Source organism: Streptomyces sp. NPDC086023 (assembly GCF_044540325.1).
Lineage (GTDB): Bacteria > Actinomycetota > Actinomycetes > Streptomycetales > Streptomycetaceae > Streptomyces.
Map to the genome: position 1 here is coordinate 56,988 of NZ_JBITRX010000013.1, position 205,101 is coordinate 262,088.

At 73.7% G+C, this 205,101-nt stretch carries 144 protein-coding genes, 3 tRNA genes and 2 pseudogenes (1 of these 149 cut by a window edge); 99 read left to right on the forward strand and 50 right to left on the reverse strand.

Annotated features, from left to right (window positions below; all coding sequences use genetic code 11):
• The 3 genes from iolD to ACIF6F_RS24685 all read left to right on the forward strand — a co-directional run.
• Positions 1 to 1,888: the 3' portion of a 3D-(3,5/4)-trihydroxycyclohexane-1,2-dione acylhydrolase (decyclizing) gene (iolD, locus tag ACIF6F_RS24675; protein ID WP_399950351.1), read on the forward strand. 8 nt of this gene lie to the left of the window's left edge; the window shows 1,888 of its 1,896 coding nt (coding positions 9–1,896); its start codon lies beyond the left edge, outside the window; the stop codon is at positions 1,886 to 1,888.
• Positions 1,889 to 1,898: 10 nt separating this feature from the next.
• On the forward strand, positions 1,899 to 3,398 hold the full coding sequence (locus ACIF6F_RS24680) for a CoA-acylating methylmalonate-semialdehyde dehydrogenase (RefSeq protein ID WP_399950353.1): 1,500 nt from the start codon (positions 1,899 to 1,901) through the stop codon (positions 3,396 to 3,398).
• A gap of 378 nt (positions 3,399 to 3,776) precedes the next feature.
• Positions 3,777 to 4,196: a nitroreductase family deazaflavin-dependent oxidoreductase gene (locus ACIF6F_RS24685; RefSeq protein WP_399950356.1), complete on the forward strand. Its 420-nt coding sequence runs from the start codon at positions 3,777 to 3,779 to the stop codon at positions 4,194 to 4,196.
• 80 nt (positions 4,197 to 4,276) lie between these two features.
• On the opposite strand, the gene ACIF6F_RS24690 is transcribed toward ACIF6F_RS24685, so the two are convergent.
• Both ACIF6F_RS24690 and ACIF6F_RS24695 read right to left on the reverse strand, forming a co-directional pair.
• The gene (locus ACIF6F_RS24690; RefSeq protein WP_399950359.1) at positions 4,277 to 4,942 is read right to left on the reverse strand and encodes a response regulator; all 666 of its coding nucleotides are present in this window, start codon (positions 4,940 to 4,942) and stop codon (positions 4,277 to 4,279) included.
• Entirely contained in the window at positions 4,939 to 6,651 is a 1,713-nt protein-coding gene (locus tag ACIF6F_RS24695) for a histidine kinase (RefSeq protein ID WP_399950362.1), read from the reverse strand. Before ACIF6F_RS24695 ends, ACIF6F_RS24690 begins: the two co-directional genes overlap by 4 nt.
• An 84-nt stretch (positions 6,652 to 6,735) precedes the next feature.
• Here ACIF6F_RS24695 and ACIF6F_RS24700 point away from each other — a divergent pair, with 84 nt between their 5' ends.
• The 6 genes from ACIF6F_RS24700 (at position 6,736) to ACIF6F_RS24725 (ending at position 13,138) form a co-directional block, all read left to right on the forward strand.
• Positions 6,736 to 7,470 carry a 4'-phosphopantetheinyl transferase family protein gene (locus ACIF6F_RS24700; protein ID WP_399950365.1) on the forward strand — a complete coding sequence of 245 codons (735 nt, stop codon included), beginning with the start codon at positions 6,736 to 6,738 and terminating at the stop codon, positions 7,468 to 7,470.
• 166 nt (positions 7,471 to 7,636) lie between these two features.
• On the forward strand, positions 7,637 to 8,122 hold the full coding sequence (locus tag ACIF6F_RS24705) for a GNAT family N-acetyltransferase (RefSeq protein WP_399950801.1): 486 nt from the start codon (positions 7,637 to 7,639) through the stop codon (positions 8,120 to 8,122).
• A 98-nt stretch (positions 8,123 to 8,220) separates the two neighbouring features.
• On the forward strand, positions 8,221 to 8,838 hold the full coding sequence (locus ACIF6F_RS24710) for a DUF6368 family protein (RefSeq protein ID WP_399950368.1): 618 nt from the start codon (positions 8,221 to 8,223) through the stop codon (positions 8,836 to 8,838).
• A gap of 266 nt (positions 8,839 to 9,104) precedes the next feature.
• Positions 9,105 to 10,535: a S8 family peptidase gene (locus ACIF6F_RS24715; RefSeq protein WP_399950372.1), complete on the forward strand. Its 1,431-nt coding sequence runs from the start codon at positions 9,105 to 9,107 to the stop codon at positions 10,533 to 10,535.
• 190 nt (positions 10,536 to 10,725) lie between these two features.
• Positions 10,726 to 12,009, forward strand: coding sequence for a hypothetical protein (locus ACIF6F_RS24720; RefSeq protein WP_399950375.1), 1,284 nt, complete (start codon positions 10,726 to 10,728; stop codon positions 12,007 to 12,009).
• A 100-nt stretch (positions 12,010 to 12,109) separates the two neighbouring features.
• A complete protein-coding gene (locus tag ACIF6F_RS24725) occupies positions 12,110 to 13,138 on the forward strand; it encodes a WxL protein peptidoglycan domain-containing protein (RefSeq protein ID WP_399950378.1) in 1,029 nt (342 codons plus the stop codon).
• Here the strand turns inward: ACIF6F_RS24725 and ACIF6F_RS24730 are convergent, their stop codons facing one another.
• The 4 genes from ACIF6F_RS24730 to ACIF6F_RS24745 form a co-directional block, all read right to left on the reverse strand.
• Entirely contained in the window at positions 13,139 to 13,636 is a 498-nt protein-coding gene (locus ACIF6F_RS24730; RefSeq protein WP_399950381.1) for a cupin domain-containing protein, read from the reverse strand. It lies immediately after the preceding gene.
• Entirely contained in the window at positions 13,633 to 15,267 is a 1,635-nt protein-coding gene (locus ACIF6F_RS24735) for an FAD-binding oxidoreductase (RefSeq protein ID WP_399950384.1), read from the reverse strand. The genes ACIF6F_RS24730 and ACIF6F_RS24735 overlap by 4 nt, the downstream gene beginning before the upstream one ends.
• Before the next feature lie 102 nt (positions 15,268 to 15,369).
• On the reverse strand, positions 15,370 to 16,116 hold the full coding sequence (locus tag ACIF6F_RS24740) for a glucose 1-dehydrogenase (protein WP_399950387.1): 747 nt from the start codon (positions 16,114 to 16,116) through the stop codon (positions 15,370 to 15,372).
• A gap of 68 nt (positions 16,117 to 16,184) precedes the next feature.
• Positions 16,185 to 19,007: an ATP-binding protein gene (locus ACIF6F_RS24745; RefSeq protein WP_399950389.1), complete on the reverse strand. Its 2,823-nt coding sequence runs from the start codon at positions 19,005 to 19,007 to the stop codon at positions 16,185 to 16,187.
• Between the two features lie 318 nt (positions 19,008 to 19,325).
• Between ACIF6F_RS24745 and ACIF6F_RS24750 the strand changes: the two genes are divergently transcribed.
• Both ACIF6F_RS24750 and ACIF6F_RS24755 read left to right on the forward strand, forming a co-directional pair.
• A complete protein-coding gene (locus ACIF6F_RS24750; RefSeq protein WP_399950392.1) occupies positions 19,326 to 20,582 on the forward strand; it encodes a helix-turn-helix domain-containing protein in 1,257 nt (418 codons plus the stop codon).
• An 88-nt stretch (positions 20,583 to 20,670) separates the two neighbouring features.
• A complete protein-coding gene (locus tag ACIF6F_RS24755; protein ID WP_399950395.1) occupies positions 20,671 to 21,231 on the forward strand; it encodes a hypothetical protein in 561 nt (186 codons plus the stop codon).
• 58 nt (positions 21,232 to 21,289) lie between these two features.
• On the opposite strand, the gene ACIF6F_RS24760 is transcribed toward ACIF6F_RS24755, so the two are convergent.
• The gene (locus tag ACIF6F_RS24760) at positions 21,290 to 21,802 is read right to left on the reverse strand and encodes a cupin domain-containing protein (RefSeq protein ID WP_399950398.1); all 513 of its coding nucleotides are present in this window, start codon (positions 21,800 to 21,802) and stop codon (positions 21,290 to 21,292) included.
• A gap of 306 nt (positions 21,803 to 22,108) precedes the next feature.
• Between ACIF6F_RS24760 and ACIF6F_RS24765 the strand changes: the two genes are divergently transcribed.
• From ACIF6F_RS24765 to ACIF6F_RS24795, 7 genes are all read left to right on the forward strand, one after another.
• On the forward strand, positions 22,109 to 23,623 hold the full coding sequence (locus ACIF6F_RS24765; protein WP_399950401.1) for an MFS transporter: 1,515 nt from the start codon (positions 22,109 to 22,111) through the stop codon (positions 23,621 to 23,623).
• Positions 23,620 to 25,215, forward strand: coding sequence for an FAD-dependent monooxygenase (locus ACIF6F_RS24770; protein WP_399950404.1), 1,596 nt, complete (start codon positions 23,620 to 23,622; stop codon positions 25,213 to 25,215). The genes ACIF6F_RS24765 and ACIF6F_RS24770 overlap by 4 nt, the downstream gene beginning before the upstream one ends.
• A 154-nt stretch (positions 25,216 to 25,369) precedes the next feature.
• Positions 25,370 to 26,167: a 2-amino-3,7-dideoxy-D-threo-hept-6-ulosonate synthase gene (locus ACIF6F_RS24775; RefSeq protein ID WP_399950407.1), complete on the forward strand. Its 798-nt coding sequence runs from the start codon at positions 25,370 to 25,372 to the stop codon at positions 26,165 to 26,167.
• A 147-nt stretch (positions 26,168 to 26,314) separates the two neighbouring features.
• The gene (locus ACIF6F_RS24780) at positions 26,315 to 27,421 is read left to right on the forward strand and encodes a 3-dehydroquinate synthase II family protein (RefSeq protein WP_399950409.1); all 1,107 of its coding nucleotides are present in this window, start codon (positions 26,315 to 26,317) and stop codon (positions 27,419 to 27,421) included.
• A complete protein-coding gene (locus ACIF6F_RS24785; RefSeq protein WP_399950412.1) occupies positions 27,418 to 28,224 on the forward strand; it encodes an amidohydrolase family protein in 807 nt (268 codons plus the stop codon). The genes ACIF6F_RS24780 and ACIF6F_RS24785 overlap by 4 nt, the downstream gene beginning before the upstream one ends.
• Complete coding sequence (locus ACIF6F_RS24790; protein ID WP_399950415.1) at positions 28,221 to 29,690, forward strand: phenylacetate--CoA ligase family protein; 1,470 nt, start codon at positions 28,221 to 28,223, stop codon at positions 29,688 to 29,690. Before ACIF6F_RS24785 ends, ACIF6F_RS24790 begins: the two co-directional genes overlap by 4 nt.
• Before the next feature lie 72 nt (positions 29,691 to 29,762).
• The gene (locus tag ACIF6F_RS24795) at positions 29,763 to 30,980 is read left to right on the forward strand and encodes an FAD-dependent monooxygenase (RefSeq protein ID WP_399950418.1); all 1,218 of its coding nucleotides are present in this window, start codon (positions 29,763 to 29,765) and stop codon (positions 30,978 to 30,980) included.
• A 121-nt stretch (positions 30,981 to 31,101) separates the two neighbouring features.
• On the opposite strand, the gene ACIF6F_RS24800 is transcribed toward ACIF6F_RS24795, so the two are convergent.
• From ACIF6F_RS24800 to ACIF6F_RS24810, 3 genes are all read right to left on the reverse strand, one after another.
• Positions 31,102 to 32,454: a cation:proton antiporter gene (locus tag ACIF6F_RS24800; RefSeq protein WP_399950420.1), complete on the reverse strand. Its 1,353-nt coding sequence runs from the start codon at positions 32,452 to 32,454 to the stop codon at positions 31,102 to 31,104.
• Positions 32,441 to 33,025 carry a flavin reductase family protein gene (locus tag ACIF6F_RS24805; protein ID WP_399950423.1) on the reverse strand — a complete coding sequence of 195 codons (585 nt, stop codon included), beginning with the start codon at positions 33,023 to 33,025 and terminating at the stop codon, positions 32,441 to 32,443. The genes ACIF6F_RS24800 and ACIF6F_RS24805 overlap by 14 nt, the downstream gene beginning before the upstream one ends.
• Before the next feature lie 85 nt (positions 33,026 to 33,110).
• Entirely contained in the window at positions 33,111 to 34,718 is a 1,608-nt protein-coding gene (locus ACIF6F_RS24810; protein WP_399950428.1) for a tryptophan halogenase family protein, read from the reverse strand.
• A gap of 181 nt (positions 34,719 to 34,899) precedes the next feature.
• Between ACIF6F_RS24810 and ACIF6F_RS24815 the strand changes: the two genes are divergently transcribed.
• From ACIF6F_RS24815 to sbnB, 3 genes are all read left to right on the forward strand, one after another.
• Positions 34,900 to 35,025: a hypothetical protein gene (locus ACIF6F_RS24815; protein WP_399950431.1), complete on the forward strand. Its 126-nt coding sequence runs from the start codon at positions 34,900 to 34,902 to the stop codon at positions 35,023 to 35,025.
• A 91-nt stretch (positions 35,026 to 35,116) separates the two neighbouring features.
• Complete coding sequence (gene sbnA / locus ACIF6F_RS24820; RefSeq protein ID WP_399950434.1) at positions 35,117 to 36,196, forward strand: 2,3-diaminopropionate biosynthesis protein SbnA; 1,080 nt, start codon at positions 35,117 to 35,119, stop codon at positions 36,194 to 36,196.
• Positions 36,190 to 37,245 carry a 2,3-diaminopropionate biosynthesis protein SbnB gene (gene sbnB, locus ACIF6F_RS24825; RefSeq protein WP_399950437.1) on the forward strand — a complete coding sequence of 352 codons (1,056 nt, stop codon included), beginning with the start codon at positions 36,190 to 36,192 and terminating at the stop codon, positions 37,243 to 37,245. Before sbnA ends, sbnB begins: the two co-directional genes overlap by 7 nt.
• A 421-nt stretch (positions 37,246 to 37,666) precedes the next feature.
• Here sbnB and ACIF6F_RS24830 read toward each other — a convergent pair.
• Positions 37,667 to 39,022 (reverse strand): annotated as a pseudogene (locus ACIF6F_RS24830) (zinc ribbon domain-containing protein); the annotation flags it as partial.
• A 389-nt stretch (positions 39,023 to 39,411) separates the two neighbouring features.
• On the opposite strand from ACIF6F_RS24830, the gene ACIF6F_RS24835 reads away from it, so the two are divergent.
• The 12 genes from ACIF6F_RS24835 to ACIF6F_RS24890 all read left to right on the forward strand — a co-directional run bounded on the left by ACIF6F_RS24835 (position 39,412) and on the right by ACIF6F_RS24890 (position 53,522).
• Positions 39,412 to 41,907, forward strand: a complete 2,496-nt coding sequence (locus tag ACIF6F_RS24835) for an FtsX-like permease family protein (RefSeq protein WP_399950441.1) — start codon at positions 39,412 to 39,414, stop codon at positions 41,905 to 41,907.
• Between the two features lie 180 nt (positions 41,908 to 42,087).
• Positions 42,088 to 42,351, forward strand: coding sequence for an acyl carrier protein (locus ACIF6F_RS24840; protein ID WP_399950444.1), 264 nt, complete (start codon positions 42,088 to 42,090; stop codon positions 42,349 to 42,351).
• Positions 42,348 to 43,721 carry a beta-ketoacyl-[acyl-carrier-protein] synthase family protein gene (locus ACIF6F_RS24845; protein WP_399950447.1) on the forward strand — a complete coding sequence of 458 codons (1,374 nt, stop codon included), beginning with the start codon at positions 42,348 to 42,350 and terminating at the stop codon, positions 43,719 to 43,721. Before ACIF6F_RS24840 ends, ACIF6F_RS24845 begins: the two co-directional genes overlap by 4 nt.
• Positions 43,722 to 43,734: 13 nt before the next feature.
• Positions 43,735 to 44,919, forward strand: coding sequence for a beta-ketoacyl synthase N-terminal-like domain-containing protein (locus tag ACIF6F_RS24850; protein WP_399950450.1), 1,185 nt, complete (start codon positions 43,735 to 43,737; stop codon positions 44,917 to 44,919).
• A 100-nt stretch (positions 44,920 to 45,019) separates the two neighbouring features.
• The gene (fabG, locus tag ACIF6F_RS24855; protein WP_399950453.1) at positions 45,020 to 45,781 is read left to right on the forward strand and encodes a 3-oxoacyl-[acyl-carrier-protein] reductase; all 762 of its coding nucleotides are present in this window, start codon (positions 45,020 to 45,022) and stop codon (positions 45,779 to 45,781) included.
• 101 nt (positions 45,782 to 45,882) lie between these two features.
• Complete coding sequence (locus ACIF6F_RS24860; protein WP_399950456.1) at positions 45,883 to 46,611, forward strand: 2-hydroxychromene-2-carboxylate isomerase; 729 nt, start codon at positions 45,883 to 45,885, stop codon at positions 46,609 to 46,611.
• Complete coding sequence (locus tag ACIF6F_RS24865) at positions 46,608 to 48,035, forward strand: condensation domain-containing protein (RefSeq protein WP_399950459.1); 1,428 nt, start codon at positions 46,608 to 46,610, stop codon at positions 48,033 to 48,035. Before ACIF6F_RS24860 ends, ACIF6F_RS24865 begins: the two co-directional genes overlap by 4 nt.
• Complete coding sequence (locus tag ACIF6F_RS24870) at positions 48,032 to 48,331, forward strand: Dabb family protein (RefSeq protein WP_399950462.1); 300 nt, start codon at positions 48,032 to 48,034, stop codon at positions 48,329 to 48,331. Before ACIF6F_RS24865 ends, ACIF6F_RS24870 begins: the two co-directional genes overlap by 4 nt.
• A 974-nt stretch (positions 48,332 to 49,305) precedes the next feature.
• On the forward strand, positions 49,306 to 50,745 hold the full coding sequence (locus ACIF6F_RS24875; RefSeq protein WP_399950465.1) for a phenylacetate--CoA ligase family protein: 1,440 nt from the start codon (positions 49,306 to 49,308) through the stop codon (positions 50,743 to 50,745).
• Positions 50,745 to 51,911 carry a branched-chain-amino-acid transaminase gene (ilvE, locus tag ACIF6F_RS24880; protein WP_399950468.1) on the forward strand — a complete coding sequence of 389 codons (1,167 nt, stop codon included), beginning with the start codon at positions 50,745 to 50,747 and terminating at the stop codon, positions 51,909 to 51,911. Before ACIF6F_RS24875 ends, ilvE begins: the two co-directional genes overlap by 1 nt.
• A 1-nt stretch (position 51,912) precedes the next feature.
• Complete coding sequence (locus ACIF6F_RS24885; protein ID WP_399950471.1) at positions 51,913 to 52,536, forward strand: hypothetical protein; 624 nt, start codon at positions 51,913 to 51,915, stop codon at positions 52,534 to 52,536.
• Entirely contained in the window at positions 52,509 to 53,522 is a 1,014-nt protein-coding gene (locus tag ACIF6F_RS24890) for an ornithine cyclodeaminase family protein (protein ID WP_399950475.1), read from the forward strand. The genes ACIF6F_RS24885 and ACIF6F_RS24890 overlap by 28 nt, the downstream gene beginning before the upstream one ends.
• A 177-nt stretch (positions 53,523 to 53,699) precedes the next feature.
• On the opposite strand, the gene ACIF6F_RS24895 is transcribed toward ACIF6F_RS24890, so the two are convergent.
• Together ACIF6F_RS24895 and ACIF6F_RS24900 are read right to left on the reverse strand one after the other, a co-directional pair.
• Positions 53,700 to 53,840, reverse strand: coding sequence for a hypothetical protein (locus tag ACIF6F_RS24895; RefSeq protein ID WP_399950816.1), 141 nt, complete (start codon positions 53,838 to 53,840; stop codon positions 53,700 to 53,702).
• Positions 53,841 to 54,020: 180 nt separating this feature from the next.
• A complete protein-coding gene (locus ACIF6F_RS24900; protein WP_399950477.1) occupies positions 54,021 to 54,377 on the reverse strand; it encodes a hypothetical protein in 357 nt (118 codons plus the stop codon).
• Positions 54,378 to 54,498: 121 nt separating this feature from the next.
• Here ACIF6F_RS24900 and ACIF6F_RS24905 point away from each other — a divergent pair, with 121 nt between their 5' ends.
• The 11 genes from ACIF6F_RS24905 (at position 54,499) to ACIF6F_RS24955 (ending at position 90,996) form a co-directional block, all read left to right on the forward strand.
• Positions 54,499 to 54,771 carry a hypothetical protein gene (locus ACIF6F_RS24905; protein ID WP_399950480.1) on the forward strand — a complete coding sequence of 91 codons (273 nt, stop codon included), beginning with the start codon at positions 54,499 to 54,501 and terminating at the stop codon, positions 54,769 to 54,771.
• A 240-nt stretch (positions 54,772 to 55,011) separates the two neighbouring features.
• Entirely contained in the window at positions 55,012 to 56,079 is a 1,068-nt protein-coding gene (locus tag ACIF6F_RS24910; RefSeq protein WP_399950483.1) for a MupA/Atu3671 family FMN-dependent luciferase-like monooxygenase, read from the forward strand.
• Positions 56,080 to 56,134: 55 nt separating this feature from the next.
• The gene (locus ACIF6F_RS24915; protein WP_399950486.1) at positions 56,135 to 56,377 is read left to right on the forward strand and encodes an MbtH family protein; all 243 of its coding nucleotides are present in this window, start codon (positions 56,135 to 56,137) and stop codon (positions 56,375 to 56,377) included.
• Between the two features lie 207 nt (positions 56,378 to 56,584).
• Positions 56,585 to 61,615 (forward strand): amino acid adenylation domain-containing protein, encoded by a 5,031-nt coding sequence (locus ACIF6F_RS24920; RefSeq protein WP_399950489.1) that lies wholly within the window; start codon positions 56,585 to 56,587, stop codon positions 61,613 to 61,615.
• Positions 61,612 to 85,209: a non-ribosomal peptide synthase/polyketide synthase gene (locus ACIF6F_RS24925; protein WP_399950492.1), complete on the forward strand. Its 23,598-nt coding sequence runs from the start codon at positions 61,612 to 61,614 to the stop codon at positions 85,207 to 85,209. Before ACIF6F_RS24920 ends, ACIF6F_RS24925 begins: the two co-directional genes overlap by 4 nt.
• A 77-nt stretch (positions 85,210 to 85,286) precedes the next feature.
• Positions 85,287 to 86,261, forward strand: coding sequence for an ornithine carbamoyltransferase (locus tag ACIF6F_RS24930; protein ID WP_399950494.1), 975 nt, complete (start codon positions 85,287 to 85,289; stop codon positions 86,259 to 86,261).
• Complete coding sequence (locus ACIF6F_RS24935) at positions 86,258 to 87,655, forward strand: MFS transporter (protein ID WP_399950497.1); 1,398 nt, start codon at positions 86,258 to 86,260, stop codon at positions 87,653 to 87,655. The genes ACIF6F_RS24930 and ACIF6F_RS24935 overlap by 4 nt, the downstream gene beginning before the upstream one ends.
• Positions 87,652 to 88,596 (forward strand): TauD/TfdA family dioxygenase, encoded by a 945-nt coding sequence (locus ACIF6F_RS24940; RefSeq protein ID WP_399950500.1) that lies wholly within the window; start codon positions 87,652 to 87,654, stop codon positions 88,594 to 88,596. Before ACIF6F_RS24935 ends, ACIF6F_RS24940 begins: the two co-directional genes overlap by 4 nt.
• 87 nt (positions 88,597 to 88,683) lie before the next feature.
• Positions 88,684 to 89,481, forward strand: a complete 798-nt coding sequence (locus ACIF6F_RS24945; RefSeq protein ID WP_399950503.1) for a thioesterase II family protein — start codon at positions 88,684 to 88,686, stop codon at positions 89,479 to 89,481.
• 78 nt (positions 89,482 to 89,559) lie between these two features.
• Positions 89,560 to 90,357: a 4'-phosphopantetheinyl transferase family protein gene (locus ACIF6F_RS24950; RefSeq protein WP_399950506.1), complete on the forward strand. Its 798-nt coding sequence runs from the start codon at positions 89,560 to 89,562 to the stop codon at positions 90,355 to 90,357.
• A gap of 144 nt (positions 90,358 to 90,501) precedes the next feature.
• Complete coding sequence (locus ACIF6F_RS24955; RefSeq protein ID WP_399950509.1) at positions 90,502 to 90,996, forward strand: hypothetical protein; 495 nt, start codon at positions 90,502 to 90,504, stop codon at positions 90,994 to 90,996.
• 68 nt (positions 90,997 to 91,064) lie between these two features.
• Here the strand turns inward: ACIF6F_RS24955 and ACIF6F_RS24960 are convergent, their stop codons facing one another.
• Both ACIF6F_RS24960 and ACIF6F_RS24965 read right to left on the reverse strand, forming a co-directional pair.
• Complete coding sequence (locus tag ACIF6F_RS24960; RefSeq protein ID WP_399950512.1) at positions 91,065 to 91,775, reverse strand: DUF4097 family beta strand repeat-containing protein; 711 nt, start codon at positions 91,773 to 91,775, stop codon at positions 91,065 to 91,067.
• A 77-nt stretch (positions 91,776 to 91,852) separates the two neighbouring features.
• Entirely contained in the window at positions 91,853 to 93,676 is a 1,824-nt protein-coding gene (locus ACIF6F_RS24965) for a BTAD domain-containing putative transcriptional regulator (RefSeq protein WP_399950515.1), read from the reverse strand.
• 240 nt (positions 93,677 to 93,916) lie between these two features.
• Between ACIF6F_RS24965 and ACIF6F_RS24970 the strand changes: the two genes are divergently transcribed.
• Both ACIF6F_RS24970 and ACIF6F_RS24975 read left to right on the forward strand, forming a co-directional pair.
• Positions 93,917 to 94,699, forward strand: coding sequence for an ABC transporter ATP-binding protein (locus ACIF6F_RS24970; RefSeq protein ID WP_399950518.1), 783 nt, complete (start codon positions 93,917 to 93,919; stop codon positions 94,697 to 94,699).
• Between the two features lie 168 nt (positions 94,700 to 94,867).
• Positions 94,868 to 95,095, forward strand: a complete 228-nt coding sequence (locus ACIF6F_RS24975; RefSeq protein ID WP_399950520.1) for a hypothetical protein — start codon at positions 94,868 to 94,870, stop codon at positions 95,093 to 95,095.
• Between the two features lie 98 nt (positions 95,096 to 95,193).
• Here the strand turns inward: ACIF6F_RS24975 and ACIF6F_RS24980 are convergent, their stop codons facing one another.
• The gene (locus ACIF6F_RS24980; RefSeq protein ID WP_399950523.1) at positions 95,194 to 98,193 is read right to left on the reverse strand and encodes a BTAD domain-containing putative transcriptional regulator; all 3,000 of its coding nucleotides are present in this window, start codon (positions 98,191 to 98,193) and stop codon (positions 95,194 to 95,196) included.
• A 256-nt stretch (positions 98,194 to 98,449) separates the two neighbouring features.
• Here ACIF6F_RS24980 and ACIF6F_RS24985 point away from each other — a divergent pair, with 256 nt between their 5' ends.
• Positions 98,450 to 98,929 carry a phospholipase gene (locus tag ACIF6F_RS24985; protein ID WP_399950526.1) on the forward strand — a complete coding sequence of 160 codons (480 nt, stop codon included), beginning with the start codon at positions 98,450 to 98,452 and terminating at the stop codon, positions 98,927 to 98,929.
• A gap of 62 nt (positions 98,930 to 98,991) precedes the next feature.
• The gene (locus tag ACIF6F_RS24990) at positions 98,992 to 99,312 is read left to right on the forward strand and encodes a hypothetical protein (RefSeq protein WP_399950529.1); all 321 of its coding nucleotides are present in this window, start codon (positions 98,992 to 98,994) and stop codon (positions 99,310 to 99,312) included.
• Positions 99,313 to 99,571: 259 nt separating this feature from the next.
• Here ACIF6F_RS24990 and ACIF6F_RS24995 read toward each other — a convergent pair whose 3' ends face one another.
• The 3 genes from ACIF6F_RS24995 to ACIF6F_RS25005 form a co-directional block, all read right to left on the reverse strand.
• Entirely contained in the window at positions 99,572 to 99,796 is a 225-nt protein-coding gene (locus ACIF6F_RS24995; RefSeq protein ID WP_399950532.1) for a hypothetical protein, read from the reverse strand.
• A 214-nt stretch (positions 99,797 to 100,010) separates the two neighbouring features.
• Positions 100,011 to 100,181, reverse strand: coding sequence for a hypothetical protein (locus tag ACIF6F_RS25000; protein WP_399950536.1), 171 nt, complete (start codon positions 100,179 to 100,181; stop codon positions 100,011 to 100,013).
• Positions 100,182 to 100,436: 255 nt separating this feature from the next.
• Positions 100,437 to 100,509 (reverse strand) — tRNA-Arg (locus tag ACIF6F_RS25005).
• 333 nt (positions 100,510 to 100,842) lie between these two features.
• Here ACIF6F_RS25005 and ACIF6F_RS25010 point away from each other — a divergent pair.
• From ACIF6F_RS25010 to ACIF6F_RS25040, 7 genes are all read left to right on the forward strand, one after another.
• Positions 100,843 to 102,462 carry a dynamin family protein gene (locus ACIF6F_RS25010; RefSeq protein ID WP_399950539.1) on the forward strand — a complete coding sequence of 540 codons (1,620 nt, stop codon included), beginning with the start codon at positions 100,843 to 100,845 and terminating at the stop codon, positions 102,460 to 102,462.
• A gap of 13 nt (positions 102,463 to 102,475) precedes the next feature.
• Positions 102,476 to 104,263, forward strand: coding sequence for a GTPase (locus ACIF6F_RS25015; RefSeq protein WP_399950804.1), 1,788 nt, complete (start codon positions 102,476 to 102,478; stop codon positions 104,261 to 104,263).
• Positions 104,264 to 104,381: 118 nt separating this feature from the next.
• Positions 104,382 to 104,786, forward strand: coding sequence for a single-stranded DNA-binding protein (locus ACIF6F_RS25020; protein ID WP_399950541.1), 405 nt, complete (start codon positions 104,382 to 104,384; stop codon positions 104,784 to 104,786).
• Positions 104,787 to 104,947: 161 nt separating this feature from the next.
• Positions 104,948 to 106,168, forward strand: a complete 1,221-nt coding sequence (locus ACIF6F_RS25025; protein ID WP_399950544.1) for a TQXA domain-containing protein — start codon at positions 104,948 to 104,950, stop codon at positions 106,166 to 106,168.
• A 121-nt stretch (positions 106,169 to 106,289) separates the two neighbouring features.
• Complete coding sequence (gene ettA / locus ACIF6F_RS25030; RefSeq protein WP_399950547.1) at positions 106,290 to 107,954, forward strand: energy-dependent translational throttle protein EttA; 1,665 nt, start codon at positions 106,290 to 106,292, stop codon at positions 107,952 to 107,954.
• 2 nt (positions 107,955 to 107,956) lie between these two features.
• Complete coding sequence (locus tag ACIF6F_RS25035; RefSeq protein ID WP_399950550.1) at positions 107,957 to 108,388, forward strand: acyl-CoA thioesterase; 432 nt, start codon at positions 107,957 to 107,959, stop codon at positions 108,386 to 108,388.
• Entirely contained in the window at positions 108,385 to 109,083 is a 699-nt protein-coding gene (locus ACIF6F_RS25040) for a hypothetical protein (RefSeq protein ID WP_399950553.1), read from the forward strand. The genes ACIF6F_RS25035 and ACIF6F_RS25040 overlap by 4 nt, the downstream gene beginning before the upstream one ends.
• 42 nt (positions 109,084 to 109,125) lie before the next feature.
• Here ACIF6F_RS25040 and ACIF6F_RS25045 read toward each other — a convergent pair whose 3' ends face one another.
• Positions 109,126 to 109,527: a globin gene (locus tag ACIF6F_RS25045; RefSeq protein ID WP_399950555.1), complete on the reverse strand. Its 402-nt coding sequence runs from the start codon at positions 109,525 to 109,527 to the stop codon at positions 109,126 to 109,128.
• A gap of 90 nt (positions 109,528 to 109,617) precedes the next feature.
• Here ACIF6F_RS25045 and ACIF6F_RS25050 point away from each other — a divergent pair, with 90 nt between their 5' ends.
• On the forward strand, positions 109,618 to 110,628 hold the full coding sequence (locus ACIF6F_RS25050) for a methyltransferase domain-containing protein (RefSeq protein ID WP_399950558.1): 1,011 nt from the start codon (positions 109,618 to 109,620) through the stop codon (positions 110,626 to 110,628).
• A 153-nt stretch (positions 110,629 to 110,781) separates the two neighbouring features.
• On the forward strand, positions 110,782 to 111,531 hold the full coding sequence (locus ACIF6F_RS25055; RefSeq protein ID WP_399950807.1) for a cytochrome c biogenesis protein CcdA: 750 nt from the start codon (positions 110,782 to 110,784) through the stop codon (positions 111,529 to 111,531).
• Between the two features lie 86 nt (positions 111,532 to 111,617).
• On the opposite strand, the gene ACIF6F_RS25060 is transcribed toward ACIF6F_RS25055, so the two are convergent.
• From ACIF6F_RS25060 to ACIF6F_RS25125, 14 genes are all read right to left on the reverse strand, one after another.
• Positions 111,618 to 112,868, reverse strand: a complete 1,251-nt coding sequence (locus ACIF6F_RS25060; RefSeq protein ID WP_399950561.1) for an FHA domain-containing protein — start codon at positions 112,866 to 112,868, stop codon at positions 111,618 to 111,620.
• A 47-nt stretch (positions 112,869 to 112,915) separates the two neighbouring features.
• Positions 112,916 to 114,280, reverse strand: coding sequence for a VWA domain-containing protein (locus tag ACIF6F_RS25065; RefSeq protein ID WP_399950564.1), 1,365 nt, complete (start codon positions 114,278 to 114,280; stop codon positions 112,916 to 112,918).
• Between the two features lie 12 nt (positions 114,281 to 114,292).
• Positions 114,293 to 116,032 (reverse strand): protein phosphatase 2C domain-containing protein, encoded by a 1,740-nt coding sequence (locus ACIF6F_RS25070; protein WP_399950567.1) that lies wholly within the window; start codon positions 116,030 to 116,032, stop codon positions 114,293 to 114,295.
• 3 nt (positions 116,033 to 116,035) lie between these two features.
• On the reverse strand, positions 116,036 to 119,002 hold the full coding sequence (locus ACIF6F_RS25075) for a tetratricopeptide repeat protein (RefSeq protein ID WP_399950570.1): 2,967 nt from the start codon (positions 119,000 to 119,002) through the stop codon (positions 116,036 to 116,038).
• Positions 118,999 to 120,303, reverse strand: coding sequence for a hypothetical protein (locus tag ACIF6F_RS25080; protein ID WP_399950573.1), 1,305 nt, complete (start codon positions 120,301 to 120,303; stop codon positions 118,999 to 119,001). The genes ACIF6F_RS25075 and ACIF6F_RS25080 overlap by 4 nt, the downstream gene beginning before the upstream one ends.
• Positions 120,304 to 120,354: 51 nt before the next feature.
• The gene (locus ACIF6F_RS25085) at positions 120,355 to 121,380 is read right to left on the reverse strand and encodes a glutamate ABC transporter substrate-binding protein (RefSeq protein WP_399950576.1); all 1,026 of its coding nucleotides are present in this window, start codon (positions 121,378 to 121,380) and stop codon (positions 120,355 to 120,357) included.
• Between the two features lie 7 nt (positions 121,381 to 121,387).
• Positions 121,388 to 122,758, reverse strand: a complete 1,371-nt coding sequence (locus ACIF6F_RS25090; RefSeq protein WP_399950579.1) for a hypothetical protein — start codon at positions 122,756 to 122,758, stop codon at positions 121,388 to 121,390.
• Between the two features lie 199 nt (positions 122,759 to 122,957).
• Entirely contained in the window at positions 122,958 to 123,944 is a 987-nt protein-coding gene (locus tag ACIF6F_RS25095; protein WP_399950582.1) for an N-acetylglucosamine kinase, read from the reverse strand.
• Positions 123,935 to 125,200: a 6-phospho-beta-glucosidase gene (locus ACIF6F_RS25100; protein WP_399950585.1), complete on the reverse strand. Its 1,266-nt coding sequence runs from the start codon at positions 125,198 to 125,200 to the stop codon at positions 123,935 to 123,937. Before ACIF6F_RS25100 ends, ACIF6F_RS25095 begins: the two co-directional genes overlap by 10 nt.
• Before the next feature lie 7 nt (positions 125,201 to 125,207).
• Positions 125,208 to 126,110, reverse strand: a complete 903-nt coding sequence (locus ACIF6F_RS25105) for a carbohydrate ABC transporter permease (protein ID WP_399950588.1) — start codon at positions 126,108 to 126,110, stop codon at positions 125,208 to 125,210.
• 2 nt (positions 126,111 to 126,112) lie between these two features.
• Positions 126,113 to 127,054 (reverse strand): carbohydrate ABC transporter permease, encoded by a 942-nt coding sequence (locus tag ACIF6F_RS25110; RefSeq protein ID WP_399950591.1) that lies wholly within the window; start codon positions 127,052 to 127,054, stop codon positions 126,113 to 126,115.
• A gap of 4 nt (positions 127,055 to 127,058) precedes the next feature.
• On the reverse strand, positions 127,059 to 128,393 hold the full coding sequence (locus ACIF6F_RS25115; protein WP_399950595.1) for an ABC transporter substrate-binding protein: 1,335 nt from the start codon (positions 128,391 to 128,393) through the stop codon (positions 127,059 to 127,061).
• Between the two features lie 131 nt (positions 128,394 to 128,524).
• Positions 128,525 to 129,757: an ROK family protein gene (locus tag ACIF6F_RS25120; protein WP_399950598.1), complete on the reverse strand. Its 1,233-nt coding sequence runs from the start codon at positions 129,755 to 129,757 to the stop codon at positions 128,525 to 128,527.
• Between the two features lie 170 nt (positions 129,758 to 129,927).
• A complete protein-coding gene (locus ACIF6F_RS25125) occupies positions 129,928 to 130,998 on the reverse strand; it encodes a mechanosensitive ion channel family protein (protein WP_399950601.1) in 1,071 nt (356 codons plus the stop codon).
• A gap of 258 nt (positions 130,999 to 131,256) precedes the next feature.
• Between ACIF6F_RS25125 and ACIF6F_RS25130 the strand changes: the two genes are divergently transcribed.
• Positions 131,257 to 131,787, forward strand: a complete 531-nt coding sequence (locus tag ACIF6F_RS25130; RefSeq protein WP_399950604.1) for an HNH endonuclease — start codon at positions 131,257 to 131,259, stop codon at positions 131,785 to 131,787.
• A gap of 437 nt (positions 131,788 to 132,224) precedes the next feature.
• Here the strand turns inward: ACIF6F_RS25130 and ACIF6F_RS25135 are convergent, their stop codons facing one another.
• A complete protein-coding gene (locus ACIF6F_RS25135) occupies positions 132,225 to 135,194 on the reverse strand; it encodes a beta-N-acetylglucosaminidase domain-containing protein (RefSeq protein ID WP_399950607.1) in 2,970 nt (989 codons plus the stop codon).
• Positions 135,195 to 135,622: 428 nt separating this feature from the next.
• Between ACIF6F_RS25135 and ACIF6F_RS25140 the strand changes: the two genes are divergently transcribed.
• Together ACIF6F_RS25140 and ACIF6F_RS25145 are read left to right on the forward strand one after the other, a co-directional pair.
• Positions 135,623 to 137,878 (forward strand): 4-alpha-glucanotransferase, encoded by a 2,256-nt coding sequence (locus ACIF6F_RS25140; protein ID WP_399950610.1) that lies wholly within the window; start codon positions 135,623 to 135,625, stop codon positions 137,876 to 137,878.
• A 56-nt stretch (positions 137,879 to 137,934) separates the two neighbouring features.
• Positions 137,935 to 138,174, forward strand: coding sequence for a hypothetical protein (locus ACIF6F_RS25145; RefSeq protein WP_399950613.1), 240 nt, complete (start codon positions 137,935 to 137,937; stop codon positions 138,172 to 138,174).
• Positions 138,175 to 138,327: 153 nt separating this feature from the next.
• Here ACIF6F_RS25145 and ACIF6F_RS25150 read toward each other — a convergent pair whose 3' ends face one another.
• A complete protein-coding gene (locus ACIF6F_RS25150; RefSeq protein WP_399950616.1) occupies positions 138,328 to 138,849 on the reverse strand; it encodes a MarR family winged helix-turn-helix transcriptional regulator in 522 nt (173 codons plus the stop codon).
• A 140-nt stretch (positions 138,850 to 138,989) separates the two neighbouring features.
• On the opposite strand from ACIF6F_RS25150, the gene ACIF6F_RS25155 reads away from it, so the two are divergent.
• Genes ACIF6F_RS25155 through ACIF6F_RS25170 form a run of 4 tightly spaced genes read left to right on the forward strand, consistent with a single transcriptional unit; the run spans position 138,990 to position 142,980 of the window.
• Positions 138,990 to 139,955, forward strand: coding sequence for an EamA family transporter (locus ACIF6F_RS25155; protein ID WP_399950619.1), 966 nt, complete (start codon positions 138,990 to 138,992; stop codon positions 139,953 to 139,955).
• A 54-nt stretch (positions 139,956 to 140,009) separates the two neighbouring features.
• Positions 140,010 to 140,936 carry a DMT family transporter gene (locus ACIF6F_RS25160; protein WP_399950810.1) on the forward strand — a complete coding sequence of 309 codons (927 nt, stop codon included), beginning with the start codon at positions 140,010 to 140,012 and terminating at the stop codon, positions 140,934 to 140,936.
• A 9-nt stretch (positions 140,937 to 140,945) separates the two neighbouring features.
• The gene (locus ACIF6F_RS25165; RefSeq protein ID WP_399950622.1) at positions 140,946 to 141,866 is read left to right on the forward strand and encodes a LysR family transcriptional regulator; all 921 of its coding nucleotides are present in this window, start codon (positions 140,946 to 140,948) and stop codon (positions 141,864 to 141,866) included.
• A gap of 46 nt (positions 141,867 to 141,912) precedes the next feature.
• Positions 141,913 to 142,980 carry a MerR family transcriptional regulator gene (locus tag ACIF6F_RS25170; RefSeq protein ID WP_399950625.1) on the forward strand — a complete coding sequence of 356 codons (1,068 nt, stop codon included), beginning with the start codon at positions 141,913 to 141,915 and terminating at the stop codon, positions 142,978 to 142,980.
• 660 nt (positions 142,981 to 143,640) lie between these two features.
• Here ACIF6F_RS25170 and pepN (ACIF6F_RS25175) read toward each other — a convergent pair.
• On the reverse strand, positions 143,641 to 146,220 hold the full coding sequence (gene pepN, locus ACIF6F_RS25175; protein WP_399950628.1) for an aminopeptidase N: 2,580 nt from the start codon (positions 146,218 to 146,220) through the stop codon (positions 143,641 to 143,643).
• Between the two features lie 198 nt (positions 146,221 to 146,418).
• Here pepN (ACIF6F_RS25175) and ACIF6F_RS25180 point away from each other — a divergent pair, with 198 nt between their 5' ends.
• Entirely contained in the window at positions 146,419 to 146,916 is a 498-nt protein-coding gene (locus ACIF6F_RS25180) for a DUF1203 domain-containing protein (RefSeq protein WP_399950631.1), read from the forward strand.
• Between the two features lie 59 nt (positions 146,917 to 146,975).
• On the opposite strand, the gene ACIF6F_RS25185 is transcribed toward ACIF6F_RS25180, so the two are convergent.
• Positions 146,976 to 148,004 (reverse strand): aspartate-semialdehyde dehydrogenase, encoded by a 1,029-nt coding sequence (locus ACIF6F_RS25185; protein ID WP_399950634.1) that lies wholly within the window; start codon positions 148,002 to 148,004, stop codon positions 146,976 to 146,978.
• Positions 148,005 to 148,326: 322 nt separating this feature from the next.
• Here ACIF6F_RS25185 and ACIF6F_RS25190 point away from each other — a divergent pair, with 322 nt between their 5' ends.
• Positions 148,327 to 149,805: a M28 family metallopeptidase gene (locus ACIF6F_RS25190; protein ID WP_399950637.1), complete on the forward strand. Its 1,479-nt coding sequence runs from the start codon at positions 148,327 to 148,329 to the stop codon at positions 149,803 to 149,805.
• A gap of 117 nt (positions 149,806 to 149,922) precedes the next feature.
• Here ACIF6F_RS25190 and ACIF6F_RS25195 read toward each other — a convergent pair whose 3' ends face one another.
• Together ACIF6F_RS25195 and ACIF6F_RS25200 are read right to left on the reverse strand one after the other, a co-directional pair.
• A complete protein-coding gene (locus ACIF6F_RS25195) occupies positions 149,923 to 153,237 on the reverse strand; it encodes a S8 family serine peptidase (RefSeq protein ID WP_399950640.1) in 3,315 nt (1,104 codons plus the stop codon).
• Between the two features lie 220 nt (positions 153,238 to 153,457).
• Positions 153,458 to 154,036 (reverse strand): CGNR zinc finger domain-containing protein, encoded by a 579-nt coding sequence (locus ACIF6F_RS25200; RefSeq protein WP_399950643.1) that lies wholly within the window; start codon positions 154,034 to 154,036, stop codon positions 153,458 to 153,460.
• 130 nt (positions 154,037 to 154,166) lie between these two features.
• Between ACIF6F_RS25200 and ACIF6F_RS25205 the strand changes: the two genes are divergently transcribed.
• A complete protein-coding gene (locus tag ACIF6F_RS25205; RefSeq protein WP_399950646.1) occupies positions 154,167 to 154,622 on the forward strand; it encodes a VOC family protein in 456 nt (151 codons plus the stop codon).
• A gap of 69 nt (positions 154,623 to 154,691) precedes the next feature.
• On the forward strand, positions 154,692 to 155,603 hold the full coding sequence (locus ACIF6F_RS25210; RefSeq protein WP_399950649.1) for a pyridoxamine 5'-phosphate oxidase family protein: 912 nt from the start codon (positions 154,692 to 154,694) through the stop codon (positions 155,601 to 155,603).
• On the opposite strand, the gene ACIF6F_RS25215 is transcribed toward ACIF6F_RS25210, so the two are convergent.
• A complete protein-coding gene (locus ACIF6F_RS25215) occupies positions 155,579 to 156,625 on the reverse strand; it encodes a hypothetical protein (protein WP_399950652.1) in 1,047 nt (348 codons plus the stop codon). The genes ACIF6F_RS25210 and ACIF6F_RS25215 overlap by 25 nt on opposite strands.
• A 142-nt stretch (positions 156,626 to 156,767) precedes the next feature.
• Entirely contained in the window at positions 156,768 to 159,359 is a 2,592-nt protein-coding gene (pepN, locus tag ACIF6F_RS25220) for an aminopeptidase N (RefSeq protein ID WP_399950655.1), read from the reverse strand.
• 132 nt (positions 159,360 to 159,491) lie between these two features.
• On the opposite strand from pepN (ACIF6F_RS25220), the gene ACIF6F_RS25225 reads away from it, so the two are divergent.
• Positions 159,492 to 160,139, forward strand: a complete 648-nt coding sequence (locus ACIF6F_RS25225; RefSeq protein ID WP_399950658.1) for a DsbA family protein — start codon at positions 159,492 to 159,494, stop codon at positions 160,137 to 160,139.
• Between the two features lie 129 nt (positions 160,140 to 160,268).
• Here ACIF6F_RS25225 and ACIF6F_RS25230 read toward each other — a convergent pair whose 3' ends face one another.
• The 3 genes from ACIF6F_RS25230 to ACIF6F_RS25240 form a co-directional block, all read right to left on the reverse strand.
• Entirely contained in the window at positions 160,269 to 160,925 is a 657-nt protein-coding gene (locus tag ACIF6F_RS25230) for a superoxide dismutase (protein ID WP_399950661.1), read from the reverse strand.
• 173 nt (positions 160,926 to 161,098) lie between these two features.
• Positions 161,099 to 162,505 (reverse strand): amino acid permease, encoded by a 1,407-nt coding sequence (locus ACIF6F_RS25235; RefSeq protein ID WP_399950664.1) that lies wholly within the window; start codon positions 162,503 to 162,505, stop codon positions 161,099 to 161,101.
• A 175-nt stretch (positions 162,506 to 162,680) separates the two neighbouring features.
• Positions 162,681 to 164,075: an amino acid permease gene (locus tag ACIF6F_RS25240; RefSeq protein ID WP_399950667.1), complete on the reverse strand. Its 1,395-nt coding sequence runs from the start codon at positions 164,073 to 164,075 to the stop codon at positions 162,681 to 162,683.
• 233 nt (positions 164,076 to 164,308) lie between these two features.
• Here ACIF6F_RS25240 and ACIF6F_RS25245 point away from each other — a divergent pair, with 233 nt between their 5' ends.
• A complete protein-coding gene (locus tag ACIF6F_RS25245) occupies positions 164,309 to 164,893 on the forward strand; it encodes a biotin transporter BioY (RefSeq protein ID WP_399950670.1) in 585 nt (194 codons plus the stop codon).
• A 109-nt stretch (positions 164,894 to 165,002) separates the two neighbouring features.
• On the opposite strand, the gene ACIF6F_RS25250 is transcribed toward ACIF6F_RS25245, so the two are convergent.
• Positions 165,003 to 166,436: an amino acid permease gene (locus tag ACIF6F_RS25250; RefSeq protein ID WP_399950673.1), complete on the reverse strand. Its 1,434-nt coding sequence runs from the start codon at positions 166,434 to 166,436 to the stop codon at positions 165,003 to 165,005.
• 230 nt (positions 166,437 to 166,666) lie between these two features.
• Between ACIF6F_RS25250 and ACIF6F_RS25255 the strand changes: the two genes are divergently transcribed.
• From ACIF6F_RS25255 to ACIF6F_RS25290, 8 genes are all read left to right on the forward strand, one after another.
• Positions 166,667 to 167,155 (forward strand): ribose-5-phosphate isomerase, encoded by a 489-nt coding sequence (locus ACIF6F_RS25255; RefSeq protein WP_399950676.1) that lies wholly within the window; start codon positions 166,667 to 166,669, stop codon positions 167,153 to 167,155.
• A gap of 144 nt (positions 167,156 to 167,299) precedes the next feature.
• On the forward strand, positions 167,300 to 168,109 hold the full coding sequence (locus tag ACIF6F_RS25260; protein ID WP_399950679.1) for an Fpg/Nei family DNA glycosylase: 810 nt from the start codon (positions 167,300 to 167,302) through the stop codon (positions 168,107 to 168,109).
• A gap of 80 nt (positions 168,110 to 168,189) precedes the next feature.
• Positions 168,190 to 169,332 carry a PP2C family protein-serine/threonine phosphatase gene (locus tag ACIF6F_RS25265; protein WP_399950682.1) on the forward strand — a complete coding sequence of 381 codons (1,143 nt, stop codon included), beginning with the start codon at positions 168,190 to 168,192 and terminating at the stop codon, positions 169,330 to 169,332.
• Positions 169,333 to 169,445: 113 nt separating this feature from the next.
• Positions 169,446 to 170,315: an ABC transporter ATP-binding protein gene (locus ACIF6F_RS25270; RefSeq protein WP_399950685.1), complete on the forward strand. Its 870-nt coding sequence runs from the start codon at positions 169,446 to 169,448 to the stop codon at positions 170,313 to 170,315.
• Entirely contained in the window at positions 170,315 to 172,963 is a 2,649-nt protein-coding gene (locus tag ACIF6F_RS25275; RefSeq protein WP_399950688.1) for an FtsX-like permease family protein, read from the forward strand. Before ACIF6F_RS25270 ends, ACIF6F_RS25275 begins: the two co-directional genes overlap by 1 nt.
• Before the next feature lie 86 nt (positions 172,964 to 173,049).
• Entirely contained in the window at positions 173,050 to 174,450 is a 1,401-nt protein-coding gene (locus ACIF6F_RS25280) for a pyridoxal phosphate-dependent decarboxylase family protein (protein ID WP_399950691.1), read from the forward strand.
• A 22-nt stretch (positions 174,451 to 174,472) separates the two neighbouring features.
• A complete protein-coding gene (locus ACIF6F_RS25285) occupies positions 174,473 to 174,931 on the forward strand; it encodes an HD domain-containing protein (protein WP_399950695.1) in 459 nt (152 codons plus the stop codon).
• 155 nt (positions 174,932 to 175,086) lie between these two features.
• A complete protein-coding gene (locus tag ACIF6F_RS25290; protein WP_399950698.1) occupies positions 175,087 to 175,281 on the forward strand; it encodes a hypothetical protein in 195 nt (64 codons plus the stop codon).
• 102 nt (positions 175,282 to 175,383) lie between these two features.
• Here ACIF6F_RS25290 and ACIF6F_RS25295 read toward each other — a convergent pair.
• Positions 175,384 to 175,454, reverse strand: a tRNA-Gly gene (locus ACIF6F_RS25295).
• Between the two features lie 141 nt (positions 175,455 to 175,595).
• Between ACIF6F_RS25295 and ACIF6F_RS25300 the strand changes: the two genes are divergently transcribed.
• From ACIF6F_RS25300 to clpX, 5 genes are all read left to right on the forward strand, one after another.
• Positions 175,596 to 175,672 (forward strand) — tRNA-Pro (locus ACIF6F_RS25300).
• 157 nt (positions 175,673 to 175,829) lie between these two features.
• Positions 175,830 to 177,212 (forward strand): trigger factor, encoded by a 1,383-nt coding sequence (gene tig, locus ACIF6F_RS25305; RefSeq protein WP_399950701.1) that lies wholly within the window; start codon positions 175,830 to 175,832, stop codon positions 177,210 to 177,212.
• Between the two features lie 295 nt (positions 177,213 to 177,507).
• Entirely contained in the window at positions 177,508 to 178,125 is a 618-nt protein-coding gene (locus ACIF6F_RS25310; protein ID WP_399950704.1) for an ATP-dependent Clp protease proteolytic subunit, read from the forward strand.
• Between the two features lie 47 nt (positions 178,126 to 178,172).
• Complete coding sequence (locus ACIF6F_RS25315) at positions 178,173 to 178,841, forward strand: ATP-dependent Clp protease proteolytic subunit (RefSeq protein WP_399950707.1); 669 nt, start codon at positions 178,173 to 178,175, stop codon at positions 178,839 to 178,841.
• Positions 178,842 to 178,994: 153 nt separating this feature from the next.
• A complete protein-coding gene (clpX, locus tag ACIF6F_RS25320; RefSeq protein ID WP_007264060.1) occupies positions 178,995 to 180,281 on the forward strand; it encodes an ATP-dependent Clp protease ATP-binding subunit ClpX in 1,287 nt (428 codons plus the stop codon).
• Positions 180,282 to 180,351: 70 nt separating this feature from the next.
• On the opposite strand, the gene ACIF6F_RS25325 is transcribed toward clpX, so the two are convergent.
• The gene (locus tag ACIF6F_RS25325) at positions 180,352 to 181,311 is read right to left on the reverse strand and encodes a hypothetical protein (RefSeq protein ID WP_399950712.1); all 960 of its coding nucleotides are present in this window, start codon (positions 181,309 to 181,311) and stop codon (positions 180,352 to 180,354) included.
• A 278-nt stretch (positions 181,312 to 181,589) separates the two neighbouring features.
• Here ACIF6F_RS25325 and ACIF6F_RS25330 point away from each other — a divergent pair, with 278 nt between their 5' ends.
• Positions 181,590 to 184,211 (forward strand): valine--tRNA ligase, encoded by a 2,622-nt coding sequence (locus ACIF6F_RS25330; protein WP_399950715.1) that lies wholly within the window; start codon positions 181,590 to 181,592, stop codon positions 184,209 to 184,211.
• Positions 184,212 to 184,301: 90 nt separating this feature from the next.
• Here ACIF6F_RS25330 and ACIF6F_RS25335 read toward each other — a convergent pair whose 3' ends face one another.
• Entirely contained in the window at positions 184,302 to 186,899 is a 2,598-nt protein-coding gene (locus ACIF6F_RS25335) for a YfhO family protein (RefSeq protein ID WP_399950718.1), read from the reverse strand.
• A gap of 423 nt (positions 186,900 to 187,322) precedes the next feature.
• On the opposite strand from ACIF6F_RS25335, the gene ACIF6F_RS25340 reads away from it, so the two are divergent.
• Positions 187,323 to 188,474 carry a sensor histidine kinase gene (locus tag ACIF6F_RS25340; protein ID WP_399950721.1) on the forward strand — a complete coding sequence of 384 codons (1,152 nt, stop codon included), beginning with the start codon at positions 187,323 to 187,325 and terminating at the stop codon, positions 188,472 to 188,474.
• 129 nt (positions 188,475 to 188,603) lie between these two features.
• On the opposite strand, the gene ACIF6F_RS25345 is transcribed toward ACIF6F_RS25340, so the two are convergent.
• Positions 188,604 to 189,659 (reverse strand): rod shape-determining protein, encoded by a 1,056-nt coding sequence (locus tag ACIF6F_RS25345; RefSeq protein ID WP_399950724.1) that lies wholly within the window; start codon positions 189,657 to 189,659, stop codon positions 188,604 to 188,606.
• A gap of 162 nt (positions 189,660 to 189,821) precedes the next feature.
• Between ACIF6F_RS25345 and ACIF6F_RS25350 the strand changes: the two genes are divergently transcribed.
• The 14 genes and pseudogenes from ACIF6F_RS25350 to ACIF6F_RS25415 form a co-directional block, all read left to right on the forward strand.
• A complete protein-coding gene (locus tag ACIF6F_RS25350; RefSeq protein ID WP_399950813.1) occupies positions 189,822 to 191,294 on the forward strand; it encodes a bifunctional folylpolyglutamate synthase/dihydrofolate synthase in 1,473 nt (490 codons plus the stop codon).
• A gap of 8 nt (positions 191,295 to 191,302) precedes the next feature.
• Positions 191,303 to 191,659, forward strand: a complete 357-nt coding sequence (locus ACIF6F_RS25355) for a DUF4233 domain-containing protein (protein ID WP_399950727.1) — start codon at positions 191,303 to 191,305, stop codon at positions 191,657 to 191,659.
• 64 nt (positions 191,660 to 191,723) lie between these two features.
• Complete coding sequence (gene ndk, locus ACIF6F_RS25360; protein WP_399950730.1) at positions 191,724 to 192,137, forward strand: nucleoside-diphosphate kinase; 414 nt, start codon at positions 191,724 to 191,726, stop codon at positions 192,135 to 192,137.
• Between the two features lie 284 nt (positions 192,138 to 192,421).
• Entirely contained in the window at positions 192,422 to 193,441 is a 1,020-nt protein-coding gene (locus tag ACIF6F_RS25365; protein ID WP_125647420.1) for a rod shape-determining protein, read from the forward strand.
• A gap of 199 nt (positions 193,442 to 193,640) precedes the next feature.
• Positions 193,641 to 194,597 (forward strand): rod shape-determining protein MreC, encoded by a 957-nt coding sequence (mreC, locus tag ACIF6F_RS25370; RefSeq protein WP_399950734.1) that lies wholly within the window; start codon positions 193,641 to 193,643, stop codon positions 194,595 to 194,597.
• A gap of 9 nt (positions 194,598 to 194,606) precedes the next feature.
• Positions 194,607 to 195,293, forward strand: a complete 687-nt coding sequence (gene mreD / locus ACIF6F_RS25375; protein ID WP_399950737.1) for a rod shape-determining protein MreD — start codon at positions 194,607 to 194,609, stop codon at positions 195,291 to 195,293.
• A 10-nt stretch (positions 195,294 to 195,303) separates the two neighbouring features.
• Complete coding sequence (mrdA, locus tag ACIF6F_RS25380; protein WP_399950740.1) at positions 195,304 to 197,493, forward strand: penicillin-binding protein 2; 2,190 nt, start codon at positions 195,304 to 195,306, stop codon at positions 197,491 to 197,493.
• Between the two features lie 4 nt (positions 197,494 to 197,497).
• Complete coding sequence (gene rodA, locus ACIF6F_RS25385; RefSeq protein ID WP_399950743.1) at positions 197,498 to 198,697, forward strand: rod shape-determining protein RodA; 1,200 nt, start codon at positions 197,498 to 197,500, stop codon at positions 198,695 to 198,697.
• Between the two features lie 70 nt (positions 198,698 to 198,767).
• Positions 198,768 to 200,312, forward strand: a complete 1,545-nt coding sequence (locus tag ACIF6F_RS25390) for a CHAD domain-containing protein (RefSeq protein ID WP_399950746.1) — start codon at positions 198,768 to 198,770, stop codon at positions 200,310 to 200,312.
• Positions 200,313 to 200,384: 72 nt separating this feature from the next.
• Complete coding sequence (locus ACIF6F_RS25395) at positions 200,385 to 202,307, forward strand: TIGR03960 family B12-binding radical SAM protein (RefSeq protein WP_399950749.1); 1,923 nt, start codon at positions 200,385 to 200,387, stop codon at positions 202,305 to 202,307.
• A gap of 127 nt (positions 202,308 to 202,434) precedes the next feature.
• The gene (locus ACIF6F_RS25400; RefSeq protein WP_399950752.1) at positions 202,435 to 202,653 is read left to right on the forward strand and encodes a type II toxin-antitoxin system VapB family antitoxin; all 219 of its coding nucleotides are present in this window, start codon (positions 202,435 to 202,437) and stop codon (positions 202,651 to 202,653) included.
• Positions 202,654 to 203,076: a PIN domain nuclease gene (locus ACIF6F_RS25405; RefSeq protein WP_399950756.1), complete on the forward strand. Its 423-nt coding sequence runs from the start codon at positions 202,654 to 202,656 to the stop codon at positions 203,074 to 203,076.
• 442 nt (positions 203,077 to 203,518) lie between these two features.
• Complete coding sequence (locus ACIF6F_RS25410) at positions 203,519 to 204,274, forward strand: TIGR03936 family radical SAM-associated protein (protein WP_399950759.1); 756 nt, start codon at positions 203,519 to 203,521, stop codon at positions 204,272 to 204,274.
• A gap of 258 nt (positions 204,275 to 204,532) precedes the next feature.
• Positions 204,533 to 205,101, forward strand: a pseudogene (locus ACIF6F_RS25415) (ribonuclease E/G); the annotation flags it as partial.

The window sequence follows — 205,101 nt, forward strand, 5'->3', positions numbered from 1 at the left end:
CCCGCGCACCGTCCGGCTCACCACCGCCCAGGCCCTCGTCAGGTTCCTCTCCCGGCAGTATGCGGAGCGCGACGGGCGGCGGCACCGGCTGATCGCCGCCACCTGGGGCATCTTCGGACACGGCAACGTCGCCGGGATCGGGCAGGCACTGCTGGAGACCGGCCCGGAGCCCGAGCACGGCATGCCGTTCCTCCAGGGCCGCAACGAACAGGCCATGGTGCACGCGGCGGTCGGGTACGCCCGGCACAGCGGGCGGCTCAGCGCCCACGCCGTGACCACGTCCATCGGGCCCGGCGCGACGAACCTGGTGACCGGCGCGGCCCTCGCCACCATCAACCGCATCCCCGTCCTGCTGCTGCCCGGCGACGTCTTCGCCGGCCGGCCCGCCGACCCCGTGCTCCAGCAGCTGGAGGTGCCCCACGCCGGGGACGTGTCCGTCAACGACTGCCTGCGGCCCGTGTCGCGGTACTTCGACCGGATCGGCCGCCCCGAGGCCCTGGTCCCGGCGGCCCTCCAGGCCATGCGGGTGCTCACCGACCCGGTGGCCACCGGCGCCGTCACCCTCGCCCTCCCGCAGGACGTGCAGGCCGAGGCCCACGACTGGCCGGAGGAGTTCTTCGCCGAGCGGGTGTGGCCGGTACGCCGCCCCCGCCCCGGGACGGCGGAGGTCGAGGCCGCCGCAGCGGCGGTCCGGGCGGCCCGCCGCCCCCTGGTCGTCGCCGGCGGCGGCATCCACCACAGCGCGGCCGAGGACGCCCTGCGCGCCTTCGCCGAGGCCACCGGCATCCCCGTCGCCTCCACCCAGGCCGGGAAGGGCTCGCTGCGCCACGACCACCCCGCCGACGTGGGCGCCGTCGGCCACACCGGCACCGCCACCGCCGACGAGCTGGCCCGCGCCGCCGACCTCGTGATCGCGGCCGGGACCAGGCTGAGCGACTTCACCACCGCCTCCTCGACCCTGTTCCAGGACCCCGGCGTCCGGTTCCTGGGCCTCAACCTCGACCCCTACGACGCCCACAAGCAGGCCGCGCTGCCGCTGGTCGGCGACGCCCGGGAAAGCCTGGACGCGCTGCGGGAGGCGGTGGCCGGGTACCGCGTGCCGGCCGCGTACGAGGAGGCGTACGGCAAGGCCAAGGCCCACTGGGAGACCCTGGTCGACCGGGCCTTCCACGCCCCCGACGAGGACGCCCGCCCCACCCAGGCCCAGGTGCTCGGCGCGCTCGACGCCCTGGTCACCGACGAGGACGTGCTGGTCAACGCGGCCGGCTCGCTGCCCGGCGACCTCCACCGGCTGTGGCGGGCCCGCTCGCCGCGGCAGTACCACGTCGAGTACGGCTACTCCTGCATGGGCTACGAGATCCCGGCCGCCATCGGCGTGGCCCTGGCGGAACCCGGCCGGCCCGTCTGGGCCCTGGTCGGCGACGGCTCGTACCTCATGAACCCGACCGAACTGGTCACCGCGGTGCAGGAGGGAATCCCGCTGACGGTGGTGATCCTGGACAACCACGGGTACGCCTCCATCGGGGGCCTTTCCGAGGCCGTGGGAGGTGAGCGCTTCGGCACCGACTACCGTCACCGCGCACTGGACACCTCGTACACCGGGGACCCCCTTCCGGTGGACCTGGCGGCCAACGCGGCCTCGCTCGGAATGGCCGTGATCCGCGCCCGCACCGTCCGTGACCTGCGGGAAGCCCTCGCGGTCGCCCGTTCGGCGGGTCGCCCCACATGTGTCTACACGGAGACCGAAACGCCCGACACTGTGTCGGGCCCGCCCCCCGCACAGGCGTGGTGGGATGTGCCTGTGGCCGAGACCGCGACCCGCACGTCGGCCGTCAGAGCACGCGAAGAGTACGACCGGCAAGCCGCAGCGCGACGTCGCCATCTGTGAAGGAGTAGCAATGAAGACCGTCAACCACTGGATCGGTGGCAAGACCGTCGAGGGCGCGTCGGGCAACTTCGGCCCGGTCACCGACCCGGCGACGGGCGAGGTCACCACCCAGGTCGCGCTCGCCTCCGTCGAGGAGGTCGACGCGGCGGTACAGGTGGCCCGCGAGGCCTTCCAGACCTGGGGCCAGTCCTCCCTGGCCGCCCGCACCAAGGTGCTCTTCGCGTACCGCGCCCTGCTGGACGCCAACCGCGACGCGATCGCCGAGCTGATCACCGCCGAGCACGGCAAGGTCCACTCGGACGCGCTGGGTGAGGTCGCCCGCGGCCTGGAGATCGTCGAGCTGGCCTGCGGCATCACCACCCAGCTCAAGGGCGAGCTGTCCACCTCGGTCTCCAACCGCGTGGACGTCTCCGCCATCCGTCAGCCGCTCGGCGTGGTCGCCGGCATCACGCCGTTCAACTTCCCGGCGATGGTCCCGATGTGGATGTTCCCGCTGGCCATCGCCTGCGGCAACACCTTCGTCCTCAAGCCGAGCGAGAAGGACCCGTCGGCCGCCAACAAGCTGGCCGAGCTGGCCAAGGAGGCCGGCCTGCCCGACGGCGTGCTGAACGTGCTGCACGGCGACAAGGTCGCCGTCGACGCGCTGCTGGCGCACCCGGACGTGGCCGCCGTCTCCTTCGTCGGCTCCACCCCGATCGCCCGCCACATCCACACCACCGCCTCCGCCAACGGCAAGCGCGTGCAGGCCCTGGGCGGCGCGAAGAACCACATGCTGGTGCTGCCCGACGCGGACCTGGACGCCGCCGCCGACGCCGCGGTCTCCGCCGCGTACGGCTCGGCCGGCGAGCGCTGCATGGCCATCTCGGCCGTCGTCGCGGTCGGCTCCATCGGCGACGAGCTGGTCCAGAAGATCCGCGAGCGCGCCGAGAAGATCAAGATCGGTCCCGGCAACGACCCGACCTCCGAGATGGGCCCGCTGATCACCAAGGCCCACCGCGACAAGGTCGCCTCGTACGTGTACGGCGCCGCCGAGCAGGGCGCGGACGTGGTCCTGGACGGCACCGGCTACACCGTGGACGGCTTCGAGGACGGCCACTGGATCGGCCTGTCGCTGCTGGACAACGTCAAGACCGACTCCGACGCCTACCGCGACGAGATCTTCGGCCCGGTGCTGTGTGTGCTGCGCGCCGAGACCTACGAGGAGGGCGTGGCCCTCATCAACGCCTCGCCGTTCGGCAACGGCACCGCGATCTTCACCCGCGACGGCGGCGCCGCCCGCCGGTTCCAGCTGGAGATCCAGGCCGGCATGGTCGGCGTCAACGTGCCGATCCCGGTGCCGGTGGGCTACCACTCCTTCGGTGGCTGGAAGGACTCGCTCTTCGGCGACCACCACATCTACGGCAACGACGGCATCCACTTCTACACCCGCGGCAAGGTCGTCACGACCCGCTGGCCGGACCCGTCGGAGGCCCCGGCGGGCGTCGACCTCGGCTTCCCGCGCAACCACTGACGGCGGGCGCGGGTCCGGGTCCCCCCATGGGCCCGGCCCCGTCGTCCCGCAACCGCAGACCCCCGGCCACCCTCACCGCCGGGGGTTCCTGCGCGTGCGGAGCCCGTACGGGTCGTTGCGGATCCCGTACGGGGCCGGGCGCCTGCGGCGGGCTCCGGTCTTGGGGCCACTCCCGGTCGTCGGCCGGTCTCGGCCGCGGGCCGGCTGCGCCGCGGCGGGTTCCGGTCTCGGGCCGCTCCCGGCCGTCGGTCCCCGCCATCCCCGGCGCCGCCGCCGGACCTCACCAGGTATGGCCGGTCTGCTGGCGGACCGCCGGAATCCGCCCCGAGAATCGGGCCGGAGCCAGGTCGGGGCTGACGAGCGGGACGAGGGGGAGCCGTGTCGGAGCGTCTGGAGCACAACCAGCGGGTGATCGACGAGTTCAGGGCCACGGGCGGGGTCGTCGGCGGCGACTTCGAGGGCATGCCGCTGCTGCTGCTCACCACCACCGGGGCGCGCAGCGGGAAACCGCGCACCTCGCCGATGGCCTACCTGAGGGACGGTGACCGGCTGGTGGTCTTCGCGGCCAACGGCGGCCGGGAGAACCGCCCCGGCTGGTACCACAACCTGCTGGCCGACCCCTCGGCCGGGGTCGAGGTCGGCAAGGAGTCCTTCACCGTGACGGCCGCCGTGGCCGAGGGCGCCGAGCGGGAACGGCTCTGGGCGGCCCAGCTCGCGGTCGCGCCGTTCCTCGCGGACTTCCAGGCCCGTTCGGGGCGCCGCGTCCCGGTGGTCACGCTGACACCGGCCGGCGCCTGAGAGGGGGCCGCTGCCGGGACTCCCCGGGCCGGGGACGACCGCGGGCCGGAGCGAGGGGCCAACCCACCGGCGGAGGCCGGTCAGGCCAGCAGGCCCGAGCGGTGGGCGAGGACGGCCGCCTGGACCCGGCTGGTCGTGCCGGTCTTCTCCAGGATCGAGCCGACGTGCGTCTTGACGGTGCCGACGCCGATGCCGAGCCGCCCGGCGATCTCCGAGTTGGCCAGCCCGCCGCCCAGCATCACCAGGACCTCGCGCTCCCGGTCGGTCAGGGCCGCGAGCCGGGGGTCGGGGCCGGGGTGCCGGCCGGTGCCGGCGGCCAGCATCCGGCGGATGACGGTGCCCGTGACGCCGGGGGAGAGGACCGCGTCGCCCGCGGCGGCCGCCCGTACCGCGCTGATCAGCTCCTCCGGGCCCTCGTCCTTGAGCAGGAAGCCCGTCGCACCCGACTCCAGGGCCCGCAGCACGTTCTCCTCGTCGCCGAAGGTGGTCAGCATGACGACCTGCGGGGCCGGGACGAGCGCGGTCAGCGGGGCGACGGCGGCGAGGCCGTCCAGCACGGGCATCCGGATGTCGAGCAGGACCACGTCGGGGCGGTGCTCGGCGGCGAGTTCGACCGCGCGGGCGCCGTCGGGAGCCTCCGCGACCACCTCGATGCCCTCGGCGTGGCGCAGGATCAGCCGCACTCCGGTGCGGATCATCTGCTCGTCGTCGGCGAGCAGGACGCGGACGGGCCGCTGCGGGGTCATGGGGTGCTCCTGGTCTCTCGCCCGGGCGCCAGCGGCACGTCGAACCGGTCGATACCGGTCAGGACGTCGCCGCTGAAACAGTACCGGGTGAGCTCGATCGAGTTCGGGCCCGAGGTGTCGTACGAGTACGGGTAGACGCAGTCGGTGGTGCCCGCCGGGCGGGGCGGTTCACGGCCCGCGGCGGCGGCCCGGCTCAGCTCGTGGTCCACGGCGCCGGCGCGTTCGGCCGCGGAGCGGGACATGCCCAGGCGGGGCGGCTCCGGCGGCGCGTAGTCGTGGCTGAGCCGCAGGTCGTCGGCGAGCCGCAGCCCCAGGATCAGCATCGCGCCCACGCCGGCCATGCCGAGCAGCGCGGTGGCGCCCTGGCCGAGCCGCCGCAGCAGGGCGGCCCCGGTGCGGGGGAGGCCGGGGGCGGCGGGGTCGGACGGTGCCGAGGCGGGTACGGGGGACGGGGCACCGGGGCCCGCCGGGTCGGCGGCGCCCCGGGCGCCTCCAGGACGCCCCGGGTCGGCGGCGCCCCCGGCGCCCGCAGGACGGCCCGGGTCGGTGGAGGGGCGGGCCGGGTCCGTCGGCGTGGCCGGGATGCGGGCGGTGAGCGTGTACCCGCCGTCGGGCCGGGGCGCCGCGTCCAGGGTGCCGCCGAGCAGCGCGACGCGTTCCCGCAGCGCCGTCAGGCCCCGGCCGGTGCCGTGCGGGGCGGCCGGGTGGCCCTCGGCGCGGGGGCCGTTGGTGATCCGTACGACGGCCAGCTCGCCGGTGTGGGTGACGACGACGGACACCGGCGCGCCGGCGGCGTACCGGTGGACGTTCGTCAGGCCCTCGCGCACCACCCGGTGCACGGCCCGCCGCACCCGGGCCTCCCGCACGTCCGTGTCGGGCCCCGACCAGTGCAGGGTGACGGCCACCCCGCCGGCCCGCGACTCCGCCACCAGGGCCCCGATGTCCGCGCGGGTGCCGGTGGCGTCGGTGAGCGCGTCCGTACCGGTGTCGCGGGACAGCGGCCCGAGCACGCCCAGCACCTCGCGCAGTTCGCGCATCGCGTCCCGGGTGGTCTGGCGCACCTGGGCGGCGCTCTCGCGCAGGTCCCGCGGCTGGCCGCGCAGGGCCATCTCCAGCCCACCGGTGTGCAGGGAGATCAGGCTCAGCCGGTGGCCCACGAGGTCGTGCATCTCGGCGGCGATACGGGTGCGCTCCTGGATCCGCGAGGCCTCCTCCGCGGTCTCGCTGCGCTCCCGCAGTGCGGCGACCAGGCGGTCCTGCTGGCCCGCCGACGCCCCGGCCAGCCCCGGCACGAGCACGGTCAGCCCGGCCACCACCGCGCCGATGGTCAGCCCGTACCGCAGGGAGCCCAGTCCCTCGTACGGCGCGGACAGGGCCGCGGAACAGACGGTCACCGCGCTCGCCGAGAGCAGCAGCACCGCCCGCCGCCGGGCACCGGGCAGCTGCCGGGCCGCGGTGTACGCGATGACGGCCATCAGCATCCCGAGGGAGGACAGCGCGCCCAGCAGCGCGCCGGTGCCCAGCAGGCTGAGCGCCGGCCGGCGGCGGCGTACGACGAGCAGCGCGAGGGCGGCGAGCACCATCAGCGCCTTGACCTCGCGCGGGAGGGAGACGCCGGTGCCGGCGCCGGCGAGCACGGTGTGGGTGACGGCGAAGACGGCTGCCCCGGCGGCGGCCTCGGCGAGGGGGCGGACGAAGGGGCGGGCCATGCGGAAATTATCCGGAGGAAACGGATCCGGCTCATCCCACTCCCGGCTGAGATCCGCCTCTGCCCAACGGCATACCCTCGCGGGATGGGCGAGTACGAGCTGGGCGGGGACGCCCCGGGGACCGGTCCCGGCGACCGGCCCGCGGGCGGGGCGGTGGAGCTGTGGCGGCTGGACACCACGCGGGAGGTGGTCGGCGGGGTGCGGGTGGACGACGGGCTGCTCGCCGGGGACGGGCCGGGGCTGCTCGACGCCGCTGAGCGGAGCCGTGCGCGCCGACTGGTCCGCGACCTCGACCGGCGGCGCTACCTCGCGGCGCACGTGGGCCTGCGGGTGCTGCTCGGCGGCTACCTCGGGGTGCCGGCGGGCGAGGTGGCCTTCGTACGGGAGGACTGCCCCGGCTGCGGCGCGCCGCACGGGCGGCCCGCGCCGGCCGGGCCGCTCGCCGGCACGTTCCACTTCTCGCTCTCGCACAGCGGTGACGCGGCGCTGATGGCCTTCTCCGGGCGGCCGGTCGGCGTGGACGTGGAGGCGGTCCCGGACGCCGAGGCCACCGCCGACCTCGTCGAGACCCTCCACCCGAGGGAGGCCGCCGAGCTGCTGGCCCTGCCGGAGGCGGCCCGGCCGCCGCTGCTGGGCCGGGTCTGGGCGCGCAAGGAGGCGTACCTCAAGGGGACGGGGATGGGCCTGGCGAAGGGGCTGCGGGACCCGTACATGGGCACCGCCGAGCTGCCCGCGCCGACGCCGGGCTGGGCCGTCCGTGACGTGACCGCGCCGGCCGGTTTCGCGGCGGCCGTGGCGGTGGCGGCCGGAGGGGTCTAGGTTCGGCGGCATGAGCAGCCGCGAGGACCGTCGCCCGGGCGGCCGTGGAGAGGGCGGCGCGCAGGGCCCGGAGCCGGGCCGCCGTGCGGACGACGGGGTGGAAAGCGCCGGGGAGGGCGGGACGGACGACCGCGTCACCGGCCCGGCGGCCGAACCGGCGGCCAGTCTGGCGCAGGCGCGTCCGGACGGCCCCGCCGACGTACGTCCGGCCGACATCCGCCCCGCCCGCACCGTCGCGGAACTGGTCGCGGCCGAGGCCCTGTTCGACGGGCCGGTGAGGCGGGAGTGGGCGGAGCGGTTCCTGGCCGCGCCCGGGCACCTGATGCTGATCGCGTACGTCGACGGCCACCCGGCGGGCATGGTCTCCGGCGTCGAGATGACCCACCCGGACAAGGGCACCGAGATGTGCCTGTACGAGCTGTCGGTGGACGAGGAGCACCGCCGCCGCGGCATCGGGCGCGCCCTCACGGAGTCCCTGGCCGCCGCTGCCCGCGCTCGCGGCTGCTACGGCATGTGGGTGGGCGTCGACACCGACAACGCCCCGGCCCTGGCCACCTACCGCGCGGCGGGCAGCCGCGACGAGGGCGTCTTCGCGATGCACGACTGGCAGTTCCCGGACCCCGACGGTCCGGCGCCCGTGCCGGGTGCCTGACCCCGGCGGGGCTCCGAGGACCGTGTCCGGGCTGAGTACCCCGCACCCCGGCCGGCGGTCCGCGGTTCCGCGGGAGCACCGTCCTTTAGGCTTGCGGTGTGTCCGGGCCGACGTTGGTGATCGAGTTGGCGGAGGCTCTTTCCGCCGCCGCGCTGCGGGAGTTCCGTTCGCTGATGGCGGGGATCTCCTCCCGTTGCGAGGAGGAGCGTCCCGGGTTCTTCGACGTGCAGGTGCCTGCGGGGCGGCTGGGGATCCGGGTGGGCCGGGAACCGTTTCCTACGCCCGGCTTCGGCGGGGCCACCCTGGACGAGGAGCTGATGGACCTGTTCGGGTCCGATCCGCGGCTCGCGGCGGAGCACCGGCCGTTCCTCGTCTACCTGATGGGGCCCGGTGCCGGTGACGAGGACGTCTTCGAGGCCGAGCACGAGGGAGAGGCCGAGGCGGAGGCCGTCCTCGGCTTCCGGCCCACCCATGCCGTGAACGTCAGCGCGTGCTGCAACGGGGCGGTCGACCACCAGGCGACCGCATTGCTGACCGCTGCCGTGATGGACGTGATCGGGGGCGTGGCCAACGCCGAGCTTGCGGAGGGCCAGGCGGCCGTCGTCGCCGGCCTTCCGGGCGTGCTCGGCATCACCGACGACGGGTATCAGGTGCTGGGCACCGCGGAGTTCCTGCGTGCCTGGTCCGGTCAGCACGGCTTCCGACTGGTCAAGTAGGCCGGCTCCTGGGGCGCCCCGGCGGGGCGCGGCGGGGCTTGGCCGGGCGCTGTTCGGCTCGGCTTGGTCCGGCTCGGCTGGCTGGGCTGGGTCAGGTCCGGTTCGGCTTGGTCCGGGTGGGCCCCGGTCGGGGCCACGTCGGCCCTGCCGGGCCGGCGCGGGCCGGTGCGGTGGGTGGCAGCCGGCGCGACTGATCGGGTGGCCCCCCTGCCGTGTGGCGGGGCGCCTTGGGGGTCGGTGGGGGTGGGTCGCGGAGCATCGGCGGCATGATCAGAACACCCCTGGCGGCACTGGCCGCCGCCGCACTGTTCGCCGCCGCGGCCCCCGCGACGGCCGCGGATCCCGACGCTGCCGCGTCCTCGTCGACCGCCGCGTCCGTGCCCCCGTCGACCGCCGCTTCCGGGAGTGTGGTCCCCCGGTCTCCGTCGGGTCCCGTGGCCGTGAGCCCCTGGCTTCCGGCGGGCCGCGCCGCCGTGAGTCCCGGGTCTCCCCGGGGCCCCGTGGCCGTGACTCCCGGGGCCGCGGCTGCCGGGATTCCGGCCGGCTCCGCCGCCGTGGCCGCCGGGAGCCCGGCAGGCTCCCCGGCCGCGGGTGCCGGAAGTGCCGGAGCCGTCGGGACCCGCGCCGATGCCGAGGAGACCGGGCGGTGGATCGTCGTGCTGCGGGACGGGGCCGCCGGGAGTCCGCGGGCGCTGGCCGCCGCTTCCGGCGGGGCCGTCGAGCACGTCTACGAGAGCGCCGTACGCGGCTACTCGGCCCGGCTGACGCCCGAGCGCGCCCGCGCCCTGGCCGCCGACCCCCGCGTCGACTACCTCGAACCCGACCGCGAGTTCCGCATCACCGACGAGCAGCCCCTCACCCAGACCGGGGCGCCCTGGGGCCTGGACCGCATCGACCAGCGCGCGCTGCCGCTGTCCGGCACGTACACGTACGCCGCCCCCGCGGCCGCCGCCGAGGTCACCGCGTACGTCGTCGACACCGGCATCGAGGCCGGGAACCCGGAGTTCGGCGGCCGCGCGTCCACCGGCTTCACGGCCTCGGACGACCTGGAGCCCGGCGACTGCAACGGCCACGGCACGCACGTGGCCGGCACCATCGGGGGCACCACCTACGGGGTGGCCAAGCAGGTGCGGCTCGTCGCCGTGCACGTGGCGGACTGCCGCGGCACGGCCAGCACGGCCGACGTGCTGGCCGGCATCGACTGGGTGAGCGCCCGGGCGGGCGACGGTCCCGCGGTGGCCAACATGAGCATGGGCGGCCCCCTGAGCCAGGCACTCAACGACGCCATCCGCCGCTCCGTCGAGCGCGGCATCGCGTACACCGTGGCGGCCGGCAACGAGGGCGGCGACGCCTGCACCACCTCCCCGGCCGCGGAGCCCACGGCGGTCACCGTCGGCGCGAGCGACACGGACGACTCGGCGGCCGGCTTCTCCAACCACGGTCCCTGCCTGGACCTGTACGCACCGGGCGTGGACGTCACCTCCGCCGGCCGCACGCCGGGCGAACCCGTCACCGCCTCCGGCACGTCCATGGCCGCGCCGCACGTCGCGGGCGTGATCGCCCGGTACCTGGCCGCCCACCCGGCCGCGTCCCCCGCGGAGATCGACACGGCGCTGCGGGCGGACGCCACGCCGGGCGCGCTGACCGGCGTACCGGAGGAGACGCCGAACCTGCTGCTGCACGCACCGGCCGCCTGACCTGCACCGGCCCGGAAGCATTCCGGGTCAGGTCCTGATGGGACATCAATTTCTGTGCGTTTCCCGGGAATGCAAGTCATTGACTTCTCATCACCGCGACGCGTCAATGTCGGCCACCGCACCGGCTCGGACTCCCCCGCACAAGCGGGTGTGGGGGAGGGCTCGTCATGACGAAGGAGTCGCGACCGAAGTGAGTACGAGTTACCGACGAAGAATCCTTGCCGGGGCGGGCGCCCTCACCCTGGCCCTGGGCGGCGTGGCGGGCCTGACCGGGACGGCGCAGGCGGCCACCAAGACGACCACCATCTTCATGAACTGTGACGCGCCCGCGCCGCAGACCGACGGGTCCGGCAACCAGGACTTCACCATCACCCTGCCGGACACGGCCAAGGCCGGGGACACCGTGCCGATCACCATCGACCCGGGTCCCAGCCCGCTGGTGCCGGCGTTCGCGGTGACCACCCTGAACACCACGAAGATCACGTTCGTGGGTGTCCCGGGCCAGCCGATCACGGTCACGAGCCCCCAGGAATCGGTCACCGTCACCCCCGGGGTGCCGCTGGACGCCAAGCCGTTCACCGCGAACCTCACCATCCCGGACGGCACCGAGGGCACCACGCTCGACTTCAAGATGGACCTCGCGGTGACCGTCGCCAACCTGGGCGGCATGGACTACGTCACCACCTGTACGCCGCAGCCGCGGCCCAGCGCCACGGTGGCCTCCATCGCGGTCGAGGCCCTGCCCAAGGACCCGGTCACCACCAAGCTGACGCCCAACAGCGGCGGGCCGAACACCGCGGTCGTCGCGACGGGCGCCAACTTCCCGCCCGGCGCCGTGACCTGCGCCGCCTCCCTCGCGGGCGTGGACACCGGTGACACCGGTACGGGCACGGCCGACGCCTCCGGCGCCGCGTCCTGCTCCCTGACCGTGACCAAGAAGGCCGACAACATCCGCATCGGCTCGACCGCGGGCAAGGCCTTCAGCTACATCGCGCCCGTCGAGGGCGTCCCGCACCCGGTCGACATCGAGGTCCTGCCCGGGCCGCTGGCGCTCGGCCCCACGGCCGGCCTGCCGACGCTCGACTTCGGCGCGATCACGATCAACGGCAAGAAGCAGTCCGTGGTGGGCGCCTTCAACGCGGCGACCGTCCAGGACTTCCGCGGCGGCACCCTCGGCTGGGACCTGACGGTGACCCGCACGCCGTTCCTGAACAGCTCCACCGGTCACTCGCTCGCGGCGGGCCTCGGCATCCAGCCGTCCTGCACCGTGACCAACCCGGACAGCCCGAGCCCCTGCACCGCGGGTGCCGCGGGTGCCATCACCGACGTCCCGCTCAAGGTGGCCTCGCAGGCCGCCGGGGGCGACGAGCTCACCGGTGGTGAGTTCGCGGTCGGCGGCGGCGCGATGATCCAGCTGCCCGCGTTCATGTTCGCGGACACCTACCAGTCGGTCGTGACCTTCTCGATCGCCTGATCCACCCGGGTGGTGCGGGGCCCCGGCCCCGCACCGCCTTCCGCGTTCCCGCACGAGGTCCGCGTACCCCTCGTCGTCCCGCACCTGGAGAGCCGAGCCCATGCGCATACCCCGCCCGCTGCTCTGCCTGCTGGGGGCCCTGCTCGCCGTCGCCGGCGTGCTGCCCGCCGCCACGACCGCCGCGGCCGCCGAGAACGGCACCTGGGCCGTGTTCCCGACCCCCGCCGCGGGCGAGAAGACCACCAGCCGCGCCTACTTCTTCCACCAGGGCGCGGCCGGCACCACCATCGCCGACAGCGTCACCCTCACCAACTCCTCCGACGCGCCCCTCACCTTCCGGGTCTTCGCGACCGACGCCGTGAACACCCCCGTCGGCGGCGCCTTCGCGCTGCTCCCGGTCGAGACGAAGCCCAAGGACGTGGGGACCTGGGTCCGGCTGCCGGCGGACGTCGCGGGCCGCACCGTGACCGTCCCCGCCAAGGGCCGCCAGGACATCCCCTTCACCGTCCGGGTGCCCGAGGACGCGAGCCCCGGCGACCACGTCGGCGGCATCGTCGCCCTCAACACCAAGGTCGAGGGGATCAAGAAGGAGGGCAAGGTCCAGGTCGGCGTGCGGCGCTCCGTGGGCGCCCGCCTGTACCTGCGCGTGCCGGGCCCCGTCACCCCCGCCGTCAGCGTCGAGGACGTACGGGTCGAACGCGGCGCGCCGCTGCTGCCCTGGACCAAGGACGCGCACGCGACCGTCAGGTACGCCCTGGTCAACCGCGGCAACGTGGTCATCGGCCCGAAGGTGGCCGTCCGCGCAGAGGGCCTCTTCGGCCGGAATGTGCTGGACCGCGCCCCCCGCGACCTGGGGCTGGTGCTGCTGCCGGGCCAGCGGATCGAGCTGACCGAGCGGTGGGCCGACTCCCCGCAGCTGGACTGGGTGACGGTCCGGGTGACGGCCACCGCCGTCGACCACCCCGACACCGAGGAGAGCGGCGAGGCGGAGTTCCTGGCCGTCCCGTGGCCCGCCGCGGGCGTCCTGCTCGTCCTCGCCGGTGCGGCGGTCGCGGCCCGGGTCCTGCGCGGCAGGCGCCGCACGGAACCCGGGCCGACGGAGAGCGCGGAACAGCTCACTCCGGCGTGATCAGAGGGTGACCCCGTGGCGCTCGGCGAGTTCCGCGAGGCTCTCGGGGCGCAGCGCCATCCCGTACTCGGCGGCGTGCTCGGCCACCCGGTGGGGCGGCGGCGGGCCCCCGGCGCCCAGGGCGGGGATGCCCTTGAAGTACTCGTCCAGGTTGCCGGGCGTGACGACGAGGATCATCCGGGCGGTGGTGCTGCCCGCGTTGAAGAAGGTGTGCGGGGTGCCGCGGGGGGCGAACAGCGCGCTGTCCGCGCCCGCGGTGAGCAGCTCCCGGCCCAGTTTGAGGGTGAGTTCGCCCTCGACGACGTACGCGGACTCGTCCTCCCGCGTGTGGGTGTGCTCGGGGGCCACCAGGCCCCCCGGCTCGACGGTGATCTCCATGATGGTGAGGCCGCCGCCGGTGGCGGACGCGGGCAGCGCCAGCCGCTCCGTCACCTTGGGGCGCGGCAGGACGAAGCCCTCCCCGGGCCCGAAGAGGGCCCCCTGGCTGCGCAGGGTCATGAGGCGGCCTGCACCGACTGGGCGTGCCGGAAGACGTTCCGGGGGTCCCAGGTGGCCTTGGCCCGCTGGAGGCGCGGGTAGTTGTCCTTGTAGTACAGGGTGGTCCACGGGACCCCGGAGGTGTTCTGGGCCGGGTCGCCGAGGTCGATGTCGCAGTAGTTCACGAAGCAGCCGTCCATGACGTCCCCGGGTACGGGCACGCCGCCGGTCTCCGCGTAGGCCTCGCGGTACACGTCACGTATCCACGCGATGTGCGCGGCGTCCTGGGCGGGCTCCTGCCAGCCGACGAGGTACATCAGCTTCATGATGGAGTCGCGCTGGGGCACGGCGGTGTCGGCGGCGGCCACGGTGTTGGTGCGGCCGCCGTAGCCGGAGATCTGGACGAGGGCGAAGGGGTTGCCGTAGTCCTCCCGCGTCAGGTGCTTCCACAGGGCCGCGGTGTGCGCCGGGGTGAAGTTCTTCCGCATGTACGCGGACTTGAAGTCGGCGCGGCCGGTGCCGTCGCCGCCGAACATGCCGGACCAGTGGGTGGCCTTGAGCCAGGGCATGCGCAGCTTCGTGGTCAGGCGCGGGGTGATGCCGGTGCCCTCCGCGACGGCGGCCGCGAAGTCGGCGATCATCTGCTCGGCGCCGGGCACGGAGGCGTCGATCTGGATGGGCAGGGTGTGCCGGCCGCCGGCCCTGTGCATCACCATGAAGCGGCTGAAGAGCGCGGCCGCGGGGGTGCCGGCGGCGCTGTTGCGCTCGTGCCAGGCACCGAAGTTGAGCAGCATCCGGCTGAAGCCGGCCTGGGTCAGGCCGTCCCAGGGGAGGTCGTACGAGGCGATCCACACCTCGGACGGGGGCCTCGGCAGCAGCTTCGCGGGATCGGTGCTGGTGATGCCGTGGCTGCGCATGAAGTAGCGGGTCACGACGCCGAAGTTGCCGCCGCCCCCGCCGGTGTGCGCCCACCACAGGTCGCGCAGCCGGGCGTCCGTGGAGTCGCGGGTGGCGACGACCACCGAGGCGCGGCCGCCCGCGTCGACCACGACGACCTCCACCCCGTAGAGGTGGTCGACGGTCAGTCCGAGGGTGCGGTTGAGCACGCCGTACCCGCCGCCGGCGATGTGGCCGCCGGCGGCGACGGTCGGGCAGGAGCCGCCGGGGATGGTCACGCCCCACTTGCGGTACAGCTGCTCGTAGACGTCGCCGAGGGAGGCGCCGGCCTCGATGGCGAAGGCGCGGCGGGCGGAGTCGTAGTACACCGCCCGCATCTCGGACAGGTTGAGGACGACCTTGACGTCCGCGCTGGTGGTGAAGTCCTCGTAGCAGTGGCCGCCGCTGCGCACGGCGATCCGGCGGCCGGCGGTCACGGCCTGCTGGACGGCGTCCAGCGCCTGCTGGGTGGTGGAGACGACCACGACCTGCTCGGGGGTGCCGATCCAGCGGTTGTTGTCGCCGCGGGCGAGGTCGGGGTAGCGGGGGTCCGCGGGGGTGACGGAGACGGCGGGCGTGGTGGGGGTGAGCCCGGCCTCCGCGGCGGGGGCCTCGTCGGCGGCGAGGGCGGAGCCGGGGAGGGCCGCGGCGAGGGTGGCTCCGCCGGCGACCGCGGTCGCCCCTGCCAAGAGGTTTCTGCGCGTCAGGCGACGCATGGGGAACTCCTGTTCGTAGGGGTGCGCCGGGCCCGCGAGCGGACCCGGCGCACAGCGTCGTCACGGGAAGGGGCGCCTGGCTGGCTCCAGGGCCCGGCTCGGCTACTCGAAGCCGCCGTTGACGCCGATGACCTGACCGGTGATCCAGCGCGAGTCGTCGCCGGCGAGGAAGGCCACCACGTCGGCGAGGTCCTGCGGCTGCCCGAGCCGGCCGAGGGGGGTGCTGCCGGTGATCTGGTCCACCATCTGGCGGGCCTCGTCGGCCAGCATCTCGGTGTCGGTCGGGCCGGGGGCCACGGCGTTCACCGTGATGCCGCGGCCGCCGAGGGCGTGCGCCAGGGACCGGGTGAGCACCTCGACGCCGGCCTTGGTGGCACCGTAGGCGCCCATGAAGGCGATGCCGCCGTTGGGCAGGCCCGCGGCGACGTTGACGACGCGGCCGCCGTCGCGCAGGCGCGAGGTGGCCTGCTGGCCGGCGAAGAAGACGCTCTTGAGGTTGGTGCCGATCAGCCGGTCGAAGTCCTCCTCGGAGAGGTACTCGATGGGGGCTGCGGCGAACACGGCGGCGTTGTTGACCAGGATGTCCACGCCGCCGAACTCGCGCTCGGCCGCGTCGAAGAGACCCTGGACGTCGCCCGCCTTGCTGACGTCGCCCGCCACGGCCACGGCCTTGCCGCCGTCGGCCTTGATCTTGCCGACGAGGTCCTCCGCCTGCTGCTGGGCGCCCTCGCGTCCGGCCCGGAAGTTGACGACCACGGCGGCGCCCTCACGGCCCAGGCGCTCCGCCACGGCGCGGCCGATGCCGCGGGTGGCGCCGGTGACGATGGCGACCTTGTTCTGCAGAGACATGCTCCCTCTTCCCTTGATTTCGGAACGTTGTGCGGTCCGAGCCTTTCCGGGATAGGGGGCGCCCGGCATCACGCCTTTACGCGATCGTTCGCGTCGTCGTGCGCGATGGCCTGCCGGGCGAGTTCGACGCGGGTCGACACGCCGAGCTTCGCGAAGGCCCGCCGCAGGTGCGTGTCGACCGTGTGCGGGGAGAGGAACAGCCGCTCCGCGGTGGCCCGGTTGGTCAGGCCCTCCGCCACCAGCCGCACCACCCGCAGCTCCGCGCCGGTCAGGCTGTCCCAGCCGGTCTGCGCCCTGGCGGTCTGCTGCCAGCGCTTGCGCCGGACGCCCATGCCGCGCAGCGCCCGCTGGGTGCGCGCGGCGTCGCGGACCGCCCCGCAGGAGGCGTACAGCTCCAGGGCCTCCTCCAGCAGCGCCACCCCGCGCGACCGGGCGCCCGCCGCCGCCTCCGCGAGGGCCAGGTCCTCCAGCGCCGCGGCCCGGGCCAGCCGGCGCGGGCTGTCCCGGTACGCCTCCACGGCCGCCCGCAGCGCGTCCGTGTCGGCGCGCAGCAGCCCCTCGGCGTGGGCCGCGGCGCCCTGGAGGGAGGGCACGGCGGTGGCGGAGGCGGCCAGGGAGCGTACCGTCGCCGCGACCGCGCCGGCCTCGGTACGGGCCCCCGCGTCCAGCGCGATGCGGACCATCGCGGGCGCCGCCCAGGGCGTGAGGGTCAGCAGCAGCGGGCGCTCGCCGACCGTCCCGTACACCGCGGCCAGGGTCGCGAAGGCGGCGGCGCCGTCGCCCTGCGCGGCCTGGAGCTGCGCCTGCGGCCAGGCCAGGTCCTCGGTGGTGGTGCCGTTGCCGGTGTCGCCCAGCTTCACGGCCCGGCGCAGCAGGTCACGGGCCCGGCCCAGCTCGTCCTTGTGCACGGCCACGTCCGCCAGCAGCCCCAGCAGCGAGGGCAGCAGGGCGAGGGCGGTGAGCTGCTGGGCCACCCGTTCCCCCGCCAGCGCCTCGGCCTCGGCGTCGTCCAGACGGCCGGCGGCCAGCCGCAGTTCGGCCTGGTAGAAGTGCCACAGCGGCTGCGACCAGGCGGTGCCCAGTTCACGGGCCTCCCGCTCGCCCAGCTCGTACACGGCCTCGGCCTCGCTGAACCGGTCCGCGGCCACCAGCGCCCGGCCCAGCCAGAGCCGGGGGTGGCGGTGGCGGGCGTCGCCGCCGTCCTGGTCGGCGACCTCCACGGCCTCCGAGGCGATGGCGATGGCGTCGGACACGTCACCGCGGGCGTGTGCGGCGGCGCTGCGCGCGGACTCGGCGTACACCAAGGCGGAGGGCTCGCCGTCGGCCGCCGCGGCCAGTGCGGACCGCTCCGCGCCGGCGCTGTCGCCCACCACGAGCATCGCGTGCGACTGGATGGCCAGCAGCTGGGCCCGGACCGGCTCGGGTATCCCGGGGCGGGCCAGCACGCGGGCGGTGTACTCGATGACGGTGGCGTCCTGCCCGGCGTGCTTGAGCGCGTCGCACAGGCCCACGTACATGGTGGCCTCGTACGCCGGGTCCACCCGCCCGCGCAGTGCCTGCTCGCCCAGCCCCTGGGCCTCGCCGAGCCGTCCGGAGACGGCCAGCAGCCGGACGGTCTCGGCGATGGCGTGCGGCCGCGAGGCCGAGTCGGCGGGCAGCAGGTCCAGCAGCTGGAGCATCAGGTCGGCGGCGGTGGAGGGGGCGATGGGCGCCACCTCGTCCACGGCCCGGGACAGCGCCTCCAGGGTGCGCGGGTCGTCGGGCCGGGCCCCGCGGATGCGGTGCAGCACGGCCTCGGCCCCGGGCCGCCCCTCGTCCTCCAGGAGCACGGCGGCCTCCTGGTGCAGGGTCTGGCGGACGGCACCGGAGAGGTTGCCGTAGACGGCGTCCCTGATCAGGTCGTGGCGGAAGGCGAGGGCGGTCCCGTCGTCCACCAGCACGTGCGCGGCGACGGCCTCCTCGACGGCGGGCACCACGGCCACGGCGGACCGGCCCAGCAGCCGCGCCGCCTCGTGGACGGTGCAGGGGCGGCCGAAGACCGAGGCGGCCTCCAGCAGCCGGTGGGCGGACTCGGAGAGGTGCCGCAGCTGGTACTCGACGGCCGAGAGGAAGCCGGCGGGCAGCCCGTCCTCGGCCACCGAGGTGACCGTGCCGCCCGCGGTCTGCAGCCAGCCGTGGTCGTTGAGCATGGTGAGCAGCTGTTCCAGCAGGAAGGGGTTGCCGTCGCTGCGCGCGGCGAGCGCCCTCAGCCGGGGCGCGGGCGGGCTGCCCAGCACGTGCGTGCAGACCTCGGCGATGGCCTCCGGGTCCAGCGGCGGCAGCGTGAGCTGTACCGCGCCCTCCTCGACCAGCCGGACGGTGACCTCGTGCATGGGGGCCTTGGCCGGGCCCGGCCGCTGGGCCAGCAGCCAGGTCACCGCGCAGGACTGGAGGCGGGGCACCAGGATCTGCAGGGCCACGGCGGTCAGTTCGTCGGCGGCGTGGGCGTCGTCCAGCACGATGAGGAGGGGGCGCAGGCGCACGTACTCCTCGATCAGCTCGCCGAGCTGCTCCACCAGCCAGAAGCGGTTGGTGACCTGGCTGCCGGCGGCGCCGAGGGCGGCCATGCCGGCGCCGTCGACGACGGGCGGGGTGCTGCCGCGCAGGGCGGTGAGGAGGGTGGCGAGGGGGGCGACGCGGTCGAGTTCGGTGGCCCGGCCGGCGGCGACGGCCATGCCCAGCCGCCCGGCCTCGGCCCTGGCTTCGGCCAGCAGGCGGCTCTTGCCGATGCCGGCGGGGCCGTTGAGTACGAGGCACCGGCCCGCGCCGGCCGCGGTGGCGGCCAGGGCGTCGCGCAGGGCGGCCAGCTCGGCGTCGCGCCCGATGGTGGGTGAGGTGAGCCGGGGAGTCACGCGGCGGTTCCTGCCTCTCACTCGGCCCTCGCCGTCGGCAGCGGGGGGAAACCTCCTGGTCCACAAGACCGCCGAGGAACCTAACAACCCGTGAAATGGCAGGTCAAACACGTCCGGTGGGGGTCTGTCAGATCGGTCTCGGCCACCGAGATCCGGACCGGCCGGCCACATCCGCGCCGCGGGGTGTGGTCTGCCGGGCGATGTCCTCCTGCTCCGGCCCGCCGGCTACGGGAGGGGGCTTTCGCGCGCTCCCGATCACAGCGGAAGGCCCTGCCGCCTAGGCTGTTCGCGACGAGCTGTGCAGAGAGGGGCAAGGCCGTGTCACCTGACGCTACCCCCGACCCGTACGACGACCCGGTGCGCTTCGGGCAGCGGGTCCAGATCTACCGCAACCGCAGAGGCATGACCCGCGAGCAGCTGGCCGGACTCCTCGGACACCACGAGTCCTGGGTCAAGAAGGTGGAGGGCGGCAAGCTCAAGGTCCCCCGGTTGCCCGACCTGTTCCGCATTGCCGAGGCCCTGCGCGTCCGCAGCCTGAACGACCTCGTCGGCGAGATCGGCGGCGGGCCGCGGGTCGACCTGTTCACGGGCCCCGGACACGCAAAGCTGCCGGCCGTGCGGGCGGCCCTGGACGCGTTCCCCTTCCCCGGGGACGGCCCTGCGCCGTCGACGGCCTACCTGCGCGCCGCGCTCGCCGCGGCGTGGAGCGCCCGGCACAGCGCGCCCAACCATCGCGAGGTCCTGGGCGACCTGCTTCCCGGGTTGATCCGGGATGCCCAACTGGCCGTGCGTGAGGCGGAGACCGGCCCCGAGCGGCGGGCCGCCCAGGCGGTCCTGTCCGAGACGTACTCGCTCACGCAGTTCTTCGTGGCGTATCAGCCGGACTCGGCGCTCCTGTGGCGTGTCGCCGAGCGCGGCATGGTCGCCGCGCAGGAGTCCGAGGACCCGCACGCCATCGGCGTGGCGGCGTGGCTCACCGCGCAGGCACACAGGGACTCCGGCCCGGGTCACTACGACGCGGCGGACGCGGTCACCATGAAGGCCCTGGAGCTGCTGGAGCCCCGGCTCGCAGACGGCCCCGTCGAGGTGCAGGCCATCACGGGGGCACTGAAGTTCGAGGCGGGGTACACGGCGGCACGCCGGATCGACAGCGGTACCGCGTGGGGCTGGTGGGACCGGGCGGACCGAATCGCCCAGCGGCTGCCGGCGGACTACTTCCACCCCGTCACGTCCTTCGGGCGGGCCGTGATGGGCGCGCACGGCGTGACGGTCGCCGTGGAGCTGCGGAACGGCGGAGAGTCCGCGCGGCAGGCCAACCGGGCCGAGGCGCAAGCGATCCCGTCCCGCCCGCGACGGGCCCGGCACCGGATCGAGCAGGCGCGCGCGTACCACCTGGACGGCCAGTACGAGACCGCGCTCACCACACTGGAGCAGGCCTACGAAGCTGCCCCCGAGACGGTCCGCTACAACGGCTATGCCCGCAGGATCGTGCTGGAGGAGAGCGAGGCACGCCCGCGGGAGCGACGGCAGCGAGCGAGCCGACTGGCCGTCGACATCGGCATGTCGGCGGCGTGAACGAGGGGGCCCGAACCGGGCCCCTTCTTCACGCCGGTGTCCCTCACGCTTGTCCCACCACCCGCTGAACGACGGTAGGAGCACCGGCATGAGCAGGCGTACGGCCGTGTCCGACTGGCTTGCCCAGAGCCATGACCAGCCCCGGCAGGCCCATGCCGAGTGGGCGGAGCGCGGGATCGCCGTGCTGCCCACCGGGGGCGTGTTCGGGGCCGTACGGATCCCCGAGAGCCTGGTGCGGGCGGCGGTCGAGTCCGCCGACAACGACCACGTCGGCTACGTCCTGGCCGACCGGCTGAACGGGCCCGTCATCCACGACGGCCGGGGCCGCAACTACTACGCCCTGCTGCGGCCCGAGGACCGGCTCGCGTGGGACACCACCGCACCGGGCGTCGAGTACCTCCCGCCGCGCACGCACCTCGGCGTCCCGGCCGCCGGGCTGTGCGAGTACACGACCGTGACGCCGGTCTACTGGGCCGTCCCGGTGATCCGGCCCTCGTACTGCGACCTCGCCTCGCTCGCCCTCCTCGTGCGGATCGGCGCCGCCCGGCTGGCCGAGGCCCGCCCGGGGGCTGCGGCCGCGGCCGCGCTCGTCGGCAGGACCGGGATGCCTCCGCTGACGGCCGATCAGGCGGACGGCCACCCACGGTGAGCGACCGCCGCCGGCAGCGGCCGTACGCGGCCGGACCGGCGGCCGCCGGGAGCGCGGCTCAGGGGAAGTACCGCGGGCCCGCCTCGCCGGCGCGCTCGACGTCCTTCTCCGTCACCCGGGGCCACGGCTGCCCCGGCACCGCCCGCTCGCCGATCTCGTAGAACAGGCCCTCGAAACCGGCGGGGGTGAACAGGAACAGCATCCGCGCCGCGTCCGCGCCCACGTTCTTGAAGCGGTGCGTCGTCCCGCGCGGGATGAAGACGAAGTCCCCCGGGCGCGCGGTGATCAGCCGGTCGCCGTCGAGCACCTCGAAGGTGCCCTCCAGGATGTAGTACGCCTCGTCCGCGTGGTCGTGGGCGTGCGGCGGCGGGCCGCTGCCCGGCGGAACCGAGGCCTCCACGGCCGACAGCGTGCCGCCCGTGGTCGCGCTGTCCACCTTCACGGTGTACGTGGCCTTCACCGACCCCAGCGCGTCCTCGGACTGCGTGTCCTCCGGTATCCAGAGGGACGGTCCCGTACCGGCCGGGACGTGGATCACCCCGTCACGGCGGGTTCCCGTGATCTGCGTCATCAGGCTTCCTCAGAGCTCGCGCCGCCGTCCGGTGACGGCGGGCCGACACGCCCCATCGTGGCCGCGGACGCCCTCCCGGCACTGCCGCACGATCGCGGGATCTTCCCCGTCCCGAACCCCGCCCAGCATCACGCGAAGACGCGATGTCCGGCGCCCCGCCGCGGGTCCAGCATGAGGCGGTCGTCCCGACCGGACCCCCGACCGGACCCCCGAAAGACCCCCACAGAACCCCCGAGAACCCCCGAGAACCCCTATGACCCGCAGTCCCCTTACGAGACTTCCTTACGAGAGCCGAGGGCATCGCCGATGACCAGTGACATCAGCAGTGAGATCCAGGGAGCAGGCCCCCAGGACCCGCCGGACGCGGGGCGGGGCGGGGTGCGCGGCGGCGTGCGCTCCCCGTGGGCCACCTTCTGGGTGCTGGCCCTCATCGAGTTCATCACCGTCCTCGACACCTCGATCGTCAACGTCGCCCTGCCGAGCATCCAGCACGACCTCGGCTTCTCCGCCACGGGCCTGGCCTGGGTGGTCGACGCCTTCCTGCTCGCCTACGCCGGCTCGCTGCTGCTGGCCGGCCGGGCCACCGACTTCGTCGGCCGGCGGCGGCTGTTCGTCACCGGCGTCGCCGTCTTCACCCTCGCGTCGCTGCTCTGCGCCGCGGCCACCGAGGACTGGCACCTGGTCACCGGCCGCGTCGTGCAGGGCCTCGGCGCCGCGATGGTGGTCCCCGCCGCCCTGGCGCTGATCACCGACATCTTCCCGGAGGGCGCCGAGCGCAACAAGGCGATCGGCATCTTCAGCGGCATGGGCGGCTTCGCCGCCGCCGCGGGCGTGCTGTTCGGCGGCCTGCTGACCGCCGCCGCCTGGCAGTGGGCCTTCCTGATCAACGTGCCCATCGGCCTCGGCGTCTTCATCGCCAGCTTCCGGATGCTGCCCCGCACCCACCAGCAGGCCTCCGGCGGCATCGACGTCACCGGCGCCCTGTCCCTCTCCCTCGGCCTCGTCGTCCTGATCTACGCCGTCATCCGCGGCCAGGTCCAGGGCTGGGGCTCCGCCGCCACCCTCGCCCAGTTCGCCGCCGCCGTCGTGCTGCTGGGCGTGTTCGTCATCCGCCAGCGCACCGCCGAGGACCCGCTGGTCCCGCGGATGCTGCTGGCCCGGCGCAACATCGTCGTCGGCAACGCGGCCATCGCGATCGTGGGCGCCCTGATGTTCGCCACCTTCTTCGTGATCACCCTCTACATGCAGAAGGTCCGCGGCTACGGGCCCCTGCTGACCGGCCTCACCTACCTGCCCATCCCGATCGCCACCTTCACCGGCACCCAGCTCGCCCCCCGCCTGCTGCGCTTCGGCCCGCACAACTCCATGGCCATCGGCCTCCTCCTGCAGGCCGCCGGCCTCGCCTGGTGGGCGGCCCTCATCGGCGGCGACGCACAGCTCGTCACCGGATTCCTCGCGCCCACCGTCGTCTGGGGCCTGGGCGTCGGCATCGCCATCGTCAGCGCCTTCGTCACCTGCACCATGGGCCTCGACGGGCCCATCGCCGGCGCGGCCTCGGGCCTGGCCACCATGAGCCAGCAGGTCGGCGGCGCCGTCGGCCTCGCCCTGCTCGCCGCCCTCGCGGAGAGCCACACCCACACCCTGCTCGGCCGGAGCCCGGCCCCCGCCGCCGAGGAGGCACTCGCCGCCGGCTACGGCTGGGCGCTCTGGGTCGCCGTGGCCCTCGCCGTGGCCGGCGTCCTGCTCACCCGCCTGCTGAACTTCGGCCCCCCGCCCCAGCAGGCGGACCAGGGCGCCGCCCAGGAAGGATCCGCCGCATGACCGCCGGCACGCACACCCCCGTACTGATCGTCGGCGCCGGACCCGTCGGGGCCACCCTGGCCCTGGAACTGGCCCGGCACGGCGTCCGCTCCACCGTGGTCGAGCGCTCCACCACCGTCTCCGCCCACCCCAAGATGGACTTCATCAACGGCCGCAGCATGGAGCTGCTGCGCCGCCTGGGCGTGGCCGAGGAGATCCGGGAGCGGGGGGTCTCGCCCGACGAGCCCTTCAACTTCCTGTGGACCCAGGACCCGGCGCAGCCGCCCGTCTCCGTCTGGGAGTACCCCTCCGTCACCGGCCTGCGCGAGCGGTACGCGGACCGCAACGACGGCACCGCGCCCCTGGAGCCCTACCAGCGGCTCCAGGGCTCGCTCCTGGAGGACGTGCTGCGCGGCAGAATCCGCCGGCACCCCCTGATCGACCTGCGCGAGGGCCAGAGCTTCCTGTCCCTCACCCAGGACGGGGACGGCGTCGAGGCCGTGCTGCGCGACGAGGCCGACGGCCACACGTACGCGCTGCACGCCGACTGGCTGGCCGGCTGCGACGGGGGCGGCAGCTCCGTACGCCGCGCCACCGGCATCGGCACCCACCACAGCGGCCCCAGCACCCGCCACTGCGACGTGTACTTCCGCAGCGAGGACCCCGCGCTCACCCGCAACGGGAAGTTCTTCCTCACCATCGCCGCCGGCGGCGCCACGCTGGTCAACCGCGACGGCGTCCGCACCTGGACCGGCACCTTCGTCCTGCCCGACGGCGAGCCCGAGCCGGCCGACCCGCTGGCCGTCGTCAAGGAGCGCCTCGGCTTCGACTTCGAGGCCGACGAGGTCATGAACATCGCCTACTGGTACGGGCGGCTGGCCGTCGCCGAGCGGTACCGCGAGGGCCGCGTCTTCCTCGCCGGCGACGCGGCGCACCAGTTCTACCCGACCGGCGGGCACGGGGCGAACACCGGCATCGGCGACGCCGTCGACCTCGGCTGGAAGCTGGCCGCCGCCGTCGGCGGCTGGGCCGGCCCCGCGCTGCTCGACGCGTACGAGGCGGAACGCCGCCCGGTGGCCCTCTTCAACCGGGAGATGTGCGCCCACCTGCTGGGCGTCTGGATCCGCTTCCCCTCGCTGGCCGCCGCCGGCGCCACCCGGCCCCAGCTGGCCGCGTACCTCGACAAGGAGCGGTACCAGATCGACAACCTGGGCATCCACTTCGGCCACCGGTACGGCTCCTCGCCCGTCATCCGGCACGAGGACGGCCCCGAGCCCGACTGGCGCTGGCAGGAGATCGTGCCCGCCACCTGGCCCGGCACCCGGCCCCCGAGCGTCCGGCTCGCCGACGGCAGGGAGCTGTTCGACCTGCTCGGCGAGGGCTACACGCTGGTCGACCTGTCCGGCGGCCTCAAGGGCGTACCGCTCGCCGAGAAGGCACTGCACCACGGGCTGCCGCTGACGCTGCTCACCGTCGACGACACCGCCGCGCGCGACCGGTGGGAGCGCGACCTGGTGCTCGTACGCCCCGACCAGCACGTGGCCTGGCGGGCCGACGAGGCCCCGGACGCCGCCGAATGGGACGCCATCCTGCGTCACGTGACCGGCAGTTGAGCGTGCTCCGGCTCACGTGACCCTCACGTGCCGGATCCCGTGATCAAGCGATGTCCCGGCCCGCCGCCCCGCGGAAGACTTCCCTCTGTCGGCGGCGGCCGGGACCACACCCGAGATCCGAAGCCGCCCCCCCACTTACCGGAGATGAGGCGTGATGCTCACCAATCTGCCCTTTGGCCGGAGGGTTCGCCTGAACCGGCTGTACGGCGAGGGAGACCAGCGGCTCCTGGTCGTCCCGATGGACCACCCGATCAGCGACGGCCCGGTCTTCGACCGGTCGGTCCTGGACAAGCTGGTCGGCCAGGTCTGCGAGAACGGGGCGGACGCGGTCGTCCTCCACAAGGGAAGCCTGCGCCAGGTGGGCCACGACCGGTTCGCGAGGACCTCGCTCATCGTCCACCTCAGTGCCAGCACCCTGCACGCGCCGGACCCGGACGAGAAGTACCTCGTCGCCGGGGTCGAGGAGGCGCTGCGGTACGGGGCCGACGCCGTCAGCGTGCACGTCAACCTCGGCTCCCACGAGGAGCGCCGGCAGGTGGCCGACCTCGGCCGCGTCTCGGACCTCTGCGACCGGTGGAACGTCCCGCTGCTGGCCATGGTCTACCCCCGCGGGCCGCGCATCGAGAACCCGAAGGACCCGGCCCTCGTCGCCCACGCGGTGACCCTCGCGGCCGAACTGGGCGCCGACATCGTCAAGGCCCCTTACGTCGGCAACCCGGACGAGATGGCCGACGTGGTCCGCAGCGCCGCGATACCGGTCATCGTCGCCGGGGGCCCCAAGCAGACCGAGACCGACCGGGTCCTCGCGTACGTCGACGAGGCCCTGCGCGGCGGCGCCGCCGGCGTCGCCATGGGCCGGAACATCTTCCAGGCCGCCGACCCCGGCGCCCTGACGCGGAAGATCGCGGACGTCATCCACGGCACCACCACGCGAGCCGCGTCCGCCGCCTGATCCCGCGCCTTCCCCGTCCCCTTCCCCGACTTCCCCCGAATCCCCCGACCTGCACCTTCCCGCCGCGGGCCCCGGCGGACCGCCCCCGCGCGGCCGCCCGAGGGCAACGCCCGCACGGCACCTTCACGCACTTGGGAGCACACACCTATGAAGCTCAGCTGGCTCGACGTCCGCGGTCTCGGCGAGGCCAAGGAGGCCATCCTTCAGGAGGCGCTGCACTACCGCGTCGAGGGCATCGTCGTCGACGACCTGGCCGACCTGGAGGGCCTGCCGCCCACCGTCAGCAAGGTCTACTTCCCGCAGGGCAAGGAGCTGCCCGCCGAGTTCGGCGACGCCACGATCGTCATCGTCGACCCGGAGAACCACGGCATCACCACCGCCGAACTGGCCCTGAAGCACCCCGAGGTGGACTTCGGCCGGTTCGTCGAGATCATCGACGCCAAGACGCTGGAGGACGCCTGCGAGTCCGCCCGCACCGAGCAGTGGAGCCTGCTCCTCTTCCGCGACCCGACCAAGATCCCGCTGGAGATCGTGATCGCCGCGGCCGCCCGCTCGCAGGGCAGCCTGGTGACCATAGCCCAGGACGTGGAGGAGGCCGAGATCATCTTCGGCGTCCTGGAGCACGGCTCGGACGGCGTGATGATGAAGCCCGCCGCGGTCGGCGAGACCTCCAAGCTCAAGACGGCGGCCCTGGCCGAGGTGCCCGACCTGGACCTCACCGAGCTGGAGATCACCGACACCGAGCACATCGGCATGGGCGAGCGGGCCTGCGTCGACACCTGCACCCACTTCCGCGAGGACGAGGGCATCCTGGTCGGCTCGCACTCCAAGGGCATGATCCTCTGCGTCAGTGAGACCCACCCGCTGCCGTACATGCCGACCCGCCCGTTCCGCGTCAACGCCGGTGCCATCCACTCGTACACGCTGTCCAAGGACGAGCGCACCAACTACCTCAGCGAGCTGAAGTCCGGCAGCAAGGTCATGGCGGTGGACGTCAAGGGCCAGACCCGCATGGTCACCGTCGGCCGCGTCAAGATCGAGTCCCGTCCGCTGATCTCCATCAACGCGGTCTCGCCCGACGGCCGCAAGGTCAACCTGATCCTCCAGGACGACTGGCACGTCCGGGTCCTCGGCCCCGGGGGCGTCGTCCTCAACAGCACCGAACTCAAGCCGGGCGACAAGGTCCTGGGCTACCTGCCCACCGAGGACCGCCACGTCGGCTACCCGATCGACGAGTTCTGCCTGGAAAAGTGAGCCCTCACCTGACGACGGCGGACCCGCGGCCCGTGCTCGACTTCCACGTCCGGCTCGCGCCGGTCGAGCACGCCGCGGACCGCCTGCTCTCGATGATGGACGAGAGCGGTGTCGCCCGCGCCGTGGTGTGCGCGGGCGGCACCATGCCGCTGGAGCGGCTGTCGCGGAACCTGATCGAGGGCGGCCACATCGAGACCGACGCCGACAACGAGGCCGTGCGCGCCGCGTGCGCGGCCTCCGGCGGCCGGCTGGTCCCCTTCTGGTTCGCCAACCCGCACCGCGACCCGGCCGAGTACCGGGAGCGGGCGGCGGAGTTCAGGGGACTGGAGATCTCCCCGGCCGTGCACGGCGTCGGGCTCGACGACCCGCGGACCGCCGCCCTGGTGGCGGCCGCGGGCGAAGCCGGGCACAGCGTCTACACGGTCTGCCTGGAGCGGCCCGGGGCCACGGTCGCTGACCTCGTGAAGCTGGCGGCCGGCCACCCGGACGTCACCTTCGTCCTCGGGCACATGGGCATCGGCAACATCGACCTGTACGCGCTCGAACTCGTCGGGGACCTGCCCAACGTGCTGGCCGAGACCTCCGGCGGCTACGCGGTCGTCGCCCGCACCGCCCTGCGGCTGCTGGGCCCGGACCGGATCCTCTTCGGCTCCGAGGCGCCGCTCCAGCACCCCGCGACCGAGCTCGACAAGCTGCGCCGCGCGGGCTTCGAGGACGCCGACTGGCACGCGGCCACCTGGCGCAACGCCTGCCGCGTGCTGGGCGAGCCCGAGCGGACACGAGAATGGAGGAGCCCCGGATGACCGACGACACGGCCGCACCGGCCACCCCGACCGAGGCGCTCTCGGAGACCCGGAGCGGGACGCGGCCCGGAGGCGGCACCGCGCCCCGCACCGACACCCGCCCCGAGATCGGCCCCGAGTCCCGCACCGAGACCCGCCCCGAGATCGGCCCCGAGTCCCGCACCGAGACCCGCCCCGAGATCGGCGACTGGCGGGACTGGGCCGGACTGGCCGCGCTCCAGGAGGCCCGGCTCGGCGTGATGCTGGAGCGGGCCGCGAAGTCGCCCTTCTACCAGGCCAGGTCGGGCCCCGGCGGCCTGACCACCGACCCGGCCGCCTTCGCCGGCCTGCCGGTCACGAGCAAGGACGACCTGCGGCAGGCCTACCCCTTCGGGCTGCTGGCGGTCCCGCAGAGCGAGCTGGCCACGTACCACGAGTCCAGCGGCTCCACCGGCTCGCCGACCCCCACGTACTACACCGAGGACGACTGGCTCGACCTCGCCGAGCGCTTCGCCCGCAAGTGGTGCGGGATCGAGGCCTCCGACACCCTGATGGTCCGCACCCCGTACGCGATGCTCCTCACCGGACACCTCGCGCACGCCGCCGGCCGGCTCAAGGGCGCCACCGTGGTACCGGGCGACAACCGCTCGGTGGCCATGCCCTTCTCGCGGGTGGTGCGGGCCCTGCACGACCTGGGCGTCACCATGACCTGGTCGATGCCCACCGAGCCCCTGATCTGGGCCGCTGCCGCGGAGGCCGCCGGCCACCGGCCGGGCCGGGACTTCCCGGCGCTCCGCGCCCTGTTCGTGGGCGGCGAGCCGCTCAGCCCGGGCCGCCGGGCCCGGATCAGCGCGCTGTGGGGCGTGCCCGTCGTCGAGGAGTACGGCTCCACGGAGACCGGCAGCCTGGCCGGCGAGTGCACGGAGGGCCGGCTGCACCTGTGGGCCGACCGCGTGCTGTTCGAGGTGCGCGACCCGGAGACCGGCCGGATCGGCCGCGAGGGCGCCGGGCAGCTGGTGGTCACCCCCCTGTACCGCGAGGCGATGCCGCTCCTCCGGTACAACCTGGAGGACAACGTCGAGGTCTCGTACGAGCCCTGCGGCTGCGGCTGGCTGCTGCCCACCGTCAAGGTGCTGGGCCGGGCCGTCTACGGCCACCGGGCCGGGGACACCCTGGTCACCCAGTACGAGCTGGAGGACCTCGTCTACCGGCTGCCCCAGGCGTACGGGGTGCTCTTCTGGCGCGCCAAGGCCGGCCCCGAGGGGCTGCGCATCGAGGCGGAGGCCGCCGCCGGGCACCAGGAGGCGGTCCGCACCGAACTCGCCGCGCTGGTGAGCGGCCGCTTCGGGGTGGCCTGCCGGGTCGACACCGTCGCACCGGGCACCCTCGTGCCCCGCGAGGTGCTCACGGGCATGCCGGACGTGGTCAAGCCCCGGAGCCTGTTCGGCCCGGAGGAGGACTGGGACAAGGCGGTCCTCTACTACTGACCCGCCGGCGGGCGGCCGGGCCGCACCGGCCCCGCCGCCCGCCGGCAGCCCTACAGCGGAAGGTGTTCGACCGTGCTCCATCCCAAGACCCGCGGCCCGGACCGGGACGGCCCGCACATCGCCGTGGTGGGCGCCGGCATCGCCGGGCTCACCCTGGCCGTGGCACTGGCCCGTGCCGGGCTCCGCTGCGACGTCTACGAGCAGACGCGCCGGATGCGCGAGGTGGGCGCCGGCGTCCAGATCGCCCCCAACGCCTCCCGCCTGCTGCACCGGCTGGGTCTCGGCGAGCGCCTCAGGGAGCTGGCCGTGCGCCCCTCGGCCGTGGAGATGCGGCGCTGGGACGACGGTGCCCTGCTGGGCCGGACCGCGCTGGGCGCGGAGTGTGAGGAGCTGTACGGGGCGCCGTACTACACCGTGCACCGCGCGGACCTGCACCAGCAGCTGCTGTGCCGGCTCGCCGACGGCAGCCTGCACATCGGGCTGCGCTGTGTGGGGGCCGAGGAGGACGCGGACGGCGCGGTGCTGCGCTTCGAGGACGGCAGCGTGCGCCGCGCCGACCTCGTGGTGGGTGCGGACGGCATCCACTCGGTGGTCCGCGAGGCCCTCGCCCCCGACGAGCCCCGGTTCTCCGGGCAGTCGATCTACCGGGGGCTGGTGCCCTCGGAGCGGCTGCCGTTCCTCATGGCGGACCCCAAGGTGCGGCTGTGGCTGGGACCCGAACAGCACCTGGTCTGCTACCCGGTGAGCGGCGGCCGGCTGATCAGCTTCGGTGCCACCGCCCCGGCCGGGGACTGGACCGCGGAGTCCTGGACGGCGGACGGGCGGGTGGACGAGCTGGCCCTCACGTACACCGGCTGGAACCCGGACGTCCGCAAGATCGTCGAGGCGCCGGACGCGGTGGGCCGCTGGGCGCTGCACGACCGGGACCCGATCGACCGCTGGACCACCGGGCGCATCGCCCTGCTCGGCGACGCGGCCCACCCCATGCTGCCCTTCATGGCGCAGGGCGCCAACCAGGCCGTCGAGGACGCGGTGGTGCTGGCCGGCTGCCTGGCCGGTGCGGAGGCCGGGCCCGACGGGCTGCGGGCGGCGCTCGTCCGGTACGAGGAGCTGCGCCGCCCCCGCACGGAGCTGATCCAGCGCCAGTCGCGGGCCAACTCGGCGAAGTTCCACCTCTCGGACGGCGACGGCCAGCGCGAGCGCGACGCGGAGCTGGCCGGCTCGCAGAACCTGCGCGAGCAGGAGTGGCTCTACGGCCACGACGCCGAGGCCGCACTCGCGGGCGCCTGACCCTCCCGGTTCCTGCGGGGCGGCGCCGCTCTGCCGCCGAGGGGACCGGTGAGGGCGCCGGGCGCGCCGGAGCCGGCCCGCCCCCGTCGGCGAGGGGGCGGACCGGCTCCGGCGGTCGAAGTCAGCGTCGGGACAGCGCCTCCTCGGACGCCGGGGTCTTCGCGGAGTCCGCCGGGAGGGTCTCCGCGGTGGAGGCCGCGTCGCCGACGGCGCCGGGCCGGGCCTCCGGGGTCGCGTCCGCCGGCCCGTCCGCGTCCTTCCGGCGCAGCCAGGAGACGGCCGGGGCCGTGGCGGCCGTGGTGACCAGGGCCATCAGCACCAGCATCGTGAACAGTCCGGGGCCGATCACACCCAGCTCCAGGCCGATGTTGAGCACCACCAGCTCGGTCAGGCCGCGGCAGTTCATCAGCGCGCCGATGGTCGCCGACTGCCGCCAGGACCGGCCGGTGACGCGGGCGGCCAGCGTGCTGCCGCCGAACTTGCCCGCCACCGCCACCACCAGCACCGCCCCGGCCCACAGCCACTGCTCCGGGTCGGCGGCCAGCAGGGCCAGGTCGGTCTTCATGCCGGTGTGCACGAAGAACAGCGGCAGCAGCAGCGGCACGGCCACCGCCCGCAGCCGGGCCGCGGAGCGCTCGACGTCCCGGGAACCGCGCGGGGTGACCACCCCGAAGAGGAAGGCGCCGAACAGGGCGTGCACCCCCAGCTCGTCGGTGGCCAGCGAGGCCAGGCACAGCCCGCTGAACAGCAGCACCAGCACGGCGCCGTCGCCCGCGCCGGAGGCCCGGGCCGCGAGCCGCGCCAGTACCGGGCGCACCACCTTGAACATCAGCAGGACGAACACCACGGTCAGGGCGGCCGAGGTGAGCGCGCCGAGCGCCGACTCGCTGGAGCCCACGGCCACCACCACGGCCAGCAGGCACCAGGCGGTGACGTCGTCCACCGCCGCGCAGGCCATGGCCAGCGCCCCGGTGGGCGTCCCGTACAGGTTCCGGTCGGTGAGGATCCGGGCCAGCACGGGGAAGGCGGTGACGCTCATCGAGACGGCGATGAACAGGACGAACGGCAGCCGGTCGACCCCGGGCGGGGAGAGCGTCCCGAACATCGCCAGCGCCAGCAGCGAGCCCAGCGCCAGGGGCAGGAGCACGCTGGCCTGGCTGACGGCGACGGCCGTACGGCTGTGGCCCCGCAGGGCGTTGAGGTCCAGCTCCAGGCCGACGAGGAACATGAAGGCCAGCAGCCCGAGCTGGCCCAGCACCGAGGTGAACGGCGCGATGGAGGACGGGAACAGCCACTGCTGGGCGTCGGGCCAGAGCCAGCCGAACAGGGACGGGCCCAGCAGGATGCCGGTGGCGATCTCGCCGATCACCGGCGGCTGGCCGAGCCGGCGGACCAGGGCCGCGCCGGCGTGGCACGCGAGGATGACCGCGGGGACGGCGATCAGCAGCGAGGGCAGCGGATCAGGGGCGGACACGGGCGGCTCCTTCCGTGGGGATCGGTTGCGCGGGCGGGTCCGGACTGACCGCGGCGTCGGACCAACGCGCGTAGCGGCGGCGGCCGTACAGCAGGGGCGGCGCGGCGTTCTCCCGCAGCGTCACCCGTCTGACCCCGGCGAAGACCGCGGTGTGGTCGCCCATCTCCACCGTGCGCACCACCTCGCAGTCCGCGGTGGCGTGGGCGTCGGCGGTGAGGTGCGGGCCGCTCGCGCCGAGCGGCAGCCGCCACTCGACGCGCTCGAAGCGGTCGTCGGAGCCGGAGGCGAACACCTGGGAGGCGTCCCGGGCGTCCTCGTGCAGCAGGTTCACCGCGAACTGGCCGCCGGCCAGGATGGTGTCGAGCGTCGGGCTGGCCGTCCGCACGCACACCACCAGCGTCGGCGGCGACAGCGCCACGCTGGCGAGCGAGCTGCAGGTCATGCCCCGGGGAGCGGCGTCCTCGTCGAGCGCGGTGAGGACGGAGACCCCCGAGGGGAATCCGGCCATGAGCGGGCGTATGTCGGCGGTGCCGGCCTCCACGGCCGTCGGATGGTGTGCTGGTGCGGGCATGGCGGTCCCTCCAGTGGGATGAGTACAGCACGGCCCGGCCACCGGCGGGGGGAACCGGGTGGCCGGGCCGTGCGGGGGGAATCGGCTACGCGCCGTGCAGCTGGCGCAGGTAGTCGTACGTGCTGGGCAGCGTTTCCAGCAGGTTCTGCTGCTGGCGCTTGACGGTGTCGAACAGCGGCTCGGCGCCGGCCACCGACTCGGGCTTGTGGGCCAGGGCGGGCAGCGGGGCGTCCGGAACCAGGCCGAGGCCTGCGAAGATGCAGTAGTAGCTGCCGTTCGTCCAGAAGTTCCGGAACTCTGCCTCGAAGTTGCCGTAGTACGTCGATTCGTCGGTGATCGGCGAGTTGATCGGCAGGCCGGCCTTGTACGCCGCGATCTTCTCCCGGATGTTCTTCGGGAGCGTCAGCTCCTTGTTGGCGCGCCAGAACGGGGTGTCGTTGCGCGGCGCGTAGTAGAAGTGCGCCTGGATGAAGTCGCGGGTGTCGTCGAACATCACCTCGATCTCGTTGTTGAACCGGTCGACCAGCGCCGGGTTGAAGGTGCGGTCCGGGAAGTGCTTGGCCAGCTGGTAGATCGCGGCGGTGATGAAGTAGATGCCGGTGGACTCCAGCGGCTCCAGGAAGCAGGAGGACAGGCCGATGCTGACCACGTTCTTCACCCAGGCGCGCTCGTTGCGGCCCACCCGGAACTTGACGTGGTTGAACTTCGTCGTCTCCGGGTCGAGGTCCCACAGCTTGCAGAACTCCTCGGTGGCCTCCTCCTTGGAGGCGAACCTGCTGGAGTACACGTAGCCGGTGCCGAAGCGGCCCAGCATGGGGATCTTCCAGGTCCAGCCCGACTTCATGGCGATGGCCGAGGTGTACGGCTCGATGCCGTTGGCCGCGTCGTCGTGCGGGACGGCGGTGGCGACCGCGCTGTCGCAGAGCAGGTGGTCGCTCATGTCGATGAACGGCTCGCCCATGGCCTGGTTGATCAGCAGGCCGCGGAAGCCGGAGCAGTCCACGAACAGGTCGGCCTCCAGGCGGGCGCCGGACTTGGTGTGCAGGGCGGAGACGTAGCCGCGGTCGTCCTTCTCGACGCTGGTCATCTCGTCCTGGACGTGGTTGACGCCCATCTTCTCGGTGGCGAAGCGGCGCAGGAAGTCCGCGACGAGCGCCGCGTCGAAGTGCCAGGCGTAGCGCGTGGCCGGGCGGCCGTCGAGCCAGCGCGGCGACTTCAGCGCGTCCATGACGGGGGGCTCGCGGAAGCAGGCGTAGTCGAACGGCTCGGTGGTCTTGCCCTCGTACTTTCTCTTGAACCAGTAGTGCGAGAGCGGGGTCTGGTCGTAGTCCGGGAGCAGGCCGAACGGGTGGTAGAAGTGGTCCGGGCCGTCGGTCGGCAGGGTGCGGGCCTGCGCCTCGCCCTCGCCCTCCGTCCGCCAGTTGACGAAGCGGACGGCCATCTTGAAACTCGCGTTGCACTCCCGCATCCACTCGTCCTCGTTGATGCCGAGGAAGTCGAAGAAGGCGCGGTGCAGGTTGGGGACCGTGGCCTCGCCGACGCCGATGCGCGGGATCGCGGGTGCCTCCAGCACCGTGATGTCCACGGTGCCCTGGAGGGCCTTGCCGAGGTAGGAGGCGGTCATCCAGCCGGCCGTACCTCCTCCGAGGATCACGACTTTCTGGATGCGGTGGTCGGTGCCGGTGCCGGTCATCTCAGCTCTCAGCTCTCTTCCGGGGCGAGGGTGGTGAGTCGATGCGGCCCAGAGTGAGCGGCGGGGCTATAGCGCAGCTACGCGGCGCCTGGCGGGGACGTATGGGGCGGATATAGCGGCCGGCCGGAGTCTGGGACCGCCGAGCAGCACGCTCGGCACCCGTCCCACGGAAGGACCCCGCGTGAACAACAACCTCAACAACAACCTGAACAACAACAACGCCAACAACAGCAGCAACAACCTGAACAACAACGACGGCATCAACAACGTGAACAACAACCTGAACAACAACGGCAACAACGCCTGACCCGTGCCGGACACCGTCTTCGTGCCCCTGCCGCTCCGGCGGCAGGGGCCGGGGGCCGTCCCGCCACACGAGCAGAGGATGGCTGCATCACATGCCGTATGACGAAGGGAAAACCACCACGTCCGGCCGCCCGGCCTGCGCCCCGGGGCTCAAGGGGATCCTCTCGGCGGTGGGAGGAACCCCGCTCGTCGAACTGGACCGGGTCGTCCCCGGGTTCACCTCCCGGGTGTTCGCCAAGATCGAGCGGTTCAACCCCGGCGGCAGCATCAAGGACCGTGCCGCGCTGAGCATGGTCCTCGGCCGGATCAGAACCGGTGAGCTCATCCCCGGCCGCTCCACGGTCGTCGAGTCCAGCTCGGGGAACCTGGCCATCGGGCTCGCCCAGCTCTGCGCCTACTTCGACCTGCGCCTGATCGTCGTGGTCGACGCCAGGACGACCGACCAGAACATCGGGATCCTGCACGCCTACGGGGCCGAGGTCGAGGTCGTCACCGAGCCCGACCCCGTCACCGGAGAGCTGCTGCCCATGCGCCTGCGCCGCGTGGCCGAACTCCTCTCCACCATCCCCCACGCCTTCTGGCCCGACCAGTACGCCAACCCGCGCAACCGGCTCGCCCACGAGACCACGATGCGGGAGATCGCCGAGGCGCTCGACGGCCGCGTCGACCAGCTCATCCTCGCCGCCGGCACCAGCGGCACCCTGGGCGGCTGCGCCGAGTACATCCGCAGGACCGGGATGAGCACCACCGTGAACGCCGTCGACGCGGTGGGCAGCGTGCTCTTCGACTCGCCCGTCGCCTGCACCCGGCTCATCCCCGGGCACGGCGCCTCCGTCCGCCCGCCCCTGCTGCGCCGCGGCGACGCGGACCGCGTCGTGCACGTCACCGACCTCGACTGCGTGGTCGGCTGCCGTCGTCTCGTACGCCGCGAGGCGATCCTCGCCGGAGGCTCCTCCGGCGGTGTCGTCGCCGCCCTGGAACGCCTCGCACCGGCCATCGAGCCCGGCTCGAACGTGGTCCTCGTGCTGCCCGACGGCGGCGACCGCTACCTCGACACCATCTACAACGACAGCTGGGTGCGCGGGCACTTCGGCGAGGTCTCCCACCTGTGGAAGGACCCCGCCCGCGGTGCGTACGCCGGCGAGACCCTGAAGGAGACCGTGCTGTGCTGATCATCGGCCACCGCGAGGTGCGCGACATACTCAAGGGGAAGGAGCCGGAGATCCTCGACCTCGTCGCGGACGCCTACCGGCTGCACGACGAGGGCCGCACCTCGCTGCCCCACTCCGTCTTCCTGCGCTTCCCCCAGGACGACCGCAACCGCATCATCGGCCTGCCGGCGCACATCGGCGGAGCCGCGCCGGCCGCCGGGATGAAGTGGATCGCCAGCTTCCCCGGCAACGTCGCCCTCGGCAAGGAGCGCGCCACCGCCAGCATCGTCCTCAACTCCATGGCCGACGGCAGCCCCGAGGCCTTCATCGAGGCCTCCCTGATCTCCGCCAAGCGCACCGGCGCCTCCGCCGCCCTCGCCGCGGGACTCCTCACCACCGAGGCCGAGCCGCGCGGCATCTCCCTCATCGGCCTGGGCCCGATCAACCTGGAGGTGCTGCGGTTCGCCAAGGCCCGCCTCCCCGAGCTGATCGAGATCGCCCTGTACGACCTCGACGCCGAACGCGCCGTCCACTTCGCCCGCGAGGCCCGGAAGATCGTCCCGGGCGCGTCCGTCACCTACTGCGAAACCCCGCAGGAGGCGCTGGCCGCCCACAAGCTGGTCTCCCTCGCCACCACCGCCGGCACCCCCCACCTCGACCTGGCGGCGGCCCGCCCCGGCACCACCGTGCTCCACGTCTCGCTGCGCGACCTGACCGTCGACGCGGTCCTGGGCGCCCGGAACGTCGTCGACGACGCCGACCACGTCTGCCGCGAGCGCACCTCGCTGCACCTCGCCGAACAGGCCACCGGAGGACGGGACTTCATCGAGGCCCCGATCGGCGCCCTGCTGCGCGACCCCGCCCGGTACGCGCCCGACCCCGAACGCGTCACCGTCTACTCGCCGTTCGGCCTCGGCGTCCTCGACCTCGCCCTCGCGCGCTGGGTCAAGGACCAGGCGGAACAGTGGGTTCTCGGCGTGCAGATCGACGACTTCCTGCCGGCCGCGCTTCCGCAGCAAGAAGCTGTGACAGCGTCTCTGATCGGCCGGCCGATCCCATCCAGGGCATGATGTCTCGTATGGGATCCGCCCACCTTGGTGGGGCAGCGTGAGCGTGGAGATGGAATCCGGCGCCCAGTGCTGCTCCGCGTGGCCGGTGGCCGGTGGCCGGTGTGCCGATCGTGGTCACGTCCTGGTGCCGGTGGGCTGCACGGGGCAGCCGGGTCCGGTCCGTTGGTGCGTGTCCCTCCGGACGCTGGCCGGTACTGCCCGAAGGCCGTGCCGGGGAGGGAACCTCACGTCGCCTGGGCGTGAGGCGGTTGGTGCGTGGCCGGGTGGGGCAGGTCTTGGACCGGTCCGTCCGGCTGATCGGGGCGGCCGTGATGACGGTCCTGGCCTCCATCGGGCCCACCACGGAGCGGATCGCCATCCGTCCACGGGCGCGGTCCACGACGGTCTTGGCCTGATGCGCCAGGCCGCGTGCCGCGATGCGCCGCCAGGCGCCCTGGTCCCGGTCGCCCTGCCAGCCACAGTCGGGCCGGGGGCAGATGGCCCACTTCCACCCCGGCGCGGTCGGCCGGTCGGGGGCTTTGCGGTGCCTGAGTGGGGTGAGGCAGTGCGGGCAGTGCTTGGAGGTGTCCTTCGGGGGCACGGTGACGACGGCGATGCCGGTTTCGGCGGCGAGGTGGCGAATGTGTTCGGCGATCTGCCCGCGCACGGTCTGGGAGAGGCGCGTGTTGAGGGTGCGGCCCATGCCCCCGGCCTCCATGGACCGCAGGTCTTCCAGGTAGATGACCGTGGCGCCGGCGGCGATGGCCTGGTCGACGGCCCAGCGGGCGGCGGCCCGCGCCAACGCGTCGTTCAGGCTCGAACGGCGCGCGGACACGTGCCGCAACTCCTGCGCCAGCAGCGCGTGCCTGTCGTTCAGGGCGGGATCGGCGAGAGGGGTGTACTGGTCGGTCTTGGCGTGCAGGCGTTCGCTGATGCGGCGCAGCCGGTACTGCTTGGCAAGTACCCCGGCGGCCCGGAACTGGGCGCCCGCCCCGAGAGCGGTGATCCGCCCGTCGTCGTGCAGTCGGGCTGCGCCCGCGCTGAGGAGCGTGTTCAGGCCCCAGTCCACGCCGAGCGCGAGCGTGTGGCCGGTGTGCCGGGTCTTGGGCACAGGGTGGGTGTAAGCGAGGTCGGCTCGCACCTTGCCGCCCCTGATGCGCAGGGTGGGCAGGTGGATTACCGCGTTCGCCGGGACTGTGGGCGGCAGCGTGACCGGGCAGGCGACCCAAGTCCAGTCCGCGTAAGTCCGCGGGTCGGGCCGGGTGGGGAGCTGCAGCCTCAGCAGGGCCTTCGCCGGCTGTGTCGCGGATCGTTCGATGGTGGCCTGTTGCCTGTCACACGCGGCGAGGAGCAGCAACCGTGTCGTACGCGGGGTGGGCTCCAGGGCGAACGCGTCGGCCGGAAGACGCCCGTGCTCGCGCTCGAAGGAGGCGATCTGTCGGGTGCGAGAGCGGATGACGCCGGACGGCATGCAATTGCCTTCCGGTACCGCAGCACGCACTCGATCCCAATCCTCGCGCGTGCGCTTCGTCGGGTGTGCCGGCCACGTGGTCAGCACACCTGCCACCAGATCGGCGCGCCACTTCACCGACCTCAGCGCACGCCCGGCCGTCTCCTGGGCCATGCGCACGATCCGGTCGTTCACCTTCACACCTGCCGGCGGGGCGACGGTCCAGCCCAGACGGCGCAAAGCCATCCACGCGTTCGACGGCAGCCTGCGGCCGCCCTCATCCTGGCCGGAGGTGAGCGTGTCCACATCGGCGGTGTTCCAGTGCTCAGCCAGCAGCTTGCCGGCCATGCCCACTACTAACTCGGCGCACCATCGTGCGCGTTCGGCCAGGCCCGTGGCACTGAGGGGTTCGCCGGATTTCTCGTCCACGCCCGATCGCACGAGGGTGCTGGTGCCTGCAGTACGGGCTGTCTCCCCCTCGTTCAGCGGCAGCTTTCGGCTCACCGGCACTTCCTCCGCGTACCTCTGATGCTGTCATCCGATCAACGACACCGCCGCAGGAAGGTCACACATTCGGGCCGCGAACCCACAAGCGATGCCGACAACCCACGGCCCCACGGCTCGGATCGACGAGCACCACATCACTGAAGGCCCCCGAAGAACATCCGGTTAGCCTCGGTCCTGAGGATTGGGAACTGAGGACCGGACCGGCCCAACCCCCCACGGGAGAAACGCACATGCTGAACATCGCCTGGCTCACCCTGCGCAGCAGGTGGGCCGCATTCGGCGGGACCTTCCTGGCGCTGGCTCTGGGAGTCGCGCTGATGTCCTCCCTGGGGCTGGTGCTGGTCGCCACGACCAGCGGCCCCGACCGGGGCCCCGGCAGATTCGCCGAGGCCCCGGTCGTGGTGCGCGCCCACCAAGACCTGACCGTGCCGGCCGACTGGGGCACCACGTACAGCCTGCCCCTGGAGGAGCCGCGCGGACTCGACCCCGCCCTGCTGCCCAAGGCCGCCGCGGCGGGCAGGGCGGTCGTCGACCGCAGCTTCTACGCCCAGGTCGCCGGCGGCCCCGGCAGCCAGGTCGGCCACCCCTGGACCTCCGCCGCCTTCGGCGGCTACCGGCTGACGGCCGGCACCGCGCCCGCCGCCGACGACCAGGTCGTCACCCCGGCGGGCACGGCGAAGCCGGGCGACCGGGTCACCGTCCAGACCGCCCAGGGCCAGAAGCGCTACACCGTCTCCGGCACCGTCGGGGAACTCCCCTTCGAGCAGCCGGTGTTCTTCACGCCCGCCGAGGCCGAGCGGATCTCCCCGCGCATCGACGCCGTCGTCGTCACCGGCGACGCCGAGGCCGTCCGCCAGGCCGTCGGCAGCGCCGCCGAGGTGCTCACCGGCGCGGAGCGCGGCGAGGCCGACCCCCAGTACCGGGCCGACTCCGCCGCCCTGGTCGGCGTCAGCACCATGCTCGGCATGGCCGCCGGGGTGGGCGGCTTCGTCTCCGTCTTCGTCGTCGGCTCCACCTTCGCCTTCTCCGTCACCCAGCGCCGCCGCGAGCTGGCCCTCTTCCGGGTCTCCGGCGCCACGCCGCAGCAGGTGCGCCGCCTGGTCCTCGCGGAGGCCGCCGGGGTCGGGGCCGTCGCCGGTGCCGCCGGCGCCCTCGCCGGACTCGCCGCCGGACCCTGGTTCGCCCGCAAGCTCGCCGAGGAGGGCCTCGCACCCGAGTGGTTCCGGGTCGAGATCGGCGCCGCCTCGGTGGTCGTCCTGCTCCTCGTCGCCCTCCTCGGGGTGCTCCTCGCCCTGGTCGGCGCCGGCGCGGCCGTCCTGCGGGCCGGACGCATCCGGCCCATCGAGGCGCTGCGCGAGGCCACCGTCGAGACCCGGGCCATGACCTGGTTCCGCTGGCTCGGCGGACTGGCCGCCCTCGCCGCCGGCATCGGGCTGATCGCCGTCGCCCCGCTGCTGCCGCCGCTGTACTGGGCCAGCCTCGCCACCTCCGTCGGCCCCGCCCTCATCCTGGCCTTCGCCCTGCTCTCGCCCGTCGTGATCCCGCTGCTCGCGCGCCTCGCCACCCTGCCGGTCGCCTGGACCCGGGGAGCGGGAGCCCTGCTCGTACGCGCCAACACCGTCACCTCCGTACGCCGCACCGCCGCCACCGCCGCACCCGTCCTGATCACCGTCGGACTGGTCTGCTCGCTGTGGAGCACCTCGGACTCCCTGGAGGGCGCCAAGGCCACCGAGGCCGGGCAGCGCGTGAACAGCGCCGACTACGTGGTCGCCCCCGACCACGCCCCCGGCCTCACCCGCGAACTGCTCGGCAGGGTCTCCGCCATCCCCGGCGTACAGGTGGCCGCCACCACCTCGACCACCGTCTACACCGCCCCCGGCGCCGACATGTTCTCCGGCCCCGGCGGCGAGGGCGCCGTCGTCCCGTACTCCGCCGAGACCGTCGACCCCGCCGCCCTCGGCACCGTCCTCGGCCTGCCCGGCGTCAAGGGCGACGTGCGCAAGCTCTCCGACACCACCATCGCCGTCGACGAGTCCTGGAACCGCTCGGTCGGCGAGGAGGTCGAGGTCTGGCTCGGCGACGGCACCAAGACCGAACTGACCGTCGTCGCCGTGTTCAAGACCAGCACCAGCGGCAACGGCGCCGTCCTCACCCCCAAGCACGCCGGCAGCAACCTGCCCTCCGCCGCCTACGTGAAGCTCCGCGACGGCGCCGACCCGGCCGCCGTGCGCACCGCCCTGGCCGCGGCCGTCAAGGGCGAGGCCGCCCGCGCCGTACCGGTCTCCCGGTGGACGGCCGTCGGCGACACCAAGCGCCAGGAGGACGCCCGGCTCGCGCTGTACGTGATCGGCGGCATCGCCGTGGTCTACACGGGCGTCGCCGTCGCCAACACCCTGGTGATGTCCACCCGCCGGCGCAGCCGGGAGTTCGCCCTCCTCCGGCTCACCGGCACCACCCCGCGCCAGCTGGTGGCCATCGTCGCCGGGGAGGCGCTGCTCGTCGTCGCCGTGGGCGCGCTGCTGGCCGCCGGAGTGGTCGCGGTCAGCCTGAGCGGCCTCTGGGGCGCCCTCCAGCAGCTCGTCGCGGGCGCGGTGGTCGAGGTGCCGACGGCGCCCTTCCTCATCACCACCGGAGCCTGTGCCCTCGTGGCGCTGGGGGCCGTGCTGGTGCCCGCCTGGCTGGCCCTGCGCACCCCCGCCGTACGCCTCATCGGGGCGGCCGACTGACGCCGTAGAGCCGCCGCCGAAGCACGCCGCGCCCGCCGCCGCGCCCCTGGTCAACAGGGGTGCGGCGGCGGGCCTTTCGCGTCCCGGGTGCCGCGCGGGCGCCGTATAGGGCACGGATAGCGGCCTCTCGAACAATCACTGTCATCCACCTTTCCGCGCACCCCGCCCACGGAGGCAGCGATGACCGTCCAGACCACCGAGCTCGGCACCGACCGCAAGGCCCAGATCAAGGAGATCGTCTGCGACATCCTGGAGCTGGAGCTCGACGAGGTCACCGAGACCAGCCTGTTCAAGGAGGAGCACGACGCCGACTCGCTCCGCGCCATCGAGATCCTGGCCTCCCTGGAGCGCGTCTTCGGCATCACGCTGGAGCAGTCCGAGCTCGCCCGCATGACCAACCTCAAGGGCGTCTACCTCGTCGTGGCGGAGGCCGAGGGCAAGTGAGCGCCCAGCCGACCGAGACCGCCAGGACCGGGGACCCCGGGACCGTGGCCCGGCACCGCGTGGTGATCACCGGCCTCGGCGTGGTCACCAGCATCGGCACCGGGGTGGACGCCTTCGCGGCAGGCCTGCGAGCCGGCCGCAGCGGCGCCAAGCCCATCGAGGCCTTCGACACCGCCGGCTTCGCCCACTCCAACGCCTGTGAGATCACCGACTTCGACGCCGGGGAGTGGCTGCGCCGCCTCCCGGCCGACGACCTGGGCCGCGCCTCGCAGTTCGCGGTCGCCGCCAGCCGGATGGCCGTCGCCGACGCGGGGCTCACCGAGGCCGACGTACGGGCCAGGCGCTCCCTGGTCTCGGTCGGCACCACCGACGGCGAGTCCCGCGACCTCGACCACCTCGTCGGGGTCCAGGTGGCCGAGGGCCAGGACCGGCTCGACCCGGTGGTCGCCCGCCGGGTCTGGCCCGGCCGGCTCTCCGCCGGGATCGTCAGGGAACTGGAGCTGGAGGACGTGGAGACGGTCACCGTCGCCACCGCCTGCGCGGCCGGCAACTACGCCGTGGGCTACGGCTACGACGCCATCAGCACCGGCGACGTGGAGATGGCCCTGTGCGGCGGCGCCGACGCGCTCTGCTTCAAGACCTTCACCGGCTTCTACCGCCTCGGCACCATCGCCCCCGACGTCTGCCGGCCCTTCGACAGCGACCGGCAGGGCATCCTCACCGGCGAGGGCTCCGGGATCCTCCTCATGGAGTCCCTGGAGTCCGCCCTCGCCCGCGGCGCCCGGATCTACGCCGAGGTGCTCGGGTACGGGCTGTCCTGCGACGCCAGCCACCCCGTGGCCCCCGACGGCGACAGCATCGCCCGGTGCATCCGGGCCGCCCACCGCAACGCCGGCATCACCCCCGCCGACGTGGACTTCATCTCCGCGCACGGCACCGGAACCAAGGCCAACGACGTGACCGAGGTCGGTGCGATCCGCCAGGTCTTCGGCGAGGACCTGCCCCGCACCGTCTCCATCAAGTCCATGATCGGCCACACCATGGGCGCCGCCAGCGCCCTGGCCGCCGCGGCCTGCGCCCTGGCCCTGCGCGAGGGCTTCATCCCGCCCACCGTCAACCACCGCGAGACCGACCCGGACTGCGCCGTCGACTGCGTGCCCAACGAGGCCGTCGAGGCCGAGCTGAAGGTCGTGCAGAACAACGGGCTCGCCTTCGGCGGCAACAACGCCGTGCTGGTGATGGGGCGCTGGGACGGCTCCGGGGCCGCGGGCGGTGCCGACCGCGCGGGTGCCGGGGGCCACGTGCCCGCAGCCGCCGAGACCGCTTCCACGGCCGACCGGACCGCCGCTCCCGCGGCCGTCGCCTCCTGAGAGGAGAGCCCCCATGACCGCCACAGAACCGGCCGCGCCGTCCGCGGCGCCGGCCGCCGGCCCGGCGCCCGCGGCCGCCGGAGCACCCGCGGGCACCCCCGACGGCCCGCCCCCGGCCGACCCGGCCGCGCTCGTCGTCTCCGGCTGGGCGGTCGCCTCGCCGTACGGCCTCGGGCGCGCCGAGTTCAGCACCGGCCTGCGTGCCGGGCAGGACGCCCTGACCGAGCTCGACCCGGCCGAGTGGCCCGTCCCGTACGACCGGGCCGGGCTGATACCCGGCTTCGACATCCGGGAGGTGCTCGGCCGCAAGGGCACCCGCGCGATGGACCGGGTGACCGCCATCGCCGCCGCCACCGTCGGCATGCTCCTGGCCGACTACGGGCAGGGCCTGGACGACCCGGAGGGCACCGGGCTCGTACTCGGCACCTCCGGCAGCGTGCAGTCGATCATGGACTTCACGGAGTCCGCCCTCACCGGCGAGAAGCCCTTCCACGTCGACCCCGCCCGCTTCCCCAACACGGTGATGAACTGCCCGGCCGGTGCCAGCGCCATCCGGCACACCCTCAAGGGCCCCAACGTCACCCTGTCCGGCGGCGCCACCACCGGACTCCTCGCCCTCAACTACGCCTCCCGGCTGCTGCGCGCCGGGCACGCCAGTGCCCTCCTCGCCGGAGCCGTGGAGGAGTTCTCGCCGCAGCGCGCCCGCCTGGAGCGGGTCGCGGACCACGGCGGGGACGCCCCGCAGCCGCTGGGCGAGGGCGCCGCCCTGTTCCTGCTGGAGCGGGCCGGCCACGCCCACGCGGGCGGGCGGGTGCCGCTGGCCACGGTGCTGGGCCTGCGGTTCGGCTCCTTCGCCGACCCGGCGCGGGCCGGCGCCGCCCTGGAGCGCTGCGTGGCCGGCGTACTGGCGGCGGCCGGCGCCCACCCCGAGGAACTGGCCCTGGTGGCACCGGGGCAGCCCGCCGGCCCACTGGCCAAGCAGGAGGCCGCCGTACTGGACGCGCTGCCGGGCCCGGTGCTCCGGCTCGGACCCCGGCCGCTGATCGGCGACACCACCGCGGCCGCGGGGGCGTTCCAGACCGCCGCCGTGCTCGCCGAGTCCGCCGCCAACCCGGCACTGGCCGGCCGGCTCGCCCTCGTCACCGCCGTCGACCGGGACGGCACCGCGGGCGCGGGCCTGCTGAGGCTGGGCGCGTAGGACGCGGGGCGCCCCGAGGCTCCCCGGACGAGCGCAGCACCGTACGACCCCACCAGCGCAACACCACCGCAACACGACCCCAAGGAAGGCGGACCCGAGCATGTCCGAGACAGGCGGCACCGCCGCAGCGGCACGGCCGGTGGCGCTGGTCACCGGAGGATCCCGGGGCATCGGCCGGGCGGTCGTGGAGACCCTCGCCCGCGACGGGTACGACGTCGCCCTCTGCTACCAGTCCAACGAGGCGGCGGCCGAACTCGCCGCCAAGGCGGCCCGGGAGCACGGCGGCCGGGTCCTCACCCGCCGCGCCGACGTCACCGACCGGGACGCCGTCCGGGCCCTGACCGCCGAGGTCGAGGACGGCTTCGGCCCCGTCGACGTCCTCGTCACGGCGGCCGGCATCGTCCGCGACAGCCACCTCGCGATGATGGCCGACGAGCAGTGGGACGACGTGCTGCGCACCAACCTCGACGGCACCTTCAACTTCTGCAAGGCCGTGGTCTTCCCGATGATGAAGCGCCGCCGCGGCACCATCGTCACCCTCTCGTCGGTGGCCGCCGGCGGCCACGCCACCCAGACCAACTACTCCGCCTCCAAGGCCGGGATCATCGGCTTCACCAAGGCCCTGGCCAAGGAGTCCGGCCGGTCCGGGCTGCGCGCCAACGCCGTGGCCCCGGGCTTCATCGACACCGACATGACGTCCGGGCTCTCCGAGAAGCACGTCAAGGACATGCTCGGCCGCATCCCGCTGGGCCGCTTCGGCACCGCCACCGAGGTCGCCGAGCTGGTCTCCTTCCTGGCCTCGGACCGCGCCGCCTACATCACCGGCCAGGTCTTCCAGGTCGACGGCGGCCTCGTCGTCTGACCGGCCGGCCCCGGCGGCCCGTCCGTCCGGCCGCCCCTCCGCCTCCATGCCCGCCGTCCCGGCACCCGCCGTGCGGCGCCCACCGCAAAAGGAGTCCACCCATGGCGCGCGCACCCAAGCCGCCGAGGTTCTATTTCAGTCTGCGCAGCCCCTACTCCTGGTTCGCGCTGCTCGAACTCCGGCAGAACCACCCGGAGCTGCTGGACCGGCTGGAGTGGCGGCCCTTCTGGGAACCCGACCCGACCAGCGCCGCGCTGCTGGCCGACGCGGGCGGGGAGTTCCCGTACACCCCGATGTCCCGGGCCAAGCAGTTCTACATCCTGCGCGACGTCCGCCGGCTCGCCGCCGACCGCGGGCTGGCCCTGACCTGGCCGGTCGACCGCGACCCCTGGTGGGAGCCAGCGCACCTGGGCTGGTTCGCGGCGGAGCGGCAGGGCCTGGGCCGTGCCTGGGTCGACCGGGTCTCCCGGGCCCGCTGGCTGGAGGGCGCGGACATCTGCGACCCGGGTGTCGTCCGGGGCCTGGCCGCCGAACTGGGCCTGGACGCCGACGAGGTGGCCGGTGCCGTGGACGACCCGGGCATCCGGGAGCAGGGTGTGAAGGCGCTGCTGGACGTCCAGCGCGACGGGGTCTTCGGGGTGCCGTACTTCGTCAACGGCACTGAGCCTTACTGGGGCATCGACCGGCTCGCCGCGTTCGCCGCCTCGTTCCCGGAGCCTCCGCCCGCCGTGCCGGGGCGGGAGCCGGAGCGGCAGCCCGCGGCACCGGAGCCGGCCCTCGCCGGAGCCGGCCGGACCACCGACATGAGCCACGCGGGAGGCTGCGGATGACCGCCCCGACCCTCGAAGGACCGGGCACGGACACCGCGTCCGGTGCCCCCGGCGCCCCGCTCGGCGCGACGCAGCGGTCCATCTGGGCCGCGTACCGCTTCGCACCCGACAGCGCCGTCTACAACATCACCATGCCGCTGCGCGTCCGCGGCCCCCTGGACGTGCCCGCGCTCGCCCGCGCCGTCACCGAGACCGGCCGCCGCCAGGCGCAGCTGCGGTCGTACTTCACCGAGCGCGACGGGGCGCCCGTACGCGTCGAGCGGGACGGCCCGTACGTCGCGCTGGACGTGCGGCAGGTGCCCGGGGTGTCGGACGAGGAGCTGCGGCGGCTGGCCCGCGAGGCCGGCGAGCAGCCCTTCGACCTGACCGACGCGGTCTTCCGCGTCGTCCTCCTCCAGCGTGCCGAGGACGACTTCGCCCTGGTCATGGCCCTGCACCACATCGTCGGCGACTTCACCTCCCGCACGCTGCTGGCCCGCGACCTGCTCGACGCGTACCGCGGCATCGCGGCCGGCGGCGAACCCGCCTGGCGCCCGCTCCGGGGCTCGTTCGCCGACGCGGTCGCCGAGGAGGAGGAGTTCCTCGCCTCGGGACCCGGCGAGCGCGCCGCCGCGTACTGGCGGGAGACCACCGAGGGCGTCCCCGCCGCCGAACTCCCCCTGGACCGGCCCCGCCCGCCGCGCCCCGGCTACCGCGGCGCCACCGTCGCCGTCGGGCTGCCGGCCGAACTGACCGACCGGCTCGCCGAGGTGGCCAAGGCCGCCGGCACCACCCCCTTCGCCGTCCACCTGGGTGCCTTCCAGGCGCTGGTGGCGCGGTGGACCGGCCAGGAGGACTTCCTGGTCGGCGTGCCCGCCAGCAGCCGGCTCGGCCGGGGCGCCCGCGACCTCGTCGGCTGCTACCTCAACACCCTCGCGGTCCGCGCCCGCCTCGCCCCCGGCACCACCTTCGAGGAGGCGGCGCTGGAGGCCGGCCGGCAGGTGCAGGGCGCCATGTTCCACGCACGCCACCCCTGCACCCTGATCGCCCGCCCGCCGGGCGCGCCGCTGTTCCGCATCGGCGCCTTCCTGGTCCAGATGCACCGCATGGACCCGCCCGTCCCGACCGTCCCGCTCGGCTCGGCCGAGGGCCCGGCCCTGGAGTACGGGGACCTGTCACTCGCCCTGATCGACGTCCCCCAGCAGGAGGGCCAGCTCGACCTGATGCTCCGCCTGGAACAGGAGCCGCAGGGCACTACGGCCGTCTTCAGCTACGACACCGACCTGTTCGAGCCGGAGACCGCCGACCGCTTCGCCCGCACCTACGAGCGCTTCCTGCGCACCGCCGTCGACCGCCCGGCCGCCGGCGTGACCGACGTACCGCTGACCGACGAGGACGAGCTGGCCGCCCTGCTCGCCCTCGGCGACTGGGAGGGGTCCTGGTGATCCGGCACATCGCGCTGTTCAAGTTCCGGCCCGGATACGACTGGGCGCACCCCGAGGTGGCCGAGGCCGAGGAGCTGGCCGTGCGGGTCGGGGAGGAGGTGCCGGAGCTGTTGCACTGGCAGGCCGGGCGCAACATCACGGACCGGCCGGTCGCGTACGACTACGCCGTCGTCGGCCTCGTGCGCGACGAGGACGCGCTCCGGGCCTACCTCGACCACCCCTTCCACCAGCGATCCGTCGAGCGCTGGCGGGAGATCAGCACGTGGGTGGTCGCGGACCTGGCGGAAACGGGCTGACCGGGCCGCCTGCGGCGGGCTCCGTGCGGGGTTCCGGCCGTCGGCCACGTGCCCCGTGTACCGGTCGCCTGCGGCGGGCCAGGTGTGGTGTGCCGGTCGCTGGCTGCGGCTCCCGTGGGGGTTCCGGGCCGCCGGCCACGTGCCCTGCTCCGGGTGCCGGTCGCCTGCGGCGGGCCCGGTGTGGGGTGCCGGGCCGCCGACAGGAGGTGCGTCGTGTGGTGTGTGGGGGAGGTGCTTGAGGCGTCGTGGCAGGCTGGTCCGGAGGCAGGCCCGGGCCTGGGGTGGCCGAAGGCCAGGGCGAAGCCCCAAAGCCCCCGGGGTGGGCCTCCCGCTGGGGGTACCTCCCAGCGGTAGCTGGGGGAGGCCTGCAGGCCACGACGGGTCAAGCACCGAGGGGACCCACACACCACACGACCCACCACGCCGGCCGTCGGGCCCGGTGGGGTGCCGGGGTGCCTGCCCCAGGTCGCCTCCTGGTGGCCGGCCCTCTGCCCCCGTGGGGTGCCGGCGGCGAGTCCGGTGCCCGGGGTCCGGAATGCGTGGCCGGTCCTGGCGTCGCGGCCCGCGGTGCAGCCCGTTCGGCCCGGCCCGCGGCCCGTGCGGCCGGTTCCGGGAACCCGCTCCCGGGTGGCCGGCCCCGGTGCTGGGGGGGCCGGGCGGCCAACGCTCCGGTCCCGGTCCTGCCGGGTCCGGCGGCCAACGCTCCGGTCCTGGTGCTACCCGGTCCGGCGGCCAACGCTCCGGTCCCGGCTCTGCCAGGCGCGGCGGCCAAGGCTTCGGTCCCGGTTTCTGCCGGGCGCGGCGGCCAAGGCTTCGGTTTCGGCCCTGCCGACCCCGGCCCCGGCCCCGGCCCCCGCCTCCGCCTCGGCCCTGCCGGGCCGGTGGCCACGGCGAGGGCCGGGCCGCCAACGCTCCGGTCCTGGTCCTGCCGGCTCCGCCGGCCCCCGTACCACCCGTTCGAGAAGAGGTACGTCATGTTCACCGTTTACCGGCCCGAGCTGGCCGAGATCACCGCCGTCCTGCGGGACCAGCACCGCTCCTTCCTCGCGGGGGAGTGGGACGCGGAGCGGCTCGTCGCGCACCAGTCCGGCCTCGTCCGCCAGACCCTGCGCTACGTCAGGCAGAACTCGCCCTTCTACGCCCGCCACCTGGCCGGCGTCGACCCCGCGTCCGTGGAGCGGCTGGACGAGGCCACCCTCTCCGCCATCCCCTTCACCACCAAGGACGACCTGCGCGCCGCCCAGCACGAGATGCTGTCGCGCCCCCTGTCGGACGCGTGGATCTTCTACGAGACCACCGGGACCACCGGCCGCTCCACGCCCTGCCCGCGCGACGACATCGACTCGATCCACAACAACAGCGTCCTCACGCACTACTACGGCACGGTCTTCCGGGAGTTCGGCGAGGGCCAGGTCATCGGCTCCAGCGGCCCCACCGAACTGCACGCCTTCTCCGACACCTTCGGGGACGTCTGCCGAAACCTCGGCCTCACGGTGGCCAAGATGTGGCCGCACTCGCCGATGGTCGGCTTCGAGCGGGCCCTCCAGGTCATGCGGGACTTCCCGATCACGGGCCTGTTCTGCACCCCGGGCATGGCCATGACCCTGGCCAAGCACGCGATCCGGGCCGGCCTCGACCCCCGCCGCGACTTCCGCCTCCAGGTGCTGATGACCACCGGCGAGCTGGCCTCCCCGAACCTGCTGGCCAACCTCGGGGAGCTGTGGGGCGCGACGGCGCACAACGCCCTGTACGCCTCCCAGGAGGCCTCCGTGAAGGGCGCGGTCGCCGCCGACGGGCGCCTCTACACCGCCCCGCTCATCGCGTACAGCGAGGTGGTCGACCCGGAGACCGGGGCCTGGGCGGTCCCCGACGCCGACGGCGTCCGCGAGGGCGAGCTGGTCGTCACCCACCTCTACCAGGGTGCCAAGCCGCTGGTCCGCTACCGCACCGGCGACCTCGTCCGGCTGCGCGACCCGCGGCCGGGGCAGACCGTGCCGGCCGCCTCGCTGGAGCCCCTGGGCCGGGTGCGCGACCGGATCCCGCTCGGCGGGCACTCCGTCACCGGGTACGACCTGGAGAACCTGCTGCTGCGCCACGTACGCGGCTGGCTCGACTACCAGGTGGTCATCGACCGGGAGGCCGGTGCCGACCGGCTCTCGCTCCGGCTGGAGCACCCCGCAGGCCGCGCCGCCGACGCGGCAGCCGTCGCCGCGACCGTGGCCGACGTACGTGCGGAGCTGGGCCTGGAACTGGACGTCGACGAGGACGCGTTCGGCAGCGTCACCAGCACCGGCGCGATGGTTAGCTGGAAGGCCGCCCGCGTGATCGACCTGCGCACCGCCACGCACGCCACGGACGACGCCCAGGCCCTGGAGAGCCTGGCCGCCGCCGGTATCGCCGCCAGGAGGTCCTGATGCCCGCACAGCGCACCCGCACCCGCTCCCTCGCCGAGGACGACGCCGGTCCCGGTACGGCCGGCCGCCCCCGACCGGGCCGCATCCCGGCGGTGCCCGCCACGGCACCGGCACCGGCCACGGCATCGGCACCGGCACCGGCCACGGCACCAACCACGGCCATGGCACCCGCACCGGCCACGGCCGGCGCCCCCGGGACCGCCCCGGCGTCCCCCTCCGCCCGGCCCGGCGTCGCCCCGTGGGCGTACCACGACGGCGCCCTCGTCCCCTTCGCGGAGGTCGGCCTGCCGCTCACCACCCAGGCGCTCCAGTACGGCACGGCCGTCTTCGAGGGCATCCGTGCCTTCGCCGTACCCGGCCGCGACGAGCTGGTCATCTTCCGCGCCCACGACCACTACGAACGCTTCCTGCGCTCCTGCCGCCTGCTCCGCATCGAGGTGGCCGCCACCGCCGAGGAACTCGTCGAGCGCACCTTCGACCTGCTCCGCCGCAACGGCATCGCCCAGGACAGCTACCTGCGCCCCCTCGGCTACAAGCTCGGGCTGCTGCCCGGCACCCCGGCCGGCGTCCGGCTGACCGGTCTCACCGACGCGTTCTCCGTCACCCAGTTCACCCTGGGCGCGTACACCCCGTCCACCGGCATCACCTGCGGCGTCAGCTCCTGGAGCAGGCCCCGCAGTTCCGCGATCCCCGTCCAGGCCAAGGTCACCGGCGGCTACGTGAACAGCGCCCTGGCCGCCGAGGAGGCCCGGGCCGCCGGGTACGACGACGCGATCCTGCTGAACGACCGCGGCCAGGTCGCCGAGGCCAGTACCGCCAACGTCTTCGCGGTGCGGGACGGGCGCCTGCTCACCCCGCCGCCGAGCGCGGACCTGCTGCCCGGCATCACCCGCGACACCGTCCGCGTGCTGGCCGAGGGCATGGGCGTGGACACCTTCGAACGCGACCTGGGCGTCCCCGACCTGCTCCAGACCGACGAGGTCTTCCTCACCGGCACGGGCGTCGGCATCACACCGGTCACCGGAATCTCCGGCCGCCCGGTCGCCGACGGCACCCCCGGCCCCCTCACCCGCCGCCTGGTCCGCGCGTACGCCGAAACCGTGCGCGGTGCCGGCGACCCACGCCACGACCACTGGCTGACCATCGTTCCGATCGAGCGAGGATGACATGACCATCACCGCACCCGCCCCCCTCGCGCCGCCCGCGGCCGGGGACTGGGTGATCCGCGACCACCTGCTCCGCCAGCCCCTGACCGCCGTCGGGACCCTCGGTCCCGAGGGCACCAGCAGCCAGGACGCCGCCGGCTTCCTGTGGAACTCCCTGCCGGACGGGGGCCCGCACCGCCCCCGGGACGTCCGGCTGTTCGAGACCTACGAGGAGGCCGGCGAGGCCCTGCGCCGGGGCGACGTGAGCCACCTCGTGGTGGCCAACGCCTACTCCGGGGTGGACCGGTTCTACATGGACCCGGAGCTCAGCCTGGCCGCCGCCTTCCACTGGGAGACCCCGCCGTACGGCATCGCCTCCCTGCCCAGCGGCACCCAGGACGTCTCCCCGCGGGTGGCCAGCCACCCGGCGCCCGTACCGATCGTCGGGCAGCTCCTCGACGCCTCCTTCGGCACCCCGAGGATCTCCCTGGTGACCTCCACCAGCGCCGCCGCCCGTGCGGTCCGGGAGGGCGAGGCCGACCTCGCGCTCACCACCCTGCCGGCCGCCCGGCTCTACGGCCTGGTCTTCATCTCCTCCACCCGCACCATCCAGATGGTGTGGTCCGTCTTCGTCCGGGCGCAGTGATGCTGCTGCTGGACCGGGAGACCGTACAGCGGGTCTACCCGGTGAGCGCGGCGATCCCCGTGATGGCCGAGGCCATGCGCCGGTACAGCGGCGGGCGCGCGGCACAGCCGCTGCGCACCATCGTGCGGCCGCCGCACGAGACGGGCCTGCTCGGCAGCATGCCGGGGCACGTGGCGGGGGAGCAGCACGCCGGTTTCGGGGTCAAGGTGATGGCCCTGAAGCCCGAGAACCCGGCCCGGGGCCTGGACCTGCACATCGGCATGGTCATCGTCTTCGACCCCGACACCGCCCGGCCGGTGGGCCTGCTCGACGCCGGTGCCGTGACGGCCGTCCGTACGGCCGCCGTCTCCGCGGTGGCCACCGACGCCCTGGCCCGGCCGGACGCCGGGGACCTGGCGGTCCTCGGCTCGGGGACGCAGGCCCGCAGCCACCTGAGGGCGATGCGGGAGGTGCGGGAGCTGCGCCGGGTGCGGGTGTGGTCGCGCACCGACGCGCACGCGTACGCCTACCGGGACTGGGCCGCCGCCGAGCTCGGCATCGAGGTGGAGGTCACCGCGGGCCCGCGCGAGGCCGTCACCGGAGCCGACCTGGTGTGCACCACCACCGGCTCTACGGTGCCGCTGCTCGACGCGGTCGACCTCGCGCCGGGTACGCACGTCAACGCGGTCGGCAGCTCCTTCCCCGACCAGCGCGAGCTGACCGCCGAGGCGGTGGCACGCGCCGAACTCTTCGTGGACAGCCGCGAATCCGCGCTCGCCGAGTCCGGCGACATCCGGGCCGCGCTGGACCACGGGCTGGCCCCGCCGGAACACCTGCGGGCCGAACTCGGCGAGGTACTGCTCGGCCGCCACCCGGGCCGCAGCGGACCGGACGCCGTGACCGTCTACAAATCCCTCGGGCTCGGCGTGCAGGACATCATGTCCGGCTTCGCCGCGGTCGAGGCGGCGCGGTCCCAGGGCCTGGGCACGACCTTCCACCTGGACTGACACCCGCGCCCCACCCATCGATGAAAGGAACGTCGTGAAACTCCGCACACGGGGGTAGGCAGGGCCCGCCGGCGCTGACGGCCGGCAAGTCCGCGGCACGCACGCCCCTCGCGTGCCGCGGGCCTCCTCGTACGCGCGCGGCGGTTTGGCCGCGGACCCGTCAACCCCGCGTGGGGATCAGCTCAGTGACTTCTCGACGGCCTCGAAGATGTCGGCGTCGGTCTCCTGCTGCCACACCGGGAAGTCCGGCCAATCTGCCACGTAGCCCGGCTTCGGGTCCGCGAAGTGCTTGAACATCTGGGCGGTCCAGCTGTGCACCTTCGGTCTGCGACATCCCAACCCCTCTCGTCACGGCGTCCTCAGTGTGGCGATCTCCGCCCCCAACTCCGCCACGCGGTGGTCCCGGCTCAGGGGGCCGAACTCGTCGCACAGGCTTCGGAGCCTACGGGCGACGTACCCGGACGAGGACGCGGGCCGGCCGCTGCGTGATCGATCCATTCAGTCATCGCCGGACACACGGGCGGCGCCGACGCGCACCAGGAGCCCGATCGACGCCGGGTCGCAAAAGCTGGGGCGGACCACCGGCACGGCCCAGTAGATCGGCGTCTGAGGGGTGTACTCGCACCGGACCGTGGCCGGTACGCCTAGGTGGGTGTGCGGAGGGAGACACTCGACGCCGACGGCGGTGGAGTGCCACGCTACGCGGTCCTCAGGCCGGATCAGCGCGTAGTAGTTCCGGCCGCGTCCGTCGTGGATGACCGGGCCGTCGAGTCGCGTGGTGAGCAGGTAACCGACGTGGTCGTGGTCGGCCGACTCGGTGGCCGCGTGGACCAGGTTCTCCGGGAGGCGGAACAAGCCCTCTCCCGCGCGGACGAACGGCGCGAGGCGATCGGGGGGGTACGACCGCACGGCGTACCTGTTCCACGTCGCGCACGTCCAGAACGAGACCAACGATGTCGCCGGATCGGTCCGGACGTTGAGGGAGTCGATCCGCGTCCAGGTGCCGAACGAACGGCAGGGCCGCCTGCACGCGTACGGGGTGCTGGCGCAACGGCAGTTGTCCATCGGGCACGTCGAGGCGGCCTGCGACTCGTGGGGCCGCTTTCTGGACGAGTACGAGGTTCTGTCTTCGGCGAGGGGCGATGAGCACTTCGAGATCATGAACCGCCGGATCCGCCCGCACGGCACAGTGCGTGCCGTGCGAGAGCTGCAGGAACGGGCCCAGGCGGTCGGCATCCTGAAGGGCTGACTGGTACCCCGCATCCCCCGGAAAGCCCGCTGCACACCCTTGTGCCGCGGGCTTTCCGCGTGCCCGGGGGTTGCCCGGCCGCCCGCGCGACGGTCTGTACCCGTCGCGTCCCGCAGCGCTCGCACCCGCGCTGAGCTGCGGGTTTTCGGGGGGTGGAAATAGTTTCGATAACGCGTGAAAACCCCCGCTGCCTAGCGTCCTCGGTATCCGACCGCCGAGAGCCGATCCGAAGGAGCCGGGGTGGACTTCAGTCTCTTCTACTTCGCCAACGACAGCACCGCGTCCGGCACCGCCGGGCGGTACGAACTCCTCACCGAGGGCGCCCGGTTCGCGGACCGGAACGGGTTCACGGCGGTGTGGACCCCGGAGCGGCACTTCCACCCCTTCGGCGGGCTCTACCCGAACCCGGCCGTCACCGGGGCCGCGCTCGCCACCGTCACCGAGCGGATCGCGATCCGGGCGGGCAGCGTCGTGGCGCCGCTGGGGCACCCGCTGCGGATCGCCGAGGACTGGTCGGTGGTCGACAACCTGTCCCACGGCCGGGCCGGGGTGTCGTTCGCCTCCGGGTGGCACCCCACCGACTTCGTGCTGCGCCCCGAGGCCCACGCCCGGCGCAAGGAGCTGCTGACGGAGACCGTCGAGACCGTACGGGCCCTGTGGCGCGGCGAGTCCGTGACCCTGCCCGACGGGCGGGGCGCCGATGCCGAGGTGCGGGTCTACCCGCCGGCCGTACAGGGCGAACTGCCGTGCTGGATCACGAGTGCCGGCAGTGCCGACACCTTCCGGACCGCCGGTGAGCTGAACGCGGGCGTGCTCACGCACCTGCTCGGCCAGGACCTCGACGAACTCGCCGGGAAGCTGGCCGTCTACCGGGCCGCGCTGCGCGAGCACCACGGCGAGCAGGCCAGGGGGCACGTGGTGCTGATGCTGCACACCTTCCTCGGGACCGACACCGAGGAGGTGCGCGAGCTGGTCCGGCCCTCGCTCTCCGCCTACCTCAAGACGTCCTTCGGGCTGCTGTCCGGGACGGTCAACGCCGACGCGGCCGTGTTCGACCGCTCGGCGGTCCGCGAGGCCGACGTCGACTACCTGGTCGAGCGGGCCTTCCAGCGGTTCTTCGACCGCCAGGGGATCTTCGGCACCGTCGAGCGGGCGCTCGGCGTGGTGGAGCGGCTGGAGGCCCTCGGCATCGACGAGGTCGGCTGCCTGGTCGATTTCGGGGTCGACACCGAGCGCACCCTCAAGAGCCTCGAACACCTCAATGACCTGCGGATTCGTGCCGCCGGACAGTGTATGGGCGCCGTATAGCGGGCCCTCGCAGAGTCGTACGCAACCATCACCGACACCCTTCTGGAGACCCACCATGAGCGACACCCAGACCGACGAGCGCCTGTACCGCGTGGTCCGCAACGACGAGGAGCAGTACTCCGTCTGGTGGGCCGACCGGGACCTGCCGGCCGGCTGGCACGCGGAGGGCTTCGAGGGCCCCAAGGACGCGTGCCTGGAGCGCATCACCGAGGTGTGGACCGACATGCGCCCGCTGAGCCTGCGCCGCCGCATGGAGCAGGCCGCCCTCCAGGACGCGGAGCTCTCCGCCGCCTCCTGAACCGGACTCCGGCCTCCTGGACCGGATCCCCTTCTCCCCCCACCGCCCATCCCCCCACCCCAGACCGCGCCGGCCCGGCACCCCCCGCCCGGGCCGGCGCGTCTCTTCCGCCCCCCGGGGCCCCGTAGTCACCCCCACGCCTTCCGTCCCGCATCCGGCCACCTCCGCTCCGCGCCGGCTCATCAACTCATCAAGAGGACCCGAGAGATGACTCAGCAGATCCGTCAGAGCGAGGCCGGCACGTCCCTCGCCGAGCTCGTCGCCCGGCAGGCCGCCGTGACCCCGGAGGCCACGGCCGTGATCGCCGCCGACGGGAGCACCCTCGACTACGCCGCGCTCGACGCGCGCGCCAACCGCCTGGCCCACCGCCTCGGCCGCCTGGGCGTGCGCCCCGACACCGTGGTCGGCATCCACCTGGAGCGCTCGCCCGAGCTGGTCGTGGCCGTGCTGGCGGTGTGGAAGGCGGGCGCCGCCTACCTGCCGCTCGACCCCGCCCACCCGGCCGCCCGTCTCGCCTCGCTGGTCGAGGAGGTCCGCCCGGTGCTGGTGCTGACCGCCGGCCGCTCCGCCGGTACGGAACCGGGCGCTCCGCAGCTCGACCTGGACGCCGAGCGCGAGCTGGTCGACGCCCTGCCGGGCACGGCTCCCGAGGTCGCCGCGCACCCCGGCCACCTCGCGTACGTCATCCACACCTCGGGCTCCACCGGCCGCCCCAAGGGCGTCCAGGTGACCCAGGCCGGCATCGCCAACCGCGTGATGTGGACGGTGCGCACGCACGGACTCGGCGCGGACGACCGGGTGCTGCACAAGACCGCGATCGGCTTCGACGCGCACAACTGGGAGATCTTCGCGCCGCTGGTCAGCGGCGGCTCGGTGGCGCTGGCCCCGGTCGGCGCCGAGCGCGACCCGGCGGCCCTGGTCGCCGCCGCGCGGGACCTCGGCGCCACCGTCCTCCAGGTCGTCCCGTCCGTGCTGCGGCTGCTGGTCGCCGAGCCGGCCTGGCGCGAACTGACCTCGCTGCGGCTGCTGTTCTCGGCCGGCGAGCCCCTGCACGCCGAGCTGTGCCGCCGCGCCCTGGACGCGGCCGGCCGCGAGGACCTGGCCATCTGGAACACGTACGGCCCCACCGAGTGCTCCATCGACGTCACCGCCCAGCCCTACGACCCCGCGCAGACCGCCGGCCCGGTCCCGATCGGCCGCCCGCTGCCGCGCACCCGGCTGCTGGTCCTCGACGACCGGGGCAAGCCGGTGCCGGTGGGCGTGCCGGGCGAGCTGTTCATCGGCGGCGCGGGGCTGGCCCGCGGCTACCTGGGCCGCCCGGACCTGACCGCCGAGCGCTTCGTACCCGACCCGTACGGCCCCGAGGGCGGCCGCCTCTACCGTACGGGCGACCTCGTCCGGTGGCGCGCGGACCGCACCCTGGAGTACCGGGGCCGCGCCGACCACCAGGTCAAGGTCAACGGCGTCCGCATCGAGCCCGGCGAGGTGGAGGCGGCGCTGCTGGCCCACCCCGAGGTCACCGGCGCGGTGGTCACCGCCCCCGAGACCCGGGACGGCACGAAGCGGCTCACCGCCCACCTCACCACCGCCGACGCCCGGATCCCCGCCGACCTGCGCTCCTTCCTGCGGGGCCGGCTGCCCGAGGCGCTCGTGCCCACGGTACTGGTGCCGCTCGCCGAGTTCCCGCTGACGCCCAACGGCAAGCTGGACCGGGCCGCCCTGCCGGCCGCCGCGGCCGAGGAGGCCGACCGTCCGTACGTCGCCCCGCGCACCGCGGCCGAGGAGATCGTGGCCCAGGTCTGGCGGCGGCTGCTGAACATCGAACGCGCCGGCGTCCAGGACGACTTCTTCCGGCTCGGCGGTGACTCGCTGATGATCACCCGGCTCGCGGCCGGGCTCCGCGAGGCCACCGACAAGGACGTCTCCCCGGCCTCCCTGTTCACCTCCGCCACCGTCGAGCAGCAGGCCGCCCTCCTCACCCGGGCCGGCGTCCGGCCGCCGCTGGTGCCGGTGGACCGCGAGGGCCCGCTGCCCCTCTCCTTCGGCCAGCGCCGCCTGCACTTCCTGGACCGGATGAACCCCGGCGGCGCCGAGTGGGTCTCCCCGCTGATCCTCCCGCTCCCCGAGGGTGCGGACACCGCGCTGGTGCAGCGGGCGCTGGACGCCCTGGAGGAGCGCCACGAGGCGCTGCGCACCCGCTACCCGGCGGACGCCGACACGGCGGGCCAGCGGATCGCCGCCCCCGGCCCGGTGGAGCTGGCCGAGGCCGTCACCGCCCGCGAGGGCCTGGGCGCCCTGGGCGCCGCGCACTTCGCCCGCGGCTTCGACCTGGCCGAGGGCCCGCTCTGGCGGGCGCTGCTGGTCCGCGTCGAGGACGGGCACCCGGTCCTGGTGATCGCCATGCACCACCTGAGCTGCGACGGCTGGTCCTCGGCCATCCTGGAGCGCGAGTTCGGCGAGCTGTACGCCGCGTACGCGGAGGGCCGCGAGCCCGAACTCCTGCCGCTGGAGCTGGGGTACGCCGACTTCGCGGCCTGGCAGCGCACCGCGCTCACCGAGGACGCCCTCGCCGCCGACCTCGACCACTGGCGCGAGGCCCTCGACGGCCACAAGCCGCTGGCCCTGCCCACCGACCACCCGCGCCCCGCCGAGCGCGACCACAAGGGCGCGGTCGTGCCCGTGGTCGTCCCGGCCGCCACCGCGGACGCCCTGGCCGAGCTGGGCCGGGAGCACGGCGCCACGCCGTTCATGACCCTGCTCACCGGGTACGTGACCCTCCTCGCCCGGCACAGCGGCGAGTGGGACGTCACCGTCGGCACCCCGGTCGCGGGCCGCACCCGCCCCGAGACCGGGGACCTGGTCGGCTTCTTCCTCAACTCCCTGGCCGTGCGCTGCGGGCTGACCGGCGACCTCACCTTCGCCGAGGCCCTGGACCGGGTCCGGACCGTCACCCTGGAGGCCTTCGCCCACCAGGAGGTGCCCTTCGAGCGGGTCGTCGAGGACGTGCAGGGCGACCGCGACCTGTCCCGTACGCCGGTCTACCAGGCGGCCTTCGACCTGCACGACGAGACCCTCACCACCGGCGGCGCCGACCTGGACGACCTGGAGACCTTCCGGGAGGCCTGGCGGATCGCCAAGACCGACCTGACGCTCTTCCTGCGCCGCCGCCCCGACGGCACCCTCGCGGGCGTCCTGGAGTACGCCACCTCGCTGTTCGAGGACGCCACGGTACGCCGCCTCGCCGACCACCTCGTCCGGCTCCTCGGCGACGCCGCGGCCCGCCCGGACACCCGCCTCGCGGACCTCGACCTGTCCGGCGCGGAGGAGCGCCGGCGCCAGCTGGTCGAGTGGAACGCGGGCGCCGGCACCACCGTCGCCGAGCCCGCGGACGTCACCGTGCTGGAGCTGTTCGAGGCGCGGGCGGCCGAGCGCCCCGCGGCCACCGCCCTGCGCCACGCGGGGGAGTCGGTGACCTTCCGGGAGCTGGACGCCCAGGCGAACCGTTTCGCCCACCGGCTGCGCCAGTCCGGCACCACCACCGAGCACCTGGTCGGCGTACTCCTCGACCGGGGCCCCGACCTGGTCGCCGCCTTCCTCGGCAGCTGGAAGACCGGCGCCGGCTACGTGCCGCTCGACCCGGCGAGCCCGGCCGAGCGCAGTGCCGCGATGCTCACCGACTCCGGCGTCCGGGTGCTGGTCACCACGGCCGAACACGCCGCGGCCATGGCCCCGTTCTTCCCCGGCGAGCTGGTGGTCGTCGACCGCGACCGCGCCCTGATCGACGCCCTGCCGGACACCGCCCCCGAGCGCCGGCTCGACCCGGAGGTCATCGCGTACACGATCTTCACCTCGGGCTCCACGGGCCGCCCCAAGGGCGTGGCCGTACCGCACCGGGGCCTGGCCAACCACGTGGCCTGGGCCGCCCGCGACCTGATCGGCGGCCACGGCGGCGGCGCCGCCCTGTTCTCCTCCACCGCCTTCGACCTGGTGGTCCCGAACGTCTACGCGCCGCTGGTCGCCGGCGTCCCGCTGCACCTGCTGCCCGCCGGCCTGGACCTGGCCGACCTCGGCCGCACCCTGGCCGCCGGGGCGCCGTACAGCTTCGTCAAGCTGACCCCCGGCCACCTCGACATCCTGTCCCAGCAGCTCGGCGACGAGCAGGCCGCCGCCCTGGCCCGCACGGTGCTGGTCGCCGGCGAGGCCTTCCCCGGCGAGGCCGCCTCCCGCTGGCTGGAGCTGCTCGGCCCGGGCCGCCTGGTCAACGAGTACGGGCCCACCGAGTGCTCCGTCGGCACCTGCATCCAGCCCGTCGACGCGCCCGTCACCGGCGTCGTGCCCATCGGCCGCCCGCTGCCCGGCATGGCGATGTACGTGCTGGACGACGCGCTGCGCCCGGTGCCGCTCGGCGCCGTCGGCGAGCTGTACGTGGGCGGCACCGGCGTCGCCCGCGGCTACACCGGCCGCCCGGGCCTGACCGCCGAGCGGTTCCTGCCCGACCCGTACGGTCCCGCCGGGGCCCGCCTGTACCGCACCGGCGACCTGGCCCGGCAGCTGCCCGACGGCGCGGTCTCCTTCCTCGGCCGCATCGACCACCAGATCAAGGTGCGCGGCTACCGCGTCGAGGCCGGCGAGATCCAGGCGGTCCTCACCGCCCACCCGGCCGTCCGCGACGCCGCCATCACCGCCGACAAGGGCCTCACCGCCTACCTGGTGCCCGCCGGCGCCGCCCTCCCCGACCACGGGGAACTCACCCGCCACTGCGCCCGGCTGCTGCCCGACTACATGCTGCCCAGCGCGTACGTCGCCCTGGACGCCATCCCGCTGACCGCCAACGGGAAGCTGGACCGGGCCGCCCTGCCGGACCCCGCGGCCGCCCGCGCCGAGGACACCGGCACCGGGCCCGCCGGCCCCCGCGACATCGTCGAGGAGCACATCGCCGGGATCTGGCAGGAGCTGCTGGGCACCGACCCGGACATCCACGACGACTTCTTCCAGAGCGGCGGCAACTCCATCCTCGGCATCCGCCTGATCTCCCAGATCCAGGCCGAGTTCGCGGTGTCGCTTCCCCTGCGCGCCATCTTCGAGAGCCCCACCGTGGCGGGCCTCGCCCGCGCCGTCGAGGCGCTGGTCCAGGCCGAGATCCAGAACGCCTCGCAGGCCGGCCCGGCCACCACAGAAGACCTCTCCGACTCTTCGCAGTCCTCGCACACTTCGCAGCCGAAGGAGCACCAGGCATGACCACCAGCGCCGAGCAGACCCAGACCCCCGACCAGCTCCGCGCCGAACTGCTCCGCAGGCTGGCCGGCCGCACGGCCCGGCGGAACGAGGAGATCCCGCGGGCCGACCGCGACCTCCCGCTGCCGCTCTCGGCCGGCCAGCAGCAGATGTGGTTCCTCAGCCGCCTGGAGCCCGACAGCCACGAGTACCTCGTCCCGCTCACCCTGCGCCTGACCGGCCCGCTGGACACCGACGCGCTGCGCCGGTCCGTGGACCGGGTGGTCGCCCGCCACGAGGTGCTGCGCACCCGGTACGACTTCTTCGCCGACGAGCCCGTCCAGCTGATCGACGAGCCCGGCCCGGTGCCGTTCTCCCTGGAGGACCTCACCGGCCTGCCCGAGGCGGAGCGCGAGCCGGTGGCCCGGCAGCTGGCCGCCGAGTACGCCCGAGAGTCCTTCGACCTGGCCGCCGAGTGGCCGCTGCGGGTGCGCCTGGTCCGGCTGGCCGCCGACGACCACGTACTCGCCCTGGTCTTCCACCACATCGCCTGCGACGCCTGGTCCACCCAGGTCTTCGCGCAGGACCTGAGCGCCTACTACCGGGGCACCGCCCCGGCCGGCGACCTCACCGTCCAGTACGCCGACTACGCCGCCTGGCAGCAGGGCCGCGCCGAGTCCCTCCTGGAACGGCACCTGCCGTACTGGCGCGAGCGCCTCGACGGGGTCGCCCCGCTCGACCTGCCCGCCGACCGGCCCCGCCCGGCCACCCGCAGCGCCGAGGGCGCCGAGGTCGCCTTCGCCCTGCCCGGGGCGCTGGGCGCCGGGCTGCGGACGCTGGCCGCCGGACACCGCACCACCCTGTTCACGGTGCTGCTCACCGCGTACCAGGCCCTGCTGGCCAAGTACACGGGCGGCACCGACATCGCGGTGGGCACGGTGGTCTCCGGCCGCACCCGCCCCGAGCTGCAGAACCTGATCGGCTACGGCATCAACAGCCTGGTGCTGCGCGCGAGCTGGGCCGGCGACCCGGTCTTCGCCCGCCTGCTGGACCGCAACCGGGTCGAGGTGCTGGACGCCTTCGACCACCAGGAGATGCCGTTCGCCCGCCTGGTCGACGCCGTCCAGCCGGAGCGCGACCTGTCCCGCACCCCGCTGTTCCAGGCCGCGTTCACCCTCCACGAGTCGCGCACCGCCGCCTACGACCTGCCCGGCATCACCGTCGAGCCCTTCGAGGTGCCCTCCGGCATCGCCCGCTTCGACCTCCAGCTGCTGGTCGAGGAGGCCCCCGACGGCTCCCTCCGCGGCCGCTTCGAGTACGCCACCGCCCTCTTCGACGAGGACACCGTGCGCCGCTTCGCCGGGCACTTCGAGCGGCTGCTCACCGCCGTGGCCGCCGACCCGGAGGCCCGGCTGTCCGCCCTGGACGTGCTGGACCCGGCCGAGCGCGCCCTGGTGGTGCAGCCGGCGCCGGAGGAGACCCCCGACCCCCGGTCCGTCCACGAGGTGTTCGAGGCCCAGGTCGCCGCCACCCCCGACGCGGTGGCCGTCGTCGCCGACGGAACCGAACTCACGTACGCGGAGCTCAACGCGCGCGCCAACCGCATCGCCCACCGGCTGCGCGAACTGGGCGCAGGACCCGACCGGCTCGTCGGCATCTGCCTGGAGCGCGGCCCCGAGCTGATGCCCGCCCTCCTCGGCGTCCTGAAGTCCGGCGCCGGCTACCTGCCGCTCGACCCCGCCAACCCGGCGGACCGGCTGGCGTACGTCATCGGGGACGCGGGCGCGGCGGTCGTGCTCACCGAATCCCGCCACGCACCGATGATCGAGGAGTGCCATGAAGGACCGCTCGTCGTACTCGACCGAGAGGCCGCCACTGAGGCCTGGCAGGGCCTTCCGGTGGAGAATCCGCCGCTGGCTGGCCACCCGGATCAGCTGATCTACGTCATCTACACCTCCGGCTCCACCGGCCGGCCCAAGGGCGTCTGCCTCAGCCACCGCAACGTGCTCCGCCTCCTCACCACCGCCTACCGGCACTACGGGTTCTCCGCCGCGGACGTCTGGCCGCTCTTCCACTCCTACGCCTTCGACGTGTCCGTGTGGGAGATGTGGGGCGCCCTGCTGCACGGCGGGAAGCTGGTCGTCGTCCCCGCTGCCGTCACCCGCTCGCCCGAGGACTTCCTCGACCTGCTCGTCGAGCAGCAGGTCACCGTCCTCAACCAGACCCCGTCCGCCTTCCGTTCACTGGTCGCCGCGGCCGCCGAGGACGACCCCCGGATCGGCCGGCTGGCGCTGCGGGCCGTGGTCTTCGCCGGCGAGAAGCTGATCGTCCCCGACCTCAAGCCGTGGACCGACCGGCTGGGCCTGGACGCGCCCGCCCTGCTCAACATGTACGGCATCACCGAGACCACCGTGCACACCACCTTCCACAAGGTGGGCGAGGCCGACCTCGCGCCCGAGGCCGGCAACCCCATCGGCGTCCCCCTGGACGACCTGCGCGTCCACCTCCTCGACGCCCACGGGCAGCCCGTGCCCGTCGGGGTCTTCGGCGAGATCCACGTCGCCGGACCCGGCGTCGCCCGCGGCTACCTCGGCCGCCCGGAACTGACCGCCGACCGCTTCGTCCCCGACCCGTGGGGCCCGGCCGGCAGCCGCCTCTACAGGAGCGGCGACATCGCCCGCCGGCTGGCCGACGGCAGCCTGGAGTTCCTCGGCCGCGCCGACGGCCAGATCAAGATCCGCGGCTACCGCGTCGAACTCGGCGAGATCCAGACCGCCCTGGCCGCCCTGCCGCAGGTCCACGACGCCGTCGTCGTCCTCCGTGAGGACACCCCCGGCGCCCAGGAGCTCGTCGCCTACCTGGTCACCGCCTCCGGCACCGCCCTCGACCCCGCCGAGCTGCGCGAGGTCCTCGGCCGCGACCTGCCGCCGTACATGGTCCCCGCCGCCTTCGTCACCCTCGACCGGCTGCCCCTGACCACCAACGGCAAGCTCGACAAGCGCGCCCTGCCCGCACCCGGCGGCGACTCCCGCCGCGCGGCCGGCGCCCACACCGCCCCCCGCACCCCCACCGAGCAGCGCATCGCCGACGTCTGGTGCCAGGTGCTCGGCCTGGACCGGGCCGGCGTCGACGAGGGCTTCTTCGACCTCGGCGGCGACTCCATCCGCGCCGTCGCGCTCGTCGGCGAGCTGCGCGCCGCCGGCTTCGACCTCGCCGTCCGCGACGTCTTCGCCTGCCGCACGGTCGCCCGCCTCGCCGAGCTGGTCACCGGCCGCACCGCGCCCGCCGAACTCCCGCCCCCGGTGGCCCCGTTCGAGCTGATCTCCGCGGCCGACCGCGCCCTGCTGCCGGCCGGCGTCACCGACGCCTACCCGCTCTCCCAGGTGCAGACCGGCATGGTGCTGGAGATGGTCGTGCCCGACGGCGCGAACAACTACCACAACGTCACCAGCTTCCGGATCCTCGACGACCGCCCCTTCCGGCACGAGGCACTCGCCGAGGCCGCCCGCATCGTCACCGCCCGCCACGAGGTGCTGCGCACCTCCCTCGACATCGAGCGGTACTCCGTGCCGATGCAGCTCGTGCACGCGACCGCCGAACTGCCGGTCGGCAGCCGGTCACTGGCCGGGCTGACCGAGGAGCAGGTGCGCGACGAGGTCCGCGCGTACACCGCCGCCGAGCGCGCCGAGGTCTTCGACCTGGCCGTCCCCGCCCTGATGCGCCTGTACGCGCACGACACCGGTGACGGGAGCTGGTGGCTGTCGGTCACCGAGTGCCACCCGGTCCTGGAGGGCTGGAGCCACCACTCCCTCCTCATGGAGATCCTCGACCTGTACCGCGACCTGTACGAGGGCCGCGCCGTCGAGGAGCCGGCGACGCCCGCCATCCGCTTCGCCGATTTCATCGCCGAGGAGGCCCGCGCGCTCTCCGACGGGGCGCACCCGGCCTACTGGACCCCGCTCCTGGAGTCCCACCCGGCCCTCACCGTGCCCGCCGGCTGGGGCGGCGACCCGGACGCGCCGCGCGCCGTCCACCAGATCGAGGTGCCGGTCGCGGACCTGTACGAGCGGCTGCGCGCCCTCGCCACCGGCGCCAAGGCCTCCCTGAAGAGCGTCATGCTCGCCGCGCACCTGAAGGTGATGAGCCAGCTCACCCCCGAGCCGCGCTTCACCGCCGGCCTGGTCTGCGACGCCCGGCCCGAACTGCCGGACGCCGACCGCGTCTACGGCATGTACCTCAACACCCTGCCCTTCGCACACGACGCGGGCCGGGCCGCCACCTGGGCGGAGCTGGTGGAGCAGGTCTTCGCCGCCGAGGTCGGGCTCTGGCCGCACCGCCGCTACCCGCTGCCCGCCGTACAGCGGCTGGCCGGGGGCCGGCAGCTGATCGACGTCTACTTCAACTACCAGGACTTCCGCCAGGTCGACCTCGACCGCGTGGACTACACGGCCAGCATCGACGACAGCCCCACCGAGTTCCCGCTGACCGTCTCCAGCCGCGCCGGCCACATCATCGTCACCGCCAACGACCGCTCGGTGTCGCGGGAGAACGCCGAGCGCCTCGCGGGCATGTACCGGTCGGTGCTGGAGGCCATGGCGGCCGACCCGGCCGGCGACGCCCGGGCGGTCCTGCTGCCGGCCGACGAGCGCACCCGCGTGCTGGAGGAGTGGAACGCCACGGCGACCGCCCTGCCGGCGCGCACGGTGCCGGAACTGTTCGCGGCCTCCGTCGCGGCCACGCCGGACGCCGTCGCCGTCACGGGTGCCGGCCGGTCCCTGTCGTACGGGGAGCTGGACGCGGCCTCGAACCGGCTGGCCGCGCACCTGCGGGAGCTGGGCGTGCTGCCGGGCGACGTGGTCGGCGTGCTGCTGGAGCGCGGCACCGACCTGCTGGTCGCCCTGCTCGCCGCACAGAAGGCGGGCGCGGCCTACCTGCCACTGGACGCGCACCACCCCGCCGCCCGCCTGGCCGGGATCACCGCCGACGCGCTGCCGGTCGCGCTGATCAGCCAGGAGTCCCTGGCCGGCCTCGCCGCCGAGGTCCACGACGGTGCGGTGATCTTCCTCGACGGCCCGGACGCCGGGGCGGTCGCGGCACGCCCCGGCACGGGCGTCTGGGCGGCACCGGACGCGGACGCGGTGGCGTACGTGCTCTACACCTCGGGCTCGACCGGCCGCCCCAAGGGCGTGCAGGTCACGCACGGTGCGCTGGGGAACCTGCTGACCGGCATCCGCCGCGTACTGGGGGAGTCCCCGGCCGGTGCGGAGCACTGGCTGGCGTCCACGTCGGTGTCCTTCGACATCTCCGGCCTGGAGCTGTACCTGCCGCTGGTGGGCGGGCACCGGGTCGTGGTCGCGGAGAGCGGTGCGGACCTCGTGGAGCTGGTGCGGGCGGAGGGCGTGACGCACGTCCAGGCCACCCCGTCCGGCTGGAAGCTGCTGCTGGCGGGCGGGTTCACGGGTGCCGGCGTGACCGCGCTCGTCGGCGGCGAGGCACTGCCGGTGGAGCTGGCGCGCGAACTGCGCGCGCAGGTGGGCCGGCTGGTCAACGTGTACGGCCCGACCGAGACCACCATCTGGTCCTCCGCCTGGGAGGTGCCGGTCGACCCGGCTGCCGTCTCCATCGGCGCGCCGATCGACAACACGCAGTTCTACGTGGTGGACGCGCTGATGCAGCCCGTCCCGCTGGGGGTCGTCGGGGAGCTGTGCATCGCCGGTGACGGCGTCGCCCAGGGCTACCTGGGCCGCCCGGACCTCACCGCCGAGCGGTTCGTGCCCGACCCCTTCGGGGACGAGGGCGCCCGCCTGTACCGCACGGGCGACCTCGCCCGCCGGATGCCGGACGGCTCGCTGGAGTTCCTGGGGCGGACCGATCACCAGGTGAAGATCCGGGGTTACCGGATCGAGCTGGGGGAGATCGAGTCCCGGCTGCTGTCCCATCCGGGTGTGCGGGACGCCGCGGTGGTGGCCCGTACCGAGGACAACGGCGACACGTGGCTGGTCGGGTACGTGATCCCGGCCGGCGGCCCGGTCGAGCAGGCAGGAATCCGGGCGCACCTGCGCGAGGAGCTGCCGGACTACATGGTCCCGGGCGCCTTCGTGGAGCTGGCGGCCTGGCCGCTGAACACCGCCGGGAAGCTGGACCGCAAGGCCCTGCCCGCCCCGGCGGAGTCCGGTGGCGCGGCGGCCGAGCACGTCGCCCCGCGCAACGAGACCGAGGCCCGCCTCGCCGCCGCCTGGGCCACCGCGCTCGGCCGGGACGAGATCAGCGTCGAGGACAGCTTCTTCGACCTCGGCGGCGACTCCATCCGCGCCATCTCCCTGGCCGCCGAGGTCCGCGCCGCGGGCTTCCAGGTCACCGTCCCCGACGTCTTCGCCCACAGCAGCGTGGCCGCCCTGGCCCGCCACGTGGGCGGGGGCGCCACCGGCCCGGTCGCCGAGGCCGCGTACGCCGCACCGTTCGAGCTGATCACCGAAGCCGACCGCGCGGCCCTGCCCGAGGGCGTCACCGACGCCTACCCGGTCTCCCAGGTGCAGCTCGGCATGCTCGTCGAGATGGACCTGGACCAGGACCGGGCGGCGTACCACAACGTCGACGGCTTCGAGGTCCGCGACGACCAGCCGCTGGTCCCCTCCGCGCTGCGCGCCGCCGCCGAGGAGCTGGTGGCCCGCCACGAGGTCCTGCGCACCGGCTTCGACCTCACCGGCTACAGCACCCCGCTCCAGCTGGTGCACGCCACGGCCCCGGTCCAGGTGGCCGTCGCCGACCTGACCGCCCTCGACGCGCAGGCCCGCCGGGCCGCAGTCACCGCCCACGAGCAGGCCGAGCGCACGGCGGGGTTCGACACCGCGCGCCCCTCGCTGGTCCGCTTCTCCGCGCACCTGCTGCCCGGCACCGACTGGCACCTCACGATCACCTACGCCCACCCCGTCCTGGAGGGCTTCGGCTACCACGCGCTGCTCACCGAACTCCTCGCCGTCTACCGGGAGATCCGCGACTCCGGCCGCCCGGCCCCGCTGCCGGAAGGACCGGCCCGCGGCGGACGCTACGCGGACTTCGTCGCCGGCGAGCTGGCGGCCCTGGCCGACGGCTCCGACGAGGCCTACTGGCAGGACGTGACCGACCGCTACGCCGCCTTCGCCCTGCCCCCCGGCTGGGGAGGCGAGCCCGGCACCTTCCGGGTGCCCGTCCCGTACGGGGACCTGGAGGAGCGGCTGCGCGAACTGGCCGCCACCGCACGGGCGTCGATGAAGAGCGTGCTGCTCGCCGCCCACCTCAAGGTGCTGAGCCAGCTCACCCCCGAGCCCCGGTTCCACAGCGGCCTGGTCGGCGACGCCAGGCCCGAACTCCCGGGCTCCGAGCGGGTGCTGGGCATGCACCTCAACACCCTGCCCTTCGTCCACGACCGCACCGCCGGCACCTGGACCGAGCTCGTGGCGCAGGTCTTCGCCGCCGAACTGGCGGTCTGGCCGCACCGCCGCTACCCGCTGCCCGCCATCCAGCGCCTCGCGGGCGGCCGCCAGCTGCTCGACGTGTACTTCAACTACCAGGACTACGGCCGTGTGACCGCCGGCGACCTGCACCACGCCGGCGCCAACGCCGACATCGCGGACGCGCAGGAGGGGCCGACCGAATTCCCGCTCACCGTCGCCACCCGTACCGGCCACCTGGTCCTCACGGCGAACGGCGCGGTCCTCTCCCGCGCCCACGCCGAGCGCCTCGCGGCCATGTACCGGTCGGTGCTGGAGGCCATGGCGGCCGACCCGGCCGGCGACGCCCGGACGGTCCTGCTGCCGGCGGGCGAGCGGAACCTGGCCCTGGAGGAGTGGAACCCCGCCCCGACCGCCGCCCCGGCGGGCACGGTGCCGGAGCTGTTCGCGGCCCAGGTCGCGGCCACCCCCGACGCCGTCGCGGTGACCGCCGCGGGCGCGTCGCTCACGTACTGGCAGCTGGACGCGGCCTCGAACCGGCTGGCCCGCCGTCTCGTCGCCGAGGGCGTGCGCCCGGGCGACGTGGTCGGCGTACTGCTGGAGCGTGGCGTGGAACTGCCGGTGGCGCTGCTCGCCGTACAGAAGACGGGCGCCGCCTACCTGCCGATGGACGCGGCCCACCCGGCCGCCCGCCTCGCGGGCATCACGGCCGACGCGCGGCCCTCGCTCCTGGTCACGCAGCAGTCCCTGGCGGCCGTGGCCGCCGAGGTGCACGGCGGGGCGCGGGTGCTGGTGGACGGTCCGGACTCGGCGCTCACCGACCGCCAGGCCTCCGACGACCTGCCGGACGGGTACGCGGCCGCGCCGGAGGCGGTGGCGTACGTGCTCTACACCTCGGGCTCGACCGGCCGCCCCAAGGGCGTGCAGGTCACGCACGGTGCGCTGGGCAACCTGCTGACCGGCATCCGCCGCGTGCTCGGCGCCGGGCGGGACGAGTCCTGGCTGGCTTCCACCTCGGTGTCCTTCGACATCTCCGGGCTGGAGCTGTACCTGCCGCTGGTGGGCGGGCACCGGGTGGTGCTGGCCGAGACCGGTGCGGACCTGCTGGAGCTGGTGCGGGCGGAGGGCGTGACGCACGTGCAGGCCACGCCGTCGGGCTGGAAACTGCTGCTGGAGGCCGGGTTCGCCGAGCCGGGCGTGACGGCCCTGGTGGGCGGCGAGGCGCTGCCGGTGGAGCTGGCGCGCGAACTGCGGTCACAGGTGGGCCGCCTGGTGAACGTCTACGGCCCGACGGAGACCACCATCTGGTCCTCCGCCTGGGAGGTGCCCGAGCAGGCCGCGGCCGTCTCGATCGGCGACCCGGTCGACAACACCCGGTTCTACGTGGTGGACGCGCTGATGCAGCCGGTGCCGCTGGGTGTGGTGGGCGAGCTGTGCATCGCGGGTGCCGGTGTGGCGCAGGGCTACCTGGGCCGCCCGGACCTGACGGCGGACCGCTTCGCGCCGGACCCGTTCGGGCCGGCGGGCACCCGCCTGTACCGGACGGGTGACCTGGCGCGGCGGCTGGAGGACGGTTCGCTGGAGTTCCTGGGGCGGACCGATCACCAGGTGAAGATCCGGGGCTACCGGATCGAGCTGGGCGAGATCGAGTCCCGGCTGCTGACCCACCCCGGCGTCCGCGATGCCGCGGTGGTGGCCCGTACCGAGGACAACGGCGACACGTGGCTTGTGGGCTACGTGATCCCGGCCGGCAGCCCGGTCGAGCAGGCCGGACTCCGGGCGCACCTCCGTGAAGAGCTGCCGGACTACATGGTCCCGGGCGCCTTCGTGGAGCTGGCGGCCTGGCCGCTGAACACCGCCGGGAAGCTGGACCGCAAGGCCCTGCCCGCCCCGGGCCGGAGCGCCGGAACGGCATATATAGCTCCCCGCACAGACGCCGAGGCGAGGATCGCCCGTGCCTGGGAATCCGCTCTCGGGCTCGAACGCGTGAGCGTCGAGGACAGCTTCTTCGACCTCGGCGGCGACTCCATCCGCGCGGTCTCGGTCGTCGGCTCGCTCAAGGCCCTCGGCCACCGCCTCTCCGTTCGAACGATCTTCACGTACCAGACCGTCGCCGAGCTGGCGGACCACCTCGCGGCGCAGGCACCTCAGGAGGACAACGTGTCACCGACGGACATCTCCAGCCGGACGGCCGGAGCCGACGCGGCGGAGGCGCTTGCCGGTGCCCTCCAGGCGGCCGGCCTCGACCTGGGCGCAGGCATCACCGAGCAGACCTCGGTGGCCGACCTGCTGGCGCTGCTCCGCGCCCAGTCCGGGGCCGGCGCGCCGCAGCAGGAGCAGGCACGGGAGGAAGGGGGCACCGCCCCTTTCGCCCTGATCTCCGATGAGGACAGGGAACGGATACCCGAGGGGATCGCGGACGCCTATCCGCTGTCCCAGGTGCAGACCGGCATGGCCGTCGAGGCCCTGGTCGAGGACTCCGGGGACGACTACCACCGGGTCACCTGCTTCCGCGTCCGCGACGGGCACCCCTTCTCCCTGACCGCCCTGGAGACCGCGGCCCGCACCGTGGTGGCCCGCCACGAGGTGCTGCGCAGCTCCGTCGACCTGACCGGCTACTCCGTGCCGATGCAGCTGGTGCACGCCGACGCGGTCCCGCCCGTCGCCGTGGAGAACCTGTCGGGCCTGGACGAGGCCGGACTCAAGCGGGCCGTCGCGGAGTTCGCCGCCTGCGAGGAGGCCCGCCCCTTCGCCCCCGGCCAGGCCCCGCTGCTGCGCGTGGCCGGCCTGGTCGAGAGCGACGAGGCCTGGTGGCTGGGGCTCACCCACAGCCACCTGATCCTGGAGGGCTGGAGCCACCACTCCCTCCTGATGGAGCTGCTCGACGTCTACCGCACGGTGCGGGACGGCGGAGACCCGGCCGACGGCTACGAGCCCGTCCCCGCCCGGTACGCGGACTTCGTCGCCGGCGAGCTGGAGTCCCTGGCGGACGAGGCCGACCGCGGCTACTGGCAGCACACCGTGGGCGCCTACCCGGCCCTGTCGCTGCCGGCCGGCTGGGGCGAGCCCGCGGCCGCCGAGGGCGCGGCCTACCGGCTGCCCGTCGCCTACGCCGACCTGGAGCCCGGACTGAAGACCCTGGCGGAGCGGGCCCGCACCTCCCTGAAGAGCGTGCTGATCGCCGCCCACCTGAAGGTGCTGAGCCAGCTCACCGAGGAGGCCCGGTTCTCCGTCGGCCTGGTCACCGACGCCCGCCCCGAGACGCTGGGCGCCGAGCGGGTGCTGGGCATGCACCTCAACACCGTGCCCCTCGCGTACGACCGGGGCGCCCGCACGTGGCAGGACCTGGTCCGGTCCGTCTTCGACCGGGAGATGGAGCTGTGGGACCACCGCCGCTACCCGCTCCCGGCGATCCAGCGGCTGGCCGAGCCCGGTCAGCCGGTGGTCGAGGTGCTCTTCACCTACCAGAACTACCACCAGGTCGACACCGACCTGATCGACGTCGAGGACAGCCTCGGCGACGCGACCTCGCAGTTCCCCCTCGCCGTCACCACGCTCGCCGGGCACCTGGTGCTCACCGCGAACGAGCGGGACCTCTCCCGCGCCAACGCCGAGCGGGTGGCCGCCATGTACCGGTCGGTGCTGGAGGCCATGGCGGCCGACCCGGCCGGCGACGCGCGGGCCGTGCGGCTGCCCGGCGAGGAGCACGTGCTCGTCGTCTCCGGCTGGAACGACACCGCCACCGCCGTCCCCGCCCGTACGGTGCCGGAGCTGTTCGCGGCCTCCGTCGCCGCGGCGCCCGGCGCCGTCGCCGTGACGAGCGGGGGCGGGTCCCTCTCGTACGGGGAACTGGACGCGGCCTCGAACCGGCTGGCCCACCGTCTCGTGGCGGCGGGCGTGCGCGCCGGCGACGTGGTCGGCGTGCTGCTGGAGCGCGGCACCGACCTGCTGGTCGCCCTGCTCGCCGTACAGAAGGCCGGCGGCTCGTACCTGCCGATGGACGCCGCCCACCCGGCGGCCCGGCTGGCCGGCATCACCGCCGACGCCCGGCCGGCGGTCCTGGTCACCCAGGACTCCCTGGCCGCCGTCGCAGCCGAGGTGCACTCCGGCGCCCGGATCTCCCTCGACGGCGACGCCGCCCTCATCGCCGGCGAGCCGGCCACGGGGGAGTGGCGGGTGCCCGAGCGCGACGCGGTGGCGTACGTGCTCTACACCTCGGGTTCGACCGGCCGCCCCAAGGGCGTGCAGGTCACGCACGGGGCGCTGGGCAACCTCCTGACCGGCATCCGCCGCGTACTGGGCGACTCCCCGGCCGGCACCGAGCACTGGCTGGCGTCCACCTCCGTGTCCTTCGACATCTCCGGGCTGGAGCTGTACCTGCCGCTGGTGGGCGGGCACCGGGTCGTGGTGGCCCGCTCCGGCGAGGACCTGGGCGCGCTGGTGGCGGCCGAGGGCCTCACCCACGTGCAGGCCACGCCGTCCGGCTGGAAGCTGCTGCTGGAGGGCGGGTTCGCCGGCCCGGCCGTGACCGCACTCGTCGGCGGCGAGGCGCTGCCCGTCGAGCTGGCCCGCGAACTGCGTGCCGGCGTCGGCCGCCTGGTGAACGTCTACGGCCCGACCGAGACCACCATCTGGTCCTCCGCCTGGGAGGTCCCGGCGCTCCCGGCGGCCGTCTCGATCGGAGCCCCCGTCGACAACACGCAGTTCCACCTCGTCGACTCCTTCATGGAGCCGGTGCCGCTGGGTGTGGTGGGCGAGCTGTGCATCGCGGGTGCCGGTGTGGCGCAGGGCTACCTGGGCCGCCCGGACCTGACGGCGGACCGCTTCGCGCCGGACCCGTTCGGGCCGGCGGGCACCCGCCTGTACCGGACGGGTGACCTGGCGCGGCGGCTGGAGGACGGTTCGCTGGAGTTCCTGGGGCGGACCGATCACCAGGTGAAGATCCGGGGCTACCGGATCGAGCTGGGCGAGATCGAGTCCCGGCTGCTGACCCACCCCGGCGTCCGCGATGCCGCGGTGGTGGCCCGTACCGAGGACAACGGCGACACGTGGCTCGTGGGCTACGTGATCCCGGCCGGCGGCCCGGTCGAGCAGGCCGGACTCCGGGCGCACCTCCGTGAAGAGCTGCCGGACTACATGGTCCCGGGCGCCTTCGTGGAGCTGGACGCCTGGCCGCTGAACACCGCCGGGAAGCTGGACCGCAAGGCCCTGCCCGCCCCCGCGGAGTTCGCCCCCGCCGCCGAGCACGTCGCCCCGCGCAACGACACCGAGGCCCGCCTCGCCGCCGCCTGGGCCACCGCGCTCGGCCGGGACGAGATCAGCGTCGAGGACAGCTTCTTCGACCTCGGCGGCGACTCCATCCGCGCCATCGTGCTCGTCGGAGCCATCCGCGCCGCCGGGTTCGCCGTGTCCGTCCAGGACGTCTTCGAGCACCGGACCATCGCCGCCCTCGCCCTTGCCGTCGGCGGCCCGGCGGAGCCGGTGGCCGTCACCGAGCGGTACGCGGCCCCGTACGAGCTGATCACCGAAGCCGACCGCGCGGCCCTGCCCGAGGGCGTCACCGACGCCTACCCGGTCTCCCAGGTGCAGCTCGGCATGCTCGTCGAGATGGACCTGGACGACCACCAGGCCGCGTACCACAACGTCGACGCCTTCGCGGTGCGCGACGAGCGCCCCTTCGAACTCGCCGCCCTCCAGGCGGCCACGGAGGAACTCGTCGCCCGGCACGAGATCCTGCGCACCGGCTTCGACCTCACCGGCTACGGCACCCCGCTCCAGCTGGTCCACGCCACCGGCACCGTCCCGGTCGCCGTCACCCTCACCGACCTCAGCGCGGTCGCGGCCGGCGAGTTCCCCGCCGCCCTGCGTGCCGTCAACGCCGAGGAGAGCGGCCGGCCCTTCGACCCGGCCCGGCCCCCGCTCCTGAGGGTCCGCGCCGTCCTGGAGAACGACAGCTCCTGGTGGCTCGTCCTCACCCACGCCCACCCCATCCTGGAGGGCTGGAGCTACCACTCCCTGATGGACGAACTCCTCGCCCTCTACCGCGAGTTCCTCGCCACTGGCGGCTTCACGGACACCGTCCGCCCGGCCGGGCGGTACGCGGACTTCATCGCCGCCGAACTCGCCTCCCTGGAGGACGAGTCCGACCGCGCCCACTGGCGGGGCGTCGTCGACGGCCACGCCGTCCTCGACCTGCCGGCCGCCTGGGGCGACCCGCTGGGCGACGCGGCCCCCGCGTACGAGCCCGTGCGCGCCAACGTGCCGGTCGCCGACCTGACGCCCGCCCTGCGCGAGCTGGCCACCGCCACCGGCGTCTCCCTCAAGAGCGTGATCCTGGCCGCCCACCTGAAGGTGATGAGCCAGCTCACCGAGGAGTCCGCCTTCCACACCGGCCTCGCCGTCGACGCCCGCCCCGAGACCGCGGGCGCCGACAAGGTCGCCGGCATGCACCTCAACACGGTGCCCTTCCCGCACACCCGCACCGCCGCCACCTGGCGGGAGCTGATCCGCGAGGTCTTCGAGCGCGAGCTCGCCCTGTGGCCGCACCGCCGCCACCCGCTCCCCGCGATCCAGCGCGCCGCGGGCGGCCGCCGGCTGCTGGGCACCGTCTTCAACTACCTGGACTTCCACCAGGTCGACACGGAGGCCGTGGACGAGGAGGCCAGCACCGGCATCGGCTCCACCGAGTTCCCGCTCGCGGTGATCTCCCGCGGCGGCTGGATCGGGCTGCGCTCCGACACCCGCCACCTCACCCAGGAACAGGCCGAGGGCCTGGCCCAGATGTACCGCCAGGTGCTGAAGGCCATGCTGGCCGACCCCGACGGCGACGCCCGGGCCACCTTCCTCCCGGCCGCCGACCGCGCGGTGGTGCTGCGCGCCCCCGCCCCGGCCCCCCGGAGCGGTGCCACGCTGCACGGCCTCTTCGAGGAGCAGGTCGCCGGCCGGCCCACCGCCGGGGCCGTCACCGCCGCCGGCACCACCCTCACGTACGCCGAGCTCAACGCCCGCGCCAACCGGATCGCGCACCACCTGCGGTCCCTCGGCGTCGGCCCCGAGGACGTCGTCGGCCTCTGCCTGGCCCGCGGCCCCGAGCTGGTCCCCGCGATCCTCGGCGTCCTCAAGGCCGGTGCCGCCTACCTGCCGATGGACCCCGCCCAGCCGGCCGCCCGCCTCGCCTTCATGGCCGGCGACCTGGCACCCAAGGCGGTGATCACCGAGACCGCCCACGAGGAGGCCGCGGCCGCCGCCTTCACCGGCCCGCTGCTCGTCACCGACGGCACCGGCGCGGCGCACCTCGCCGCCGCCCCCGCCACCGACCCCGAGCCGCTGGCAGGCCCGGACAACCTCGCGTACGTCATCTACACCTCCGGATCCACCGGCGTCCCCAAGGGCGTCGGCGTCACCCACGCCAACGTGGTCCGGCTGATGCGCGCCACCGAGGAGCGGTTCCCGCTCGACGCCGGGCACGTCTGGCCGCTGATCCACAGCTACGCCTTCGACGTCTCCGTCTTCGAGCTCTGGTCCGCGCTGCTCCACGGCAGCCGCCTGGTCGTCGTCGACGCCGACACCGCCCGCAACCCCGACGAGCTGCTCGACCTCGCGCTCGCCGAGGAGTTCACCGTCCTGCTCAACAGCCCCTCCGCCTTCCGCGGCCTCGCCGCGGCCGTCGAGCAGGGCGACCCGCGGATCGACCGGCTGCGGCTGCGCGCCATGTTCTTCGGCGGCGAGAAGCACGACGGCCCCGCCCTGGCCCCCTGGACCGGCCGGTTCGGCCTGGACGCCCCCCAGCTCGTCGAGCTGTACGGGCCCACCGAGGCCACCGTCCAGGTCACCCACCACCGGATCACCGAGGCCGACCTGGCCGACCCGCACGGCATCCCCCTCGGCCGCCCCCTGGCCGACACACGCGTCCTCGTCCTGGACGAGGAGGGCCGGCCGGTGCCGGTCGGGGTCCCCGGCGAACTCTGCGTGGGCGGCCCCGCGCTGAGCCGGGGCTATCTCGGCCGCCCGGCGCTCACCGCCGAGCGCTTCGTCCCCGACCCGTACGGCGAGCCCGGCGCCCGCCTCTACCGCACCGGCGACCTGGCCCGGCTGCGGCCCGACGGCGGCCTGGAGTTCCTCGGCCGCACCGACAACCAGATCAAGATCCGCGGCTACCGCGTCGAACTGGGCGAGATCGAGGCCCTGCTCGCCGAGCACCCGGCCGTCCGGGAGACCGCCGTCGTCACCGACGACTCGGCCCCCGGCGACCCGCGCATCGCCGCCTACCTGGTGCCCGCCGACCCGGCGGCCGGGCTGCCCGCCCCCGCCGAACTCGCCGAGTTCTGCCGCGGACGGCTGCCCGAGTACATGGTCCCGGCCGCCTTCACCGGGCTGGCCGCCATCCCGCTGATCTCCAACACCAAGCTCGACCGCAAGGCCCTGCCGGCCCCCGACTGGTCGGCCCTCGGCGCCGCCCGCGCGTACGTCGCCCCGCGCACCCCGGACGAGGAGCGGATCGCCGCGGTCTGGGCCGAGGTGCTGGGCCTGGAGCGGGTCGGTGCCGAGGACGGCTTCTTCGACGTCGGCGGCGACTCCATCCGCGCGGTCTCCCTGGTCGGCGCCCTGCGCGCGGCCGGGTACGGGCTCTCCGTACGCGACGTCTTCGACGCCCGCACGGTCGCCGGCCTCGCCTCGCTCGCCGCCGCCGGCGGCACCGGGGAGGCGTACCGGGCCGTCGAGCCCTTCGCCCTCGTGTCCGACGCCGACCGGGCCCTGCTGCCCGCCGGCCTGACCGACGCCTACCCCGTCTCCCAGGGCCAGCTCGGCATCCTCGTCGAGATGCTCGCCGAGCCGGCCGGCCACAAGTACCTCAACGTCAACGCCTTCCGGATCCGCGACGACCGCCCCTTCGACGCGGCCGCCCTGCGCCGGGCCGTGGCCGTCCTCGCGGAGCGCCACGAGGTGCTGCGCACCGGCTTCGCCCTCGACGGCTACGGCACCCCGCTCCAGCTCGTGCACGAGGCCGTCACCATCCCGGTCGACGTGCGCGAACTCGGCGGCCTCGACCGGTCCTTCGTGGACCTGGCCGTCTCCGCCTACCTGGCGGAGGAGCGGGCCACCCCCTTCGACCTGGCCGTGCCCTCCCTGCTGCGGGTCTCCGCGCTGGTCCCGGACCCGGCGGACGGCACCCACGCGTGGTGGCTCGGCATGGCCGAGTGCCACGCGATCACCGAGGGCTGGAGCCACCACTCCATGCTCATGGAACTCCTGGGCCTCTACCGGGACTTCCGCGACCACGGCAGCACGGCCGACTGGACCGCGCCCGAGGTGCGGTACGCCGACTTCGTCGCCGGCGAGCTGGAGTCCCTGGCCTCCGACGCGGACCGCGCGTACTGGCAGGACGTCACCGCCCGCCACGAGCCCTTCGCCCTCCCCGAGGGCTGGGGCGCGGCACCCGGCGGCACCCCCGAGCCCTACCTGGTCCGGGTGCCCTTCGCCGACCTGGAGCCCGGCCTCCGCGAGCTGGCCCGGCGGGCCCAGGCCTCGATGAAGGCCGTCCTGCACTCCGTGCACCTCGCGGTGCTGGCCCGCCTCACCGACCAGCGGCAGTTCGCCACCGGCCTGGCCACCGACGCGCGCCCCGAGGCGCTGGGCGCCGAGCGGGTGCTGGGCATGCACCTCAACACCGTGCCCTTCGCGTACGACGGCACCGCCCGCACCTGGCGCGAGCTGGTGGCCTCGGTGTACGCCCGGGAGGCGGAGATCTGGCCGCACCGCCGGTACCCGCTGCCCGCCATCCAGCGCCTCGCCGACGGCCGCAGGCTGGTCGACGTCGCCTTCAACTACCAGGACTACAAGCAGCTCGACACCGACCTGGTCGACGTCGGCTCCAGCGCCGGAGCGGCCGCCACCGAGTTCTCGCTGATCGTCACCACGCTCAACGGGCACCTCAGCCTGGCCACCCACACCGGCGTGCTGCGCCGCGAGGAGGCCGAGCGGATCGCCGCCATGTACCGCGCGGTCGTCGAGGCCATGGCCGCCGACCCGGAGGGCCCGGCCCTCGCCCCGCTCCCGGCAGGCGAGACCGAGCTGCTCACCGCCTGGGGCACCGCACGCCCGGCCGCCCTGGAGGACGGGGAGGCGCCCGCCACGGGCACCCTCACCGAGCTGTTCGCCGCCCGCGTCGCGCAGGCCCCCGACGCCGTCGCCGTCTCCCACGCCGGGCTGACCCTCACGTACGCCGAACTCGACGCCCGCGCCGCGCGGCTGGCCGCCCGCCTCACCGCGGCCGGCGCGGGCCGCGGCTCCGTGGTCGCCGTCGGCCTCGACCGCAGCGCCGAACTCCCGGTCGCCCTCCTGGGCGTCCTCAAGGCCGGCGCCGCCTACCTGCCGCTCGACCCGGCCTACCCGGCCGACCGGCTCGCCTTCATGCTGGCCGACTCCGGGGCCACGGCCCTGGTCAGCACCGGGCGGCTGGCCGACGGCCTGCCCTCCTGGGAGGGACCCCTGCTGCTGGTCGACGCGGGCGCGCCCGACGAGGGACCGGCCGCCGGGGCGCCCGTACAGGACCCGGACGAGCTCGCGTACGTGATGTACACCTCCGGCTCCACCGGCACCCCCAAGGCCACCGCCGTCACCCACCGGGGCGTGGTGCGCACCGCGCTGCACGACGCACTCACCCGCGTCGGCCCCGACGACGTGGTCTCGCACGTCGCGAGCGTCTCCTTCGACGGCGCCACCTGGGAGATCTGGAGCGCACTGCTGGGCGGTGCCCGCCTGGAGGTCCTGGACCGCGACACGGTCCTGGACGCCCAACTGCTGGCCGCCGTAGCCGCCGAGCGCGGGATCACCGCGATGATCCTCACGACCTCCCTCTTCAACCACCTGGCCAGGACCGTCCCCGAGATGTTCCGCGGCCTGCGCACCGTGATCTTCGGTGGTGAGACGGCCGACGCCGGCACCGTCCGCGAGCTGCTCCGCTCGGGGGGCCCGGCCCACCTCGTGCACGGCTACGGACCGACGGAGAACACCACCTTCTCCACCGTCCACGACGTGACCGAGGTGCCGGAGGGCGCCACCTCGGTGCCCATCGGCGGCCCGGTGGGCGACTCCCGCCTGTACGTGGTCGACGACGAGCTCCGGCTGGTGCCCCGCGGGGTGCCGGGCGAGCTGTGCGTCGCCGGCGAGGGTCTGGCCCGCGGCTACCACGGACAGCCCGCGCTGACCGCCTCCCGGTTCGTGCCCGACCCGCACGGCGAGCCCGGCACCCTGATGTACCGGACCGGCGACATCGTGCGCTGGCTGCCCGACGGCACGATCGACTTCATCGGCCGGGCCGACCACCAGGTCAAGCTGCGCGGCTACCGGATCGAGCTCGGCGAGATCGAGGCCGCCCTCGGCACCCACCCCGCCGTCAGCCACGCCGCGGTCGTCCTGCGCGAGGACGCCCCGGGGGAGAAGCGGCTCGCCGCGTACGTCGTCACCGCCCCCGGCACCGGGACCGCACCGGCCCCGGCCGAGCTGCGCGACCACCTGCGGGAGGCCCTGCCCGACCACATGGTCCCGGCCGCGTACGTCACGCTCGACCGGATGCCGCTGACCGCCAACGGCAAGCTCGACACCCGGGCCCTGCCGGTGCCCGGCGAGGACGCCCTGGCGGCCTCTCGCGGCGGCGCCGCCCCGGCCACCCCCGACGAGATCGCCATCGCGGCGGTCTGGTGCGAGGTGCTGGGCGTGGCCTCCCTCTCGGTCACCGACAGCTTCTTCGACCTGGGCGGCGACTCGATCCGGGCCGTCACCCTGGTCGGCGCGCTCAAGGCGGCCGGCTACAGCGTGGCCGTCAGCGAGGTCTTCGAGCACCGCACGGTCGGCCGGCTGGCCGCCGCCATCGCCGGCCGTGAGCTGCGCGAACTGCGGTACGTGGAGCCCTTCGAGCTGATCTCCGCCCAGGACCGGGCGCTGGTTCCCGAGGGCGTCACCGACGCCTACCCGCTCTCCCAGCTCCAGACCGGCATGCTGGTCGAGCTGCTGTCCGGCGACGGCGGCGACGGGAATGGCGGGAACAACTACCACAACACCACCTCGTTCGACATCCGCGACGGGATCCCCTTCGACCCCGCCGCGATGCGCGAGGCGGCCCGCCGGGTCACCGCCCGCCACGAGGCGCTGCGCACCTCCATCGACCTCGACACGTACTCCGTGCCGATGCAGCTGGTGCACGCCCGCGCGGAGATGCCGGTCAGCGTGCACGACCTGACCGGACTCGACGAGGAGGGCTGGCACCGGCGGGTCCTGGAGATCAGCCGCGGCGAGCAGGAGAACCTCTTCGACACCACCAGGCCGCCGTTCGTCCGCCTCGCCTTCGCGGTCGGCGACCGGGGCTGGCGGATGTTCCTCAGCCTCAACCACACCATCCTGGAGGGCTGGGGCCACTACAGCCTGTGGATGGAGCTGCTCACCACGTACGCAGCGATCCGCGACGGGCAGGAGCCGGCCCCGGCCGAGCTGCCGCGCCTGCGGTTCGCCGACTTCATCGCGGGCGAGCACGAGTCGCTGGCCTCGGCGGAGGAGCGCGCCCACTGGCGCCGCACCGTCTCCGAGTACGCCCGCTTCACCCTGCCGGCCGCCTGGCGGCAGCCGCAGGAGCCGGCGAAGTCCTACTCGGTCACCGTCTCCCTGCACGACCTCCAGGACGCCATCAGGGCGACCGCCGGCCGGGCCGACGTACCGGTCAAGAGCGTGCTGCTGGCCGCCCACCTCAAGGTGATGAGCCAGCTCACCGAGGAGCGGGACTTCCACACCGGACTGGTCTGCGACACCCGCCCCGAGGCGCCCGGCGCCGACCTGGTCTACGGCATGTACCTCAACACCCTGCCGATCCACCACCGCGGCGGCGCCCGCACCTGGCGGGAGCTGCTCACGCAGGTGTTCGCGCAGGAGACCGAGCTGTGGCCGAACCGGCGCTTCCCGCTGCCGGAGGTGCAGCGCGAGGCGGGCGGCGGCCGGATCATCGACGTCTTCTTCAACTACCTGGACTTCCGCCAGATCGACACCGACCTGATGGACCTGGGCACCAGCCTCCGCGAGGGCGGCACCGAGTTCGACCTGGCCGTCACCACCATGGCCGGCGAGCTCGGACTCCTCACCAGCACGCAGGTGATGAGCCGCGAGCAGGCCCGCAGGCTGGGCCGGATGTACCGGCTGGTGCTGGAGGCGATCGTCGCCGACCTGGACGGGGACGCCGGCGAGGTGTTCCTGGACGAGGAGGACCGCGAGCTGCTGCTGGGCGACTGGGCGGGCGCGGACGGCATCCCGTACGACACCACCCCGGTCCACCGGCGGTTCGCCGCCCGGGCCGCGGATGCGCCCGGCGCCCCCGCCGTCGTCACCGGCGACGAGGTGCTCTCGTACGGCGAACTGGAGGCGCGCGCCAACCGGTTCGCCCACCACCTGGCCGGACTCGGCGTGCGGCGCGGCCAGTTTGTGGCCGTGCTGCTCGACCGAGGCCCGGACATGCTGGTGGCCGTCCTCGGCGCGCTCAAGGCGGGCGCCGCGTACCTGCCGCTCGACCCGGAGACCCCGGCCGAGCGCCTGGCGTACCAGCTGGCCGACAGCGCGGCGCCGGTCCTGGTCACCCAGGAGGCGCTGGTGGACTCCGTACCCGGGCACCGGGCCCGGCTGGTGGTCCTGGAGCGGGAGGCGGCGGAGATCGCCGGACGGCCCGCCACCGACCCGGAGGTGGCCGTCGACGGGGACGACCTCGTCTACACCATCTACACCTCCGGCTCGACCGGCCGCCCCAAGGGCGTGCTGATCACCCACCGCGGACTGGCCAACTACCTGGACTGGGCGCTGGCGTACTACGGGATGGACGGGGCGAACGGCGCGCCGATGTTCGGCTCCATCGCCTTCGACCTGGCCGTCCCCAGCTTCCTGCTCCCGCTGATCTCCGGCCGCGACGTCACGATGGTCCCCGGCGACCGCGGCCAGGAGGCCCTGCCGGCCCTGCTCCGCGAGGGTGGCGACTACAGCATCGTCAAGATCACCCCGGCCCACCTGGACCTGGTCGCCACCGAACTCGGCGACACCGCCGTCGACTCGGTGCGCACCTTCGTGGTCGGCGGCGAGGAGATGAAGCCCGAGATGGTGGCCGCCTGGCGGCGCACCGCCCCCGGCGCCCGGATCATCAACGAGTACGGGCCCACCGAGACGGTCGTCGGCTGCGTCGTCCACGACGCCACCGGCACCGCCGACGAGGCCGTCCCGGTCCCGATCGGCCGGCCGATCACCAACACGGAGGTGTACGTCCTCGACCGGGAGATGCGCCCGGTCCCGGCCGGCGCCATCGGCGAGCTGTACCTCGGCGGCGCCGGGGTGGCCCGCGGCTACGGCGGCCGGCCCGCGCTCACCGCCGAGAAGTTCGTCCCGCACCCCTTCGCCGCCCGCCCCGGCGCCCGCCTCTACCGCACCGGCGACCTCGCCCGGTTCCGCGCCGACGGCACGCTCGACTTCCTCGGCCGCGGCGACGACCAGGTCAAGATCCGCGGCTACCGGGTCGAACTCGGCGAGATCGAGGCCACCCTGCTGCTCGCCCCCGGCGTCAAGGACGCCGTGGTGCTGGCCCGCCAGGACCGCCCCGGCGAGCGCAGGCTGACCGGCTACGTCGTCCCGGAGCCGGGCCACGCGCCCGCCCCGGCCGACCTCGCCGCCCACCTGCGCCGGACCCTGCCGGCCTACATGGTGCCGCCGGTCTTCGTCCTGCTGGACGAACTGCCCCTGGCCGTCTCCGGGAAGGTCGACCGCAAGGCCCTGCCCGCCCCCGGACAGGACGGCCTCCCCGACGCCGGGCGGCCGCCGTACGTGGCACCGCGCGAGGGCACCGAGGAGCTGCTGGCCGCCATCTGGTCGGACGCCCTCGGCATCGAGAAGATCGGTGCCGACGACAGCTTCTTCGCCCTCGGCGGCGACTCGATCATGGTGCTCCCGGTGATCGCCGCGGCCCGCAAGGCCGGCCTGACGATCTCCCTGCGCACCCTGTACGAGAGCGAGACCCTGGCCGAACTGGCCCGGGCCGTCGCCCCCGCACCCGCCCGCACCACCGGGGCGCCCGCCGCCCTGCCCGCCCCGGCCGAGGCGATGATCGAGCACCGGGTGCCCGGCGTCAGCGTGGCCGTCATCCGCGACGGGGCCGTCAGCGAGGTCCGCGGCTTCGGCGTCACCGCCTTCGGGGGCGGCGCCAGGGTCACCCCCGACACGCTGTTCCCGGCCGGGTCCATCAGCAAGTACGTCTCCGCGCTGGGCGTCCTGCGCCTGGTCAAGGACGGGCTGATCGACCTCTCCGAGGACGCCAACCGGTACCTCACCGGCTGGCAGGTGCCCGGCGACGCCCCGGTGACGGTGGAACAGCTGCTCCGCTTCACCTCCGGCGTCACCCACCCGCCGACCGACCTGGAGCACCACTTCTACCGGCGCTCCGAACCCCGGCCGAGCGCGGCCGAGATCCTGCACGGCCGCGCACCGGCCAAGACCCCGCCCGTCATCGTCGACGGCGTACCCGGCGAGGTGTTCCAGAAGAACAACGTGAGCTACACCGTGCTCCAGCAGCTCATGGAGGACGTCACCGGCACCCCGTTCCCGCAGCTCATGCGCGAACTCGTGCTGGACCCGCTGGGCATGACCGCCAGCGGCTACGAGGCGGACCGCGCGGAGACCGCGGCCGCCGCGGGCCGCACGGTGGCCGTCGGCCACGACGAGAACGGCGTGCCCGTGGAGGGCGGCAGCTACGCCCACCCGGACGTCGCCGCCGCCGGCCTGTGGACCACCGCGCACGACCTGGCCCAGGTCTCCCTGGAGATCCGCCGGGCCCACCGGGGCGAACCCTCCGGGGTCCTCACCCCGGAGCTCGCCCGGCGGATGCTCACCATCGTCGAACCCGGCCGCTTCTACGGCATGGGCTCCATCGTCGACACCACCGGCGGCGACCTCGAATACGGGCACACCGGCCGCACCGCCGGCTTCCACGCCCTCACCCTGAGCCGCCTCGGCTCCGGCACCGGCGTGGTCGTCCTGACCAACGCCGACTCCGGGCGGGCCGTGCTCAAGCAGGTGCTGGCCTCCGTACGCGAACACGACGCGGCCTGGACCGGCGAGGGCGAGATGACCCGGCTGTGGGAGCAGGGCCGGATCAACCCGCAGGCACAGGACTGACCGGCAGCAGCCGCGACGGCGGCGCGCCCCCCACGGGCGCGCCGCCCCCACCCCGACCACCCCGGAAGGAGCCCCCGATGGCACGGCCGTCACCGCACACCCGGCAGCTGCTCTCGATCGACGGACTGACCGACGAGGACCTGCACTCCATCGTCGCCCGCGGCGCCCACTTCGCCTCCGGCGCCGGCGCCGACGAGCGCCCCCTGGCCGGCTGGGTCGCCGGCGTCTACTTCAAGAAGACCTCCACCCGCACCAGGACCGCCTTCTCCGCCGGGGCCCTCCGGCTCGGCGCCCGGACCGTCACCTACGGACCCGGCGACCTCCAGGTCAACACCGGCGAGACGGTCGAGGACACCGGGCGGGTCATGGCCCGCATGCTCGACGTCCTGGTGGCCCGCACCGCCGGCCCCGACGAGGAACTGCGCGGCCTCTCCGGCGGCGGCCGGCTTCCCGTGGTCAACGCCATGAGCGCCGCCGAGCACCCCACCCAGGGCCTCACCGACCTCACCACCCTCCAGCTGCGGTTCGGCCGCATCGAGGGCCTGAGCGTGCTGTACGTGGGGGAGGGCAACAACACCGCCTCCGCCCTGGCGCTGGCGCTCAGCCGCTACCCCGGCACCCGGCTGGAGCTGCGCACCCCGCCCGGCTACGGCGTGGACCCGGCCATCCTGGCGCGGGCAACGGCTCAGGCCGCGCGCAACGGCTCGTACGTCGCAGAGGCCCACCACATGGAGGGCCTGCCCGAGGACGCCGACGCGATCTACACCACCCGCTGGCAGACCACCGGGACCAGCAAGCCGGACCCGGACTGGCGGCAGGTCTTCGCCCCGTTCCAGGTGACCGCCGGACTGTGGCGGGCCAACCCCAAGGCCGCGTTCCTGCACGACCTGCCCGCGCACCGCGGCGAGGAGGTCACGGCCGAGGTGCTGGACGGCCCGGCGAGCATCGCCTTCGACCAGGCCGAGAACAAGATGCACAGCGCCATGGCCGTCCTGGAGTGGATCAGGCACGGCGCGCTGACCGGACCCACCCCGGAAGGACGGCCGGCATGACCGCCATCGAGACCACCCCCGAGACGACGCCCGGGACCGCCCCCGAGACGACGCGGGCGACGACGCAAGCCGCCCCCGGGACCGCCCCCGCGGCACCCGCCGGGTCCGGACCGGCCGGAAAGGCCGCGCCGGAGGGCCCGTCCCTGCGGCGCAACCGGGACTTCGTCCTCCTCTGGGTCGGCGCCGGTGCCACCGCGCTCGGCGCCCGGGTCAGCTCCATCGCCTACCCGCTGCTGGTCATCTGGGCCACCGGCTCCGCGAGCGCGGCCGGCCTGGTCGGCTTCGCCGCCGCCCTGCCCAACCTGGTGGTGCAGCTGCACGCCGGCGCCCTCGTCGACCGCTGGGACCGGCGGCGCACGATGATCCTCTGCGACCTCGGCTGCCTCCTCGCGGCGGCCGCGGTCGGCGCGTCCGTCCTGGCCGGACACGTCTGGATCCCCCTGCTCATGGCCGCCGCCTTCGTCCAGGGCAGCCTGGCGATCTTCTACCGGCTGGCCGAGCGGGCCGCCGTACGCCACGTGGTGCCCGAGCACCAGCTGCCGGCCGCCATGGCGGGCAACGAGGCGCGCGGCCAGGCCGCCGGTCTGCTGGGCCTGCCCGCGGGCAGCGTCCTCTACACCGTCGCCCGCTCCTCGCCCTTCCTCTTCTCCGCGGTCGCCCACGCGGTCTCGCTGGTCTCCCTGCTGCTCATCCGCAAGGACTTCCAGGACGAGCGCACCGCGGCCCCCGCGAGCGTCACCGCGGAACTCCGCGAGGGCCTCGCCTGGACCTGGCGGCAGCGCTTCCTGCGCTTCGGGATGCTGCTGATCAGCGGCAGCAACCTGCTCTTCCAGGCCCTCTCCCTGGCCCTCATCGTCATCGTCAAGGAGGCCGGCGGCTCGGCCGCGAGCATCGGCGTCATCACCGCGGTCAGCGGCGTGGGCGGCATGTTCGGCGCCCTCACCGGCACCTTCTGGATGCGCCGGACCAGCCTGCGCGGCCTGCTCGTCGGCGGCTCGGTCGGCTGGGCCCTGCTGATGCCCCTGGTCGCCCTCACCGGCCACCCGGTGCTGCTGGGCGCGATCTTCCTGGTCGCCGCGATGATCGGCAGCGTCACCAACGTCGCCGGCGGCGTCTACCAGGTCGGCATCACCCCCGACCGGCTCCAGGGCCGCGTCGGCGGGGCGATGGGCCTGATCGGCTCCGGCGCCGCGTCCCTGGGCATGCTCGGCGGCGGATTCGCCCTGGAGGCCTTCGGCGCCACCCCGACCGTCTACGGGATCGCCGCCGCGATGGCCGCCCTCGCCCTGCTCTCCCTCCTGCTGCCGCACACCGACTACCCCGAGTCGATGCGCCGGCCCGCCCCCGGAGACGCCCCCGCCACCACCACACAGGAAGCGAACCAGCCCGCATGAACACCACCGTGACCACCTGGACCCCCTACGAGATCCGCCCCGCCGACACCGGCACCCCGGCCACCCCCGAGGGCCTGGCCGCCCACCTGGCGGACACCGCGCTCGCCGACCGGCTGCTCACCGAGCAGAAGGCCCTGGTCTTCCGCGGCTTCCACCTCACCCCGGACACGCTCGGCCCGGTGCTCGACCTGCTGCTGCGCAACCGGCTGGCGTACGTCCACGGCAACTCCCCGCGCACCAAGGTCGGGGACAACGTCTACACCTCGACCGAGTACCCGGCCGAGTTCACCATCTCCATGCACAACGAGCTGTCGTACGCCGAGAGCTGGCCCTCCCGGCTCGCCTTCTTCTGCCAGCAGGCCCCCGAGACCGGCGGCGCCACCCCCGTCGTGGACGGCACCCGCTGGCTCGCCTCGCTCGACCCCGAGGTCCGGGAGGCCTTCGGCGCCGGCGTCCGCTACACCCAGAACCTCCACGACGGCATGGGCCTGGGCAAGAGCTGGCAGGACACCTTCGAGACGCGCGACCGCGCCGAGGTCGAGGAGTACCTGCGCGGCACCGGCGCCGACTGGGAGTGGCGGCCCGACGGCGGGCTGCGCGTCAGCCTGCTGCGCCCGGCCACCGTCCGCCACCCGGTGACCGGCGAGGAGGTCTGGTTCAACCAGGCCGACCAGTGGCACCCGGCCTCCCTCGGCGACGAGACCGCCGCCGCCCTGGCGCAGCTGCTGCCCACCGACGAGCTGCCGCAGTACGTGACCTTCGCGGACGGCTCGCCGATCCCGGACGCGTACGTGGTCCAGGTCCGCGACCGGGGCCTCGACAACGCGGTGGACGTGGACTGGCACACCGGCGACCTGATGGTCATCGACAACGTGGCCGTGGGCCACGGCCGCCGCCCCTTCACCGGCCCGCGCCGCGTCCTCGTCGCCATGACCGACTAGCCGGCCCGACGGGCCGACCGACTCGACCGAACAGACCGGCCCGACCAACCAGACCGGCCCGACCGACCAGATCGGAGCACAGACACGATGCCCCCCGCCACCCAGGGCGCGCTCCTCGCGCCCCCGGCACCGGCGGACGACGCCGGCCGCTGGTTCCGCAGACAGCCCCGCACCGCGGTGCCCCGCGTCCGCCTGGTCTGCTTCCCGCACGCTGGCGGCGCGGCCAGCCTCTACCGGGAGTGGCCGGACGGGCTGCCCGCCGGGATCGAGGTGCTCGCCGCCCGCTACCCGGGCCGCCAGGACCGCTTCCACGAACCCCCGGTCGAGCACATGGCGGAACTCGCCGACCGGCTCACCGCCGCCCTCCGCCCCTACCTGGGGGCGCCGCTCGCCTTCTTCGGCCACAGCCTCGGCTCCGACGTGGCCTACGAGGTGACCCGGCGTCTGGAGGAGCGGTTCGGCGTCAGCCCGGAGCGGATCTTCGTCTCCGGCGCGGCCGCCGCGTACGCCTCGGACCCCGTCGATCTGACGGGCTGGACCGACGCCGAACTGGCCGCGGAGGTACGCCGGCTGGACGCGCCGCACGCCGGGATCCTCGACGATCCGGAACTGGCCGCGCTGCTCCTGCCGGCCCTGCGCGCCGACTACCGGCTCAACGCCCGGTACCGGCCGACCCAGGCCGAACTGGGCACCGTACGCGCCCCGATCACCGCACTCACCGGCGACGCGGACCCGCTGCTGCCGCCCGAGGACGTGCTCGGCTGGGGCGCACTGACCACGGGCGGATTCACCCACCGGGTCTTCTCCGGCGGTCACTTCTACCTGGAACAGCACCGGGCGGCGGTGCTCCGGATGGTCACCGCCGCTCTGCTCCCGGCCGGATAGGCCCACGGCCCACGGCCGTATAGCTCACTGCATGCCCGACATGCGCTCATGAAGAGACGCAGCAAGAAAGGAGATGCCATGCCCGTACCGCACGGTTCGCCGGGCAGCCTGACCCTGGACCCCGCCCTCCGCGCCGATGCCGAGCAGGCCGTACGCGCCCTGCGGGCCTCGGGCGAGGTCCACGTGTGGTGGTGGGACCTGCCCGCCCGCACGGACCCCGACGACCTGGCGCTGCTGAACACCGCCGAGTACGAGAGGGCGCTGAGGTTCCACGCGGAACGCGACGCCGCCGGCTTCGTCCGGGCCCACGCCTCCGCCCGACGGGCCCTCGCCGGCCTGCTGGGCGTGCCGGCCGCCGAGGTCGACCTGGGCCGCCGGGTCTGCCCCGGCTGCGGGGACGGCTCGCACGGCCCGCCGAGCGTGCTGCGCCCGGTGGTGCCACTGGCGGTCAGCCTCTCCCGCACCGACGGCCTGGGCGTCCTGGCCGTCCGGGCCGGGACCTGGGTCGGGGTGGACGTGGAGGCGCGGCGCGACGTCCGCGCCGACACCCTCGCCGAGCTGGTCCTCTCGGAGTCCGAGCGCCGGGTGCTGGCCGGGCTGGCGCCGGGCGCGGACCGCGACGCGGCCTTCCACCGCTGCTGGACCCGGAAGGAGGCGGTGGTCAAGGCCGTGGGCGTGGGTCTCATCGGCACCGAACTTACCGCGCTGGAAGTCCACATGGAGGACGACGGCCCGGTCACCGTCAGCCACAGCCACCAGGGGGCGAACACCCTGTGGTCGGTGTCCGACCTGGACGTCGGCGCCGGGTACACCGCGGCGCTGGCCCGTCCGGACCGCTCTGCGACCGGCCCGGTGGTCCTCCACCCGCCGGCCTGACGGCCCCGCGCCGCCCGCCCGTACCGCCCCGCCCGGCCCTCCCGCCGGCCGCCGCCCCGTACCGCGGGCAGCACCCCGACGCTCCGCACGGCGCACCCGCTCCGACTTCCGCAGCACCATCCCCGCCACGAGAGAGGCACGACCATGACCCTGGAAGCCACCGAGAACACCGTACTGCCGGCGCTGGACGACGAACTCTGGCTCGACTACCACCGGCTCCTGGAGACCGTGGTCGAGCAGGCCGACCCCGGCCCGGCGGCCGACGGCTGGGAGTACCGGGAGCGCGAGCGCGTCTCCGCCTGGGTGCGGCACGTGTACGAACACCCGCTTTCCCCGGCCGTGTTCGCCGCGCCGGTGAGCCGGGTGCGGGCGGCGGCCGAGCGGGTCGAGGCCGCGGAGCTGGGCCACCGGATGGACGTCGGCCGCGGCGCGGCCCGGCCCTCGAAGCCCACCGCCGCCACCCGGGCGGTCGCCGCGGTCGCCGCCATGCGGGCGATCACCGCCGACGCGCTGTCCCAGTCCCCGCGCCCGGGCCGCGAGCGCGTGGTCTCGGACGTCTGGACGGTGGTACGGGAGACCATCGCGCCGCCCTCCGAGCGTCATGCCCTCCCCTTCCACCGGACCCGAAGCACTTGGTGATCCCGCGGCCCGGGGCCGCGGAGGCGGGGGGACCAGGTCCGCACGGACCCGGTCCCCCCGCCGCGTTCTCACGTGGTGACCGAGACGCTGCCGCCGGTCGTGGACACCTTGATGCGGTTGCCCGAGGCCGGGTCGGTGCGGACGTCCACCTTCTCGCTGCCGCCGATGGCGCTGGCGTCCACCGCGTAGGCGGCGCTGTTCGGCACCTTCACCGTCACGTCGCCGCCGTCGGTGCCGGCCTCCACGCTCTTGGGGGCCGACGCGAACGTGGCGGACACGTCCCCGCCGCTGACCTTGGCCAGCAGCTTGGTGCCGGCCAGGCCCTCGGCGTGGACCGAGCCTCCGGTGGTGCGGGCCTCGACGTCACCGGTGAGCTTGCGCACGGTGATGTCGCCGGCGAAGCCGACCAGCTTCACCGAAAGGCCGCTGGGCACCTCGACCTTGTAGCTGATGACGCAGTCCGAGTCGTCCTCCGGGCCGCAGTCCGGGCCCGCGTTCAGGCTCAGCTCGCCGCCCGAGACGGTCTGGCCGGTGCGCGGGCGCTTGCCGCTGTACGTGACGGTCTCGGTCACCTTGACGACGCTGCCGGAGCCGCCGGTCACCTCGATGTCGCCGCCGGGCGACTCCACCGAGAGCGCGGTCACCTTGTCGGCCACCGTGTACGAGCGGGTGGCGGTCTCGTCGCCGAGGCCCACGGAGGAGCAGGCGGTCAGTAAAGAGCCGCAGAGGGCGGCCGCCACGACGGCGGCGCAGGCGGTGGCGGTGCGGGTGGGCTTCACGGGTACTCCTTGGTTCGGTGCGAGGGGTGTGATCGGTCGGTCGTCGGTCGTCGGTCGTCGGGGCCGGGCCGGGACGGTCAGAGGGCGTGCACCGGCGCGGTGTCCAGGGCGCCGGACTCCGTGGCGGCGAACAGCCAGACCAGCTCGTGGCAGCGGTACTGCGGCCGGCCCTCCCGGTCGACGCCGCTGATGTCCAGCAGCGCGGCGTCCACCAGGCTCTCCAGACCGCGTTCCGCCAGGTCCTCGGGTACGCCGAGCACCTCGGCCATGGCCTGCGCGGAGAACGGCTCGGGACCCAGGTCCGCCAGGCCGGCCAGCGCCGTCTGCGCGCGCGGGTCCAGCAGCCGTACGGAGGGCAGCAGCGCGTCCCGGACGCGCAGGTCCCCGTACCCCAGCTCGGCCAGCCGGGTCTCCGGATCGGCCAGCCGCCGGGCCAGCCGGGCCGTCGGCCACTGGGGGCGGGCGGCGAGCCGGGCGCCGGTGATCCGCAGCGCGAGCGGCAGCCCCGCGCAGTACGCGACCAGGTCGTCCGAGGCGTCCGGGTCGGCGGTGATCCGCGAGCGGCCGGCGGCGGACGCCAGCAGCTCCAGCGCGGAGTCGTCGTCCAGCGGGCCCAGCGCCACCGTGTACGCGCCGGCCACCCGGGCCAGCTGGGTACGGCAGGTGACCAGCACGGTGATGTCCGGGTTGCCCGGCAGGAGGGGGCCCAGCTGGAGGTCCCCGACCGCGTTGTCGAGCAGGATCAGCAGCCGCCGGCCCGCGGTGCGGGTGCGGTAGCGGCGTACCAGCTCCTCCAGGTCGTCCTGGTCGCCCGGCTCGTCGAGGTCGTCCTCGCCCAGCGCGCGGAGCAGCCGGACCAGCACGGCGCAGGGGTCGCGGGGGGTGCCGTCGGGCTCGCACAGGTCGGCGTACAGCTGGCCGTCGGGGAAGAGGGCCGAGGAGACGTGGGCGGCGCGGACCGCGAGCGCCGTCTTGCCGATGCCGGCCATGCCGGTGATCAGGAACCGCCGGGGGCGCCAGGTGCCGTCCTCCGGGACGGGGCCGATCATCGAGGTGAGCGTGGCGAGTTCCGCGTCCCGGCCGGTGAAGTCGTCCGTGTCGGGCGGCAGCATCGCCGGTGTCACCGCCGTGCGCCGGGTGCCCGCGGTGATGGGCGCGGGGGATTCGAGCCCCAGCTCGCCGGTGAGCACCGCCTTGTACGTGTCCCCGAGCGCGGTGCCCGGATCGACGCCGAGCTGCTCCGCCAGCACCTTGCGACCCTCGTGGTAGGCGTGCAGGGCGTCCGCCTGGCGGCCGCAGCGGTAGAGGGCCGTCATGAGCTGGGCCCGCAGCCGCTCCCGGGTGGGGAACCGCGCCACCAGCCCGGTGAGTTCGCCGGTGATCCGCTCGTGCCGGCCCAGTGCCAGGTCGGCCTCGATCCGGCACTCCAGGGCCCGGTTGCGGGCCTCCTCCAGCGGCTCGCGCTCCACCTCCAGCATGTACTCGGTGACGTTGGCGAGCGCCGGCCCGCGCCACAGCTCCAGGGCCCGGCACAGCAGCTCCCCGGCCTTCTCGTACTCGCCCCGCTCCAGGCAGGCTCGGCCCTCGCGCTCCAGCCGCTCGAAGCGGTCGAGGTCGATGCGGCTGCCGTGGGCGGCGAAGAGGTAGCCCGGCGGCTGCCGGATGATCTCCACGTCCTCGCCGAGGTGCTTGCGCAGCCGTGACATGTACGTGTAGATCTGCGCGCCGGCCGTGGCGGGAGGGTCCCAGCCCCACAGCAAGGTGCTCAGCCGTGCGTCGGAGACCACGCGGCCGCGGGCCAGGAGCAGCGCCGCGAGCACGGTGTGCACCTTGGAACCGGACAGCGCGATCCGGGTGTTGCCGCGTCGTGCCTCGACCGGGCCGAGGATTCGGAAGTCCATACGTCACCCCGTTGATCTGGTTGATGTGCTGCGAGCTCAGTCAACGAAGCTAGGAGTCGGGGCTATTGGCGGGATTTCGCTTCGATTTCGGCCCCGGTCGGGGGTGATCCGGCCGAACTGCGGCCCGGGGGGCGGCGCGGAATAGCTCCAGCAGAGTCGTGGAAGGCACTCTGGGGAGGCCGTTCCGGCTGCGGGCGGAACCGGCAGTTCACGCCCCCACAGTGAGAGGACCCCTCGCCGATGAGGACCGAGACCAGCGGCCGAGCGCCCCAGACCGGCGAAGAGACGAGGGGGCACGCGCTGCGCCTGGACGCGGTGACCAAGGTGTACGGCAGGGGCGGCAGCGAGGTGCGGGCCCTGGACGGGGTCTCCCTGGCGGTGGACCGCGGCTCGTTCACCGCGGTGATGGGACCGTCCGGCTCCGGCAAGTCCACCTTCCTGCACTGTGCGGCCGGCCTCGACATGCCGACCACCGGGTCCGCGTACATCGGCGGCACGGAGCTGAACGGCCTCAACGAGACGCAGCTGACCAAGCTGCGCCGCAAGCGCATCGGCTTCGTCTTCCAGGCCTTCAACCTGGTGGCCTCGCTGACCGTGCGGCAGAACATCGAGCTGCCGATGCGGCTGGCGAAGGAGAGGCTGGACCCGGCGTGGCTGGACGAGGTGCTCACCCGGGTCGGGCTGGCCGGCCGCGCCTCGCACCGGCCGGGCGAGCTGTCCGGCGGGCAGCAGCAGCGCGTGGCCATCGCGCGGGCGCTGATCACCCGCCCGGACGTGATCTTCGGCGACGAGCCGACCGGCGCGCTGGACACCGTCACGGCGAAGGAGATCCTCGCTCTGCTGCGCACGAGCGTGGACGAGACCGGGCAGACGGTGGTGATGGTGACCCACGACCCCGTGGCCGCCTCGTACGCCGACACCGTGGTCTTCCTGGCGGACGGGCGGATCGCCGACCGGATGGAGGCTCCGACTCCGGACCGGGTCGCGGAGCGGATGACGCACCTGGGCGCCTGGGGGAGCTGACGAGAACCCTGCTGACCTGCGGTTCCGCCGGGGAACATGACACACGCACCTGACAGAACTTGACAGAAATCAAAGCAACATCGCCTCAATAGCGCTCCTTCCTAACGTTCTTCTCGTCGCAGAACGACGGCGGCAGTCACGCAGACCGGAATCGACGAGGAGTTCACGATGCGCAGCACCCGCACCGCTTTCGCAGCCGTTCTTGCCACCGTTGTCGCGGGCTTCGCCCTGACCATGGGCACGGCGGGTCAGGCGGCGGCGAGCGAGGCACCGTCCACGGCCGTGGTGTCGACCACGCAGGACGAGGTGCCCTGGACGGGCCCGATCCGCGGGGTGATCGGCGAGGCCGTCGGCGTGATCGACGCGATCACCGACGGCGAGGTCCCCTGGACCTGACCGCGCCGAGCACGACCTGCCTCACACGACGCGAAGGGATCCCGGCCCCCCAGGGGGCGCCGGGATCCCTTCGCGTCCGGGGCCTGTGGGAGCCGGGCCTAACGGCTTTCGAGGATCTCCACCAGCACGGCGGGAGCTAAGGCACGGCCCTGCCCGGCGGCCACGGAATCCTGCGCCCGCTGCGCGCGGTCTAGCCACACCTTCGCCCCCAGCTCCCGGAAGGCGTCCCCGGCGGCCGAGAGGGGGGCCTCCGCGCCGGCGGAGCCGCGTACGGCCGCCGCGCAGCCGAGGTCCAGCTCGATCCGGGCGTACAGGAAGCGGTCGCCGACCTCCTTCGCCGCCTCCAGCGCCTGCTCCAGCACCATGTCGGCCTCCGCCCACTCGCCCTGCCGCCAGCGCGCCTCGCCGATGCCGCGCAGCGCGTGCGCCTCCCCGAGCCGGTCGCCGTCCTCGCGGGTCAGCTCCAGCACCGTGAAGCAGGCCTCCTCCGCCCCCGCGGGATCGCCCCGCCGCAGCAGCGCCTCGGCCAGCCGGTAGGTGTTCTGGGTCTCGCCCCGCACGGACCCGGCCTCGCGGCTCTTCGCTATGGCCTCCGTGCACAGGGCGATCCCCGCCGGGATGTCGCCCCGCTCCAGCTCCAGCTGGGCGAGCAGCCCCAGGACGTGCGACTCGCCCGCGACGTCCTCGGCCGCTCGGAAGCCCTCCAGCGCCTCCCGGGCCATCCGCAGGGCCAGTTCCACCTCCCCGGAGAAGCGCGCGCACAGCGCCAGGTTCCGCAGGGTCACCGCCCGGCCGTGCACCTCGCCCGACCCGTCGAAGAGCGCCAGGGCGCGGTCGAGCCAGCCCTGCGCCTCCTCGTACTGTCGCTGGTAGATGGCGAGCGTGCCGAGGGAGCGGAGCATCGTGGCCTCGCCGAGCCGGTCGCCCACCCGCTGCGCGGCGGCCAGGGCGTGCTCGGCGCAGGAGCGCCAGTCCTCCAGGTAGTTGTGCGCCTCGAAGAGGGTGGTGCTGTTGACGGTCAGGCCCCAGGCGTACGCGGAGTCGTCCGCCGCGGCCGCCTGGTCGATCACGTCGGCCAGCGCCGTCCGCTCGGACTCGAACCACGCCATCGGGTCGGCCAGCAGCTCCTCCACCAGCTCGTCCGGCAGGGTCAGGCGCTCGACGCCCTCGCCGTAACCGACCGCGTGGGAGCCGCCGTACGTACGCCTGCGCGCGCAGTCGGCGAGGGTGAGCCAGCCGCTGTACGCGCGCTTGAGCGCCGTACCGCGCGCCTCGGGGCTCTCCTCGGCCTGCGCGCACTCCCACGCGAACAGCCGCAGCAGGTCCTGGAAGCGGTAGCGGGTGACCGGCCCCGAGCCCGGGGCGACCTCCAGCAGCTGCGCGTCGACCAGCTGCTCGATGAGGTTCTCGGCGTCCAGGATGTCGGTGCCGACCAGCGCCGCCCCCACCCAGGCCGCGAAGTCCGGCACGGTCAGCAGTCCGAGGCGCCGGTACAGCTCGCGGGCGTCGGACGACAGGTCGCGGTAGCTGAGCCGGAAGCCGGCCCGCACCCCGCCCTCACCCGGGCTCAGCTCGTCGAGCCGGCGGCGCTGGTCCTCCAGCCGGGACACCAGGTTGCGCACCGACCAGTGCGGCTTGGCGGCCAGCCGGGCGCCCGCGATGCGCAGGGCCAGCGGCAGGCGGTCGCAGAGCATGCCGAGGCGCTCGGTGGCGATCGGGTTGGCGCCGATGCGGTCCGCGCCGGCGATCTCGGCGAGCAGGGCCGTGGCCTCCTCCGGGGCCATGGTGTTGAGGCCGATCTGGAGCACGGCGTAGTCGCCGATCAGGTCGTCCATCAGGTCGCGGCCGGTGATGACCACGCAGCAGCGGCCGTTGCCCGGCAGCAGGGGCCGGATCTGCTGGAAGGACCGGGCGTTGTCCAGCACGATCAGCACCCGCTTGCCGCCCAGCACGCTGCGGTAGAGGGCGGCCCGCTCGTGCGGGTCGGACGGGATCTGCGGGGCCGGCACGCCGAGGGCGCGCAGGAAGCGGTCGAGGGTGGTCGCCGGCGTGACCGGCTCGTCCTTCTCGTCGTACCCGCGCAGGTCGGCGAAGAGCTGGCCGTCCGGGAAGCGCGCGGCGATCTGGTTGGCCCAGTGGACCGCCAGCGCCGTCTTGCCCACGCCGCCGATGCCGCTGATCGCGGCCATGGCCAGCGGCGACTGGCCCAGGCGCTCGTCCAGCATCCGGTCGAGCTGCCTGAGTTCCTTGTGCCGGCCGGTGAAGGAGGCCGATTCGACCGGAAGTTGGGCGGGCACGTTGGTGGCGGGCGCCGGCGCCGGGTCGCTGGGCGGCTGGGACAGCTCGGGCGAGTCGCGCAGCACGAGGTCGTGCAGGCCCTGGAGCACCGGGCCCGGCTCGATGCCGAGCTCATCGACGAGCAGGTTGCGGCCCTCCCGGAAGACGGCCAGCGCGTCCGCGCGGCGGCCGGACCGGTACTGCGCCAGGATCAGGTGCGCCCGGGCCTGTTCGCGCAGAGGGTGCTGGGCGACCAGCGCGGTGAGTTCCGGGATCAGCGCCTGGTGGCGGCCGAGCTGGAGGCGCAGCCCGGCGCTCTCCTCGTGCACGTCGAGCCGGAGTTCGTCCAGCCGCGCGGCCTCCTGTTCCACGGGCGGCCCGGTGACCCCGTCGAGCGCGCGCCCCCGCCACAGGGAGAGCGCCTCGGAGAAGACGGCGCAGGCCTCGGCGGTCTGCCCGCCGCGCGCCACCTCCCGGGCCCGGCCGACGAGTTCCTCGAACTCGACGATGTCGATGCGGTGTTCGCCGGGGTGCAGGGTGTAGCCCGGGTGGGAGGTGACGATCAGGTCACTCACCCCGGCCTCGTCCTTGAAGACCTTCCTGAGTCCGGCGACGCAGATGGCGATCTGGTTTCGAGCCGTGGTCGGCGCTCCGCCGGGCCACACCGCGTGGATCAACGTGTCCACCGAGACCACCCGGCCCGGTGAAAGAAGAAGCATGGTCAGAACGGTGCGCTGCCTGGCTCCCCCCAGTTTGCGCAGGCTGTTCCCGCCAATCTGGACGTCCAGCGGCCCCAATAGTCTGAATACGACCTGATGCATTCGGCTCCATCCCCCTGTTGCAGCCAGCACCTCACGGTGCGCGTACATTCTGATCACTTACTGATGGGTAGATCCACCGCCGCCCACCCGTGAACCCTGCTGAAATTCGGTCAAAGAGGCTCATAGCCTTTTCCGTTGAGCGGTCCCACGTGGTATAGACCCAGGCAAGCGCGGCGATAGTTCCTCCGAGAACCCTGGAGTCCGCCGCCGGGAGGTCCGGCCGGCTCGACCGGATCCACTTCCCGGAGGTACTCCGATGCGCACCCGTCTCGCCACCGTGCTCGCCGCCGCCGCCATGACCGGCATCGTCGCCTTCGCGGGTCCCGCCGCGGCGGCGCCCGCCGACAAGCCCCAGGTGCTGAGCAACTGGACCCAGACCAGCGCCGCCAGCTACAACGCCTGGGTGTCCGCCCGGGGCAACCAGGGCGCCTGGTCCGCGTACGGCTTCGACTGGTCGACGGACTACTGCACCACCTCGCCGGACAACCCCTTCGGCTTCCCCTTCCAGACCGCCTGCGCGCGCCACGACTTCGGCTACCGCAACTACAAGGCGGCCGGCAGCTTCGACGCCAACAAGTCCCGCCTGGACGACGCCTTCTACGCCGACCTCAAGCGCGTGTGCGCCCAGTACGGCACCGTGAAGAAGGCCTCCTGCGACTCCACCGCCTGGACCTACTACCAGGCCGTCAAGGCCTTCGGCTTCTCGGCCGCGGTCGACGGCACGGCCGTGGCCTGAACCCGCCCGGTCCCGCGCGCCGCCGAGGCGCGCGGGTCGAACCGGTACCTAGGCTCGACCCCATGACCGAGAACGAGATCAAGCTCAAGGCCATCGCGGCGCTGACGGCGCTGCGCGGCGGCGTGGACGAGGGCCTTGTCTCCGAACTGCTGGGCGAGGTGATCCCGACGCAGTTCACCGTCCCGGCCGAAGCGGGCGCGGAAGCGGTCGGCATGGCGGTCCTGGACCAGCTCTCCGGCCCCCTCAGCGCCCTGGTCACCGGATTCATCCTGGCCTTCGAGTCCCTGGCGGAGGCGCACGACGCCTCGGGTGCCGAACCCGGCACCGACCTGATCCTCCAGGAAGTGGCCCTCACCCTGGCCCGCGACAACCAGGAGGAATGACGAAAGCCCTCCACGAGGAGGGCTCGGAAGGGGCGGGCAGGCCGGTCGGGGACCGCCCGCCCCAGCGCGCAGCACCGGCTCCACCAGGACGCTTCGCCGACACGCGGGTGCCCCGTCAGGGGCGAGCCGACCGGGGGCGCTGGTCAGGCTGATGTCGACACGCTCGTCCTGATCTCCGACGCGATCGGCGTACTGCTTGGCACAGCCGGTAGAGGAGTAGCCCCCGGCCAGAGCACCGGCCGGGGCCCGTTCGATGGGTTCAGCCCGCCTGCGGGATGACGAATCCCCGTTGCGGCTGCCGCAGACGCGCGGCCTCGACCGCCGACCGGGCCTCCTCTGTGACATCGAGCCGGGAGCCGTCGGCGGCGTCGCGGTAGATGCCCCACTCACCGGTCGGGTCCGCCGGCGACACCGGGGCCGGTGTGCCGAGAACGCCATACCAGCTCATCGCCTCGTGCAGCTTCCGTGCCTCGTCTGCCGTCATGGCCTCACCCTCTCGCCGATGGCGGCCGGAGCCTACTTCCCTCCGCCGTGGGTCGCGCACTTACCGGGGTTGATCGGGCCGCACCCGCCGGGCACCGGGGTGTGCGAGCAGCTTGTGGCCAACGTCGCGGCGGCGGCCGCGAACTTCAGAGCTTCGACGACGACTTCGGGCGCGGGGTCGTTGCGCTCGCGGTGCTGCCCTCGTGCGCTTGGTGTCAGCGGGCGGTGATGCCGAGCCAGAGGGAGACCAGCAGGGCGAGCAGCTCGTGAAACGTGCGCACGATTCGGGCGACGCCGCGGGTGTGGTTCCAGTTCCCGAGCGGCTCGTCGCGCGGCCCGGTGCCCACGGCCTGCTGCCAGTCCTCCAGCGCGTGCTCGAGGCGCATCGCGCCGGCCTCGGTCAGCCGGATCCACGAGTCAGGCTTGATGATGGCCGGCGTTCCTTGACGGAGCCGATGTTGGCGGTCATGCCCACGGAGATGCCGGTCTCCGTTCACGAGAGAGTCGCCTTGGTCGGGGCCGACCGGCCCGACGTGAGGTCCCCAGCCGGTCTTACGCCGCCGTTACCGGCCTCCGGTTACGGTGCGCTGACCTGCGGAAAAGCCCTCCGCGAGGGAGGGCTGACAATCGTACGGGCGGAGCGCCCCCGGCAGGACTCGAACCTGCGGCCAAGCGCTTAGAAGGCGCCTGCTCTATCCACTGAGCTACGGGGGCCGGAAAGGTGGCCGTGGGTGGCCAGGAGCCCCGGGGTGGGGGTGGGACCGCGTCCATGCCGGGTCAAGGATAGGGCTCCGGTTGCCTTGTCCCGGTTGCTTCACTCGCGTGCCACGATGTGGAGGTTCGGTGAAGCGGTCCCGATAATCGCAGGCAGGTGCGATTCTCGCACCGCTTTTGCGCGGCCGCGCCCCGGGTGTTGTGCACTCGTTATGCCTGCGCCCCAGTCATCCCATCTGTCCATCGTGTCCGCTCGGAGTCGCGATCGGCGCGCGCAGGGCGTATAAGCTTCAAAAACACAACAAAAACGGGCATTCTTCGCATGTGGTGACCTTGGATGTTCGGCCTCAGCTGCTCGATGCCCTCTCCGCCCTGCGCGACCGGGTCGCCTCCGTGCGTCTGCCGCTGCCCCTCCCGGGCGCGCCCCGCGCCCGCCAGACCAGAGCCGAGCTGCTCGCGCAGCTCGACGACTACCTCGTACCGCGGCTGAAGGCCCCCGAGGCCCCGCTGCTCGCGGTCGTCGGCGGCTCGACCGGCGCCGGGAAGTCCACCCTCGTCAACTCCCTGGTCGGCCGCCAGGTCAGCGAGGCCGGCGTGCTGCGCCCCACCACCCGCATCCCCGTGCTGGTCTGCCACCCCGACGACCACCACTGGTTCGCCGGCATGCGCGTGCTGCCCGACCTGATGCGCGTCTGGCAGCCGCAGGACGAGGTGGAACTCGTCCCCCTCTCTGAGAAGCCCCAGGCCCTCCGGGCTCCCAAGCCCGCCCCGCAGACCGGCCGCGAACTGCGCATCGAGACCGTCAGCAGCCTGCCCCGCGGCCTGGCCCTCCTCGACGCGCCCGACATCGACTCCCTCGTCGTCGAGAACCGCACCCTCGCCGCCGAACTCATCTGCGCCGCCGACGTCTGGGTCATGGTCACCACCGCCTCCCGGTACGCCGACGCCATCCCCTGGTACCTGCTGCGCACCGCCAAGGAGTACCGCGCGACCCTGATCACCGTCCTCGACCGGGTGCCCCACCAGGTCCTCGCCGAGGTCTCGCGGCAGTACGGTGCCCTGCTCACCCGCGCCGGCCTCGGCGACGTGCCCCGCTTCACCGTCCCCGAACTGCCCGAGTCCGCGGGCGGCGGCGGACTCCTGCCCGCCAGCGCCGTCGCGCCCCTCTACGACTGGCTCAGCCACCGCGCCCTGGACCCCGCCGCCCGCCAGCAGGCCGTGGGCCGCACCGCCATCGGCGTACTCGACTCCCTCGGCCGCCGGATGCCCGAACTCGCCTCCGCCGTCGCCGCCCAGCACGCCGCCGCCGTCCGTCTCACCACCGCCGTCGAGGACGCCTTCCAGCGCGAGGGCAAGCGCGTCCGCGCCCGGCTCCAGAGCGGTGCCGTCCTGTCCGGCGACGCCCTGACCCGCTGGCGCGGCTACCCCCTCGACACCACCGCCGACGAACTCCTCGACTCCCTCGGCGAGAGCCTGACCGCCCTCCTCCAGTGCGCCGTCGCCGCCGCCGACGAACGCATCACCGGGGCCTGGCGCCGCGAACCCGCCTCCGGAGCCGTCACCCTGCCCACCCCGGACCACGAGGCGGGCGAGCGGATCGGCGTGGCGGTACGCCGCTGGCGCCGCGTGCTCGAAGAGCTCGCCGAGGAGGAGGTGGGCCTCATGGACAAGCAGTCCGCCCCCGACCCCGACGCCGTGGCCGCACTCCTCGTGGCCGCGCTGCTCGGCGGCAAGCGGGCCCGGGCCGCCGGCGACCGGCTGGCCCAGCGGATCGGCGTACACGCCGCGGTCCGCCTGCGCGACCGCGGCAACGAACTCGTCAGCAGCCACCTCGACAAGGTCCTCCAGGCCGAACGCGACCGCAGGCTGGCCCTCCTCGACGCCCTCGAAGTGACCCCGGAACCCCAGGCCGAGCTGATCGCCGCGCTGTCCGTACTGCAGAAGGAGAGGTGACGCGTTGACCGCCATGACCGACCGCACCGACGACCGCTGGGACGACGGGCTGATCGCCCGCCGCGCCGCCACGGGCGCGGACGGGAACGCGGACGGCGCCCCCGGCGCGGATCTCGACGGCGACCCCGACGAGACCGGCGCCCTCGCCCGCGCCGTCTCCGGTGCCGGCAGCCCGGCCCCCGCGCCCGTCCCCGCCCCCAGCGCCGAGAACCAGGCCCTGCGGGTACGCCTCGACGCCCTCCGGCAGCTCGTCGGCCTCTCCCGCACCCGGCTCGACGGCAAGACGCTCGCCGAGGCCGGCCGGGTCCTCGACGAGGCCGCCGCCCGCCGCGGGCTCTCCCCGCGGCACACCGTCGTCGCCATCGCCGGCGCCACCGGCAGCGGCAAGTCCACCCTCTTCAACGCCCTCGCCGGCGTGCAGATCTCCGAGACCGGGCTGCGCCGCCCCACCACCTCCGCGCCCATCGCGTGCAGCTGGACCGACGGCGCGGCCGGGCTGCTCGACCGCCTGGAGATCCCCGGCCGGCTCCGCCGCAGGCCGCGCGACGGCGGCGACCGCGACGAGGCCATGAACGGCCTGGTCCTCATCGACCTCCCCGACCACGACTCGGCCCTCACCACCCACCGCGAGCACGTCGACCGGGTCCTCGCCCTGGTCGACGCGGTCATCTGGGTCGTCGACCCCGAGAAGTACGCCGACGCCGTGCTCCACGAGCGCTACCTGCGGCCCCTGTCGGGCCACGCCGAGATCACCTTCGTCGTCCTCAACCAGATCGACCGGCTGCCCGGCGAGGCCGCCGACCTGGTGCTCGACGACCTGCGCCGGCTCCTCGACGAGGACGGCATGGCGCTCGGCGAGCACGGCGAGCCCGGCGCCACCGTCCTCGGCCTGTCCGCCCTCACCGGCGAGGGCGTGCCCGAGCTGCGGGAACTGCTGGGCCAGTTCACCCAGGAGCGCGGCGCCGCCACCCGCCGGATCTCCGCCGACGTCGACCGCGCCGCCCTCCGCCTGCGGCCGCTGTACGTGGCCGACGGGCACCCCGAGATCAGCGAGCGCAGCCGCGCCGAGTTCGAGGACCGGCTCGCCGAGGCCGTCGGCGCGCACGCCGCCGGCCTCGCCGCCGAACGCGCCTGGCGGCGCAACGCGGGCCGTGCCTGCGGCACGCCCTGGCTGCGGCTGTGGCGCTGGTACGACGACAAGCGCACCCCGCAGCTGCTGCGCCGGTCCGCCCCCGAGCCCGAACAGCCCGCGGAGGACGAGGTCACCGCCCGGCAGCGGGTGGAACAGGCCGTCCGCACCGTCGCGGACGACGCGGCGTCCGGACTGCCCGAGCCCTGGGCGCTGGCCGTGCGCGAGACCGCCGTGCGCGGCGCCGAGCAACTGCCCGAGGCCCTGGACGAGCTGGCGGTCACCGCCGGAGTGCCCGCGGGCAAGCCGCCGCGGCCCGCCTGGTGGCCGGCGGCGGTGCTCGCCCAGGCGTCCATGACGCTGCTGCAGATCTACGGCGGGCTCTGGCTGGTGGGGCAGATCGCCGGGGTGCTCGAACCCCGGCTGATGCCCCCCGTCCTGCTGATGGTCGCCGGCATCGTCGGGGGTCCCCTGGTCGAGTGGATGTGCACCGTCGCCGCGCGCGGCCCCGCGCGCCGGTACGGCCAGGAGGCCGAGCGGCGGCTGCGGCAGGCGGCCGCCGGCTGCGGCCGGGCCCGGGTGCTGGAGCCGGTCGCGGCGGAGCTGCTGCGGTACCAGGAGGTGCGCGAGCAGTTCGCGACGGTGGCGCGGTTGTCCACAACCGGCCGGTAGTCCACAGGCTCCGGCAGGTTCCCGGAAGCCGGTCCAGCATGGGACCGGACGAGGGAACCGGCCGGAGCGCCGGACGGACTCCCGGACGGAGAGCCGGGCCAGGAAGGGGGCGGCCGGGATGAACGACACGCTGGTGACGCTGGTGGGCAACGTGGCGACGCGGATCGACTACCGCGAGGCACCGACCGGGGCCGTGGCGCGGTTCCGCTTCGCGGTGACCTCGCGGTTCTGGGACCGGCAGAAAGAACTCTGGGCCGACGGCCCCACGAGTTTCTACACGGTGTGGGCGCGCCGGGCGCTCGCCGCGAATCTGGCCGGTTCGGTCTCGGTCGGAGAACCGCTGGTGGTGCACGGAAGACTGCGGGTGAAGGACGAAGGGGAAGAGGACGGCAAGCGCTGGTTCTCGGCGGACGTGGACGCGCTGGCCGTCGGGCACGACCTCAGCCGGGGCACCTCGGCCTTCCGCCGTGTGGTCAAAGGCGAGGGCACACTGACGGCACCTCAGAAGGCGGCGGTGGTCTGAGTGTTCGAGACCGCTAGGATTCCCCGGTACTCGTGGGCACTTGGGGCTCCGGCCCGAAGGGGAAAACCGTGTCTTTCGCCGTTTCCGCTTCACTTCTTTCAGCATTTACATCTCGTCCGGCAGTTCAGCCTGCTCTGGCGCCTGCGCGGCGGCCGCTCGCCGTGGTGCTGCTCACGGCCGCGCTCGCCGGTTCCGCTTCCGTGGCCGGGGCGGGCGCGGCGCACGCCGCCGGAGCGCCCCGCGCCGCGGGCGCGGCCGGAGCCGCCGGCGCGGCGGGTGCTCCCCGCGCGGCCGGCGCGGCGGGTGCTCCCGGGGCCGTGGGGGCCTCCGGCACCCCGCGCCTGGCGCCCACCCCCGCGGCCGGCACGAGCGCCGTGCTGGCCGGGCCCGCCGCCACCGGCGAGGCCCTGCTCCACACGCCCGACGGGCCGCGCACCATCCCGGCCGGGCTCTACGAGATGCGCGTCGAGGGCGGGGGCACACTCCAGACGTACGGCGTGGGCATCGCGATCCAGTCCCAGCAGGAGGCGCGGTATGCGGAGACCGCCTGGAGCGGCAGCCCCCTCGACGCCAACAAGGACGCCGGCCGGATCCGCTGGATCCTCCAGCACTCCTATCCCCAGCTGAACGACCTGGCGGGGCTCGCCCGGCGGGCCGGGGCCGGCGCGCTGACCGCCGAGACCGCGGCGGCCGGCACGCAGGTCGCCATCTGGCGCCTCTCGGACCACGTGCAGGTGGAGGCGGTGGACCCGGCGGCCGAGAAGCTGGCCGACTACCTCCAGAAGGCCGCCCGCACGCTCGCCGAGCCGCCCGCCTCCCTGAGCCTGACCCCCGCCACCGTCACCGGGACCTCCGGCAGCCGGATCGGGCCCGTCACCGTCCACACCGGCGCCCAGAGCGTCGCCGTCGCCCCGGACGCGGCGGCCCGGGCCGCCGGGGTGCGGATCGTCGGCGCGGACGGTGCCCCGGTCGCCACGGCCGTCCCCGGCGCCCTGCTCTGGTTCGACGTGCCCCAGGGCGCCACGGACGGTGCCGGCGCGGTCACCGTGCAGGGCTCCACCAAGGTCCCGGTCGGCCGGGTGCTGATCAGCGACGGCAGCAGCCAGGCGCAGATCGTGGCCGGCTCCAGCGAATCGGCGGCCACCGCCACGGCCACCGGGGTCTGGGCCCCCACCCGCCTGGCGGCCCGCACCTACGCCGACGCGCTCCCGCTCCCCGCGGCCGAGGAGAGCGCCGACGCCTCCGACACCCGCCTCGCGGCCAGCGGCAGCTCCAGCGCCACCCCCGTGATCGCCTCGCTCGCCGTGGGCCTGGTGGTCCTGGGCGCCGGAGTCGTGTTCCTGCTGCGCAAGCGCCCCACGGACACCGAGTCCCCCGAGTGATCCACCGGCGCCGGCCACGCCCCGCGGGGGGTGACCGGCGCCATACGGGTTTCCGCCCGGGGATGGACGTACGGCAAGATGGGGTGTATCTGCCCATCATCGATCTGCCGGACGGTTTCTCTTGGCTGAGTTCATCTACACCATGCGCAAGGCGCGCAAGGCGCACGGCGACAAGGTGATCCTCGACGACGTCTTCCTGAACTTCCTGCCGGGAGCGAAGATCGGCGTGGTCGGCCCGAACGGCGCCGGCAAGTCCACCGTTCTGAAGATCATGGCGGGCATCGAGCAGCCGTCCAACGGTGACGCCTTCCTGACGCCCGGGTACAGCGTCGGCATCCTCATGCAGGAGCCCAAGCTCGACGAGTCCAAGACGGTCCTGGAGAACGTCCAGGACGGCGTCGCGGAGATCAAGGGCAAGCTCGACCGGTTCAACGCCATCGCCGAGGAGATGGCCACGAACTACACGGACGAGCTCATGGAGGAGATGGGCAAGCTCCAGGAGGACCTGGACCACGCCAACGCCTGGGACCTCGACGCCCAGCTGGAGCAGGCCATGGACGCGCTGGGCTGCCCGCCCGCCGACTGGCCGGTCACCACCCTCTCCGGTGGTGAGAAGCGCCGCGTCGCCCTCTGCAAGCTGCTGCTGGAGGCCCCCGACCTGCTGCTCCTCGACGAGCCCACCAACCACCTCGACGCCGAGTCGGTGAACTGGCTGGAGCAGCACCTGGCCCAGTACAAGGGCTGTGTCGTGGCCGTCACCCACGACCGGTACTTCCTGGACAACGTCGCCGAGTGGATCCTCGAGCTCGACCGCGGCCGCGCCCACCCGTACGAGGGCAACTACTCCACGTACCTGGAGAAGAAGGCCGAGCGCCTCAAGGTCGAGGGCAAGAAGGACGAGAAGCGCCAGAAGCGCCTCAAGGAAGAGCTGGAGTGGGTCCGCTCCAACGCCAAGGGCCGCCAGGCCAAGTCCAAGGCCCGCCTCGCCCGCTACGAGGAGATGGCCGCCGAGGCCGAGAAGATGCGGAAGCTGGACTTCGAGGAGATCCAGATCCCGCCGGGCCCGCGCCTGGGCTCGATCGTCGTCGAGGTCAACAACCTCTCCAAGGCCTTCGGCGACAAGGTCCTGATCGACGACCTGTCCTTCACCCTGCCGCGCAACGGCATCGTCGGCATCATCGGTCCGAACGGCGCGGGCAAGACCACGCTGTTCAAGATGATCCAGGGCCTGGAGGCCGCGGACTCCGGCGAGATCAAGGTCGGCGAGACCGTCAAGATCTCGTACGTCGACCAGGGCCGCGCCAACATCGACCCCAAGAAGACGCTGTGGGCCGTCGTCTCCGACGAGCTCGACTACATCAACGTCGGCCAGGTCGAGATGCCGTCCCGCGCCTACGTCTCCGCGTTCGGCTTCAAGGGCCCGGACCAGCAGAAGCCGGCCGGTGTGCTCTCCGGCGGTGAGCGCAACCGCCTGAACCTGGCGCTCACCCTGAAGCAGGGCGGCAACCTGCTGCTCCTCGACGAGCCCACCAACGACCTCGACGTCGAGACCCTGTCCTCCCTGGAGAACGCGCTGCTGGACTTCCCCGGCTGCGCCGTGGTCGTCTCCCACGACCGCTGGTTCCTGGACCGGGTGGCCACGCACATCCTCGCCTACGAGGGCGAGTCGAAGTGGTTCTGGTTCGAGGGCAACTTCGAGTCGTACGAGAAGAACAAGGTCGAGCGGCTCGGCCCGGACGCCACCCGTCCGCACCGCGCCACCTACAAGAAGCTGACCCGAGGCTGAGCATGGCCCGTCATCTCTACAGCTGCCCCCTCCGCTGGTCGGACATGGACGCCTTCGGGCACGTCAACAACGTGGTCTTCCTCCGCTACCTGGAGGAGGCCCGGATCGACTTCATGTTCCGGCTGGCGCCGGGGAACGGCTCGCAGTCGTTCCAGGGCGGGTCGGTCGTGGCCCGCCACGAGATCGACTACGTCCGGCCGCTGGTCCACCGGCACGCGCCGGTGACCGTCGAGTCCTGGGTGAAGAAGATAGGCGCGGCCTCGCTGGTCATCGCCTACGAGATCAAGGACCCCGAGCAGGTCTACGTACGGGCCGAGACGGTGGTCGTGCCCTTCGATCTTGAGGCGCAGCGGCCCCGCCGCATCACCGAGGAGGAGCGCTCGTTCCTCCAGGAGTACGTCGACGACAGCGCCGAAGGGCGCGCCGCCGCATGACGCTCCGCCTGCGGCTGGCCGACTCGGGGGAGGCGGCGGACCTCGCCGCCTTCCTCGGCCGCCTCGTGCACTACGACCGCGCCGCCGCCGTCCGCCTCCAGGGCGGCGGCGGGGCGCTGGCCGTGTTCGGCCGCCCGCCGTCCTTCGAGGTCCTCGCGATCCGCACGGCCCGGCTCGCCGAGCCCGTGACCCTGGACCTCACCGTCTCCGCGGGCGAGCTGCTCGAATCGGTCGACGAGGCCGCCGGCACCGCCGTGGTGCCCGCGCCCGTCACCGGTCCGCCGTGGGCCGGCGTGCTGCCGCCGCGCGGCGGCTGGCAGCGCATCGCCGGGCTGCCGACGGCCGACGAGATGCGCACCGCCGTCGGCATGGCCGTGGCGGAGTTCCGGGCCCGGGACGAGGCCCTGCCGGCCGCGTCCAGGACCCGCGCCGAGCGTGACCGGATCGGCCGCGAGATCTGGTCCCGCACCCTCGGCGGGACCGAACTGCCGCTGCGTGCCGTCCACGCCGCCCAGTCCCTGGGCTTCCTGCGCCCGGTACGGGCGGCCGCGGGCGCCGGCACCGGCGCGTCCGAGCCCGGTCCCGTCGCCCTGCTCGCCTCGGGCGGCTGGCTGCGCCTGAGCACCCCGTACGGCTCCGTGGCCCTGCGCCGCCCCGGCGGCGGCCTGGGCGCCCTCCAGGTCCGCCCGGTCTGACGCCCGCCGTCCCCGTACGTCCCGCCCGGCCGCCCGGCCCCGCTACGCGGTGTTGATCATCGAGGCGGCGGCGTAGGTCAGGTATCGCCAGAGCTGCTCCTCGTGCTCGGGTGCCAGGCCCAGCTCGTCCACGGCGTCCCGCATGTGCCCCAGCCACGCGTCGTGCGCCGCCTTGTCCACGACGAAGGGCGCGTGCCGCATCCGGAGGCGCGGGTGCCCCCGGTGTTGGCTGTACGTCGTGGGACCGCCCCAGTACTGCATCAGGAACAGCGCGAACCGCTCCTCGGCCGGGCCGAGGTCCTCCTCCGGGTACATGGGACGCAGCAGCGGGTCGCCGGCGACCCCTTCGTAGAACCGGCGCACCAGGCGCCGGAAGGTCTCCTCGCCGCCCACCTGCTCGTAGAACGTCTGCTCCGGAAGCGTGCCCTGGGGATTCTCATTCACCCGACCATCGTCTCAGACGCCCGGACGGAGGACCCCGGTTCCAGGACCGTCCCGTTGGCCCGGAACCGCCGGGGGCAGGACAGTGGAGTCATGGGCGCACGGAGCGCGCACAGGGCGCACGAAGCACCGCACGCGGTGGAGCGGGAGACGGCGCACGCGGCGCAGGTCCGCGAGCTGGTCGCGGCCGGAGACCTCCGGGACCCCGCCTGGCGCGCGGCCTTCTCCTCGGTGCCGCGGCACGTCTTCGTCCCGTACTACTACACGGGCCGCGGCGCCGGGTACGAGCGGCTGTGGGGCGAGGACCCGGACCCCGAGCGGCGGGCCCGCTGGCTGCGCGGCGTCTACGCGGACACCCCGCTCGCCACCCGCCTGCGCGACGGCGAACTGGTGTCCTCCAGCAGCCAGCCCTCGCTGATGGCCCGGATGCTGACCGCCCTCGACGTCCGCGAGGGGCAGCGGGTCCTGGAGATCGGCGCCGGCACCGGCTACAACGCGGCCCTGCTCTGCCACCGGCTGGGCGACGAGCACGTGACCACCGTCGACCTCGACGAGGAGATCGCCGAGTCGGCCCGCGCGCACCTCGCCCTGCTCGGCTACCACCCCGCGGTGGTGACCGGTGACGGGGCGCGCGGCTGTCCCGCCCGTGCCCCGTACGACCGGATCATCGCGACCTGCACGCTGCCGCTGGTGCCGCACGCCTGGCTGGGCCAGTGCGTGCCCGGGGCGCGGATCCTGGCCCCGATCTCAACCGGGCTGCTGGCGCTGGCGGTCCTCGGGGCGGGCTTCGCGGAGGGGCGGTTCCTGCACACGCCGGTGTACTTCGTGCCGCTGCGCGGCGGGATACGGGGCGTGGCCGGGCCGGAGGTGTCCAGGCCGCCGTACGACCTGCCGTACGACCTGCACGAGGACGACCGGTTCCGCTTCATGCTCGGGCTGACCGGTGCGGTGCTGCACCCGCGCGAGGCACTGGACCTGTGGCGCGGCGAGGGGCGCCCGGGGCGCGAGCGCTTCGGCGTGACCGTGAACGCCGACGGGGAGTGGTCCTGGCTGGACGACCCCCAGGGGCCCTACGTGTGGCCGCTGGGGAGCGGGACCCGCTGAGCCCCGCCGGTGGCCCCGGGGCCCGCACGAAAGGCCCTGAAAGCCGCGTGCCACACTTGTGGGCGAAATGTGCCCGGGAGCCGTGGCCGGGCGGAACGCGGCGGGAAAAGAGGAGGCCCTGTGGTCCTGGCGGCAACCGCCGACTCGGTGGTGATGAACGGTGCCCTGGTTCTGGCCGTACCCGTCGCCCTGCTGGCAGGTCTCATCTCCTTCTTCTCGCCCTGCGTGCTGCCGCTCGTCCCCGGATACCTCGGCTACGTCACCGGCCTGTCCGCCGCGGAGGCGGGCCCGGGCGGCGGTGAGGCCGGTGGAGCGGCCAAGCGCGGACGCATGCTTCTCGGGGCGTTCCTCTTCGTCCTCGGTTTCTCGGCCCCGTTCATTTCGCAGGGCGCTTTCTTCGGGTATTTCGGCAACACCCTGTCGCAGTACAAGGAGACCCTGGAAGTCGTTCTGGGTTCGCTGACCGTGCTGTTCGGCCTGGCGTTCATGGGATTCCTGCCGGGGCTGATGCAGCGCGACATCAGGATCCACCGGAAGCCGGCCGCGGGCCTGCTGGGAGCCCCGGTCCTCGGCTTCACGTTCGGGCTGGGATGGACGCCGTGCATGGGGCCGACGCTCGGCGCGGTGATGGGGCTCTCCATGGGGCAGGACAGCCCGGGGCGCGGGGCGCTGCTGATGGTGTTCTTCTGCCTGGGGCTCGGGGTTCCGTTCATCCTCACGGCACTCGCCTTCCGCCGGTCGATGGGGGCGTTCGGCTGGGTCAAGAGGCACTACACGTGGGTGCTGAGGATCGGCGGGGGATTCCTGGTCGCGGTCGGCGTGCTGCTGATCACCGGCGCGTGGAGCCAGCTGGTCCTGCAGCTGCAGTCCTGGCTGCCGACGACGAACGCGGTCGGCATCTGAACCGTCCGAGGCGCACGCGCAGGGGCCCCGACGACCTCCCGGTCGGCGGGGCCCCGCGTTTTCAGCCGGCGCGCCGGCGGTGCCGGCTAGCCGCGCCGGATGGTGATCGTGGTCCAGGCGCCCACGTGCACCCGGTCGCCGTCGCCCAGCGGCACGGGCACGTACGGCTGGATCGGGTCGTCGCCGCCGTTGACCGTGGTGCCGTTGGTGGAGTTCTGGTCCACCACGGCCCAACTGCCGTCCGGCTGCTGCACCAGCACGGCGTGCTGGTGCGAGACGCCCGGGTCCTCCGGCGGCACCGACAGGTCGATGTCGGGGGACTCGCCCGTGGACTGGCGGCGGCGGCCGATGGTGATCTGGCCGCCGGTCAGCGACAGGTGCTGCTCCGGGGAGTACGCGGGCAGGTTCAGGCCCGCGGCCTCCGGACCGCTGCGCTGCATCATCGCCATGAAGTACGAGCGGTCGGGGCCGATGGTCGCCGACCAGGCGCCGCCCTGCGCGGGGAAGGGTGCCTGCTGGCCGGGGTGCATGCCCTGACCCGGGTGGCCCTGCTGGCCGGGGTGTCCGCCCTGGCCGGGGTGGCCCTGCTGGCCCGGGTGTCCGCCCTGGCCCGGGTGCCCCCCCTGGGGGTGCATGCCCGGGCCGGGCTGCGGTACGGGTGCGCCCGGGTGCTGGTGCTGCTGCGGCGGACCCTGCTGGTACGGGGGCTGCTGCGACTGCTGCCCGCCGGGCGGCGGGAGCATCCAGTCGTCGCCGCCGGTCTGGTGCGGGGCGGGCGCGGGGGCCGGCGGGCCCTGGTGACGCTGCTGGAACGCCCCCGGCGGCGGGCCGGGCTGCTGGTAGCCGCCCGCGGGGTCGCCGTGCAGCGGCTCGGCCGGCCGGTTCACCTGGGAGGGCCGGGAGCCCTGGTAGTCGAAGTGGTCCTGCTGCGGCTGGTAGCCGGGCGGCAGGTTCATGCCGGGACCGGGGCGTCCGCCGGGACCGGGCGGCGGCACGGGGACCCCCGCGCCCGTGCCGTGCGGCGGTACGGGCGCGCCCGGGCCGGGACCGCGGCCGCCACCGGGCTGCTGCGGGCTGTAGCCGGTGGGCTGGCGGGTCAGGAAGTTGTAGCGGCACTCCTCGCAGAACGGCGCCATGGCCTCGCGGGGGGTGCGGCACTGCGGGCAGAGCTCGGCCTGCATGGTGGCGTCGCCCCCGGGACCCGGGTAGCCGTAGCCGCCGTAGGAGGGCCCCGGCGCGGGAGCCCCCGCGGGCGCACCCGGTCCGGCCATGCGGTGGCCGCAGACCTCGCACCAGTCTTCGGAGACCGATTGGTGTCCGTTCGGGCAGGTCGGCATGTCGGCCCTTCCCCCTCTCCCTGTCCAGCCCCCGTCAGGGCCGCAATTCAGGACTTCTTCACTCGAACGGTCTGCGTCGAACGCGTTTCGAGAGTCATCTCGTCCGCATCCGTGACCTTCGCCTTCAGCCGCACAGTACCGGTCGCGGCGTCGACGACGTCGACCACCTTCGCAAGCAGTTTCGCAGTGTCCTCGTTCCCGGACGCACTCGCCAGTTGTACGGCCCGTCCCAGCTTGGCCGTCGCACCATCGAAATCTCCCGATTTACGGGCTTCCAGGCCCTGCTGGATGGCCCGGGCCAGCTCCGCCTGGCCTGTGTAATGCGCCACTTGCGGGTTGATCGCGGTCGACGCGGCCAGGTCGTCCGTCCACACCGCCCGTACCAGCCCCTGGGACAGCACGACCGGTCCCGCGCCCTCCCCCGCGGGGGCGGGGGCCACCAACGAGGCCCGCGCCGCGAGCATTTCCTGCCCGATCCCGGCACCGGGTACGCGTACGCCGACGTGGTAGTCGCGGGATTCGTCCCCCCAGGATCCGGTCGGGTAGTCCCCGGCGCGCGGGCCCGCCTCGGTGCGGCGGTCCGTGAGATCGACCACGCTCGGCGCGACCTGCTTCACGAAGAGGACCTCGGCGCCGACCGGCGTCCACAGCCGGAGGGCGACGTCGCCGACCTCCTTGTCCATGGCCCGCGCCATCATCGCGGTGAAGTCGGCCCGCAGGCCCGCCGGGTCGGCCACGATGTCGGCCCGGCCCAGCAGCGCCTCGGCGATCCCGGTGACCTCCTTGACCTCCCAGTCCGTCCCGACGCCGCGGGCGTCGCAGGTGAACCTCCCCGCGCAGTGCTCCAGCGCGGCGGCCAGCGCCTCGGGGGTCTCGTGCTCGTTCCGGCCGTCGGTGAGCAGGATCCCGTGCCGGATCGCCGCCCCGTCCGTACCCGCGAACAGGCTCTCGGCCAGCCGCAGCCAGGTGCCGATGGCGGTGCCGCCGCCCGCGCTCAGCCGGCGCAGGGCCTCCTTGGCCGCGCTGCGGGTCTCCGGGCCGGCCACCGCGAGGCGGCCGCCGCCCGGGTAGACGTCCCTGGCCACGTGCGTACCGGCGATCACGGCGAAGGAGGTGCCGTCCCGGAGGGTGTCGACGGCGGCGGCCGTCGCCTCGCGGGCGTTGCGCATCTTCTCCGGCGGGTAGTCCATGGACCCCGAGCAGTCGACCATGATCACGACGGCCGAACCGCCGGACGGGCCGGCCGCGCCGGCGGCACCCGCGCTGCCGGCGCCGGTCCGGGCGACGCTGCCGCCGCCGGTCGAGGTCACGGTGACGATGGCGCTGACGTCGCGGCCGCCCTCGGGCAGGTACTCGTTCTGGTACACCTCGACGTCGAAGCGCGGAGCGCTCGGCTTGGCGAAGTTGGCCATCGGTTCTGCTCCTCAGGGATGCGGACGCGGAGCCACGGGGAACGGCACGACGGCCACGGTCACGTTGTCGTGCCCGCCGCCGTCGAGGGCGTGGCCGACGAGCACCTGTGCGCTGTGCAGGGGCCGGGTCGCGGCGTCGGGGGGCAGCACCCGCGCCATCTCCTCGGCGCTCTCGGCGTAGTTCCACAGGCCGTCGGTGCAGACGACGACCACGCCGGGCCGGTCGGGCTTGAAGGCGGCGGTGTGCGGTTCGAGTTCGTACGCGTCGGCGCCGAGCCAGCCGGTGATCGCGTGGGCGCGCACGTCGGCGTACGCCTCGGCCTCGCCCATCAGCCCCGCGGCGACCATCTGGGCGGCCCAGGAGTCGTCCTCGGTGAGCCGGGCGGGCGGGGCGGAGCGGTCGTCGGGCACCCAGTAGGCGCGGGAGTCCCCCACCCAGCCGATCACCAGGATGCCGTGGGTGACCACGGCGCCGACCAGGGTGCAGGCGGGGGCGTTCTGGTGGCCGGGGGCCGCGGCGAGCGCGTTGACGGCGTCAGCCGCCGACACGATCGCCTCGTGCATGGCCTGCTGGGGGTGCGCGCCGCGGGGGAGCGCGGACAGCAGCGACTCGTTGGCCGCGGAGGCGGCCGCGGCGGAGGCGTCGTCCGGCCTGCTGGCCGAGGAGACGCCGTCGCAGACCACGGCGACGGTGGCGGTCGTGCCGTCCGGCAGCGCGGTGGCGGCCACGGCGAAGGAGTCCTCGTTGCGGTGGTGCCGCAGGCCGCGGTCGCTCACGGCCGCGACGCTCTCCAGTGACTCCTCCTGGTGGTCCCGCTCGCGCGGCTGGGCGTGCCCGCAGTTCTCGCAGTACCCGTCGGTGTCCACGTGCCCGCTCCGGCAGGCGACGCAGCCCCGCGCCCCGGCGGGCCGCGGGACCGCGGCGGGGGCGGGCGGTGCGGGGGGCGCCGAGGGCGGCGCGGGCACCTGCACGGGCCCGTGCCCGGGCCCGTCGTACAGCGTCGGCGGGTGGTCGGGCCCGTCGGGCAGCGTCGGCGCGTGGTCGGGGCGCGGGGGTACGCCGGGGCCGCCGCCGGCGGCGAACACCGGCCCGCCGTACGCCCCACCCGAGCCGGGCCCGCCGTCCCGGGGCCAGGCTTCGGCGGTGCCGGGGACCGGGGTGGTGAACGCGGGGGCGGAAGCCGGCCGTGCGGGGAAGGCGGCGGGTCCGGGGGCCGGGGCGGCGCCGGGGGCCGGGGCCTCGAAGTCGTGCCGTGGCTCGCCGGGCACGGGCACGCCGGCCCCGGGGGTCTGGCCGCCCGGGTCGTCCCCGTACGCCGCCGCGCCCGGGCCGGAGGCCTCCCCGTACGCGGTGGGGCCCGCGCCCGGTGCCGGGTGGGCAGGCCAGGACGGGTCGCCGAACCCGTGTGCCGTCGCGGCGGCTCCGGGGGCCGGCTCGCCGGGCCGCGGCACGGGCCCGCCGGGGAAGCCGCCCGCGGGCGGCACGGGCCCGCCGGGGTGGCTCCCCGTGGCAGGCACCGGCCCGCCCGGGTAGGCACCCGGGGCCGGCGCCGGTTCGCCCGGGAGGCCCCCGGCGGCAGGCGGCCGGCCGCCGTACGCGGCCGGGGCGGCACCCGGCGCGAAGGGGACCGTCGGACGGTCGGTGGTCGGCGCCGCCGTCACGGCACAGCCGCACCGGCCGCAGAAGCGGTCACCCTCCTCCACCGGCTCCTCGCAGCTGGGGCATCCCGACAGCCATGGCATCCGCGACATCACTCACACCCACGTCCGGGGACGGAAACGGTTTGCCCGCTCCACCAGTTCGATCCTCTCCTCGCCACGCTGCGCGAGCCGCGCGAGGACGCGGAACGAGCGCTCAAGGCCGAACCGCAGCCCCCGCTCGTCCAGTTGACTGCCCAGCAGCGAGGCGTGCCCAGGGGTAGTAGCCCCCTGACTACCCGACAGTACCCAGTCCAGGGCGGAGCCCAGAACTTCGGTGGTCAGGTGCTCCAGCCGCACCGCGTCCAGCCCGAACTGCCGCAGCACCTCGACCTGTCCGGCCGCGGCCGTCAGGTCGTCCAGCAGCGCCTCCCGCGCCGCGCGCTCGCGCAGCCGGGCCCGCACGGCCGCCACCCGGGCCGCCGTGTAGTGGATGGACGCCTCCGGTACGGACTCCAGCGCGCGCACGGCGCCGGCCCGGTCGCCGGTCGCCAGCCGAACCCGGGCCAGTCCGAACGCGGCGCTCACGAAGCCCGGGTCGGTGACCCACACCAGCCGGTAGTACTCGGCCGCGTTGTCCAGCTGCCCCAGGACCTCCGCGCACAGGCCCAGCGCCAGCTTCGGCGCCGGCTCGCCAGGGAAGGCGTCGTACAGGGCGTCGAAGGACAGGGCAGCGGCGGCGTCGTCCCCGGTGGCCAGCGAGGAGACCCCGCGCGCCCACACCACCCGCCAGTCGTCCGGGTGGGCCGCCTCCAGCTCGTCCAGCAGCCGCGCGGCCGCCCGCGCCTCGCCCAGTTCGAGCCGGGCCCGCAGCTCCCGCAGCCGCAGCTCCGCGGAATCGGCCGGCGCGGCCCCGAGCGCGCCCAGCAGCTCCGCCGCGCCCGAGCCCATCAGACCGGCCAGGAAACCGGCGTTCGGGTCCGTCGGGTCCACCAGCGGCAGCGGCAGGGCCAGCGCGTGGCGTACGGCGTCCAGCCGGGCCAGCCCGGGCACCCCGGGAGCGAAGGCCACGGGTTCCGCGGGCTCGGGCGCCCGGGGACCCGGCACGAAGGCGGTGCCGCTCGTGGCGGGCCCGGCAGCGGGCGCCCCCACCGCGTGCGTGGCCGCCGACCCGATGGACGCCACGGGACCGGCCCCCTGCGCGGCGGCCGCCGGCACCACCGGCACCGCGGCGGGCCGCCCGGCCGGGCCGCCCGTACCCGCGGCCGCGCCCGGCACCTCGGTGGAGCCGGAGCCGGAGCCGTACCCGGCCCTCGTACCCGATCCCGAACCCGACCCGGAAGCCGACCCCAGGACGGACCCGAGAACGGACCCCAGGAGCCCGGCACGCCCGCCGCCCTCCCGCGCCCCCAGCAGCGACACCTCGGCGGCCCGCTCCGCGAACAGCTCCGTGTCCGGCACCCGCAGTTCGGGCCCGAAGAGCGTGGACAGCTGCGGCCTGGGCTTCCCCGTCTGGAGGGCGACCACCTCCCGCAGCACGCCCGTCAGCTGCTCGGCCATCTCCTGCGCGGAGGCGAACCGGCGCGCCGGATCGGGGTCGGTGGCCCGGACCAGCAGCCGGTAGAAGGACTCGTACCGCCGGAAGACCTCGATGTGCCCGGGGTCGGGCAGCGAGTCCACGAAGACGTTGGTGTAGCCCTGGAAGTCGAAGGTCAGCACGGCCAGCGTGCGCGCCACCGTGTACAGGTCCGAGGCCACCGACGGGCCGACCTCCGCCACCTCCGGCGCCTGGTAGCCCACGGTGCCGTAGATCGCCGACTCGTCGTCGTCCATCCGCCGGACCGCGCCCATGTCGATCAGCTTCAGCTGGTCCTGCTGCTGGATGGCGTTGTCGACCTTGAAGTCGCAGTACAGCAGGTTCCGGCTGTGCAGGTGGCCCAGGGCCTCCAGCGCCTCGATCCCGTACGCGCAGGCCTGCTCGACCGGCAGCGGGTCGCGCCGCCCGTCCGGCCGCCGCCGCTCGTTGGCGATCTCCTTCAGGGACTTGCCGCCGACGTACTCCATGACGATGTACCCGTCCAGCGAGCCGGAGCGCTGGTCGAGGTGCTCGACGAAGTTGTAGATCCGGACGATGTTGGAGTGCTCGATCTCCGCCAGGAAGCGCCGCTCGGATATCGCGGCGGCCATCGCGTCCTGGTCCCCGGTGTCCAGCAGGCCCTTGAGCACCACCCACCGGTCCGAGACCGCGCGGTCCACCGCCAGGTACACCCAGCCCAGGCCGCCGTGCGCGAGGCAGCCCGCCACCTCGTACTGGCCGTGCACCACGTCGCCCGCGCGCAGCTTCGGCACGAAGGAGTACGGGTGCCCGCACTTGGTGCAGAAGCCCTCCGTACGTCCGGGCCGCTCCCCGCGCGCCCGCCCGACCGGAGCCCCGCAGTCCGACCGCGAGCAGAAACGCTTCCGCTCGGGTACCTCGGGGTTCTCCAGCACCGCCGCCGACGGATCGGGCCGCGCCACCTCCGGTACGGACACCAGCCCGGCGCCCAGCCGGCCGCGCGCCGAGGCACCCGAGGCGGAACCCGAACTGCGCACCGACACCGAGCGCGTGGAGCCGCCGGTGCCGGACATTGCGCGCGACAGCCGCCCCGAGACCGAACGGCGCGAGCCGGAGGACCGGGAGGACCGCGAGGACCGCGCCGAGGCGGAACCGCGCCCGGACCCCCGCGACCCGGACGAGCCGTGCGACCCCTGGGAGCCGTGCGAGCCCTGGGAACCCCGGGCCCCGCGCGCCGCGCTGGTCATCCCGGTGGGCATCGTCTCGACCTCGCCGGCGCCGGGCCCCGCCCCCCGGCCGTCAGGCGCACCCGCCCGGGCCGAGCCGGCCGACCCGGCGGATCCGCCCGAGGCCACCGCCCCGGCCCCGGCCCCGGCCCCGGCTCCCGAGCCACCCGCAGGCGCCAGCCCGCAGGTGTCGCAGTACAGCCCGCCGCCGCCCATGTCCTCGTACGCCCCGGGGCACCCGGGACGCTGACACGCGCCCCCGGCCGCCGCCGCGCCCGACCCGGTCACACCCACCTCGTTCATCGCCCGTCCTCAGGGCCGTACTGCCGGGGCACCAGCACCTCGGCCGCCGCCCGCTGGTACCGCAGCACCGCCTCCTCCGCCGCGCGCAGATCGCACGGCGCGCTCCACAGCATCCGCCGGGCCGCGTCGTACCGCTCGATCAGCAGCGGGTCCTCGGCCATCCCGTGCCGGGCCACCTTCGCCCGGTACGCGTCCAGCCTGCCCCGCAACTCCGCCCGCACCGCCAGCGGGGCGGTGACCGCGGTCAGCGAGGCGCGGGCCCGCTCCAGTTCGTCCTCCGCCCGCCGCTCCAGCGACTCCAGCAGCGGCGAGAGCCGGTGCCACTGTGCCTGCCGGCGGTACTCGGCCGCCGCGGCCAGCTGTTCCTGGAGCGCGGTCGGCGGCCCGCTGACCGCGGGCACCTCCGAGGCGGCGATCTTCGCGAGCACCTCCCCGCGCGCCGTGCGCGCCTCGGCCAGCGTCCGGTCGGCCCGCGACAGCAGGTCGCGCAGCCCGATCAGCCGCCGCTCGGCGTCCTGCCGGACCAGCAGCACCGCCTCGATCTCCCGGCGCACGTCCTCCAGGGCTCGCGCCGCCCGGTCGTACCGCCCGGTGTCGGGACGGCCGCCGCCCGGCGCCGAACTGCCCGGCGCCGGCTGCCAGAAGGCCAGCGGGTCCGCGATCACCTCGGCCCGCAGCGAGGTCAGCTCCTCGGTGATCGCCTCCAGGTCGTCCCCCGAGGGGTGTTCGCCGGGCCGTACGCCCACCGAGTGCGCCAGGGAGCGGGTCCTGCGCAGCTCGGCCGCGAGCAGGTCGATGCGGGCCGGCAGCGCCGACCACACCGCGTCCGCCGCGACCACCGTGTCCAGCGACTCCGCGTACAGCTCGTTCATCCGCGCCACCAGCCCGGCCAGGCTGAACCGCTCGGCCAGCGCCGAGCCCTCCACGCCCGCGCCCGGCACCGTCACGCTCCGCCCGCGCAGCCGCTCCGTCAGCTCCGCCAGGTCCTCCCGCGAGGCCCAGCGGCGCCGCGCCCGCGCGTCCCTGGCCGCGGTCAGCGCCGCCGTGTACGCGTCGAAGTAGTTCCACAGCAGCGAGATCCGGGCGTCCGTGACCGCCCACCGCTCCTTGGTGTGACCGGTCAGCTCGGCGCCCTCCAGGAGCCGGCGGCCCGCGTGGTCCTGGAGCGCCAGCAGCGAGGTCTCGACGGCCTCGTGCTCGGCGCCCAGGCGGGCCAGCGCGCGGTCCACCTCGTCACGGTCCATCACCGGACCGCCCGGCCCGTCATCGGAGCCGGGGAAGCCGGCAGCCGTGCCGCCCATCGATGCCCTCTCTGCCGTCGCCTCGCCCCATGAGCCGTCCCATGAGATCGGTCAGCCCCGGTACTTCGGCGCCGGGGGCGCCGTGATGTCGGGGAGGTCGGCCGCCAGCCACTTGCGGTAGGCCGCCATCCAGGGGCTGTTCGCACCGCCCCGGCGGTACCCGTCGAGGACCTTGTTGACCCTCCGTACCAAGTCACTCGCGTCCTTGTTCATCGCCACGCCGTAGAACTCCGTGGCGAACGGCTGTCCTACCAGCTTCACCGAGGGGTCCTGCGCGGCCAGGCCGGCCGCCAGCGCGTTGTCCGTGACCATGCCGTCCACCTCGCCCAGCTGCAGCCGGACCAGGCAGTCCAGCTGGTTCGGCACGGTCCGCGAGACGTCCGCGCCGAAGGACTTGGCCTTCAGCTGCGTCTCCGCCGTCGAGCCGCTCGCCGAGCAGATCCGGCGGCCCCTGAGCGAGGCGTCGTACCCGGTGATCGGGGAGCCCTTGGGGACCAGCACCTGGGGGCCGGTCTCGAAGTACGCGGTGGAGAAGGCCACCTCCTCCAGCCGCTTGCAGTTGATCGTCATGGTCCTGACGACCACGTCGACCCGGCCCTCCTTGAGCGCGGGGATCCGCTGGCTGGTCGGGATCGCCCGGTAGATCACCGCGTCCTCGTCGCCCAGGATCTCCCGGGCGATGGCCTTCACCAGGTCGATGTCGAAGCCCTCCAGCTGGCCGGTGGCGGGGTTGCGGTAGCCCCAGCGGTAGCTGTTCTGGTCCACGCCGGCGACCAGCTTGCCCGCCGCCTTGATCCGCGCGATCGTCGGGCCGTCCGCCCCGGACGGGGTCAGGCTGGCCTCCGGCTCCCGGCAGGTGTCGGCGGCCGGCGCGGCCGGCCGCCCGGCCGTGCCCTGCGCCGCCGAGGCGGCCGGCGCCCCGTGTGCGTCCGGGTGCCGGGACAGCGGTACGAGCACCGCCGCGGCCGTCAGCGCACAGGCCACGGCCATGCCGGTCACCCCGCCCCAGCCGCGCAGCCGTCCGGCCCGCACCCTCTCGCGCCCGTCCGCCGCGCGCCCGCCCCGCCCTATCGGCATCCGCATCTCACCTGTACTCCGAAAGCCTGCGCCCGATACCGAGCAACGCCGCCACCGCGCCCAGCACCGCCAGCGCCGCCGCGCCCTGGGTCAGGCCGCCGAACGCGCCGAGACCGTTCCGGGCGGCCGTCGTGAACTCCCGCTGCTCGTGCGCCACGGCCTCCTGGAGCGAGGCGTCCACCTTGTCGAATGAGGCACCCGTGCTGTTCCCGCCGCCGATCACCTGCGTCAGCGCGCCCTCGTAGTCGCCGCTGACGTCCGTGGCCCGGGCGGCCGCGTGCCGGGCCCGCCACTCGCGCAGGCCCGCCAGCGCCCGCGCCACCGGCTCGGCGCCCGCCGGGTCGTCCGCGAGCCGGCCGGCCCGCTCCAGACCCTCCTGCAGCGCCGACACGCCCGTGGCGAAGTCCACGTCGTACTTGTCCGACTTCTTGTCCGCGGCCAGCACCGCGCCGCGCGACACCAGCGTGAGGTTCTCGTTCGCCCGCGCCTGGAGCGAGGCGATCCGGGCGTCGTTGAGCACCTTCAGCGACTCCTGGCCGCGCGCCCGGGACTCCTGCAGGTCCGCCCGCGCCACCAGGTGCCCGACACCCAGCCAGAGGAGCACCACCAGCGAGGCGGCCGTGGCGGCCAGCAGACCGTGGTTGAACACCCGGTTCGTCCGCCGGAAGTTGCGGTGCTGCGCCCAGCCGAGCAACGCCAGCGCCGCGAGCCCGGCGGCGAGGGCGGCCAGCGGCCACGACCCGGCCCGCGCGTAGTCCGCGTACAGCCGGCCGGTCTCCGCCTCGTACAGCCGCTGTGCGGCCGGCAGCAGCTGCGTGCTCATCCGCTCGTTCGCGTACCGCAGGTAGGCGCCGCCCAGGGGCAGGCCCTGCCGGTTGTTGGCGCGGGCCTGCTCGATCAGACCGGTGTAGCGGGGGAGCTGCTCGTTCAGCAGGGCGATCTGCCGGGCCGACTCCGCGGAGCCGCCGGCGTTCGCCGCCGCCTTGACCAGCAGCCGCGAGGCGTTGGCGATGTCCCGCTCGTACCGCTCCCGCACCGCCCGCGACTCGCCGCTGCCCGCGAGGAAGCCGCTGGAGGAGGCCGTGTCGGCGTCCGCCAGGGAACGGTAGATGCTCGCCGCGTCCGCGCTCAGCGGCTGGCTGCGGCTCACCACGTCCTCCGCGGCGGCCGAGCGGTCGGCGATCTGCCAGGCGGTCACGGCACCGAACAGCAGCACGAGCGCCGCCAGCACCGCACCGATGATCCGCAGCCGGCCGGGCTCGGTCGTCGCGGCGGCACGCAGCCGGTCCACGCCCTCCGACCAGGCGGTACGCCGCCGGGGCGGCGGCTCCGTGCCCGGCTCCGGCGCAGCCGTCGGCGCGATCGACGCGTATGTCACCCGGCCTCTCCCCCCTCAGGTCCTGGCCAGAAGTATGGACGCAGTGGCCGACGAGCACAGCATCAACGGCTGGATCTTGACCGAACCAACCGTGCCGCCGCCACCCGCACCCCGGCCACGCCCCACGCTCCGCTCCCCTCCGGCAGACGGCCCCGCGCCCCGCCCCGGTTCCAGTCCTCCCCAGCGGCGGGCCGCCGAATCACCCGAACCGGAGCCGGAGTTCCCCGTACGCCGGCTCGCGCGCCCCCACCGCGTCGAGCCCCAGCAGCCCCGCCCCCAGCACCGGGGCGGCGGTGACCACCGTCACCCGGGCCAGGGGCGCGCGGTCGGCCAGCCGGTCCGCCAGCCGGTCGTGCAGCCGGGGGTGCCCGGCCGCCAGCACGCTCCCGCCGAGCACCACCGGCACCTCCTCGGCCAGCAGCCCGAGGCGCTCCAGAGCGACCGACGCCATCGCGACGACCTCGTCGGCCTGCCGGTCGACCAGGGCCTGCGCCACGGCGTCGCCCCGGTCCGCCACCGCGAACAGCACCGGGGTCATCTCGTGCCGCCGCACGCGCGGGATCCGCCCCAGGTGCAGGGCCTCGACCAGCTCGTACACCGAGCCCAGCCCGAAGTGCGCGGGCAGCGCCGCGGCCAGCTCGGTGGGCGCGCCCCGGCCGTCCTCGGCCCGGGCAGCGAACCACATGGCCTCGTCGGCCAGTCCGCCCCCGCCGCCCCAGTCGCCGGAGATCTGGCCCACCGCGGGGAAGCGGGCCGTCCGCCCGTCCGGGGTCATCCCCACGCAGTTGATGCCGGCCCCGCACACCACCGCCACTCCGCGAGGCTCGGCGCCCGCCGGCAGCCCGGCGCGCAGCAGCGCGAAGGTGTCGTTGTACACGGCGGTGCTGCGGCCCCAGCCGCGCCGCTCGATCTCCCGGGCCAGTTCCCGCTCCTCCTGCGGAAAGTCGGCGTTGGCCAGACAGGCCGACACGTGGCCGGCGAGCGGGCCGCCGCCGTCCGCCGCCGCCCCGCAGGAGGCCAGCGCCTCGGCGATCACGTCCACCGCCGCGGCCACCCCGGTCACCGCGGGCTGGAAGCCGCCGGCCCGGCCCCGGGCGGGCACGGACCCGTCCGGGGCGATCAGCGCGACGTCGGTCTTGCTGTTGCCGGCGTCCACCGCCAGGACGGCGTACGGGGTCAGAGCCACGGGAGGTGCTCCTCGTTGTGGGCGAGCAGCCGGTCGGTGAGGCCCTCGGCCCGGTCGTACTGGCCCACCAGCGGGTGGGCCAGCAGGGCCCGGAAGACCCGGTCCCGGCCGCCGCGCAGGGCGGCGTCCAGGGCCAGTTCCTCGTACGCCGTGACCTGCGCGATCAGGCCCGCGTACAGGGGGTCGAGGCGCGGCACGGGCAGCGGGACGGCGCCGGAGGCGTCCACCCGGGCCGGCACCTCGATCACCGCGTCGTCGGGGAGGAAGGGCAGGGTGCCGCGGTTGAGGGTGTTGACCACCTGAACCGGGCTGCCGCCGTCGCCCAGCAGGGCCGCCGCCAGGTCCACGGCGGCCTCGGAGTAGAAGGCGCCGCCCCGCTTCGCGAGCAGCTCCGGCTTCTCGTCCAGGGCCGGATCGGCGTACAGCGCCAGCAGTTCGCGCTCCATCGCGGCCACCTCGGCGGCCCGCGAGGGCTTCTCGCGCATCTCCCGCACCACCTCGTCGTGCGCGTAGAAGTAGCGCAGGTAGTACGAGGGGACGACGCCGAGCCGCGCCAGCACCTCCGGCGGCAGTCTCAGGTCGGCGGCCACCGCGGCGCCGTGCCGGGCCAGCAGCTCGGGCAGCAGGTCGGGCCCGTCCGGGCCGCCCTTGCGCACGCCGAGTTCCCAGGTCAGGTGGTTGAGCCCGACGTGGTCCAGGTGGAGTTCGGCGGGCGCGAGTCCCAGCAGGGCGGCGAACTTCCGCTGGAGCCCGATGGCCACGTTGCACAGGCCGACGGCCTTGTGGCCGGCGGTGAGCAGGGCCCGGGTGACGATGCCGACGGGGTTGGTGAAGTCGATGATCCAGGCGTCGGGGTTGGTACGGCGCACCCGCTCGGCGATGTCGAGCACCACCGGCACCGTGCGGAGCGCCTTGGCGAGCCCGCCCGCGCCGGTGGTCTCCTGGCCGACGCAGCCGCACTCCAGCGGCCAGGTCTCGTCCTTCTCGCGGGCCGCCTGGCCGCCCACGCGCAGCTGGAGCAGGACGGCGTCGGCGTCCGCGACCCCGGCGTCGAGGTCGGCCGTGGTGGTGATGCGTCCGGGGTGGCCCTGGCGGGCGAAGATCCGCCGGGCCAGGCCGCCGACGAGCTCCAGCCGCTCGGCGGCCGGGTCCACCAGGACGAGTTCGCCGATGGGCAGGGTCTCGCGGAGCCGCGCGAACCCGTCGATCAGCTCGGGGGTGTAGGTGGACCCGCCACCCACGACGGTCAGCTTCATGGTGCTGTCAGCCCTTCACTCCGGTCAGGGTGACGCCCTCGACGAACGCCTTCTGGGCGAAGAAGAAGAGGACGATCACGGGGGCCATGACCAGCGCCGTCGCGGCCATGGTGAGGTTCCAGTCGGTGTGGTGCGCGCCCTTGAAGGACTCCAGCCCGTAGCTGAGGGTCCAGGCGGCGGGGTTCTCCGAGGCGTAGATCTGCGGGCCGAAGTAGTCGTTCCAGCAGGCGAAGAACTGGAAGAGGGCCACCGCGGCGAGGCCGGGCTTCGCCATCGGCAGGACCACCCGCAGCAGGGTGCGCAGTTCGCCGCAGCCGTCGACCTTCGCGGAGTCGAGGTACTCGCGGGGGATGGTCAGCAGGAACTGGCGCAGCAGGAAGACCGAGAAGGCGTCGCCGAAGGCGAGGGGCAGGACGAGCGGCCACAGGGTGCCGGACAGGCCCAGCTGCTTGGCCCAGAACAGGTACATGGGGATGACCACGACCTGCGGTGGCAGCATCATCATCGAGACCACGAGCAGCAGCGACAGGTTCCGGCCCCGGAAGCGGAACCGGGCGAGCGCGTACGCCACCGGAACCGAGGAGACCAGGGTCAGCAGGGTGCCGAGGCCCGCGTACAGCAGGGTGTTCCGCCACCAGGTGAGGAAACCCGGGGTGCGCCAGACCTCCGCGTAGTTCCCCCACTCCCAGGTGCGCGGCCAGAGGTCCCGGGTGAGGGCCTGCTGGTCGCTCATCAGGGAGGTGAGGAAGAGGAAGACGAAGGGGAGTACGAAGAACAGGGCGGCCGCGACGGCCAGGGCGTGGACGCCGATCCAGTGCAGCACGGCCGTGCGGCGGGCGGCGGCCCGGGCGGCGGGGCGGGCGCCGGTGCTCCGGCCGGCGGCGGGGGGAGCGGTCAGGGAGGTCGTCATCGTCAGTCACCCGTTCCCACGAGCCCGCCGCGGCGCCGCATCAGCAGCGCCGTGAACGCCATGGCCAGCGCGAAGAGCACGAGCGCGACCACGCAGGCCGAGCCGTAGTCGAAGCGCTGGAAGCCGAGGTTGTAGACCAGCTGGGGCAGCGTCAGCGTGGACTTGTCGGGGTAGCCGGGCTCGAACTGCTGGCCCGAGCCGCCGATCACCCCCGCCGCCACCTTCCCCGCCACCAGCGGCTGCGTGTAGCACTGCATGGCCTGGATCACCCCGGTGACCACCGCGAACAGCACGATGGGCGAGATGTTGGGCAGGGTGATGTGGCGGAACCGCTGCCAGGCGCCGGCGCCGTCCAGCTGGGCCGCCTCGTACTGCTCCTTGGGCACGTCGAGCAGCGCCGCCATGAAGATCACCATCAGGTCGCCGATGCCCCACAGGGCGAGCAGCGTCAGCGCCGGTTTGGACCAGGACGGGTCGGTGAACCAGCCCGGCGCCGGCAGGCCCAGCCCCTCCAGGACCGTGTTGGCGGGCCCGGTACCGGGGTTGAGCAGGAAGACGAAGCCGAGGGTGGCCGCGACGGGCGGGGCCAGGTAGGGCAGGTAGAAGAGCGTCCTGAAGACCCCGGCCCCGGTCTTGATCCGGGTCACCAGCAGGCCGATGCCGAGCCCGAACACGACCCGGCAGGTGACCATCACCAGCACCAGCCAGAGCGTGTTGCGGACCGCCGGCCAGAAGAGCGGGTAGTCGGTGAGGACGTACGACCAGTTGGCGGCGCCGTCGAAGGCCGGGGGCCGGATCCCGTCGTAGTCCATGAGGGAGAAGTAGACGGTCGACAGGAGCGGATACGCGAAGAACACGCTGAAGCCGACCAGCCAGGGCGACATGAAGGCCGCGGCGGTGAGCGCGGCCCGCCGCTGCTTCGCCCGCAGGGTGTGCGTGGCCATGGGGCTACTTCGCCTTCGCGATGTCGGTGTCGACCTGCGCGGCCGTCTTCGCCAGGCCCGCGGCCAGGTCGGGCACGGCGCCCTTCTCCACCTGGTACGCGAAGTCCGTGAAGGTCAGCTGGTAGGTGCCGCCGTCGGCCTGGGCGGGGGTGGTGTTGGACTTCGGGTGCCGCGCGATGTCGAGGAAGGTGCCGAAGCCGGGCTCGGTGACGAGCTTCGGCGACTCCAGCGCGGCCTTGGTCGAGGGCACGTTGTGGATGGCGTTGGCGAAGGCGACCACCGCCTCGGTGTCCGTGGTCAGGTACCGCACCAGTTCCCAGGCGGCGTTCTGCTTGGCGCTGGTGGCCGCGATGCCGACGATGGTGCCCGAGAGGTAGCCCTTGCCGTAGTCGCCGGGGCGGTCGTCGGGGACGGGCAGCGGCGCGGTGCCGATCTCGAACTTCACCCCGGCCTCCCGGGCCATGGCCAGCCGCCACTCGCCGTCGATCTGCATGGCGACCTTGCCCTGGTGGAAGGGGTGCTCGGCGCCCCATTCGTCGCCGAAGGTGCTGCGGAACCGCTCCAGCTTCGCGTACCCGCCGAGCGCCTCGACCAGGCCCTTCTGGTAGGTCAGCATCTGCGCGAAGGCCGGGTCCTTCGCGAGGTTCGACTTGCCGTCGGCGTCGAAGTACGCGGGGCTCCACTGGGCCGCCAGCCGCATCGGGGTCGTCTCGTAGCCGTGGAAGGTGGGCATGACGCCGACCCGCTCGTAGCCGTCGCCCTTCGCCTTGGTGAGCTTCTTCGCCACCTCGGTGAACTCGCTCCAGGTCTTCGGCGGTCCGCTGATGCCGGCCGCCTCGAAGGCGTCCTTGTCGTAGTAGAGCCCGTACGCGTCGTTCAGCAGCGGCAGGGCGCACTGGTTGCCGCGGAACCGGGTGTAGTCCAGCAGCGGCTGGGGGAAGACGGCCTGCTTGTCGACCTTCGACTTGGCGAGGAAGGGGTCGAGGTTCACGAAGGCGCCCGAGGTGCAGAACTTGCCCACGCTGTCGGTGGTGAACGAGGACACCACGTCGGGTGCCGCGTCGCCGCCCGCCCGCAGCGCCTGGTTGACCTTGTCGTCGGTCATGTTGCCGGTGACCTTGACGTGGATGTCGGGGTGGGCGTCCTCGAACCGGGCGATGTTCTCCTGGATGGCCTTCACCTCGCCCGGGGCGCTCCAGCCGTGCCAGAAGGTGAGGGTGACCTCCTTCCCCGGGTCGTCCTGGGCCTGGCCGCCGGACTGTCCGGTGCACGCGGTGGCGAGCGCGGATATCGCGGCGGCGACGGCGACAGCCGCGGTCAGACTGCGGGTCCTGGGCATGGCTGTGTCTCCCTGAGGGGTGGGGCGGGCAGGGGCGGGGCGGGTGGCGCAGGGTGCGGGTGCGTGCGGGTGTACGTGTGCGGGGTGGGGGCGTGGGGGGCGTACGTACGCGGGCAGGGGCGGGCGGAGGGTCAGCGCGAGGTGTCGAAGACCTCGTCACGGGTTGCGGAGAGGGCGCTCTCCAGCGCGCCGCGCAGCACGGGCTGGTCCTGGACCTCGCCGGTCACCAGCCGGGGCCGGGCCGCGGCGAGTTCGGCGAGTTCGGCCCCGACGAGGTCGCGCAGCGCCTCGCCGCCGGCGGTGACGGCCGCGCCGGACAGCACGACGACCTCCGGGTCCAGTACGGCGACCACCGCGGCCAGACCGGTGGCGAGCGCCGTCGCGTACCGCTCCAGCAGCTGCCGGTACGGGCCCCCGGTCTCCTGGGCGGCCCGGCCGAGCAGGGCCAGCGCGGGCCCGAGGTGCGGATCGCGGCCGGGCGAGGGCTCCTCGTGCGGAGGGAGGTCGGTGATGCCGAGCTCCCGGGCGAGCGCGGGCAGCGCCTGTACGCCGGCCAGCTCCTGGTAGCCGCCGGAGCCGACCCGCGCCACCTGCCTGACCAGCGGGGCGCCGGGCACCGGCAGGAAGCCGACCTCGCCGGCGCCGCCGGTCCAGCCGCGGTGCAGCCGGCCGCCGATCACCAGGGCGGCGCCGATGCCCTCCTGGTTCCACAGCAGCACGAAGTCCTCGTGGCCCCGGGCGGCGCCGAGCCGCTGCTCGGCGACGGCGGCGAGGTTCACGTCGTTCTCGTACTCGACCGGCATCGGCAGCACCGCGGCCAGCTCGTCCAGCAGGGTGGGGGAGTGCCAGCCGGGCAGGTGGCTGGCGTACCGCAGGCGCCCGGTGTGCGGGTCGAAGGCGCCGGGCGTGCCGATCACCACGCGGTGGAGTGCCGAGCGGGTCAGCCCCGCGGCCGCGACCGCGCCGTCGAGTGCGGTGACGACCCGTTCGACGGCGCCCGGCGCACCCGGGCCCCGGCGGGCGGGGGAGGGCAGCTCGAAGGTGCCCACCGTCTCGCCGGCCAGGTCCGCGACGGCGGCGACGATCCGCTCGGGGGTCACGTCCAGGGCCCCGACGTGCGCGGCGCCCGCGTTGAGCGCGTACAGCTGGGCGCTGGGTCCCGGCCGCCCGCCGTCGGTGCCGGTGGCGACGACCAGCCCGGCGGCCTCCAGCCGGGCCAGCAGCTGGGAGGCGGTGGGCTTGGACAGGCCGGTCAGACGGCCGATGCGGGTGCGGGAGAGCGGACCGTGTTCCAGCAGCAGGTCCAGGGCGGCCCGGTCGTTCATGGCCCGCAGCACGCGGGGGGTTCCTGGGGTACCTGCCATGGGTGCGCTCTCTCCCGAAACTGTTAGGAAACTTTCCTATCGGCTGCGGAGCAACGTAGTGCGCAGCTCAGGGGGTCGTCAACGGTCCGCGCGCAGGCCGCGGAAAACGCTTCGCCCCCGTCGGCGGGACCGACGGGGGCGAGGGCGTACGGCGGGGAGCGGGTCCCGGGCTACTTGGTCATCCGGGGGCCCTGCGGCTGCGGTATCGGCGCGGTGGCCAGGGACTGCGGCGAAGCGGGGTTCGCCAGCGCCGACGGCGGCGCGACCGTGGCGGCCGGGTCGGGGGCCGGCGCCGCGTCCTCCTCGGCCGGCCCCACCCCGCCGACGATCCGGATGCCCGCGTCGTCGAAGGCCTGCTTGATCCGCCAGCGCAGCTCGCGCTCCACGGAGAACTGCTGGCCGGGCATGGTCTTGGCGGAGACCTTGACGGTCATCGAGGCGAGCAGCACCTCGTCCAGGCCCAGGACCTCGATCGGGCCCCACAGCCGCTCGTCCCAGGGGGACTCCTTGGACATCGCGTCCGCCACCTCGGTGATCACCCGGCGCACCTGCGCCAGGTCCTCGGTCGGCTTGACCTGCACGTCCACCCCGGCGGTGGCCCAGCCCTGGCTCAGGTTCCCGATCCGCTTGACCTCGCCGTTGCGCACGTACCAGATCTCACCGTTGTCGCCGCGCAGCTTCGTCACGCGCAGGCCGACCTCGATCACCTCGCCCGAGGCGACGCCGGCGTCGATCTTGTCGCCGACGCCGTACTGGTCCTCCAGGATCATGAAGACGCCGGACAGGAAGTCCGTGACCAGGTTCCGCGCGCCGAAACCGATGGCCACACCGGCCACACCGGCACTCGCGAGCAGCGGGCCGAGGTTGATCTCCAGCGCGCCGAGCACCATCAGCCCGGCCGTGCCGAGGATCAGGAACGACGCCACCGAGCGCAGCACCGAGCCGATCGCCTCGGAGCGCTGGCGCCGCCGCTCGGCGTTGACCAGCAGTCCGCCGAGCGCCGTGCCCTCCACGGCCTCGGCGCTGCGGTTCATCCGGTTTATGAACTTGGTGATCGCCTTGCGGATCACCGACCGGAGCACTCCCGCGATCACCAGGATCAGCAGGATCTTCAGTCCCGTGTTGAGCCAGTCGGCCCAGTTCTCCTCCACGAAGCCCGCGGCGTTCGTCGCGGTCTCGTGGGCCTCTTGCAGCGTGGTCGGCGCATCGGGGGCCGTCAGGGCCAGCACGGGCCAGGACACGACAGGAACCTCCAGGTGTAGCGGTCCGCCCGCGGGGTGTGGCGGGACAGGCTCTCCACACTAACGGCGCACTCCGCCTTACCCGGTCGCCTTGTTCGAGGGAGAGACCAGTCTCACCGGGGGATGACACCGGTGTGGTCGAAAACACCTCGGACCCGTTACAGCCTCGTGGTGGCGCTTCGACCAGCAGTGAGGAGAGACTGAAAGCAGATCGTCCCGGCGCGAGCCACGCGCCGCCGGCGTACAAGGAGGCAGTCCGTGCCGCACGTCCTGGTCCTCAACGCGTCGTACGAGCCCCTCGGCGTCGTACCGCTCCGCCGCGCGCTCGTCCTCGTCCTGGAGAACAAGGCCATCTCCCTCGAGGAATCCGGCGCCTTCATGCACAGCGCGACCAGAGTCGTCCCCGCGCCCAGCGTGGTACGCCTGAAGCGGTTCGTGCGGGTCCCCTACCGGGGGCCCGTTCCTCTCACCCGTCGCGCCCTGTTCGCCCGGGACGGCGGCCGCTGCATGTACTGCGGCGGCGTCGCCACCAGCGTCGACCACGTGATCCCCCGCAGCCGCGGCGGCCAGCACGTGTGGGACAACGTCGTGGCGGCCTGCCGCCGCTGCAACCACGTCAAGGCCGACCGGCACCTGGTCGACCTGGGCTGGCGGCTGCGCCACCAGCCGGCTCCGCCGTCGGGTCTGGCCTGGCGGATCATCGGCACGGGTCACCGGGACCCGCGATGGATGCCGTACCTCCAGCCGTACGGGGCCGAGGACGCCCTGGCCCGCACGGCGGCGTCCTGACCCTTCCCGTACCGGGTGTTGCCCGGCACGGGCCCCGTGCCGGTCCCGTGCCGGGGGCGGTTGCGCGCCGGGGGTGGTGCCGGTCCCGTGCCGGGTGCGCTTGCCGGGGGCGTGGTGCCGGTCCCGTGCCGGGGGCGGTTGCGCGCCACCGGCAATTCCAGCCCCTCCGGCGTTTGAGGACCTGGGGGCACCCCCAGCGGTAGCTGGGGGAGGGTACGGGGGCGGAGCCCCCGCAACGGGTCCGGGCGGAGCCCGGGAAACGGAGAAAGGGCGGGTTGGGGGCACCTCCCAGCGGTAGCCGGGGGAGGGATCAGCCCCGCAGGGCAACGGCCCGCACCCGGCGACGGCCCGCACCCGGGACGGGACCGGCACCCGGGACGGGACCGGCGCCCGGCACGGGGCCCGCGCCCGGCACGGGACCCGGGCCCGGGAGCGGGCTACGGCGTGACCGCGTACGCCTCCGCGCCCCACAGCGAGCAGCCGAACCGCGTGGCCCGCTCATCGCACAGCACCCGCACGAACCGCGCCCCCGCCTCGTCCATCCGCACCGACTCGCGCCCACCCGCGGACGCGACCACGGCCGCGGTCCGCCACGTCACGCCGTCCCCGGAGACCTGCACCCGGTAGGAGGAGGGGTACGCGTCCTGCCAGTGCAGCACCAGTTGCCCCAGCCGCACCGGCCCGGCCAGCTCGCCCTGCCACCACGCGCCGTCCTCCGGCAGGGAGGACCAGCGGGTGGCCGGGTCCGCGTCCGTCACCGCCGACGCGGGGAAGTCAGGGGTCTCGTCCCCCGAGGACGCGGCCGGACGCCCGGCCAGCAGGTCGGCGCCGCCCGTGCGCGGGAACGCCCGCACCGTCAGGGTGCGGGACTCGGTGCCGAAGGACACCGGCACCTCGTACACGCCCGGGGGCGTGCCCTCCGGAACCACCACCTCCACCGGCACCGTCAGCTTCCCGCCCCGCGGCACCGTCGTCCTGGCCGGCACCTTCACCTGGATCCCGTGCGGCGCCCGCGCGGTCATCGCGCCCTGCACCTCGCCGGGCTTCAGCGCCGCCAGCTCCGCGGTCACCCGCTGCGCCGAACCGCCGATCTCCGCGTCCGCGCGCCCGCTGCCCGCGAGCTCGAAGCGGGCCGAGGGGTCGTCCGCGAACCACGGCACCACCCTGTGCACCGCCGGCGCCTCGCCCGCCCACACCAGCCGTATGGCGTCGGCGCGCAGCCCCATGGCGTGCGCCTGCGTCCAGCCGCTCGGCGAGACGTCGCCCACCTTCCGCCAGCCCTCGCCCGGCACGTGCGCCTCCACGACCGCGCCCCGGTCGCCGGCCGGCGCGTCCGCGCGGGGCCCGGTCATCACGGTGACCGCCTCGACCGGCCGTACGCCGCCCAGCTGCACGGTGTACGAGCGGTCGTCCCGCGACACCGTGCCCACGGCCCGGCGGCTCGCGCCGGTCCACTCGTCGGCCGCCTCGGCCGCCTTGGCCAGGAACGGCCCCAGCACGCCCTTGCCGACCACCGCGGAGGAGTCCGCCGCCGCGACGGCCCTACGTGCCTCCGCCAGGGCCAGCTGCGCCTTCCAGGCCGCCGCGCCGTCGCCGTGCGCCTGGGCCCGCAGCAGGTCGACGGCCAGCTCGCCGGCCGCGCCGTACCGGGCCAGCTGCTCGATCCAGGGCCCCGCCTCGGTGCCGAGCGTGCCGTCCGCCGGACCGCGCAGCCGCTCGGGCGCCTCCCGCATCACGGTGAACGCCGCCCGCAGCCGGTCCGCGGCCCGGTCCTGGGCCGCCCGGTCCGCACCGCCGCGTGCCGCCCAGAACTCGGCGAGCAGCGGCCGCAGGTACGCGGACTCGTCCGCGCCCAGCACGGAGGACGCGGTGTTCCCGGCCAGCGCGCCGAGCGCCTCGCGCGCCCGCGCGTCGCCGCCCGCCAGCTCGTCCAGGGCCGCGGCCCAGGAGGCGCCGGCCTGGTAGCCGCGCGGGTTCCACGCGTAGTCGGCCGCGGTGAACAGCGGTACGCGGGACAGCGCGGCCTGCTGCATCGCGTTGCCCAGGACCGCCGCCGAGCCGTTGGCCACCGCGGGCTCCCGGCCCTGGGAGGGGCCGAGGAAGAGCCGCTCGGGCGCGTAGTCGTTGACGGGGTAGTTGTCCATGGTGACCAGCGCATGGCCGAAGACCGCGCGCGTCCCGGCCAGCTCCCGGCCCGTGATGGTGCGCGGCACCACGCCGATGCCGGTCCACGCGACCTCGACCCGCTCGTCCAGCGCCCGGGCCAGCGCGGTCCGGTACGCGGTGGCACCGTCCTGGTAGAACTCCGTCGGCAGCAGCGACAGGGCCTCGGCGCCCGGGTGCCGCCGGGCCAGCTCCGAGGCGACCGTGTTCGCCAGGTCCGCGTGCGCCCGCGCCGCCGCCTCGGGCCCCTTGCCGTACCGCTCCCGGTCCGCCCGGCACTGCCACTCGGTGTAGCTGACGTCGGGGAACTGGAGCTGGAAAGCGCGTACGCCCAGGGCCCACATGGCGTCGAGCTTGTGCAGCAGGGCCGCGCGGTCGTCCGCCGAGGACAGGCACAGGTTCTGGCCGGGGGCCACCGCCCAGGCGAGGGTCACGTGGTTGGTCCGCGCCCGGGCGGCCAGGGCGCGGAAGTCGGCGCGCTGCTCCTCCGGGTACTCCTCGCGCCAGCGCGCGCCGCGGTACGGGTCGTCGCCGGGGGCGTAGAGGTAGCGGTTCTGCTTGGTGCGGCCCAGGAAGTCGAGCTGGGCGAGGCGCTGTTCGCGGGTCCACGGCTCGCCGTAGAAGCCCTCGGTGATGCCGCGGACGGCGGCCGCGGGCCAGTCGCGCACCAGGACGCCCGGCACCCTGCCGCCCGCGGGGACGAGCTGGCGCAGCGTCTGGGCGGCGTGGAAGAGCCCGTCGGGGCCGGTGCCGACGAGGGCCACGGTGTCCCGGCCCGCGTACGCGCCGACGGCCAGGCGGTAGCCGCCCGCCGGCAGGTCGGCGGCCTCGGTGGCGCCGAGCGCGCGCAGCGCCTGTTCGGCGTCGGGGCCCTGGAGGCGGAAGACGGTGCCGCCGGCGGGCAGCGGGGCGTCCGGAGCCGCCTCGTGCAGGGTCCGTACCCCGGCCGCGCGCAGCGCCGTACGGACGACCTCGACGGCGTACGGGTCGGTCCCGGCCGGTGTGACGAGCACGGCCTCGGCGCCCAGTGGCACGCCGGGACCGGAGGCGAGCAGGGACTGGGGGCGGGGCCAGAGCGCGGGCAACGCGGACCCGCGCGCGGGCGGCTGAGCGTCCGTCGGCCCGGCGGCCGGCCCGGTCACGGGCGTCGGAGCGGGGGCCGCCAGCGCCCCGGGCGCCGCGAGCAGCCCGCCCACGACGGCGATCGCGACGGCGGTGGTGCGCTTCCTGCCCCGGATCGGCACCCGGGCCTCCTTCGTGTCGAGACGGCCCCCCCGCTCGTACGAATGAGCCCGAGCCCACCACCCGTGCGGCTGAAGTGTCAACGCCCTTGGCCGTTGTGACCGTTATGACCCGAGATCATTTCGCCGGAAGCCGCCTGGAGTGCAGGAATGCGCGGTGAAGGGCCGGGGTAGGCCCCCGATGTTCCGATTCGGCACGAAGGAGTGCGCACATGTCCGGAAGAACCCGTTCCAAACAGGCCCGAGCGGTTTCTGCCGCCCCTCTCCCGCACCTGCCGCGGCAGGCTTCACTGCCGCCCCTCACGAGCGAGCCGCCGCTCGCCGACGCCGCACCACTCACCAGCGAGCCGCCGCTCGCGGAAGCAGCGCCCCTGACGAGCGAGCCCACCGCCCCCGGTGCGGCCTCGGACCAGGGGCCGACAGGGGTCTAGATGGGCCTTGCCCGGCTCGCCGCAGTCCATGGAGTAGCCACCTCCTACGAGCCTTCCGAGGGCGTCAGCGTCCCGGTCGCGGACGCCACCGTCGTCGCGGTGCTCGCGGCCCTGGGGGTCGACGCGTCGACCCCGGCCGCGGTCTCCGCCGCCCTCCGGGCCGCCGGGGAGGAGGCCGCCGCCCGGCTGCTGCCGGCGACGCTGGTGTGGTGGCGGGCCGGGCCCCCGGCGCCGCCGGTCCCGCTCCCGGACGGGGTGCCGGGCGGCGGGCCGGACGCCCCGCAGCCCGCCGTGCCGGGGCTGCCGCACGCCCTCGCCGAACTGCCGCCCGGCACGCGGATCCGGGTCGAGCTGGAGGACGGCGGGAGCGCGGAGTGGGTCGCGGGCGCCCCGGGTGCGCACGCCTCCCGGGGCGCGAGTGCGCGGGGGAGCGCGCACACGGGCACGCGTCCGGGTGCGGACACGGGCGCGGACACGGGCGCGGGCACGGACACGGGCACGGACACGGACACGGAGACTGGTGCGGGCAACGGCGCCGTTCCGCCCGGTGACGGCCCGTCCGGCGGGCCCGGCGCCGTGCCGCTCGGCGTGCACCGGGTACGGGTGGTCACGCCCGACGGGCGGCAGGGCGGGGCCACGCTGGTCGTCGCGCCGGAGCGGGCGCCCGCGCCGCCGGAGCGGGCGCACGGGCTCCTCGTGCAGCTCTACTCCCTGCTCTCGCACCGCTCCTGGGGCATGGGGGACCTCGGCGACCTCGCGGAGCTCGCCGCCTGGGCCGGCCGTACCCACGGCGCCGGCTTCGTGCAGGTGAACCCGCTGCACTCGGCCGTGCCGGGCCGCCCGACCGACCCCTCGCCCTACCGCCCCTCCTCGCGCCGCTTCCCCGACCCCGTCCACCTGCGCGTGGAGGACGTCCCGGAGTACGAGCAGGCCGGCCCGGAACGGCGCGCCGTGCTGGCGGAACTGTCCGCCCGCGCCGCCGTTCTGCGCCAGGAGGTGCTCGACAAGGGCGGCCTGATCGACCGTGACGCCGTCTGGGCGGTCAAGGCCGAGGCCCTGCGGGTGCTGTACGCCGTCCCGCGCGCCCCCGTCCGCGAGGCCGAGCACCGGGAGTTCCTCGCCGCCCAGGGCCGGGCCCTGGAGGACCATGCGCGCTGGAACGCCCTGGCCGCCGCCCACGGGCCCGACCCGGCCGCCTGGCCGGACACCGCCCCGGAGGCCGAGGTGGCCTTCCACCGCTGGCTCGCCTGGCTGACGGACGGCCAGCTCGCCGCCGCCCAGCGGGCCGCCCGGGAGGCGGGGATGCCGCTGGGGCTGGTGCACGACCTCGCGGTGGGCGTCCACCCCGAGGGCTCCGACGTGTGGGCGCGGCCCGGGGCCTTCGCCGCCGGAATGTCCGTGGGCGCACCGCCGGACGCCTTCAACGCGCGGGGCCAGGACTGGGGCCTGCCCCCCTGGCGTCCGGACGCGCTGGCCGCCTCGGGGTACGCGCCGTACCGCGGGCTGCTGCGGGGGCTGTTGCGGCACGCGGGGGCGCTGCGCATCGACCACGTGATGGGCCTGTTCCGGCTCTGGTGGGTGCCGGGCGGGCGGCCGCCCACCGAAGGCACGTACGTGTCCTACGACGCCGAGGCGATGCTCGCCGTCCTGGTGCTGGAGGCGCACCGGGCGGGCGCGGTGGTGATCGGCGAGGACCTGGGGACCGTGGAGCCGTCGGTGCGGGAGGCGCTGGCGCGCCGGGGCGTGCTGGGCACGTCCGTGCTGTGGTTCGAGCGGGACTGGTCCGGTGACGGCCTGCCGCTGGCGCCCGAGCGCTGGCGGGCGGACTGCCTGGCCACGGCCACCACCCACGACCTGCCGCCCACGGCGGCCCGGCTGACGGGGGAGCACGTGGAACTCCGCCACCGGCTGGGCCTGCTGACGCGCCCGCTGGCCGAGGAACGGGCGGCCGACCGGGCGGAGACGGCCGAGTGGCTGGCCGTCCTGGACCGCCTCGGGCTCGGGGCGGACGACGAGGAGGCCGCCGTCCGGGCGGTGTACGGCTTCCTGCTGCGCACTCCGGCCCGGCTGGTCGGCGTCTGGCTGCCGGACGGGTTGGGGGACCGGCGTCCCCAGAACCTGCCGGGGACCTGGGACGAGTACCCGAACTGGCGGCTGCCGGTCGCCGACGCGTCCGGCCGGCCGCTCGCGCTGGAGGAAGTGGTGGCCTCGCCGCGGCTGAACGCCCTGATGAGAGCCCTGCGGGAGGGGGCGTGACCTCGTACGGCACCCCCGGGCGCGCGGGCCGATCGGGTGTTCGCTACTTTTGCACCGTGGACAAGAAGAACGCTCTGCGCGCCGGTGCCGTCGCGGCCGGCTCGACGCTGATGATGCTGCTCATGACGTCTCCCGCGCTCGCGCTGACCCGCGACGACGGTGACGACCCCGGCACGGGCCTGAGCGTGGGTGAGACCCTCGGTCTGTTCGTGTTCACTCCCATCGTGCTGTTCCTGGTCATCGCGGGCCTCGTGATGGTCGGTGACAAGTCCCGCAAGCAGGCCGAGCAGGGCTGAGCCACCCCCTGCTTTTCGAGCCGGGGCGCCCCGGTCCGTACCCGCACGTCCGTGTGCAGGTACGGGCCGGCGCGTCCCGTTCCCGTTTCCGGGCCCCTTCGGGCGCCCTCCGCGGCCGCCGAGGGCCCTGAAGGCCTTCGGCGCCCGCGCGGGCTACCGGGGCAGTCCGGCGAGCAGTCTGCGCAGCAGGCCGGTGAGGACCTCGGTCTCCGCGCGGTCGAGCCCGGCCAGGCAGGCGTGCTGCGTCTCCAGGCCGGCCACCACGGCGGCCTCGACGAGCTCGAAGCCCCGCTCCGTCAGCGTGACCTGGAGCGCGCGGCGGTCGGTGGGGTCGGGGCTGCGCGAGAGCAGTCCGGCCCGTTCCAGCTTGTCCAGGCGGCCGGTCATCCCGCCGGTGGTGAGCATCAGGGTGGCCGAGAGCTGCCGCGGCGAGAGGGTGTAGGGCTCGCCGGAGCGCCGTAGCGTCGCCAGCACGTCGAACTCCCCGCCTGAGATCCCGTGGCGGGCGTACGTCTTCTCCGCCGCGTCCGTGACGGCGCGGCTGATCCGGTGGATCCGGCCGAACACCCCCATGGGCGAGACGTCGAGCTCGGGGCGGACCGTGTGCCACTGGGCGGCGATGGCGTCGACGGCGTCCTGTGGTTCCGGCCGGTCCGGATGCGGGCTTTCGTCCATGCGTCGCAGTATCCCCGGCCGCCCGTCCGAGGGACGGGGCGGATCCGTCTCCGCATTTAGCTTGCTACTAAGTAACTGAATGCTAAGGTATTTCCAGCGACCTGCTCGATCACCTCCACAGGGGAAGCCGAGGTCCCGCCATGAACCGCGCCGCCGTCGTCGCGCTGACCGCTCTCGCCCCGGTCGCCTGGGGCAGCACCTACGCCGTCACCACCGAGTTCCTGCCGCCGGACCGGCCGCTCTTCACGGCCACCATGCGCGCCCTGCCCGCCGGCCTCGCCCTGCTGGCCTTCTCCCGCACCCTGCCCAGGGGCTCCTGGTGGTGGCGGTCCGCTGTCCTGGGTGCCCTCAACATCGGCGCCTTCTTCCCGCTCCTCTTCCTGGCCGCCTACCGACTGCCCGGCGGTATCGCAGCCGTCATCGGCTCCATCGGCCCGCTGTTCGTCGCCGGTCTCGCGGCGCTGCTGCTGGGCGAGCGGGCGACCACCAGGACCATGCTCGCCGCCGTCGCCGCCGCGCTGGGCGTGAGCATGGTCGTCCTCAGGGCCGGAGCCGCGCTCGACCTGGCCGGCGTGCTGGCCGGCGTCGCCTCCTCCGCCTCCATGGCCGCGGGCACCGTGATGACCAAGCGGTGGGGCCGCCCCGAGGGCGTCGGCCCCCTCGCGATGACCGGCTGGCAGCTCACCGCCGGCGGGCTGCTGATCCTGCCCTTGGCCGCCCTGCTGGAGGGGGCGCCGCCCGCGCTCGACGGCCGCGCCCTGGCCGGCTACGGCTACCTCGCCCTGGTCAACACCGCCGTCGGGTACTGGCTCTGGTTCCGCGGCATCGGGCGGCTCACCGCCACCTCCGTCACCCTGCTCGGCCCGCTCTCCCCGCTGACCGCCGCCGTGATCGGCTGGGCCGCCCTCGGCCAGGCCCTCTCGCCCGTGCAGCTGCTCGGCATGGCGGTCGCCTTCGGGGCCACCGTGGTGGGCCAGTTGCCGGCGAGGCGGCGGGCCGGGGTGGTCGCCTCCCCGGTGGTCGCCCGCCACGAACCGTTCAGTTCGACTGAACGGAACGATCGAAAGTTTTCGATGGACCTGAGCAATGGCGGAGTGCGACGGTAGCTCCACGAACCGACGCGACACCCAAGGGAGAAAGGAAGGCGACCCGTGGCCGTCATGGACCGCGCCCGCACCGCACCGCAGCAGGCAGCCGGAGCGAGGGAGGGCCGCCCGAAGAAGGGCGCGGCCGGCCTCGGACTCCTCCTGGCCCTGGTGGCGACGGTCGTCTGGTCCGGCAGCTTCGTCGCCTCCCGCGGACTGGCCGACAGCGTCCCGCCCGTACAGGCCGCCTTCTGGCGGTGGCTCGTCGCCATCGCCGCCGTGGCGCCCTTCACGGCGCGGGCGGCCTGGCGCCAGCGGGCTCTGATCCGCGCACACCTCGGCTTCGTCACCCTCGCCGCCCTGCTCGGCGTCACCGTCTACAACACCCTGGTCAACCAGGCCGGCGTGACCACCGCCGCCTCCACCATGGGCATGATCATGGCCGCCTCCCCGGTGGTCATGGCCCTCTTCAGCCGGCTCGGCGGCGAGCGCCTCGGTGCCCGCCGCACCGCGGGACTGCTCATCGCCGCGCTCGGCGTCCTGCTCCTGGTCGGCAAGGGCTCGTCCGGCATCGACCTCGCCGCCGGCGACCTCTGGATGTTCGGCGCCGCCCTGTCCTTCGCCTCCTACAGCGCCCTGGTCCGCCGCAAGCCCTCCGGGATCGGCGGCCCCGCCTTCCTGTTCAGCACCTTCGCGCTCGGCGCCCTGCTGCTGGCCCCCGCGTACGCCGTCTCGGTCGTCGTCCAGGGCCCCTTCGACGCCACCCCCGGCACCGTCGGACCGCTGCTGTACGTCGGCGTGTTCTCCTCCGCCCTCGCCTTCTTCGCCTGGAACAAGGCGATCGCGCTGATCGGAGCCGCCCGCGCCGGGGTCGTGTACTACCTCCAGCCGGTCTGCGTCGCAGTCCTGTCCTTCGCCCTCCTCGGCGAGGCCACCGGACCCCTCCAACTGCTGTGCATGGCGCTGATCCTGGGCGGCGTGACGCTGGGGGCGCGCAGGTAGGTTGCGCTCATGACCGAGTGGGACCTCAGGAAGCTCCGGATCCTGCGCACGCTCAGCGAGCGGGGGACGGTGACCGCGACGGCCGAGGCGCTGGCGATGACGCCCTCGGCCGTTTCGCAGGCCCTGTCCGGGCTCGCGAAGCAGCTCGGGGTGACGCTGCTGGAGGCGCAGGGACGCCGGGTGCGGCTCACGGATGCCGCGCACCTCGTACTCCGGCACACCGAGGCGGTGTTCGCGCAGCTGGAGCGGGCGGACGCCGAGCTCGCCGGGTACGCGCACGGGGAGGCGGGCGAGGTCCGCGTCGCCGCCTTCTCCACCGCCGTACCGGCCCTCGTGGTCCCCGCGGTGGTGGCACTGCGCCGCTCGCACCCCGCCCTGGAGGTGCGGGTACGGGAGTCCGAGGCGGCCGAGTCGTACGAGCTGCTCTCCTCCGGCGAGGTCGACCTCGCCCTCTCGCTCGCGGCCCACGCCCCCACCGCAGCCGACCCGCGCTTCACCCGCGTACCGCTGCTCGCCGACCCCCTGGACGTGGCGCTGCCGCCGGACCACCCGCTCGCCGGGGCGGCGGCCGGGGAGCTGCGGCTGGCCGACCTGGCGGGGTACCCCTGGATCTTCGGCGGCAGCGGCCCCTGGTCCGAGATCACCCGCGCCGCCTGCGAAGCGGCCGGCTTCGTTCCGGAACAGGCCCACTCGGCGGCCGGCTGGACCGCCATCCTGGCCATGGTCGAGGCGGGCATGGGCGTCGCGCTGATCCCGCGCATGGCCGCCGCCCGCGCCGCGGCCGTCGCCGTCCGGCCCCTCCCGCACGACCGGCCGCGGCGGCACGTCATCGCCGCCACCCGCCGGGGCGCCGACTCCGCCCCCGCCCTGTCCCGCGTCCTGACGGCCCTCCGCGAGGCGGCCGCACCGGACGGACACCCCGCTGCTTGACCCTCGACCTGGTGCAGGCCCCAGGGTCCCGGGTGTGGAGAGCGAGATGCGCACGATCGGCGAGATGGCCCGCGACGGCGGACTGGGCGTGAGCGCCCTGCGGTTCTACGACCGGGCCGGCGTGCTGGTCCCCGCCTGGGTCGACCCCGTGAGCGGCTACCGCTGGTACGGGCCCGAACAGCTCGACGAGGCCCGGCTGCTGGCCCGGCTGCGCCGGGCCGGCATGCCCCTGGCGGACGTCCGGCTCGTCCTGGCCGGCTGGTCCGGCACGGACTCCGGCGTCGTACGGGAGCTGCTGGAGGCCCATCTGCGGCGCCTCGAACGGGGCCTGGCCGACGCGCGCGCCGAGTTCTCCGCGGTCCGAGCACTGCTGGAGCACAGGGAGAACCCCATGACCGCACACCCCGCCACCCTCCGCCTGGCCGTCCCCGCGGCCGGGCTGGCCGCCGCGCTGGACGCCGTCCGCTTCGCGGTAAGCACCGACCCGGACCTGCCGGCGCTGGGCGGCGTCCTGTTCGACGCCGAGGGCGAGCACCTGCACGTGGTGGCCACCGACCGGTACCGGCTGGCCGTCGCCCGCACCGGGGCCACCGGCCACGACGGGCCCCGCACGCAGACCGTCGTACCGGCCCCGCTCGTGGACGCCATGCGCTCCCTGCTGGGCGACGACCCCGCCGAGGCCCGGCTCACCGTGGCCGGCGACCGGGTGACGCTGGAGACGGGCGACCGGCAGACCTCCGGCCGTGCCCTGGCCCGCGACTTCCCCGACTACCGCCGGCTGGCCGGCCTGCCCGAGGGACGCCGCGCGCTCGTCGACGTACCGGCCTTCCGCGCGGCGCTGTCCGCCGGGCCGGTCCGGGCCGGGGACGGCGACACGGGGCGGGACGTCAGCGTGCTCACGGTGTCGGACGGGGCGGTCGCCATCTGCGCGGACGGGGACGACGAACCGGAGCGGGTGGGGGTCGACCGGGGCTTCCTGCTGGACGCGCTGGCCGCCGGCGGCGGTGACGGGCTGATCCTCGAACTCGGTGCCCCCACGGCCCCGGTGGCCCTCCGGCACCCCGACACCGAGCACCGCTACTCACTCCTGATGCCGGTCCGCCTGGACGGCTGATCCCGGGTACGGGTCCCGTGCCGTTGCTTGCCGGGGGTGCGGGTCCTGTGCCGGGTGCGGTTGCTTGCCGGGGGTGCGGGTCCTGTGCTGGGTGCGGGGTCGTGCGTGGTGCGGGTCGTTGCCGCTGCGCGGAGCCGGTTCCCCACCCCGCCCTCCCCCAGACTTCGTCCGGGGGGACCCCCATCCCGAAACTGGGGGCGCTGCCCCCAGACCCCCGCGCCTCAAACGCCGGCGAGGCTGGCATTAGCCCCGAGGGCAGATCCAGCCCCTCCGGCGTTTGAGGAGCTGGGGGTCCCCCCAGCGGTAGCTGGGGGAGGGTACGGGGGCGGAGCCCCCGAAGGGGTCCGGGCGAAGCCCTGGGGGCACCTCCCAGCGGTAGCTGGGGGAGGGACAGCCCCGCAGGGCAAAGACCCGCACCCGGTACCCGCACCGCGCCCTGGCAAGCAACGGCACCCGGCACGGGACCGGCACCGGCAACGGCACCCGGCACGGGACCGGCACCGGCAACGGCACCCGGCACGGGACCCGCACCCGGCACGGGAGCGGCAAGCAACGGCACCCGGCACGGGAGCGGCACGGGGTCGGGGGGAGACGGCCGGTGCCCCGGGCTCGCTGCGGAAGCGGGCCCGGGGCACCGGGAGGTGTCACCAGGGAGCGGCGTCAGGAAGCGGCGGCGGCGTCCGCCGCCTGCGCCTTCAGCGCCCGCTCGACGCCCGAGCGGGACTCGGACACCAGCCGCCGCAGCGCAGCGTTCGGCTCCGCAGAAGCCAGCCACGCGTCCGTCGCGTCCAGCGTCGCCTGCGACACCTGCAGCGACGGGTACAGCCCGACCGCGATCTGCTGCGCGATCTCGTGGCTGCGGCTGTCCCACACGCCCTTGACCGCCGCGAAGAACTTCTCCGTGTAGGGGGCGATGAGCTCACGCTGGTCGGACTGCACGAAGCCGCCGATCACCGCCTCCTGCACCGCGTTCGGCAGGTCGCCGGTCTCCACCACGGAGGCCCACGCCTCCGCCTTGGCCTCGGCGGTCGGCCGCGCCGCGCGGGCCGTGGCCGCGTGCCGCTCGCCCGCCGCGGTCCGGTCCCGCTCCAGCTCGGCCGCGATGGCCTTCTCGTCGGCCCGGCCGGTGGCCGCCAGCCGCTCCAGGAAGGTCCAGCGCAGCTCGGTGTCGACCGCCAGGCCCTCGACGGACTCGGTGCCGTCCAGCAGCGCCGCCAGCAGGTCGAGCTGCTCGTCCGTACGGGCCGTGGCCGCGAACGCCCGCGCCCACGCCAGCTGGTGGTCGCTCCCCGGCTCGGCCGCGCGCAGGTGCTCCAGCGTGGCCTCGGTCCAGGCCGCCAGGCCCGTCTCGCGCCAGGCCGGGTCCGCGTACAGGTCGATCGCCAGCTTCACCTGGCGGTGCAGCGACTGCACCACGCCGATGTCCGACTCCTTGGCGATGCCCGACAGGACCAGCGCCAGGTAGTCGCGGGTGGCCAGCTCGCCGTCGCGGGTCATGTCCCAGGCCGAGGCCCAGCACAGCGCCCGCGGCAGCGAGGCCTCGAAGTCGCCCAGGTGCGCGGTGACGTTGGCCAGCGAGACCTCGTCCAGGCGGACCTTCGCGTACGACAGGTCGTCGTCGTTGAGCAGCACGACGTCCGGGCGGCGGTGCCCCACCAGCTCCGGGACCTCCGTCAGCTCGGCGGCGGCGATGTCCAGCTCGATCCGGCGGTCACGCAGCAGCTTGCCGCTCGCGTCGTCCAGGTCGTAGCAGCCGATCGCGATGCGGTGCGGCCGCAGCACCGGCTCGCCCTGTGCGCCGGCCGGCAGCGCAGGGGCCTCCTGGCGCACCGCGAACGACGTGATCACGCCGTGCTCGTCGGTCTCGATCTCCGGGCGCAGGACGTTGATGCCCGCGGTCTCCAGCCACGCCTTCGACCAGGTCTTCAGGTCGCGGCCGGAGGTCTCCTCCAGCGCGCCCAGCAGGTCGGACAGGCGGGTGTTGCCGAAGGCGTGGGCCTTGAAGTAGGCCTGGACGCCCTTGAAGAACTCGTCCTGGCCGACGTACGCCACGAGCTGCTTGAGCACCGAGGCGCCCTTGGCGTACGTGATGCCGTCGAAGTTGACCAGCACGTCGTCCAGGTCACGGATGTCGGCCATGATCGGGTGCGTCGACGGGAGCTGGTCCTGCCGGTACGCCCAGGTCTTCATGGAGTTCGCGAAGGTGGTCCACGCGTGGGGCCACTTCGAGTCCGGCGCGTAGGCCTGGCAGGCGATCGAGGTGTACGTCGCGAACGACTCGTTCAGCCACAGGTCGTTCCACCACTCCATGGTGACCAGGTCGCCGAACCACATGTGCGCCAGCTCGTGCAGGATCGTCTCGGCCCGCACCTCGTAGGCCGCGTCCGTCACCTTGGAGCGGAAGACGTACTGGTCGCGGATGGTCACCGCGCCCGCGTTCTCCATCGCGCCCGCGTTGAACTCCGGCACGAAGAGCTGGTCGTACTTGGCGAACGGGTAGTCGTACGCGAACTTCTCCTGGAACCAGTCGAAGCCCTGCCGCGTCACCTCGAAGATCGCGTCGGAGTCCAGGAACTCGGCCAGCGACGGACGGCAGTAGATACCCAGCGGCACGCTCTGCCCGTCCTTCTCGTAGGAGCTGTGCACCGAGTGGTACGGGCCGACGATCAGCGCGGTGATGTACGTCGAGATCCGCGGGGTCGGCTCGAAGACCCACACGTTGTCCGCCGGCTCGGGGGTCGGCGAGTTGGAGATGACCGTCCAGCCCTCGGGGGCCTTCACGGTGAACTGGAAGGTCGCCTTCAGGTCGGGCTGCTCGAAGGACGCGAACACGCGGCGGGCGTCCGGCACCTCGAACTGCGTGTAGAGGTAGGCCTGGTCGTCGACCGGGTCGACGAAGCGGTGCAGGCCCTCACCGGTGTTCGTGTACGCGCAGTCGGCGACGACCTTCAGCTCGTTCGGGCCCTCCGCCAGGTGCGGCAGCGAGATGCGGGAGTCCCGGAAGACCGCGGCGACGTCCAGCGACTTCCCGTTCAGGACGACCTCGTGCACGGCCGGCGCGACCAGGTCGATGAAGGTCGTCGCACCCGCCTCGGCGGACGAGAAGCGCACGGTGGTCTCGGACCGGTAGGTCCCGCCCTCCTGGGCGCCGCTCAGGTCGAGACCGATCTCGTACGACTCGACGGTGAGCAGCTCAGCGCGCTGCTGCGCCTCTTCACGGGTCAGGTTCGTGCCAGGCACGCGTTCATCTCCTTCGATGGTGACGTTCCGGGCCATCCTTCCATGCCGTCACACCCGCCCGCCTGCGGTAATCGGCCCGGGCGGACGGACCCCGATCCGCGCGGCCGTCCGTGCCCGCCCGTCCGTGCCCGCCCTTTCGCGAACGCGACGTCGGATTCCCGCCGGACGGCACCAGGCCCGGCGGGCAGGGTGGGGCGCATGGACCACTACACGGCACTTCCCATCCCCCCTGCGGCCCTGCGCGAACTGCGGGACCGCGACGACGCGGGCCGGGCCTGCGTTCCGTACGGCGACCCGGACGGCGGGCAGCCGCTCCGCTGCTGCCTGCGGCGCACCGAGCCCGGCGAGCGGATCGCCCTGGTGTCGTACGCGCCGCTGCGACGCTGGGCGGCGGGGACCGGGGCGGAGCCCGGCGCGTACGACGAGCAGGGGCCCGTCTTCATCCACGCCGAGGACTGCGGGGGACCCGGTCCGGAGGCGGGACGGCCCTTCGCGCGGACCGGGGTGCTGCGCACCGTGCGCCGCTACGACGCGGCGGGGCGCATCGTCGGCGGCCGGCTGGTGGAGCTGGGCGAGGACCCGGACGCCGACCTGGACCGGGCCCTGGCCGGGGCCTTCGCCGACCCGGAGGTCGCGCTGGCGCACGTGCGCGCCGTCGAGTACGGCTGCTTCCTCTTCGAGGTGCGCAGGCCCTGAACGCGAGGGAGGGGCGGCACCGTGACGGTGCCGCCCCTCCCCGGTCGTCGGCAGCGGGGTCAGCCGCGCAGCTCCTCGGCGACCAGCTCCGCGATCTGCACCGCGTTCAGCGCGGCGCCCTTGCGGAGGTTGTCGTTCGACAGGAAGAGCGCCAGGCCGTGCTCGGCGGTCTCGTCCACGCGGATGCGGCCCACGTACGAGACGTCCTTGCCGGCGGCCTGGAGCGGGGTCGGGATCTCCGAGAGCTCGACGCCCGGGGCGTCCTTGAGCAGCTCGTAGGCGCGCTCGACGCTGATCGGGCGGTCGAAGCGGAGGTTGACCTGCAGCGAGTGGCCGGAGAAGACCGGGACGCGTACGCAGGTGCCGGAGACCTTGAGCTCGGGGATCTCCAGGATCTTGCGCGACTCGTTGCGGAGCTTCTGCTCCTCGTCGGTCTCGAAGGAACCGTCGTCGACGATCGAGCCGGCCAGCGGGAGCACGTTGAAGGCGATCGGACGCTTGTAGACGCCGGGCTCCGGGAAGTCGACGGCCCCGCCGTCGTGGGTCAGCTCGGTGGCGTGTTCGGAGACGGCCTTGACCTGGCCGTCCAGCTCGGCGACGCCGGCCAGGCCGGAGCCGGAGACGGCCTGGTAGGTGGTGGCGACCAGCGCGGTCAGCCCGGCCTCGTCGTGGAGCGGGCGCAGCACCGGCATCGCGGCCATGGTGGTGCAGTTCGGGTTGGCGATGATGCCCTTGGGGCGGTTCTTGATCGCGTGCGGGTTCACCTCGGAGACGACCAGCGGGACCTCGGGGTCGCGGCGCCAGGCGGAGGAGTTGTCGATCACGACGGCGCCCTGGGAGGCGACCTTCTCGGCGAGGGCCTTGGAGGTGGCGCCGCCGGCGGAGAAGAGCACGATGTCCAGGCCGGAGTAGTCGGCGGTCGAGGCGTCCTCGATCGTGATCTCCTGGCCCTCCCACTCCAGGGTGGAGCCCGCGGAACGCGCGGAGGCGAACAGGCGGAGCTGGTCCACCGGGAACTTGCGCTCGGCGAGAATCCGGCGCATGACTCCGCCGACCTGACCGGTGGCTCCGACGATTCCGACCCTCACGGTGACTCCTTCTGGTGCTGTGGCGCTGGCTGACCAGCTCCATCATGCGTGCGACCCGGGCAGGCTTGTCCAATCCTTTGTCCGCGATACGGGACGTGTGGCGGACGTCTCGCGGTTCCGGCGGCGCGCGCCGCGCGCCGCCCGGCGGATCCGGGGCTTCTCGCCGCCGAACATGACAGCTCATGACAAATGTGTGGCAGGTGTGTTTCCGGGGCCCTCTACGGGCTTTTCGGGGCAGCGGGAGTGATTACGGTCCGACCAGTCGTGATCGTTTTCCGGACGCGACGCACCGATTTCCGAACTCCACCTGGAAGGATCCGTCGTGCCTGCCCACCGTCAGCGGTCCCGCGCCGCCGCGGCCCTCGTCACCGCCGCGGCCGTCGCCGCCCCGCTCGTCCTGGTCGCCGCCGCCCCGGCCACCGCCCACCCCCGGGACACCACGAAGCTGGCCCGCACCCTCGTCAGGGAGGTCTCCGGCAAGGGCGCCCACCGCCACCTGGCGGAGTTCCAGCGGATCGCCGACGCCCACGGCGGCAACCGCGCCGCGGGCACGCCCGGCCACGCCGCCTCCGCCGCGTACGTCCACCGGACGCTGGAGAAGGCCGGTTACCGGGTCTCGTACCAGGACTTCGACATCTTCGAGGCGAAGACGAAGACCGAGAAGGCCACGGTCCTCACGCCCGAGCTCCGTGAACTGGCCACCGCGGCCTTCACCTTCACGAAGTCCACCCCGGCCGGCGGCCTGACCGCCCCCCTCGCGCTCGCCCGGGTCGACGAGACCCCCGGCTGCGACGCCGCCGACTTCCCGGCGGGCGCCTTCGCCGGGAGGATAGCCCTGGTCAAGCGGGGTGCCTGCACCTTCGTCGAGAAGCAGCGGGCCGCCGCAGCGGCCGGCGCCGTCGGCCTGATCGTCTACAACCACAGCGGCACCACCCCCGTGCGCGGCTCCTTCAGCACCCCCGCCGAGGGCCTGATCCCGAGCGCCGGCATCACCCTGGCCGACGGCGAGGCCCTGACCTCCGCGGCCGCCGGGGGAGAGGTGAAGGTCCGCCTGGAGCTGGACCAGGAGCACGTGCGCAAGACGACCCGCAACGTCATCGCCGAGACCCGCGGCGGCCGCGCCGACCGGGTCGTCACGGTCGGCAGCCACCTGGACTCCGTACCCGAGGGCCCCGGCATCAACGACAACGGCTCCGGCTCCGCCGGCCTGCTGGAGGTCGCCCTCAAGCTGGCCGAGCAGACCCGCAAGGGCCACGGGCAGCCCGTCAACAAGGTCCGCTTCGCCTGGTGGTCGGCCGAGGAGCTGGGCCTGCTGGGATCCGAGCACTACGTCGCGAGCCTCACGGAGAAGCAGCGCAAGGACATCGCGCTGTACCTGAACTTCGACATGATCGCCTCGCCGAACCCGGCGCAGTTCGTCTACGACGGCGACGACTCGGACCGCACCGGCGCGGGCGCCGGCCCGGCCGGCTCGGCACAGGTCGAGGCCCTGATCAACGGCTTCCTCGACAAGCGCGGCAAGGCCCACGAGGGCAGCGACTTCGACGGCCGCTCCGACTACGGCCCGTTCATCGCCACCGGCATCCCGGCCGGCGGCACCTTCACCGGCGCCGAGGGCATCAAGACCGACGCCCAGGCCGCCCGCTACGGCGGCACCGCCGGGCAGCCGTACGACCCGAACTACCACGGGGCCGGCGACACCCTGGAGAACCTGGACCTCAAGGCCTTCGACACCAACGTGGACGTCATCGCCCACGCGGTCGGCACCTACGCCCAGGACCTCCGCTCCCTGGGCAGGTAGGACCCCGGGCCCGAGGGGGGAACGCGGACGGGCGGAAACGGGAAGGGGCGGTGCCCCGCAGAGCACCGCCCCTTCGTCGTGCATCGTTCCGCCGGTGTCAGCGGAGCGCGGTGAGCGTTACGGCAGGACCTTGTCGATCTTGACGTTGCCGATGCCCGCGGCGGTGCCGCGCGCGTTCAGCAGCTGGACCTGGCCGAAGAGGCTGCGGCCCTCGGGGGCCGCGCCGTTGACCTGGACCTGGGCGGAGACCTGGGCGGAACCGCCGTTGGCCACGTCCACCGTCTGCGAGGCGTCCACCAGCACGGAGCCGAGGGCGTCCGAGTAGTACACGTCGCGGTAGTCGTACGCGGTGCCGGCGGCGCCGACCGCGTAGCCGATGACCTTGATCGTGTAGGTGCCCGCGGCCGGGTTGACCAGGCTCACGGCCTCCTCGGAGTCGCCGTCGGCGGCGGAGCCGACCTTCACGCCGTCGCGGTAGACCTCCAGGTCGAGGTCGGCCGAGACGTCGGAGACGTTGCCGATGGCGACGTCCAGGCGGGAGACGCCCGCGCCGATGGTGACCTGGGTGGTCTGGGTCTCACCCTCGGCGATGGTCGGACGCTGCACGTTCGCGGACCCGAGGGCGCCGCCCTTGAGCTTGCCGCCGGTGATGCCCGCGAAGGAGTTCTTCACGGTCCACTGGACCGGCGCCGGGGTGCCGACCTTGACCTCGGGCAGCTCCTTGACCGCGGGGTCGAAGTCCGCGCCCAGGACGCTGACGTCCAGCTTGTACGGGTTGTCGAGCAGCGGCGACGTGCGGCGCGACTCGACCTCGATCTCCCAGACGCCCGGCTGCGGGTTCGGGTACGAACGCAGGTCGGGGCGGCAGGTGTTGGCCGGGTTGTTGTAGTTCGGGTAGCACATGGTCGTCGCGCTCGGGTCGAGTGCGACACCGTACGGGTGCAGCGCGATGAAGCGCGTCTGGCTGCCCTCGGCCAGGCCGCTCAGGGCGACCTCAAGGGTCTTGGCGCCCTGCGGGACCGTCACGAAGTACGACTTGTGGCTGTTGCGCTGCACCGAGGAGGCGGCGGAGAGGGCGAAGCCCGGCTTCACCAGGTCGGACGCGACCACGACGGTCGACAGGACCTGCTTGTCGATGCCCTCGGTGGACTCGTCGTCCAGCTCCAGGATCGCGCTGTGCACGCCGGCGGTCTTGGGGGCGGCCTGGACCTTCACGGTGACCGGCTTGTTCAGCGGCAGCGTGATGTAGTCGTAGTCCGTCAGCGCCTTGAAGGTGCCGTCGTTGTACTTCCAGCTCAGGTTGTGGCGCACGCCCCACTTCGGGCCCGTGGTACGGGTGATCGTGACGTCGTACGTCTTCTTCTTGCCGGCCTTGAGGCCGCCCTCGCGGTCGTACACGCCGGTGCCGAAGCCCGGGGTCTTCAGCAGCTGGTCGATCGCGGTGTCGACCGGCGCCTTGACGGTGTAGTCGTGGGCCTTCGCGCCGCGCTGGATCGAGTCCCACGCGCCGACGATGTCGATCAGGCCCGCGCCCTGCTCGTGCGCCTGGTAGCCGGCGATCTTCTTCGCCGTGCTGGTGAGCGCGGTGCGCAGGGTGGCCGGGGTGAGCGCGACGCCCTCCTGCTTGGCGGCCGAGATCAGCAGCGCCGAGGCGCCCGCGGCCTGCGGGGAGGACATCGAGGTGCCCTGGAGCATGCCGTAGCCGGCCGGGAGGGCGTAGCCCGCCTCGGCGACCGGGGCACCCGGCAGCCAGGTCTGGATGGTGTTGATCGAGGCACCGGGGGCGGTGATGGTCGGCGTGAAGCCGCCGTCCTCACGCGGACCGCGCGAGGAGAACGGGAACATCGCGTACTTCTTCTCCACCACGGAGCCGTAGTTGGCGGCCCAGGTCTCCTTGGAGACCGCGGCGCCGACCGAGATGACCTTGTCGGCCAGGCCCGGGTCGCCGATGGTGTTGATGCCGGGGCCGGAGTTGCCCGCGGAGATCACCAGCTGGACGCCGTAGGTGTCGATCAGGCGGCCGTAGAGCTCGGCACGCGCGTTGTTGCCGTCGTTCAGCGCCGGCAGGCCGCCGATGGACATGTTGACGATGTCCACGCCGCGGTTGACGACGAGGTCGATCATGCCCTCGGTCAGCGCGACGTTGGTGCAGCCGCCGCTCCAGGAGCAGGCGCGCGAGGAGACGATCTTGGCGCCGGGGGCGGCACCGTTCATCTTGCCGCCGAACAGGCTGTTCGCAGCGGTGATGCCCGCGACGTGGGTGCCGTGCTCGGACTCGATGATGCCGATGTTGACGAAGTCGGCCTTCTTGCCGACCCAGTCCCCGCCCAGCGGGTCCATCGGGACGTCCTTGCGGATCTCGATCACGAACGGGATGCGCTCGGCGACCTCGGTGGCCGGGTTGTCCGTACCGAAGTAGCCGATCTGGAAGCCGTCCTTGTACGGCTTCATCGGCTCGTTGTTCGTGAAGTCGAAGTCCTGGTCGGTGTCGACGCGGACGGTCCCGGCGGCCGGGTCGTACAGCATGCCGAACCGGTCGGTGGTGTCGCCGTCGCGGTTGACGTCGCCCGCCATGTCACCGGTGGCCGTGATCGACTCGGTGAAGCGGCTCCACTGGAAGCTGCCCTCGGGGGCCTTCCAGGTCGCGCCGCCGATGGTGAACGCGGCACCGGTGACCGGGGTGATCTGGGCGCGCCACGTGCCGTCGGCGTCCGTGAGCGGGTCGGTCGCGGTGACCCAGTCGACGATCTTGCGCTCGCCGGTGGTGGTCTTCTGCAGGGCCGGGTGGCCCAGGTCGACGCCGGAGTCCAGGACGCCGATGGTCACGCCGCGGCCGTCGGCCTGCGGGTGGGCCTTCACGAAGTCCACCGCGCCCGTCTCGAAGGACGGGTTGTACGGGTTCTTCGCCGGGGTCTCCTTGCCGGGCGCCGGGTAGCTGCCGCTGGTCGCACCAGCGGCCCCCGACTTGCGGTCCCCGGCAGGGGTGGGGTCGTCGAGCTTGATCTCGTGCTTGACGTCGATCCCGTGGACCGAGGAGAGCTTGGCGGCGGCGTCGACGGCCGCCTTCGCCTTGCCGGCGGGCAGCGTGGCGCGCACGTAGCCCAGCTTGTCGTCGGCACGGCCGACGGAGGCGCCCTGCACCGCGTCGAGCTGGCCGGCGACCTGCTCGGTGGCGCCCGGGGCGGTGGCGACCATGACGGTGACGGTCTTCTCGCCCTTGGCCACGGCGTCGGCGATCAGCTCGGCGTCGGCGGAGCCGAGCTTCTCGTCGGCGGACTTGGCCGGAGCGGAGGACGCCGGGTCGTCGGCGGTGACCGCCGCGAACGCCGGGACGGGTCCCGTCGCCGCGAGCGCGGCCACCAGGCCCGCGGCGGCCGCGATGCGCGCGGCGCGTCTCGGGCCGGATATGGAGCTAGGGGATTCGAGGGTCATCAGCATCCCTGCATAAGTGAAAGAAACGGTCCGGATTTCGGTGCCGGATGACCGGTCAGCTTTGCGCAAGGGAGTGCTGTTTGGGGAGTGTTGTTATTGACGCGTGCCCGTCATGGCGGAGACCCGCCACGGCGCCCGATGCGTCAGGCGGAACGTACCGGGAGGAAACCGGACGATCCCAAGGGCCGTGGCAGGCCTTGAATGTCGACTTGTCTACGGGCTAATGATCCCGTGAGCGGGCGTAGTGACGGGACGCCTTGGCGCGGTTTCCGCAGGCAGTCATGGAGCACCAGCGCCGCGTGCCGTTCCGTGAGGTGTCGAAGAAGTGCAGCACGCAGGCCTCGTGGGCGCACTTCCTGATGCGGTCCGGGGCGGTGTCCAGAAGGTCCAGATAGTTCCGTGCCGCGAGCCAGGCCGGAGCCCAGGAGCGGTCGTCGAACTCGGGGCGCTCGCCGGGGCCTTCCGGGTCCAGGGTGAGCCGGACCCGGCCGTGCTCCAGGACCGCGTCGACGACCTCCCGGGCCTTCGGGTCCCCGTGGTCCTCGACCACCCGGGCGAGGGCCTCGCGGGCGGTCAGCAGGTGGATCAGGGTCGGCGCGTCCGCCCGGAACGGGGCCGACAGGCCCTCCGTCGCCAGGCCGTTGGCCGACATCCAGACGTCCAGCCCCTCCAGCCGCGTCAGGCCGGCCGCCCCCGCGAAGAGGTCCTGGAGCTCGCCCTCGTGCATCCATCGCGTGTTCAGCAGGTCCAGTGCGAGCGGCTCGCCGGTGAGCGGGCGCGGGTCCGCGGTCGGGGTCATCCCTGTCTCCTCCTCTGGCTAACCACTCAAGGGTAGGTCACCGGTTGACGCCTGCCGGTCTAACCCCTAAAGTCATTTTCAGAGGTTAGAAATGAAGCGACAGGGCAAGGCAACGAGAGAGGGGGCAGCCATGTCGGCTGTCAGCACGCTGAGCACCGGCCACATCGGCCTGAACGTCACCGAGCTGGAGCGCTCGCTCGGCTTCTACCGCGACACGCTGGGCTTCCGGCTGCTGGGCGAGGGCAAGGAGGAGGGGCGCCGCTTCGCCTTCCTCGGCCAGGACGGCGCGCTGGTCCTCACGCTGTGGCAGCAGGCCGAGGGGGCGTACGCCCCGGCCGCCGCGGGCCTGCACCACCTGGCCTTCACGGCCGGGTCCGTCGAGGAGGTCCGCGCGTTCGAGGAGCGGCTGCGCGCCGCCGGCGTCGACTTCGCGTACGACGGGATCGTGGCCCACGGCGAGGGCGCCGCCTCCGGGGGCATCTTCTTCCACGACCCCGACGGGACCCGCCTGGAGATCTCCGTCCCGGCCGGTGCCGAGGACGCCCCCGCGCCCTCCGGAGCCGCTCCCACCTGCGGCTTCTTCTAGGAACCCGGGAGACCGGAGCCGACGGCTCCGAATGTCCGGCAGGCCCGTGCGAACCGGAAGGCGGAGAACGTGACCATCACGGCAGGCCCCTACCACCAGGGGTCACGACAGGTGCAGGACCGGGCCGGCGTGCGCGAGCTGGCCGACCACGTCGGCCGCAGCATCGGACCCGGCATCCGCGAGGTGGCGGCGGCCTTCCTGGCCCGCCAGCCCACCCTCGTGGTCGGCGCGGCCGACGCGGCGGGCCGGATCTGGGCGTCGCTGCTCACCGGCGCCCCCGGTTTCGTACGGGCCACCGGCCCCGGCCGCGTCTCCGTCGCCGGCGGCGTCCCGGACGGCGACCCGCTCGCCGAGGCCCTGGCCACCCCCGGCACCCCCCTCGGGACCATCGCCCTCGACCCGCGGACCCGGCGCCGGATGCGGCTCAACGGCATCCTCGAACCCACCCCGCGCGGCTTCGCCGTCGAAGCGGGCGAGGTCTTCTCCAACTGCCCCAAGTACCTCCAGCAGCGCGAGCCCGTCGAGGTGCTGTGGGACGGACCGGGTGTCGTGCGGCGCGGCGGCGCGCTCACCCCCGACCAGGCGCGCGGCGTGCGCGCCGCCGACACCTTCTTCATCGCCACCGCCGCCGGGGACGGCGCCGACGCCAGCCACCGCGGCGGCAACCCCGGCTTCGTCGAGGTGCTCTCCCCGACCGAGCTGGCCTGGCCCGACTACGCCGGCAACGCCATGTTCCTCACCCTCGGCAACCTGGTAGAGGAGCCCCGGGCCGGCCTGCTCTTCCCCGACTGGGAGACCGGCCGCACCCTCCAGCTCACCGGCCGGGCCCGCACCGAGTACGGGCCGGACGGCTCCCGCACCGTCCGCTTCACCATCGAGGGGACCGTCGAGGCCGAGCACCCGGGGCGGCTGCGCTGGAGCGCCCCCGACTACTCCCCGGCCAACCCTCCGGTGCCTCACCGGGGCAGGACGACCACGTAGGCGGCGGGCTCGCGGTCACCCGAGGCGGTCAGCGCGGTACGGATCACCGTCGCCTGCTGCTCCGGGTGGTCGCGCAGCTTGCGCGGGGTGATGTACACGACGGTGAGTCCGAGGCGCTCCAGGTGCTCGCGCTTGCGGGCGTACTCGGACCACTGCTCGTCCTCGCCCTGGCGGGGGGCCCGGGTGTCCAGCTCCACGGCCACGGCGTGGTCGGGCCAGTACGCGTCCACCCCGCCCAGGTGCGGCCCGCCCGGCAGCCGGAGGTCCACGTTCCAGACCGGGTCCGGCAGCTGGAACTCCCGGACCAGCCGGTACAGCCGGTCCTCGGCGATCGCCCGGCCCTCCGCCAGCAGCGAGTCCACCGCGTCCACCACGTGCGGCCGGTTCAGCAGCCGGGCCAGCGTCAGCTCCCGCACCGCGGCGGCCGGTTCGCAGTGCCCTCCGCGCACCGCCTCGCTGAGCAGCCGCCGCACCGTGCCCGCGTCCGCCAGCTGCGCCACCGCGTCGGCCAGCGCCCGCGCCACCGGCGCCACCGGCACCCCGGTCACCTCCTCGGCGATCGGCGGGGTGTGCGCCCGGACCAGCCGTACGCAGCCGACCGAGCGCAGCCGGCGGGTGCTCGGCACGATCACGTCGATGTGCTCCAGCGCCGGCAGCGGGGGCGCGGAGGAGAACCCGTACAGCGCCAGCGCCGCCAGGCCGGTGATCATGGCGTCCCCGAACCCCTTCTGCTGCGGCACCGAGGTGCCGGCCGGGCGGCCCGCGTAGAGCAGCGCGGCGTGCAGCCGCTCCTCGCTGGTGGCCGGGCCGGGGTGGAGCAGGAACACCCCCGGCAGGAACTGCTGCCAGGGCCCGCCCGCGCGGCAGCGCTCGGCGGTGGCGGCGGCGGTCACGCCGTGCTCGCGCAGCTGCGCGACGCTCAGCACCCGGCGGGTGCCGGAGAGGTGGTGCAGGGGGCGGGGGGAGACCGGCGGGACGGGGGAGGGGGTCTGGCCGCCGTAGGTGGGGGAGTTGTGGTTCATGCCGGGGATGTTCCCGCCCCCCGATCCCCCGCTAACCGCTGTTACAGCCTCGTCGACAAACCCGGACAACCCCGCACTAAAGTACGGGCGTTCGAGAGCCGATGGGGGCCGGCGCCGCCGGCCCCCACCGGTACCGGGTGGGCTACTCCGCCGCGTCCCGCGCCTGTGCGCGCAGGGCGCGGGCCAGGTCGTCGCGGGCCTCCAGGACCAGCCGGCGCAGCGCGGGAGCCGCGTCGGCGTGCGAGGAGAGCCACGCGTCCGTGGCGGCCAGCGTCTCGTCGGAGCTCTGCAGCGCCGGGAACAGCCCCTGCACGATCAGGATGCCGATCTGGATGGACCGGTCGGCCCACACCCGGTCGATGGCCTCGAAGTACTTCGGCGCGTACGGGGCGATCAGCTCCCGCTGCCCGGCCTGCTGGAAGCCCGCGATCGTCGCCTCGACCAGCGCGTTCGACAGCGCGTCCGACTCCACCACCGACGCCCACGCCTGCGCCTTCACGGCCGCCGAGGGCCGCGCGGCCAGGCAGCGCACCGAGTGCCGCTTGCCCGAGGCCGTGTCGTCGCGGGCCAGCTCGGCCGCGATCCGCGCCTCGTCGGCCAGCCCCTCGGCCGCCAGCGGCTCCAGCAGGTCCCAGCGCAGCTCCTGGTCCACGTCCAGCCCGTCGATCCGGGCCGTGCCGTCCAGCAGCCCGGCCAGCAGCCCGAGGTCGGCCTCCGTGCTCGCGGTCGCGGCGAAGAAGCGCGCCCAGGTCAGCTGGTGCTCGGAGCCCGGCTCGGCCTGCCGCAGCTCGTGCAGCGCGCCCGCCGCCAGCTCCCGGCCGCCCTGCTCGCGCCACTCCGGGGCGGCGTAGTGGGTGACCGCCATGCGCGCCTGCCGGTGCAGGATCTGCAGCACGCCCACGTCCGACTCGCGGCCGGCGAAGGCCAGCACCATCGAGACGAAGTCGCGCGCCGGCATCAGGCCGTCCCGCGTCAGGTTCCACAGGGCCGACCAGCACAGTGCCCGGGCCAGCGGGTCGCTCAGGTCGCCCAGGTGCTTGCGCAGCGCGGCCAGCGAACCCTCGTCGAAGCGGATCTTGCAGTACGTCAGGTCCTCGTCGTTGACGAGCACCAGCTCCGGCCGCTCCGCCCCGGCCAGCTCCGTCACCACGGTCCGGGCCCCGGCCACGTCCGCCTCGGCGCGGGCGTACCGCACCAGCGCGCCCTGCTCGGTCCGGTACAGGCCCACGGCCACCCGGTGCGGGCGCCACGCCGACGGAGTCGGCTGATCGGACGCAGCGTCGCCGTCCTGGACCACGGCCAGCTCGGCGATCCGCCCCGCGTCGTCGTACGTGAGGACCGGGGTCAGCGCGTTCACGCCGGCGGTCTGCAGCCAGGCCCGCGACCACTCGGCCATGTCCCGGCCGGACACCTCCGCGAGTACCGTCAGCAGGTCGTCCAGGCGGGTGTTGCCGTACGCGTTGGCCTTGAAGTAGCGGCGCGCGCCCTCCAGGAAGGCGTCCCGCCCCACGTACGCGACCAGCTGCTTGAGCACCGACGCGCCCTTGGCGTAGGTGATGCCGTCGAAGTTGAGCTTGGCGTCCTCCAGGTCGCGGATGTCGGCCGTGACCGGGTGGGTCGAGGGCAGCTGGTCCGCGCGGTAGGCCCAGGACTTGCGGTTGTTGGCGAAGGTCACCCAGCCGTTCTTGAAGCGGGTGGCCTCGGTCATCGAGAAGGAGCCCATGAAGTCCGCGAAGGACTCCTTCAGCCACAGGTCGTCCCACCACTTCATGGTGACCAGGTCGCCGAACCACATGTGCGCCATCTCGTGCAGGATGACGTTCGCCCGCGCCTCGTACGAGGCCTGCGTGACCTTCCCCCGGAAGATGTACTCCTCGCGGAAGGTGACCATGCCCGGGTTCTCCATGGCGCCGAGGTTGTACTCGGGCACGAAGGCCTGGTCGTACTTCCCGAAGGGGTACGGGAAGTCGAAGTTGTCGTGGAAGAAGTCGAAGCCCTGCTTGGTGATCAGGAAGACGTCGTCCGCGTCGAAGTGCTTCGCCAGCCCCTTGCGGCACATGGCGCCGAGCGGGATCTCCAGCTCCGTGCCGTCGCCGAAGGTCCGGCGGTAGGTGTCCGTCACGTAGTGGTACGGACCGGCGACCACGCAGGTGATGTACGTGGAGATGGGCTCGGTCACCGCGAAGCGCCGGGTCAGGCCGTCCCGGGACTCCTCGGCGCCGTTGCTCCACACCTGCCAGCCCTCGGGCGCGGTGACCTCGAAGCGGTACGGCGCCTTGAGGTCGGGCTGCTCGAAGTTGGCGTAGACGCGGCGCGCGTCGGCGGGCTCGTACTGCGTGTAGAGGTAGACCTCGCCGTCCTCGGGGTCGACGAAGCGGTGCATGCCCTCGCCCGTCCGGCTGTACGCGCAGTTCGCGTCCACCACCAGGACGTTCTCCGCGGCCAGGCCGTCGAGCGCGATGCGCGCGCCGTCGAAGACCACCTCCGGGTCCAGCTCCCGCCCGTTGAGGGTCACCGAGTTCACCGACGGGGCGATGAGGTCGGCGAAGGTGGCGGCGCCGGGCCGGTTCGCGCGGAACGTGACCTTCGTCACCGAGCGGAAGGTGCGCGGCCCGTCCGCCGGTTCGGCCTCGTCCACCGCGGAGCGGAGGTCGAGCGAGACCTCGTACGCGTCGACGGACAGCAGCTCGGCCCGCTCGTGGGCCTCGTCGCGGGACAGATTCTGACCGGGCACCGGCACTCCTTCGTGCGTGATCGCCTTTTGACGGACGAATCCTCCCACGGGGAATGTCCGGGCATTCGGGCTGGTTGGCGGGAAGGATGCGCCCGCACGGGCGTGCGAACGTGACGGACTCGAAGGAGAGACATGTCTGACACCCAGGTGGCCGAGAAGACTCCGGTCGACTTCTGGTTCGACCCGATCTGCCCCTGGGCCTGGATGACGTCCCGCTGGATGCTGGAGGTCGAGAAGGTCCGTGACGTCGAGGTCCGCTGGCACGTGATGAGCCTCGCCGTCCTCAACGAGAACAAGCTGGAGGAGCTCCCGGAGCGCTACCGCGAGCTGCTCGGCCCCAAGGGCTGGGCCCCCGTCCGCGTGGTGGTGGCCGCCCAGCAGAAGCACGGTGACGAGGTCACCGGCAAGCTCTACACCGCCCTCGGCACCCGGATCCACAACGAGGCCAAGGGCGCCACCCGCGAGGTCATCGCCGAGGCCCTCGCCGAGGTCGGCCTGCCGGCCGAACTGCTCGACTACGCCGACTCCGACGAGTTCGACGTCGAGCTGCGCGCCTCCCACAAGAACGGCATCCAGCGCGTGGGCGAGGACGTCGGCACCCCGGTCATCTCGGTGCCCGGCGCCGACGGCTCGGACGTCGCCTTCTTCGGCCCGGTCGTCACCCCGACCCCCAAGGGCGAGGCCGCGGCCCGCCTGTGGGACGGCACCCTGCTCGTGGCGTCGACCCCCGGCTTCTACGAGATCAAGCGCACCCGCACGCAGGGCCCGTCCTTCGAGTAGGCCGCCGCTGCACCGCACACAGCAGACCCCCACGAGTCACGTCCTCGTGGGGGTCTGCCGCTTGACACGCCCGCACGCGAAGGCTGAGAAGACGATCACGAGGCGGGCGGGCTTGCGAGGCCGCGGGCGTCAGCCCTTGGCGGGGATCAGCAGCGGCGTCTTCGCCTTGGCGTCGGCGTAGCGCTTGGCCACGTCCTGCCAGTTGACGACGTTCCACATCGCCTCGATGAAGTCCACCTTCTGGTTCTTGTACTGCAGGTAGAAGGCGTGCTCCCAGGCGTCGAAGACCAGGATCGGGGTGCTCGCGACGCCCACGTTGCCCTGGTGGTCGTAGATCTGCTCGACGATCAGGCGGCCGCCGACCGGCTCGTACGCGAGCACGCCCCAGCCGGAGCCCTGGGTCGCGGAGGACGCGAAGGTCAGCTGCTTCTTGAAGGCCGCGAAGGAGCCGAAGGACTCGGTGATCGCGTCCGCCAGCTCGCCCACGCCGTCCGCGGCGGTGGGCTCCCCGCCGCCCTCGCCGGTCTTCGGGCTGGCCATGTTGTGCCAGTAGATGCTGTGCAGGATGTGGCCGGAGAGGTGGAAGGCCAGGTTCTTCTCCAGGCCGTTGAGCGCGCCCCAGTTCTCCTTCTCGCGGGCCTCCGCCAGCTGCTCCAGCGTGTTGTTGGCTCCCGTGACGTACGCGGCGTGGTGCTTGTCGTGGTGCAGCTCGATGATCTGCGGGTTGATCACCGGCTCCAGCGCCGCGTAGTCGTACGGAAGCTCGGGAAGTACGTAGACGGACATGGCGGTAGGTCCCCTCCAGCTGCTTATTGCAAGTTATGCGCAACTGCACGCTAACAGTAACTGATCAAGCCTTCATCCAAGGTGAACCTCACTTGTGTCAGGTGTGAAACGGCGGAGGGCCGGTTCCACGCGTTCGCGTGGAACCGGCCCTTGAAGTGCCGTCAGAAGGAGGCTCAGCCCCGGGGGAGCCGCCGCTGCCGCGCGTACCCCAGCGCCGCCAGGACGACGGTCAGCCCGCCGGTGAACAGCACCTGCACCCGCGTGTCGTCGTCCCACGCCATCAGTGCCAGCACGCCGGCCACTCCGGCGAGCGCCACCCAGGTCAGGTACGGGAAGCCCCACATCCGCACGACCAGCCTTTCCGGCGCCTCGCGCTCGGTCCGGCGGCGCAGCGCGTACTGGGAGACCGCGATGAAGCCCCAGACCACCAGGATGACGCCGCCCACCATGTTGAGCAGCCACGCGAACAGGGTCGTCGGGTACCAGTAGGACAGCAGCACGGTCGCGAAGCCGAAGCCGGAGGAGGCCAGTACGGCGCGCCGCGGGATGCCCTTCGACACCTTCCCCAGGGCCCGGGGCCCCTGGCCGCGCGCCACCAGCGAGTACGCCATGCGCGAGGAGCCGTAGATGTTGGCGTTCATCGCGGACAGCAGGGCGATCAGGATCACCACGTTCATGATCTGGCCGGCGCCGGGGATGCCCAGGTGGTCCAGCGTCGCCGCGTACGGGCCGTCCTCCGTGACCGCCTTCGCGTCCCACGGGACCAGGGTGACGATCACCAGCATCGAGCCGACGTACACGACCGCGATCCGCCACATCGTCGTCTTGACGGCCTTCGCCACGCCGCGCACCGGATCCTCGGACTCGGCGGCGGCGATGGTCACCGTCTCCAGGCCGCCGTACGCGACCACCGATGCCAGCAGGCCGACCAGCAGCCCGTCCACCCCGGCGGGCAGGAAACCGCCGTCGCCCAGCAGGTTGGCCGTGCCGGGGGAGTCGGTGCCGGGCAGCACGCCGAGGACCGCGAGGGTGCCCAGGACCAGGAAGAGGCCGATGGCGCCGATCTTGAGGGTGGCGAACCAGAACTCGAACTCGCCGAAGTGGGAGACCGCGGCGAGGTTGCTGCCGCAGAACACCGCCATGAAGACCAGCACCCACAGCCAGGACGGGGTGCCCGGCAGCCAGCCCTGCACGATGTGCGCGGCGCCGATCGCCTCGATGGCCACGCCCACGCAGAGCAGCGTCCAGAACATCCAGCCGGCGGTGAAGCCGGCCCAGGGGCCGATCGCCCGCTCGGCGTGGACCGAGAAGGAGCCGGAGGCGGGGTTGGCGGCGGACATCTCGCCGAGCATCCGCATCACGAGCATGACGAGCAGGCCCGAGGCCGCGTACGCCAGCACGATCGAGGGGCCAGCCGCGGCGATGCCCGCGCCGGAGCCGACGAAGAGCCCGGCGCCGATGACGCCGCCGAGGGCGATCATCGAGAGGTGGCGCTGCTTGAGGCCGTTCGAGAGGGCGGAGCCCTGGTGTGCCGGGGGTGCCTCGCTCGTCCGCTCTTCGGCCGGGACGGTGTGACTCATGGGGTGATGCCTGTCCGTGTGCGGGGACGTGATGGGGCGCCAGTCTGGCCCGAGCGTCCGGCAGTCGGACGTGAACGCCCGTTATTCGGACACTCGGCTCACCTGGCGTGATCGTCCCCGCACGAGCGGCGCCCGGCCCGGCCCCACCCTCCGGAGCGGGCCGGGTCACGCGGCGTCAGCCCCGCCGGGCGCGTACCTCCCGTACCCACGCGACCAGGAGCACGAGCGCCGTCGCTCCGGCCGACCACAGCACCTGCGTACGCGCCGAGTCGTCGAACAGCATCAGCACCAGCACGGCCGCCATGCCCGCCAGCGCCAGCCAGGTCAGGTACGGGAACGCCCACATCCTCAGCACCAGCCGCTCGGGTGTCTCCCGCTCGATCCGCCGCCGCAGCAGCAGCTGCGAGACGGCGATCAGCGTCCAGACGAACAGCAGCACCGCGCCGACCGCGTTGAGCATGTAGAGGAAGACCGACTCCGGCCAGAGCAGGTTCAGCACGACGGAGGCGAAGCCGAAGGCCACCGACGCCAGCACCGCGCGCCGGGGCACCCCGCCGCCGGAGACCTTCAGCAGCCCCTTCGGCGCCTCGCCCCGCTCGGCCAGCGAGAACACCATCCGAGAGGAGCCGTACAGGTTGGCGTTGAGCGCCGAGAGCAGGGCCACGAACACCACGATGTTCATGATCTGGCCGGCCGAGGGGATGCCGATGGAGTCCAGCACCGCCACGTACGGGCTCTGCCCGGGCTCCAGGGAGTCCCACGGCAGCAGCGTCACGATGACGGCCATCGAGCCGATGTAGAAGAGGAGGATCCGCCAGACCGCGCTGCGCACCGCCCGGGAGACCGAGCGGGCCGGGTCGTCCGACTCGGCGGCCGCGATGGTGACGACCTCCAGACCGCCGAACGCGAAGATCACGGCGAGCACGCCGGAGACCACGCCCTCCCAGCCGTTGGGCAGGAAGCCGCCCTGGCCGGTGAGGTTGGTCAGTCCGACCGGGTCCGTGTCGGGCAGCAGGCCGAAGACCGCCAGGCCGCCCAGCACCAGGAACGCCACGATCGCGAAGACCTTCAGCGCCGCGAACCAGAACTCGAACTCGCCGAAGTTCCGCACCGCGGCCAGGTTGCTGACCGTGAAGACCACCATGAAGACCAGAACCCAGGCCCACTGCGGGACGCCCGGCGCCCAGCCGTTGGCGATCTTCGCCGCGCCGGTGGCCTCCACCGCGAGCACGACCACCAGCAGGAACCAGTAGAGCCAGCCCACCGAGAAGCCGGCCCAGCGGCCCATCGCGCGCTCCGCGTGCACGGAGAAGGAGCCCGACGCGGGCATCGCGGCCGCCATCTCGCCGAGCATCCGCATCACCAGCATGGCCAGGGCGCCGGCGAGCAGGTACGACACGATGATCCCGGGGCCCGCGACGGCGATGCCGCCGCCGGAGCCGACGAACAGACCGGCGCCGATCACCCCGCCGAGGCCGAGCATGGTCAGGTGGCGCTGCTTCAGACCGTGGCCGAGGGGTTCCTCCGGCAGGTCGGGCAGCGCGGTTTCACGGAGGGGTGCTTGTGGCATTCCAACAGTCTCTCTGAGTCCGCGCTCGCCGTGCAAAACGGACGTGACGCACTATTGGTCCGAGTGATCCGCGTCACTTCGGGTCGTAAGGAACTCCCGTCGGAGGTCCTGGCTTTGTGCATTCCCCACCAAGGGAGGGAAGAGGGCTTTGTGCCCGGACGACGGTGATCATCCCGAGCGGCCGGGACTAACGTCCTGAGGGCAAGCCACCCCCTCACCCTCCCGGAGCACCGATGAGCACCGCTTCCGTCACCTTCCGGCCCGGCGCCGTCCTCGCCGACCTGCTGCCCGCCAGCCGCACCCGCGACGTCCTGCTGGTGTCCGGCGGCGCGGCCCTGATGGGCGTCGCCGCGCAGATCGCCGTCAAGGTGCCGGGCCTGGTCGTGCCCATCACGGGCCAGACCTTCGCCGCCCTGCTCGTGGGCACCGCGCTCGGCGCCCGCCGGGGCTTCCTCTCCATGGCGCTCTACACCCTCGTCGGCATGGCGGGCGTGCCGTGGTTCGCCGAGGGCACCTCCGGCGCGGGCGGCGCCACCTTCGGCTACGTGCTCGGCATGCTGCTGGCCTCGACGCTGGTCGGCGCCCTGGCCCGGCGCGGCGCGGACCGCTCGGTGGCCCGTACCGCCGGGGCGATGGTGCTGGGCTCCGCCGTGATCTACGCGGTCGGCGTGCCGTACCTGGCGCTGGCCACCGGCATGTCCCTGTCCGCCGCGGTGGCCGCGGGCATGACGCCGTTCCTCATCGGTGACGCCCTCAAGGCCGCGCTGGCCATGGGCGTGCTGCCCGCCGCGTGGAAGGTGCTGGGCCGCAAGGGCTGACGCCGGGCGCGTGCGCCCGTACCGCGAAGCCCCGGTCCGCGAGCGGCGGACCGGGGCTTCGTCGTGCGTGGCTTCGTCCTGCGTACGGCCGGGACGGCGGCCGCCGGGGTCAGGCCTCGACCGAGGCCTTGCGGGTCTTCTGCAGGACCACGCCGACCAGCGCCACGACCGCGGCGACGGCGGTCGAGAGGATGACGACCTTGCGGTTGCCGTCGTCGAAGAACATGTAGCCGATGACGAACATGATCATGGCGGCGGTGGCCCAGGTCAGCCACGGGAACAGCCACATCCGGACGGTGACCTTCTCCGGGTCCTCGCGCAGCAGGATCCCGCGCATCTTCAGCTGGGTGAAGCAGATCGCCAGCCAGACGAAGAGGGCGATGGCGCCCGAGGCGTTCAGGAGGAAGTCGAAGACCGTGTCCTTGAATGCGTAGTTGAAGTAGACGGCGAGGAAGCCGAAGACCACCGAGCCGAGGATCGCGGCGGTCGGCACGCCCTTGGCGTTGACCTTGGCGAAGGACTTCGGCGCGTCGCCGCGCTCACCCAGCGAGAAGGCCATGCGGGAGGCGGTGTACAGACCGGAGTTCAGGCAGGACAGCACGGCGGTCAGGACGATGACCTCCATGATCGTGCCGGCGTGCGGGATGCCGATCGAGTCCAGGGCGGCGACGTACGAGCCCTTCTCGACGATCGACTTGTCGTTCCACGGCAGCAGGGTCAGGACCACGAAGATCGAGCCCAGGTAGAAGACGCCGATGCGCCAGATCACCGAGTTGGTGGCCTTGGTGACCGCGCGGCGCGGGTCCTCGGACTCGCCGGCGGCCAGCGTGACGATCTCGCTGCCCATGAAGGAGAAGACGACCATCAGCACGCCGGTGAGGATGGCGCCCGCGCCGTTCGGCAGGAAGCCGCCGGCGTCCGTCAGGTGTGCGAAACCGGCACCCGGGTTGTCCGAGCCCGGCAGCACACCGAAGACGGCGAGCAGGCCGACGACCACGAAGCCGCCGATGGCGACGACCTTGATGCCCGCGAACCAGAACTCGAACTCGCCGTACGACGAGACCGAGGCGAGGTTGGTGGCCGTCAGGACCACCATCACGATGAGCGCCCAGGCCCACTGCGGGACGGCCGGGATCCAGCCCTCCAGGATCACCGCACCCGCCGTGGCCTCCACGGCGAGCACGACGACCCAGAAGAACCAGTACAGCCAGCCGATGGAGAACCCGGCCCAGCGGCCGAGCGCGCGGTCGGCGTACGCGGAGAAGGAGCCGGAGTTCGGGCTGGCCGCGGCCATCTCGCCCAGCATCCGCATCACGAAGACGACCATGGCGCCGACCAGCGCGTAGGAGATGAGGATGGCCGGACCGGCCTTGGCGATGCCGCCGGACGAGCCGACGAACAGGCCCGCCCCGATGACGCCGCCGATGGCGATCATGGACAGGTGGCGGTTCTTGAGACCGGCCTTCAGACCGTCGGAAGACTGGGGGGCGCCGGGGTCACCAGCGGGTCCGCCTGCCTTCTGAAGGGTCGTCGTGGAGCTCATGGACGAATCCTTAGGTTCTCGGGTTTCGAGCCCGGGCATTCAAACCCGGACGGGTCCCGGGACGGAAGACCCCAATCCGGATCGTTGTCACATGACAATCGACCCGGGCGCGTCGGGACCAAAGTCCCGACCCCCCTCAACTGGGGTCTTAGGGATTACTTGAGCTTTCGACGTGACTTACGCGACACCCCGTCACGGTCCGGCGAGACCCACGTGCCACACTCGGAGTCATGCGCGTGTACCTCGGATCCGACCATGCCGGCTTTGAGCTCAAGAACCACCTCGTGGACTGGCTCAAGAACAACGGCCACGAGCCCGTCGACTGCGGGCCCCACATCTACGACGCCGTCGACGACTACCCCCCGTTCTGCCTGCGCGCCGCGGAGAAGACCGCCGCGGACCCCGACAGCCTCGGCATCGTGATCGGCGGCTCCGGCAACGGCGAGCAGATCGCCGCCAACAAGGTCAAGGGCGTCCGTGCCGTGCTGGCCTGGAGCGTCGAGACCGCCAAGCTCGGCCGCGAGCACAACAACGCCAACGTGATCTCCGTCGGCGGCCGCATGCACACCGAGGAAGAGGCCACCAGCTTCATCGAGGCCTTCCTGGCGACCCCGTACTCCAACGAGGAGCGCCACACGCGCCGCATCGACATGCTCTCCCGCTACGAGGTGACCGGCGAGCTCCCGCCCATCCCGGCCCACCACCCGCAGGACCAGTAGCACCCGCGTGCCGCCGGACCCGCGTCCGGCGGCACCGCCATGTCCCGCCGGCGGCCGCCGCCCGGCACCCCGCCGCGCCCGCCGCGAGCCGGCACGCCGCGCCCGCCCCGTCGGCCGGGGCACGTCCGACCGAGGAGAACAGCCGTGCCCGAAGGGCATACGATCCACCGCCTCGCCCAGGACCACGCCGAGCGCTTCGAGGCCCGGCCGGTACGCGTCACCAGCCCCCAGGGCCGCTTCGCCGCCGGCGCGGCCCTCGTCGACGGCCGCGAACTGGAGCGCGCGGAGGCCCACGGCAAGCACCTCTTCCTCGGCTTCCCCGGCGACGACTGGATCCACATCCACCTCGGCCTCTTCGGGAAGTACGGCTTCGGCCCGGCGCCCGCCCCGCCGGCCACGGACACCGTCCGCATGCGGCTCCTCAACGAGGACCACTACGCCGACCTGCGCGGCCCCACCACCTGCGCCCTGATCGGCGAGGCCGAGAAGAAGGCGATACACGACCGGCTCGGCCCCGACCCCCTCCGGGACGGCGACGACCCCGAGCGCGCCTGGCGCCGGATCTCCCGCTCCCGCACCACCGTCGCCGCCCTCCTCATGGACCAGAAGGTCGTGGCCGGCGTCGGCAACGTATACCGCGCAGAGGTCCTCTTCCGGCACGGCATCGACCCGTACCGCGCGGGCAAGGACGTCACCCGCGCCGAATGGGACGCGATCTGGGCCGACCTCGTCCTCCTCATGCGCGAGGGCGTCCGCAACAACCGCATCGACACCGTCCGCCCCGAGCACACCCCCGAGGCCATGGGCAGACCGCCGCGCGTCGACGACCACGGCGGCGAGGTGTACGTCTACCGCCGGGCCGACCTGCCCTGCCACCTCTGCGGCGGCGAGATCCGCACCGCCGGTCTGGCCGCCCGCAACCTCTTCTGGTGTCCCGCCTGCCAGCAGCGCTGACCGCCCCGGCGGAGCTGACCGACGGATGTGCGGGGGTACCCCTGCGCGGACACAGGCCGGATGGATAGGGTCCCGAAGCAATGGCCGGAGCGCGCGTGGAATCACTCGTGGCACGGATGCGCAAGGCTGCGCACCGGGCCCGGACCGGCCTGCGCAGATCCGCGGTCGACTACTTCCGCGGCGACGCCTCCGACTGGCTCGCCTTCACCGGCCTCTTCCTGACCGTCCCGGCCATCGCGTGCGGCACGCTCATGATGCCGGTCTGGTTCGCGCCGTCCGCCCTCGTCCTGCCCATCGTGGCCGGCGGCCTGCTCCTGCGGCCGGCCTCCCTGCTGGGCCTGTACGCCGCCGCCGCGACCGCCCTCATCGTCGAGTCCGTGGTCCTCGGCCCGTACACCCAGGGCCCCGGCCGGGTCACGCCCGGCACCGTCCTCGTCGTCGCCGCCTGCGGCTTCTTCGGGCTGGTCATCGCCCAGTTCCGCAGCCGCGTCGGCGTCCCCTGGCGGCGCGGCGGAACCATGCTCTTCGACCTGCGCGAACGCATCCGGGTCCAGAGCAAGCTGCCCGCGCTGCCGCGCGGCTGGCACCGCGAGATGGCCCTGCGGCCCGCCGGCGGCCAGTCCTTCTCCGGCGACTTCGTCGTCGCCGCCCGCACCAACGGCGGCCGCACCCTGGAGATCGTCCTCACCGACGTCTCCGGCAAGGGCATGGACGCCGGCTCCCGCGCGCTGCTCCTCTCCGGCGCCTTCGGCGGCCTGCTCGGCTCCCTCCCACCCCGGGACTTCCTGCCCGCAGCCAACGGCTACCTGCTCCGCCAGGACTGGGACGAGGGCTTCGCCACCTCCATCCACCTCGTCCTCGACCTGGAGACCGGCGACTACCAGCTCCTCTCCGCCGGACACCTGCCCGCGCTCCAGCTCTCCGCCGGGACCGGCCGCTGGGAGGAGAAGAACGGCGAGGGCCCCCTGCTCGGCGTCTACGACGGCGCCGGCTTCGAGCCCGCCACCGGCAACCTGCGCCGCGGCGACGTCCTGATGCTCTTCACCGACGGGCTCGTCGAGACCGCCGACCGCGACATCAGCGAGGGCATCGACCGGCTCACCGGCGAGGCCGACCGGTACGTCGCCTCCGGCTTCGAGGGCGCCGCCTGGCACCTCATCGAGAAGGTCGCCAAGGACGTCAACGACGACCGCGCCCTGCTGCTCATCCGCCGGTCAGCCTGACCACCGCCCTGGGGACAGCCCCACCCCCGGTCCGCCGGAGACCGTCATGGTCCGGCCCCCGCCCCGCTCCGTAGCGTCGGGAACGACACCAGGGACAGCGGAAAGGGACGGCCATGGGGCTGCGCAGGAACCGGCGGAACAAGGGCGAGGCGCAGGCGGCACACGCCCCGGGACCGGTACCGGGACACGCGCCGGGGCACCCGCCGGTCGCCGTGCCGGCGTACGCGGCCACCGCGCCCGGCGCCGTGGAGCTGCGCGGCGTCCGGCGCGCCTACGGGCGCGGCGACACCGCCGTACACGCCCTGCGCGGCATCGACCTCAGCCTGCCCCGCGGCACCTTCACCGCCGTGATGGGGCCCTCCGGCTCCGGCAAGTCCACCTTGCTCCAGTGCGCCGCCGGGCTCGACCGCCCGACCGAGGGCTCGGTCCGCCTCGGCGGCACCGAGATCACCGGCATGAACGAGAACCGCCTCACCGAGCTGCGCCGCAGCCGGCTCGGCTTCGTCTTCCAGGCCTTCAACCTGCTGCCCTCGCTCACCGTCGAGCAGAACGTCCTGCTGCCCATGCGGCTGGCGGGCACCCGCCCCGACCGGCGCCGCGCAGCCGAGCTGCTGGCCCGCGTCGGACTGGACGGCAAGGGCGGCCGCCGCCCGGCCGAACTGTCCGGCGGCCAGCAGCAGCGCGTGGCCATCGCCCGCGCGCTGGTCACCGGCCCGGACGTGGTCTTCGCCGACGAGCCGACCGGCGCCCTCGACACCACCACCGCGGCCGAGGTCCTCGGCCTGCTGCGGGACGCCGTGGACTCCCTCGGCGCCACCGTCGTCATGGTCACCCACGACCCGGTGGCCGCCGCCCACGCCGACCAGGTGCTGTTCCTCGCCGACGGGCTGATCGTGGACCGGCTGGCCAGGGCCGACGCGCCGCGGATCGCGGCCCGGATGACCTCCCTGACGGCCCCGGCCCACGCGGTGGCGGCCGCCTGATGATGCGTACGAACGGACTGGCCCGCGCGGCCCTGCGCTTCCGGCCCGCGGCCTTCGCCGGCACCTTCCTCGCCCTGCTGACGGCGGTCGCGATCGTCTCCGCCTGCGGCATCCTGCTCGAAACCGGCCTGCGGGCGAGCGTCCCGCCCACCCGCTACGCCGGCGCCCCCGTCCTCGTCGCCGCCGACCAGCAGCTGCACCAGCGCTTCGGCCGGGGCGAGGGCACGTACGACGCGGCCGTCCGCGTCCCGGACCGCGCCCGCGTCCCCGCCGCCCTGCTCCCGGAACTGGCGACCACCGGCGCCCGTGCGGTGGGGGACACGGTCTTCCCGGTACGCACCGTCGCCCCGGGCACCGTCCCCGCCCCGGCCGCCGTCCCCGCCCCGGCCGCCGCCCCCGCCCCGGGCACGGGCGCGGGCGCGGCCCCGGGCCCGGCCACCGGCGCGGCCCCGGCCACCGGCACGGGTTCCGGTACCGGCACGGAGGCAGGTGCCCGCTCCGGCCCCGGCCGCCCGGCCGCCGCCCTCGGGTCCGCCCCCGGGGCAACCCTGACCGCCTCCGGGTGGGGATCGACCGCCTTCACCGGTGAGCGCCTCACCGCCGGCACCGCGCCGGGTGAGGGCCAGGTCGTCCTGCCCGTCGGTACCGCCCGCGTCGGCGACCGCGTCAGCCTCGACACTCCCGTGGGCGTCCGCCACTACCGGGTCTCCGGCCTTGCCTCGACGCCCGCGGCCGGCGCGGCACCGGCCGGCGGAGCCGTCTGGTTCGGGGACGCGCAGGCCCGCGTACTCTCCGGGCACCCCGGGAGCTTCGACGCCATCGCGCTGCTGCCCGCGCCCGGGACCGGCACCGGCGCGCTCGCCGACCGGGCCGGCAAGGCCGTCGGCGGGGCCGCGCTCGTGCACACCGGCCACGACCGGGCCACCGACCCGGCGCTCGCCGGCGCCCGTGAGGTCCTCACCGGCCTCGGCGGCTCCTTCGGCGGCGTGGCCGCCATGGTCGCCGTCTTCACCGCCGCCGGCACCGTCGCCCTCTCCGTGGGCCAGCGCGCCCGCGAGTACGCCCTGCTCCGGGCCATCGGCGCCACGCCCCGCCAGATCCGCCGCACCATCGCCACCGAGGCCCTGCTCGTGGCACCCGTCGCGGGGGCCCTCGGCTGCGTCCCCGGCACCGCCCTCGCCACCTGGTGGTTCGGGCAGCTGAAGGAGAAGGGCGCCATCCCCGAGGCCGTGGAACTCACCGTCTCCTGGCTGCCGCTCTCCATCGCCGCCGGCACCGGTCTGCTGACCGCCCTCGCCGCCGGGTACCTCGCCGCCCGCCGGCCCTCCCGCACCAAGCCCGGCCAGGCCCTCACCGAGGCCGCGGTGGAGCGCCTGCGCCCCGGCAGGGTCCGCACCCCCCTCGGCCTGGCGGCCCTCGCCGGCGGCATCGCCTGCGCCGGCCTGGCCGCCGCCGGCAGCGGCGACGACGCGGCCAACGCCGCCCTCGGCGTGGTCATGCTGTTCATGCTCGCCGTCGCGCTGCTCGGCCCCCTGATCGCGCGCGCCGCCGCCGGCATCCTCGGGCTCCCGCTGCGCGCCGCCGGCCCCGCCGCCTCCCTGGCCGCCGCCAACTCCCGTACCAACGCCCGGCGTCTGGCCTCCGCCATCACCCCCATCGTGCTGGCCACGGCCTTCTCGTCCGTCCTGGTCTTCCTGCACACCAGCGAGGACCGGGCCACCCGCGAGCAGCAGACCGCCGGGGTCGTCGCCGACCGCGTCGTCACCGGCGCCCTCCCCACCGACGCGGCCGCCCGGGCCGCCGCGCTGCCCGGCGTCACCGCCGCCGTGCCCGTCACCCGCACCTCCCTCGTCATCCCCGTCGACGGCGTGGAGGGGTACCTCCGCACCGTCTCCGCCCAGGCGGTCTCCGGGGACCTCACCGCAGTCCAGGACCTCGGCGTCCGCACGGGCTCCCTGGCCGCGCTCCGGCCCGGCACGGTCGCCCTCCACGACTCCCTCGCCGGCACCGCCGGCGTCCGCGTCGGCGACCGCCTCGACCTCCGGCTGCCCGACGGCACCCGGGCCCGCCCCACCGTCGTCGCCACCTACGCCCGCGGCCTCGGCTTCGGCGAGGTCACCCTCCCGGCGGCCGACCTGCGCGGCCATCTCACCGACCCCGCCCCGCACGAGCTCCTCGTACGCGGCTCCGCCCCCGGCCTCGCGGTCCTCGGCGGCACCGTCACCGACCGGGACGGCTGGACCACCGCCCAGAACCTCGACCGGCGCCTCAACGCCTGGGCCAACACCACCATGGCGGCCGTGCTCGGCGGCTTCGCGGCGATCGCCGCCGCCAACACCCTGGTCATGACCGTCCTCGACCGGCGCCGCGAGCTGCGCACCCTGCGCCTGGTCGGCTCCACCCGACGCCAGGTGCTCCGCATGATCCGCTGGGAGGCCCTGCTGGTCGGCGCCGTCGGCCTGACCCTGGGCACGGCCATCGCCCTGGCCACCCTGGTCCCGCTGGTCGGCGGCGTCACCGGGGGCTCCCCGTACATCCCGCTGCCGGTGTACGCGTCCTTCGCCGGCGCCATCCTCGCCCTGTCCCTGACGGCCACCGCCCTCCCGGCCAGACGCGCCCTGCGCCCGGGCACGGCCACGGCGGCATGAGACGCGGGGGACCGGGCCGACACACACCGGCCACCCGGACCGGATTGGCCCGGTACCCCCGCCCGCGCGCCCCCTACCGTGCGGCCATGGACGCGCACCTCGCACACGACCTCGACCGGCTCCCCGACCTGCTGGAGGCCACCCGCCGCCACGCCGTGGAGATGCTGGCCGGCCTCGACGCCCGGCCGGTGGTCCCGGCCGCGGCCGCACCCCCGAAGACCGGGCCCCTACCCGAGCACGGCGCCGGCCTCGCCGCCGCCCTCGACGCCTTCGCCGAGGACTGGGCGCCCCGGCTCTCCGCCAGTGCCGGACCCCGCTACCTCGGCTTCGTCACCGGCGGCGCCACCCCCGCCGCCCTGGCCGGCGACTGGCTCACCGCCGCCTACGACCAGAACTCCAACTCCGCCCTCGACGGCGCCGGCCAGGACCTGGAACGCGCCACCGTGGGCTGGCTGCGCGAGCTGTTCGGCCTCTCCGAAGCCCACCACGGCACCTTCGTCAGCGGCGCCACCATGTCCAACACCACCGGCCTCGCCGTCGCCCGCGAGTGGCTGGGCGAGCGGCTCGGCGTCTCGCCCGCCGAGGACGGCGCCGCCGCGCTGGGCCCCGTGCGCGTCCTGTCCGGCGCCCCGCACTCCTCCGTCGCCAAGGGCCTGTCCGTCCTCGGGCTCGGCCGCCGGTCCCTCGTCCCCGTCCCCACCCTGCCCGGCCGCGAGGCGGTCGACCCGGCCGCCCTGGAGCGGCTGCTGGCCGAGGGCGACGGCCGGCCGTGCGTGGTCGTCGCCAACGCCGGCACCGTCAACACCGTCGACTTCGACGACCTCCGGGCCGTCGCCGCGCTCCGCGAGCGCCACCCCTTCTGGCTGCACGTCGACGCAGCCTTCGGCGCCTTCGCCGCCCTCTCACCCGAACACGCCCACCTCGTCGACGGCCTGGACCTCGCCGACTCCGTCTGCGTCGACCTGCACAAATGGCTCAACGTCCCCTACGACAGCGCCGTCCAGTTCACCCGCCGCCCCGACCTCCAGGCCCGGGTCTTCCAGAACGCCGCCGCCTACCTCGGACCGCTCGGCGAGCACCCCGACCTGGTCCACCTCACCCCGGAGAACTCCCACCGGCTGCGCGCCCTCGCCGCCTGGTTCACCCTGGCCGCCTACGGCCGCGCGGGCCACCGGGAGGTCGTCGAGCGGGACGTGGCCGCGGCCCGGGCCCTGGGGGAGGAGCTGGCGGCCGCGCCCGAGTTCCGCCTGCTGGCGCCCGTACGGCTGAACGTCGTCTGCTTCACCCTCGCCGACGCGCCCACCCCGGAACGCCTCACGGCCCTGCGCGAGGCCGCGGGCCCCGACGTCTTCGTCACCCCCACGGTCTACGGTGGCACCACCGCCCTGCGGGCCGCGTTCTCCAACTGGCGCACCACCGGTGCCGACGTACGGAGGGCGGCGCGCGCCCTGCGCGAGGCGGCCGCCGGGCTCGCCGGGCCGGCGTGACGCCCGTGAGGGGGAGACCCGTATGACGTACCTGAGCCTCGCCGAGGTCGAGCAGATCGCCCGTGCCGCCCACGAGGGCCAGACCGACAAGGCCGGCCGGCCCTACGCCGAGCACCTCGCGGCCGTCGCCGAGGGCGTCCGCGCCCGCGGCGGCAGCGAGGCGCAGCGGGCCGCGGCCTGGCTGCACGACTCCGTCGAGGACGATCGGCTGTCCGTCGAGTGGCTGGATTCCGCCCCTCTCCCGGCAGAGGTCAAGGCCATGGTCCTGGCCGTGACCAAGCGCCCCGGCGAGCCCGCCGAGGAGTACGCCGCGCGCATCCTCGCGACCCCCGGCGCGCTCCTCGTCAAGGAGGCGGACCTCGCGCACAACGCGGACCCCGCACGGCAGGCGGTGCTCGACGCCGCGACCCGGGAGCGGCTCACCGCCAAGTACGCCGGGATGCGCGCGCTACTGGGCCTGCCGGCCGGGCCGCAGGGGTGAAATATGCCTGAAGCAGGTCGAGTTGGCCGGATTCTGCTGTCCACGATTCGTCACGGGGCGGATAGCACCGGCCACTTGGTGGCACGATGAGGGCATGGGGGTGTGCGCGGTCGTATGCCCCGGGCCGACAGGGACGACCGAGGGTGTGATGAGTAATGGCCATTTCGCTGTCAGTGGTGGTGCTGTTGGCGATCATTCTGGTGGTGCTGATCCGTGGCAACCACCTCAAGGCCGGCCCCGCCGTCGTCGCGGTCCTCTTCGGCTTCTTCCTGGCGTCCAGCTCCATCGCGCCGGACGTCAACAGATTCCTGACCTCCCTCGCGGACACCATCGCCGGCATCAAGCTCTAGGCCGTGTCCCGCGGATCGGGCCGGGCCCGCGGCGCGATCCGCAGGACACGGCCCGGAACGCGAAGAGCCGGCCCCCGAGGGGGACCGGCTCTTCGTCATCGGAGCGGGCGACGGGAATCGAACCCGCGTAGCTAGTTTGGAAGACTAGGGCTCTACCATTGAGCTACGCCCGCACTGCGAAGCACCGCAGGTCACGCGACCGCGGTACGCACTGCATCCTAGCGGGTCCCGGGCGCCGGGCGCACACCCCATTCCAGGCGGCGGAACACGCGCGTCGGAGCGTCCGCGGGCATGTACCCTACGTGTCGCACCGACGGGGTGTGGCGCAGCTTGGTAGCGCGTCCGCTTTGGGAGCGGAAGGTCGTCGGTTCGAATCCGGCCACCCCGACCACCTTGCACCACCTTGATCGCGTTGTGGGCCGACTCGTGCTTGCGGTTACTATGCAAGCTGCGTGCCCGTGTGTCTGATGTGCCGGGCCCGATCCGCTGATCCGCTGATACGCAGCATCGGCAGAACCCCCAGAAGTCAGCCACAAGGAGACCGAACCGTGAAGAGCGCCGTGGAGACCCTGAACCCGACCCGGGTTCGGCTCACTGTCGAGGTGCCCTTCGAGGAGCTCAAGGACAGCCTCGACGCGGCGTACAAGAAGATCAACCAGCAGGTCACGGTCAAGGGCTTCCGCAAGGGCAAGATCCCGGCCCGGGTCATCGACCAGCGCTTCGGCCGCGGTGCCGTCCTGGAGGAGGCCGTCAACGACGCCCTCCCGAAGTTCTACACCGCCGCGGTCAACGAGGCCGAGCTGAACGTCCTCGGCCAGCCCGAGGTCGACATCACGGAGCTGAAGGACGGCGAGACGCTGAACTTCACCGCCGAGGTCGACGTCCGCCCCGCCATCGAGATCCCGGACTACACCGGCATCGAGGTCGAGGTCGACGCGGTCGAGGTCACCGACGAGGACGTCGAGAAGTCGGTCGAGCAGCTGCGCAACCGCTTCGCGTCCACCAACCCGGTCGAGCGCGCCGCCGCCGAGGGCGACGTCGTCACGATCGACCTCGAGGCCAAGGTCGACGGCGAGGTGCTGCCCGACGGCGTCGCCTCCGACGTCTCGTACACCATCGGTTCCGGCGAGCTGCTCGACGGCATCGACGAGGCCGTGACCGGCCTGGAGGCCGGCGGCGAGGCCACCTTCACCTCGCAGCTGAAGGGCGGCTCCGCCGAGGGCAAGGACGCCGAGGTCACCGTCAAGGTCACCCAGGTCTCCGCCCGTGAGGTGCCGGAGCTCGACGACGAGTTCGCCCAGCTGGCGAGCGAGTTCGACACCCTTGAGGACCTGAAGGCGGACAGCCGCAAGCGCCTCGAGAACATGAAGCAGTACGACCAGGCCACGCAGGCCCAGGAGCGCGTCCTGGAGAAGCTGCTGGAGCTCGTCGAGGTGCCGATCCCCGAGAAGCTGCTCGAGGACGAGATCAACACCCGCAAGCACAACCTGGAGCACCACCAGCTCGGCCAGATGGGCCTGACCCTCGAGAAGTACCTCGAGTTCCAGGGCAAGACGGTCGAGGAGTTCGACGCCGAGACCAAGGAAGCCGCGGTCAAGGGCATCAAGACGCAGTTCGTCCTCGACGAGCTCGTCAACAAGGAGAAGCTGAACGTGAACCAGGAGGAGCTCACCGAGCACCTCATGCGTCGCGCCGCCTCCTCCGGCATGTCCCCCGACCAGTTCGCCCAGGCCGTCGTCGAGGGCGGCCAGGTCCCGATGCTGGTCGGCGAGGTCGCCCGCGGCAAGGCCCTCGCGGTCGTCGTCGAGGCCGCCAAGGTCACCGACACCAACGGCAACGAGGTCGACCTGTCCGACGAGGACGAGGAAGAGATCGCCGAGGCCGTCGTCGAGGCCGCCGAGGGTGCCTCCGACGAGGACGAGGCCAAGTAAGGCCCCGGGTCGCGACGGGCCGCACACGGCCCGCCGGAGCCCCGTACGGAGGGCCCGGACGCAGCAGCGTCCGGGCCCTCCGGCGTACCCCCTGCCGGGCGCCCGAGGGCGCCCGCGGGCCGGGAACGGAAGCCGCCGGAGGCCGTACGCACCTTGCGCTCCCAGCGAACAGTTCGGGAAGCGGGATGGCGTTGTCCGACCTGCGCGTTAGGGTCCATGAATACGAGGGCACTGCCCTCTGAACGAGACGCTGAGACGGCCGACGACCGGCCGTCGGAGACGAGCAGGTGGATACGTGACGAATCTGATGCCTTACGCCGCGGGTGAGCCGTCCATCGGTGGTGGCCTCGGCGACCATGTCTACAACCGGCTGCTCGGCGAGCGCATCATCTTCCTCGGCCAGCAGGTCGACGACGAGATCGCCAACAAGATCACGGCGCAGCTGCTCCTCCTCGCGGCCGACCCCGAGAAGGACATCTACCTGTACATCAACAGCCCCGGCGGCTCCGTCACCGCGGGCATGGCGATCTACGACACCATGCAGTTCATCCCGAACGACGTGGTCACCATCGGCATGGGCATGGCCGCCTCCATGGGCCAGTTCCTGCTGACCGGCGGCACCGCGGGCAAGCGCTTCGCCCTGCCGAACACCGACATCCTGATGCACCAGGGCTCGGCGGGCATCGGCGGCACCGCCTCGGACATCAAGATCCAGGCCCAGTACCTGCTGCGCACCAAGCAGCGGATGGCCGAGATCACCGCGCTCCACTCCGGCCAGACCGTCGAGGCGATCATCCGCGACGGCGACCGCGACCGCTGGTTCACCGCGGAGGAGGCCAAGGAGTACGGCCTCATCGACGAGATCATCTCTGCCGCGTCCAGCGCGCCGGGCGGCGGCGGCACCGGAGCCTGATCCCGGCCCCGCGCCCCCAGCCGACAGCCCCCGCAGAACGCCACAGGATGGTGAACACCCACATGCAGAACAACTTCTCCGCGAGCGGCCTCTACACCGGCGCCCCCGTGGACAACCGCTACGTCGTCCCGCGCTTCGTCGAGCGCACCTCGCAGGGCATCCGCGAGTACGACCCGTACGCGAAGCTCTTCGAGGAGCGCGTGATCTTCCTCGGCGTGCAGATCGACGACGCCTCCGCCAACGACGTCATGGCGCAGCTGCTGTGCCTGGAGTCGATGGACCCGGACCGCGACATCTCGATCTACATCAACAGCCCGGGCGGCTCGTTCACCGCGCTGACCGCCATCTACGACACGATGCAGTTCGTGAAGCCGGACATCCAGACGGTCTGCATGGGCCAGGCCGCCTCCGCCGCCGCCGTCCTGCTCGCCGCCGGCACCCCCGGCAAGCGCATGGCCCTGCCGAACGCCCGCGTGCTGATCCACCAGCCGTCCGGCGGCACCGGCCGTGAGCAGCTCTCCGACCTGGAGATCGCGGCCAACGAGATCCTCCGTATGCGTGACCAGCTGGAGTCCATGCTGGCCAAGCACTCCTCGACGCCGATCGAGAAGATCCGCGAGGACATCGAGCGCGACAAGATCCTCACCGCCGAGGACGCGCTGGCCTACGGCCTGATCGACCAGATCATCTCCACCCGGAAGATGAACAACATCTGATCCTCGCGGCCCCTTGGCGTGGTTCACTTCGCCGCTCCGGCGAAGTGAACCACGTCAAGGGGGCCCCGTACCGGGGCCCCGGCAGGGTACCGTCGGATATGAGGCACCAGGAGCGCTGAACCAAGCGTCTCCCAGGCGAAGGGGAAGCACCTCGTGGCACGCATCGGTGACGGCGGCGACCTGCTCAAGTGCTCGTTCTGCGGAAAGAGCCAGAAGCAGGTGAAGAAGCTCATCGCAGGCCCCGGTGTGTACATCTGCGACGAGTGCATCGACCTCTGCAACGAGATCATCGAAGAGGAACTCGCGGAGACCTCCGAGGTCAGGTGGGAGGAACTCCCCAAGCCGCGCGAGATCTACGAGTTCCTGGAGAGCTACGTCGTCGGGCAGGAGCCCGCGAAGAAGGCGCTCTCCGTCGCGGTGTACAACCACTACAAGCGCGTCCAGGCCGGCGAGAACGGCGGCGCGCAGGGCAGGGACGACGCGATCGAGCTCGCGAAGTCCAACATCCTGCTCCTCGGCCCGACCGGCTCCGGCAAGACGCTGCTCGCGCAGACGCTCGCCCGGATGCTGAACGTCCCGTTCGCCATCGCCGACGCCACGGCGCTGACGGAGGCGGGGTACGTCGGCGAGGACGTCGAGAACATCCTGCTCAAGCTGATCCAGGCGGCCGACTACGACGTCAAGAAGGCCGAGACCGGGATCATCTACATCGACGAGATCGACAAGGTCGCCCGCAAGAGCGAGAACCCGTCGATCACGCGTGACGTCTCGGGCGAGGGCGTGCAGCAGGCCCTGCTCAAGATCCTGGAGGGGACCACCGCGTCGGTCCCGCCGCAGGGCGGCCGCAAGCACCCGCACCAGGAGTTCATCCAGATCGACACGACGAACGTGCTGTTCATCGTGGGCGGCGCCTTCGCCGGCCTGGAGAAGATCATCGAGTCCCGGGCGGGTGCCAAGGGCATCGGCTTCGGCGCGACGATCCGCTCCAAGCGGGAGATCGAGGCGAGCGACCAGTTCCAGGAGGTCATGCCGGAGGACCTGGTGAAGTTCGGGATGATCCCCGAGTTCATCGGCCGCCTCCCGGTCATCACGAGCGTCCACAACCTGGACCGGGAAGCCCTCCTCCAGATCCTCGTCGAGCCGCGCAACGCGCTGGTGAAGCAGTACCAGCGGCTCTTCGAACTCGACGGCGTGGAGCTGGACTTCGAGCGCGAGGCGCTGGAGGCCATCGCCGACCAGGCCATCCTCCGCCAGACCGGCGCGCGCGGCCTGCGCGCCATCATGGAAGAGGTCCTGATGTCGGTGATGTACGAGGTCCCGTCCCGCAAGGACGTGGCCCGCGTGGTGATCACCGCCGACGTGGTCCGCTCCAACGTGAACCCGACCCTCGTCCCCCGCATCGTCCCCAAGGACCAGGGCCCGCACGAGAAGTCGGCCTAACGGCACCGGCACCCGAAGCAGAAGGGGCGCCCCTCCCACCCGGGAGGGGCGCCCCTTCTCGATCTGCCGGTCAGACCTTGGTGCGGGACGTGCTGTAGAGCTTCGCCGCCAGGGCGGAGACGTCCTCCAGGGAGGCGCTGGCGCCGCCGAGGAGGGCGACCGTCGGGTCGACGACGTTGACCGCCACCAGGGTGGAGTAGTCGCCCCAGACGCAGGCCGGAGCCTGGATCTCCTTGGGGGCCTTCTCCATGCCGGGGATGTCCTTGACCTTGGTGGCCTTGAGGTTGGCGCACTTCATCACGGCGCCCTCGAAGCCGGCCGGGTGGAAGTCGCGCGGGCTGCCCACCACTTCGTACCGGTAGGCCGCCTTGTTGGCCTCCGGGTCCTTGCCGAGGTTGTCGAAGTAGTTGTCGACGGCCTTCTCGGGGTCGGCGATCTGGCCCCAAAGGCCGTTGGCGGCAAGCTGCTTGGCCTTGGCGCTGGTGCCGTTCGAGTAATTCGCGCCCGCGCTGTGCGGGTCCTTCACGCCCAGAGCCTCGGCCTTGGCCTTGCCTTCCGGCTTCATCTCCTGGTCCGCGGGGTCTGCCGCGCCCACCGGGCGCTTGTACGCGTCCACCGACGCCGGGAACGCCAGCTTGTAGCCCTTGGTGTCGTCCGAGATCGACGCGCCGCTGCCCTTCAGGAACCACCACGCGCCGCCGGCCACGACGGCCAGGACCACCACGACCGCCAGGACCGCGCCGCCCTTGCCCTTCTTCGGCGGGGCCGGGGGCTGCATGCCGTACGGCGGCTGCGGCTGGCCCGGGAACTGCTGCTGCGGCGGGTACGCGTAGCCCTGCTGCGGCGGGACGCCCTGGGGGGCCTGCTGCGGGTAGCCGTACCCGGGCGCGGGCTGGCCGGGCTGCTGCGGGTAGCCGTATCCCGGCTGCGGGGCCGGCGGCTGCTGCCCGTACGGGTTCGGCTGGCCGCCGTACGGCCCCGGCTGCTGGGGACCCGGTCCGCCGTACGGGCCCGGCTGGTTGTAGCTCATGTCCTGCGTTCCCCTCCAGGATTCCTTTATCTACTGCTCACATCCTGGCGGAAGCCCCGCGCCGCGACGGCGCCGGGGCCCCGGGGATTCGGTGATCAGTACGAGACCGTTACCGCACGTGCGGGGTGCGATACGCGCATCCGGTGCCGTTCCCGGATCTTCCGGGCGTATCCGGCGCGATCGCGGCTTCGCGGCCCAACTGCCACCGCCGGGCGGGCCCCTGCGCGGGCGCCGGTATCGATTCGATTCGGGGGCGAGCCCGCCTCTAAACTGTGTCCGTGACCGAGAACACGCAGACACCCAGCAGCCCCAACTCCGAACTGCCGACCCAGTACGCGCCGGCCGAGGTAGAGGGGAAGCTCTACGAGCGCTGGGTAGAGCGCGGTTACTTCGAGGCCGACGAGAACAGCGACAAGCCCGCCTACACCATCGTCATCCCGCCGCCGAACGTCACCGGCAGCCTGCACCTCGGGCACGCCTTCGAGCACACGCTCATCGACGCCCTCACGCGCCGCAAGCGCATGCAGGGCTACGAGACGCTGTGGCAGCCCGGCATGGACCACGCCGGCATCGCGACCCAGAACGTCGTCGAGCGCGAGCTCGCCAAGGAGGGCAAGTCCCGCCACGACCTGGGCCGTGAGGCGTTCGTCGAGCGCGTCTGGCAGTGGAAGGCCGAGTCCGGCGGCCAGATCTCGGGCCAGATGCGCCGCCTCGGCGACGGCGTCGACTGGTCCCGCGAGCGCTTCACCATGGACGAGGGCCTGTCCCAGGCCGTCCAGACCATCTTCAAGAAGCTCTACGACGACGAGCTGATCTACCGCGCCGAGCGCATCATCAACTGGTGCCCGCGCTGCCTCACGGCGATCTCGGACATCGAGGTCGAGTACCAGGACGACGACGGCGAGCTCGTCTCCATCCGGTACGGCGAGGGCGACGCGTCCATCGTCGTCGCGACGACCCGCGCCGAGACGATGCTCGGCGACACCGCCGTCGCCGTCCACCCGGAGGACGAGCGCTACAAGCACCTCGTCGGCACCGAGATCGAGCTGCCCCTGACCGGCCGTCGCATCCCGGTCGTCGCCGACGAGCACGTCGACCCCGAGTTCGGCACCGGTGCCGTCAAGGTCACCCCGGCGCACGACCCCAACGACTTCGAGATCGGCCAGCGCCACGACCTGCCGAGCCTCGCCGTCATGGACGAGCGCGCGGTCATCACGGCCCACGGCCCCTTCCAGGGCCTGGACCGCCTGGAGGCCCGTTCCGCCATCGTCGCCGCGCTGCGCGCCGAGGGCCGGATCGTCGCCGAGAAGCGCCCGTACGTCCACTCCGTCGGCCACTGTTCGCGCTGCAAGACCACCATCGAGCCGCGCCTGTCGATGCAGTGGTGGGTCAAGGTCGGTCCGCTCGCGAAGGCCGCCGGTGACGCGGTCCGCGACGGCAAGGTCAAGATCCACCCGCAGGAGATGGAGAAGCGGTACTTCGACTGGGTCGACAACCTCCACGACTGGTGCATCTCGCGCCAGCTGTGGTGGGGCCACCGCATCCCGGTCTGGTACGGCCCGAACGGCGAGGTCGTCTGCGTCGGACCGGACGAGCAGCCGCCGACGGGCGAGGGCTGGCGTCAGGACACCGACGTCCTCGACACCTGGTTCTCGTCCGGCCTGTGGCCGTTCTCCACGCTCGGCTGGCCGGAGCAGACCCCGAGCCTGGCGAAGTTCTACCCGAACTCCGTCCTGGTCACCGGCTACGACATCCTCTTCTTCTGGGTCGCCCGGATGATGATGTTCGGCCTGTACGCGATGGACGGCACCCCGCCGTTCCACACCATCGCCCTGCACGGCATGGTCCGCGACCAGTTCGGCAAGAAGATGTCGAAGTCCTTCGGCAACGCGGTCAACCCGCTGGACTGGATGAACGAGTACGGCTCCGACGCCGTCCGCTTCACCCTGGCCAACGGCGCCAACCCGGGCGTCGACGTCCCGATCGGCGAGGACTGGGTCAAGGCCTCCCGGAACTTCGCCAACAAGATCTGGAACGCCACCCGCTTCGCGCTGATGAACGGCGCGACGATCGAGGGCGAGCTGCCCCCGGTCGAGCAGCAGTCCGCGACGGACCGCTGGATCCTGTCCCGCCTCAACAAGACCGTCGCGCAGGTCGACGCGTACTACGAGGACTACCAGTTCGCGAAGCTCAGCGACGCGCTGTACCACTTCGCGTGGGACGAGGTCTTCGACTGGTACGTCGAGCTGTCGAAGACCACGTTCTTCGCGGGCGGCGAGCAGGCCAAGGTCTCCGGCCGGGTCCTCGGCGAGGTCCTGGACGTCATGCTGCGCCTGCTGCACCCGGTCGTCCCGTTCGTCACCGAGACGCTGTGGACCACCCTCACGGGCCGCGAGTCCATCGTGATCGCCGAGTGGCCCACCGACAGCGGCTTCCGCGACGAGGCCGCCGAGGCCGAGATCGAGAACCTCCAGCAGGTCGTCACCGAGGTCCGCCGCTTCCGCGCCGACCAGGGCCTGCAGCCGGGCCAGAAGGTTCCGGCCCGCCTCGACCTCGCGGGCACCCCGCTGGCCGAGCACGAGGGTGCGATCCGTCAGCTGCTGCGCCTCCAGCCGGAGGGCGAGGGCTTCAGCGCCACCGCCACCCTGCCGGTCGCCGGTGCCACGGTCGCCCTCGACCTGTCCGGCACGATCGACGTCGCGGCCGAGCGCAAGCGTCTGGCCAAGGACCTCGCCGCGGCCGAGAAGGAGAAGGCGCAGGCGGAGGCCAAGCTGGGGAACGAGGCGTTCCTGGCCAAGGCCCCCGACAACGTCGTGGACAAGATCAAGGGCCGACTGGCCAAGGCCGAGGCGGACATCGCCCGGATCCAGGCGCAGCTGGCGGCGCTGCCGGCCGCGTAGGGCCGGTACGCACGAAGAAGCACGAAGAAGGGGAAGGCCCCCACCCGGCAGCTCGGGTGGGGGCCTTCCCCTTTCGCGGAGGGCTCCGGACTACGCGTCCCGGCGCCGGCGCCGACGCCACAGCGGCCGGGCCAGTACGCCCGCCACCGCCAGGGCGCCCAGGCCGGTGGCCGCGAGGCCCGGCTTCAGGCCCGGCGGGGTGTACGAGCAGGAGACGCGGTCGGCGCCGGCGCCCAGCGGCACGCCGAGCAGGCCCTGGTAGGAGACCGGGGTGCGGGCGGCGCCGCCGTTCACCGAGCAGGTCCAGCCCTGGATCGCCGGGGTGGCGACGACGGCGGTGCCGGTGGCGCCCTCGGGCAGCCGGGCCTCGATGGAGTGGCCGCCGACGTCGACCCGGTCGGGCGTGGGCGAGGCGGAGCGCACGGCCTGGACGGCGGTGTTGAAGGCCTTGGGGTTCAGGCAGCCGACGGCGTCGTCGGGCAGCACCTGGCCGGGCCTGGTCGCGCCGAGGGCGAAGCGGAACGTTCCGTCGGCGGGGACGGTGCCCAGCGGCTTGACGGGGTTGAGGACGACCGGCGGGTGCGCCGTGTTGTTCTGGACCTCGCCGCCGTCGCCCACGGACTGGCCGTAGAACCCGGGGGCGTACAGGAAGGCCTGGTCGCCGGGGGTGCACTGGGCGGAGAAGGTGCTCCAGGCCTCGCCCTTGGCGGGCTGCCCGAGCTGCCGGCCCGCGGGGACGTGGCCGCCGACCGGGCCCTTCTCGTACTTCAGGGCCGGGACGGTGTAGACCTTCGCGCCGAGCGCGGCCTGCCGGTGCGCCCAGACGGAGCCGGCCGGGGCGCCGTACGCCTGGTCGGTGCCGGGGGAGCGCAGGCTGAACAGCGGCAGAGCGGGGACGTCGCGGGCGGTGACGCCGCGGCCGTCCGGGGCTTTCTCCAGCAGGGTGCCGGTGCCGAACAGCGCGTGTAGGAAGGGGTCGCCGGCGGTGCGCAGGTTGCGGCCGCCCATGGCGTAGCCGATGCCCAGGTCGCGCAGGCCGGTCGCGGCCTCCTTGGTGACGTAGCTGCTGTAGTAGCCGCCCGCCTGGATGCCGAGCAGCATCGGGTCGTTGTTGGTGACGAAGATGCCGGGGGTGATGCCGGTGCGGGAGCGGGGCCAGTCCTGGTGGGCGGCTGCGGCCTCGCGGGTGTCGTGGGCCAGCCGGTTCAGGGTGGAGGCCTCGGTGTAGCCGCGGCGCGCGGGGTCGAACTCCACGTGGGTGCCGTACACGGCGTACGAGGTGAGGGCGAGGGTGCTCAGGGCCAGGGCGCCGACCACGAGGGTGCGGGCCCAGCGCCGCAGGCCGCCCGCGTACAGCAGGAGCAGCGCGGTGACGACGGCGCCGCCGACGAGGGTGCCCCGGACCGCGTACGTGTTGACGGGCTGGGTGCCGCGGGTCAGCAGCAGCACGCCGCCGAGCAGGACGGCCCCGCCCAGCAGGGCGCGGCGGCGGGGCATGTGGGCGAGGCAGATCCAGGCGGCCATCACCAGGAGCCCGCTGAGGACGAAGCTCTCGCGGAAGGGCGAGCCGTGGGGGAGGGTGAAGCCCTGCCAGATCTTGGCGGTGGGCGTCCACACGAAGGACAGCGCGGTCAGCACGATCAGGGCCGGCCAGGCCGCGCGCTCGCGGACGCGGACCCGGGACTGGAAGGGCAGGGCCAGGACGAGCAGCAGCACGAGCACGCCGGCGAACACGTTGGGCGCGGCGGGTTCGGGCACGGTGCCCGGCAGCAGCAGGCCGAGGAAGGTCAGCGGCTCGGTGGCGACGCTGACGACGTAGCTGTCGGAGGGCTGCGCCTGGGCGCTGGCCAGGCCGGACACCAGGACGGCGGGTGCGGCCAGCAGCAGGCCGGCGACGGCCATGGTGCTCGCCCGCCACATGACGCGGCCTCGGGTGCGCCAGTCGGCGTCGGTGACCGCCAGCCGCAGGAGGAGGACCAGGACGGCGCCGATGGTGGCCATGGCCGCGCTGTAGAAGTTGGCGTACCAGCACAGGGCGAAGAAGAGGGTGCCGAGGACCCAGCGGCGCTCGGTGAGGCAGAAGTCGGCGGCGATGCAGAGCAGCGGGAACGCGACCAGGCCCCACATCCACATGGGGACGATGCCGCCCTCGATGAGGGTCCAGCCGCAGACGGCGTAGCCGGTGCCGAGGAGGGCGCGCAGCCAGGGGGAGCCGGGGCGCAGGCGGCCGAGGAAGACCGTCATGACGGCCGCGGCGAGGCCGGTGCTGAGGAGGGTGACGAGGAAGACGGGGAGGTCGGCGTACTCGCGCGGGAAGAGGCCGGTCAGCAGGGAGAAGGGGTTGGCGAGGTAGGTGAAGAACTCGCCGAGGAAGCCGTTGCCGTAGCCGCTCTGCCAGTTGAAGAAGAGGTCGCCCTGGGCGGTGCCGTGCTGGAGGTCCCAGAGGTGGGCGTGGAAGGGCACGTACTGGTTGCGCAGGTCGTTCATCGCCCGCGAGCCCTGCCCGAAGGGGTAGGTGCCGTGGGCGGCCATGCCGATGCAGTACGCCGCCATGGACAGCACCGCCGATGCGAGGGCGGCGGCGGTGCCGCTGCCGCGCAGCCGGTCGGTGAACCGGGTGCCCGAGGCGGGCCGGCCGGGACCCTCCGGCGCAAGGCGCGCCGGGGTGGCGGCTGTGGGAGTCGTCATGGCGGTGGGTTCCCCGTACGGATCGAGTGTCCGGCCATCCCCCGGCCGAATCCAAAGTCATATCTTAGGGAAAGGTCTGGAACAGTCGGGCGCCGAAGCCAGGAGTACGAGGGCCCCGAACACCGCGTGGGCGGTCAGCGGCGGCAGCCAGTGCGGCACGGTCCGGAGCGGCGAACCCGGCCCCGCCACATGCCGCGTGACGTACCAGAACGTCGGAATCATCACCGCCCAGACCGCCATGCACCACGCTAGGCGGGCCGCGGCGCCCGCGGCAGAGCGGAAGGGCCGTGACCGGCGGGCCCAAGGTCCCGGAGTCCGGCGGCGACGTGCGGGACGAAGTGCCGGGACGAAGTGCCCTATCTCACGTCATTTGTCGCATTCACCGGGCCTGTCGGCGAGCCGGGCCTTGCCATGATGGAGGGCATGTTCGGCAAGCGCGGCGGTTCGGCCATCCAACGGATCCCGGCTGCCGTACGCCGTCTCACCGACCGCTGGGGCGCCTCCCCGCGGGCCCTCGACGCGCTCACCGCGCTCAGCTGCTTCGCCCTGATGGGCCTCGACCTGCCGGGCCTGGCGGCCGCCGACAACTCCCTCAACGGACCCACGGCCGCCCTCGTGCTCGCGGCCGGCGCGGCCACGCTGCTGGTGCGCCGCCGGGCGCCCTGGCTCGCGTACCTGACGGCGCTCCTCTTCATCGGCTGGCTGCACGAGCTGACCCTCGTCCAGTTCGCCCTCTACTCCCTGGGCCGCTACCGGGGGCGCCGGGCCGCGGTCGTGGGCACGGCCGTCTACGTCGGCTACGCCTACCTCCTCTTCAACCTCCCCGGCTGGCCCGCAGACCGGGCCGCCACCCTCAGCGCCTTCCTCGGACTGGTCGTGCCGATCGGCGTGCTCGCCGCGGCCGTCGGCATCGCCGCGTACCGCCAGGACCTGGTGCGCGAACTCGACGCGCGGCGCGCCGAGACCGCCGTACTCCAGGCCGTCCACCACGAGCGCACCTCCGTCGCCCGCGACGTCCACGACTTCGTCGGCCGCGAGCTGACCCTGCTCACCGTGCGCTCCGAGGTCCTCGCCCTGCGGGCGCGCGGCCAGTCGTACGAGAAGGACTTCGACGAGCTCGCCGAGACCGCCCGCCGCGCCCACCTGGTCCTGAACGACATCATCGTGCTGCGCGGCGAGCGGGTTTCCACCCCGGGCGTGGACGGGCTGGCGGCGCTGGCGGAGGAGAGCGGCCGCGCCGGATCGCCCGTACGCCTGCGCGTCGACGAGGCCGGCCGCGCCCTCTCGCCCCTGCGGCAGGCGGCGGTCTACCGCGTGGTCCAGGAGTGCCTGACCAACGCCGCCAAGCACGCCCGGGGCCAGGCCGTCGACGTCTCGATCGCGGCCGACGGCCCGCAGCTGCGGATCGCCGTCAGCAACCCGCTGCCGCCCCGCGACCGGACCGGCCGCGCCCCCGTCTCGTCCGGCTCGGGCACGGCCGGCATGTCGGAGCGGGTCAGCAGCCTCGGCGGCACCCTGACGGCCACGCGCACGGAGGACGCGTACGTGGTCGTCGCGACACTGCCCCGGGGCTGAGCCCGGCCGCCCCTCGCCGGAGCAGGCCGGCGAGCGAGCCGAAGGGGCGCGCCTGCGTCGGGAGAAGGAGCGCGCGGAAGCCCGCGAGGAACGAGCGGGTTGAGCACGGTCGACCGTCGACGCAGGCCTTCAGCGCCCCGGAGGCGAACCGAGCCCCATGAGGGCGAGCGCGTCCAGGTCCTCCACGCACTTCCCCGAGCCCAGCGCCACGCAGTCCAGCGGGTCGTCCGCCACGAAGACCGGGATGCCGGTCGCCGAGGCCAGCCGCAGGTCCAGGCCCGGCAGCAGGGCGCCCCCGCCGGTCAGCACGATGCCGTGCTCCATCACGTCGCCGGACAGCTCCGGCGGGCAGTCCTCCAGCGTCGCCCGGACCGCCTCGACGATCGCCTCCACCGGCTCGTCCAGCGCGGCCCGCACGTCCGGCGCCGTCAGCGAGAGCGTCTGCGGCATCCCGCCGACCTTCTCCCGCCCCCGCACGGTGAACGTCAGCGTCTCCAGTTCCGGCCGGTCCGGCACCGGCCAGGCCGAGCCGACGGCCACCTTCACGTCCTCCGCGGTGCGCTCGCCGACCAGCAGCCCGTGCTCCCTGCGGACGAAGTCCATGATCGCGGCGTCCATCCGGTCGCCCCCGACCCGCAGCGACCGGGACGTGACGATCCCGCCCAGCGAGATCACCGCGACCTCCGTCGTGCCCCCGCCGATGTCCACCACCATCGACCCGCGCGGCTCCGACACCGGCAGCCCCGCTCCGATCGCCGCCGCCATCGGCTCCTCTATCAGGTGCACGGTCCGCGCGCCCGCCCGCGTGGAGGCGTGCACGATGGCCCGCCGCTCCACCGGCGTCACCCCGCTCGGCACGCACACCACCATCCGGGTGCGCGGCCGGCGCCCCGGCACGGCCTTGCGCACGAAGTGCCGGATCATCTCCTCGGCCGCCTCGTAGTCGCAGATCACCCCGTCCTTCAGGGGACGGATCGCGGTGATGGAACCGGGGGTGCGGCCGATCGTCTCCTTGGCCTCGGTCCCCACGGCCAGCGCGGCGGTCGTGCCCGCCTTGACGGCGACCACGGACGGCTCATTCAGCACGATCCCGTGCCCCCTGGCGTAGACGAGGGTGTTCGCGGTCCCCAGGTCGATGCCGATGTCGCGGCTGGAAGCCGTCTTGTTGATGCTGGCCTGCGGCATTTGTTCCCCAATCCGTTGCCGCAAGGCTTGCATAACGATCCGGCCTCTCTTCCGGCCGAAGGTCCCGAAACGGCCGGGCCCGAAGTCCCGTCGGTCCCCGTCCGTAGACTGGACCCCGTGAGTGAGCAGCCCGAGGCCAACGACCGTTTTGACGATTCCGGCATGTTCGACGAGATCGTCGACGCGGAGACAGACCGCGACCCCGACCTGGCGGTGATCGAGGCCGGCAGCCGCACCCTGCGGACCCAGGCCGGATCGCCGCAGGGCGACCCCGTACCGACCCGCCCCCAGGACCCCGAGGTCGACAAGGCGCTGCGCGAGGTCGAGCAGGAGCTCGCCTCGCGCTGGGGCGAGACGAAGCTGGAGCCCTCGGTCACGCGCATCGCGGCCCTGATGGACGTCCTGGGCGAGCCCCAGCGCGCCTACCCGTCCATCCACGTCACCGGCACCAACGGCAAGACCAGCACGGCCCGCATGATCGAGGCCCTGCTCGCCGCGTTCGACCTGCGCACCGGCCGGTACACCAGCCCCCACGTGCAGATGATCACCGAGCGGATCAGCCTGGACGGCGCCCCGATCGACGCCGAGCGCTTCGTCGAGACGTACCGCGACCTGAAGCCGTACATCGAGCTGGTCGACGACCGCGAGGACTACCGCCTGTCCTTCTTCGAGGTCATGACCGGCATGGCGTACGCGGCCTTCGCCGACGCCCCGGTCGACGTGGCCGTGGTCGAGGTCGGCATGGGCGGCACCTGGGACGCCACCAACGTCATCGACGGGTCGGTCGCCGTGATCACCCCGATCAGCCTCGACCACACCGACCGCCTCGGCGGCACCACCGGTGAGATCGCCCAGGAGAAGGGCGGCATCATCAAGCAGGACGCCACCGTGATCCTGGCCCAGCAGCCGGTTGACGCGGCCCAGGCCCTGCTCAAGCGGGCCGTGGAGGTCGACGCGACGGTGGCGCGCGAGGGCATGGAGTTCGGCGTGGTCTCCCGCGAGGTGGCCGTCGGCGGCCAGCTCCTCACGCTGCGCGGACTCGGCGGCGAGTACGAGGAGGTCTTCCTCCCCCTGTACGGCGCCCACATGGCCGCCAACGCCGCGGTCGCCCTGTCCGCCGTCGAGGCCTTCTTCGGCATCGGCGCCGAGCACGCCCGCCCGCTGGACATCGACACGGTCCGCCGCGCCTTCGCCTCGGTGACCTCGCCCGGCCGGATGGAGGTGGTCCGGCGCAGCCCCACCGTCGTGCTCGACGCCGCTCACAACCCGGCCGGCGCCCAGGTGACGGCCGAGGCGGTCACCGAGTCCTTCGGCTTCAGCCGGCTCGTCGGTGTGGTCGCCGCGAGCGACGGCAAGGACATCCGCGGCGTGCTGGAGGCCTTCGAGCCGATCTTCGCCGAGGTCGTGGTGACCCAGAACTCCACCCACCGCGCGATCGGTGCGGACGAGCTGGCCGCCATGGCGGTCGAGGTCTTCGGCGCCGACCGGGTGCAGGTCGAGCCGCGCCTGGACGACGCCATCGAGGCCGCGATCACGCTGGCCGAGGAAGAGGCGGAGTACGGAGGGGCCGGCGTCCTGGTGACCGGCTCGGTGTTCACGGTCGGCGAGGCCCGGCTGCTGCTGAAGAGGGACTGAGGGAAGACATGCGGACGCTGTGCGCCTCCACGCTGATCGGCGAGTTCTTCGTGATCGGCTTCGCCGGACTGGTCGCCATGAAGGGCGACCTGTCCGCCGCCACCGTGTGGACGGTGTGCGGGATCGGCATGCTGCTGACCGTGCTGCTGTGCGGGATGCTGTCCCGCCCCGGCGCGGTCCAGATCGGCTGGGCCCTCCAGGCCGGCCTGATCGCCAGCGGCTTCGTCGTGCCCACCATGTTCTTCCTGGGCGCCGTTTTCGCCGGCCTGTGGTGGTGCTCCGTCCACTACGGCCGCAAGATCGACGAAGCGAAGGCCCGCTGGGCGGCGCAGGCAGCGGCCGCCGAGGCCGCTGACGCTGCGTGACGGCGGCCCGCTGCACCCCTGTAGCCTCTTCAGACCGCACCCGTATGCCGCAAGGAGCCGGAACATGACCCAGCGCACTCTCGTCATCCTCAAGCCCGACGCCGTCCGTCGCGGCCTGATCGGCGAGATCATCGGCCGTATCGAGCGCAAGGCCGGCTGGACCATCCCGGCGATGGAGCTGCGCACGCTGGACCAGGAGACCCTGGAGGCGCACTACGGCGAGCACAAGGGCAAGCCGTTCTACGAGCCCCTGATGGGCTTCATGGCCTCCGGCCCGGTCGTCGTCCTCGTCGTCGAGGGCGAGCGCGCCATCGAGGGCGTGCGGACCCTGGCCGGCCCGACCGACCCGATCGCGGCCACCCCCGGCTCCATCCGGGGCGACTTCGGCACCATCGTGCGCGAGAACCTCATCCACGCCTCGGACTCCGAGGAGTCCGCCGGGCGCGAGCTGAAGCTCTTCTTCCCCTCCCTCGTCTGATCTCGCGTCAGCCATATAGCGCTCATGACCTGGGGCGACCGAAGTAATTTCGGTCGCCCTTCGGTATGGATGGCGGTGCCCGGGAACGCATGGGCCAGACACGTCGTCACCATTAGGGGGGCGGGTACCCGTTCCGGCCGGAAGTGGAGGAGTCCCGTCGCGCGGACTCCGCACCTGCGGCACTACGATGGGACCTCCACCCACACACCCACCTCGCCGACCTGACAGCAGCCGCTCTCAACTGGGAAGGCCAGACGCTCCTCATGGGGAACAAGGGGAACTCAATGTCGTTCATCGGCCGTGACATGGCTGTCGACCTCGGGACCGCCAACACGCTGGTGTACGTGAGGGGCCGGGGGATCGTCCTGAACGAGCCGTCCGTGGTCGCCATCAACACGAACACCGGCGGAATCCTTGCGGTCGGCTCCGAGGCCAAGAAGATGATCGGCCGGACGCCAGGCAACATCGTCGCGGTGCGCCCCCTCAAGGACGGCGTGATCGCCGACTTCGAGATCACCGAGCGCATGCTCCGGTACTTCATCCTCAAGATCCACAAGCGCCGCTACCTGGCCCGCCCCCGCGTCGTCGTCTGCGTGCCCTCCGGCATCACCGGGGTCGAGCGCCGCGCCGTCATCGAGGCGTCCACCCAGGCCGGCGCCCGACAGGTGCACATCATCGAGGAGCCCATGGCCGCGGCCATCGGCTCGGGCCTGCCCGTGCACGAGGCCACCGGCAACATGGTGGTCGACATCGGCGGCGGCACCACCGAGGTCGCGGTCATCTCCCTCGGCGGAATCGTCACGGCACAGTCCATCCGGGTGGCCGGCGACGAGCTGGACAACGCGATCATCCAGCACATCAAGAAGGAGTACAGCCTCCTCCTCGGCGAGCGCACCGCCGAGCAGATCAAGATCACCATCGGGTCGGCGTACGACCTCGACAAGGACGAGCACACCGAGATCCGCGGCCGCGACCTGGTCTCGGGCCTGCCCAAGACCGTGGTCATCTCCGCGGCCGAGGTGCGCAAGGCCATCGAGGAGCCCGTCAACGCCATCGTCGACGCGGTGAAGACCACCCTCGACAAGTGCCCGCCCGAGCTGTCCGGCGACATCATGGACCGCGGCATCGTCCTCACCGGCGGCGGCGCCCTGCTCCGCGGCCTGGACGAGCGGCTGCGCCGGGAAACCGGAATGCCCATCCACATCGCCGAGGACCCGCTCGACTCCGTCGCGCTCGGTTCCGGCAAGTGCGTCGAGGAGTTCGAGGCGCTCCAGCAGGTGCTGGACGCCCAGCCCCGTCGCTGACGCCGCCCGGCCATCGTTGACAGCGCATTGACAATGCCCCCGATCAGGGGATACCGGAAACACACAGATCCGCCGTACGGGTGCTACCGCGCCCGTGCGGCGGATCGTTGATATACAGGCAAGAGACCCGGTGCGCGCTCCGGCTCCAGTGGAGCCCGCCGCGTCGGTACGGATCAAACGGAAGGCACGGCCGCCGCACGTGAGGGACACACGAGAGAGCCGGCTGCTCCTGGTACTGCTGGTCGCCATCGCGTTCGCGCTGATCACGGTGGACATCCGGGCCGGCGAGGAGTCACCGGTCGACGGTGCCCGGCAGGCCGCCGCCGCGGTCTTCGGACCGGTGGAGAAGGGCGTCGCCACCGCCGTCGACCCCGTCGCCAACGCCATAGGCGCGGTACGCGACTCCGGCGAGCGGCACAACCGCATCACCGAACTCGAACGCGAGAACACCGCCCTGAAGGCGAAGCTCGGCAGCGACGACCGCAACCGCAGCCGCATCCGCGAACTCGACGACATGCTCAAGAAGGCCGGAGCCGGCCAGTACGGCATCAAGGGCGCCGAGGTCATCGCAATAGGAGCGGCCCAGGGCTTCTCCTGGACCGTCACCATCGACGTCGGCACCAAGGACGGCATCCAGCGCGACATGACCGTGCTCAACGGCGACGGACTCGTCGGCCGCGTCACCACGGTCGGCCCGGACACCTCCACCGTCCTGCTGGCCACCGACCCCGACTTCACCGTCGGCACCCGCCTGGAGAAGACCGGCGAACTCGGCTTCGCCACCGGCCAGGGCGACCACTCCCTCTCCGTCCAGATGCTCAACGGCAAGGCCAGGGTCAAGCCCGGCGACCGGCTCGTCACCTTCGGCTCCCGCGCCAACCGCCCCTTCGTCCCGGGCGTCCCGATCGGCGAGGTGGTCCGCGTCGACCCCGCGGGCGGCGGCCTCACCCGTACCGTCTTCGTCCGCCCGTACGTCGGCTTCTCCCGCCTCGACATCGTCGGCGTGGTCGTGATGCCCCCGCGCACCGACCCGCGCGACGCCGTCCTGCCGGCCAAGCCCGCCCCGCCCAAGCCCACCCCGACGGTCACCGTGACGGTCACCCCCAGCGCGCGTGCCGGCGCCGGGGAAGACGCCGGTCAGCCGGCCGACGAGTAGGAGACCGCCATGCGCTTCAACCGGATCCTGCTCGCGACCACCCTCGTCGTGGTCGCGCTCGTCGTCCAGGTCACCGTCCTCGCACGCCTCCAACTGCCCGGCGCCGTGCCCGACCTGGTGCTGCTGACCGTCGTCGCCCTCGCCCTCGTCTACGGACACACCAGCGGCGCCCTCATCGGCTTCGGCGCGGGCCTGCTCTCCGACCTCGCCCCGCCCGCCGACCACGCGGCCGGCCGGTACGCCCTGGTCCTGTGCGTCGTCGGCTACCTCTGCGGACTGGTCCGGCCCTCCGACGGCCGGTTCCGGTCCGCCTGGGGCCCGATGCTCACCGTGGTGGCGGCCGCCGTCGGCTCCACCCTCCTCTACGGAGCGGTCGGCGCCCTCGTCGGCGACGACGCCGCCCGCCACGTGGGCCTCACCGGGCTGCTGTTCAGCGCCGCCCTCTACGACCTGCTCCTGGCGCCCTTCACCGTGCCGCTCATCATGGCGCTGGCCCGGCGCGCCGAGAGCGACCCGATGGCCGTCGAGGCCAACGCCGGTCCCGCGCAGGGCACGGACGTGGCCTCCGGCTGGCTCTCCGGCGGCACCGGCCTGCGCATCGGCGGCCGGCGCAACGGCCTGCGGATCAAGGCGGCCCGCAGCAGAGCCTCGAACGCCGGCCGCATAAAGGGCATCAAGAGCGCGAAGAAGCTCTGAGGGGGAGCGCGTGACCAACATCCCGGAGACCGGACGCACCCCCCGTGTGCAGATCCGGCTCGGCATCATCCAGGTGATCGTCTTCTCGCTGCTGCTCACGCTCGGCGGGAGGCTCTGGTACCTCCAGATCCGCAACGGCGACGAGTACACGGCAGAAGCGCGGGGCAACCACGTCCAGCGGGTCGTCCAGCCCGCCGTCCGCGGGCCGATCCTCGACGCCCGCGGCGTCCCGCTGGCCGACAACGAGACCCGCCTCGTCGTCTCCGCCAGCCGCACCGAGCTGATGCGGATAAAGGACCGGGGCAAGGCCGTGCTCACCCGCCTCGCCGGCGTCCTGGACATGACCCCCAAGGAGGTCATGGACAAGATCAGGCTCTGCGACTCCGAGACCCCCAAGCCCTGCTGGAACGGCTCCCCCTACCAGCCGATCCCGGTCACCACGGAAGCCACCACCCAGCAGGCGCTCCAGATCCGCGAGCGCCCCGAGGACTTCCCCGGCATCACCGCCGAGCCCACCGCCGTACGCCGCTACGCCGCCCCGGGCGGAGCCCGCACGGCACAGGTGCTGGGCTACCTCTCGCCGGTCACCGACGACGAGATCCAGAAGGCCAAGGAGACCGACTCCCCGCACCTGCGCTCCGACCAGGTCGGCCGCTCCGGCATCGAGCGCACGTACGACAGGGAGCTGCGCGGCAAGGCGGGTGTCACCAGCTACGAGGTCGACAACCTCGGCCGCGTCATGGGCGAGGCCGAGTCCGACCCCGGCGTGCCCGGCTCCACGCTCGTCACCAGCATCGACGCGCGGGTCCAGGCCGTGGCCGAGTACGAGCTGGCCCAGGCGATGAAGACGGTGCGCCAGGAGACGGACAAGATCACCGGCCGCAAGTACGAGGCCGACGCGGGCGCCGTCGTCGTCATGGAGTCCAGGACCGGCCGCGTCGTGGCCATGGCCTCCCAGCCCGACTACGACCCCAACGCCTGGGTCGGCGGCATCTCCGCCAAGGACTACGCCAAGCTGACCAGCAAGAACTCCAACTACCCGCTGCTCAACCGGGCCATCCAGGGCCAGGCGCCCGCCGGCTCCGTCTTCAAGGTGGTCTCCGCGAGCGCGGCGGTCCGCGCCGGGCACGACTTCAACGACAAGTACGACTGCAGCGCCTCGTACAGCATGGGCAACCGCAGCTTCGCCAACTTCGAGTCCAAGGGGCACGGCCCCATCACCCTCGGCGACGCCCTCAAGTTCTCCTGCAACACCGTCTTCTACCGGCTGGGGCACCAGGAGTGGCAGCGCGACGGCGGCCTCAAGCCCAAGAAGAACGCCCACGACTGGTTCTACCGGACCGCCCGTGAGTTCGGCTTCGGCGGCGAGACCGGGATCGACGTGCCCAACGAGGTCAAGGGCCGCATCCCGGACCGCCAGTGGAAGAAGGCCTTCTGGGAGGCCAACAAGGACGCCTGGTGCAAGCAGGGCAAGAAGGGCGGCACGTACGTCGAGCAGATCGCGTACGAGAGCTGCCTCGAAGGCAACCAGCTCAAGGCCTTCGACAGCATCAACTTCGCCATCGGCCAGGGCGACGTCCTGATCACCCCGATCCAGCTGGCGACCGCGTACTCGGCCATCAGCAACGGCGGCACCCTCTACACCCCGACCATCGGCAAGGCCGTGATCAGCCCCGACGGCAAGACGATCCACGAGATCAGGCCCACCCCCCACGGCAGGCTCCCGGTCGACGCCGCGACGATCAAGAACCTGGACAAGGGACTTCGCTCCGTCGTCGAGCCCGGCGGCACCGCCGCCTGGCGCTTCGGCGGCTGGCCGCAGGACCGCATCCCCATGCACGCCAAGACCGGCACCGCCCAGGTCTACGGCAAGCAGACCACCTCCTGGCTGGCGACGTACACCCGGGACTTCACGATCGTCATGACCATCTCCCAGGGCGGCACCGGCTCCGGAGCCTCCGGGCCCGCCGTCCGCAACATCTACGACGCCATCTACGGCCTCGACGACGCCGGCAACCAGGACCTCAAGCGGGCCCTGCTGCCGCAGCCGCAGAAGACCCTGCCGAAGATCCTGCCCGACGGCACCATCGAGGCGCCCGAGATCAAGCCGTACGACCCGGACGCCCAGAAGGTCGACCCCGGAGAGAAGGGCGACGGGCTGCCGGCGCTCGCGGGTCCGCCCGCCCACCTGAGGGACTGACCCGATGACCGCACCCCACGGATTCTCCGTCTCCCGCTACGCACCGGAGCGCGGGCCGCTGGCGAAGCTCACCGCCCGCGACTCGGTGCTCCGCCGGCTCGACTGGCCGATCCTGCTGTCCAGCCTCGGCCTGTCGCTGCTCGGCGCCCTGCTGGTGTGGTCCGCCACCCGCGGCCGCACGGAGCTCAACCAGGGCGACCCGTACTACTTCCTGTTCCGGCACGCCCTGAACACCGGCATCGGGCTCGTCCTGATGATCGGAACCGTCTGGCTCGGCCACCGCACCCTGCGCGGTGCGGTGCCGGTCCTCTACGGCATCTCGATCCTGCTGATCCTCGCCGTCCTCACCCCGCTCGGCGCGACCATCAACGGCGCCCACGCGTGGATCGTCATCGGCGGCGGCTTCTCGCTCCAGCCCAGCGAGTTCGTCAAGATCACGATCATCCTGATCATGGCGATGCTGCTGTCCGCCCGCGTCGACGCGGGCGACCTGCCCCACCCGGACCACCGCACCGTCGCCAAGGCGCTGTGCCTCGCCGCGCTCCCCATGGGCATCGTCATGCTGATGCCCGACCTCGGCTCGGTGATGGTCATGGTGGTGATCGTCCTCGGAGTGCTGCTGGCCTCCGGCGCCTCCAACCGCTGGGTCCTCGGCCTGATCCTGACCGGAGCCACCGGCGCGGCCCTCGTCGCCGCGCTCGGCGTGCTCGACGAGTACCAGATCAACCGCTTCGCGGCCTTCGCCAACCCCGAGCTCGACCCCTCGGGCGTCGGTTACAACACCAACCAGGCCCGCATCGCGATCGGCTCCGGCGGCCTCTACGGCGCCGGGCTGTTCAACGGTCACCAGACCAGCGGCCAGTTCGTGCCCGAGCAGCAGACCGACTTCATCTTCACCGTGGCGGGCGAGGAGCTCGGCTTCCTCGGTGCCGGACTGATCATCCTGCTGCTCGGCGTGATCCTCTGGCGGGCCTGCCGGATCGCCCGGGAGACCACCGAGCTGTACGGCACGGTCGTGGCCGCCGGCATCATCGCGTGGTTCGCGTTCCAGTCCTTCGAGAACATCGGGATGACGCTCGGCATCATGCCGGTGGCGGGCCTGCCGCTGCCGTTCGTGTCGTACGGCGGGTCCTCGATGTTCGCGGTCTGGGTGGCGATCGGACTGCTGCAGTCGATCAGGGTCCAGCGGCCGATGTCCGCCTGAGGTGGCACGGCCGACGGCCGAAATCGACGTAACGTTCACAAGATGAGCTGATGAAGACTAAGTTCGGTCTATGGCGGACACGAAGCGCGAGATCGAGCGGAAATTCGAGTTCACACAAGCCAAGAAGCGACAGCGAAAGCTGCCCGACCTGACCGGGACCGCGGACGTCGCCGAGGTCGTGCCGCAGGGCACGGCCGACCTCGACGCCGTCTACTACGACACCACCGACCAGCGGCTCGCCGCCGACGGCCTCACCCTGCGCCGCCGCACCGGCGGCGAGGACGCCGGCTGGCACCTCAAGCTCCCCGTCGCCCCCGGCGTACGGGACGAGATCCGCGCCCCCCTCAGCGACACCGTCCCCCGGGCGCTCACAGCCCTCGTCCGCTCCCGGATCAGGGACGCCGAACTGGTCCCCCTCGTCCGCCTCCTCTCCTCCCGCGAGGTCCGGCACCTCAAGGCCGCCGACGGAGCCCTCCTCGCCGAGGTCAGCACCGACGCCGTACGGGCCGAGCGGCTCGCGGAGCCCCGCGCCACCGCCAAGTGGACCGAGGTCGAGGCGGAACTGGCCGACGGCGTCGACCCCGCCCTCCTGGACGCCGTCGAGAAACGGTTCCGCAAGGCCGGGCTCAAGGTCTCCGACGCCCCCTCGAAGCTGGCCCGCGCCCTCGCCGAGACCGGCTCCGCGCCCGCCCCCTCCTCGTTGCCCGCGCCCCCCGACGCCCCGGCACCGGGCACCGCCGGCGCGTACGTACTCGACTACCTCCGCGAACAGGTCGACGCGCTGATCTCCTACGACCCGGCCGTACGCCGCGACCTCCCCGACTCCGTCCACCAGATGCGCGTCGCCGCACGCCGCCTGCGCAGCGCCCTCAAGACCTACCGCAAGGTGCTGGACCGCGGCGCCACCGACCCCCTGTCCGAGGAACTGCGCTGGCTCGGCGGCGAACTCGGCGTGGACCGGGACCAGGAAGTCCTCATGGACCGCTTCCAGACCCGGCTCGGCGAACTGCCCCGCACCCTCCTCCTCGGGCCCGTCCGCGGCAGGCTCCGGATCTGGAACGCCGCCCGGCGCACCGGATCCCGGCGCCGCGCCGTCGCAGTGCTCGACAGCGCCAGGTACCTCACGCTGCTGCGCTCCCTCGACCGCCTGCTGGCCGAGCCGCCGCTGCTCCCGGGCGCGGCCGGCGCCCCGCGGAAGGTGCTGGCCAAGGCGGTGCTCCGGGACTACCGGCGGCTCGCGGAGCGGGTGGACCACGCGCTGGCGATGGACCCCGGGCACGAGCGGGACCTCGCGCTGCACGACGCCCGCAAGGCCGCGAAGCGGGCCCGTTACGCCGCCGAGGCGGCCACCCCGGCGCTGGGCAAGCCCGCGAAGCGGCTGGCCAAGCGGCTGAAGAAGGTACAGACGCTGCTGGGCGACCACCAGGACAGCGTGGTGGCCCGCGAGGCCCTGCGGGGGCTGGCCGCGCAGGCCCACGCCGCCGGCGAGTCGGCGTTCACCTGGGGTCTGGTGTTCGGGCGCGAGGAGGCCCTGGGCGACCTCAGGGAGCGCGAGCTGCCCGCCGTATGGAAGAAGGCCTCCGATCCGGCGCTCCGGGCCGCCCTGCGGTCGTGATCATGCGGCAGGGGGCCGCCTCCACTCGGGTTACGCTAGATAGTCGCCCCCTGCCGCCCACGAAGGTTCCAGATGTCCGAGTCGGTCTTCCCACAGCTCGAAGCGCTGCTCCCGCATGTGCAGAAGCCCATCCAGTACGTCGGCGGAGAGCTCAACTCCACGGTCAAGCCGTGGGAGAGCTGCGACGTGCGGTGGGCCCTCATGTACCCCGACGCCTACGAGGTCGGCCTGCCCAACCAGGGCGTCATGATCCTCTACGAGGTGCTGAACGAGCAGGAGGGCGTCCTCGCCGAGCGCACGTACAGCGTGTGGCCGGACCTGGAGGCCCTGATGCGCGAGCACAAGGTGCCCCAGTTCACGGTGGACAGCCACCGGCCCGTCGGCGCGTTCGACGTCTTCGGCCTGTCCTTCTCCACCGAGCTGGGCTACACCAACATGCTCACGGCCCTGGACCTGGCGGGCATCCCGCTGTCGGCCCGGGACCGCGGCATCGACGACCCGATCGTCCTGGCCGGCGGCCACGCGGCCTTCAACCCGGAGCCGATCGCGGAGTTCATCGACTGCGCGGTCATCGGCGACGGCGAGCAGGCCGTCCTCGACATGACGAAGATCATCCGCGAGTGGAAGGCCGAGGGCCGTCCCGGCGGCCGCGAGGAGGTCCTCCTCCGCCTCGCCAAGACCGGCGGCGTCTACGTGCCGGGCTTCTACGACGTCGAGTACCTGGCGGACGGCCGCATCGGCCGCGTCGTCCCCAACCGCTCCGGCGTGCCGTGGCGCGTGTCCAAGCACACCGTCATGGACCTCGACGAGTGGCCGTACCCGAAGCAGCCGCTGGTGCCGCTCGCCGAGACGGTCCACGAGCGGATGTCCGTCGAGATCTTCCGCGGCTGCACCCGCGGCTGCCGCTTCTGCCAGGCCGGCATGATCACGCGCCCCGTGCGGGAGCGAAGCATCACCGGCATCGGCGAGATGGTGGAGAAGGGTCTCAAGGCGACGGGCTTCGAGGAGGTCGGCCTCCTCTCCCTCTCCTCCGCGGACCACACGGAGATCGCGGACATCGCGAAGGGCCTGGCGGACCGCTACGAGGACGAGAAGGTGGGCCTGTCCCTGCCCTCGACCCGCGTGGACGCGTTCAACGTCGACCTGGCCAACGAGCTGACCCGCAACGGCCGCCGGTCCGGCCTCACCTTCGCCCCCGAGGGCGGCTCCGAGCGCATGCGCAAGGTCATCAACAAGATGGTCTCGGAGGAGGACCTGATCCGCACGGTCGCCACCGCGTACGGCAACGGCTGGCGCCAGGTGAAGCTGTACTTCATGTGCGGCCTGCCGACGGAGACCGACGAGGACGTGCTCCAGATCGGCGACATGGCGGTCAACGTCATCGCCAAGGGCCGCGAGGTCTCCGGCCAGAACGACATCCGCTGCACGGTCTCGATCGGCGGCTTCGTCCCGAAGCCCCACACGCCCTTCCAGTGGGCCCCGCAGCTCTCGGCGGAGGAGACCGACGCCCGCCTGGAGAAGCTCCGCGACAAGATCCGCGGCGACAAGAAGTACGGCCGCTCGATCGGCTTCCGCTACCACGACGGCAAGCCGGGCATCGTCGAGGGCCTCCTCTCGCGCGGCGACCGCCGCATCGGCGATGTCATCCGCGCCGTCTACGAGGACGGCGGCCGCTTCGACGGCTGGCGCGAGCACTTCTCGTACGACCGCTGGATGCGCGCGGCGGAGAAGGCCCTCCCCGACCACGGCGTGGACGTCGCCTGGTACACGACGCGCGAGCGCACGTACGAGGAGGTCCTCCCCTGGGACCACCTGGACTCCGGCCTGGACAAGGACTGGCTCTGGGAGGACTGGCAGGACGCCCTCGACGAAACCGAGGTCGAGGACTGCCGCTGGACCCCGTGCTTCGACTGTGGCGTCTGTCCTCAGCTCGACACGCACATCCAGATCGGCCCCACCGGCAAGAAGCTGCTGCCGCTGACGGTCGTGAAGTAGCCGGGGACCGACTGACCCGTATATGCCCCCTCACCGGGAACGGTGAGGGGGCATATACGTTCGTGCGGCGATGAATTGTTTCTGCGCTCTGCGCTGCTGGATATCCTCGATAGTGGAGGTGTTCTTTATGGCCAAGACTCTGATCGATATTGACGAGGAAGCGCTCGCGCTCGCGGCGGAGGCGCTCGGCACCAAGACCAAGAAGGACACGGTCAACGCGGCGCTGCAGGAGATAGGAGCCCGGCTCAAGAGGGAGCGGGCGCTGGAGCGGATGATCAAGCTCGCCGACGAGGGTGCGTTCGACGACCTGCTGGAGCCTGACTTCGAGGACCGGGTGTGGCGCTAGGTGAAGTCCGAGCTCTACCTCATCGACAAGTCCGCCGCGGCGCGCATCCTGCGCCCGAAGGTCCGTGAGCCGTGGCTCGAGCGGCTTCGGGCGGGGCGCATCTCCGTCTGCGAGCCGACCGAGTTCGAGATGCTCTACTCGGCCAGGACTTCGGACCACTACAAGGAAATGAAGTCCCAGCTGCGAAGCCTCTACGGCTGGCAGCCCGTGCCGGAGGACGGCTGGCTCAAAGCGCTCGATGTCCAGGAGGTGTTGGTCGAGCGAGGTTGGCACCGTTCGGCGAGCGCCGCCGACATTCTTGTCGCGATCACGGCACGGGAGCACCGTCTGACCGTGCTGCACTACGACCGCGACTTCGACACCCTCAGCGGTGTGATCGACGTGCGCACGCAGTGGCTCGCCGAGCCGGGCACCATCGACTGACCGCTCACCACTCTTCCGGCCCCCGCCGCAACGGACGGGGGCTTTCCGATGTCCTTGCCGGTAGGGAACACGCTGCGGGCGGGGTACCGGTACGTGCTGCGGCCGCTCGGCGTGCTGCTGTTCGCCGGGTGGGGGACCGGATGGGTGTACCGGTATGTGCTGGTGCCCGTAGGGCGGGTGATGCGGGAGGCGTGGCGGAGCGTGCGGGAGGCCGCGCGGGAGGTGCGGGGGCCCTGTCCGGGTAGGGAGCGCGGCGTACCGGCAGGGAACCGGGGAGGTCAGGGGCGCGTACTCTGGGTAGTACGACAGCCGTAGGCGCGGCCCCGTAGCCGCCCCCGCTGCGAAAGACGTCACAAGGGCGGCGCGCGAGCGCCACGCCCCGCATCAAGGAGAAGAACCACTGGGCAAGCGACAGCCCGAAGGCCCGCCGCCCGCACCCGCGGTGCAGCGCATCCGCCTGCGCTACACCAAGCGCGGCCGCCTCCGGTTCACCAGCCACCGTGACTTCCAGCGTGCCTTCGAGCGGGCCCTGCGCCGCGCCGAGGTGCCCATGGCGTACTCGGCCGGCTTCACCCCGCACCCGAAGGTCTCGTACGCGAACGCCGCGCCGACCGGTACCGGCAGCGAGGCCGAGTACCTGGAGATCGCGCTCACCCAGGTCCGCGACCCCGAGAAGCTCCGCGAGCTGCTCGACGAGTCGCTGCCCGCAGGGCTGGACATCACCGACGCCGTCGAGGCCCGCACCTCGGGTCTCGCCGACCGGCTGACCGCCTCCGTCTGGGAGCTGCGGCTGGACGGCGTCGAGGTCGCCGAGGCGCAGCGGGCCGCCGAGGCATTCCTCGCCGCCGAGGCCGTCGAGGTCCAGCGGCGTACCAAGAACGGCGTGCGCACCTTCGACACCCGCGGTGCCGTGGTGAGCCTTGAGGCTCTTCCTGCCGCGGTTGATAGGCCTGCTGACGACGCCTGTGCGATACTGCGGCTGGTTGTTCGGCATTTGACACCTGCCGTGCGACCCGACGACGTCCTGTCCGGTCTCCGAGCTGTGGCCGACCTGGCGCCGCCGGTCCCCGCTGCGGTGACCAGGCTGGCGCAGGGGCTCTTCGACGAGGAGTCCGGCACGGTGACCGACCCGCTCGCGCCCGACCGCGAGGCAGTCACGGCCGCCCCACCCACGGCCGCCGGACCTGCCAGCGCGTAGGCGCCGGAGGAGGTCCCGCGTAGGGACAGCCGTCGATGCGCAGCCCTGGCACTCGGGAGCCACCTGGGTCGGGCCGCGCACCCACCTGAAGACTTCCGCCAGGCCGTGCGTCACATCGCGTACGGAACCGGCGGTCATGGACTAGAGCTCCCGTGCGGCGCACGCGCCCCGGACGCCGGGTCCGCGCTCAATTGCGCGGAACCCTGTGGGCCGGAAGTCAGGCGTGGCGCCCGGGAGCGTGACGGGAGAACCGCCCGCATGCTCGAGTACGAATCGACTGACGCGTCGGCGCAGCGCAATGCCGACGAAAGCCCCAGCGACACGCTTCCCCCGCGCCGCCGGCGCCGGGCCGCGTCGCGTCCGGCCGGCCCTCCCGGCGGTACGCCGGTGACGGCCGCCGCCGAGGAGGCCGCTCCGGCCCCTGCCGCCGAGGCCGCTACGGCCGAGGCCCCCGCGGCCGAGGAGGCCGCTCCGAAGCGCACGCGTCGGCGTGCGACCCGCGCGGTGAGCGCCCCGGTCGCGGAGGCGGCCGCTGCCGAGGCTCCCGTGGCGGCCCCGGCCGCCGAGGCGCCCGCTGCCGAGCCGGTGGCCGACGAGGCCGCCCCCAAGCGCACCCGCCGCCGTGCCACCCGTGCCACCACCGCCGCAGTGGCGGCGGAGACCCAGGCCGAGACCCCGGCCGAGGCCCCGGCTGCGGCTCCCGTGGCGGCCCCGGCCGCCGAGGCCGCTCCGGCCGAGGCCCCCGCGGCCGAGGAGGCCGCTCCGAAGCGCACGCGTCGGCGTGCGACCCGCGCGGTGAGCGCCCCGGTCGCGGAGGCGGCCGCTGC

Coding starts and splice junctions, on each gene's coding strand:
- ACIF6F_RS24760 (WP_399950398.1), bottom strand. CDS start 21,802: ATGACGCAGATCACGGGAACCCGCCGTGACGGGGTGATCCACGTCCCG.
- rodA (WP_399950743.1), top strand. CDS start 197,498: ATGACCGCACCCCACGGATTCTCCGTCTCCCGCTACGCACCGGAGCGC.
- ACIF6F_RS24735 (WP_399950384.1), bottom strand. CDS start 15,267: ATGCGTCGCCTGACGCGCAGAAACCTCTTGGCAGGGGCGACCGCGGTC.
- ACIF6F_RS25215 (WP_399950652.1), bottom strand. CDS start 156,625: ATGAACCACAACTCCCCCACCTACGGCGGCCAGACCCCCTCCCCCGTC.
- ACIF6F_RS24740 (WP_399950387.1), bottom strand. CDS start 16,116: ATGTCTCTGCAGAACAAGGTCGCCATCGTCACCGGCGCCACCCGCGGC.
- ACIF6F_RS25395 (WP_399950749.1), top strand. CDS start 200,385: ATGTCCGAGTCGGTCTTCCCACAGCTCGAAGCGCTGCTCCCGCATGTG.
- ACIF6F_RS25080 (WP_399950573.1), bottom strand. CDS start 120,303: ATGGGCGGCACGGCTGCCGGCTTCCCCGGCTCCGATGACGGGCCGGGC.
- ACIF6F_RS24985 (WP_399950526.1), top strand. CDS start 98,450: ATGCGCACCCGTCTCGCCACCGTGCTCGCCGCCGCCGCCATGACCGGC.
- ACIF6F_RS25015 (WP_399950804.1), top strand. CDS start 102,476: ATGACCGACCGCACCGACGACCGCTGGGACGACGGGCTGATCGCCCGC.
- ACIF6F_RS24790 (WP_399950415.1), top strand. CDS start 28,221: ATGACCGACGACACGGCCGCACCGGCCACCCCGACCGAGGCGCTCTCG.
- ACIF6F_RS25200 (WP_399950643.1), bottom strand. CDS start 154,036: ATGACCCCGACCGCGGACCCGCGCCCGCTCACCGGCGAGCCGCTCGCA.
- ACIF6F_RS24940 (WP_399950500.1), top strand. CDS start 87,652: ATGAACACCACCGTGACCACCTGGACCCCCTACGAGATCCGCCCCGCC.
- ACIF6F_RS25055 (WP_399950807.1), top strand. CDS start 110,782: ATGAACGGTGCCCTGGTTCTGGCCGTACCCGTCGCCCTGCTGGCAGGT.
- ACIF6F_RS25180 (WP_399950631.1), top strand. CDS start 146,419: ATGGACCACTACACGGCACTTCCCATCCCCCCTGCGGCCCTGCGCGAA.
- ACIF6F_RS25150 (WP_399950616.1), bottom strand. CDS start 138,849: ATGGACGAAAGCCCGCATCCGGACCGGCCGGAACCACAGGACGCCGTC.
- ACIF6F_RS25110 (WP_399950591.1), bottom strand. CDS start 127,054: ATGGCCACGCACACCCTGCGGGCGAAGCAGCGGCGGGCCGCGCTCACC.
- ACIF6F_RS25035 (WP_399950550.1), top strand. CDS start 107,957: ATGGCCCGTCATCTCTACAGCTGCCCCCTCCGCTGGTCGGACATGGAC.
- ACIF6F_RS25140 (WP_399950610.1), top strand. CDS start 135,623: ATGGGCCTTGCCCGGCTCGCCGCAGTCCATGGAGTAGCCACCTCCTAC.
- mreD (WP_399950737.1), top strand. CDS start 194,607: ATGCGCTTCAACCGGATCCTGCTCGCGACCACCCTCGTCGTGGTCGCG.
- fabG (WP_399950453.1), top strand. CDS start 45,020: ATGTCCGAGACAGGCGGCACCGCCGCAGCGGCACGGCCGGTGGCGCTG.
- ACIF6F_RS25170 (WP_399950625.1), top strand. CDS start 141,913: ATGCGCACGATCGGCGAGATGGCCCGCGACGGCGGACTGGGCGTGAGC.
- ACIF6F_RS24995 (WP_399950532.1), bottom strand. CDS start 99,796: ATGACGGCAGACGAGGCACGGAAGCTGCACGAGGCGATGAGCTGGTAT.
- ACIF6F_RS24970 (WP_399950518.1), top strand. CDS start 93,917: ATGAGGACCGAGACCAGCGGCCGAGCGCCCCAGACCGGCGAAGAGACG.
- ACIF6F_RS24935 (WP_399950497.1), top strand. CDS start 86,258: ATGACCGCCATCGAGACCACCCCCGAGACGACGCCCGGGACCGCCCCC.
- ACIF6F_RS24860 (WP_399950456.1), top strand. CDS start 45,883: ATGGCGCGCGCACCCAAGCCGCCGAGGTTCTATTTCAGTCTGCGCAGC.
- ACIF6F_RS25265 (WP_399950682.1), top strand. CDS start 168,190: ATGGCCGGAGCGCGCGTGGAATCACTCGTGGCACGGATGCGCAAGGCT.
- ACIF6F_RS24780 (WP_399950409.1), top strand. CDS start 26,315: ATGAAGCTCAGCTGGCTCGACGTCCGCGGTCTCGGCGAGGCCAAGGAG.
- ACIF6F_RS24965 (WP_399950515.1), bottom strand. CDS start 93,676: ATGGACTTCCGAATCCTCGGCCCGGTCGAGGCACGACGCGGCAACACC.
- ACIF6F_RS24765 (WP_399950401.1), top strand. CDS start 22,109: ATGACCAGTGACATCAGCAGTGAGATCCAGGGAGCAGGCCCCCAGGAC.
- ACIF6F_RS24930 (WP_399950494.1), top strand. CDS start 85,287: ATGGCACGGCCGTCACCGCACACCCGGCAGCTGCTCTCGATCGACGGA.
- ACIF6F_RS25100 (WP_399950585.1), bottom strand. CDS start 125,200: ATGAAGCTGACCGTCGTGGGTGGCGGGTCCACCTACACCCCCGAGCTG.
- ACIF6F_RS25000 (WP_399950536.1), bottom strand. CDS start 100,181: ATGCGCCTCGAGCACGCGCTGGAGGACTGGCAGCAGGCCGTGGGCACC.
- ACIF6F_RS24770 (WP_399950404.1), top strand. CDS start 23,620: ATGACCGCCGGCACGCACACCCCCGTACTGATCGTCGGCGCCGGACCC.
- ACIF6F_RS25340 (WP_399950721.1), top strand. CDS start 187,323: ATGTTCGGCAAGCGCGGCGGTTCGGCCATCCAACGGATCCCGGCTGCC.
- ACIF6F_RS24920 (WP_399950489.1), top strand. CDS start 56,585: ATGACTCAGCAGATCCGTCAGAGCGAGGCCGGCACGTCCCTCGCCGAG.
- ACIF6F_RS25160 (WP_399950810.1), top strand. CDS start 140,010: ATGGACCGCGCCCGCACCGCACCGCAGCAGGCAGCCGGAGCGAGGGAG.
- ACIF6F_RS25390 (WP_399950746.1), top strand. CDS start 198,768: ATGGCGGACACGAAGCGCGAGATCGAGCGGAAATTCGAGTTCACACAA.
- ACIF6F_RS24840 (WP_399950444.1), top strand. CDS start 42,088: ATGACCGTCCAGACCACCGAGCTCGGCACCGACCGCAAGGCCCAGATC.
- ACIF6F_RS24850 (WP_399950450.1), top strand. CDS start 43,735: ATGACCGCCACAGAACCGGCCGCGCCGTCCGCGGCGCCGGCCGCCGGC.
- ACIF6F_RS25255 (WP_399950676.1), top strand. CDS start 166,667: ATGCGCGTGTACCTCGGATCCGACCATGCCGGCTTTGAGCTCAAGAAC.
- ACIF6F_RS25315 (WP_399950707.1), top strand. CDS start 178,173: ATGGTGAACACCCACATGCAGAACAACTTCTCCGCGAGCGGCCTCTAC.
- ACIF6F_RS24725 (WP_399950378.1), top strand. CDS start 12,110: ATGCGCATACCCCGCCCGCTGCTCTGCCTGCTGGGGGCCCTGCTCGCC.
- ACIF6F_RS24885 (WP_399950471.1), top strand. CDS start 51,913: ATGACCATCACCGCACCCGCCCCCCTCGCGCCGCCCGCGGCCGGGGAC.
- ACIF6F_RS24945 (WP_399950503.1), top strand. CDS start 88,684: ATGCCCCCCGCCACCCAGGGCGCGCTCCTCGCGCCCCCGGCACCGGCG.
- ACIF6F_RS25205 (WP_399950646.1), top strand. CDS start 154,167: ATGTCGGCTGTCAGCACGCTGAGCACCGGCCACATCGGCCTGAACGTC.
- ACIF6F_RS24805 (WP_399950423.1), bottom strand. CDS start 33,025: ATGCCCGCACCAGCACACCATCCGACGGCCGTGGAGGCCGGCACCGCC.
- ACIF6F_RS25335 (WP_399950718.1), bottom strand. CDS start 186,899: ATGACGACTCCCACAGCCGCCACCCCGGCGCGCCTTGCGCCGGAGGGT.
- ACIF6F_RS25275 (WP_399950688.1), top strand. CDS start 170,315: ATGATGCGTACGAACGGACTGGCCCGCGCGGCCCTGCGCTTCCGGCCC.
- ACIF6F_RS24730 (WP_399950381.1), bottom strand. CDS start 13,636: ATGACCCTGCGCAGCCAGGGGGCCCTCTTCGGGCCCGGGGAGGGCTTC.
- ACIF6F_RS25105 (WP_399950588.1), bottom strand. CDS start 126,110: ATGACGACCTCCCTGACCGCTCCCCCCGCCGCCGGCCGGAGCACCGGC.
- ACIF6F_RS25290 (WP_399950698.1), top strand. CDS start 175,087: ATGGCCATTTCGCTGTCAGTGGTGGTGCTGTTGGCGATCATTCTGGTG.
- ACIF6F_RS25250 (WP_399950673.1), bottom strand. CDS start 166,436: ATGAGCTCCACGACGACCCTTCAGAAGGCAGGCGGACCCGCTGGTGAC.
- ACIF6F_RS25020 (WP_399950541.1), top strand. CDS start 104,382: ATGAACGACACGCTGGTGACGCTGGTGGGCAACGTGGCGACGCGGATC.
- ACIF6F_RS24695 (WP_399950362.1), bottom strand. CDS start 6,651: ATGGCCCGCCCCTTCGTCCGCCCCCTCGCCGAGGCCGCCGCCGGGGCA.
- ACIF6F_RS25280 (WP_399950691.1), top strand. CDS start 173,050: ATGGACGCGCACCTCGCACACGACCTCGACCGGCTCCCCGACCTGCTG.
- ACIF6F_RS24810 (WP_399950428.1), bottom strand. CDS start 34,718: ATGACCGGCACCGGCACCGACCACCGCATCCAGAAAGTCGTGATCCTC.
- ACIF6F_RS24775 (WP_399950407.1), top strand. CDS start 25,370: ATGCTCACCAATCTGCCCTTTGGCCGGAGGGTTCGCCTGAACCGGCTG.
- ACIF6F_RS24835 (WP_399950441.1), top strand. CDS start 39,412: ATGCTGAACATCGCCTGGCTCACCCTGCGCAGCAGGTGGGCCGCATTC.
- ndk (WP_399950730.1), top strand. CDS start 191,724: ATGACCCAGCGCACTCTCGTCATCCTCAAGCCCGACGCCGTCCGTCGC.
- ACIF6F_RS25070 (WP_399950567.1), bottom strand. CDS start 116,032: ATGTCGCGGATGCCATGGCTGTCGGGATGCCCCAGCTGCGAGGAGCCG.
- ACIF6F_RS25060 (WP_399950561.1), bottom strand. CDS start 112,868: ATGCCGACCTGCCCGAACGGACACCAATCGGTCTCCGAAGACTGGTGC.
- ACIF6F_RS24715 (WP_399950372.1), top strand. CDS start 9,105: ATGATCAGAACACCCCTGGCGGCACTGGCCGCCGCCGCACTGTTCGCC.
- ACIF6F_RS25050 (WP_399950558.1), top strand. CDS start 109,618: ATGGGCGCACGGAGCGCGCACAGGGCGCACGAAGCACCGCACGCGGTG.
- ACIF6F_RS25115 (WP_399950595.1), bottom strand. CDS start 128,393: ATGCCCAGGACCCGCAGTCTGACCGCGGCTGTCGCCGTCGCCGCCGCG.
- ACIF6F_RS25345 (WP_399950724.1), bottom strand. CDS start 189,659: ATGCCGCAGGCCAGCATCAACAAGACGGCTTCCAGCCGCGACATCGGC.
- ACIF6F_RS24980 (WP_399950523.1), bottom strand. CDS start 98,193: ATGCATCAGGTCGTATTCAGACTATTGGGGCCGCTGGACGTCCAGATT.
- ACIF6F_RS25325 (WP_399950712.1), bottom strand. CDS start 181,311: ATGAGCTACAACCAGCCGGGCCCGTACGGCGGACCGGGTCCCCAGCAG.
- ACIF6F_RS25040 (WP_399950553.1), top strand. CDS start 108,385: ATGACGCTCCGCCTGCGGCTGGCCGACTCGGGGGAGGCGGCGGACCTC.
- ACIF6F_RS25155 (WP_399950619.1), top strand. CDS start 138,990: ATGAACCGCGCCGCCGTCGTCGCGCTGACCGCTCTCGCCCCGGTCGCC.
- ACIF6F_RS24925 (WP_399950492.1), top strand. CDS start 61,612: ATGACCACCAGCGCCGAGCAGACCCAGACCCCCGACCAGCTCCGCGCC.
- ACIF6F_RS24875 (WP_399950465.1), top strand. CDS start 49,306: ATGTTCACCGTTTACCGGCCCGAGCTGGCCGAGATCACCGCCGTCCTG.
- ACIF6F_RS25240 (WP_399950667.1), bottom strand. CDS start 164,075: ATGCCACAAGCACCCCTCCGTGAAACCGCGCTGCCCGACCTGCCGGAG.
- ACIF6F_RS24755 (WP_399950395.1), top strand. CDS start 20,671: ATGAGCAGGCGTACGGCCGTGTCCGACTGGCTTGCCCAGAGCCATGAC.
- ACIF6F_RS25285 (WP_399950695.1), top strand. CDS start 174,473: ATGACGTACCTGAGCCTCGCCGAGGTCGAGCAGATCGCCCGTGCCGCC.
- ACIF6F_RS25270 (WP_399950685.1), top strand. CDS start 169,446: ATGGGGCTGCGCAGGAACCGGCGGAACAAGGGCGAGGCGCAGGCGGCA.
- ACIF6F_RS25075 (WP_399950570.1), bottom strand. CDS start 119,002: ATGAACGAGGTGGGTGTGACCGGGTCGGGCGCGGCGGCGGCCGGGGGC.
- ACIF6F_RS24700 (WP_399950365.1), top strand. CDS start 6,736: ATGGGCGAGTACGAGCTGGGCGGGGACGCCCCGGGGACCGGTCCCGGC.
- sbnA (WP_399950434.1), top strand. CDS start 35,117: ATGCCGTATGACGAAGGGAAAACCACCACGTCCGGCCGCCCGGCCTGC.
- ACIF6F_RS24975 (WP_399950520.1), top strand. CDS start 94,868: ATGCGCAGCACCCGCACCGCTTTCGCAGCCGTTCTTGCCACCGTTGTC.
- ACIF6F_RS25230 (WP_399950661.1), bottom strand. CDS start 160,925: ATGTCCGTCTACGTACTTCCCGAGCTTCCGTACGACTACGCGGCGCTG.
- ACIF6F_RS25195 (WP_399950640.1), bottom strand. CDS start 153,237: ATGACCCTCGAATCCCCTAGCTCCATATCCGGCCCGAGACGCGCCGCG.
- ACIF6F_RS24680 (WP_399950353.1), top strand. CDS start 1,899: ATGAAGACCGTCAACCACTGGATCGGTGGCAAGACCGTCGAGGGCGCG.
- ACIF6F_RS24955 (WP_399950509.1), top strand. CDS start 90,502: ATGACCCTGGAAGCCACCGAGAACACCGTACTGCCGGCGCTGGACGAC.
- ACIF6F_RS25350 (WP_399950813.1), top strand. CDS start 189,822: ATGTTCGACGAGATCGTCGACGCGGAGACAGACCGCGACCCCGACCTG.
- ACIF6F_RS25225 (WP_399950658.1), top strand. CDS start 159,492: ATGTCTGACACCCAGGTGGCCGAGAAGACTCCGGTCGACTTCTGGTTC.
- ACIF6F_RS24990 (WP_399950529.1), top strand. CDS start 98,992: ATGACCGAGAACGAGATCAAGCTCAAGGCCATCGCGGCGCTGACGGCG.
- ACIF6F_RS25120 (WP_399950598.1), bottom strand. CDS start 129,757: ATGGCAGGTACCCCAGGAACCCCCCGCGTGCTGCGGGCCATGAACGAC.
- ACIF6F_RS24865 (WP_399950459.1), top strand. CDS start 46,608: ATGACCGCCCCGACCCTCGAAGGACCGGGCACGGACACCGCGTCCGGT.
- ACIF6F_RS25400 (WP_399950752.1), top strand. CDS start 202,435: ATGGCCAAGACTCTGATCGATATTGACGAGGAAGCGCTCGCGCTCGCG.
- ACIF6F_RS25365 (WP_125647420.1), top strand. CDS start 192,422: ATGTCGTTCATCGGCCGTGACATGGCTGTCGACCTCGGGACCGCCAAC.
- ACIF6F_RS25085 (WP_399950576.1), bottom strand. CDS start 121,380: ATGCCGATAGGGCGGGGCGGGCGCGCGGCGGACGGGCGCGAGAGGGTG.
- ilvE (WP_399950468.1), top strand. CDS start 50,745: ATGCCCGCACAGCGCACCCGCACCCGCTCCCTCGCCGAGGACGACGCC.
- ACIF6F_RS25235 (WP_399950664.1), bottom strand. CDS start 162,505: ATGAGTCACACCGTCCCGGCCGAAGAGCGGACGAGCGAGGCACCCCCG.
- ACIF6F_RS25165 (WP_399950622.1), top strand. CDS start 140,946: ATGACCGAGTGGGACCTCAGGAAGCTCCGGATCCTGCGCACGCTCAGC.
- ACIF6F_RS25355 (WP_399950727.1), top strand. CDS start 191,303: ATGCGGACGCTGTGCGCCTCCACGCTGATCGGCGAGTTCTTCGTGATC.
- ACIF6F_RS24915 (WP_399950486.1), top strand. CDS start 56,135: ATGAGCGACACCCAGACCGACGAGCGCCTGTACCGCGTGGTCCGCAAC.
- ACIF6F_RS24950 (WP_399950506.1), top strand. CDS start 89,560: ATGCCCGTACCGCACGGTTCGCCGGGCAGCCTGACCCTGGACCCCGCC.
- ACIF6F_RS24690 (WP_399950359.1), bottom strand. CDS start 4,942: ATGACCCCGCAGCGGCCCGTCCGCGTCCTGCTCGCCGACGACGAGCAG.
- ACIF6F_RS25245 (WP_399950670.1), top strand. CDS start 164,309: ATGAGCACCGCTTCCGTCACCTTCCGGCCCGGCGCCGTCCTCGCCGAC.
- ACIF6F_RS25065 (WP_399950564.1), bottom strand. CDS start 114,280: ATGGCCAACTTCGCCAAGCCGAGCGCTCCGCGCTTCGACGTCGAGGTG.